The following is a 214,315-nucleotide window of genomic DNA, read 5'->3' on the forward strand; positions in this document are numbered from 1 at the left end:
TATGCGCTGGGGGACAGGGTCGCCTTTGCCGGCCGTATCTGGCAGTGCACGGTGGCGCATGCAGCGCAGCCGGCCTGGCAGCCGGACGTGAGCATCGCGCTATGGCGCGCGCAATAGATGACGCCAAGCGCTTCACCTTGCAGTGCAGCAAAGAGCCGGCCCGACAGCCGGCTTTTTGCCGCACCGCCTCGCTTGACAACGCGTGTAGCAAAAAATATCTGACTACACAGGATTTTTTGCCGGAAGAAGGCTTTATTTACCCCCGCATTGCCCCATATCATGCGCAGTCTCAAATTCACAAGACTGCTGGCGTCGCCCGGGTCACGACCCGTACGGCCACGCACGGCAATCATCACTTGCGCTAAGACAGGAGCAAACCACGATGTCCAAGCAACAAATCGGCGTAATCGGCATGGCGGTCATGGGCCGTAATCTGGCCCTCAACATCGAAAGCCGCGGTTACTCGGTTTCGATCTACAACCGCTCGTTCGACAAGACCGAAGAAGTGATTGCCGAGAACCCCGGCAAGAAGCTGGTTCCGTACGAGAAGCTGGAAGACTTCGTGGCTTCGCTGGAAACCCCGCGCCGTGTTCTGCTGATGGTGAAGGCCGGTGGCCCGACCGATGCGACCATCGACCAACTGAAGCCGCTGCTCGACAAGGGCGACATCATCATCGACGGCGGCAATACGCTGTATATCGACACCATCCGCCGCAACAAGGAACTGGCTGACCTCGGTTTCAACTTCGTCGGCTCGGGCGTGTCGGGCGGCGAGGAAGGCGCACTGAAGGGCCCGTCCATCATGCCGGGCGGCCAGCGCGAAGCGTACGAACTGGTGGCGCCGATCCTGAAGGAAATCGCCGCCAAGGCACCGGATGGTGAGCCGTGCGTGACCTACATCGGCCCGGATGGCGCCGGTCACTACGTGAAGATGGTGCACAACGGCATCGAATACGGCGACATGCAGCTGATCGCCGAAGCCTACGACATCCTGAAGAACGTCGCGGGCCTCTCCAACGCCGAACTCGCCGACGTGTTCGCCGAGTGGAACAAGGGCGAGCTCGACAGCTTCCTGGTCGAGATCACCGCCAACATCTTCAAGAAGAAGGACGACCAGGGCGGCAACGGCGAACTCGTCGACGTGATCCTGGATTCGGCCGGCCAGAAGGGTACCGGCAAGTGGACTTCGAAGTCCGCGCTTGATCTGGGTGTTGCGCTGCCGCTGATCACCGAATCGGTGTTCGCCCGCTTCATCTCGGCACTGAAGGCCGAGCGTATCGAGGCCGCCAAGCTGCTGAAGGGCCCGAAAGCCAAGCCGGCGATTGCCGACAAGGCGGCCTTCATCGAGGCCGTGCGCCGCGCGCTGTACCTGTCGAAGATCACTTCTTACGCCCAGGGCTTTGCGCAGATGCGTGCACAATCGGACGAGTCGGGCTGGGATCTGCAATACGGCGAGATCGCCAAGATCTTCCGCGCCGGTTGCATCATCCGTTCGCGCTTCCTGCAGAACATCACCGATGCCTACGCGACCAACCCGAAGCTCGCCAACCTGCTGCTCGACCCGTACTTCGCCAACATCGCCAACGAATACCAGGCTGCGCTGCGCGAAGTGGTGGCCGTTGCGGTCCAGGCCGGCATCCCCCTGCCGACCTTCGGTTCGGCCATCGCCTACTACGACAGCTATCGCACGGAGAAGCTGCCGGCCAACCTGATCCAGGCCCAGCGCGACTACTTCGGCGCGCACACCTTCCAGCGTCTGGACAAGGAAGGCGTGTTCCACGCCCAGTGGTTCTAAGCGTGTACTGGCCGTTGCAGTGACAAAGGCCCCGCGAGGGGCCTTTGTCGTTTCCGCAGGCCTGCAATCAGCCGTTGGCGTAGGGGCCGGTGCAGGTCAGGCCGGCGATCTCGTCCGGTGTCAGCGGGCACCAGTATTGCGAATTGCGCGGTGCGTAATAGCAGCCGGGCAGGCCGCGCGGAATGCAGCCACTGGCCACGACGAGGCCGGAAGCCTGCGCCGACGGCGTGGCAAAGCCACTGCTGATAAAGAGCGGCTCGGCAACCGGGGCATCGGCGGCGGCGGCAAAAGCTGTGGTCAGGGCAAATCCGAGTGCAACGACGAGCTGTTTCATCATTCCTCCAGATCGGACATCAGTCTTTCGCAGGACTATCCTGCGCGCCCACATTAGACTTTACTGATTCCAACATCCAGCTGTCTTTATATTGCAGTTTCCAAACGGCCGATCCAAGGGTATGAACGTCGTTCGCCGCCACGGCGGCGACACAGGCGGCGGCTGCCCTGTTTTTGATCAGCGCAGCACAACACCAGGCAGATCAAGGACTTGCCCGGCTTACCCACAGGCACCCCACACCGTTGCGCCCATCTTCCGTGGAAAACCGGGCCGGGCCTGCCGCTACGCGGTATTCACGCCCACTCCGGATGCGCAGGCCGCGGCCACCTGCGCAGTGCCGCTTTTTTGCGCAGCCGGCTCTATCCACCGGCGCGACAAGGACTTAGCCGACCTATCCACAGCCTTTCCCCACCGTTCTCCGCAAACGGTGGGGAAAACGGTCAAGGCTCTGCCCATATATTGAGCGCCCGCGGATTCTCCTTGCTGTTCAGGCACTTGGACCACTCATCCACAGGCTCTCTACAAGCTTGCTCCAGCAAGACCGTGGAAAAGCACGCGGTGCCCCCTGGCCAGCTTGCAGGGCCCTCCCCCAACACCTAGGCTGAGCCTGTCAAGGCGCCTTTTGCGAAGGCGCCCAGCCCCCGGCGCACGCCTATCCACAAACACCATGCCGCCCCTGCCGTTGTTCAACGAAAAACGCCGCCTGATCGCGCTGTTGACCCTGGTGCTGATCGCGGGTTTGCTCGGTACCAGCCTGGGCGCGTTTCTCGCCTCGCGTGACAACGTGCGCGAGCGCATCGCCACCGAATCACTGCCGCTGACCAGCGACAGCATCTACACCGAGATCCGGAAGGACCTGTTACAACCCATTGCCATTTCCGCGCAGATGGCCAACAACCCCTTTGTGCGCGACTGGATACTGGCCGGTGAGCACAATATCTCGCCCATCCAGCGCTACCTTGCCGAGATCAAGCTCAAGAACCAGGCGGTGACGAGTTTCCTGGTTTCCGGGCGTACACAGCGCTACTACAACGCCGACGGCCTCTTCAAGGTCATCGACGAGGACGATGTCCGCGACATGTGGTTTTTCCGCGTGCGTGACCTGGCCGGTGAGTTCGAAACCAATGTCGATGCGGACATGGCCCACCGCGACACCATGACCGTCGTCATCAAATACAAGGTGTTGGATGATCAGGGTCGCTTTCTCGGCGCGACCGGGGTAGGCCTGACGCAGGACGCGACGGCCAAGCTGATCGACAGCTACGAGGCGCGATTCCAGCGCCGCGTGTTCCTGGTCGATCGCAGCGGCCATATCGTGTTGACCGGACGCGCCTTCCCCCGCAAGGCCCGCACCTTGACCCAGCTGCCTGGCTATTCGGCGATCTCCGAACAGTTGCTGGCCGGCGGCCAGTGGCCGGAACGCTTCAGCTACGCGCGTGGCAGCTCCACCACGCTCGTCAACGCGCGCTTCCTGCCGGAACTGGGCTGGTTTCTCATCGTCGAGGAGAACGACGCCCAGGCACTGACACCGGTGTTGTGGGTCTTGCAGCGCAACCTCATCGTCAGCGCGTTGGTCACGCTGCTGGTGTTCGCGATCGCGCTTTACAGCGCCAACCGCTACCAAAACCGGCTGGAGCAGCTGGCCAGCACCGACCGGCTGACCCGACTGCTCAATCGGCCGGCATTCGACTTGGTGTTCCAGCAATCACTGCGTGATGCGGAACGCTCCGGCAAGCCGCTGTCGGTCATCCTGCTCGATCTCGATCACTTCAAGACGATCAACGACCGGTTCGGCCACGAGCGCGGCGACGATGCACTGTGCCACGTCGCCCAATTGTTGCGCGACACGGTGCGCGACAGCGATGTGATCGCACGCTGGGGCGGCGAGGAATTCGTGGTCTTGCTCAAGGATTGCCCGCTTGATGAGGCGATGCGCCTGGCCGAGCTCCTGCGCAGCTGGATCGCCGGTGAGGCGCTTGTCGACGGCGCCCAACTCAGCGCCAGCCTCGGCGTCGCCCAGTACCAGGACGATGAATTGCCGGAACACTACTTCGCGCGGCTCGATGCCGCGCTGCGTCGCGCCAAGGCACTGGGCCGCAACGGGGTCGCTGCAGGCTGAACGCGCACGTTTGAAACAGTGCGTTAACTGCAAACCCCAATGCACGCCAGCGTCCGTAAGGGCTAAGTTAGAGTCAGCCCCCACTGGATGCCGCGCAATGAACCGTTACCCCGCCATGCTCTCACCGCTCGATCTGGGCTTCACCACGCTGAAGAACCGCGTGTTGATGGGGTCGATGCATACCGGGCTGGAGGAAGACGCCGCTGGCGGCGCGCGGCTCGCCGCCTTCTATGCCGAACGCGCGCGCGGCGGCGTCGGGCTCATCGTCACCGGCGGCATTGCGCCCAACGAAGCCGGGCGCATCTACCCGGGCGCCGCTATGCTGGCCGACGCGGGCGAACTGCCGCGCCACCGCGCAGTGACCGAGGCAGTGCACGCGGCCGGTGGCAAGATCGCGCTGCAGATCCTGCACGCCGGGCGTTATGCCTATCACGAGGGCGCCGTCAGCGCCTCCGCCATCACCGCACGCATCTCGCCCTTCACGCCGCACGCGCTGAGCGAGCAGGAGATCGCCGACACCATCGCCGCCTTCGCCCGCTGCGCCGCGCTGGCGCGCGAGGCCGGCTACGACGGCGTCGAGATCATGGGCAGCGAGGGCTATCTGATCAACCAGTTCCTGGTGCGCCGGGTCAACCAGCGCAGCGACGACTGGGGCGGCTCATTCGAGAACCGCATGCGGCTCGCCGTCGAGATCATGCGCGCAGTACGCGCCGCCGCCGGGCCGGACTTCATCGTGATCTTCCGGCTGTCACTGCTCGATCTGGTCGAGGATGGCGGCACGCTGACCGAGGCCATCGCCCTGGCGCAGGCGCTGGAAGCGGCCGGCGTTACGCTGATCAACACTGGCATCGGCTGGCATGAAGCCAGCATCCCCACCATCGCCGCGGTGGTGCCGCGCGGTGGGTTCTCCTGGGTGACCGCCCAGCTCAAGCCGTATGTGAAGGTGCCGCTGATCGCGGTAAACCGGATCAACACACCAGACGTGGCCGAGCGCATCCTGGCGAGCGGCGAAGCCGACATGGTGTCGCTGGCGCGCCCGCTGCTGGCCGATGCCGATTTCGTGATCAAGGCCGAGAACGGCGCGGCCAACGAGATCAACACCTGTATCGCCTGCAATCAGGCCTGTTTGGACCATGTATTCGAGGGCAAGCCCGCCAGCTGCCTCGTCAACCCGCGCGCCTGTCGCGAGACCGAGATCGTGCTGCGGCCGGCGCTGCGCCGCCGCAACGTCGCCGTGGTCGGCGCGGGCCCGGCCGGGCTGTCGGCCGCGCTTACCGCCGCACAATGTGGCCACACGGTGACGCTGTTCGAGGCGGGAGACGCCATCGGCGGCCAGTTCCGCATCGCAAGCCAGGTGCCGGGCAAGGATGAATTCAACGAAACGCTGCGCTACTTCAGCGTGATGCTGGACAAGCACGGCGTCGATATCGAGCTCAACCGTCGCGTTGGCGTCGACGAACTCAAGGACTTCGAGCACGTGATCGTCGCCACCGGCGTGGTGCCACGCGTGCCCGCCATCACCGGCGTCGACCATCCCAAGGCTGTCCCCTACCCGGCCGTGCTGCGCGGCGAAGTGGTGGTAGGCCAGCGCGTCGCCATCGTTGGCGCCGGCGGCATCGGTGTCGATACCGCCGTGTTCCTCTCGGAAACCGATCTGCCAGACCACCTTGCCGCCTATGAGGACGACTGGGGCATCAACCCCGCGCTCGATACCGCTGGCGGCCTCAAGCGTGCGCAGCCGACCAAGTGCGAGCGCGAGATCTGGCTGCTGCAGCGTCGCCCTGGCACGCCCGGTGCCGGCCCCGGCAAGACGACGGGCTGGATCCACCGCCTCAGCCTCGCCGCGCGCGGCGTGCATCTCATTGGTAGCGTGGAATACGTGGGGATCGACGATGAAGGACTCACCATCAAGGTGAAGGGCGAAACCCGGACGCTGGCGGTCGATCACGTCGTGATCTGCGCCGGCCAGGAGTCGGACAATGTGCTCTACGCCGCGCTGCAGGCCGCCGGCCGCCCCGCCACGCTGATCGGCGGCGCCGAGGAGGCGCGCGAACTCGATGCCAAGCGCGCGATCGAGACGGGCATGCAGGCGGCACTGGCGCTATAGCGGCCCGCTAGCGTCCCAGGGCCCTTGCCAGCCAGGCTTCGATTTCCTGCGGCAGGAACGGCGTGCCACCTTCCAGCAACTGGGTGCCGTGGCCCGCGGAATCGAGGATGCGCACCGCGATTTCGCCCTGGTCATCCTTGAGGAAACGCCGCGCGACGGTATTGGCGCCGCGATCATAGCGCCCGGCATAGATCGCGACCGAGCGGCCGAGAAAGGATTTCATCATCGCCGCGCCGAAGAGCTCGTTGTCAGCGGGAGAGAGCGCCACCACGGTCGGGCAGGCCGGCCGCCCGGCACAGGCCTGCAAAGCCAGATTGGCGCCCGCGCTCGCGCCCACCAGGGCAATTCGCTTCGGGTCCACGCCGGGTTGCCGGGCGACCCAGGCCAGCCAGGCGTCCACGTCCCTGGGGGCAATTTCCCAGTCCACCAATCCCCCTGTCTGGCCAAACCCGCGCAGATCGACCGCCAGCACCGACCACCCCGCGGCCTGCAGGTTGGGCAGCAACGGCGCCCAGGTCTTGCGCCCTTCGGGAACCGTCATATGTAGCAGGACGACGGTGCCCTTGCCTTCCTGGGCGGAAGCCGACCAGTCGCCGTAGAGCTTCAGGCCATCGGCGGCATCCAGGGTGACGGTCTGGGCGCTGGCGGTGCAGGCACCGCAAAGGGCGATCAGGCTGATCCAGTACTTCATGGTGCGTTCTCCACAGTTGGCACACTTCCGAAGTATCAGGAGGAACACCGCGCCCCGCAAAGCGCGTACCGGCATGGCGGATATGCGTGAAAATCATGATCGCCCCGGGGCTTCAGGCGCCAGCACGCCGGCCAACACGCACCGCGGTATCGTCCAGAATGGCGTGCCCGATTGCGTGAATTCAGCCCAGATGGGTATGGCGGACCACGCTGCGCGCATCCTCATCCATTTCGGCGAGGCCTTGCAGGATGCCGCATTGATCGAGCGTCGAGTCACGCTGGCAGCGCTGGCGCAAGGCCAGCAACTGCGTCTTGAGTTGCTGCAGCTCGCTGATGCGCAACACGACATGATCGATATGCGCATCGATCACCTGGTCGATACCGCCGCAACTTGGCGCGGCCTCTGCCATCGTGTCGAGCAGCAGGCGGATTTCACCATGCGTCATATCGAGCGCACGGCAGTTGCGAATGAAGCGCAGCCTGTCCAGGTGCTCGGTGCCATAGGCGCGGTAGTTGCTCGCCGTGCGCGCGGCCAGGGGCAGCAAGCCCTCGCGCTCGTAGTAACGGATAGTCTCGACGCTGCACTGCGCGGCTTTCGCCACCTCCCCGATCTTCATGGTGTCATTCCCGCCTCAAGCCCTTGACCCTACAGTCACTTCAGGGTGTGTACTGCCAGCATACGTGGCGCAGCGCCCACCGTCATGGCGAGGGCCGCGCCCAATGCGGCACCACAAACCCATCAGGAGCGCAGCGATGTCGATAACCCCCCTTGCCACGGCTTACCAGGGGGCGCTAACGCAGGCCCGCCAGGCGCGCAGTGAAGGCAAACCCGAGCTTGCCTTCACGCTGCTGGAACGCGCCCATATCCTGGGCCAGCAACGGTTCGGCTGGCATTTTCGCGTGCACTGGAGGATGTTGGAGCTCGCCATCCTCCTGCGCGACGGTCGGGAAATCCGCGGCCAGCTGCTGCGGCTGTTGCTGACGCCATTGGGCCACCTCACCGGCCGACTACCGCTGGGCAATACCGGCCGCGCCAACGTCAGTGCTTTTGCGCCGATGCCCATTGCGCAGGAATTACAGCAACTCGCAGCACAAGCAGGGGGCGTACCTGAAGCGCCTCGGAACCAACCGAGCGATCGGTGCGCCCCCGCCATTTACCGTCTCGCGGCCAGCCCTGGTCGAGATGCCGAGCAGTCGCTCTTGCATGGTCATGCCTTGCGGCAGGAACAACGCCATGCGCGGGTCCAGGTGAAAATCGGCGCAGCCGCTATAGCCAATAAAGCGCGAGCTCGGCGAAAATAGCGCACGACGCAAAGGAAGCTGCATGACGACCAAGACCAAACTCGCGCTGGCGCTCGGCCTGCTGGTGATGGCTATCGCGGGATACGCGCTCTGGCACAGCCAGCGCCCCGTCGTACCTATCGCCAGCTACACCACGCTGGATGGCCGCAGCGGATCGATCTCGGGTCTGCGTGGCAAAGTGGTGCTGGTAAATTTCTGGGCTACCAGCTGCCCAGGCTGCATGCAGGAAATGCCGGATCTGATGCGCGTGCACCAGAAATTCAAGCCGCAAGGCTACGAAACACTGGCCGTGGCGATGAGCTACGACGTGCCGGTCTATATCCGCACCTATCGCCAGCGCGCCCAGCTCCCCTTCGTGGTCACGCACGACCAGAGCGGCGCCATCGCGACGGCTTTTGGCGACGTAACGCTCACGCCCACCAGCTTTTTGCTCGACAAGCGGGGCGCGGTGATCAAGAAGTACGTCGGCGTGCCGGACATGGCCGAGCTGGAAGCGCAGATCGGCAAGGCGCTGCGGGCCAGCTAACACCTGGCCGGCTCGGCATGACAATCAGCCCGCAACACGTGGGCGCGATGCCGGCCATCACTGTCCGTGCCGCTTTTCCAGCCGGCACTCGTAGCACAGGATCACCCGGCCCTGGTCGTCCACGCTTTCCAGCTTCACCGTAAAGCCCCACAGCCGGGCCACGTGCTTCAGTACCTCGTGCACGCTGTTCGCGAGCGGTCGACGCTGATGCTGAGTGTGCCGTAACGTCAGCGTCCTATCGCCCCTGACATTGACGTCGAACACCTGGATATTGGGTTCGCGCGCGGCCAGATTGTATTGCTCGGCGAGCTTGCGCCGGATCTCGGCATAACCGGCGTCGTCATGGATGGCCGAAACCTTGAGCCGGGATTGCTCGTCATCGTCCAGGATGGCGAAGAAGCGGAAATCGCGGATCAGCTTGGGCGACAGGTATTGCGCAATAAAGCTCTCATCCTTGAAATTGCGCATCGCGAAATCGAGCTGACGGCGCCAATCGGTGCCTGCCAGTTCCGGAAACCACTGCTTGTCCTCGTCGGTCGGTTCCTGGCAGATGCGCTGGATATCGCGATACATGGCAAAACCGAGCGCATAGGGATTGATGCCGTTGAAGTATGGGCTATCCACGCCGGGCTGGGTCACCACGCTAGTGTGGCTATGCAGGAATTCGAACATCGACGAGTCGGTGAGCTTGCCATCGTCGTACAGCTTGTTCAGTAGCGTGTAGTGCCAGAATGTGGCCCAACCTTCATTCATCACCTGCGTCTGGCGCTGCGGGTAGAAATACTGCGCCACCTTGCGCACGATACGCACGATCTCGCGCTGCCATGGCTCCAGGAGCGGCGCGAACTTCTCGATGAAATAGAGCAGGTTCTCCTGCGGTTCGTCCGGAAAGCGCTGCGGAGACGATGACGCTTCGAGCTCGGACTGCATGGTGGGGATGGTGCGCCACAGCGTGTTCACCTGCGATTGCAGGTATTCCTCGCGCTCGGCTTGCCGGGCGCGTTCCTGGGCCAGCGACAGTTTCTGCGGCCGCTTGTAGCGGTCGACGCCATAGTTCATCAGCGCATGGCAGGAATCGAGCAGCTCCTCCACCTCCTCTTCGCCGTAGCGTGCCTCGCAATCGGCGATGTATTTCTTGGCGAACACCAGATAGTCGATGATGGCATCGGCCTCGGTCCAGGTGCGGAACAGGTAGTTACCCTTGAAGAAGCTGTTGTGCCCGAACGACGCGTGCGCGATCACCAGCGCCTGCATCGTCATCGTGTTCTCCTCCATCAGGTAGGCGATGCAGGGGTTGGAGTTGATGACGATTTCATACGCCAGGCCCATGGCGCCGCGCTGGTAGTTCTTCTGCGTAGAGAGGAAATGCTTGCCGTAGCTCCAGTGGTGGTACATCACCGGCATGCCCACCGAGGCGTAGGCATCCATCATCTGCTCTGCGCTGATGACTTCCAGCTGGGTGGGGTAGGTGTCGAGCCCGAAATCGCGGGCGATACGGCCAATCTCGTCGTAGGTCGACTGGATCAACTCGAAGGTCCATTCGGAGCCGGAGAACAGCGGCGTACGCACGGGGGCGTCGGTATGGGCGACTGCGGTCATGGTGGCCTCGCTGGCGTGCGGCGGCAGGGTCAGGCGGCGCTACGCTCGCCCAGGCCCGCCTTCTTGAACAGGTCACGGAACACTGGCCAGATCTGGCCGGCATCCTTGATACGGCGCATCACGAAGTGGTGGTGCTGCGCCGCCACCTGCTCATACTCGTACCACAGGTTCTGCGGCTCCCCCTCGGTGATCTCGACGTAGGCGTAGTACTGCAGCAGCGGCAATAGCTCGTTGGACAGCAGCTCGCGGCAATGCGGGGAATCGGAATCCCAGTTGTCGCCGTCCGACGCCTGGGCGACGTAGATGTTCCAGTCTGCGGTCGGGTAACGCGCCAGCACGATCTTCTTCACCAGCTTGAGCGCGGACGACACCACGGTGCCGCCGGTATCGCGCGCATGGAAGAACTCGTCCTCGTTCACCTCGAACGCCTGGGTGTGGTGACGCACGAACACCACATCGATCTTCTCGTAAGCGCGCTCCAGGAACAGGTAGAGCAGGATGAAGAAACGCTTGGCGATATCCTTCTTCATCTCGTCCATCGAACCTGACACATCCATCACGCAAAACATCACCGCCTGCGTGGTCGGATTGGGCACCCGTACCCGGTTGCTGTAGCGCAAGTCAAAGGGATCGATCCAGGGGATACGTGCCAGCCGCGCCTTATGTTCGCGGATTTCCTGCATCAGTGCGTGGATTTCCGGATCGTGCTCGTCGCGGCTTTCCAGCAGCTCGTCGAGTTTTTCCTGCGCAGCGCCAAGCTCATCCATCGGCAGCGCCGACAGCGCAATACGCCGGCCGAGCGCACCGCGCAGGCTGCGCAACACGTGGATGTTGGTCGGAGTGCCATCACTGGTGAAGCCCGCGCGCATCGGTTTGAAGGTGGTGGTTTGCGCCAGCTGCGTCTTGATCAGGTTGGGCAGCTCCAAATCGTCGAAGAAGTAGCTGAGAAACTCCTCCTTGGAGAGCGTGAACACGAATTCGTCCTGCCCGTCGCCGCCGTCACCCGAACCGCCGCCACCTCCGCCTCCACCACCGCCTTGCGGGCGCTCGAATTCGTCACCGCGCAGGTATTCCTTGTTGCCCGGATAGACACGCTCGGTCACCCCGCCCTGTGCATGGCCGAAGGTCGGCTCGCCGATATCCTTCACCGGGATCGACACCTTTTCACCGCGCTCGATATCGGTGATCGAGCGGTCCTTCACCGCGCGCGCCACCGCCTCCTTGATCTGCCCCTTGAAGCGCTTGAGGAAGCGCTCCCGGTTCACCGCGGATTTGTTCTTGCCATTCAGACGCCGGTCTATCAGATGGAACATGGCCACTCCGGTGAATTGTGATTCGCGCAGCCGCGCTCAGGTGAAACGTGAAACGCAATCCGTCCTGCGTTTCACCCCCCACACTCACGTATCCACTACGAAGACTTGCGCACCCGCAGATACCATTCGCACAGCAGGCGCACCTGCTTGGCGGTGTAGCCCTTGGTGACCATGCGGTTGACGAAGTCCTCGTGCTTCTTCTGTTCCTCGGCGCTGCCCTTGGCGTTGAAGCTGATCACCGGCAACAGCTCTTCGGTGTTGCTGAACATCTTTTTCTCGATCACCGAGCGCAGCTTCTCGTAGCTGGTCCAGGTCGGGTTCTTGCCTGCGTTATTGGCGCGCGCACGCAGCACGAAGTTGACGATCTCGTTGCGGAAGTCCTTGGGGTTGCTGATGCCAGCCGGCTTCTCGATCTTCTCCAGCTCGTTGTTGAGCGCGTTGCGATCGAAGCTCTCGCCGGTATCGGGATCGCGATATTCCTGATCCTGGATCCAATAGTCGGCAAAGGTCACGTAACGATCGAATATATTCTGTCCGTACTCGGAATAGCTCTCCAGATAAGCCGTCTGGATTTCCTTGCCGATGAATTCCACGTACTTGGGCGCGAGATATTCCTTGAGGTAGCTGATGTAACGCTGCTCGACGTCCTGCGGGAACTGCTCGCGTTCGATGCTTTGTTCCAGCACGTAGAGCAGGTGCACCGGATTGGCCGCCACTTCTTGGTGATCGAAGTTGAACACCTTGGAGAGGATCTTGAAGGCGAAGCGGGTGGAGAGCCCGCTCATGCCCTCGTCGACACCGGCGAAGTCCCGGTATTCCTGGATGGACTTGGCCTTGGGGTCAATGTCCTTCAGGTTCTCGCCGTCGTACACCTGCATCTTGGAGAACACCGACGAATTCTCCGGCTCCTTCAACCGGGAAAGCGCAGCGAATTGCGCCATCATCTTCAGCGTGCCCGGCGCGCACGGCGCCTGCGACAGCGAGGAGTTGCGCACCAGCTTCTCGTAGATATGGATTTCCTCGGACACCCGCAGGCAGTACGGCACCTTCACGATGTAGATCCGATCGAGAAAAGCCTCGTTGTTCTTGTTGTTTCGGAACTGCTTCCATTCCGATTCGTTGGAGTGCGCCAGGATCACGCCCTCGAACGGAATCGCGCCAAAGCCCTCGGTGCCCTTGAAGTTGCCCTCCTGCGTCGCGGTCAGGAGCGGGTGCAGCACCTTGATCGGCGCCTTGAACATCTCGACGAATTCCAGCAGGCCCTGGTTCGCCAGGCACAGGCCACCCGAGTAGCTGTAGGCATCCGGATCATCCTGCGCGTATTTCTCCAGCTTGCGGATGTCGACCTTGCCGACGAGGGACGAGATGTCCTGGTTGTTCTCGTCACCGGGCTCGGTCTTGGCCACGGCGATCTGGCGCAGCACCGACGGGTAGCGCTTCACCACGCGAAACTGGTCGATGTCGCCACCGTATTCGTGCAGGCGTTTCACCGCCCACGGGCTGGGGATATTGCGCAGGTAGCGGCGCGGAATGCCGTATTCCTGCTCGAGGATGGCGCCATCCTCGTCGTAATTGAAGAGGCCCAGCGGCGACTCGTGCACCGGGCTGCCCTTGAGGCAATAGAACGGTACCCGCTCCATCAGCTCCTTGAGCTTTTCGGCAATCGAACTCTTGCCGCCGCCCACCGGCCCCAGCAGGTAGAGGATCTGCTTCTTCTCCTCCAACCCCTGCGCCGCGTGACGGAAGTAGGCGACCACCTGCTCGATCACCTCCTCCATGCCGAAGAACTCGCGAAAAGCCGGATAGATGCGTATCACCTTGTTCTGGAAGATGCGCGAGGCACGGGAATCGAGCCGGGTATCGGTCATTTCCGGCTCGCCGATCGCCATCAGCATGCGCTCGGCCGCCGTGGCGTAAGCCGCGGGCTCGCGTTTGCACAACTCCAGATATTCCTTGAGCGACAACTCCTCTTCACGGGTCCGTTCGTAGCGCGACGAGTAGTGGTTGAAGATATCCATCCTGCACCTCCGGCGACGGGAAACTTCGGCTTCTACTTAGGCAGTGGCGCGATGGATAGTTCGTTTACCGGCGCGCCTTGCACAGTTCAGTTATAGACGGCACGCATCGCGCCCAAGGGCGAGGTTGGCAACAATCGAAGCGCCACTTTGCAAGTGGCGCCCATGACGGAGGAATAAACGCTGGAGAATCAGCCACCTTGCGGAAAAATGGCTGTAAAGGGCACCGATGGCCGGTGCCGATCAGGGCGTGACGGGCTGTTGCGGCGAATACACAGTGACGCGATTGCGTCCGCCATGCTTGGACGCATAGAGCGCTTCGTCGGCCATGGAGAGGATCTTTTCAGCGCTGGTCACGCCGGGCTGATACTGGGCCACGCCGATGCTGGCGGTCACCGTGATACGCTCGTCGCCCGACGCCACCGTATCGGCTGCGATTTCGAAGCGGATGCGCTCGGCTGCAGCGTAGGCACCGGAAAGGTCGGTCTGCGGCAGGATGAGGACGAATTCCTCGCCACCGTAACGACCAAATACGTCAGGCTCGCGTAGCACCGCCTGGGCACGCCGCGCCACTTCACGCAGCACTTCATCGCCGGCCACATGGCCATAGGTGTCGTTGATCTTCTTGAAGTGATCCAGATCGAACAGCAGCACGCTGAAAGGATCGACGTGATAGCGATCGATACGCTGGATTTCGTCATGCAACCGCATGTCGACATAACGACGGTTGAACACGCCGGTGAGCCCATCGCGGTTGGAGCTCTCTTCCAGCTTCTGCATCGCGGTATGCATCATCATCTGGTAAATCGCGCTGTCGGTGGCATCGATCAGCGTGACCGCCACCGCCTCGATCTCACCGGCGTCGTTCTTCACCGGCATGAAGGTGAAGTTCTGCCGCATGTAGTCGATGCCGCCGGTGATAGGCCGGTTGTGCGCAAAGCGGAATAGATATGGACGTTGCTCCCAGGAAGTGAAAGCGGAGTTCTTCAACACGAACACGCTGTCTATCTTCTTGGCCAGCCACTTCTGCGGCAGGTCGGGAAACAGCTCGAACAGGCTGTGCCCAATCGCGTCTTCGCTGCTGATGCCGCTGTGGTGCGCCATAAAGCGATTCCACAGCTGCAGCCGGTGATCCCGCCCGACGACAAATACGCCGACGTTGACCTCGCTAACGATGAAGTCGCCAAGCGACACCGCCATCAGAAGTTTTCCATGAAGGTATCGAGTGCGGATTTCAGCGTGAGGATGGACTCCTCGGGCATCAGCGTCAGCAGATGGCAGGTGAAGTCCCGCACTTCCAGCGTGAAGTGCACTTCCACCAGCAATGCGTAATTCCACGTCAGCTGCTGCGGATTGATCAGCCGCCCCACCTCAACATTCTCGGCCATGATGGTCGGCGCGGAAAAACTGAGCTTGGCTTGCAACAATTCGGCGATGCCATTGAGGCAGGCGCCGACCAGCACATTGCTCACATCGAGCAACAGTTCGCGATCGGCGGCGCCATCCAGGTCGTCCTCGTACCCCATCAGATCGGCCAGATCACGGCAACCGTCCTGGTCATACATGACCATGGCCTCGCCGCGCAGCGTGCCATTGAAAGCCTGCCGCACGGCAGTGATCGATTGCGGAGTTCCCACCAATTGCGCAATGCCCGTGGAAATCGCGGCCGATTCGGTGATGTTGATGCGCGGCACCGACAGCTGGACGAACGACTCGAGGATCTGTGCGAGCTGCGAGCCGGCTTGGCCCATCGCAATATTGGTTACTTCCTGCAGCGCATCGCGCTGGTCGGGGGTCAGCAGCAGGTGATCTATCATCGCGGTCCCCGGAAAATCACAGTGAAATGCCATATTCGCGCAGAATCGCTTCGATCTGCTCGGCATTGACGGGCTTCTTCACAAAGGCAATGGCCCCCAGCTGGCGCACGCGCTCGCGCGCCATGGGCTGGATATCGGCCGACACAACGACGACAAAACTGTTCAAGCCTTCGCGCTGCAGCGTTTCCAGCACCCCATAACCATCCAATTCCGGCATGGTCAAATCGAGGAACATGACCTCAGCCTTGCCAGCACGATATGCGGCCAAGGCTTCTATGCCATTGCCGGCCTGTGTGATTTCAACATCCCAAGACGACGGCAAGGCCTTGATCAGCATCTTGCGCGCCATGACCGAATCATCGACCACCAAAATAGGTGTAGGCATCCGCCTCCAACTCCCCAAGCTATTTCTTGTTCGTAAGTAAATTTAACGAAGCAGTTTAGTGCATGACGCCGAATTTGTAGATAGCCGTTCCGATGGAAGTAGCTACTTACAAACCCGCATACAGCCGCCACATACCGAGCATCACCAACAGCAAACCCAGTATTGTTCTTAAGCCACGAAGCCTCAATGCACCTCGTAGATGTTCCGCTGCCGCGCCGATCAGCAACAGGTTGGGCAAGGTTCCCAACCCGAACGCCATTAACAGCAATGCACCTTTTTCTGTCGAACCACTGGCCAGCGCCGACAGGCTTGCTGTATAGACCAAGCCACAGGGCAACCACCCCCACAGCGCACCTACCACCAGCGTATGCCGCCATTGGCGAATCGGCAAAAAATGTCGCAACACAGGTTGCAACTGACGCCAGATGGGTACACCGAGGCGCTCCAGCCGGGCGAACCAGCGTGCCCAGCCGGCAACATAACAGCCCATCAGGATCAGCAACAGGTTGGCTATCCACCATAGCACCGTCTTCAAGGCAGATAGCGCAAGCAACTGAGGTAGGCTGCCCAGAGCCCCGGCCAGCGCGCCGATCAACGCATATCCAAGCAATCTGCCCGCATTGAATCCCAGCAGGTAGGGCCAGCGCGGGCCAGGCGGCAGTTGCAGTGTAAACGCGGTGACGACGCCACCACACATGCCCAGGCAGTGCCCTCCCCCGACCAGCCCGGCAACAAACAAGGTAAACAAGGCGGGGTCGGGCATGGGCGGTCAGATCAGGCGGGAGTAGGCGGTGACGGGTTGTTGGCGGGGAAGGTAACGATCGAACACCATGGCGACCGTGCGCACCAGCAGACGGCCGCGCGCGGTGACCTCAATGCCGTCGGGCCGTAGCACGACCAGGCCATCGTCGGCGAGCGGCTGCAAGCGCTGCAATTCTTCCGCAAAGTAGCTCTGAAAATCAATCATGTACGCCGGCTCAAGCGACTCGAACGACAGCTGAAACTGGCACATCAATGCCTGTATCACCGCCCGGCGCAGCAGATCGTCGCGCTGCATCGTATAGCCGCGCACCGTGGGCAGGGTATCGGCATCGAGTGCCGCGTAATAGTCGTCGAGCTTACGCGCATTTTGTGCGTAGCTGCCGCCCACCATGCCAATGGCCGACACGCCGAAGGCGAGCAGGTCGCAATCGGCATGGGTGGAATAACCCTGGAAATTGCGATGCAAATGGCCCCGACGCTGCGCCTGCGCCAGTTCGTCCTCGGGCAAGGCGAAGTGATCCATGCCGATATGCACATAGCCGGCCGCCTGCAATGTCGCAATGCAATCGGCCAGGATATCGAGCTTGGTCGCGGCATCGGGCAAGTCCGCCTCGTTGATGCGCCGCTGCGGGGCAAAGCGCGTCGGCAGATGGGCATAGCTGTAGAGCGCAATGCGATCCGGCCGCAATGCAATCACCCGCGCCAGCGTGCGGGTCATGCTGGCGCGGGTCTGGTGAGGCAGGCCATAAATGAGGTCCAGGCTGACCGAGCGAAAGCCGTGATCGCGTGCAGCGGTGATCACCGCCGCCGTTTCGGCCTCGCTCTGGATCCGGTTCACCGCCTGCTGCACGCGCGGATCGAAATCCTGCACGCCGATGCTGACGCGATTGAACCCCAATTCGGCGAGCGCGGCCATGGTCTGCGCGCCGACCTTGCGTGGATCGATTTCTATGGCGTATTCGCCATCTGGCTCCAGCTCGAAGTGGCGACGAACCGCTGCCATCAGGCGCCCCAGCAACGCATCGCTGAAGAAGGTCGGCGTGCCACCACCCAGATGCAGCTGCTGTACGCGCGAGCGGCCGGCAATCAACCCTGCCTGCAGCGCCAATTCGCGCTCCAGATAGTCCAGATAGGTATCCGCCTGATCCCGTCGCCGTGTGATGACCTTGTTGCATGCGCAGTAATAACAAATCGTGTCGCAAAACGGCAGGTGGAAATATAATGAAAGCGGTTTTGCCGCCGAGCCTGGTTGACGTCTCGCAACGGCCTGCTGCCACTCCGTCGCCGTCAGAGGCCCGAAGCGATCGGCAGTCGGATATGAGGTATAGCGCGGCCCGTGCCCGTCATAGCGAGCGATCAGTTCGCGATCAAAAACGGCGTGCTGCAGGTCTGCGTATGGGTGCATCGGAGGCTTTTGCGAGTTGATCCCAGGGATCGAACAGCTTAACGTGTATGCAGCCTGTCGCTCATTGATCATGATCAAGGCAGAACCTGACGTCATACGGCATACCGCCGGTGGCCATTACTCCAGGGATCCCTATGCTCTCCACCATCCCGGTCCAAGACACCAGCATCAAGCATCTGCGCCAGGCGTGCTCCAACTGCAGCCTGCGTGAACTCTGCCTTCCACTGGGTTTGTCGGTCGAAGAAATGCGCCACGTCGATGAACTCGTCAGCCAGGGTCGGCCCGTCAAACGAGGCGATGCACTCTACCGTGCTGGCGAACCATTTCGCGCACTCTTTGCGGTGAAGCTGGGTTTCTTCAAGACCAGCGTGGTATCCGAGGATGGGCGCGAACAGGTCACCGGTTTTCATATGACCGGCGATTTGATTGGCCTTGATGCCGTCAGTACCGATCTTCATACCTGCGATGCCGTGGCGCTCGAAGACAGCCAGGTTTGCGAGCTGCCCTTTGTCGAAATGGAGGAGCTGGCGCGCAAGATTCCGGCCATCCAGCATCATTTGTACAAGGTGATGAGCCGCGAAATCGTGCGCGACCATGGCGTGATGCTGTTGCTGGGCAATATGAAGGCCGAAGAGCGTATCGCGGCCTTCCTGCTCAACCTGTCGCAACGCTTTGCGCAGCGCGGCTATTCGGCATCGAGTTTTCATCTACGGATGACGCGCGAAGAAATCGGCAGCTATCTGGGCCTCAAGCTGGAAACGGTAAGTCGTACGCTTTCCAAGTTCCAGGAGCAGGGCTACATCAAGGTGCAGAACCGCCTGATCGAAATCATCCAGATCGACGCGCTGCGACAATTGGTCAGCAACTGCCAAGGCTGACCCCCATGCCCGGCCCCGTTTGCCTGATCGCGCCCGAAGGCCTGTCGGCGCGTTTGCAAAGCCGGCTGGCCCAAGCCGGCTGTGCGGCGGACTGGCTGGGCGCCGCGCCTCCTGCTGCCGTGCCGCAGAACGCGCTACAACTGAGCGTCGTCGGTACATCCACCGCGATCACATCCCTGGATAGCGTCGAGATCGCCGTCGTGCTCGATCACCCGCTCGCGGAACACCTAGGCTGGATGCTCGCCGTCAGCGGCAACGCCAACGCGCTGCGGCAAGCGGCACGCTGGCTGGACGCGCTGGCGCCCGTACCACGCGGCTGGCTGCATGTCGGCTCCGCAGGCGCGGCCGCGTTTGTGGGGGGGATTAATGCGCTGTGGGCCGAGCAGCAGCAACGCATCATTGCCTGGCTCGCCGAACGCGGGCCGCGCGGCGCGGCGCACTTTGACCCGGCCAGCTGGCAATTGCTCGCGCAGCAGACGCAAAGCGAGCTGCACGCGCTGGCGCGCCGCTATCTGGCAGGCAACCCGGCACCCGACGAAATCGCAACCCGCCTCGCCCGCGCCATCGCCATGCTCTACCCCGGCACTTGAAACGGACGTAAAAAAGGGCAGCTCAACGCTGCCCTGAATGGACCCCCTGAAGGGATCAACGGGGAAATACAAATCAGGCGACGGCTGCCTTGCTCTGTTGTTTAGCCACCTTGGCGGCTTGCTCGGCGCCAGCAACGGCAGCCTGGGTCAGTTCGCTGGCAATCTTCTGCGTGCTGCGCGTCACGGCGTCATAGGTGTTGGCGGCTGTTTCCACGGCATTGCGGAACACAGCCACTGCGGCACCCGAGCCGACCGGTGCGACTTCAGCAGCCTTATCCAGCGAGCTGATCAGGTTCTTGTTGAAGCCGAGCACCTGTTCTTCGACCAGGCGATTGACTTCGTGCTGGGTTGCGCTGGCGACGTCGAACACCGAGCGCGCAGCTTGCAGGACCTTGTCGACGGAGGGCTGTGCCAGCTGTTTTTGCAGCGCCACGAGGCCTTGTGCATCCTTCACTTCGGCCAGCGCCTTGGCCGCTTGAGCCTGTTCGGCGAGCACGTCACGCGCGATGCCCAGTTGCAGGCCTACCAGGCGTTCGACGCCGTTGAAGACGATTTGCGACAGGCGCAGCGATTTTTCCAGACCAGCTTGTTGGGCTTCGGTGTACTGATTGACGTTGAACATGCGGGGGCTCCATGAATTGTGCATTGCAACAAGTAGTGCATTGTTGGAGTCGGACGCTGTCGAGTCAAGTTATTTTTGTGCACCGCAACATGTCGGTGACGGGCGGCATAAAAAAAAAGCGGCATCGCCGCTTTTTCCAATAAAAACAACCGCTCAGGCCTGTACATCGACCGTTTGCCCCAGATGACTGGGATTGTTATACGACGCGGGCTGCGGTAAGCCCTCGAGCAGAGAGAGCGCATTCTGTTGCTGGATATCCAGTGCCTTGCGCAGCACGTTGTTGGTCACGACGTACTCGGATGGCTGGGCATTGCTGGCAGCGTTGGTGAGCGACATGGTTTCCATAACAGCAACTCCTTATTTACGTTCGCACCATAACGCCCAGCTTCACTCACTGACAAGCATTTCGGGATCAACGGCAAGCGCGACGCCGTTCACGCCATTGTGCAGCCGGCAGCTGCGGTAAAATGCCCCGATGAACGCTCCTGCCTTTATCCATCTTCGCCTCCATTCCGAATTTTCCGTCGTCGACGGCATCGTGCGCATCGACGACGCCGTGAAGCGTGCTGTCGAGCTTGACCAGCCCGCGCTTGGCGTATCGGACCTGATGAATCTCTTTGGCATGGTCAAGCAGTACAAGGCCTGCCGCAGCGCCGGGATCAAGCCCATCGTTGCCATCGATGCGCGCATCGAAAACGAGGACGACCCGGATAAGCCCTACCGTGTGCTGCTGATCGCCAGGAATCGTGCGGGCTATGGCCGCTTGTGCGAGCTGCTGACCGACGCGTATCTGCATAACCAGTACCGCGGCTATGGCGAACTGAAGAAGGAATGGCTGGCCGCCCAGCCCAATGGCGATCTGATCTGCCTGTCCGGCGCGCACATGGGTGAAGTCGGTCAGGCGTTGCTCAACGGCAATTACGCGGCCGCAACTGCGGCGGCGCAGTGGTGGTCGGCACAATTCCCAAACAGCTTCTATCTGGAGTTGCAGCGCAGCGGCAAGCCCGAATGCGAAACCAGCGTGCAAGGCCACCTGGATCTCGCGTCCGATCTCGATCTGCCGGTGGTCGCCACCCATGCGATCCAGTTCATGGACAAGGGCGACTTCAAAGCGCACGAGGCGCGCGTCTGTATCGCCGAAGGCTTTGTTGTCTCCGACAAGCGCAGGCCACGTAATTTCACCGAAGAGCAGTACTACAAGACGCCGGCCGAGATGGCCGCACTGTTCGCCGACGTTCCCGAGGCGCTCGCCAACTCGATCGAAATCGCCCGCCGCTGCAACGTGAACGTACAGCTGGGCAAGAATTACCTGCCCGATTTTCCTACGCCGGAAGGCATGACGCTGAACGACTTTCTCGTTCACTTGGCGCACGAAGGCCTGGAAAACCGTTTGCTGCAGCTGTACCCGGACGAAGCCAAGCGCGATGCCGAGCGGCCGCGCTATCTGGAGCGGCTGAAGTTCGAGACCGACACCATCATCCAGATGGGTTTTCCCGGCTACTTCCTGATCGTGGCGGACTTCATCATCTGGGGTAAGCAGAACGGCTGCCCGGTGGGCCCCGGCCGCGGCTCGGGCGCGGGCTCGCTGGTCGCCTACGCGCTTGGCATCACCGATATCGATCCGACCGCCTACGCGCTGCTGTTCGAGCGTTTCCTCAACCCCGAGCGGGTGTCGATGCCCGACTTCGATATCGACTTCTGCCAGGACAACCGCTGGCGCGTGATCGAGTACGTGCGCGAGAAATACGGCGCCGAGGCTGTCAGCCAGATCGCCACCTTCGGCACCATGGCGGCCAAGGCCGTGGTGCGCGACGTCGGCCGCGTGCTCGATCTGCCTTATATGTTCTGCGACGGCCTCTCCAAGATGATTCCGGCGGCGCCCGGCAAGCAGTACAGCCTGGATGACGCGGTGGAGATGGTGCCTGAGCTTGCCGAGCGGGTGCAGAACGAAGACGAAGTGAAAGAGCTGTGGGAGCTGGCCAAGACGCTGGAAGGCCTGACCCGCAATATCGGCATGCACGCCGGCGGCGTGCTGATCGCGCCGGGCCGCATCACCGATTTCTGCCCGGTCTACCAGGCCAGCGGCGCCGATGCGTCACCCGTCTCGATGCTGGACAAGGACGACGTCGAGCAGATCGGCCTCGTGAAGTTCGACTTCTTGGGCCTGCGCAACCTCACCATCATCGAGCTGGCACTGCAATACATCCAGAAGGAAACTGGCCAGTACCTCGACCTGATGAGCCTGGGTTTCGAAGACCAGGCGGCCTACCAGGTGTTCCGTGACGCCAACACCACGGGGGTGTTCCAGGTTGAATCGGACGGCATGAAGCGACTGCTGGAAAAGCTGCAGCCCGACCGTTTCGAAGACATCATCGCCGTGCTGGCGCTCTACCGACCGGGCCCCTTGGGCTCAGGTATGGTCGACACCTTCATCAACCGCAAGAAGGGTCTGGAAACGCCCGACTACTTCCACCCCGACCTCGAGCAGTGCCTGGAGCCGACCTACGGCGTGATCGTGTACCAGGAACAGGTGATGCAGATCTCGCAGATCATCGGCGGCTATACGCTCGGTGGCGCCGACATGCTGCGCCGGGCCATGGGCAAGAAAAAACCCGAGGAGATGGCCAAGCACCGCACCACCATCGCCGAGGGTGCCGCGCAGAAGGGCTACGACCCGGCGCTGGCCGAACACCTGTTCGATCTGATGACCAAGTTCGCCGAGTACGGCTTCAACAAGTCGCACACCGCCGCCTACGCCGTCGTCAGCTATCACACCGCCTGGCTCAAGGCGCACCACACTGCCGCCTTTATGGCCGCCACCATGAGTTCGGAACTGGACAACACCGACCAGCTCAAGGTGTTCTACGACGATTGCGTCGAGAAGAACCGGCTTAAGCTGCTACCGCCGGACGTGAACGAGGGGTTCTACCGTTTCGTCCCGGTCGGCAAACGCGAAATCCGTTATGCGCTGGGCGCGGTGAAGGGCGTGGGCGAGAATGCAGTGAACATGATCGTCGCCGAGCGCGAAGCGAACGGTCCGTTCAAGGATCTGTACGACTTCTGCCGTCGTACCGACAAAAAGGAAGTGAACAAGCGGGTGATCGAGGCGTTGATCCGCGGCGGCGCGTTCGACGCCATCGACGACCATCGCGCCCGGCTGATGGCCAATGTCGAGCAGGCGATGGCGCTGGCCGAGACCGAAGCGGCCAACGCCAACCAGGGTTCGCTGTTCGACGTGTTCGAAGCCACTGCCGCCCCCACGATCGAGCAGATCGAGGCCACGCGCTGGGACGACAAGATCAAGCTCGCCGAAGAGAAGACCGCGATTGGCTTCTATCTCTCTGGCCACCCGTTCGACGCGCACGCCAAGGGCATCCGTCACTTCCTCAAGACCCGGCTCGATCGGCTGGAACCGAGGAAGGAGCTGCAGTATCTCGCCGGCATCGTCTCCGGCATCCGGGTGAAGAATGGCGATCGCGGGCGCATGGCCTTTGTCCAGCTGGACGACGGTAACGGCAAGGTCGAGGTCTCGCTGTATTCCGAGGTCTACGAGGAGCACCGTACCAAGCTCAAGGACGACACGCTGCTGGTGGTATTGGGCAAGGTGAGCGAGGACCGCTTCAATGGCGGGATGCGCGTGGTGGCCGATGCGGTGATGGACGCCGCGGAAGCGCGCAGCCAGTTCGCCCGCGCGCTGGCGATCAACCTCAACGGCAACGCCGATGCCGCCAAGCTGCAGACGCTGCTGTCCGGCTATATCGGCGGCCGTTGCTTGGTAGAGATCGACTACCGCAACGCCGACGCACAATGCCAGCTACGGCTATCGGATGCGTGGCGGGTGACGCTGCACGACGAGTTGCTGACCCAGCTCAAGGCCGGTTTCGGCGATGCCGCGATCAGCGTGCGCTATTGATGAGTGACGCGGTCCATCGCCCGTGACGGCCTGGACCGCGCAAGCGCACCATCCAGGGTGTAGCGTGGCGAACAAGATCCAGCGCAGCGATTCAGCGCGAAACGCCCTGAAAGGCGTTGAACCGGACTCCTGTGATCGCGCTGAAATGTGATGACCCGGACTCCCTTCGGTCGCAAACAGCACAACGAGTGTGACCAGTGAGTGCGATGTAGGCCAAGGATGCTGTCAGCAACGCGCGGCGGCTAACAGCGCCTTCCAGTTCCTGTAGCGGCATCTGCCCATATTCTGCATTTTTCCGTTTACAATCATCACCTTTTTCGAAAATCCGGATTCAAATGAACGACTTGGACTTGGCGCTGGCACGCCTCAATGCCGGTGCGCTGGTGGCCATCCCCACCGAAACCGTCTACGGCCTCGCCGCCGACGCCAGCAACCCGGAAGCGGTTGCGCGCATCTTTGCGCTCAAAGGCCGGCCGGCCGATCACCCCGTGATTGTTCACATCGCTGGCAGTGCGCAACTGACCGACTGGGCACAAGATATTCCGGATACCGCTTGGCAACTGGCCGAAGCCTTCTGGCCCGGTCCGCTCACACTCATCCTCAAGCGCCAGCCGCATGTGCTTGATGCCGTCACTGGTGGCCAGGATACCGTGGGTCTGCGCGCGCCCGCCCATCCGCTGACTAGTCAGCTGCTGCAACAGTTCGGCGGCGGCCTGGCTGCTCCCTCGGCCAACCGCTTTGGCCACGTCAGCCCCACTACCGCGCAGCATGTGCGCGACGAATTCGGCGACGAGGCTCCACTGGTGCTCGATGGAGGTCCTTGCCAGGTCGGCGTCGAATCGACCATCGTCAGCCTGATCGATGGCGCGCCCAAACTGCTGCGGCCGGGTGGGATTCTGCGAGAACAGATCGAGAACCTGCTGGGCATGAAGCTGGAACATCACCAGCACGCACAGACGGCCAAGGTCCGCGTCTCCGGCCTGCTCGACAGCCACTACGCGCCGCGCACCCCCCTGATTTCCGGCCCGCGCCTGGCGGTACGACAGGCTGCGCTCCTCGCCGCCCAGGCCGGTCAACGCATTGCCCTGATCACCCAATCTGCCGCTGTAGCAGACGGAGTTTACAGCCACGTTGTGACGATGCCGAGCGAATTCGATGCGTATGCGCAACGGCTATATGACACGCTACGTCAGCTCGACACTTTCGGCCTCGACGCGTTGTATCTGGAAAACCCACCCACCAACGCGGGCTGGCTGGCGGTGAACGATCGTTTACGCCGGGCGTCCCATCAGCAACTGAACTGACTGCCCATCCCCGCACCCTCTCACATGTCAGCATTCGAAATCACCCCCTGCATGAGCAAAATCAAGCACTTGCCGTCCGTAAGGGAAGGCCATAAGATAGTGGTCAGAAGAAAACTGACAAAATCATCAGGAGGAGCTCATATGCTAGCCAAGCACTACCAGCGAATAACCGGGTTCACTTTGATCGAACTAATGATTGTCGTGGCGATTATAGGCATCCTTGCGATCATAGCAATCCCCAGCTATCAGGAATATGTTCGCAAATCCCGTCGTGCGGATGCCGCCGTTGCGATCAGCAAAACACAGCAGGCTCAGGAACGCTACCGAGCTAATCAGACTAGTTATTCGGACGATTTCGGTTCGAGCGAGCTCAATTTGGTTTCGACCGCAACCGCAGCGAAGATGAATAGCGAAAACGGCTATTATGAGCTCGAAATTGCGAGCGAAAGCCCAACCGGATATATCGTCACGGCGACTGCCTTAGGGAGTCAAACTGCGGACACTGGATGCACCAGCCTCACATTGACCGTTGAGAACGGGAATGCAACTCGAGCCCCTGCAAGCTGCTGGCAAAAATAAGCCATGACTCACTCTCGCGGTTTCACCTTAATCGAAATCCTTATCACAGTAGCGCTTCTTGGTATCGCATTAGCGATAGCTGTTCCTTCCCTCACTTCGTGGATCCTTGCGGCAAGGACCAAAGGCGTTGCAGAAAATCTTGCCCAAGATATCGTCATGGCGCGAGCAGAAGCGATCCGTACCAACAAACCAATCAGGATGAATATCCAGGTAGCGAGTAGTAGCTGCTATGGATTTTCGACCAACCCATTAGGTTGCAATTGTACGAAAACCAGTAGCACAGATTCTGCTTTTTGCGAAGTAAAACGGGAAGGCGAATGGCATGGAGTCAGCATTTCCCTCGACTCGGGTCAGTTCAATAACATCATATTCGATTCAACGCGTGGACTGCCTGTCACTAATGCATTTGGCATTTTACCTGGGACTCAGACGGCTAAAATATCCAGTTCATCAGGGCAAGTAAATGTGAACATGACGGTGATCGGCGGCCTTTGTCTGAGCTCTCCAAGCAGCGCCAAGCTCACAGGATATCCAGATGCGTGCTGATACAAAAACCCCGCTTGACATTTCCAGTCAGAGCGGCTTTACGCTGATCGAAATTTTGATTGCGCTGGCAATTGGCTTATTTATTATTGGCGCAGCATATGCATATTTTCTCAGCACCTTAAAAACCAGCAAAGCTTTAGTAGCTCAAAGCAATTTACAGCAAGACATACGAGCCACATCCACTTTGATGCAACGCGACATTCGCCGTGCTGGATATGCACCCAATGGCAGCCCACATACAAGCACAGTCAACAAGATTTGGCTTGGAAAAACAGATGCAGCGCTCGCGGACAACAATTGCATCCTCTACCGTTACGTGGACGAACGCAACAACCTGCGCAACAGCGGATTTTTACGGTATAGCAATGGCCGTATTTACATGAGAACCTCAGGCAGTAGCAACCATTGCCCGTCAAACCCCACAACAAGTAGTGAGTGGGCTACCGTCACAAGCGCGGCCAACTCTTCCGTAGCCACGTTTATCGTAAACTACATTAGTACCGGCAATCGCCCCCGCATTCAAATTCAACTAACTGCCAAATCAACAACAGATAGCTCAATTTCGTTACCGCTCACGTTGCGCATTGTCATGCCCAATGCGCCAACTCTCGGCACTGCGGCTACTGGGGCATGATTATGACCATTTCTCACACTCCAATAAGCCGCCAACGTGGCCTCGCCACTTTGCTGGTTGCCATTGTAATGCTTGTTGTGCTTGCCATAATCACGCTCCACAGCAACAAAACGGTGGTCAGCGAGCAACGAAGCACGACCAATGAATACAAACAAGCGCTAGCCTTTGAGGCGGCGCAGTCTGGCATTAGCCGTTTTCTTTCCGAATTAAACACCACCAATAGTGCCATTAATTTTAGCAAATACTTCAGCCAAAGCGGAACCAATTTTACGCTAAAAAGCAGCTATACGAATACGCTCAACCCCAACGGCTACCTCAATACAACCGCAACAGCTTTCACACACAATTTTATCGGTGGCTGGCAAGTGGCCCAATCAGACACACTACCCAACCCGAAAGATGAGAGCGGAAATACGTTGGCTGGGGTAGTTCAAATTTATCGTGTGTTTTTAGCCAGCACCGGCACCTCGAATACATTTAGGCTCATTGCGCAAGGATGTGCAGACAGTTGTGGCTTTGCCGAAGCCTTCGTCGCAACCGAATTCATGGTAACCAGCAGCGCAATTTGCCCTCTAGATATAAATGGCAATTTAAACGTAATTGCAAATTCATCTGTTCACGGACTATTAGACGGCGACTCCCGCTTTACTTGCGGAATTTCAGTTGGTTCCATTACAGGCACTCACACCGATGTAATAGGCTGCACAACTGGAAGCTGTAATCCAGGCAACGCAGGCAATCTCACGCCTCCGTATGAAGTTACAGGCTCAATAGGCAAAGACGCCCATTTTCAAAAGTACTTCTCCCCCATGACGCAAGCCCAAAAACTCGCCGATGTTACAGCTAAAAATGGAATGTCTCCAAGACAGGCTTGCCTTGTTTCCGGAAATGCCACTGAGAGTGATGTACTAGCATGCATCAGTGCCGGACTAAAAAATATTTATGTTACGGGCAATTTAAATGTAAGCACCAACGCCATTACTTGGCCTAACTGGCTTAAATTCCCTGATGGAGCCTCCCTCATTGTAGGAGGAGACTTCAACTTGACAGGCTCTTCGATGTCATGGGATGGGCAATTGTATGTATCAGGCAATAGCACACTTGCTGGCTCACTGCATGTAAAAGGGAACGCCGCATTTGCAGGAAATGTTGATTCCAATATATCTTTAAATGTCACCGCCGATCCCCTCCGCACTAAAGTACCGGGCGGAGGCGGTGTACGTTCGAACCCCACCCTTGGCTCATGGAGAGATTTTTAATCATGACTCACATGAATTACGGTGCTCAGACTGGGGTAAGCTTAATCGAAGTACTCGTTGCAGTAGCCATACTCGCAACCGGCTTGTTCACATTGGCCAGCTTTACCGGGCAGCAATATCAAAGTGTCCGTAATAACTCGGATCGCGCAACTGCTTTAGCTTCAGCCCAGTATTTGATCGATCAATATCGTGGGCTGGACATTACATCCCTCGTGAGCGGCAAAGATCCAGGGGATTGCAGCAGCAGCACACCGCACCGCGAGTGGCAAATCAGCGCAGTCAGTGGGCTTAGCGATCTGCGTGCGCTGTCGGTCAATGTCTGCTGGACGGATGTGACGGGAGCGGTGCAAAGGGTAGCGCTATCTGCAATGATAGGCAGCGCAGTTGCAGCCAGTTCGGGTACCACGCCCACGCCTGGTGCCACCCCGACACCGGCGCCACCCACTTCGGCACCATCTAATGCCTGTGGCACTGCCTACTCAAACGGGGCTTCCTATAACGCCGGTAGCGTCGCATCCAATCTAGGGCGCAACTACAAATGCAAGCCTTGGCCATATACGGGTTGGTGCGGCCAAGGTGGCCCCTATACCCCTGGAACAGGGTCGAATTGGAGCGAGGCCTGGGAAGATGCTGGGCAATGTTCGTAGGACATCGACTGAGATACTTGGATAAATTCCAATCGGGGCCTGTCACGCACATACAGTGCATTTCGTTTAAACTGCCCCCTCCCCGGGACGTCCTAGGCCGGTAACAGGGCTGCCGCAACGGCAGCCCTGCCAGAGGTACCGCGCTCCCTTTCCTTCTATCCTTTTGGAAAGGTTCACCCCACATGCGTTTCTACTTTCCCGTCGTCATCATCGACGAAGATTTCCGCTCCGAGAACACCAGCGGCTCCGGCATCCGTGAGCTTGCGGCTGCGATGGAGGCCGAGGGCATGGATGTCATCGGCTACACCAGCTATGGCGATCTGACCTCGTTCGCGCAGCAGCAAAGCCGTGCAGCGGGTTTCATCTTGTCCATCGATGACGAGGAATTCGGTGGTGGCACCCCGGAAGAAACCCAGACTGCGCTGAACAGCCTGCGCACCTTTGTCGCCGAGATCCGCCGCCGCAACCCGGATATTCCGATCTACCTGTATGGCGAGACGCGCACCGCGCGCCATATCCCGAACGACGTGCTGCGCGAGCTGCACGGCTTCATCCACATGCACGAGGACACGCCGGAGTTCGTGGCCCGCCACATCATCCGCGAGGCCAAGAGCTACCTCGATACGCTGGCGCCGCCGTTCTTCCGTGCGCTGACCCACTACGCGCAGGATGGCTCGTACTCGTGGCACTGCCCGGGCCATTCGGGTGGCGTTGCCTTCCTGAAGACGCCGGTCGGCCAGATGTTCCATCAGTTCTTCGGCGAGAACATGCTGCGCGCCGATGTATGCAATGCGGTCGACGAGCTCGGCCAGCTGCTCGACCATACTGGCCCGGTGGCAGCTTCCGAGCGCAACGCGGCACGCATCTTCAATTGCGATCACCTGTTCTTCGTCACCAACGGCACCTCCACCTCGAACAAGATCGTTTGGAATTCGACCGTAGCGCCCGGCGATATCGTGGTGGTCGATCGCAACTGCCATAAATCTATCTTGCACGCGATCATGATGACGGGCGCCGTGCCGATCTTCCTGACGCCGACACGCAATCACTACGGCATCATCGGCCCGATCCCACGCAGCGAGTTCGAGCCGGAGAGTATCCGCAAGAAGATGCTGGCTAATCCATTCTGCCGCGAGAAGCTGGAAGCCAACCCCGACGTGAAGCCGCGCGTGCTGACCATCACCCAGTCGACCTACGACGGCGTGATGTACAACGTCGAAGAGATCAAGGGCTTGTTGGATGGCGAGATCGAAACGCTGCATTTCGACGAAGCCTGGCTGCCGCACGCCGCCTTCCATGACTTCTATGGCGACTACCACGCCATCGGCGAGGGCCGGCCGCGCTGCAAGGATTCGATGGTGTTCTCCACCCAGTCCACGCACAAGCTGCTGGCAGGCCTAAGCCAAGCGTCGCAGATATTGGTGCAGGATGCCGAGGAGAACAAGCTCGATCGAGACGTGTTCAACGAAGCGTACCTGATGCACACCTCCACCAGCCCGCAGTACGCCATCATCGCCTCGTGCGACGTGGCGGCGGCGATGATGGAAGCACCGGGCGGCACCGCGCTAGTCGAGGAATCGCTGGCCGAAGCGCTGGAATTCCGTCGCGCGATGCGCAAGGTGGACGAGGAATACGGGACCGACTGGTGGTTCCGCGTCTGGGGCCCGGATGATCTGACCGACGAGGGCCTAGATCACCGCGACGCCTGGATGCTCAAGGCCGGCGAGGATTGGCACGGCTTCGGCGATATCGCCGAAGGCTTCAACATGCTCGATCCGATCAAGGCCACCATCCTCACGCCGGGCCTCAATGTGCGCGGCGAATTCGACGCCACCGGCATCCCGGCGGCCATCGTCAGCAAGTATCTGGCTGAGCACGGCGTGGTGATCGAAAAGACCGGGCTCTACTCGTTCTTCATCATGTTCACCATCGGCATCACCAAGGGCCGCTGGAATACGCTGCTCACCGCACTGCAGCAGTTCAAGGACGATTACGACAAGAACCAGCCGCTGTGGCGTTGCCTGCCGGAATTCATTCAGCAGTACCCGCAGTACGAGCGCATCGGCCTGAAGGATCTGTGCCAGCAGATCCACGACATCTACAAGGCCCGCGATGTAGCGCGGCTGACCACCGAGATGTATCTGTCGGACCTGACGCCGGCGATGAAGCCTGCCAAGGCCTTTGCCAAGATGGCGCACCGCGAAATCGAGCGGGTGCCAATCGACGAGCTGGAAGGCCGCATCACTGCCGTGATGTTCACCCCCTACCCGCCAGGCATTCCGCTGCTGGTTCCCGGCGAGGTGTTCAACAAGACCATCGTCGACTATGTGCGCTTCGTACGCGAATTCAACGCGCGCTTCCCCGGCTTCGAGACCTATATCCATGGTCTCGTCGCGGACAAGGTGGATGGGCATACGCGTTATTTCGTCGACTGCGTGCAACCGGAATAAGCGCGGCGAACAATATCCTGGCTACGTCGTGCGACTTGCCATACGCCTTGCACTGTCGGCGTTTCGCACTTCTTGTCAGAACCGCTTCGCTGGGTTTTGTTAGCCACTCCCAGGCGCTGCCGACAAGATAAATACAGGGGCACCCGCCCCTGTATTTATCAGCCGCCTGCAACGACCCCAGCCGAAAGGTAACTCGGCCAAGGAAGAAGCTGCGCTTCGGGATGCCGGGGAAGCGTGTTTTGTCTGCTCCCCAAAAGCCGGATCAGTCCAATTCATGCATGTCTAACAGGCTGATAGGATCGACGCGCCGCCGCGTGGTCATTTTGCTCCAGCGCCACCGGCTTGCTGTAGCGCCTTGATCGTCGACGCGTCATAGGTTTCCGGTTCTTGTTTGGCGCTCAACATGGCTTGTCGTTTTTTCAAAACGGCGCGATCAAGGTGGGGAATCACCAGTTGCTGCATCCCCGCATCCAGCCGGCGCCAGTCCTGCGGGCAGGACTTGGCGCGACCTGGTGGCAGATACCCTTTGTCCACCAAGAAGCCATATCGCTTGCTGTCGCTGCCATATGCAAAGCAGAGCATGTTGAAGTAGCGTTGCTGATGCAATGGATGGGCATCTGCAAATGAACCAAATTGTAGATCCTTGGTACTGCCAAAATCCTCATGATTTTTCATGAAGAAGAACTTCGCACCTTGAAGTATCCAATGCACCTCTGGATCCTTGGATTTCAACAACGCGTAGATGGCAAACGCGTCAGCCGCATCTTCCGGATTACCGATAATCGGCACCTTGAAGATGTCGTAAAAACCATGCCCCAGCTCGTGCAGAAACAGGAACTTCATGCCGCCGATCGAGACCTTGCGCCGGTACTCGGCCGTGCGATGCTGCATTTGTGCTTCGGCCTTTTCGTGGAAATCCTTATACATCTCGTAGCAGGTCACAATCAGTGATTTTCCCGGCCAATAGAAGGCATTGGTTTGGCCACACTCCTTGGTTTCCATGGTCATGCCACTGGGCCAGTTCACCAGTGCTAGGATGGGCTCCATGCCTTCCTGTGCTTTGTTCGCCTGTAGCAGCTCGTAATACGGCTTGAGGTCGGGATTTTTCGGCGGCGTATAGACAAACTTGAAAGTCTTGTCGATCTTCGGAGCTGGCTTGGCGACCGTTTCCACGGAGTCACAGCATGCTGCCAACAGCAACACGAGGCCGAGTCCGCACACCCCTACGCGTACTTTCTGCTTCATCTGTTTCCCCCGAGAAAAATAAAAGGACAGCAATTGCTGTCCTTTTAATATAGCGGTCAATGCGGCAAGCAGGTGACTATCCAGCCGCAGACCAATCACCTTGGTATTACTTCGCCGGCGAGGTGGCCGTTTCCGCGTTGCCTTCAGCGGCTTGCGGTTGCGCTGCAGTCGCGGTTTCAGCGTTACCTTCGGCAGCTTGCGGTTGCGCTGCGCCGGTCGCTGTTTCAGCAGCACCTTCGGCAGCTTGCGGTTGTTCAGCGCCGGTGGCCGTTTCAGCGGCACCTTCAGCAGCTTGCGGTTGCTCAGCACCGGTAGCCGTTTCAGCGTTGCCTTCAGCGGCTTGCGGCTCGGTCTTGCTGCACGCAGCGATGGAGAAAGCGAAAACAGCAGCGAGCAGGGCGGTCAGAATCTTGGACATTTTGTGTACCTCATGATCGGTTTGAACAGACTGCCAACCCAGACTAATCCCTTTTTTTTCACAAACCAAGCCCGTCAAGATTGCTGTTAACAAAATTACACAGCACGCATACATGCCGTTACCGCCCGCAATTTAGCGGGGACGCTGTCGCCAAGCCGCATCAGTAAACACTTCTATACGGATAGGGGGGATGCTGGTCACGAGTCTAAGCAACGCGGCTATCCTTCTGCCTCATCCAACAGGCCGACGTCGGTAACAATTTGAAGCATTTGAAGAAATCAGCAATGACAGTTGTGGCTCAAAGATCGGAAATAACAATGTCATGGCAGGATCAACCTCTCCCTCAACCATGTGCATTTCCTTTCATGAAACCGACGGAATTGCCATGTTACTGTCACCAACCACGCCTCACCTTGTCGTTCCGCGCCCAGCGCTTGGGTGTGGCTTCGAACGCATGGCGATCAGTCCCAACGGCAGGGCACTTTATCCTCTGTTGGAACTGCCCCTCGCGGGCGACGACGGCAAAACGCCGCTGATCTATGAAGTTCGACATCGCCAGCCGTAGTTACACCGGCAAGCAATACAAGTACCGACTCAATGCTAAGGGCTCCCTCTTGTTCAATTGGCAGCAAAGGCATCTTGATCGAACGCGCTCCCAGTCAGGGCGATCCGGCCGGCCGGGCACAAGAAGCTCTACCGCATCAAGTTGGATGTTGTGGGCGAATATATGTGGAGAAGAGCGAACTGGTGGCCCCGAAGAAGCTCGCCAACCCAGCCTGATCGGCGGGACTGGCGAGCTGGGCGACACGAGTTCATCAAGATTCGCCTGCTGCAAAAGCTGCCGCTTGGCCAATAAACACTGATCTGCGATACCAAACTCGAGCAAGGCCTGCTGGAAAAGCAGGCCTTGCTCGTCTCAGGTCAACCCGGTTGCGGCGTGGTGCTCCTGGCCGTCTGCAGCGGCACGGGCTCGGCAGACGACCACAGCACACCCGATACCGTAGCCATGATCGCCAGCATCCAGATCCCGACCAGTCTTCTCGCCATGGTTACCGCTCCTTGCTGCTACACAGCCTTTACCATGTCAGATGTACAGAGCGCGCCTTGTTGCCCTGCACGCTCACCGCGCGTTGCTGTGTTTGCCCATCCAGGCTGGCTACCAGCTGATATCGGCCATCGGGCAGCTGGGCAAACAGGTAGGGGCCGGTGGTGGTGGTGTCCAGCAGCGTCTGCCCCTTTCCATCCCGTACCTCCACCTTCACACCAGACAGATAGGCGCCCGATTTCTCGGTCATCAGCAACTGCAGGTTGTATTGCGACCGCACCGCCTGCAGCGCTCCCAGCTCCTCGTCGCCAACGCCGCCCGATACAAAGCGTGGTGGCGCCATGGGATCAAGCGACCACGCCGGCGCAACCAGCAGCGCGGCCAACAAACCTTGTACGAAGCGCATCCGTTCCATGATCGTCCTCCAGATGTGGTGGGGGCCATCGCGAACCGGGCGTTACCGCGCGGTCCGGATAAGACATTGGTCGGCGCCAGCACTCTGGAGTTACTGTCAATATTCACCAAAACGCGCACAGTTATATGTAAGCTTGATGACCGGTCGGTTTGCAGGGCCTGCCGGACTCGAATTGGGGACAAAAGGCCGGCGACTCGCCAAAGTGCGATGCGGGCACTACACTGCCGCTCCGAATGAGGAATGCCTGATGCCCGCTCCTACCCTGCTGTTTTATTGCCGCAATGGTTTTGAGAACGATGTCCGCCAGGAATGGCAGGGCCGCTATGCGGCAAGCGGCAGCTGGGAGGCCGGCGAAGGCTATGCCCTGCTGCATGCCGAAGCCCAGGTCGATGCGGCGGCGTGGCATGCCAGCAACTGGATTTTTGCCAGGCAGGTGCTCGCCGTGCTGGGGCGTGTCCAGCTGGGCGAGCGCGACCGGCTCGGCCCCATTGTCGATGCGCTGGCGAGCGTCGCCCGGCCCGGCCGCTGGTCCGAAGTCTGGCTGGAACATCCGGACAGTGATGCGGGCAAGCCGCTTTCCGGCTTCTGCAAGCGCTTCGCACCCATCGTCGCGCAAGCGCTGAGTGAACGCGGCTGGCTGGCACCAGAGGGCAAGGGTCCGCGCCTGCACCTGTTCTTTCCGGCGCAGAGCGAGGCCATCCTCGCCGAGGCCGATCCGGAGCAAGCCAGCCCCTGGCCGCTGGGCGTGCCACGGGTGCGTATGCCAACCGGCGCACCCAGCCGCTCCACGCTCAAGCTGGCGGAAGCCTTTATGACGCTGGTGCCCGATGCGGACACACTGCTCAAGCCTGGCATGGTCGGCGTCGACCTGGGCGCCGCCCCCGGCGGCTGGACCTTCCAGCTGGTGGCGCGCGGGCTCAAGGTATTCGCCATCGACAATGGCCCGATGAAGGGCGACATGGCGCTCCACCCGCATGTGAAGCACCTACGCGAGGACGGTTTCCGCTATAGGCCCAAGAACCCAGTCGACTGGCTGGTGTGCGACATGGTCGAACAGCCGGCTCGGGTCGCCCAGCTGATTGCCGATTGGTTCAGCCGTGGCCACACCCGGCACGCGGTGTTCAACCTCAAACTGCCGATGAAGAAACGCTGGTCCGAGATTGAACGCTGCTTCGGCATCCTCGAGGCCGCGCTCGATCGGACCGAGCTGCGCTACACGCTGACCGCGAAGCAGCTTTATCACGATCGCGAGGAAATCACCTGCTACCTGGGGCTGACCCGCTCGGCGCAGGCCAAGCGCCGCCGTTGATTTGACAGCGTCGGCAGCCGTTGCCTACGCTTGCCGCACGCCATACCAACCACCAGGGAGCGCCGGATGCTGAAGGAATTCAAGGAATTTGCCATGCGCGGCAATGTGGTCGACCTTGCGGTCGGCGTGATCATTGGTGCCGCCTTCGGCAAGATCGTCGATTCGCTGGTCAAGGATGTGATCATGCCGCCGATCGGCCTCATCCTCGGCAAGGTCGATTTCTCCAACCTCTACCTGTTGCTGAAGGACGGCGGCGTACCGGGCCCCTACGCGACGCTCAAGGCGGCGCAGGATGCCGGCGCCGTCACCATCAACTACGGCAACTTCATCAATGCCGGTATCAGCTTCATCATCGTCGCCTTCGCGGTATTCCTGTTGATCAAGGGCATCAACAAGCTGCGCCAGGAGAAGGAAGCCGCCACGGCCGAGCCGGCGCCGACACCCGAGGAAGTCGTGCTGCTGCGTGAGATTCGCGATGCACTGAAGAAATAGCGCTCGCGCCCAAACAAAAAGCCCGCAATCGCGGGCTTTTTTGCGTGAGACCGGCTACAGCTGGGCCGGGTCGATCTGGCCGACGTGATCGAACACGTGATCGGGCTTGTACGGGAAGTCGTCGATCATCGCCTGGGTCGTCACACCGGAGAGCACCAGCGCCGTGGTCATGCCGGCCTCCATGCCACCGACAATGTCGGTGTCCATCCGGTCACCGACCATCACCGCCTCTTCCGGGTGCACGCCAAGCTTGCGCGTAGCCAGCGTCATCATCAGCGCATTGGGTTTGCCGACGATATAGGGGCGCTTGCCGGTAGCGGCCGAGATGGCGGCGAGGATGGTGCCGGCCGCCGGTTCGTTGCCGCCTTCCACCGGATCGATCATGTCCGGATTGGTGCCGATGAACTTGGCGCCGGCGTCGATGAAGCGAACCGCCTTCTTCAGCTGCTCGAACGAGAAGCTGCTCGACTTGGCGACCACCACGTAGTCCGGCCGCGACTCGGAGATCGAGAAGCCCACATTGTAGAGCTCGTTGATCAGCCCGCCGCCGCCCACCACGTAGGCCGTTGCCCGCTCCTTCTGCTGCTTGAGGAACATCGCCGTTGCCATGGCGCTGGTGATGAAGTTGTCCTCGGTCAGCCCCCGGATGCCGAGGTACTCGAGCTTGAGCTTGAGATCGAGCGGCGTCTGTTCGGCATTGTTGGTCAGGAACAGGAACGGCGCCTTCTCGGCAAGCAGGCGCTGCACGAATTCGTTGGCGCCTGGAATCAGCTGCTTGCCGCGGTAGATCACGCCGTCCATGTCGGAAATGATGGCTTTCATGCTCGTCCGCAGAAGGTAGTCGAAAACACCAGTGTAAACGCCCGGCATCGCCCGGTGCCATGCTTTTCCCGCATGCGCCGGGGGTTTCCCCAGTACCGCCCCCCTCAGCCATTGCGTAGAGTGGGCGCCCCTCCACCGCTCGCAGGCATCCATGCAGACCGGCATCCTCTATGCGCTCGCCGCCTATTTGCTATGGGGTCTGCTGCCGTTGTTCCTCAAGCAACTGCACGGCATCCCGCCGACCGAGGTGCTGTTGCATCGCATGGTGTGGTCGCTGGTCTTTCTCGGCGCCATCCTCGCAGTGCGCCGTCACTGGCGCTGGCTGGGCGCCGCGCTGCACGACAAGGCGCTACTCGCACGCTTTGCCGCCAGCGCGCTGCTGCTGGCAATCAACTGGTTCACCTATATCTGGGCCGTGAATGCCGACCGGGTGATCGACGCCAGCCTCGGCTACTTCATCAACCCGCTGATCAGCGTGCTGATGGGTGTGATCCTGCTGCGCGAACGGCTGCGCCTGGGCCAGTGGCTGGCCGTGGCCGTGGCGACCTGCGGCGTGGCCTGGCTCACCTGGCAGGCCGGGCAGTTGCCGTGGATCGCGCTGACGCTCGCGCTGTCGTTCGGCTTCTATGGCCTGTTGCGCAAGACGGCGCAGCTGGGCGCGCTCGAAGGGCTGTCGCTGGAGACACTGATCTTCTTCCCGGTGGCGGGCGGTGCGCTGGCCTGGTTGCTCGGCAGCGGCGAGGCAGGGTTCGATACCGCCAGCAGCTGGGTGCAGCTGCTATGCCTGATGGCAGGCCCCTTCACCGCCGTGCCGCTGCTATTGTTCGCCGCCGCTGCGCGCCGGCTGCCGCTGTCGCTCCTGGGCATCCTGCAGTACAGCGGGCCGACGGTGCAGCTGCTCTTAGGCATTTTCCTGTGGCACGAGCCATTTAGCGGCGCCAAGGCGCTGGGCTTTGCGCTGATCTGGGCGGCACTGGCGCTGTATACGCTGGAAGGCTGGTGGACGGGGCGGATGCGCGGGCGACCGGCCAACGCCAATCAGGCATAGCCCTCGTCCGGCAGCGGTTCTGCCGCCCGCCATTCGGCGATTACCCGTCTGGCCGCGCTCACGTCTTCGTCCTCGACCCAGATTGCCACGAGTCCCGTCACTGGCAATTCGCCCATCGCACCGGTCAGGTATTCGCCGCGCAGCTCGCACGGGATACGGCTGGCTTGCAGCCAATGTTTCACCAGATGCGCTTCGATGGTGTTTTCTGCCTGGAACACACGCTGCATGGATCGATTTCCGATGACGGAGTCGTTACAGCGTAGCCCAGCACACCCCTCAGCGCTTTTTCTTCGATGGCTGGGTGGTTTCGTGGCTGATCACGCCGCCAACGGCGGCACCGCCCACAGTGCCCAGCGCACTGCCATCGGTGAGGATGGCGCCGAGCACGCCGCCTGCGGTGGCACCGATGGCGGTGTTGCGCTGGGTTTCGTTCATGCTGGCGCAACCGCTGGCCAGCAGGACCGCAGTGGTGAGGCAGGCAAATCGGGTAGCTAGATGCGTCATGGTCGTTTCTCCAGTTCGCCGATGGGCTCGGCTGTGGAACGGAGAATAAATGCGTGCACCCAGACGCCCCAGTGGGCGGCGCAACACACGCCGCGTAAAAGTTACCGCGCTGGGGGCGGATACTTGCGCGCGTTCTTCGCCATCTTGTCGGCGATCGCCGCCTCGACGTCGACACCGAGCACGTCTGCCAGGCGCAGCATGTAGATCAGCACGTCGGCCATCTCCTCCTCCACCGGCACGCGCCGCGCCGGATCTGAGGCGATGGCCTGCGCCTCTTCCGGCGTCAGCCACTGGAAGTGCTCGACGAGCTCGGCCATCTCCACCGACATCGCCATCACCAGATTCTTGGGCGTGTGGTAGCGCTCCCAGTCGCGGGCGCGGGCGAAATCACGAATTTCGGCGGTCAGTTGCTGCAGGTCCACGGCGTGCATCCAATGCGAAAACACGCATCGTGGACCAGCCGCACTAGCCACGCAATCAGACGCTGCCGACGTTGGAGATGAAGGTCTGCACGTCCTTGGGCTTGGTGAGCGGCTCGCCGGGGCTGGCGTAGACGGTGAGCTTGCCATTTTCCACCAGGCCCACCTCCAGCCGCTTGGCCTTGCTGTCGATCAGCAGATAGGCCGCGTCGACACCGCCCTGATGCGGCTTGTTGCCGGTGACGTAAAGCACGCCCCCCTGCTTCAGCGGGGCCTGGGTGCCCATATTGGCGCGGAAGGTATCGAGCTTGTCGCCGAGCAAGGCCTTGAGCTCGGGCATGATGGGGCTGACCTCGGTAAAGAGGCCGATGTCGCGCGGATACTGGCCAACCAGCGTATCGAGCCGGCGCCAGTCCTCGCCCACCAGCTTGCGTGCGCCCTGTTTCAGCTTCTCACCGTGCTCCTTGGCCTGCGCCACCACCGCGCTGGCGTCGAGCCCGCTATCGGCGATCACCGCGCTTGCTTGTGCCTTCATCTCGTCGATGGCGGCACGGGTCCCCTGCGCCACCGCATTGTCCACTTCCTGCTTCGCGGTTTCGACCGCGCGATCGCAGCCCGCCAATGCCAGCAGGGCTGCCAGAAGAATGGCTGTCCTCATCATCATGCTCCTTGGTTGTCGTTGCATCTGAATTGCCAAGATGCTGCGGAGTTCCCGCCGCCAGCGGCGCTCGCCTGATCTTTGGCACAAGTAACCGTGGCAGGCGCGGATTGCAAACCGTCCATGCCGACGCGTTGGCAAGCGTCACGTAGCGCGCTAACCTCTCGCCCTGTCCTCCCGATGTGCCGCCCATGCTCAGTTATCGCCATGCCTTTCATGCCGGCAATCACGCCGACGTGCTCAAGCACTTTCTGCTCGTCGAGCTGCTCCATTACCTGAACCAGAAGGACAAACCCTACTGGTATCTCGACACCCACGCCGGCGCCGGCCTTTACGCGTTGACCGAGGGCTATGCGGCCAAGAACGCCGAATTCGAAGGCGGCATCGCCCGGCTATGGCAGCGCAACGATCTACCTCAGGCGCTGGCGCGCTACGTGGCGCTGATCCGCGGCTTCAACCCCGATGGCAGGCTCGCCTTCTATCCGGGCTCACCGCTGGTGGCGCAACGTGCGATGCGCGCGGATGACAGGCTGCGGCTCTACGAGCTGCACCCCACCGACGGCAAGCTGCTGGCGGAGAACGTCGCCACGCTGGGCCGCCAGGCGCAGTGGCAACAGGCGGACGGCTTTGCCGGCATCAAGGCGGTGTTGCCGCCGCCACCGCGCCGCGCGCTGACGCTGATCGATCCGCCTTACGAAGACAAGAGCGACTATCGCCGCGTGGTCGACGCGCTGGAGGAGGCGCTCAAGCGCTTTGCCACCGGCGTCTACGCGGTCTGGTACCCGTGCCTGCAGCGCGAAGAGGCGCGGGCCTTGCCGCAACAGTTGAAGAAACTGCCAGTCAAGGGCTGGCTGCGCGCCGAATTGTTCGTACAGGGGCCGTCAAACGACGGCTTCGGCATGCATGGTAGCGGCGTCTTCATCCTCAATCCGCCTTATACGTTGTACGCCACGCTGGCCGAAGTGCTGCCCTATCTCGCGAGCCAGCTGGCCCTCGATGGCGGTGCGCGGCATGTGTTGGAAAAAGGTGGCGACTAGGCACGCCGCAACCGCGAAAAGCACGAAAATTGCCTAGACTGGCAGCGTTTATATCCAGTCGGCATCTCATGCACCGCACCCTAGTCCTCTTGGCGCTGCTGACCTACAGCAGCGCTTATGCCGCACCGCTGCGCCTGGCGGCGCGCGAAAATCTGGAAGAACGCGCCAACGCGATGCTGGCGCTGATGACGTATTCGACCACGCTGGATCTCACTTCCAGTACGCTGTCGATCGAGGAAGCCAATACCGGCAACCCCGACATCATCATGAGCCAGCTAGGCGGGGGCGACACGATCAGCGACGAGATTCCACTGTATCTGGAAGGCTCGATCGCCTACAGCCGCTACGATCCGGTGTTCGTCAGTACCAACGGCGCGGAATCGCGCTCCATCCCCACGAAATGGACCGGTGTCTCCGCCACCGGCGGCATCGGCTGGGATTTCCCGATCGCGGACGAATGGGTGATACGGCCCATCTTGAATATTGCGCTGGGCTATATGACCAGCGATGTGAACGCCGCGCGCTGGTATATCGGCCGCGAAATAGATCGCGATATCGAGTTCCTCGATAACGGTCACATGAGCGCCGCTGGTGGGGGCGCTGCGCTGATGCTCGATTGGGAACGGGTGCGCCCCGATTACGAAATCGATCTGGAGCTGCGCTACAGTTACATCTACTTGCAGAACGTCGGCAGCAGCAAGTTGGTTGATGGCCATGCCGTGGGCCAGACCGCCAACCTGTGGGCACGCTGGCGCGCGCCGACCGGCATCACGCTGATGCAACGGCCACTGCGCTATGTGCTGGAGGTGTCGCACTCGGAGTATCTGGGCGACCAGGCGGGCGTACTCGGTTTCGAACGCTTGTCGACGCTGGGCGCCGGCATCGAGTTCGATTCTTCGGCTTACGACATCATCATCACCCGTACCCGGCTGGTGCTGCGGCATGTCATGGGCGACAACGTCTCCGGCTTCTCGCTGGGCTTTGCCGTCAGCTTCTGAACATTCAGCTTGATGGATTCGCGGCGAACCAGTCGACGATGGCCGGCATCTCGGCCTCGAAGCCCCCCGGGATATAGAAATTGAGCACACCGGCCCGCGTCTGGCCGCGATTGGCGAAGTCGTGCGTCACGCCCGCGGGGATACGCACGAAGGTGCCGGGGGCGGCGTCGAACCAGGCATCGCCCGCCAGAAAACTCATGGTGCCACCGATCACGTAGAACACGTCGTCGTTCGCATCGTGGTGATGCGCGCCCGGCCCTTCGGTATGCGGGTCCAGCCACCATTCAGAGATCGAATAGCGATTCGCCGTCTCCTCCCCATCGGCGAGGAACGACGCCTGCATCGGGCCCAGCGCATAGTGGCGCCCGCTGCCCGCCGGCAGCACGATCACGCTAGTTTCATGCCTGGTCTCTTCCATCGCACGCCCTCCTGCTCGATAGCTCTCACCCTAAACCACAGTCACCGCCAGATCGGGTGAGCATGGATGGATGGCAGCCTAGCCGGGCAATTGCGCCAGCCAGTTCTGCAGCAGCTCTTCGGCGATCGCCGGTGCCGCGCCGCCCAGCAAACCGGCCTCGTCGCGTAGCCAGTTCACCGGGATGCTGGCCGCTGCCAGCTCGCTGGCGTGGCCAACCAGCCATTGCTCGATGCGGGCCGGATCGACCTCGGGGTGGAACTGCAGACCCAGCACGGCAGGCCCCAGTGCAAATGCCTGGTTCGGATACAACGCGCTACTGGCGAGCAAGGTGGCGTTGACGGGCAAATCGAAGGTATCGCCGTGCCAATGCAGCACCGGCTTGTCCTGCAACACCGCAAGCGGCGAAGCCTGCCCGGCGGGGCTGAGGGTGATCGCGCCCCAGCCGATTTCCCGGGCGTGCCCCGGATACACCCGCGCACCGAGCGCCGCGGCGATCAGCTGCGCCCCCAGGCACAGCCCCAACGTCGGCCGCATCGCTTGCAAGCGCGCAGCAAGGCCACGCTTTTCGTCGACCAGCCAGGGATAGTCGGCGTCCTGATAGGCACCGATCGGCCCACCGCACAGCACGGTGAGATCGGCCGCGTATGCGGCGGCCAGGTCGTCCACACCGGCGTCGAAACAACGGATGTCATAGCCCGCAGCCGCCAGTGGTGCGCCAAACAGGCCCAGATCTTCGAACTGTATGTGGCGGATGACTGCGGCAGTCTTCATGGTGGATGTCCTGATCGCGTTGGGCGGCACACGAGCGCGCGTTAATCGGCGACGCCTGTTGCCGTGTCGCGATCATACCTGTCCGATGTGCCCGACAGGCAAGCCGCCCTTCAGCCGGGAGTCAGCCTCGGCTGATCCAGGGCGGCGCCAGGCCCAGCCCGGCCCAGTGCGCTTCCAGCCGCTGCCAAACGGCGTCCTTTTCCGCATCCGACAGAAACACCCAGTTGGCCACCTCGAAAAAGGTGCGCCCACAGCCCCGGCACACTTCGTCGCCCAGCGCCGTTGAGCACAGCGCAACGCAGGGGGAATCGGGTCGATCGGGGTGGGACATCGGGCACTCCTTTGCAGAGCCGCGACTATCGCTGCGCCGTTGTTGGCTGTCAATCGATGACCGCCGTGTTGCATGTCATTGATTGGCAATAAATGTTTCGCTGGAGCGTCATATTGCAGCGGCATGATGCGCGGCATGTAAAGACGGACGCGCTGCCCATGAGTGACCCCACCCTCAAGTTCCGCAGCATCTGGATTTCGGATGTCCACCTGGGCACTTCGGGCTGCCAGGCAGACTACCTGCTCGACTTCCTCAGGCATACCGATTGCGATTACCTCTACCTCGTCGGCGACATCATCGACGGCTGGGCGCTCAAGCGCAGCTGGTTCTGGCACCAAAGCCACAACGACGTGATCCAGAAGGTGCTGCGCAAGGCACGCAAGGGCACGCACGTGATCTACATCCCGGGCAACCACGACGAAGGCGCGCGCCAGTTCCTCGGCCTGATGTTCGGCGACATCCGCATCGAGGATGAAGTCACCCACACCACCGTCGACGGCCGCCGCTTCCTGGTGCTGCATGGCGATCGCTTCGACGGCGTGGTGCAATGCGCCAAGTGGCTGGCCATCGTCGGCGATCGCGCCTACGGCATCACGCTCAAGCTCAATCACTGGTTCAACCGCATCCGCACCCGGCTCGGGCTCGGCTACTGGTCGCTGTCGCAATACCTCAAGCACAAGGTGAAGACGGCGGTGAACTTCGTCACCGACTTCGAGGAAGCCGTCGCCGCGGAGGCAAGGTCGCGCGGGCTCGATGGCGTGATCTGCGGCCACATCCACAAGGCCGAGATGCGCGACATCAACGGCGTGCTCTATTGCAACGACGGCGACTGGGTCGAGAGCCTGACCGCCCTCGTCGAGCTACCCACTGGCGAGCTCAAGATCGTCACCTGGCAGCAGTACTTTGCCGAACAGTCGGCACAGATTGCCGAACTCAGCCTGCCTGCCCCCACCCTGGAAGGAGTCGCCGCATGAAGATCCTGATCGTCACCGACGCCTGGGAGCCGCAAGTCAACGGTGTGGTGCGCACGCTCAAGCAGACCCGCCACGAGCTCACGCAAATGGGCCACACCGTCGAGTTGCTCACGCCGCAGGAATTCAAGACCTTCCCCTGCCCGACCTATCCGGAGATTCGGCTGTCGTGGCGCCCCGGGCGCAAGATCGCGGCACGGATAGCAACCTTCGCGCCCGATGCCATCCATATTGCGACCGAAGGCCCGCTGGGCCTGGCCGCGCGCAAATACTGCATCCGCAACAAGCTGCCTTTCACCACGGCGTATCACTCGCGCTTCCCGGAATACGTGAACCTGCGCTTCCGGCTACCGCTGAGCTGGACCTACGCCTGGCTCACGCGCTTTCACAATGCGGCCGAAGCGACGATGGCGCCGACCCGCGTGGTGGTCGACGACCTGAAGGCGCGCGGTTTCACCAAGACGGTGATGTGGAGCCGCGGCGTCGATCTTGACCTGTTCAAGCCGGGATCGCGCGAGCGGCTGCAGACGCGCAAGCCAATCTTCGTCTACGTCGGCCGCGTCGCTGTCGAGAAGAACGTCGAGGCCTTCCTAGCGCTCGACCTACCCGGCTCCAAATGGGTGTGTGGCGATGGCCCCGCGGCAGCCGCGCTGCGTGCCAAGTATCCGCAAGTCAACTGGTTGGGCGTGCTGGGTCAGCAGGAACTGGCCGCGGTGTACAACGCCGCCGACGTGTTCGTCTTCCCCAGCAAGACCGATACCTTTGGCCTGGTGCTGCTCGAGGCCATGGCCTGCGGCTGCCCGGTGGCGGCCTACCCGGTGACCGGCCCGATCGACGTGATCGGCCCCGACGGCCCGGGCGCGCTCAAGGACGATCTGAAGAGCGCCTGCCTCGCCGCACTGACGATCGATCGCACCGAGGTGCGCCGCTTCGCCGAGCGCTACTCGTGGGCGGCAGCCAGCCGGCAGTTCCTGTCGCATCTGCATCCATTCACGCCGCACGCACAGGCTGAATCGCGCCTGGCGAGCGAAGTGGCGGGCTGACGGGGCAAGCCTGCGCTTTTCAAGGGGTGGCGCGGTCGTCGCGGCTTGTCGGCGGCGCTGCTTGATTAAAAGCTTACGGCGCCCATATCCTCGTCACGACAATGTCGTCGTGCACCAGGAAGGCCCCCATGTTCGGCTTGTTCCGCGACCATCGCCGCAAAAAGCATCTTGCCGCGAACCCGATTCCGGATTCGCTGTGGCGCGAGGCGATCGCCCTGCCGCTGTTCATCGGCCTCTCCACCGACGAGCGAGCACGCCTGCGTGAACACGCCGCCTGGTTCCTGCACGAGAAAACCATCACCCCTCTGCACGGCCTGCAGCTGGACGACCAGGCGCGGGTCATCCTCGCCGCCCAGGCGGTGCTGCCCATCCTCAACCTGGGCTTCGATGCCTACGACGACTGGCACGAAGTCGTGCTCTACCCGGGCCAGTTCCTCACTCGCGATCGCTACACCGACGCCATCGGCGTGGTCCACGAAGGCGAACAGGTGCTGGCGGGCCAAGCCCGGCCGGACGGCCCCGTGCTGCTGTCCTGGCTCGATGTTTCGCAATCGGCCTGGCTAGACGGCTGGAACGTGGTCATCCACGAGTTCGCCCACAAGCTCGACATGCGCGGCAGCGCCGGCCACGCCAACGGGCGGCCGCTGCTACACAAGGGGATGGACGCCGAGGCCTGGAAGCGGGCATTCTCTGCGGCCTTCGCGCAGTTGAAAGGCCTCGCCGATTTCGACCGCTACAGTCCGATCGACCTTTACGCCGCCGAAAATCCCGCCGAGTGCTTTGCCGTGTTCTCCGAATATTTCTTCGAGACGCCACACGCGGTCGCCGACCATTACCCCGCCGTGTATGAGCAATTGAAACAGTTCTATCAGCAAGACCCGCTGGCCCGCCTGCCGCGCGTGCGCTACCGCCCGGCGTTCGAGCCGGTCGAGTTCGGCCCCATCGTGCCGACACCGACGCCATGGCAGTAGGCCTCCTCGCCAACGGCAGTGACGACACCGTGGCGCTGGCCCTGCGTTTCGGCCTGCCGCAGATCGATGTGGCGCCACAGCAAGGCGCATATCTGGTGTGGGAAGACGCCCATCTGGCGCTCGCCACCGTGGGTGACAAGACGCGCGTCTGGGTCGACTTCGTCGGCGGCGCGCAAGGCCACCGGCGCAAGCACGGCGGCGGGCGCGGCCAGCCGGTGGCGCGTGCATTGGGCCTCAAGCCCGACTACAACCCGACGGTACTCGACGCCACGGCGGGCCTCGCGCGCGATGCCTTCGTGCTCGCCAGCCTCGGCTGCACGCTGACGCTGCTGGAACGCTCGCCCGTCGCCTGCGCGCTGGTGGCGGACGGTCTGGACCGTGCCGGCCAACACCCCGATACGGCCAACATCGCCGCACGCATGACGCTGATCCATGCCGATGCCCGGCAGTGGCTGCAGGCCAGCACGGCACAATGGGATGTGGTGTTCGTCGACCCGATGTTTCCCGAGCCCGGTAAGCGCGCCAAACCCAAGAAGGAGATGGCCGCGTTCCAGGCCTTGATCGGTGGCGATGAGGATGCGGACGCGCTGCTTGATCTGGCTCGGCGCCACGCCACACGCCGTGTGGTGGTGAAACGCCCGCGCATCGCGCCGTGGCTCGCCGGTGAAAAACCGGCGTTCGCCTTCGACGGTGAAAGCACGCGCTTTGACGCCTATCTGCCGATTGCCGGCTGAAACGGCCCCTTGCCAAGCACGATGCCACGCAGATAGGCTTACACCGCTCGCAGCAAGAACGAAAAAGCCGCCATGCAGTGCATGGCGGCTTGATCTGGCTCCCCGACCTGGGCTCGAACCAGGGACACACGGATTAACAGTCCGTTGCTCTACCGACTGAGCTATCGGGGAATATTCGGTTTGTGCTGCTTGCTAAGAACCCGCCGTAAACAGCGAATTTGGGAATTCGTTTGGCTCCCCGACCTGGGCTCGAACCAGGGACACACGGATTAACAGTCCGTTGCTCTACCGACTGAGCTATCGGGGAATATTCGGTTTGTGCTGCTTGCTAAGAACCCGCCGTAAACAGCGAATTTGGGAATTCGTTTGGCTCCCCGACCTGGGCTCGAACCAGGGACACACGGATTAACAGTCCGTTGCTCTACCGACTGAGCTATCGGGGAATATTCGGTTTGTGCTGCTTGCTAAGAACCCGCCGTAAACAGCGAATTTGGGAATTCGTTTGGCTCCCCGACCTGGGCTCGAACCAGGGACACACGGATTAACAGTCCGTTGCTCTACCGACTGAGCTATCGGGGAATCGGTGAGGTGCGTATAATAGGTAGCCCTAGAATTCGTGTCAACTCGATTCGAAAATAAAAAATGATATTCTGTGGAGGAACACTTGGGAAAACTCAAAATACTGTTGGGCACGCTGTTGGTGCTGGTCCTGATCGTGGCCGCCCTGCCCCTGCTGCTTCCCGCCAACCTGTTCAGTGATCCTGTCATTGCCATGGGCCAGAAGATGACCCACGGCAAGTTCGAGGTGAAACGGGTCGCATTCGAGTACTATCCCAAGCCCGCCGTGGTGCTGGAGAACGTGGTGCTGGAAAGCGCCGACAGCGCCAGCATCGATCGCATCCTGATTCCGCTCACGGCCAAGAATGTGCTGGCCTGGGGCGAGACGCTGCAAGGCATCGTCATCGAAGGGGGGCGCTTCAGCCCTGATTTCGCCACGCAGTTGCCGCAAAAGCTCAAGCCCGAACCCGGTACGCCACGCCTGACCACGCTCAGCCTGGAACGCACCAGTGTCGTCCTGGGCAAGAGCCAGCTCGGCCCGGTCAGCGGCATGCTGAAGTTCGGCACGAGCGGTGAGCTGACCGAGCTGGAGATCAACGACAATACCGGCCAGCTGGAATTGTTGGTGCAACCCCACGGCGAAGGCCAGTTCGCAGTTCAGCTCAATGCCACCGGCTGGGAAGTGCCGCTGGGCTACCCGGCCAAGTTCGACTTCCTGCGCCTCAAGGGCATCGCCCACGCCAACGGGATCGACATCGAGGAGGTCCGTGGCGATCTGTACGGTGGTGTGATCACCGGCAGTGCCCAGCTCACCTGGACCGAGGGCTGGCAGCTCGCCGGAACGCTGCGCGGCAGCGGCGTACAGGCCGAACTCTTGAGCAAGGTGTTCAGCAGCAACACCTACGCCACGGGGCGCCTGGAAGCGGAAGCTCGCTTCGTCTATCAGGCCGATGGCTACGCCAAGCTGTTCGAAAACGCCGGCATCGATGCCACCTTGCTGGTTCGCGACGGCGTGCTGCACAATTTCGACCTGGTGACACCGCTCAAGTCGTCCACCCCGGTCACCTACTCGCGTGGCGGCCAGACCCGTTTCGCCACGGTGTCGGGCAAACTGGCGGTCCGCGGCAAGGATGTGCAGTTCTCCGGCATGAAAATCGATGGCGGCAAGTTCTCCGCCAATGGCCACCTGCGCATCGGCGAAGGCCAGAAGCTCGCCGGCGTGGTCGCCAGCAAGCTCTCCAGTGGCGCCATCGCCGTCAGCAACCAGATCCGCGTTGCCGGCACGCTGCCCGCGCCCGAGTTCCGCACCGGTGCGGCCTTCCGCCCACGCGCCGGCGAGGAAGCACTGGCCGCGCCCGCCCAATAAGCGTTTTTAGCGCGTTTCGCACTTCTTGCCAGAACCGCTACGCCGGGTTTTGTCGGCAGCGCCAAACGCCAGACCCACCAGCAAGGATCAATGCCCCGCCGCGCGCGGGGCATTGTTTTTCCGGCCATCGACTATATCTCTGCCAGCAAACCCCTCAATCGGAAAGTCTTCGATGTCCCTGACCGCCCTTTACACTGCAGCTGGCGCGCGCCTTGACGCAACAGGCCATCTCGCCGACTTCGGCGATGCCACTGCCGAACTCGCGACGCTAGCCTCAGCCCCAGTCTTGGCGCCGTTACCGCAGTACGCGCTGATCCGGTTTTCCGGCGAAGACAGCGAGGCTTTCCTCAATGGGCAGCTCTCGAGTGACGTGCGCACCGTCGGCGCCACGGACGCGCAATATTCGAGCTATTCCACGCCCAAGGGCCGGATGCAGGCGAGCTTTCTCATCGTGCGCGATAGCGAGGACTACCTGTTGCAGATCGCCAGCGAGCTACAGCCCACCGTGCAAAAACGCCTCGCCATGTTCATCCTGCGCAGCAAGACCCGCGCGAGTGAAACCGACTGGGTCGCCCTCGGCGTGGCGGGTCCCGGCGCCGCTCAGGTAGTGCAGGTCGCCGCGGGCGGCTTGCCAGATGCGGCGATGCAGGTCTGGCACGGAACGGACGTGAAGGTGATTGCGCTTGACGGCGCGCGCTACCAGTTGCTGGCGCGCGGCGATGCCATCGCGCGCGTCTGGCAGGCACTGGTCGACGCGGGCGCTCGTCCGGTCGGCCCGGCGGTGTGGACGCTGACCGAAATTCGCGCCGGCAGCCCGTGGATCACACAGGCCACCTATGAGGAATTCGTGCCGCAGATGGCCAACCTGGAACTGGTCGGTGGAGTGAGCTTCAAGAAGGGCTGTTATCCAGGGCAGGAAATCGTCGCCCGTACCCAGTACCTGGGCAAGCTCAAGCGCCGCGCGCTACGCTTCCATGTGGCGACCCAGGCTGCCGCCGGTCAGGACGTATACAGCGCAGAAATGAATGGCCAGGCCTCGGGCAAGGTGATGCTGGCCGCACCGGCACCGCAAGGCGGCACCGAGGTACTTGCCGTGGTGCAGACCGCATCGCTCGCGCAAGGCCTGCATCTGGGCGGGATCGATGGTCCGCTGCTCTCCCCCTTGTCGCTCCCCTATTCGCTCGACGCCGAGCCCGCGTAAGCCGGCGTGAATCAAACGACCGTTTTGAGAAAAACCTGGCCCGTGCCAGGTTTTTCATTGGCGTTTCGCTATAATCGCGCGACGTTTTCGATAGCAAGGATGAAACCATGGGCTTTTTAGCCGGCAAAAAAATCCTGATCTGTGGTCTGCTGTCCGACCGCTCGATCGCCTACGGCATCGCCACCGCTTGCAAGCGCGAAGGCGCGGAGCTGGCGTTCACCTATGTGAACGAAGACATGAAGGATCGCGTGGCGCGACTGGCCGCCGACTTCGATACGACCATCGTGCTGCCGTGCGATGTCTCCAGCGACGAGCAGATCGATCAGCTGTTCGTGTCGCTCAAGCAGTACTGGGATGGCCTTGATGGCCTGGTGCACTCGATCGCCTTCGCCCCGCGTGACGCCCTGAAAGGCGACTACCTCGACGCCGTCAATCGCGAGAACTTCCGCATCTCGCACGACATCAGCTCGTACAGCTTTGCGGCGCTCGCCAAGGCTGCGCGCCCGATGCTGAACGATAATGCTGGCCTGATCACCCTGTCCTACCTGGGTGCCGAGCGCGCCATTCCCAATTACAACGTGATGGGCCTGGCAAAGGCCTCGCTGGAAGCCAATGTGCGCTTTATGGCGGCATCGCTCGGCCCGGAAAAGGGCATCCGCGTCTACGGCGTCTCGGCCGGCCCGATCAAGACGCTGGCCGCCGCCGGTATCTCGGGGTTCAACAAGCTGCTCAAGGCCGCCGCTGACGCCACACCGCTCAAGCGCAACGTGAGCCAGGAAGAAGTGGGCAATGTCGCCGCCTTCCTGATGTCGCCGCTGGCGTCGGGCATGACCGGCAACATCGTGCATGTCGATGCCGGCTACAGCATCGGTGCGCTCTCGCTGGCCGCAGAATAAGCTGCGGCGCGCCTGCCACAACGCCCGGCCGCTGCCGGGCGTTTTGCATTGCGTTGCAATCGGCGGCGGCATCAGCCGCTACACTGGATGCAGTACAGAAGCCGGAGGATAGCCGTCGATGTGCCAATTGCTGGGCATGAACTGCAATGTGCCGACCGACATCATGTTTTCGTTCGAGGGTTTCAGCCGCCGTGGCGGCGAGACGGACGAGCATGGCGACGGCTGGGGCATCGCCTTCTTCGAGGACGGTGGTTGCCGCGTGTTTCTCGATTACTTGCCTTCCAGCATTTCACCGGTGGCCGAGCTGGTAAAGCACTACCCGATCCAGAGCCGCAACGTGATCGCCCATATCCGCAAGGCGACCCAGGGCGCGGTATCGCTGGCCAACACCCACCCGTTCCAGCGTGAGCTATGGGGCCGCTACTGGCTGTTCGCGCACAATGGCAACCTGACCGAGCGACCGGCGCTGCACAACGGCCGCTTCCAGCCTGTGGGCACTACCGACAGCGAACAGGCCTTCTGCTGGCTGCTCAACCGGCTGAGCGAGCATTTTGATTCGCCACCGCCGCTCTCAAGGCTCTACCAGATGCTGACCGACTACGCCGGGCAGCTGTCGCAGGGCGGCACCTTCAACTTCCTGCTCTCGGATGGCCGCGCGCTGTTCGCCCATTGCAGCACCGATCTGCATTACGTCGTGCGCGAATCGCCCTTCTCCACCGCGCATCTGTCCGATGCCGACGTCACCATCGATTTCGCCGATGTGACCACGCCGCGCGACCGCGTGGCCGTGATCGCGACCAAGCCGCTGACTGACAACGAACAGTGGATCCGCATGGAAGCGGGCGAGATGCTGTGCTTCATCGACGGCTCGCCAGTACGGATGCCGGGCTAACCCTTCCCACCGCGGCGGCTTATTCGCCCTCGTCGTAGTTGTGCTGCGCAAGCAGGGCGTAGACCGCCTCGTCGTAGTACTCGCCCGCCTCATCAAGCTGACGCAACTGGAACGCGAGCTTGCCCGGCGGAATCAGCCCGGCGACAAAACGATCCCGTACCCGCTTCATGGTCGCCGCCTGCGCCACGAGGGAAGCACGATGCGCATCGATTTGCTTTTTCTCCGCGCGATGCGCGCCGATCGACAGCGATAACCAGGTGATGAGCAAGCCTGCGGCGATCCACCATTCGGCGAACAACGCCAAGAAGGTTAATCCGGACAACAGCAGATACCACACCTGGTCGGCCTGTTCGAACCCTGGAATCAATATCGACAGCGTAGGCCAGCGCCGCTTGAGCAATTTGGCCAGCCGCGCATGATCGGTGGCGTCGCGTTTCTTGCGCGCGAGCCCTGCGTCGAGCGCCAGCGCCACATACCACTGCGTGACCACCGTGTTATGCAACCACGTCGTGTCGAGGTAGGCGCGGGCGCGCGCGGCAAATTCATCGCGAAATGCATTGCTGGTCAAGGGCGGCACCGCATCGCTGTAGGGATCCTTGAGCGCATGCTGCACCAGCAAGGGGTAGCCGGCGATTTCGGTCAGCCCGCGCCGACGCCCTTCCAGCAAGCCCTCAGGCAGCGGCAACTCGGGATGGTCGAGCTTCACATAGTGTTGCAGCAGGCCTTCCAGCCGCGCGAAATCGGGCTTGCGTCCGGGCTGGCTTTGAAACGCCTCGCGCAAAGCGGCGAGCTCTTCGCGGATCGCACCGGCCAGCGCCTGCATTTCCGGCACCCACGGCAACGCCAGCATCGTTTCTACCTTGTAGAAGCTATCGTCATAATGCCGGTAATAGCCCTCGTGATAACGTGCCCTTTCCTCGGCGTCGCGCTGGGTATCCCCGGACGCCAAAGGCGGCGTCGGCGGCGAGCGCCTGAGATCGACCAGCACGCGGTTGACCAGCGACTCCAGCTCGCCCGGCACCCCGGCTGCGGCAAACAGCGGTTCAAGCTCGTGGCGCTTGGCGCGCCAGTCTTCCAGCGCGCGCCATAGCGACCAGTCCGCCGTCCGTGTGGAGGCTTTGGCTGTCATGACTCTCCCTTGCGCCTCTTGCCGGGCGCGCGATTAGGCGATGCGGCAGGCGCGCTCAAACGGCAAGCGGGCATTGCGCGGATGCAACTGGCTGCCGTTGCCATAGCCCAGATTGACGAGGAAATTGGAGCGCCAGTTGGTACCGGCAAAGAAAGCCTCATCGACCGCGGCATTGTTAAAGCCGGACATCGGCCCGCAATCGAGGCCCAGCGCGCGAGCGGCCAGGATCAGGTATGCCCCCTGCAGGCTGCCGTTACGTAGCAGCGGCGCGGTATTGTCCTTGCCGGCGAACCAGTTACGCGCGTCTGGGTTGTGGAAGAGCTTGGGCATCTCCTCGTAGAACTCGAGATCGTACGCCACCACCACCGTCACCGGCGCGGCCATGGTCTTGTCGACATTGCCCGCATCGAGACAGGGCCTGAGCTTTTCCTTGGCCTTGGCCGATTTCACGAACAGGAAACGCGCGGGGCTCGAATTGGCCGAGGTCGGGCCGAACTTGAGCAGGTCATACAGATCGCGCAGGGTGTCATCGCTGACCGGTTGTTCCAACCAGTGGCTATGGGTGCGCGCCTCGCGGAACAACTGGTCGAGCGACATGGCATCGAGCGGGAAGGCCATTATTTTTCCTTGCGTTTCAGTCGGGTTTCAATGGCGTCGCACAGAATCTCGAGGACGCGGATACGCGCATGATACTTGTTGTTGGCGCCGATCAGATGCCAGGGCGCGATCGCGGTACTGGTGCGCTCAACCATGTCGCTCGCGGCACTGACATAGTCGTCCCATTTCTCGCGATTGCGCCAGTCTTCCTCGGTGATCTTGAAACGCTTGTACTCGGTCGCCTCGCGCTCCTTAAAGCGTGCCAGCTGCTCATCTTGCGAGATCGCCAGCCAATATTTGAGAACAATGACCCCGGCGTCATCGAGCTGGGCCTCGAAATCATTGATCTCACCATAGGCACGCATCCATTCGGCCTGGCTGGCAAAACCCTCAACGCGCTCGACCAGCACCCGGCCATACCAGGAGCGATCAAACACGGTGAGATGGCCCCGGGCGGGAACATGACGCCAGAAGCGCCACAGATAGGGCTGCGCGCGTTCTTCATCGGTAGGCGCTGCGATCGGCACCACCCGATAGCGCCGGGCATCGAGCGCGGCAGTGATCCGGCGGATCGCCCCACCCTTGCCTGCCGCATCCATGCCTTCGAACACGGCAACGACGGCAAGCTTGCTAAAGCCGGGCTGCCGGGTGAGGCCATTGAGCCGGCCCTGCAGCCGCTCCAACTGCTCGCGGTAGGTCGATTTGTCGAGCTCGGCATCGAGCGCCAGCGTATCAAGCAGGCGCACACCGTCGACCGAAGGCAGCAAGGGACTAGCCTCGATGCGGCGCTGCTTCACCGACTCGCGCGCCAGATGATGTTCGATCGCATTGAGCACCTGCCGCCCGACCGACAAGGCGCGGTAATTGGCATCCCAGCCCTCGACGATACGCCAGGAAGAGTCGGCGAGGCTGGTGCGGGTGAGCAGCGTCTCGGCATGCGCCGCGTGCGTGTCGTAATGCTTGAGAAACTGCTTGTCCTCCCGGCTCACGCGCCAGGCGGTCAAGGTATCGCCCTCCAGTGCCTTCAAGCGCTTCTTCAGCCGATCGCGCGACAGGTGCAGCCAGAACTTGAGTACCAGCGCCCCGTCGTCGGTGAGCAGCTTCTCCAGCCGTACGATGCGCTCGATGCGGCGGCTGATGAGGTGCTCGTCGCCCAAGGGCCAGTGCCACAGCGGATCGGCGTACCAGGAACCGAACAAAATGCCGATGCTGCCCTTGGCCGGCAACGCGCGCCAGAAGCGCCAGAACGGCGGCCGTTCAGCCTCCTCGTCATTGGATTCATCGAAGGCCAGGGTGGTGACATGGCGTGGATCCAGCCATTCCAGCAACAGGTTGGCCGTCTCCCCCTTGCCCGCCGCCGGCATGCCGGCGAGCACGATGACCACGGGGAAATCCCCTCGCTGCTTGAGCTCGAATTGCGCGGCCAGCAAGGCCTGCCGCAGCTTGGCCACCTCTTCGCGATAGGTGTCGCGATCGATGCAATGACCCAGTTCCGCCGATTCAAACATGGCCGCTCCCGCGCTTTGAAGCCTCTATTATCGGCGGATGAACGGCAATAAAAAAGGAAGCCCGCAGGCTTCCTTTTCAGGGATGGTGGCGCTCAGACCGTGAACGACGAGCCACAGCCACAGGTCGATTGGGCGTTCGGGTTCTTGATGGTGAACTGCGAGCCCTCCAGGCTCTCGACGTAGTCGATCTCGGCGCCCACCAGATACTGGTAGCTCATCGGATCGACCAGCAGCGTGACGCCGCTTTTCTTCACTTCGGTGTCATCGTCGTTGGTAATTTCATCGAAGGTGAAACCGTACTGAAAGCCGGAGCAGCCACCGCCGGTAACGAACACGCGCAGTTTCAGATCCGGATTGCCTTCCTCGTCGATCAGCTCCCTGACCTTGCTGGCGGCATTGTCGGTGAAGAGGAAGGGGCTCGGCATGTCGGTGGCCATGTTCATGGGGCGCTCCGCTCGGAATAGTTGACTAAACAACTAGGATTATCGCGCGCAGCGGCACTCGCGGTCAACGCGCGCCGGCTCACACTTCCTGTGCGGGGGCCTCGGGAGTCACCATCTTGGCTCCCGCCATGGGGATCAGCCGCCCTTCGATCACCGCACCCGGATGCATTTCCAGCGTCTTGTAGGTGAGATCTCCGGCCACGCGCGCCTTGGGCTGCAGCTCCACATACTGGCTGACGGCGATCGGCCCGTTGATTTCGCCATTGAGGATCAGGTGGCTGCAGCTGACCTTGCCACGTACCTGCGCCTTTTCCGAGACCACCAGCGTGCCGTTCTTTTCGTCGACCGCGACGACATTGCCGACCACGTGACCATCGATACGCAGGCCACCAACGAACTGCACGTCGCCATTCACCGTGCTGCCGTTGCCGATCAGACTATCGATACGTTGGTTGCCTTTCTTGTTCTTGAACATCACACGCCTCCCGTTTTCTTCTGACATTGTGCCAGCATGCTGGAATCGCCCTGCATGCGAGCATCCATTCCCAAGGGCTGCGCCCCATCCGGCAGCGTGACTTCGCCTTCGATGCGTCGATAATGTCGCACGCTGATCGCTTGCTTGGGCAGATCGATCTTCTTGCGCCCGGTTCCGGACGGTCGTATCTGAATGCTGAGCAGCAGATCGCCCTTGATTTCCTCAGTGCGATCCACCCCCTGGACCAATAGCACGCGGTAACGCCAGCGCGTCGCATCGGCAGTGGGGTCGAACTCACAGGCGACAAAGCGCACCAATTCGGTTCTATCGTTGCTGGTCAGCAGGCTGTCGAAAAAAGCCAGGGCCTCACGCGCCTGGGCCGCATCCCGCTGCGCGGTGTCGAGCGCCTGGGCAAGCGAACCCCGCGCCGCTTCGGCCACCTGCAATTGCTGGCGCAAGCGCGCCTCGCGCTCGCGCGAAGCCAACAACCGGCGATGGGCATCGGCCATGTCGGCCTCGCTGGAGCTGAGTCGGCCCAATGCCCTGGCCTCTCCCTCGCGACAACCCCACCAGATCGATACGCCGGCCACCGCGCCCAGCAAGGTGAACCAAAGCAGGCATCGCCACAACCGGCCGCGCCAGCCAAGCGCGGGGCGCAGCACCAGGGGAGCCGCAGTCAGGCGCGCCCGTTGCAAACGGTACAGGCGCCTCAACGGCATGCAAGCTCCGGATACAGGGCAATGGGCATAGCGGGGGAACGGCAGACCAGGCGTTTATTTACGACCATCTCATTTCTGCGCGAATGACGGCACAAGAACCCGATTCTAACAGCACAGCCCGAGGCGGTGCGACCATCGAGCGCGGCTGGGAGGAGCGGGCAAAACAAAAAGCCGCACGATGTGTGCGGCTTTTTGCGGGGCAGTTCCGATTAACGCTTGGAGAACTGCTTGCGACGGCGGGCCTTGTGCAGACCAACCTTCTTACGTTCGACTTCACGCGCATCGCGAGTGACGAGACCGGCGGCCTTCAGGGCACCCTTCAGATCCGCGCTGTATTCGATCAGGGCGCGGGTGATGCCGTGACGAACAGCACCGGCCTGACCGGTTTCGCCGCCACCTTGCACGTTGACCAGAATGTCGAACGCTTCGAGGTTTTGGGTCAGTTCCAGCGGCTGACGAACGACCATGCGGCCGGTTTCGCGAGCGAAGTACTGGTCAAGCGGCTTGCCGTTGACAACGATGTTGCCCGTACCCTTGGCCAGGAACACGCGAGCAACTGCGCTCTTGCGACGGCCGGTACCGTAGTGATATTTGCCTACCATGGTGGCTATCCCTTAGATATCGAGAGTTTGAGGTTGTTGCGCGGTATGCGGATGTTCGCCACCAGCGTACACCTTCATCTTCTTGATCATGGCGTAGCCAAGCGGGCCCTTCGGCAGCATGCCCTTGACCGCGGTTTCCAGCACGCGACCCGGGAACTTGTTTTGCAGTTCGGTGAAGGTGCGCTCGTAAATGCCGCCCGGGTGACCCGAGTGACGGTAGTACTTCTTGGAGGTGGCCTTGTCGCCGGTCACGCGCAGCTTGTCTGCGTTGACCACGACGATGTAGTCGCCCGTGTCGACGTGCGGAGTATATTCGGCCTTGTGCTTGCCACGCAGGCGCTTGGCGATCTCAGCGGCGAGACGACCCAGCACTTTGTCGGTAGCGTCCACGACGAACCACTCGCGCTTTACCTCGTGCGGTTTTGCAGAAAAGGTTTTCATGACAGCTCGGTCCAGATTCAGAATTCGAGAAAGTCGCGGATTTTAGCCCCCCTGCCAAAGGGGTGTCAAACATATTTCGCACGACCGATCGGTGGGGGATGCGCAGGCTGCGGCACCAAAAAAAACGCAACCCGGATCGGATTGCGCTGAATTCCACCAAAGAAGGAGGATGGAGGAGACAACATCAAGGCAAGCCCTGACGTTGAGCCCTCAGTGTATGCCAGCCTCCAGGCATTAGCAAGTCCTTCTTGTGCGATGCAGCATAAGCAATTCCATTTATTCAGAAACCCTTGTGCGCCAGCTGCGACGCGGGGCGCACCAGCATCGCCATTCCGATGGTCCGCGCGAAAGCGATAGAATGCGCTTTTGCCATAAAATCGGATGCCATCCAGATGAAAGTGCGTCTCAAGTGGGTTGAACAGGTCAGTTTTCTTGCGCAGTCGGAATCGGGCCATGCCGTACTGATGGATGGCCCACCCGAAGGGGGCGGCCGCAACCTGGGCCCGCGCCCGATGGAAATGGTGCTGATGGGCGCCGCCGGCTGCTCGACTTATGATGTGATCCATATTCTGAAGAAAGCACGCGCCGATGTGCGCGACTGCGTGGTCGACGTCGATGCCGATCGCGCCGGCGAAGATCCCAAGGTGTTCACCCGCATCCATCTGCATTTCACCGTCACCGGTCGTGGTCTGAAGCCCGAGCAGGTCGAGCGCGCGATCAAGCTGTCGGCGGAGAAATACTGCTCGGCCACCATCATGCTGGCCAAGACCGCCGAAGTGACGCACGACTTCGAGCTCATCGAAGCGAACTGACCGCGATGACGACCCCTACTCCTTCCTCCTTCGTCGAAGCACTGCGCTGCGTCGCGCTGGGACTGCGCGACGCGCTGCATCCCGCGCTGATCACGCTATCGCTCGGCGTTTGGCTGCTGGCCTTGCTGGTGATGTCCGCAATCTATATAGCCGCCTGGTCCTGGCTGCTGCCGGCAATGCATGCAACAGCCCAGTTCGCGGTGCTGGGGCTGCCCGGCCAGCTGGGCTGGGCGCCACAGGCCGGCGGTACGCTGGCGCAGCTGGCGGCCTACGCCCAGACCGCATTGCAATGGACGTTCCTCGCGCTGCTGTTCGTGGTGGGCGTGCTGCTACTTGCGCGGGTAATCCTGGAACTGGTGTTGATGGGACAGGTGCAACGTCGCGTCCTGCAACGCTACCCAGCGCTCGCCAGCCAGGTGGCGCGCCCGTGGCGCGCCGATCTGCGCGACCTCGCCGGCAATCTTGGCACCTGGCTGGTCGGCAGCGTGCTCTGTCTTTGCATCCCGTTGATCGGCGGCGTGCTGCTGGTACTGCTCACGGCCTATCTCAATGTGCGCGGGCTGGTGAACGACGCGTTCGATGGCGTGGTGCCGGAGGACGTCCAGCGCCGTTTCGTGACCACGCAGCGGGCACCGATGCTGCTGCTCGGTGGCGCGACAGGCCTGGTGATGCTGGTGCCGCTTGTTGGCCTGATCGGACCCAGCCTCTTGGGCGCGGCCACCTGCCACCTTGGTTTTCGCTGGCTGGAGCGCCAGGTCATCGGCCCCTGAACGATGCCCGCGCCAGCAAGAAAACTGATCCATCTGTCAGTACTCGACGACCTGTCCACCTGGGTGCGCTATCGCAGCAGCCTGTGCCGGGACTGCCAGGCCACCTGTTGCACCATGCCGGTCGAGGTGAAGCTACCCGACCTCGTGCGCATGGGCGTGGTCGATGCCTTCGAAGCCGAGCACGAGGCGCCCAAGCAGATCGCCAAACGGCTGGACAAGGCCGGCATCATCGGTCATTTCAACTTCAAGCACGGCATCTACACGCTGGCGCAGCGCGCCAACGGCGATTGCCGCTATCTCGATGCCCAAAGCCGACGCTGCACCATTTACGAGCAGCGGCCCAACACCTGTCGCAATCATCCGCAGGTCGGCCCACGGCCGGGCCACTGCGCCTATCGCCATCGTTGAAGGCTTGCCATGCAAATCTCTGGGTACTTCGAAAGCAGTGCTGACAGCACAACTCAAAGAGAGCCAAGGCAACTTGCTGAGGTCACGTTGGTCGCAAATGCCGCAGAACTTCGCTTGATCGCCAGCTTCTTGATTCAATGCGCCCAAGGCATTGAGATGCGTGGCATGAAATGGGAACACGAGCATCTTTCCGACCGGCATCCACAGTTCGAATCGTCCCCTCATTTTGTTGTGTTCAACGACGCCAAGCTTGAGCGCCAACGTTAAATCTGAACTTTCTTACATCGACAATCCGCCATGACAACCACACCCACCCCACCCCAGCGCTGTCCCAAGTGCGGCGCACCCGCCGAAGTACGCAAGGCGGGCGCCAATCGCGTGTGGGTGCAGTGCGCCAAATTTGGCGCCAATGGCAACTGCAGCGCCATCTGTACTCCCCAGCCCAATCGCAAGGATGCGATCGCGCTCTGGAACCGGATGAAATAAACCCGCCATGGCGTACACGCTGGCCGGGGTTGCGCGCAGCGAGCTGGAAATCAAGAAAAGCCGCTTTCTCGGGCTGGTTCTGCCAGCAACAGACCGGGCGGAAGCTCAGGCCGTGGTGAGCCGGCTGCGGGCCGAGCACCCACAGGCGGCGCATGTCTGCTGGGCGCTGCTGGCGGGCGGGCATTCGGCCGCCAATGACGATGGCGAACCTGGCGGCACTGCCGGCCGCCCCATGCTTGAAGTGCTGCGCCACCAGGAGCTGGAACAGGTGCTGGCCGTGGTGGTGCGTTACTACGGCGGCGTGAAGTTGGGCGCAGGCGGGCTGGTCCGTGCCTACACCGATGCGGTGGCGCAGGCGTTGATCGGCGCCGAGAAGGTGGCGATCACGCCGCGCCAGGCGCTGACGGTACGCGTGCCCTATCCCCAGGAAGGCCTGGTGCGCCGGCTGCTGCAGGAGGTCGGTGCCGAACTCGGCGCGGTCACGCATGCCGACGCTGTCACGCTGAACTTCACCGTGCGGCTGAGCGACTCGCCGCCGCTGATGCAGCGCATCGCCGATGCTTGCCACGGCGCAGCGCAATGGCTGGACGCTGCGGATTAAGCATCACACCGTCTGTAGCGGCGCGGGCGCCGAGCATGCGGCAGGCAAGTCCCCACAGGCGGGGCGATGGGGCGTAAAGGCATCGAAATCGGCCATAGCGTTGGGTTCCGGATCGATGCCACTCCACAACACGTCGCGGTACCGCCGATTGTGACAGCAGAACGCGTGCTGCTATCGTGCGCGTTTTGTCTGGATGCCGTGTCTGCATGAAACGCCGTTTGCTCTTTGCGCTACTCGCGCTGCTGATCGTCCTGCCACCGCTGACATTCTGGGGATTCCGGCTGGCCACGCGCCAGCTGCAGCAGGAGGTGCTGGCGGCACTCGGGCCAGAAGCGCATATTGCCAGCCTTGAGCTCAGCTGGTCCACGCTCGAGATCCGCGGCCTGCGCATCAAGGCGCCAGCCGGCTGGCCTGCCACGGAGACGCTGGTGGCTGAACACGTCGTGCTCCGGCCCGAGCTGCGCACGCTGTTCTTTGGGCAGGTGCGCATCCGCAAGATAGAGGTCGAAGGTGCCTATCTATCGATCTGGCGCCAGCGCAACGGCAAGGTGCGCCTGTTGCCCAGCCTGCTGGAACGCAAGGCCGAAGCGCCGGCCGTAGAGGACGCGAGCGCAGCCACGCAGCCCGCCGTCAAGGTATTGATCGACGCCATCAAGCTCGCCAATGGCCGCATCGACTGGTTCGACGGCAACGTGCGCAAGAAACCGTTGCGCGTCGCGTTCGAGCAGCTAGAGGCCAGCATCGGCACGCTGCGCTGGCCCGAACTGTCGGACAGCACGCCGCTGCGGCTGGCCGGCGTGATCAAGGGCGTACGCCACGACGGCCAGTTCGCACTCGACGGCCACATGCGCTTTGCCGACCACGATTCCCAGCTCAAGCTCGCGTTGCAGCAGGTCGACCTGCTGGCCTTGCAGCCCTATCTGATCAAGGCCTCCGAGACCGGCGTGAAGCGCGGCACACTGGACCTGCAGCTCGCCAGTACCGTCAAGGCCGGCCACCTGCGCGCGCCTGGCCGCTTGACGCTGACCGACCTGCAATTGGCGCCGGGCCGTGGCTGGCAAGCGAGCTTCATGGGCGTGCCGCGCCAGGCGGTCATTGCTGCGCTGAAGAATCGCGACGGGCGCATCGTGCTCGATTTCACGCTGTCCGGCCGAGTGGACGACCCGCATTTCACGCTGAGGGAAGACCTGCAGAAACGGCTGGCCGCCGGCATGGCCGAGGGCCTGGGCATAAGCGTGCGCGGCCTCGTCGAAGGCGTGGGCGACACGGTGAAGGGGCTGTTCGGCCAATGAGCGGCGCGAGACTGTTGCGCCGCTGAACTATTTCAGCAACGCTGACATTTACCCGGATGGCACGGCAGGCGCGGCGCGCCTTAGAATCGCGCATCCCCGCACTGGATCGAGGCGGGTCGCCCCGACCCGGGGTCTATCGCAGCCCTCCCACCCGGACTGGCTGGCGCCTCGACCGTGCACGTCATATCCCGACGCGGCCTTGCCCAACACCTGCCGAGTCCGCCATGACCGCCGAAACCCAGTTCGAACCCGCCCCGCGCGGCCTCAACCGCAACGACTACAAGACGCTTTCGCTGGCCGCACTCGGCGGCGCGCTGGAGTTCTACGACTTCGTCGTCTTCGTGTTCTTCGCCGCCGTGCTCGGCGCGCTGTTCTTCCCACCCGAGATGCCAGACTGGATGCGCCAGCTGCAGACCTTCGGCATCTTTGCCGCCGGCTACCTCGCGCGGCCACTGGGCGGCATCATCATTGCCCACTTCGGCGACCTGCTCGGGCGCAAGCGCATGTTCACGCTGTCCATCTTCATGATGGCGCTGCCGACACTGGCCATGGGTCTCTTGCCGACCTACGCCACCGCCGGCATCGCCGCGCCGCTGTTGCTGTTGCTGTTTCGCGTGCTGCAGGGCGCGGCCATCGGCGGCGAAGTGCCCGGAGCCTGGGTGTTCGTCTCTGAACATGTACCCGGCCGCCACACCGGTCTTGCCGTCGGCACGCTGACCGCAGGGCTTACCGCCGGCATCCTGTTGGGCTCGTTGATCGCCACCGTGATCAACAGCAGCTTCAGCCAGACCGAGGTGCACGACTGGGCGTGGCGCATCCCCTTCCTGCTCGGTGGCATATTCGGCCTGTTCGCGGTCTACCTGCGCCGCTTCCTCGAAGAGACCCCCGTGTTCCGCGAAATGCAGGCGCGCAAGGCGCTGGCCGACGGCCTGCCGCTGAAATTCATCCTCAAGAGACACCTGCCGGCGGTGGTGCTGTCGATGCTGCTGACCTGGGTGCTGTCGGCCGCCATCGTCGTCGTCATCCTGTTCACGCCGACCTATCTGCAAAAGCAGTTCGCCGTCGCACCGGCACTGGCATTGCAGGCCAACAGCGTGGCCATCGTGATGCTGACCATCGGCTGCGTGCTGTTCGGCATGGCGGCTGACCGCTTCGGCAGCAAGCTGACGCTGGGCCTGGGCAGCCTGGGCCTGCTCGCCACCAGCTACCTGTTCTACGGCCACCTGCCCACCTCGCCGAGCCAGCTGGTTGCGAGCTACGCACTGACCGGCTTCTTCGTCGGCACCGTCGGCGCGATTCCCTACGTGCTGGTGCGCGCCTACCCGGCCGTGGTGCGCTTCTCCGGCCTGTCGTTCAGCTACAACGTCGCCTACGCCATCTTCGGCGGCCTCACCCCGGTGATGCTGACGCTGTGGCTCAAGACCGATGCCCTCGCCCCGGCGCACTATGTGGCAGCGCTCAGCGTGCTGGGCATGGTGTGCGCGCTGGTGCCGATTCCGGGAACGCGGCGGCGCAGCGATACGCTGGCCAGAGCCACCGTCTGAAGCACCCAGCAAAAGACCGCGTCACCGCGGTCTTTTGCTTTTGGCACACTGGATCACTGCGGCCCCTGCCAGTCGAACCGTGCCCGCACGATGCCGTGATCGCTGGTGGAGCGTGCCGGGCCGTTCGGCCCCTCCTCCACCACATGGTCGTTCCAGATACGCTGGTCGTGGAACGACCATAACCGGTGCTTCGAATGGTCGTAGAACTGCTCGGACACCAGCACGTGATCCAGTTGCTCGCGCACGCCCTGGTGAATGTGCGAGTAAGCCACGTCTTGGAAATCGCCCAGCGCCTGCAGGAAGCTCACCGAATAGAGGCCGGCATCGCTGCTGATGCCGGCGCGGTGCGCGTAGTACTGGCGATAGGCCGGCTGGCCGGTGAGGATGGACAGCGTATTGGAGTGGTTGCCGTCGTTGAAATCGCCGATCACCGCCACCGCACGGTCGGTGCCCTTCATCAGACCGGTGAGGATCATGCGCAGCGCCGCCGCCTCTGCCGTGCGACGCACCGTCGACAAGGCCGCGCCCAGCGCGGCGCGATGTGGCTTCATTGCGTTGTCCTGCTGCTCGGGTTTGTCGAGCTGCGTCGCCAGCTTGGATTTCAGGTGGGTACAGAACACCTCGAGCTGGGGCGCGCCGGCCTCGGCCTTGCCGATGGTCAGTTGCAGCACGGTGCGCGAGAAGATGTCGATCTGTACATCGATGTCGTCGTCGGTACGGTGCGCATCGGCCCCCGCCTCACCGTGACCACGCTTGAGCAGCCGGAACGCCTCGGGGAAGCGCTTGTGCAGTTGCTGTCCCTTGACGACCCACGGTCGCTTCACTGCGGCAGCCACCGCGATGTCGTACCAATCGTTGGCGATGAAGCACAGCTGGTAGTCGGCAGCGAGGCCGCTGCGATCGAACAGGTCAACCAGCGCTTGGCGCGACCAGAGCTCCTGGAACGCGATCACATCCGCCCCCACCGCCTTGAGCAAATCGCCAGCCCAGGCCAGCCGCCGGGCATAGGATGCTTCGGTAAACGGCGCAGCGCCCGGATGGGTGGCCCGCCCCGGTAGCTGCAGGTTGTACAGGTTGAAGCTGGCAAAGCTGATGTCGTGCGGCATGGCAATGCTCCTGCGCAGAGGAAAGGCCCATCGTCATGCTAGATCGTTGCAAGGCGACTGCTGCCCGCTTGCATGCGGGCTGTCAGCCGACTGCAGGCGGATTGGCTGCTTGAACAGGGCTAGGGCGCTGACCGAAGATGACGTACGCCCCCGCAGGAGTTGCACATGACCCTACGCATCGTCCGCCTCGGCTCGCCGCGCCTACCCGGTGAAGGGCTGCGTATCGGCACCGTGCGCCGGCCGCCGCGCGGCGTGCCCAGGAGCGAGTTCGCCAGCCAGGACTGGTACGACGTCTGGTATCCCAACCTCGCACCCAGCGCCGAATTGGTTAAGCAGGCGCAGACGGCGGGCACGCCGGCCGAGTGGGCCGCCTTTGCCCGCCACTATCGCGCCGAAATGGCGACGCCCGAGAACAAGCACACGCTGGCTTTGCTGGCCGCGCTCTCGCAGCACAACGATTTCTCGGTCGGCTGCTATTGCGAGGACGAAGCACGTTGCCACCGTTCGATCTTGCGCGAATTGCTGGCCGAACACGGCGCGCACATCGTCTAGTCGGTGCCAAGCGTGCCAAGCCGGCGCGCCGTCGTGCCCCGCGAGGAAAAAAGCCCGCGCCCGGGACGATTTATACCCGGCCAGCGGCAGCGGCCATCCCGTGCGGATCAAGCAGGACGAGGGGGCGCCAGCCTTCGGAACGGTACCGAGCACTGGCATGCTTCATGCTGACTGAACTGGGACCATCGACACCGTCACGCGCTCCTGCAAATGCACCTCGCTTCAGGAGGGACGTAGCGTTCCGATGCCCGCCAGGCCACGCGCGCACCCGGTTGCCGCGCCTGGGCAAGACAAGCAGCGAGGACCGTCATGGACCCGAATCAACAGCGGCCGCACCCCGCAACACCATTGGGCGGCGGCAACCCATGGCCACGCGGACACACCGAGCAGCGCACGCGCCTGTCGCTGCCCACCACCGGTCATGGCCAGCGCAGCAATATGGGGCCGCCGCCGCAGCGCAGCACGCCGATGATGGATACCATGCCGGACAGCCCGCGCAATGCCCCCGGTTCCAGCTCCTCCACCTTGCAGCCGATCGGCCAGGGCTTCATGGCACCGCTGTCCGGCCAGACCACCGCGCCAGCCCAGTTCGCGCCACTGCCTGGCGCCAGCGGCGCCCACGGCGGCGGGCCGATGCCCATGGCTACGACCATGTCTGCCCCCCGCCAGGGTACTTCGCCCGGCCTGTCCTTATTCGCATCGCTGCCCGGCGCCGGCGGCGCCCATGGCGGCGGCCCCATGCCCATGACGTCGATGATGCCGGCTCAGAGCCAGTCCGGCGACGCCTCTACCCCCTTGTCGTTCGCCCCACAGCGTCGACACAGCCTGCGCCAGCAACGGCAGCGGGAGGCCCAAACTGCCGCCGCGCCCGACCCAAGCACCGTGCATTTCGGTCATGACACCAGCAGCATGGTCTGGGAGGCTCAGGGTGACTACCTGAGCGGCGGCGGCAGCGACCCCAACCTGCGCGAGGAAACGCGCGCTGCCATCCGCCGCAATTCAGTCAGCGGCCCGACGCTGAGCGACGTACTGCCCCCCTTGATGGCGCAACACGTCGGCGCGCACCAGGCATCGGGGCAGACGGTGAGCCAGGTGGATAACCGGGTGGCACCGCACCAGGGCGGCGCCTATCCCGGGGTGATGTTCACCAGTTCGTACGCGCAGTCGCTCAGCGGTCCCGCGCGGGACAAGCAGGAAAAGAAACAGACCCCCGAGCCCCGCAGCCCAGGCGCGGATACCGCCAGCGCCGGCCCCTATCACCGAGCCCACACGTCGCCCTACGACGTGGTCGGCGAAGCGAGCAATGCGGCCCTGACCGTGAGGGCCCCGCAGGCCGCCAACCTGATCGTCGACAGCCACATCGAGAACCAGGCACGCCAGCTGCAGCAGGCGGGGAACACCACGCTGGTGATCCGCGCCGATAGCCACAGTCACTCGTCGGTCGGGGTGCTGAGCCAGCCCTCCGGCGGCGGCAACTACACCTTGCAGGCCGCCACCTACCAGCGCCGGCCCAGTGGCTATGGCACAGCGCCCGGCGGGCCCGGCGTCAGCAGCTCGGGCCCGCCTGGCGGCCCACCACCTGGTGGCAGCAGCGGTCCCCCGGGAAAGTGAACGGCCGGCCCAGGCGAGGCTCGTGTCCGATTGCTTATTACCGCAGCCCCACCCGCTTGCCGGGGCGCAAAACGTGTCGCGTGGTGGGGTTGGGGCACAACACCTCGCCCAGGCAAACACGGCCCGTCACGAGCATCAACCAAGCCTCTACGGCGCCTGGTCCCGACCGGGTTGGCGCTACGGCGCTTCAGAGCCAGCGGTGTTACGCCTGCGCCATGCCTCGGCAAAGGCCCGTGCGTCTGGCAGAAACAGCGCGAAATCAGCGGCGAACCCGGCGTAGTCGCGCAATAGCTCTTCGCCGGCGCCAGCCAGCGAATTGGGCTGGCGCAGCCGCTGCGCCATGCGATCGAGCGCGTAGCCAACGTTAGCCGGATCGGCGTAGGACGCCAGCCAGTCGTACTGCCGCATATTCGGCAACTGCTGCGCCAGCCGCTCCGGTAGCGCATCGCTGCGCGCGGCGGTCTCGGCATAGGCCATCGCGGCGAAGTCGGTCAGCGGCAGGTGGTGATAGCGCGACCAATCGCGGGCGAGGAAATGATCGTAGTACAGGTCGACCATAATGCCCGCCACCCGCCGCCGCACCGGGCTGACGCGGGCGCGACTGGCCTGGAAAGCGGGATGGGTGTCGGCCCAGGCGTCGATCGCACGATGCAGCGCCACACCGGCCGCCAGATCAGGCGGCAGGGCGCCCGGCAAGGGTCCACGCACGAAGTCACCCATCAGCCCGCCGACGCGATCGGCGGCTTCGTCGCCGGCGAGGTAAAGGTGCGCGAGGTAGTTCAAGCAGTGCCCCCGTGGGCAGGTTGGATGGACATGCGCTGCAGGTGGGCGCCAGCAGGCAGCACAACAAGGCCCAGGCTCAGTCGCGCGGCACGCCCGCCATCATGCCGGCCATCATCTGCCGCGACGTGAACGCGAACAACAGCATCAGCGGCAACGACGCCAATGCCGCACCCGCCATCACCAGGCCCCATTCGGTATTGGTCGGATTCTGCAGGCTGCGCAAGGCCAGCGGCACCGTATACATCTCCGGGGTGCGCAACACAGTCAGCGGCAGGATGAAGTTGTTCCACGAGGATACAAACACGATCAGCGCCAATGTGGCGAGCGCCGGGCCGCACTGCGGCAGCACCACGCGGCGGAACAGCTGCCATTCGCTGCAACCGTCGATGCGCGCCGCATCCAGTGTACTCGTGGGCACGGTGCTGGCGATGTATTGGCGCATCAGAAAGACCCCCAGCGCGCACGCCGCGGTCGGCAGCCATAGCGCGCGCGGCGTATCGATCCAGCCCAGCGCGTCGATCAAGAGATAGCTCGGAATCATCGCCATATACGGTGGCAGCAGCATGCCGGCCAGCACCAGTGCAAACAGCACTCGACGCCCGGGAAAGCGGTAGACGGCGAAGACAAAGCCGGCACTGCTACAGAGCACCAGCGCGAGGATCGTGCTCATCGTCGCCACATAGAGGCTAAGCGCCAGGTTGCGCCAGAATGGCAGCTGCTCGAACAGCAACCGCAGATTGGCCCCCAGCTGGTCACCGAACCACAAAGGTGGCGCGGCCTCGAACAGTGCGCCCTTGCCGTGACTGGCGTAGACCAGCATCAGCCAGAACGGCAGCAGCATGGTCAGCGCGCCCAGTGCGATCACACCTCGTGCCAGCCAGCGCTTCATGCCTCCTCCCGCGAGCGCAGCAACCACAGCAACAAGGCCGAACCCACGGCGATCAGCGCCAGCAGCAGCCAGGCCATGGCGGCGGCGGCACCCAGATCACCGAATTCGAAGGCGTTGCGGTAGACGTAGATAGCGGCGGTCTGCGCCGCACCCGCCCGGCCGTCCTGCGCCAGAATCAGTGGCTCGTCGAACAGCTGCAGGCCGCCGATCAGCGTCAGCGTCATGCCAAAGGCCATGGTCGGGCGCAATTGCGGCAACGCGATGTGGCGAAATTGCTGCCAGCTGCCGGCGCCGTCGAGCGCGGCTGCTTCGAAATTGTCGCTGGGCAGCACCTGCAAGGCGGCAAGGTAGAGCACCAGGTTCCAGCCCAAAAAGCGCCAGAACACCAACAGCGCAACCACCCAGCGCGCAGTCTCGGGTTCGCTCAACCAGTGCACGGCCTCGGCGGGCAGCCATGCCCCAAGCAAAGGCCAGCCGCGCAAGGTCGCGAGCACCTGGTTGGCAAGGCCGGTATCGCTGGCGAACAGCGTGGAAAATGCCAGCGCCACGGCGACGCTGGACGTGACGAAGGGCAGAAAATAGATGCCGGACACCAACCGCTGACCGCGCCCGAGATGCCGCCACACCAGCCAGGCCAGCGGCAGCGCGATCAGATGCTGCGGCACGCCGCCGACCACGGTCAGCCAGGCGCTGGTGGCGAGCGTCTTCAGAAACCAGGGGTCGTCCAGCACGAAGCGATAGTTTTCAAGGCCGACAAACGTGAGCGCGTGCCAGCCCTCGGCCGGGTTCCAGCGACACAGCGACAGCCCGGCCGTGGCCAGCAGCGGCAGCAGCACGAACCCCGCAAACAGCAGCATGAATGGCGCGAGAAAGGCATAGGGCGCCAGCGCAAGCCGGCACGGGCGGCCGGCTGCCCTCTGCGGCGGGGAGGATACGGATACGGTGTGCGCCATCGCTCAGCGCCGCGCGCGACGCAGGATCTGGCGCTCGGCATCGGCCAGCGCAGCAGCAATCGGCTTGTCTTGATCCAGCACCAGGTCCAGTTCTGCGTTGACCATTTCCTCGGCCAGCGCGTCGTTGCGGTTCGCCACCAGCGCGGGTACGCGCAGCGCGCTGGCGCGCCACAGCTGCCACGCGCGCTGGCCACCCAGGAAGGCGACCGGCGTCTCAAAGAGCGGATCGTCCTGCGCGGCGAGCAAGGCGGGGAATGCCTTTACATCGTCATGCTTGAGCGCCGCCAGCTGAATGGCGCGATCGTGCGCCAAGAGCTGCAGCAACTCCCACGCCAGTGCCTTTTTCGTGCTGGCGCGTGGAATGGCGTAGAAAGACCCCCCCCAGGTGGCATGCGCGCCGGCCGGCATTGCCGTCACCCGCCACAGGCCGCGTGTCTGCGGCGCCAGCCAGGTTTCCAGGTGCCCCGCCATCCAGCTGCCGCTCGCCTGCGTCGCGATCCTCCCCTTACGCAGGGCATCGCCCCAAGCGGGGGTATAGGTGCTAACCCGCGCATCGAGCCCGGCCTTGCGCGCTGCGAGCGCAAGCTCGAACGCCTTGACGAAGCGCACCGAGCGTACCAGCGGTTTACCAGACCCATCGAAATACACGCCCTCGCCATCCTTGAGGCTGGCGCGCAGGTACAGATCCTTGAGGTCGCGCGCATGCGCGAACAGATAGGAACCCCGCGCCTTGAGTTTGCGCCCGGCCGCGAGATAGCTGTCCCACGTGCGCGACAGCTCGTCTTCGCCGACGCCCGCCGCGGCGAGCAGATCCTGCCGGTAGAACAAGGTGCCCGGCCCGATATCGACCGGCAGCGCCGCAAGCTGCTTGCCCGACATGGCCTGGGCCCAGGCATAGCGCGGGTAATCGTCCCGCCAGCGCCCGGCATCGAAGGGCGCAGCGGCCAGATCGGTCAGTGCGCCGGATGCGGCGAAACGCGCGATATAGCCGACCTCTATCCCCATCAGGTCGGGCAGGCCGCTGCCCGCGGCGAGCGCGGTGGTCATCGCGGTCTGGTGATCGGCATAGCTGCGCGTCACCAGCTTGATCGGTACATCGGGATGGCGTTGACGCCAGAGCGGCTCGACCAGCTTGATGACCCGGTCCAGATTGGGATAAGTGGCGACAACCAGGGCCTCTCCCGCCCAGCCAGCGGCAGCGGCGAGCAGCAGCATCCAGCCCGCCAGCATGCGATGCAGCATCATTGCAAACTCCTACAGGTGGTTCTGCGCGCCACCATGCGGTACGGCGATACGCGGGCGGTGCCCGCGTCCCTCCGGTGCCGGATATATCATCTGGGGCAGATCGGAGTCCGGCTCCCCGTCTGCTTGCGGGCCGGGGCCTCGTTAGGGTTGCGAGTACGCGCACGCGGATTCGCGTACGACGAGCTCCACCGACAAGCTCAGCTCGGGAGCCGGCTTGCCATCCATCATTTCAAGCAGCGCAAGTGCTGCGGTGCGGCCGATCTGGTACGCCGGCTGACGCACCGTGGTCAGAGGCGGCGTGCAATAGAGCGAGCCTGGCAGGTCGTCGAAGCCGACCAGCGACACCTGTTCGGGAACGGCGATGCCACGGCGATACAGTGCCAGCCGCGCTCCGGTGGCCGATTGGTCGTTGGCTGCGAACACCGCGGTGAATGCGGTCCGGCGCTCCAGCAATTGTTCGATCGCGGCGACCCCGCCCTCTTCGTTGAACTGGGCGTCGACGACGAGCGTCTCGTCATACGCGATGCCGGCGTCGTCCAGTGCACGGCGATATCCGGCCAGACGTGCGCGCGCGTCCGGATGCCCCTGCACCCCGGCCAGATGCGCGATGCGTCGGTGCCCCAGCCCGATCAGGTAAAGCGTGGCGGTATGCGCGCCCGCTTCGTGGTCGATGTCGAGCGAGAACACGCGCGGCGCAGCGAGCTGGCGGCCGGTGACCACCAGCGGCACACGCTCGGCGGTCTCCAGCAGGATCTCGTCGGGCAGCATGCCGGTGAGCACGATCAGCCCGTCGACCCGGCGATCGACCAGCAGCGCCACCCGCTCGATTTCGTCGGCCTCATTCCAGTGGCCGCTGACGAACAGCGGCGCGTAACCGGTATCGGCAAGCGCGGCCTCGATGCCCTTGAGCGATTCGCTGTAGAACGGACTGGCGATATCCTGGGTGACCACGCCCACCGTCATCGAACGGCCGCGTGCCAAGTTCTGCGCCATGACATTGGGCCGATAGTTGAGCGCGGCGATCGCGGCTTCGACGCGCGCTCGCTTGGCGTCGCTCACCTTGGCCGTGCCGTTGAGGATGCGCGAAACGGTACTGGGCGACACGCCGGCCTGGCGCGCGACCTGATCCAGCGTGGTGGTGGCTCTATCGTTCATGCCCGCATTCTCGTTACCCGCCTGACATTGCGTCAAGCCGGTGCGCGCGCTCGTTGCAGTCTCGCCGCTGGCACACGCCCCATCGGTGTGCACCACACACAGACAAATCGCACCATTTCAGCCGATCGTCATAATTTTTTGCACAAAACTTGCACAAATCATTCAACCCGTTGATATTTGAAAGCGCTTTCAATAAACAAAGTCGCAAGGCATCACGCTTGAGGGGTGACCTGCGCCCAACATCCGCCGTACATGTGTGCTATTCCAGCCAGGAGAATTCGAAACTATGAAACCATTACCATGGCGCTGGCGGCTCGGTGCCGCCGCGTTAGCCACTCTGGCCGTAGCCGGGTGCATATTGGAAGAACCCATATTGCCGCTTGAAGAGCTACAAGACTGGCCCCCCATCAATAGCGCAATCCCGAAAGACCCGGCCATCGAGGCCAAGGTCGATGCGCTGTTGGCGACCATGACGCTCGAAGAGAAAGTCGGGCAGATGACCCAGGTCGAGATCGCAGAAGTGACGCCGGACGAAATCCGCCAGTACCACATCGGCTCGGTACTCAACGGCGGCGGCTCCTTCCCCGGCCAGAACAAGGCGGCCACCGTCAATGACTGGCTGGCACTGGCGGACAGCCTCTGGACCGCTTCGATGGACCCGTCCAACCCCCACCAGATTCCGCTGATCTGGGGCACGGATGCCGTGCACGGTCACAACAATGTGCGCGGCGCGACGATGTTCCCGCACAACATCGGCCTGGGCGCCGCGCGCGCGCCCAACCTGATGAAGCGCATTGCGGAAGTCACCGCCCGCGAAGTGGCCGCAACCGGCATCGACTGGGCGTTCGCCCCGACGCTGGCCGTGGTGCGCGACGATCGCTGGGGTCGTACCTACGAGGGCTTCAGCGAGAACCCCGAAATCACGGCGGCCTATGGCGGCAAAATCATCGAAGGGCTGCAAGGCGCCCTGGCCAAGGACGCCCGGCCGAACGAGCGCGTCGTGGCCACGGCCAAGCACTTCATTGGCGACGGCGGCACCGACCAGGGCAAGGATCAGGGTGTGACCATCGTCACCGAGCACGAACTGCTCAATATCCATGCCCGCGGCTACTTCCCCGCGCTCAATGCTGGCGCGCAAACGGTGATGGCCTCGTTCAACAGCTGGCAGGACAAGGCGGCCGGTGAAGGCGCCAAGGCCTACAAGATGCACGGCAACAAGTATCTGCTGACCGACGTGCTCAAGACCAAGATGGGTTTCGACGGCTTTATCGTGTCCGACTGGAACGGCAACGGCCAGCTCACCACCGGCAACAGCAACAGCCCGCGCAATTGCAGCAACAGCGATTGCCCTGAAGCGATCAATGCCGGCATCGACATGGTAATGGTGCCGTATCGCGACGAGTGGAAAGCCTTCATCGCCAACACCATCGCCAGCGTGCAGTCGGGCGAGATCCCGCAGGCGCGTATCGATGACGCGGTACGTCGCATCCTGCGTGTGAAATACCGTGCGGGCCTGTTTACCAAGCCCAAGCCGTCGGCCCGCTTGGTCAATCACGAGATCGGCACCGAGGAAAACCGCGCCGTCGCGCGCGAAGCGGTACAGAAATCGCTGGTGCTGCTGAAGAACAACGGCAACGTACTGCCGCTGTCGCGCAAGGCCAAGATCCTGGTCGCGGGCAAGAGCGCCGACAGTCTGTCCAACCAGAACGGCGGCTGGTCGCTTTCCTGGCAGGGCACGGGCAACACAAACGCCGACTTCGGCGGCGGCACCACGCTGTGGGGCGCCGTGCAGAAGATCGCGCCCAATGCCGTGCTCGATACCAGTACCACCGGTGCGCTGGCCAACAACACGTTCGATGCGGCCATCGTCGTCATCGGCGAGACCCCGTATGCCGAAGGCCTGGGCGATATCGGCAAGACCAAGACCTTGGAACTGGCCAAGCTGCGCCCCGAGGACATCACGCTGATCGATGCGCTCAAGGCGAAGGGCGTGAAGAAGATCGTCACCGTGCTGTATTCGGGTCGACCGCTCTATGCCAACAAGGAGCTGAACCGCTCGGACGCCTTCGTCGCCGCCTGGTTGCCAGGTACCGAGGGTGACGGCATTGCCGACGTGCTGTTCCGCAACAAGGCCGGCAAGGTCAACGTCGACTTCAACGGCAAGCTGTCGTACTCGTGGCCAGGCGCGGCATGCCAGACCCCGCTCAACGTCGGCGACGCTGGCTATGCGCCGCAATTCGCCTATGGCTATGGTCTGAGCTACGCCCTGGGTGGCACCGTGGCCGCACTTGACGAAACCAGCGCCGATATCGGTTGCGGCGTGACCAGCGGTGGCGGCACGGCCGATACTCCGATCTCCTTCTTCGATCGCGGCAATGCCGATGGCTGGAACATGAAGGTAGCGGCGCCGTCCAAGTGGAGCGGCGTGGTCATCGCGCAGGCCAGCAGTGCCAGTACCTCGACGCCGAATGGTGAAATCACTGCCACCCCGGTCGACGACAAGAGCGGCATCCAGTGGAGTGCGATCAAGGCCAAGTGGAACAACGCCGAGGGTCAGCTCTATATCCAGAGCGCGGTCGAAGCCGAGACGCAGAACCTGCAGCCCTATCTGAACGCCGGCGGCGCGCTGGTATTTGATGCCCGCGTCAGCGTGGCGCCAACGGCACCGGTGAAGGCCCGCATCGACTGCGTCTACCCCTGCATCGGCGAGATCGACGTCACCACCGCGATCCAGGCGCTGCCGGTCGGCAACTGGACCGAGGTCGCGATTCCGCTGCAATGCTTCGCCGACAAGGGCACCGACTTCACCGCGATCAACACGCCGCTCCTGATCTACAGCTCGGGCCAGTTCGAGCTGTCGGTGGGCAATGTGCGCTGGGAGCCGAACCGCGCCGGCAACGTGCCGTGCGATGGCGCCAGCGCCGATCCGGTCACCGTGCTCGATGCCCCGCGCGACGTGTACGTGAACGGCATCGCGGACCCGGCGCTGTTCGACGTACCGGGCAGCTGGTCGTACGGCAGCGGCAGCATCGCACTCAACGCCAATTTCGATGACGCTGGCGAGAAAGTGGTCGATGTGACCTACAACGGCTTGAAGGAAGGCGGCGGCAATGGCTCCATCTTCTTCCCGGTGAAGTCGCCCAACCTGTTCGACGTCAGCGCCGTCGCCGCCACCGGTGGCGTGCAGTTCGAACTGCGGGTGCTCGACTACGGCGGCAGCACGCAGCCGTTCTGGGTGAAGCTCGTCTGCGCGCGCAAGCCCGACACCTGCCGCACCGGTGATCTGACGACCCTGGTCGGCCGCCCGGCGCTGGGCGTGTGGACCACGGTGCAGCTGCCGTTCTCCGGCCCTGGCTACGACGCCAGCTGGAATCCGGCCAAGCTGAGCTCGGTACTGGAAATGCTGCCTGCCTGGGATGACCAGGCCGGGACCATCCACTTCCAGATCCGCCGCGTGCGCATGCTGACTCAGCTGTAACCCGCGGGTATTCGCCCAAACCAACGGCCCGCTGCAAAGCGGGCCGTTGGTTTTAGTGCCGATCAATCGTCATCGCGGTGACGGTCGCGATGCCGGTAGCGCGGCGGTTCGCGGTGCCTATCCCAGCCATAGTGATGGCCGCGCGGATGAGCGTGATGGCGCTTGTGCTCCCAGTAGCCATCACGCCAATACGGTCGTGGCTGATGGTAGTGGACCCAGCGGCCCGGCACCCAGACATAGTCGATCCGCGGCGGTGGCACATAGACCACATGCGGGGGAGGCGGGTACGGATAGCCCAGGTGGATGTCCACATCGACCTGGGCACTGGCCGGCGCGGTCCATCCCAGCCCGATTGCCGCCCATGCCACCAGTAGCGCGTGCCTGCCAAAAGCTAAGTGCGTTTTCATGCCTAGTTCTCCTTGAACTGGTGGGTGTCTGTGCACCCATGCGGCATCAACGCGGCCCATTCACTGGCCGATGACACGAATGGTGTGAACGGCATCACTGGCATGCGTGGGCGCGGCGCGGCAGGCAACGCTGCACCGTGCGGGTATCATCGCGGCATGACCGCCCTGCCCCTGCTCTACTGTGATGACTACCTGGTTGCCGTGCACAAGCCTTCCGGCCTCCTGGTGCATCGCACCTCGCTCGATGCGCACGAAACGCGCTTTGCCATGCAGATGGTGCGCAACCAGCTGCGCCGCCGCGTCTACCCGGTGCATCGCCTCGACAAGGGCACATCCGGCGTGCTGCTGTTCGCGCTCGATGCCGATACCGGGCGCCAGCTGTCCTCGCTGTTCGAGCAGCGGCGCATCGACAAGGATTACCTCGCCGTGGTGCGCGGCTGGCCCGATGTGGCCGGTGAGATCGATCACCCATTGGAGCGGCGCATCGACGATGCCGAGGCCTGGGGTGGCCCGATGCCGACCGGTGCGCAGGAGGCGTTCACCCGCTATCGGCGCCTCGCCACCGTCGAGCTGCCCTGGGCCATAGACCGCTATCCGCAGAGTCGTTACGCGCTCGTGGCACTCAAACCCGAGACCGGACGCCGCCACCAGTTGCGACGGCATCTGAAGCACATCAGCCATCCCATCATTGGCGACGCCACCTACGGCAAGGGCCGGCACAACCGCGCTTTCGCCGAGGCCTTCGGCGTGAGCCGGATGCTGCTGGCCTGCACGGCGCTGACGCTGCCCCACCCGGTTACCGGCGTGCCCTTCACCGTGCGCTGCCCGCTGGCGGACGACTTCCAGCGCGTGATCGATGCGCTAAGCTGGACCATCGCCGCGCCCTGATGCGCGCCGCCCGGACTATCCCCAATGGTCGGGTTGGCGACGCGCGGCACAATCGCAGCCACAACCACACGACGAGGTGCTGAGCATGATGCGAGCGACGATGGCCCTGGCCTTGGGCACCGCGCTGTTCCTGACCGCTTGCGGCAAGCAGGCCGACCCGAACACTGCCTCGACCCCTGCGGCAGCGGCCGCGCAAGGCGGCGCGCGGGAAGTCAGGATCGGCTTCGCCGCACCGCTCACCGGCAACCAGGCGCATTACGGCAAGGGCTATCAGAACGGCGTGCAGCTGGCGATCGACGACGTGAACGCCGAAAGCCCGAAGCTAGGCGGCCAGGCGGTGCGGTTTGTGCTGATCGCCGAGGACGACATGGCCGATCCGCGCGCCGCAACGCAGGTTGCGCAAAAATTCGTCGACAGCAAGGTGGCCGGCATCATCGGCCACTTCAATTCCGGCACCTCGATTCCGGCTTCCAAGATCTATTCGGATGCCGGCATTCCCCAGATCGCCATGGCCACCGCGCCCGCCTACACCCAGCAGGGCTTCAAGACCACGTTCCGCTCGATGACGTCCGACACGCAACAGGGCTCGGTAATGGGCCGCTACACGGTGCAAAAGCTGGGGGCGAAAAAGATCGCCATCATCGACGACCGCACCGCTTACGGCCAGGGCCTCGCCGACGAATTCGAGAAATCGGTCAAGGCGGCCGGCGGCGAGATCGTGAAGCGCGAATACACCACCGACAAGGAAACCGACTTCTCCGCCATCCTCACCGCGATCAAGGCCATCCAGCCCGACCTGATCTTCTATGGCGGCACCGACACGCAATCGGGCCCGATGGCCAGGCAGAAGAAGCGCCTGGGCATGACCGCGCCGCTGGTGTCGGGCGAGATGACGCGCTCCGAGACCTTTCTCAAGCTCGCCGGCCCCGAGGCAGAAGGCACGATCGCCTCGCTCGCCGGGCTGCCGCTGGAGCAGATGCCGGGTGGCAAGGCCTTCGAGGCCCGCTACAAGGCCAAGTACGGCGAACTGGAAATCTATACCCCGTACGGCTACGACGCGGCGCGTACGCTGACCCAGGCGATGAAGAACGCCGATTCGGCCGATCCGGCGCGTTATCTGCCCGAGCTTGCCAAGATCCTGCACGCCGGCGTCACCTCGGGCAATATCAGCTATGACGACCATGGCGATCTAAAGGACGGCGCCATCACCGTCTACAAGGTGGTGAAGGGCCAATGGACGGTATTGGAAACCGTAGGCGGCCAGAGCGCGCCATAAAGCGGCGCCGACTCGTCACTTTTGGGTGCGATCACGCGCGCCATCGCACCAGCTGCTTTACAATTGCCCCTTTACCAACCAGGACACGCCGCCATGACGATGAAACGCACCGAGCTGGAAAAGCGCCGCGGCCTCAAGATCAACAGCAAGTTCAAGACTGCCGCCGTGCCGGATCGCTACGGCCAGAGCGGTGACACCCAGAAACTAGGCCTCAATCCGCTGGTCGCCAAGCTCTTGGGCCAGACCAAGCCAGACTGAGTCGCCCGGCGCCCGTCGGCAGGCCGTCGGTGATGGCCTTCAGGCCACGCTAAGGCCCGGTCTGCCACGATCCACGCCCGCGCGATGGCGATGGCAGAAGCACGCCGATCTCAGCCTGCCTGCCGCGCGACGCTGCCACTGCTAGCGCGCGCCTCCCGCGAAAATCCCGGTTGCATCGCCACCATTCATCGCCAATCCTGTATGAGTGCTGACTCCTGCCGACAACGATGAACCGCTACGTATTGCTGCTTGTCGCCGCTGCCCCCGTCACGACCTATGCAGCGGCGTCCCCTCAACCTGTCATCCCTGATGTGGCGCGGTGTTACGAGCGCCTGCTGGAGCGCGTACCCAAGCGCACGCCTTACACCAGCATCCTGGCAAGCGAGACCCAGCTTGCCCGCGGCCGCGTGGAGCGCTGGCAGGACCCGTTCTCGTCACGTATCACGCAAACGGTTCAATCCCGCGTCGTCATTCCCGGCACCGGCTGGCGCGAGCGCACCGAAGTCCCGCTCTGGCTGAAATGCGGGCTCAATAATGGCCAGATCGTGACCTGGGAGGTCGAGCGCCGGGTCAGCCAGCAACCCGGCTGATCGCAGTTTCAGGCGTCGCGATACTTCTGCATCAGCCGCACGTAGTGCGCGGCCGAATAGTTGAAGTGCGCCAGTTCCTCGCCGCTGAGCCGCCGCACCGCCTTGGCTGGCCGCCCCACATAGAGCCAGCCCGATTCCAGCACCTTGCCCGGCGACACCAGCGAGCCGGCACCGATCATCACGCGGTCCTCCACCACCACCCGGTCGAGCACGATGCTGCCCATGCCCACCAATACTTCGTTGCCTATGGTGCAGCCATGCAACATCACGCCGTGACCGATGGTGACGCGCTCGCCGAGAATGAGCGGAGCGCCTTCCGGATCGTCCGGCCGCTTGTGCGTCACGTGCAGTACGCTGCAGTCCTGCACGTTGGAGTCGCTGCCGATGCGAATATGGTTGACGTCACCGCGGATCACCGCGCCCGGCCACACCGATACATTGCTCGCCAGTACCACATCGCCGATCACCTGCCCCGCCTGGTGCACCCAGGCGCCCTGCCCCAGTTGCGGCACGATGCCGTCGAATTTCTCGATTGCCATTAGACTTCCCCATATCCAGCTTGAAATGATGCGCCCCGGCGCGCATCTGCATGATTAACGCATTCTAAACCGAGACCGACGATGACCCAGGCCAACCCGCTGCTCGCCCATACCGATCTGCCGCGCTACGACGCGATCCGCCCCGAACATGTCAACCCGGCGCTCGATGTGCTGCTGGACGAGGCACAGCAAGCGGTCAAGGTGGCGGAGGCGGCCGGCCCCGGCTGGGATCACTTCGTTACACCGCTGGAGGGCGCGCTGGAGCGACTGAACCGCGCCTGGGGCACGGTTGCCCACCTCGAGGCCGTCGTCAACACGCCCGAACTACGCGAGGTCTACAACGCCAATATTGCGCGCATCTCCAACTTCTACACCGACCTGGGGCAGAACGAAGCGCTCTACGCCGGCTGGAAGCAGCTGGCCGCCAGCACCGAATTCGCCGGCTTCGATCGCGCACGGCGCACCATCGTCGAAGATGCATTACGCGACTTCAAGCTCGCCGGCGCCGAACTGCCCATCGAGCAAAAGGCACGCTACAAGGCAATCGAGGAACGCCTGTCCGAGCTGACCACGCGTTTCGCGCAGAACGTGCTCGATGCCACCGATGCCTACGGCCACTACGTCATCGATGAAGCCGAACTTTCCGGGCTGCCGGACGACTGGAAGGCCGCGGCACGGGCCGCCGCCGAAGCCGATGGCCAGACCGGCTGGAAAGTCACACTGAAGATGCCGAGCTACTACCCGGTGATGCAGTTCGGTGTGCATCGCCCGCTACGCGAGCAGCTTTACCACGCCTATGTGACGCGCGCCTCCGAATTCGGCCCGGCCGAGCGCGACAACACCCCGCTGATCAACGAGATCCACACATTGCGCCAAGAAGCTGCGCAGTTGCTGGGTTTTGCCAGCTATAGCGAGCGCTCGCTCGCGACCAAGATGGCCGATACGCCCGAGCAGGTGCTGGGTTTCCTGCGCGATCTGGCCGCACGCGCGCAGCCACACATGCTGGCCGACCGCGCCGATATGGAGCGCTACGCGGTCGAAACGCTGGGCTACGACCAGTTGCAGGCCTGGGACGTCGCATTCGTCTCCGAGCGCATCCGCGAAGCCAAGTACGCCTTCAGCGAGCAGGAAGTAAAGCAGTACTTCACCGAGCCCACCGTGCTCTCCGGCCTCTTCCACCTGATCGAGCAGCTGTACGGCCTGCGCTTCGTGCGCGCCGACGCGCCGGTCTGGCATCCGGACGTGGCGTTCTATCAGCTGGAAAACCTCGACGGCTCCGAAGTCGGCGGACTCTATCTCGATCTATACGCCCGCGAAGGCAAGCAGGGCGGCGCGTGGATGAACGACGTGCGCGGTCGCCGCCGCCTGGCTGATGGCCGTCTACAAACGCCAGTCGCACTCATCGTCTGCAACTTCGCCCGCGGCGTCGAAGGCCGCCCGGCGTTGCTGCCGCACGACGACGTAATCACCACCTTCCACGAAATGGGTCACGCGCTGCACCACCTGTTGACCGAGGTCGACGAGCTGTCGGTATCGGGCATCAGCGGCGTCGAATGGGACGCGGTAGAACTGCCCAGCCAGTTCATGGAGAACTTCTGCTGGGAATGGCAGCTGCTGCCCAAGCTGACCCACCATGTTCAAAGTGGCGAGGCCCTGCCGCGCGCACTGTTCGACAAGATGCTCACAGCCAAGAACTTCCAGAGCGGCTCGGCCTTCCAGCGCCAGCTCTATTTCTCGATCTTCGACATGGCGCTGCACGGTCGCGTCGACGCACTCGCGGTGCAGGCACTGGCCGAGGACATCCAGCGCGAGCTGGCCATCCCGCTGCCGCCGGCGTACAACCGCTTCCCGCAAAGCTTCAGCCACATCTTCGCCGGTGGCTACGCTGCCGGGTACTACAGCTACAAGTGGGCAGAGGTACTCTCGGCGGACGCCTATGCCGCATTCGAGGAAGCCGCCGCCCACGGCGGCAATGTGATCGATCCGACGGTCGGCAAGCGTTTCCGCAGCGAGATCCTTGCAGTCGGCGGCAGCCGCCCCGCCGCCGAATCGTTCACCGCCTTCCGCGGTCGCGCACCGCAGATAGACGCGTTGTTGCGGCACAATGGCTTGGCGTGAACAGCGCATGAAAACAGCCACGTCAAACAACGTGGCTGTTGTTGCAAATACACTACGGAAACAAGCAAAAAACTTACAAATAAACTCAGGGAAAAGAGAGACATTTATGCTTGTGAGACCTGTTCTTCAGCACGTTCAACTCACAAGCTCTGGCAATGAATCTCAAATCACTCCTTGCGTTAAGCAGTCTCTTCCTTCTTGCTGCCTGTGGTGGAGGCGGAGACTCATCCGGCGGACAAGGCGATGCACCACGCCCTACGCCTTCACCGACTCCTCCAGCAATCACAAGCATCGAAGGCGCGTTCCAAGTCGCATGCACCGGCGCCTCGTGCGGGGCGCTTTCTCAGAACGATTACTCGGGCACCGGAGTCGGTATCTGGCGCTATGTCAATACTGGGACGTCCTACGTTGGCGTGCCGTTGCAGCTCAGCAACGTGGCAGGGAAACGCCTTACTTACATCTACACGAATACCAAGAGCACTCGGGTATTGATGCCGAGTATCTCCTTGCAGCCCATGGGGTTGAACGTCATTGATGCTTCGCAAGCCATCGCCGCTCGGCGTATCACTCCTCGAGATACAAACCGAATTCCGGAAGGCGTACGTAGCTTTCATCGTCTACCGAGCCTGCGCGCTCCTTCCGCCAGTCGCAGCCCCACCGCGCCCGGAGCGATCCCGCTACAAGCGCTGCTGGGAAGCTCTCGGTCATGGTATGTGGATGACGGCAAAGGGGCACGCACAAGCCGCACTGCAACACTACAACGTAAACTGACCGCAGCCGACGGCAGGGTCATCAATTTCTGGGTCGAGAATGGCGAATACGGGAATGGCCGGATCTCCGCCGCGCAACTCGATCAACTCTCGGCCAAGTTCGCCACAGGTAGTGATGCGGTATACCCGATGGTGACGGGCATCGCAGGAGCAGCTTGGGGGTCTCAGCCTTACGTTGACTTGCTAAGCGCCCAGCAGGAAATGGATATCGTATTTGTCAACTTTGACCGTAACAACCGCCCGTATGGATTGCTCGGCTATTTCTGGTCGTTACACAATTTCTTGCGTGACGCGAACGATCCGGATCTTAAATACAGCAATCAATCGCTGTCTTTCTATATGGATAGCGAAACGCTTTATCTCACCAAAGATGCGAACGGCAACCTAACGGATCAGGGACTCAAGGAGCAGATCAGCACGCTCGGCCATGAATTGACCCATATGATCAACTTCTACCAGCGCAGCGTGCTGATGTATGAAAGCTCGACCGGTCGCGACTTCAGTTTCGATACATTTCTGGAAGAAATGTCGGCCATGATGATGGAGGACTGGGTTAGTCTGCGCCTGGACGCAAGCTTTAACACGATTCGTGACGGCCGCTTTCCAGAATGGCTCGCCAATGCTGCGTATAACTGCGATCTGACCCGCTGGATAAATGAAACGAGCAATACGTGTTTCAGCTACAACGTCTCAGGCAGTTTCGGCGGCTTTCTGCTAAGGCAATACGGCATGGGCTTTTATCAAAACCTGCTGCGCAATCGCGACTCGACCGATTCGCTAGCGATGCTCGACAACGCCATACGCTCGATCGATCCAGCGACGGGATTGGATAGTGCGCTGGTGCGCTGGGGAACCAGCATCGCCTTGCTTCCCGCCACCACCTCGCCGGTCGGGTATGCCTACCCGGAACAGCTGATCGCAGGATATCTATTGCCTGCCCTCAACGGGCCAGACTACATCGATGACCGCATCCTGCCGCGCACCGTACCGACTTACCTCGAAGGTTATGCCCATTTCCCGCTGGAGCGTCATCCGGTCGGCGCAAGCTATTCCGAGGTGATCCCCGTCCCTCCGGGTGTCACGCTCTCCGTAGTGGCTCAGTAAGGGAATGGTTATCCATTTATCCGACATACGGCCACGAGTGAACTGACGGCGTAAGACAACAACAGCCGAAAAGCCAGGGCTGAGCCTGCTGTTGACGCTCTATGAGAATTACGGCTTTAGCCTCTCAGGCGTATCAAACCCAGCGACAGCGGGCCGCTTGTGCCACCAGCCTCCCCAACCATGCAAGTGGGAGGCTGACGCCAACCAACGGCAGGCACTTGGCTCGCGCTTTTCGGTCCGTAACTTGGTCTAGGCTAACGGCATCCGATCGATCCTGTCCTAAAACGGAACGGCTCATGAAACCCTGCATGAAATGTCATGGCTTCTGGATGCTTTCGCTACTGTTCGCAATCGCCATGACCGCCTGCGGCGGTGGCGGCAGCGGTAGCGATGTGGTCACCGGCTCGCCAACGACACCGACCCCGGTGGCTCCAACTCCCATCCCGCCGCAAGCGCTCGCAGACAACACCTTTGGCGTTGACTGCAATGGTAGCGACTGCGGCGCCAGCAACCTGCAGTATTCAGGCAGCGGCGTCGGTTTCTGGCGCTACACCAACACCAGCGCCAGCCATACCGGCGTGCCGGTCAACCTGATGGATGTCGCCGGGCGCACCGTCACGCTGGTCTACACCAACCAGAAGGCCACGCCGGTGGCCATGCCGCCGATCACGCTGTCATTGCTGCAGCGCTCCCCCCGCCGGGCGCAGCAGGCACGGGACGATGCCGCCCAACCGGTCAACCAGGTACCGGACCAGATCCGCGAGTTCAACCGCAACCCGCCGATCAATCGGGCCGCACCCAGCATTCAGCGCAGCGTTTCCAAGGCAGACAAGCCCGCTGCGGCCATCGTCGGCAACACCCAGCTATGGAATGTTCATGTCGACCAGATGGAAACCCGCTCCGCCACGCTGCGACGCAAGCTCACCGCCAGCGATGGCCGCACCATCAACTTCTGGGTCGAGAACGGCGAATACGCCAGCGACCGGCTGACCGAGGCCCAGCTCAACACCATCGCCAGCGCGTTCAGCAGCGGCAGCGATGCGATCTACGGCATGGTCACGGGCCTGGCCGGCGCGCCATGGGGCACCCATGATTTTAATGACCTGATCGGTCCCAACCAGGAGCTCGATGTCGTCCTGGTCAATTTCGATCACGACAACCAGCCCTATGGCCTGATGGGCTATTTCTGGAGCTACAACAACTTCAAGCGCTCGGCGAGCACGCCGCAAAGCAACGAATCGCTATCGCTCTACCTCGATACCGAAACCGTCTATCGCACCACCGGCGAGACGGGGCTCAAGACCCAGCTCAATACGCTGGCGCACGAGCTCACGCACATGATCAACTTCTATCAGCGCGGGGTGGTGATCGACAACACCTTCGATACCTTCCTCGAAGAAACCACGGCGCTGATGATGGAAGACGTCGTCGGCCTGCGCGTCGATCCGGACTACCACCCCATCCGCGACGGTCGTTTCCCCGACTGGCTGAACCAGGCGGGTTACAACTGCAACCTGACCAGCTGGGACGACGACCCGGGCTCGGACTGCTTCAGCTACAGCGTGAACGGCAGCTTCGGCGGCTATCTGCTGCGCTATTACGGCGTTGAGTTCTACAAACAATTGCTGCGCAACGACAGCAGCAGCAACTCCATCACCTTGCTCGATACCGTGATTCGCAACGTCGGCGGGTTGGGTCTGGCGGATGCCGTGCGCCGCTGGGGCACCAGCATTGCGCTGCTTCCCACCCCTGGCACGCCTTCCACTTTCGGTTATCCCGAACGGATAGACAGCGGCTATACGCTGCCGGGCATCCATGGTCCTGACTACCTGGCCGATCGTGTACTGCCGTCGTCAGTGCCGACCCTGCTGCAAGGCTATGCGCATTTCCCGGTGGTGCGCACGCCTACCGGCAATACCTACAGCGAAACCATCAGCGTGCCGCCCGGTACCACGCTGACTGTGATCGTCCAGTGATGACGATCCGGACCACGCTCTCGCTGCTGTTCCCCGCCCTCCTCGTCGCCTGCGCCACGCAGGCGGCGGGCGAGTCCACGCAGTTGACCGGGCAACTGCTGCTCAAGGGCAACGCGCCACATGTCAGCGTGGTGCTGGAGACCACCGACCGGGGTCGTTGGGAGTTATTGGGGCTGAGCGCCGAGCAGCGTGCCAGCTGGCAGCGCCAGACCGTCAAGGTTCGCGGCAAGGTGGTGCGGCCCGCTTCGGCGCAAGGCCTGCAGCTACCTCAGTTGCAGGTCGACTCCGTCGCTCCGGCGCAGTAGCCGTCCAAAACGACACACCCCGCCGCAGCGGGGTGTGTCGTTTGCAGCGCCCGACGTTAGCCTATGGTCACGCGCGCGAACTTGCGCTTGCCCACCTGCAGCACCACGGTCTCGCCCCTGGCGATCTGCAGCGCCTTGTCGGCAACCTTCTCACCGTTGAGCTTGACCGCGCCCGCCTGAATATCGCGCATTGCCTGGCTGGTCGACGGGCAAAGCTGGGCTTCCTTCAATACTGCGGTGACCACAAGCCCATCGCCATCGGCCGCGAGCGTGAATTCCGGCATCTCGTCCGGCATCGCGCCCTTCTGGAAGCGCGCCTCGAAATCGGCCAGCGCATGCTCGGCTGCCGCCTGGCCATGGAAGCGGGCAACGATCTCCTGCGCCAGCAACACCTTCACGTCGCGCGGGTTGCGGCCACCGTCGATATCGGCCTTGAACGCTTCGATCTCGCTCATTGCCCGGAACGACAGCAGCTCGAAGTAGCGCCACATCAGCGTGTCCGAGACGCTCATCATCTTGCCGAAGATCTCGGTCGCCGGCTCGTCGATACCGATGTAGTTGCCGAGCGACTTGCTCATCTTGTTCGTGCCGTCGAGCCCGACCAGGAGCGGCATCATCAGCACCACCTGCGGCGCCTGGCCATGCTGCTGCTGCAGCATGCGGCCCATCAGCAGGTTGAACTTCTGGTCAGTGCCGCCTAGCTCCATGTCGGCCTGCATCGCCACCGAGTCATACCCTTGCAGCAGCGGATACATGAACTCATGCACGGCGATCGGCTGATTGCCGGCAAAGCGCTTGGAGAAATCATCGCGCTCCAGCATGCGTGCCACGGTGATGCTCGATGCCAGCTTGAGCATGCCGGCCGCGCCCAGCTCCGTGAGCCAGGCCGAATTGAACAGCACCTGCGTCTTTTCGCGATCGAGGATCTTGAAAACCTGACGCTCGTAGGTCTCGGCGTTGCGCTTCACATCGTCTTCGGTCAGCGGCGGGCGGGTGGTGTTCTTGCCGGTCGGGTCCCCGATTCGACCGGTGAAGTCCCCGATCAGGAACTGTGCCGTGTGACCGAGGTCTTGCAGCTGCCGCATCTTGTTGATGAGCACCGTGTGCCCCAGATGCAGATCCGGCGCGGTCGGGTCGAACCCGGCCTTGATCTTCAGTGGCACGCCGGAAACCCGGCTCTTTTCCAGCTTGCGGATCAGTTCGTCTTCCGGGATCAGCTCTTCCACGCCCCGCTTGATGATGGCGAGCGCGGCTTCGGTTTCCGGATGCAGGGGGGCTTGTTCTTGTTCGGCCATGAGGGATCAGCGGCTGGTAAGCCTATGGAAATAAAGGGAATTAAATAAAGTTCGATTTGGCAAGCCGTACAAGTTTTGGTACGCTTGCCGCGCACTAGGAAGCAACCTGACACGATGTTCGAACAGCAAATTCTACCCGAAAAGCCCTCCCGTCCCCAGCCAGCCAGCCGCCGTGTGTGGTTGGCCGCCGCCGTCGCACTGCCGCTGATGGTGACCTTCGGCGCCTATGGCGTGGCCGAATTCGGCCCCCGGGAGGCAGTTGCGGTCACCCCGGTGACCGAAGCCCTGACGCCCCCCGAACTGATCAGCCGCGTCGCCACGACCCCATTCTGGCGTGAAGAAGTGATCCGTTCCGGCGATACGCTGTCGGCCCTGATCGTTCGCCTCGGCATCGATGACGAGGCCGCCAGCGCATTCATCCGCAGCGATGCGTCTGCCCGTCCGCTCTATGAGTTGCGCGCCGGCCGCGTACTACGCGCGCAGACCACGGCCGAGGGCAAACTGCTGCAGCTGCGCTACATGGCCGCTGACAGCACGCAGCTGCAGCTGCTCGCGACTAGCGAAGACTTCGTCGTCAAGCAAGCGCCCGCGGCGCTCACGCGCGAGACCGCGTTCAAGGCCGGCACCATCACGAGCTCGCTGTTCGGCGCGACCGACCGCGTCGAGCTGCCCGATGAAGTGACCCGCCAGTTGATCGAGATTTTCGAAGGCGAGATCGATTTCCATCGCAAGCTGAAAAAAGGCGATCGATTTGGCGTCGTGTTCGAGACATATACGCTCGACGGCCAGGTGATCAAGACCGGACGGATCCTGGCTGCCGAATTCGTCAATGGAGGGCGCAAGCTGCAGGCCGTGTGGTACGAATCCCAACCTGGTGAAGGCGCATATTTTTCGCTCAAGGGCGAGAGCCTGAAGAAGAGCTTTCTGCAGACACCGGTCGAGTTCTCACGGATTTCATCCGGCTTTGCCACCCGCTTCCATCCGGTGCTGCACACCTGGAAACAGCACAAGGGCATAGACTACGCGGCGCCCACCGGCACCCGCATACGGGCCGCATCCGACGGGATAGTGACCCACGCCGCCTACTCGAGCACCTATGGCAACGTGCTCGAGATCAAGCACCAGGGGGTGTACAGCACGCTCTATGCTCACCTCAACCGCTTCGCGCCCGGTCTCAAGGCCGGCCAGCGCGTGCGCCAGGGCGACATCATCGGCTTTGTCGGCACCACCGGCCGCTCCACCGGACCGCATCTGCACTACGAATTCAAGATATCGGGCAATCAGGTCGATCCGACCAAGCTCGACCTGCCACGCAACCAATCGCTCGACGTACGCGAATTTGCCCGTTTCCGTCCGCACGCCGAGCAGCTCAACGCGCAGCTCAACTTGCTGGCGCGCGTCGAACTCGCCCGCGCGGACTGATAGGTAGGGGCCGCGCCCGGCGTGGCCCCTACGCCCCTCGATTCCGGACAGGGCGACCGCGAGGCGGGCCAAACGGTGGCGACGACGCCGCCGGGGTTGGCTACACTCGGACCTTATCCGCAGCCGCTAGTGCGCCTCCCGCCCCATGTCCGACGCCCCCTACTATATCGGTCTGATGACCGGCACCAGCCTCGACGGCATCGATGCCGCGCTTGTCGACTTCACCACCGTTACACCTCGCCTCGTTGCCGCTCAGGGCCGTCCGCTACCGCAGTCATTGCGTAGTCGCCTGCAACGCCTGCAGGCTAGCAGCGACGACGAGCTGCATCTGGCGGCGCTCGCCGGCAACGAATTGGCCGACTGCTATGCCGAAGCAGTGCTGGCACTATTGCTGCGCGCCGGCGTCGATCCTGCCCACGTTGCGGCCATCGGCAACCATGGGCAAACGGTAAGGCATCGTCCGGAAGCCGGTTACACGGTACAACTGGGCAATCACGCGCGGCTGGCCGAACTCACCGGCATCAGCGTCGTAGGCGACTTCCGTTCCCGCGATGTGGCGGCCGGCGGCCAGGGCGCGCCGCTGGTACCCGCTTTTCACCAGGCTTTGTTCGCCGATCCGGCGCGGCACCGGGTGGTCGTCAATATCGGCGGTATCGCCAACCTGACCGATCTGCCGACACGTGCCGATGCCACGGGCTTCGATACCGGCCCGGGCAACGTGCTGCTCGACGCCTGGGTCGAGCTGCACCAGGGCCAGCGCTACGACAGCAACGGCCAGTGGGCTGCCACCGGCCAGGTGCTGGATGACCTCTTGGACGTGCTGCTCGCCGAATCCTACTTCCTGCTGCCCGCCCCCAAGAGTACGGGGCGCGATCTGTTCCATCTGCGTTGGCTGCAAGGCCGCCTTTCCGGTCGCCACGATGCCCCGCAGGATGTACAGGCCACGCTGGTGGCGCTGACGGTGCGTACCATCGCCGACGCCATCCTGTTGCAGGCGCCCGGCGTGGACGAGGTCTTTGTCTGCGGCGGCGGCGCGCACAATGCGCTGTTGATGCAGGGGCTGGCGACCGCTCTGCCGGGCATCGCCGTCTCGACGACAGCCCAACTCGGCGTAGACCCTGACTGGGTGGAGGCTTACGCCTTTGCCTGGCTGGCCCAACGCTGCGTGACGCGCCAGACTGGCAATCTGCCGCAGGTGACCGGCGCCAAGGGCGCGCGCGTGCTGGGTGCCATCTGGCCTGCATGACGCGGCAAGCGTAATGCTGAACACACCGAACAATCGGCCCCGCTGCGACACCTGACGCCTGCTGGAAACGAAATCGCGGGGCCATCACGCGCTTCGCGTGAGTGCGCGCGAAGATCTAGATTCCGCCCCCAATTCGGGGAGCAGCAGACTGTCGAACAAGTGCGCGATGCGAGCTGGATACGCAACAAGCGGCGCTTGGGCTAGACTGTCGCCACCCCATCCAGCCAGGCCGTCATGCACAAGCCCAACCAGTTCGACCTGTTTGCCTCGCGCCGCTTCCTGCCGCTGTTCGGCACGCAATTTCTCGGCGCCTTCAACGACAACCTGTTCAAGAACGCCTTCCTGGTGATGATCGCGTTCTTTGGCTTGTCCGCTGCGGGGCTCGACGCCAAGACACTGGTCAACGCGGCCGCAGGCATCTTCATCATCCCCTTCTTCCTGTTTTCCGCCTTCGCCGGGCAATTGGCTGAGAAGTACGACAAGGCGCGGCTGGCCCAGTGGATCAAGCTGCTGGAGATCGCGATCATGGTGCTGGCAGGCATCGGCTTCTACCAGAAGAATGCCGTCATCCTGTTCACCTGCCTGTTCCTGATGGGACTGCATTCCACGCTGTTCGGACCGCTGAAGTATTCGGTGCTGCCGCAATACCTGAGGGAGGAGGAGCTGCTGGGTGGCAACGGCCTGATCGAGGCCGGCACCTTCATCGCCATCCTGCTCGGGCAGATCGCCGGCACGCTGATCATCCAGCACCAGCCGCACGGCGAGATGCTGATCGTCTATGCCTGCGTCGGCGTGGCGATCGCGGGCTGGCTGGCAAGCCGCGCGATGCCGCCTGCCGCGCCACCCGCGCCCGATATCAAAATCAACTGGAACGTGTTCGGTGAAACCTGGCACATCCTTAGCCACGTGCACCGCAACCGCACGGTATTCCATTCGCTGATGGGCATTTCCTGGTTCTGGTTCTTCGGCTCGGTCTACCTGACCCAGTTACCCGATCTCGCCCGCAATACCGTGGGCGGCAATCCCGGCGTCTACACCTTCCTGATCACGCTGTTCTCGGCCGGTGTCGGCATCGGTTCCACGCTGTGCGAGAAGTTGTCCGGCCGCAAGGTCGAGCTCGGCCTCGTGCCCTTCGGCTCGATCGGCATGAGCGTGTTCGGTATCGATCTCTATTTCGCGCTCTCCTCACTCGTGCCACCGACGCAGCTCTATGACCTGACCGGCTTTGTCGGCGTGGCCGCGCACTGGCGGGTGATGATCGACATCTTGCTGTTGGGCAGCTTCGGCGGCCTCTTCATCGTGCCGCTCTACGCGCTGGTACAGACGCGCACCGAAAAAGCCTTTGTCTCGCGCGCGATCGCCGCCAACAACATCCTCAATTCGCTATTCATGGTGATCGCAGCCGGGATGTGCATTGCGCTGCTGAAAGCGGGACTCACGGTCGCCGGCTTGTTGCTGACCGTGTCGCTGATGAACATTGCCGTGGCGCTTTACATTTACACGCTGATCCCCGAATTCCTGATGCGCTTTCTGGTGTGGATCGCCACGCACACCTTGTACCGCGTGCGCCATCAGGGTCTGGACCATATCCCGGACGAAGGGCCGTGCGTACTGGTCTGCAACCACGTGAGCTTCATGGATGCGCTGATCATCGCCGGCGCGGTGCGCCGCCCGGTACGCTTCGTGATGGACCATCGCATCTTCAAGATCCCGGTGCTGAGTTTCATCTTCAAGACGGCGGGTGCCATCCCCATCGCCCCGGCCAAGGAAGACGCAGCGATGAAGGCCAAGGCGTTCGATCGGGTGGCCGAATACCTGGAAGCCGGTGAAGTGATCTGCATCTTTCCAGAGGGTGGCATTACGCGGGACGGCGCCATCCAGACATTCCGTCCCGGCATCGACGAGATCATCCGCCGCACACCGGTCCCCGTGGTGCCGATGGCGCTGCAAGGCCTGTGGGGCAGCTTCTTCAGCCGCAAGGATGGCGCCGCCATGATGAAATGGCCGCGCCGGGTCTGGTCGCGCATCGGCTTCGTGGTGGGCATGCCGGTTCCGGCAACTGCCGCGGGTTCCGTCGCGCTGGAACAGGAAGTGCGTACGCTGCGCGGCGACTGGGCCTGACCAAGCACAGGCCGCAACGACAAGGGGCGCCATGTGGCGCCCCTGTTTTTGTCACTGTCGCTCTAGCGGTGCTTGATCGGAAACAACTTGTCCAGCCAGCGCAACGCAGTCTGGCGTTGTTCGAGGGTTCCGTTGTACAGCGTTTCCTCCAGCAAACGAAATACGCTGTTGTTCTCACCCTTGATCAAGAGTTCGGCCACCGGTTTGAGCACCGGATCGTCGCTCACGAACTCGGCCGGATCGACCTCGGCGCGTTCCATGCCTTGCTGGTTCACCTCGGTTGCGACCATAAAATCGGCCGGGCTGAACAGCGGCTCTCCGCCGCTATCGACCGTCACCGCTTCGACTTCCTCCACCTCGCTGTCGGGCAACAGCGGCAACGCCGCGTCGGTGGTGATTTCCGCTGCAGGCAGCGGATCAAGATGGAATTCCAGGATCGACGGGGGGCCGGCGACGGTGACCGCCGTCAGGCTCGATAGCGCACTTGCAGGCTTCGCTTCCGGCATGCGCGGCGCCGCGACGGTATCCGTATCATCGATCACCTCGTAAAGCGGATTACCCGGATCGAGCTCGCGCCCCTGTGCCTGGACCTGCTGCCACAGCGCATCGCTGGCGAACTGCAGGCGGAACGCGACCGCACGCTCCTGGAATTGCTGCGTCATCTCGTTCTTGCGCAACACGTCAAAGAGCTTCATCCATAACGCAAGTGTGGTCGGATGCTGCTCGATCTCGTGCGACAGCAGGTTGACCGCCTGCTGCACCAGGCCGTGGTCGATCAGCAATTGCGCCTCTTCCGACACATTGCCGGGCAGCACCACATCGACTTCGTCGTTGTGCCAATCGTTGGCCATCTGCGCAATGTTGTGCGCCAGATCATGCATCCCGCTGCGCGGCATCACGGCGACTACCGGGTCGCCAAGGCCCGTGCTCGGCCGCGCGGTCGTCGGTCCGAACCGTGGTTCCAGACTGGTGGCCAGCGAGAACGCTTCGAACTCCTCGGCATCACGGCGCTCACGCCAGCGCCAATAGGCGTAGCCACCGGGCAGCAGTACCAGCGCCAGCAATCCTGCCCAGATCCAGCTCCCCATGCCGTCAAACGAGCCGGGCTCGCCGGCTGCCGCTGTTTCTGCCTGCGCCGGCCGCGCCTTCAGCTGGGCCAGCTGCTTTTCCATCTGCGCGATCTGGTACTTGAGCTGCATCAGTTGTGCGGTCTGGTCATCGGACTCCAAGAGCAGCAGGTTCTCGCGCAGACGCAGACTCTCTTCCGGCGTCATGCTCGGCTGATGATCGAGGTTGAGTTCGGGGCTGGACAGCCGCAAGTGAAATTCACCCGAATCGCCTTGCGATCGCGGAGCAAGCCCGGCGGCTGATAACGCGCGTGGCGTGGGCAACGGTTCGATGCGCAATACCGGCGCGGCATCCTGCGCCAACACCTGCCCCGCTTGCGGCGTAGCCGGGCGGCTGCGGGGCGACGGCAGGTTGACCGCCACGCCTGGATCGAGCCGGGCCCGCGAATTTTGCGGCAGATCGGGATTAAGACCATGCAGCTCGTCAATCAGCCAAGCCCGCTCCTGCTCGTCCCGCGGAAAGTAGCGCCGGGCGATCTGCTCGATGCTGTCGCCGGACTCGCTGCGCCAGACGCCGCCAAGCTCCGGCAGCGTGCGACGCACCGAGCGCGCAGCGGGGCGAGCCGAATCCCTTGGCGCCACCACGGGGGCATAGCCGCGCGGGTCGAGCAGCAGCGTGTAATCGCGCTGGAACTCGCCGACCTCCCGCCCCGGACAGGCCAAGCGCACGGTGACATTGAGCACCGGCTCGTCTATGGTCTGGCTGCCCTGGATGTAAAGCTGTCCGTCTTCGTACAGCAGCTGCGCACGCAGCAGTTGCATCCCGTCCCCGTTGCCGGGAACCAGGCGGAAACATCGCGTCGACAGCGATTCGTCTTCATCGACCGTGACGGCGATGCTGCCCTCGAAACGCTCGCCGAGCGCCGAACGCAGCTGCATGTCTCCCAAAGACGCGGCGGGCGCAGCCGTCACCCAACCTACGGCCATCAGCGACAGGGACAGGCGGGACGGAGAAACAGAAAAACGCATCAGTTACCTTGGCCGTCTCGCGAATATGCGTTCAAACAATGTCCAGGTGATCGATCCCGGAGAGCACGTCGCGCTGCTTGGATTCGGACCCCTGCAATTTGATCTGCAGCCGCAAGTCGTTCACGGAATCGGCGTTGCGCAGCGCGTCTTCGTAGCTGATCTTGCCGGCCTCGTAGATGTCGAACAGGCTCTGGTCGAAGGTCTGCATGCCAAGCTCGCGCGACTTCTTCATGATTTCCTTGATCTCATGGACCTCGCCCTTGAAGATCAGATCGGAAATCAGCGGCGAATTGAGCATCACCTCGACCGCGGCAACACGCCCCTTGCCGGTTCGATGCGGCACCAGCCGCTGCGACACGAAGGCTTTCAGGTTGAGCGACAGATCCATCAGAAGCTGCGCGCGGCGCTCTTCGGGGAAGAAGTTGATGATACGGTCAAGCGCCTGGTTGGACGAGTTGGCGTGCAAGGTGGCCATGCACAGGTGACCGGTTTCGGCAAAGGCGATCGCGTAGTCCATGGTGTCGCGATCGCGGATCTCGCCGATCAGGATCACGTCCGGCGCTTGACGCAGCGTGTTCTTCAGCGCGGCGCCCCAGCTATCGGTATCGACGCCCACTTCGCGCTGCGTGACGATGCAATTCTTGTGCTCGTGCACATATTCGATCGGGTCTTCGATCGTGATGATGTGATCGTACGACGCCTCATTGCGATGGCCGATCATGGCAGCAAGCGAGGTCGACTTGCCCGACCCCGTGCCGCCCACGAAGATCACGAGGCCACGCTTGCTCATAGCGATGTCCTGCAGCACAGGCGGCAGTCCCAGCTCGCCCAGCTTGGGGATTTCGGAATTGATGGTCCGCAGCACCATACCGACCCGGCCTTGCTGCATGAAGGCGTTGACGCGAAAGCGCCCCAGATTGCCCGGGCTGATCGCGAAGTTACACTCCTTGCTGCCTTCGAACTCCTCGGCCTGGCGATCGTTCATGATCGAACGCGCCAGCTCCTTGGTATGTTGCGCCGTCAGCACCTGCGGCGACACCGGAGTGACCCTGCCATCGATCTTCATCGCCGGTGGGAAATCGGCGGTGATAAAGAGATCGGACGCGCCCTTGGCGCGCATGTGGCGCAGGAGATCCTGCATGAATTTGGCTGCCTGCTCTTTTTCCATCGCCCTGACCGTTGTGTATCGGTTTATCCGTTATACGCGTTGAGATGAGCCTGCGCCGGACTCAACCCTTGAAATTATCCGGAATGGCGGCCTTGGTGCGCGCCTCGGCCAACGAGACCACATTACGCTGCACCAGCGTCTGCAGGCTCTGATCGAGCGTCTGCATGCCAAACTGGCTACCAGTCTGGATCGACGAGTACATTTGCGCGATCTTGTTCTCGCGGATCAGGTTACGGATGGCGGGGATGCCGATCATGATCTCGTGCGCAGCCACGCGGCCCTGCCCGTCCTTGGTCTTGAGCAGCGTCTGTGAGATCACTGCGCGCAGCGATTCGGACAACATCGCACGCACCATTTCCTTCTCCGCCGCCGGGAACACGTCAACCACCCGGTCTATGGTCTTGGCCGCCGAGCTGGTGTGCAAGGTACCGAACACCAAGTGACCGGTTTCAGCAGCAGTCAGCGCCAGCCGGATCGTTTCCAGATCGCGCATTTCGCCGACCAGGATCACATCCGGATCCTCGCGCAGCGACGAGCGCAGCGCGTTGGAGAAGCTCAGCGTATGCGGCCCGACCTCGCGCTGGTTGATCAGGCACTTCTTCGATTGGTGCACGAATTCGATTGGATCCTCCACCGTGAGGATGTGACCGTACTCGTTTTCGTTGATGTAATTGACCATCGCCGCAAGCGTGGTCGACTTGCCCGAGCCGGTGGGGCCCGTCACCAGCACCAGACCACGCGGGTTCTCAGCGATGTCCTGGAATACCTTGGGCGAATTCAGCTCTTCGAGCGTCAGCACCTTGGACGGAATGGTCCGGAATACGGCCCCCGCACCGCGGTTCTGCACGAAGGCATTGACGCGAAAACGTGCGAGGTTAGGAATCTCGAACGAGAAATCCGCCTCCAGCGTATCCTCGTACACCTTGCGCTGGCCGTCGTTCATGATGTCGTACACCATGTCGTGCACGTCCTTGTGCTCCAGCGGCGGCAGATTGATGCGGCGCACATCGCCGTGCACCCGGATCATGGGCGGCAGACCGGAGGAAAGGTGCAAATCGGAGGCCTTGTTCTTGACGGCGAAGGCCAAGAGTTCAGAGATTTCCATTTATAATTTTGTCCTTCGGCAAGGCGCCGCAAGCTGGGCAATCGGCACTGCAAGGGGCTAGAAATCTAGGGCCGGCGTGCAATTCTCGGGGCATTATGGCAACGATTTTTACGACGTGGCAAGGCGTGAAGGCCCGTATGGGAGTGGCGCAACGACAAGCGCGCCGCGGCAATGGCGCAGTGCATCTGCTCGCCGTCAGCAAGACCTTTCCCGCCGCATCGGTACGCGAGCTTTATGCATTGGGGCAACGCGCCTTTGGTGAGAACTACGTGCAGGAACTCGTTTCCAAAGCTGCGGAGCTGGCCGATCTGGACGAGATCGAATGGCATTTCATCGGCCCATTGCAAAGCAACAAGACCCGCCCAGTGGCTGAAATCGCCAGCTGGGTGCATACGGTGGATCGCTTGAAGATCGCTGAGCGGCTGTCCGTGCAGCGGCGCGAAACAACGCCGCCGCTCAATGTCTGCATCCAGGTCAATGTGTCCGGCGAGGCCAGTAAATCGGGGGTCGCTCCCACCGAGGCAGCGGCGCTGGTCCGGGCGGTGGCTCGCTTGCCGCGGCTGCGGGTGCGTGGGCTGATGTGCATCCCGGAACCGACCGGCGACGACGAGCGGCTTGCTGCGCAATTTGCAACACTGCGTGGTTTGAAAGAACAACTGGAGCGCGAAGGGATCGCGCTCGATACGCTGTCCATGGGCATGTCATCCGACCTGGAAATCGCGATCCGGGAAGGCGCCACCATGGTGCGCGTGGGTACGGCGCTATTTGGCGCACGAAACTGAATACGTAGAAGGGGAACGCGATGAAAATCAGCTTTATCGGTGGCGGCAACATGGCGAGCGCCATGCTGGGCGGCATGCTGGGCCAGGGTTTCGCGGCCAGCGAAATCCATGTGGTCGATCCGGACGAAGCCCAGCGCGCCCAACTCGCCGCGCAATACGGCGTGAGCGTCGCCGAGCCCGGCACGACGCTGCCGCACAGCGACGTTATCGTGCTGGCAGTCAAGCCCCAGCAACTGAAGGCGGTCGCCCAGGAGATCGCGGCGGCGGCGGGCCAGTCGCTCGTCATCTCGATCGCAGCGGGCATCCGCGCCGATACGCTGTCGCGCTGGCTGGGTGGCCACACCCATATCGTGCGGGTGATGCCCAATACCCCGGCGCTGGTGCAGGCCGGGATTTCCGGCGCCTATGCCATGGCGGGTGTCGATACCGCCGGCCGGGCGCTCGCGGAGCGCATCCTCGCTTCGATCGGTGAAGTGGTGTGGGTGGCGCAAGAGAGCGAGATCGACGGCATCACCGCAATCTCCGGCAGCGGTCCGGCCTACGTGTTCTATTTCATGGAAGCGCTGCAAGCGGCGGCGCGCGCGCAGGGCTTCGAGACCGAAACCGCACGCAAGCTCGCTTACCAGACCTTTGCCGGCGCCGTGAAACTCGCGCTCGCCAGCGACGACGACGCGGCCACGCTGCGCACCAAGGTCACCAGCAAGGGGGGCACGACCGAGCGCGCGATCAATGCCTTCGAGACCAGCCAGCTGCGCGCCACCATCATTGCCGCCGCGTCCGCCGCCGCCGCGCGTTCGCGCGAGCTGGGCGACGAGCTGGGCCGGGATGTGGACTGAGGAGCCGGTATGCTGATCGACGCCCTCGCCTTCCTGCTGCGCAGCATCGGCGGCCTGCTGATCCTGCTGCTGCTCGCGCGCTTCTACCTGCAGGCCTTTCGTGCACCATTCCGTAATCCGCTCGGCCAGTTCGTGATGGCGCTGACTGACTGGGCGGTGCTGCCAGCGCGGCGCCTGGTGCCGCCGCTGCGCGGCTACGATACCGCCAGCATCCTGCTCGCCTGGCTGACCGCGTTGCTGATGCACTTCGCGCTCTTGGCGCTCTCGCCCTGGCCCTTCGTGTTCACCTCGCCGTTGTCGGCGCTGGCACTGGCGCTGGTTGCCGCGCTGGAGCTGCTGCGCATGTCGCTCTACCTGCTGTTTGCCGCCGTGATCGGGCAGGCGCTGATGTCGTGGGTGGCGCCGTACAACCCATTGATGCCGCTGCTCAATACGCTGACCGCACCCTTTTTACGACCGCTGCGCCGTATCATTCCCCCGGTCGGCGGCGTCGATATCACCCCCATCGTGCTGTTGCTGGCCATCCAGCTCGTGCTCGGTGTGTTCATCGCGCAGCTGGAGCCCGCCATCCTGCAATACGTCTCGTTGCCGGCAACGCGTTGAGCGACTGGTTCTGCCCTAGCTACGAGGGCTGGCTGCTGACGCTGCACATCCAGCCTGGCGCGAAACACACCGCGATCGCCGGCCTGCATGGTGGCGCGCTGAAAATACGGCTGGCCGCACCACCGGTGGACGGCAAGGCCAACGAGGCGCTGCTGGTCTATCTGGCCGAGCGCCTCGGTCTGCCACGCCGGGCGTTGGAATTGAAAAGCGGCGCCACATCGCGCCGCAAGGTAATCCGGGTACATGGCGGAGGTAACCCCGCCGCGCTACTACAAGCCTGAGCACAGGGCCTAGCGCTTGATCCGGTGCTCGGCCGCCACATGGGGATCGATGCGCCGGTATTCGCCATCGATCACGTCGGACGGCGGCTGCAACGGGCCGGCACGCCGGCCCCAGGGCAACAGCAGCACCAGGCCGACCGCATCGCCGATCAGGCCCGGCAGCAACAGCAGCACGGCAGCGAGGTAATAGCGCGCCACCCAGATCAGGCTGCCAACCGAGAGCTTGCCGGCGCGCAGATCGCCAACCAGCGAGAACGCGACGGCCAGCTTGTGATGCCGCAGCATCATGCCGCCAGCGATCGCGGTGAGCACGATCCACGCCAGCAGCCAGCCGGTACCGATGGCCTTGGCAGCAAGAATGAGGGCAACGATTTCTGCCGCCGGATAGGCGAGCAACAGAAGGACCAGATAAGGCATGAATGAATCCCGAGTATGTATGGTGCTGTGCAACTGCCCCGACCAGGACGTGGCGCGGCGGCTGGCGCAAGGCGCGGTCGATGCCGGACTTGCCGCCTGCGTGAACCTGTTGCCCGCCGTGGAATCAGTCTACCGCTGGCAAGGGAAAACCGAAATCGCCAGCGAAGTTCCACTTCTGGTAAAAACGACGCTGGATGTCTACCCGCGCCTGCAACTCTGGCTCGCCGAGCAACACCCCTACGAGGTGCCGGAGATCGTCGCACTTCCGTTGATATCGGGGCTGCCGGCGTATCTGCAATGGGTGGATGACGTCGTGCACGAGGAAAATTGATCTTGCTTCGCCCGCTGCTTGCCTGCCTGCTGTGCTGCCTTGCGCTGCTCGCCCATGCCGAACCCGAGCTGTTGCCGCCGGATCAGGCCTTCCGCGTCCAGTTGATACAAACGGGTGATCGCACGCTCGAAGCACAATTCAGCGTGGCGCCGGGCTACTACCTCTACCGCGATCGCATCAGCTTTGCGCTGCAACCGGCGCAGCCGCTGCAGGCCAATCTCCCCGATGGCGAGATCAAGGACGACCCCAGCTTCGGCAAGGTCGCGGTCTACCATCGCGATGTCGCGGCCGAACTCGTCGCGACCTCGCCCATCCCCCCCGGAGCGCGGGTCACGATCACCTTTCAGGGCTGTGCCGACGTCGGCATCTGCTATCCGCCGCAGACCGCCAGCCTGGCGCCCGGCGAGCGCAGCGGCAAGGCCGGCGGCGTCGCATCGCTGTTCGGCAACCGGAGCAGCGGGACAGGCCCCGCGACGATGGACGACGAATCGGGCTTCTTCCACGGCGGCGCCCTGCTCACGCTGGCGCTGTTCTACGCAGCGGGCGTTGGCCTTGCGCTGACCGCCTGCATGTATCCGCTCCTGCCCATCGTTTCCAGCATCGTCGTCGGCAATAACGCAGGACGCATGCGCGGCCTGCTGCTGACCATGCTCTACGTGCAGGGCATGGCGCTCACCTACACGCTGGCCGGCGTCGCCGCCGCTGCCACCGGCACGCTGCTGACGGTTGCGCTGCAGCAGCCCTGGGTGATTGCCACGACTGCCTTGCTGTTCGCCAGCATGGCATTCGCCATGTTCGGCGCCTTCCAGTTCCAGCTGCCGAGCAGCGTGCAATCGGTATTCAATCAACTGGCGCACCGCATGCCCGGCGGCAAGCTCTTGCCAGTGTTCCTGATGGGCGCGGTGTCGGCGCTCATCGTCGGTCCCTGCGTCGCCCCGCCCTTGGTCGCGGCGCTGGCCTATCTGGGGCAGACGGGAGACACCGTGCTCGGCGGCGCGGCGCTGTACGCGCTGGCGCTGGGTATCGGCACACCGCTGATCGTAGTCGGCGCGTTCGGCGCCACCGTGCTGCCCCGGCTGTCGCGCACGGTGATGCGCGGCGTGAAGATCGTGTTCGGCATCGTGCTGCTCGGCACCGCCGTCTGGCTGTCGCGCCCGCTGTGGCTGCACACCCTGCCGGCGCCCGACATCCCCGCCTTCCAGACCGTACGAAGCGAGGCCGAGCTTGATGCCGCGCTCGTCGCTGCGCGCGGCAAGCCGGTGATGCTCGACATGTACGCGGACTGGTGCACCAGCTGCGTCGAGTTCGAACGCGAGACGTTGTCTGACGACACTGTGCGCCGCCAGCTCGCCGACTACACGCTGCTGCGCGCCGATCTCACCGCCAATACCGCCGCCGACGCCGCGCTGTTGCGCCGCTACGGCCTGTACGGCCCACCCGCCCTGCTGTTCTTCGACCGCGAAGGCAAACTATTGCCGCGCCGGGTCGTCGGCTTTCAGAATGCCCAGACCTTTTCCGCCACGCTGAATACGATCCAGCCATGATCCATCGCCTGTTACCCGCCTTGCTCGCCAGTACAATCGCCGTAGCGGCACACGCCGAAGCGCCGCTGTACAAGAGCCGCTTCAAGACGCTGGATGGCAAACAAGCCGCCGTCGCGCAATGGCGCGGCAAGCCGCTCGTGGTCAACTTCTGGGCCACCTGGTGCGCGCCGTGCCGCGAGGAAATCCCCGAGTTCATCCAATTGCAGAAGAAGTACGCAGGCCGCGTGCAGTTCGTGGGCATTGCCATCGACGACGCGGTCTCGGCGCAAGCCTTTATCAAGCAATACAAGGTGAACTACCCCAACCTCATCGGCGAAGCCGATGTGATGAAGGCCATGCAACACGAAGGCAATGTCGTCGGCGGCCTGCCGTTCACCACCATTTACGATGCGCGCGGCAACAAGGTCGCCGCCGAACTCGGTCGCCTGAGGGCCAGCAAGCTCGACGGCATCCTGAAAAAACTGACCACCCAGCCCAAATCGCCATGACCGACCGCCTGACCCAGTTCCTCGATCGCTTCGAAGCCTTCCTGACCCGTGCCGAACCACTGCTGCCGGCCAGCCAGGACACTACCGACTGGAGCGCGCAGGCCTATCGCTGGCGCGTGCGCCAGGGCGTAGGCCAGCTGGAAGCGGTGCGCCACCCCCATGCGATCCGGCTCGACCAACTGGTGAACGTCGAACTGCAGCGCGGACGGCTGACTGCCAATACCCGGCAGTTCGTCGAGGGCAAGCTCGCCAACAACGTGCTGCTGACCGGCGCACGCGGCTGCGGTAAGAGCTCGCTGGTGAAAGCCGTATGGAATGAATTTCGCGAGCACGGCCTGCGGTTGATCGAGGTCGAGAAGACCCATCTGGTCGATCTGCCCGACATCGTCGAGCTGGTTGGCGCCCGCGACGAGCGCTACATCGTGTTTTGCGATGACCTGTCGTTCGAAGAGGGCGACCATGGCTACCAAGCGCTAAAAACCGCGCTGGACGGCTCGATTGCCGCGACCAGCCCCAATGTGCTGATCTACGCCACATCCAACCGCCGCCACCTGGTGCCAGAGTACTTCAGCGAGAACGCGCAAACCCGCTACGAAGGCGGCGAGATCCACTTTGCCGAAGCCATCGAAGAGAAAGTGGCGCTGTCCGAACGATTCGGGCTGTGGCTGTCGTTCTACGGCTTCTCGCAGGACGAGTACCTTGCCGCCGTGCGGCAGTGGCTGGGCGAGTTCAGCGTAACCACCTGGGATGCCGACAGCGAGCGCGCCGCGCTGCAGTGGGCCCAAGGCCGCGGCGCGCGCAGCGGCCGCATCGCCTGGCAATTCGCCCGAGACTGGGCCGGTAGCCGCTAAGCGGCGCTCATCAAACCCGGGCTGGCTGTGCTCGTGCCGTACCCCTTGTACTGTCTGCGACCGATAGGAAGTCCGTTGTTTCGCCTTTCCGGGCATTTCGCGCGCGTTGCCAGCAGCCGCTACGCCGGGCTTTGCTCGCGGCGGATCAATCGCTGAAGTCCGGCTCGAAGATCACCGTCGCGTCGCCGTGCAGGCCAACGACGAAGGAGCCATTGCCGGCGATGCCCTTGAGTCCATCGGTGCCCGATCCGGGGATCACGGTCCAGCGGCTAAGCGCCGCCCTGCCCTGAAAGCTGCCCGCATGCTGGAACAGGCAAGTACCGGGCCGGCCCTGTATCGTGCCGGAGAAGTGCTCGATGCCGACAAAGGTCGCAGAGTGGTCGGGGTGATGCACCATCAGGTATTCGACTGAGCTCCTGCCGATCATCGCCCCGCGATAGCTCTGGGTCACCACGGTGCGGGACAAATGACCACCGTCCGGCAGATCCCGCGCCCGCTTCTCGTCCCACAACGTGATCTGGAACGTCGATTGCGTGCCGTCGGGCGAACCGAAACCACGGCCCGGCTTGTGCGATTCGAACAGCGCATGTGCACGGGATTCAGGATTCATGCCGAGCATCTCCCACCTCCCGCGCCATCCCCCACGCCAGACCGGCCAGTACGTACCGTTGCGATACAATTGGCCGCCGGGTAAGGCCGGCAAGCGCCAAACCGTGCCGCAATGAAGCCCGCTCCTTGCGCCAGGACATATCACCTCCTTGCACGCATTACACACAGCCATCCTAGGCTTTCCACCTCCGAAACAAATCGGGATATTCACACCCATGGGCAAGCCCAGCAAAATCGTCAATGTCGCGGCCGGCATCCTCATTAACGGTGACGGCAGCTTTCTGCTGGCCAGCCGCCCTGCCGGCAAGGCGTACGCCGGTTACTGGGAATTTCCCGGTGGCAAGCTCGAAGCGGGCGAGACGGCATACGCCGCGCTGGTACGCGAACTGCACGAGGAGATGGGCATCACGGTCACGGCCGCCACGCCTTGGATCGTGCAGACTTTCAGCTACCCGCACGCCACGGTACGGCTGCATTTTTTCCGCGTGACCGCCTGGCAGGGCGAACCCCACCCGCGCGAGGGGCAAGCCCTCGCCTGGCAGACACCGGGTGCATTGACGCAATCGCCCATCCTGCCGGCCAATGGCCCCATCCTGCGGGGTCTGGCTTTGCCCGATACGCTGGCGCTATCGAATGTCGCGGGCCTTGGTGAAACGGCGTGGCTGGCACGACTGGATGCGGCACTGGAACAGGGCCTTTCCATGCTGGTGCTGCGCGAACCCCAGCTGGATGCCGGGCGCTACGCGGCGCTGGCGCGTCTGACGTTGGCTCGGGCCCGTCAGCATGGCTGCCGGGTACTGTTGCACGACGCCATCACGCTCGCGCGCGAGCTGGAAGCCGATGGCGCCCAGCTCAGCGCCCGCGCGGCTTCTGCGCTACAGATGCGGCCCGATGGCCTGCACTGGCTGGGCGTTTCCGCACACACGCCAGATGAACTGGCCGTCGCACAGCGTATTGGCGCCGACTACGCCTGCATCGGTCATGTGAAGGAGACGGCATCCCATCCCGGAGCGGCGCCACTTGGCTGGTCGGGTTATGCCGGGCTGCTCGGCCAGGGCTGGCCGTTTCCGGTCTATGCGATTGGCGGCCTTGCGATGGCCGATGTCGCCACTGCGCAGCAATATGGCGGCCATGGCGTTGCCCAGCTCTCTGGCGCGTGGCTGTGAAAGGCTGGTGGCGTCGCGTGGCGCTGGTGTTGCCGCTGCTGGCGCTCGGCATTTACACCGCGCAATACCTGGGCTGGATCAGCCTTGGCCCGGCCCGCGCCACGCCCCCCGGCCTAAGGTACGATTGCCCGGACCTGGCTCGCGGTTGCGCGTTCCGGATCAACCAGCACATGTACACGCTGGAGAGCGATGCAGCGCTGCGCCCGGCCACGCCCTTCACGCTGACGCTACATGGCCCGGCAGTGCAGGCCGAGGCCGAATGGCGTATGCCGGACATGGACATGGTGCCCAATCGAGCGCGGTTCGAAGCCGCGAGTGCAGGCGTTGCTCGGTTGCGTACCGCCTTGCCGTTCTGCAGCGCCTCGCGCCACGATTGGTTGTTGTATCTGACGCTCGACGACCAGCAGGTGATCATACGTACACGTTCGCGCTCCTAGGCTGACGGCGGCTTGGCGATCGGTAATAATCCTGCCCATGAAACCTGTGATATCGATCAGCTTGGCCACGATCGTGGTACTCGCCGCCGCGCCGCTCGCCGCCAAGGTTTATCAATGGCGCGATGCCAACGGCAACGTCTACTACAGCGATCAGCCGCCGCCAGGCCAGACTGCGCGCGAGCGGACCATCAAGCCCAATGTGGTCAACAATGGCAGCCCTGGCAAAACCGTCGCACCGGCGGCCAAGCTGGTGCTGTATAGCGCGCGCGGCTGCGTGCCTTGCGACGAGGCCCAGGCACTGCTCGACAGCAATCAGCTGCCCTACGACCTGCAATACCCGGCCGAAGATCCCAAGCGCTTGAACGACTTCATCACCAAGCTGGGGCCCGGCGTCAGCGTCCAGCCCCCGATCCTGGAAATCGACGGCCAGTTCCTCAAGGGCTGGGACCGCTACACCTGGAGCGCGGTGCTGCGCCAGGCAGGCTTCACCATTGCCGAGCCCGCCAAAGCCCCGGAGAAGAAATAAGCGCCATGCAATTTGCCACCTGGAATGTCAACAGCCTCAAGGTCCGCCTGCCACAGGTGCTGGAGTGGCTCGCCAGCCGGCCGGAACTGACCGCACTCGCACTGCAGGAAACCAAGCTCGAAGACCACAACTTCCCGCGTGCTGAACTGGAAGCCGCCGGTTACCACATCGCCTATATCGGGCAGAAAACCTATAACGGCGTCGCCATCATCTCGCGGCTGCCGCTGGAAGATGTGCACTACAACATCCCCGGTTTCGCCGACGAGCAGCGCCGGGTGATCGCTGCCACCGTTTGCGGCGTGCGCTTCGTCTGCGTCTACATCCCCAACGGCCAGGCCCTCGACTCGGACAAATACCCCTACAAACTATCGTGGCTGGATGCACTGACCGGGTGGCTGGAAGAACAGCTGCGGCACCATCCCCGGCTGATTCTGGCCGGCGACTACAACATTGCCCCCGAAGATCGTGATGTGCACGATCCGGCCAAGTGGATCGGCCAGGTACTCGTCTCCGAGCCCGAGCGCGATGCATTTCGCCGCTTGATCGCACTCGGCTTCACCGATGCCTTTCGCGCCTTCGAGCAGGAAGAGAAGCTGTTCACCTGGTGGGATTACCGCATGTACGGCTTCAGGCGCAATGCGGGCCTGCGCATCGACCACCTGCTGATTTCCGCCGCGCTCGCGCCGCAGCTCGTTGCCTGCGGCATCGACAAGGAACCGCGTCGTACCGAGCGGCCATCCGATCATGCGCCGGTCTGGGCGACATTCAGCACGGGCTAAGCGATAGGCGTCACCCGGGCTGCTCTGAAATACGGCACAATCGCCACGCCCCGCCTCTCGACACGGAACCCATCATGGACAAGGCCCGCCTGCTTTCCGGCAGCACCCTCTTTTGCGAGTTGAGCCACGACGAGCTCGCCGAGCTCGCGCAACATGCCGAGCTGCGCGAAACCCGCCCCAAGCAGGTGATCGTGCAGCAAGGCAGCAACGGCGACGAGATGTACGCGGTGCTGCGCGGCCGGCTCAAGGTCAGCCGCAATACCGAAGATGGTCGCGAAGCAACGCTGTGCATCCTCGAGGCCGGCGAAGTGTTCGGCGAGATCGCCATGCTCGACGGCGGAGTGCGCAGTGCCAGCGTCGAGACGCTGGAGAGCTGTGAACTATTGGTGCTGAAGCGCGACGCGGTGCTCAGTCATCTCGATTCCCATCCCAAGGTGATGCGCGCGCTGATCGCGGCGCTGTGCCAGCGCCTGCGCGCCGCCGACGATCTGCTGCAGGACCTGCTGTTCCTCAACCTGCCAGAGCGCCTGGGCAAGATGTTGCGCCAGCTGGGTGACGCACATGGTGATCGCCAGGCTGACGGCTCGGTGCTGATCGATCTCAAGCTCACCCAGCAGGAAATCGCCAACCTCGTCGGTGCCAGCCGCGAATCGGTGAACAAGCAGCTCAACGCCTGGATCGAGCAAGGCTGGGTGGCGCAGGAACACGGTCACATCCGGCTGATCGCGATCGAGCGCCTGCCCGGTTAAGCCGGGCCCAGCAGCAACGGCAACAGTTGCGGCAATGCGGTCACGCTGGGCACGCCGTCCGGCACGGGTGCCGCCGCCGGGTTGAACCAGATTGCGGCAAGGCCGCTGCGGCGCGGCGCCAGCACGTCCTGCTCCAGCACATCGCCGACCATCAAGAGGCGCTCAGCTGGCACCTGCAATGCGCTAGTGACCGCGGACCAGAAGCGCGCATCGTCCTTTTTGACCCCAAGCTCGGTGTAGCAGAACACCGCCGCCACATGACGCAGCAAGTCGACGCGCTGCAGTGCATGCTCGATCTGTGGCCGGCTCGATACGCTGGCGTTGGTCGCCACAGCGATGCGGTAGCGGGACGACAAAGCCGCCAATGTTGCTTGGGCGCCGGCTAACGCCTGCACCTCTGGCCACCACGCCATCGAGACGGTTCCCGGCCCGGCCTCCGACATCAGCGTGCCACCCCAATCGAACAGGATGGTGTCGATGTCGGCCGGAATCACTGCTCGGTCTCGAGCGCTCCCTGCTCATCGGCGCACGAGGCCGGGTAGCGCTGCTGGAAGGAAAAAGCCGCTGCACTTGGGCCATTGCGCCGCAACAGCGCCAGTCGCTCGGCCGCCTCGTCCACCGTCGGAATATGGCCGGCGGGGATCCACCACAGCACCATATGCGCCTCGCCCATGGCGGCGAACCACTCGCGGCGACGTCGCATGATCTCGGTATGACTGGAACGATAGACGAAGGCCGCCAGTGCATCGATATCGGTCCAGACCGACATATTGACCAGCACATCATCGCCATAAGGGCGCAGCGCGGTGGCGTTGCCGGCATCGTCCTTCAGTCGCCAGACAAAACCGGCAGACTGCTCGGCCAGCGTATTGACACGGTCGAGATTGGCGACAAAATCGGCGAGCTGCGGCGAGTCCAGCGGTGCCTGCAGCGTGGCGATGTTCAGTTGGGCTAGGTGATGGGACGGCATATGGGCTCCGGAGCGATGTGTTCTGGGCATCCGTTTTACCACACGCCTCGATGAATAGTCAGCAAGCAGAAAGCAGTCTGGCCTGCCTCAGCGCTGGGCGACCTTGCTCGCCGCGCCCGGTTGCCAATCGTAATAGTTCTTCCAGGCGTCGTAGACGAGATTGGGATACTCGGCACGCCCCAGGCTGCCGTTGTAACGGCCCAGCGCGCGAAAGAGGTCGCCCTTCTCGATATCGAGGTAGTGCCGCAGGATGGTGCAGCCGTAACGCAGGTTGGTATGCAGATCGAATAGGCTTTGGTCCGAGCTGCCTATCACGCGTTGCCAGAACGGCATCACCTGCATCAGGCCACGCGCGCCGACGGGACTCAAGGCGTAGCGGTTGAAGCGGCTCTCCACGTGGATGAGCCCCAACACCAGCTGCGGATCGAGCCCCGCGCGCGTCGCCTCGTAATGGACCGCGACCAGCAGTTTGCGGCGGGTGAACTCATCGGGCACGCGTTTTTCCAGCCGCCCCGACATCTCGGCGAGCCAGGTCTCGCCTTCGACCGCGCTGGCAAAAATCAGCCGCGGCTGGGCACCGTCGGAGATCGAGCGCTGCATCGTCGATTGCACCGACGACGACAATGCCTCCTCACGCTGGGCGCCAGCCCAGGCAAAAACGGTGAGCGCAGCCAAGCCCAATGAAAGCAAAAGCTGTTGTACTTTTATTTCAACAAAACGATAATTGAGCATCTGCTTACAAGCATTCCAAAACATCATGAAGAAAATCATTGTCGCTCTACTGCTTTCCCTTATTCATCTATCCGCCCTTGCAGAGTCCGCCCTGATCGAGCAACCTCCAATCGAGTTCTCGCCCATGCCGGTCGACACCGTGGCCAAGCTGATCCCGATGGCCATCGCCGGCCGGGGATGGGTGACCCGTACCACGGGCCCAGGACACTATGAAGCAAAGATAGATCGCCAGAAGTTCTGGGTAGCAGTCGATATCGCCTACACCGACAGGCAGGTGGTCATCACTTACCTGGACAGTAAAAATTTCGGTTATCGCAATGGCGGCGGCGGAATGCCTACCACCATCCATGGCAAATACAGCTCCTGGACCCATAAGATGGCCAGCGACATCCGCAAAGCCATCCTGACCTACCAAGTGAATTCCTCGGCAGGATTCAAGGCATCACAGAACAACAGCGCTGACGACGCGGACGAATAATCCCCATCGTTATGCGTGAAAGGCGGCTATCCGGGCCGCCTTTTTTCATGCCTTTACGATATTGCTGCAGTGGGCCAGCGCTTCTGCCAACGGCACCTTGCAGACTTCGCCGGTTGCGCGCGCAGTATATTCAACAACACCTTCGGCCAAACCCTTATCGCCGATCGTCAGGCGGTGCGGGATGCCGATCAGTTCCATGTCGGCGAACATCGAGCCGGGGCGCTCGTTGCGATCGTCCAGCAGCACGTCGACCCCAGCGGCCTGCAGCTCGGCGTAGAGCTGGTCGGCTGCCGCCTTGACCGCGTCCGAGCGATGGTAGCCGACGGCGACCACGGCGAGTGCGAACGGCGCCAGCGCAACCGGGAACTTGATGCCACGCTCGTCGTAGTTCTGCTCGATGGCGGCGCCGACGATGCGGCTGACGCCAATGCCGTAACAGCCCATCTCGAACGGCTTCAACTGGCCGTCGACGTCGGTGAAAGTGGCATTCATCGCTTCGGAATACTTGGTGCGCAGCTGGAACACGTGACCGACTTCGATGCCGCGACACAGTGCGAGCACGCCCTTGCCATCCGGGCTGGCGTCGCCGGCGACGACGTTACGCACGTCAGCGACGACATCGGCCTCGGGCAGGTCGCGGCCCCAGTTCACGCCAGCGATATGGAATTTGGGCTTGTTGGCGCCGCACACCCAGTCGCTCATCGCGGCGACGGTGCGATCGGCAATGATGCGGGTGCCGGCCGGCGCACCGATGGGGCCGAGAAAGCCCGGCGGGCAGTTGAAGGCGGCGCGGATTTCCTCCTCGGACGCGAAGCGAAAGCCATCCATGCCCTCCACCTTGCCGAGCTTGACCTCGTTCAGGCTATGGTCGCCCCGCAGCAACGCGATCACGAGCTTGCCGGCGGCATCGACCACCGCGATCAGCTTCACCGTCTTCTTGATCGAGATCCCCATCAACTCGGCCACCTGCTCGCAGGTGGTCTGCTTCGGCGTATCGACATCGCGCAATGCTTCGCTGGCAGCGGCGCGCGGCGCGGTCGGTGCCAGCGCCTCGGCGAGTTCGACGTTGGCGGCATAGTCCGAATCCGGGCAGTAGGCCAAGAGGTCTTCACCGGCATCGGCAAGCACGTGGAATTCATGACTGCCCGAGCCACCGATGGCACCGGTATCGGCCGCCACCGCGCGAAAAGCGAGGCCCAGCCGGGTGAACACGTTGGAGTAGGCCTGGTACATCCTGCTGTAGCTCGCCTGCAGCCCTTCGAAGCTGGCGTCGAACGAGTAAGCGTCCTTCATTACGAATTCGCGCGCGCGCATCACGCCGAAACGCGGGCGGATCTCGTCGCGGAACTTCACCTGCACCTGGTAGAAGTTCACCGGCAGCTGCTTGTAACTGCGCAGCTCCAGCCGGGCGATGTCGGTGATGACTTCCTCGTGCGTCGGGCCGAAGCAGAAATCGCGCTCGTGCCTATCCTTGATCTTCAGCATCTGCGGGCCAAAGAGCTCCCAGCGGCCGGTTTCCTGCCACAGCTCCGCAGGCTGGATGGTCGGCATCAACAGCTCCTGCGCGCCGGCCTTGTTCATCTCGTCACGCACCACCGCTTCCACCTTGCGCAGCACCCTGAGGCCCAGCGGCATCCAGGTGTAGAGGCCGGAGCCCAGCCGCTTGATCAGGCCGGCACGCAGCATCAGCTTGTGCGAAATCAGTTCCGCCTCGGCGGGCGCTTCCTTGAGGGTGGAGAGATAGAGTTGGGAGGTACGCATGATGATGGGGCGCGGGTTGGCATCAAACCGCGCATCTTATCATCGCCGGCCCTCGCGCTGGGCCGCACGCGGGGGCCGCGTACCGGCCGGGCCACGCCGTCAGCGCGGCATGCAGGCCGCGAGGCCCTCGCGAACCGCCGCCGCGATGCGCTGGCGCGTTACGGGCCGCGCCAGCGTCAACGCGTCGCGCTTGTTGACGATGACGCCGGCTTCAAACAACACCGCCGGCATGGTGGCCCCTCGCAGCACCGCGAAATCGGCGTCGTAGAGGCCCAGCGTGGCATCGCGCAACGGCCGATACTCACCGGCGACGCCTTCGGCGTGATGCAACGTCCGCGCAAAGCCCTGCGCCACCAGCGCTTGCGACATCGCACCGGCGCAGCGGGCACTCTCAGTCAAGCGCGGGTGCTGCGGGAATACATAGAACGAGTAGCCCGAGTGGTCGCCCTCGTAGCGCTCGGCTCCCTGGTAGTGCCAGGTCCGCAGGAATTGCGGCTGGGCCGAATCGTGATGCACGGAAAGAAAGAACTCGGCGCCACCGGCCGCCGCCATCGCGGGCCGATCCTTCAGGCTGGTGGCGTCGCCATCGGCGCCGATCAACAGCACGAGGTGGCCGGCGCCGCGCAGCGTCCGGGCGATCTCCAGCGCCAGCGCGCGGTTGTAGCTGAACTCGGTTTCGCCATAGCTGCTGGTGGCGCCGGGCGCACTCAGCGAGTGCCCGACATCGATGGCGATAGTCGCCGCCGTGGCGCTGCCGACCAGCAGCAAACCGGCCAGCACACCGACGGCGCGATCGCGCCGGCTATTCGTGGTCTTGCCCGGCATCGGCCACCTTGGCCAGCGCAGCGTCGTCGGCAGCCCGCTTCATCTCGGCCCGCTTGATGGCAAGCTTGGGGCGCAGCACGTTCATCATGATCACGTCGCGCAGCCACATCAGCAGGAACAGCCACGCCAAGAGGGCCACTACATAGGACAGCGAGTTGGTGCGCATGCCGGGCTGGAACTGCTCGATCAGCGGATTGATCACGAACTGCACGCTGCCGATCACGGCAATCAGCAGGAACAGCGTGGAGATCGCCCGCTCCTTGATGAAGGTGCCACGCAGCAGCATCCGCTGCTCCCACCGGGTGAGGCCGGCGAGCTCGGGCACGTCGTCGGCACGAAAATAAAACGGCATGGTGGACTCCTTGAACGATCGCCGCGCAGTTTCCCGGTGGCCCGGTCAAAAAGCAAGCCGGCTGCCCGGCGGCAGCTTGGTTCCGATCACGCGGCTGTTGCCAAGCGGCAAGGATGGACTAACATCGCTCCTTGTGCCCGTAGAGGCACTACGTCGTCGAGGCGACGCCCGCAGAACAAGGAGGATGGTTCATGCCCCGCTTTACCCCCGCAGCGCTCGCGCTGCTGTTGTCCGCCATGCTCGCCCAGGCGAACGACACCCCCATGCCGACACCGACGCCGGCTCCCGCCATTCCGAGACTGACCCCGCCTGAACTGGCGATCAGCCTGACCGAGACCGTCTACCTGCCCGCCCAGGTATCGCTGCTGGAGCATCACGGCCGCCTTGCCGGCCGGCTTGCCGCGCTGTGCGAAGCGCCGGGCTCCGACAAGCTCGCAGCGGCGCGCGAGGCCTGGATCTCCGCCAATCGCTCGTGGCGCCGGCTCGATAGCGTGCGCATGGGCCCCGGTCGGCAGGAAGAAGTGATGCAGGCTTTCGATCCGTGGCCGCTCGACCTCGCGGCGCTGCGCAAGAGCATCGCCGCCACGCCCGCCGACCCGACCTCACCGCAGGCACTGGCCGAAGTACGCAACCAGAAGCAAGGCTTGCCGGCGATCGAATTCCTGCTGTTCGGTAACGCCACGCCCACGAGCGCCGCACTCGCCGCCAAGCAGCTCGACGGCAACAGCTGCCGCTTCGCCGTGTGGATCGCCGCGGGCCTCGCGCGCCGTGCGCAGGAAATGGTCTACGAGTGGCAAGGCATGCGCCGCGGCCTCAACTACGACCTCTCCTACCCACGCCCCTTCCTTTCCGAATCGTTGACCCGGGTGCACGCCGGAGTGAAGGAGCTGGCCGGCTGGAAGCTCGCAACCTCGGTCGCCAAGGCCGCGCAGCAGGACTTTCCGGACTGGCGCTCCGGTCAGAGCCGCCAGGGCATCATTTCGGGGCTCGATACGGTCGAACACGTGCTGCTGGGTGCTGCCGGAGGCGCCGGCTTCGAGGAATTCCTGCTGTCGCGCGGCAAGACCGAGGCCGTGGGCGAACTGAAGACCCATCTCGCGCAGGCACGCATCGCCGTCGCCGGCCTGCCGGACGATCTGGCCAAGGCCAGCGCCGAACGCCGCGTCGCAGCACAACGGCTGACCGCGCTCGCCGATTACATCGCCGGCCCGTTCGCCGAAGCCATGGGCCTGCCGCTGCAGAAGTAAGCGCACAGCCCTCCCCGAAGCCCACGGTGCGCCGTGGGCTTTTTTCGCCTCGGCATCCGCGGCATCGCACGCCTCCCCTGCACTGGGTTACACCGCGCACTCGTTTTCACAGCCCTCTTGAGCCATCGTTCTTCGAGTAAGAGCGGCCAACAAAACCCGCGCAGCATGTCGGGCAATAAGCGTGAAACGCCCTGTAAGGCGGAAAACCGGCTTCCTGCGGTCGCAGGCAGCACCCGTCGTATGGCCTGAGCACGACGTCGCCCACGGGATTTTGTTGGCCGCTCCAAGCCGGCCACAGCACAGCAGCTCTGTATATCACCAGGCTGGATTCATCCCAACCCGAACCACAGCCCACTTCAGGAGCATCCCATGAACATGTCCTCCCCATCGTGCTTGCGGCCCAGCGCAGGCCTACTCGCCGCCCTGGCCCTGCTTCCCCTGATCTGGCTTGCGCCGGACACGGCTAGCGCCGCGCCGCCGGCAACAGTCGCCAGCTGCGAGGGCATAGGCGAGGCGTATCCGATACTCGGCAAGCAGTGCGCGACGCAGTACGCAAAAATCAATCACGCGCCAGCCAATGCGGGCGAGCGCCTGACCACTTTCCGGGCGCGGGTGGCAGTGCTGGAAATCTTCCGCAAGGCGCTGCTATGCAATGGCATGTATGGCGCGACCCGATCTGCGCAGGATCGGTTCCAAAGCGGAGAAAACGGCCATCTGGCTGCGCTGGCCAATCTGCGAGTCAATATGAACGCCCTAGCGGACCCCGTCATCCCCGCCGCCTACACGCATACCAAGCTGAACGAGGTCAGCATCAACAAACCGCAGTGCAAATAGCGCTGCCCAGGGGCCGCGCAGCCAGAACGTATTAGCGGCGCCCAAGGCGTTGCAGGCCGGCTTGTCATGCTGTTGTCACGCTTGACCACTACCCTGCCGGCTTTCCGTCAGCCTTGGGAGGCGCCATGCGTGCCGTGCTTGTCCTAGCCTTCGCCCTGATTGCCTCCTTCGCGCAGGCAGACGTGGTGCTGGGTCTCGTCGCCAATCGCGGCGTCGACGAAACCCGGGTCGATTGGGAGCCGATCGCACAGGATCTGGCGCTCCAGTTGGGCGAACCCGTGCGGGTATTGGCCAGCAAGGACGAAGCGGACCTGCTGCAGCGGCTACAGTCGGGCGAAATCGATCTGCTGCGCGGCAGCACTCAGCTGGCGCTGCAGGCGGTGGAAGCGGGTAGCGGCGACATCTTTGCCCGGCTGGTACTCACCGGGCGCATCGCTGAATATCGCTCGCTGCTGCTGGTGCGGCAAAATGGCCCCGTCACGCTGGACGAACTCTTGAAGCGCAGCGGCCAGCTGCGCTACGCCAGCGGCAGCCCCGGCTCCACCGCGGGCAGCCTGATCCCCGGCTATCACGCCTTCGCCCGTAACAACGTGCTGCCCGAGCGCTTCTTCAGAAGCGTGACCACCGGCAACAGCGAGGACCGCTTTCGCGCGCTGATCGAGAGCCGCGTCGATGTGGCCACCAGCAATAGCGACGACCTGATCAAGCTCGCTGAGAAATACCCGCGCGATTTCAAACAGGTGCGCGTGCTGTGGGAGTCTCCCAAGTTCTCCTACGACCCGCTGGTGTTGCGCCGCGGCCTGTCCGCCAGCCGCAAGGACAAGATCACCCGCTTTTTCCTCGATTACGGCCGCAAGGGTGCGCAAGCGACACGCGAGAAGGAAAAGCTCTACTACGCCGACCAGCTCGACGGCTTTCTCGCCTCGACCAATCGCCAGCTGCGCGAAGTGACCGATCTACAGCTCTATGACGCGCTGTTCCGGCTGACGCTGGAGGACAAACTCGCCGCGCCCTCTCGGGCCGAACGCGAGAAAACGCTGTACCGCCGCTACGACCAGCTGAGTGCGCTGCTAGGCGGCGCGCGATGAACTAAAACTTGAATTAGACGAATGCTGACCAGAGCACCGTCTCCTGATGGCCCTGCCGTGCGCAGGGCTTTTTTTTGCGCATTGCGCTGGCTCAAAGTCCTGCCCGCGATGGACTGGGAATTTCTCCAATTGCCAAGCAGATGGCAGCACGGAAAATCTATCCCTTTGAAACACAAGGTCTTTGTCCATGTCCAGCGACAATAATCGCGCGAACTGGGGCTCCAAGCTCGGCTTCATCCTTGCCGCTGCCGGCTCCGCCGTTGGCCTCGGTGCCATCTGGAAGTTTCCCTATGTCGCTGGCAAGAACGGCGGTGGCGCCTTCCTGATCGCCTATCTCGTTTGCGTATTCACGCTCGGCATCGCCCTGTTGCTCGCCGAGATGGTAATCGGTCGCACCGCCAAGAAATCGGCGACCACCGCCTACCGTGATCTCAAGGGCGGCCTGTGGCCCTGGGCCGGGCGGCTGTCGGTGCTGTGCGTGTTCATCATCCTCTGCTACTACTGTGTCGTTGGCGGTTGGACCGTGGCGTATATCGGCCGCTCGATCACCGGCGAAGCGCTCACGGCCGACACCAAGCTGCTGGCGAGCGCTTTTGCCAGCTTCATCGCAAGCCCCATTCAGGCGCTGGGTTACACCGCCGTGTTCCTGGGCATCACGGTCGCCGTGGTGCTGGGCGGCGTGGAAAAAGGCATAGAGCGCATGAGCAAGGTGCTGATGCCGGCCCTCTTCGCACTGATGCTGCTATTGATCGCGCGCGCCTTGACGCTGCCGGGTGCGTGGGAGGGCGTGCGCTACTTTGTTACGCCGGACTTCTCCAAGATGACGCCGGCCATGATCGTCGATGCGCTGGGCCTCGCGTTCTTCTCACTCTCCATCGGCGGCGGCATGATCATTGCCTACGGCTCGTATGTATCGAAGGAAACCAAACTCGTCGGCGCCACGCTGTGGGTATCGACACTGGCCACGCTCGCCTGCGTGCTCGCCGGGCTGATGGTGCTGCCGGCCGTGTTCGCCTTCCATGTTGACCCTGCCGCCGGCCCCGGTCTTACCTTCATCACCATGCCCGCCATCTTTGCGCAAATGCCAGGGGGACAGCTCTTTGCCGTCGCCTTCTTCCTCTTGCTGCTGTTTGCCGCGCTGACCTCGTCGGTGTCCATCCTGGAGCCCATCGTCTCGTTCCTGATTGATGAATTCGGCATGACTCGTCAGCCCGCGACCTTCGCCGTCGCGATCACAAGCTTCATCATCGGCATTCCCGCGGCGCTGTCGTTCGGCCCGATGGCCGACACGCTGTTCTTCGGCATGAACGCTTTCGACCTGATGGACTACGTGGCCTCCAACGTGATGATGCCGGCCGGCGGCCTCCTGGCCGCGCTGTTCGTCGGCTGGGCGATCTGGCCGCGCGTGAAGGACGAGCTCGCCGCCGAAGGTGCTACTGCCGTGCTGCCTGCCTTTCGCATCGTCTGCGCGGTGGTGGCGCCGATCCTGATCGGGGTGATCTGGGTGCACAACCTGTAACGAGATACCGTCTTGGGAAAACGGCTGGCCTGTGCCAGCCGCTTTCTTTTGCTGTGGCACAAGCACAGCAAAATGCTGCGCCATTCATCGTCGCCAGCACGACAGATATCTTTCTTTATTTGACAGCAAACAACGCCCATTCCATATCATCGCCGGTCCATAGCAGTTCCGATTCTCATCACTCGAACGAAAGGACCGCCCAATGAAACCGTTGTTGCTATCACTGCTGCTGTTCGCCGCAGCCCCCAGCCAAGCCGCCTTTGTCACGCTGGAAGGCGCGGATGTCGTGTATCAAGTAAATACCGATGCAGACTGGATGAGCAATCTCGTCGCCTCGGTCAGAGGCAATACCCTGAGCTTCAGCAGCAGGGATGGCTCCGCCGTTGTCGCCAGCCGGCGCGACCCAACTGATGGCTTATTCATCTACATTCAAGCCAGAGAAAGCGGCATCGGCGACATTGTCGCACAGGCCAAGACAGGGCTGCGCTTCAGCAATGCCGCGCTTGACCATACCGCCAGCAACGCGTTGCACACCGGCAATCCGGCCACCGTCGCCACGGACATGGCCTGGAGTTATGTGCAGTTCAGCGACCAGCATGGCGAGCATCTTGGCGCAATCGAGCGCCGAACATTGCAAACAACACATCCAGTCAATCCAGCTACGCCGCCCGGTGTACGCGTAGAAAGCGCAACCAGCTTCACCGAGCTTGCGAACATGGCCCCCTATTCCACCCTGCAACTGCAGCTACGCGGAGAGGCTTGGGCCAGCTTATCGCGCGCTGCGATCAGCGATGACTTTGCCAGCAGCGCACTGCACGGCTGGGACATCACGCTCTCGGTTGCTCCCGTACCCGAACCGGAAACCTACGCGCTGATGGGGTTGGGCTTGCTGGGGCTGGTGGCACGGCGGCGCTACCGTGCATGAAACTGCCCAGCTCGCGGCCGATATCGAGGCAGTTGCTGGCGACCTGCGTGATGCCATCCAGCGTTTCCGAGTGAGCTAGGCTCCGCGTCACGCAGTGTGACGAATGCCTTGGTCAAGACCGGGGCGAGCAGGCACAATCGCGCCGTGCACACGCTCGCTCCACTTGGCCATATCGCCACGCCCTTTCCCGACAAATTCGGCATCCCGCGCCAGCCGCGCTTGGCGCCGCATGCGCGCGGCGTATTGAAGCTGTTGCCGCCCTACGACAGGCCCGAAGCCGTGCGCGGCCTGGAAGATTTTTCGCACCTCTGGCTCACCTTCGTGTTCCACGAAACGGGCGGCCAATGGCAGCCCACGGTGCGCCCGCCACGCCTGGGCGGCAATACGCGCGTCGGTGTGTTCGCCAGCCGCAGCCCTTTTCGTCCCAACAGTCTCGGGCTGTCGCTGGTCGAACTCATCGACGTCGACACCCGTAGTGGCGTGACACTGACGCTGGCCGGCGTCGATCTGGTCGACGGCACACCCATCGTCGACATCAAGCCCTACATCCCCTTTGCCGAGAGCGTACCCTCTGCATGCGGCGGCTTCGTCGATGGCACGCCCGCCACGTTGCTGGTTCGGTTCTCTCCCAAGATCGATACGCAGCTTGCCGCGCTTGGCGCTCGCGCCGAACCGCTGCGGGCATTGATCACCGAAGTGCTGGCACAAGACCCGCGCCCCGCCTATGCCGATGATCCGACACGGGTCTACGGCGTGCGGCTTTACGAATTCGATATCAAGTGGCGCTGCGATGAAGCCGGCGCCCACGCCCTCAGCCTGGACCCCGCATGAACCGACGCTCCGCCCTTGCCGCCCTGCTGCTCACCGGCTTGCTCGCCGCCTGCACCACCACGCCGAGCGAGACTCAATCGGCCACTCAGCCGACGCCCGCGCCGCTACCCAAGCCGCTGCCCCAACTGAAGGTCGGCATTGCGCTCGGTGGCGGCGCGGCCAAGGGCTTTGCCCATATCGGCGTGATCAAGATGCTGGAGGCCAACGGCATCAAGCCTGTCGTGGTGTCCGGCACCAGCGCGGGCAGCGTGGTCGGCGCGCTCTACGCCTCGGGCTTCGATGCGTTTCAGCTGCAGGAGCAATCGTTCAGCTTGGACGAGAGCAAGATCCGTGATGTGAGCCTGCTCTCCGGCGGCCTCGTCAAGGGCCAGAAGCTGCAGGACTACGTGAACGAGCTGGTGAAGCAAAAGCCGATGGAGAAGTTCGCCAAGCCCTTTGCCGCTGTCACCACCGAGCTGGAAACCGGCCGGCGCACCGTGTTCGTCAAGGGCAACGCCGGTATGGCGGTACGCGCCTCGTCCAGCATTCCCGGCGTGTTCGAGCCGGTGCTGATCAACGGCAAGCGTTATGTGGACGGTGGTGTGGTCAGCCCGGTACCGGTGGACGCGGCGCGCCAGCTCGGCGCCGATTTCGTCATCGCAGTCGACATCTCGTCCAAGGCCACCGGCACGGCGCCGTCCAACATGCTGGGCATCGTCAACCAGGCCATCATGATCATGGGCCAGAAGCTGGGTGAGCAGGAACTGGCGCGCGCCGAGGTGGTGATCCGGCCGCGCGTGGGCAAGATCGGTCCCACCGATTTCGATCAGCGCAATATCGCCATCCTGGAAGGCGAAAAAGCCGCGCTGGCGCTGCTGCCGCTGATCCGCCAGAAAATGGCCGACAAGCAGAAGGTACTGGCGGCGCAGTAAGCGCCTGGCCGCAGCGGGAACATCCTGCTACTGCATCAGGCACCCTGCCGATCGCAAACCCGTCCAGGGCGGGCCAAGCTGTTCTACCTTGGTAGTCAGCACAAGGAGGCCCGCCATGTACCAGCTCGTTCTGATCCGCCACGGCCAATCGGCGTGGAACCTCGAAAACCGCTTCACCGGCTGGGTCGACATCGACCTGACCGAGCAGGGCATGCTCGAAGCGCGTCGCGCCGGTCACCTGCTGCGCGAGGCCGGTTTTCACTTCGACGTTGCCTACACCTCGGTGCTCAAGCGGGCGATCCGCACACTGTGGCTCGCGCTCGACGAGATGGACCAGATGTGGATCCCGGTCATCAACTCCTGGCGCTTGAACGAGCGCCACTATGGCGCGCTGGCCGGGCTCAACAAGGCGGAGACCGCCGCCAAGCATGGCGCCGACCAGGTACAACTATGGCGCCGCAGCTACGATGTCCGCCCGCCCGCCATGAGCAAGGACGATCCGCGCACCTCGTTCGCCGATCCGCGCTATGCCGGCGTTCCGCATAGTGAAATCCCGCTTACCGAATGCCTGAAGGATACCGTCGCCCGCGCCCTGCCGTTCTGGCACAGCGATATCGCCCCCGCCATCCGCGCCGGCCGCCGCGTGGTGATTAGCGCGCACAACAATTCTCTGCGGGCGCTGATCAAGTATCTGGACGACGTGAGCGAGACCGACATCGTCGGCATCGAGATCCCCAACGGCCTGCCCCTGGTGTATGAGATCAATGCCGAGCTCAAGCCGATCCGCCACTACTACCTTGAATGACGCAAGACGACGCGACCTGCTGCCAAAGACAGCCGCCGTCTATGCCTGCCTGACCGTGGGGCCGTGCGGGCGATCCGTAAAGCGTCGGCTACACCCACGCTGGGTGCTTTATTCGGCGATGGCCTTCAGCAGGGCAGCGTAGCGCGCAACCACCGCTGCAAAACCGACCTGCAGCGCCTCCACGGTCAATGCGTGGCCGATGGAGACTTCCGCTATGCCGGGTATGCGCAGGAAGTTGGCGAGGTTGTCGAGGTTGAGGTCATGGCCGGCGTTGAGGCCCAGGCCCAGTTCGCGCGCCCGCGCGGCGGCGGCGGCGTGCTTGTGCCACTCGCGCATCCAGTCGCCCTGCGCGTAGCCGTGGGCATAAGCCTCGGTATAGAGCTCGACCCGGTCCGTGCCGGTGGCCGGTGCCGCTTCGATCTGGGCAAGGTCGGCGTCGACAAACAGGCTGACACGGATGCCAGCCGCCTTCAGTTCGGCGACGATGGGCGCGAGCCTCGCAGCGTCGCGCACGACGTTCCAGCCGTGATCGGACGTGAGCTGACCGGGCTCGTCCGGCACCAGCGTGCATTGGTGTGGGCGGGTCGCCAGCACCACATCGAGGAACTGCCGGTCCGGATAGCCTTCGATATTGAGCTCAGTACCAGCAAAGCGCTCGACCACCGCTTTCAGCGCAGCCACGTCGCTATAACGCGCGTGGCGCTGGTCCGGCCGCGGGTGGATGGTCACGCCATGCGCTCCGGCGCCCAGCGCCAGTTCCGCGAAGTGGATGATGCTGGGGTAGTCGCGGCCACGCGAATTGCGGATCAGCGCGATCTTGTTGAGATTGACGGAAAGCTGGGTGGGCATGGCAGGCGCAGGAGGCGGCAAAGCGCGTATTGTCGCTGCGTTCACGCCCCGCGGCCAGTATCAGTTGATTGAACCCGGCGCTCAGGCGTTGATCGCCTCACGCAACTGGCGGCACCACGCCGGATCGAATTTTTCCAGCGGCGTGGTCTGGCAATGCCAGCGCACGGAACCATCTTCGGCCAACACCGGCGAGAGCACCACGCTATAGCCATCCAGCCTGGGTTTGGTCGAGGTGATGATCACGACATAATCGTTGAATTCGATCTGCGTGCTCGGCGCTGGTGTAAAGCCGCGATCCAGCTCGTCGAGCGTCGCGATCATCTCACCGCTGCTCGCCGACTTTGCGACCAGCAGCGTAAGCAGCTGCCTGCTCTCGGCCTCCAGCCCCTTTACCTCGGCCCGCTTCACATACTCGGCATACTGCGGAATGGCAATCGCGGCGAGGATGCCGATCACCGCGATTCCCACCAGCGGCAGGCAGACCGCCAGCACGATAATGGTGACTACGTTGTTGCTGCCGGGCTTACGCATCACCACGGTGCCCGACACCAGATCGTGCAGTGCCTGCCGGCGTGGGGTGAACGGCTGGATCAGATAGCCGATGCAGAGCGTGACGTTGGACAGCGCATGAGCAAACCAGCGCCCGGTGGCGCGGCCCAGGCCGATGCGCGCGCCGGCGCCATCGGCCACGTAAAGCCCGACCGCCCGCTTGCCGAGCGAGGCCTGGGCACTGCTCGACTCCTGGAAGGAGAAATAGACCCAGCTCATGGCGAAGATCAGCAACCAGCCGACAAGCATGAAGCCGATGGCCGCCGAAGCACCATCGATCGCATCGCCCAGCGCCGCAGCGGAAATACCCATGGCAATGGTCACGACGATGAACACCACCCAGCTCGCCATCCCCAGCACCATACCGTCGATGACCAGCGCGGCGAAGCGCGTCCAGAAGCCCGCAGGCTCGGGCGGGCCAGGATCCACTACTGCGGGTGCGACGGCGGGAACGGGCGTGGGCAAGGGTTGCAGCGGCTGGGTCGGTGCGTCGAGCGACATGGTTTTCCTCACGTTAGCGACCAAGAAAAAACCGAACCCACAGGTTCGGTTTTCCCGGCCGGATGACGCCATTTTGACGACATCACGGCCGCAGTAAAGCTGCTGCCAAGTACTGCGCAACAACTCAGGCCAGTGCGGCGAAGATCTCGTCGCGGATCTGTTCCACGTCGCCCACGCCATTCACCTTCACATAGCGCGGCGCACGGGCTTCCCCGGAGGCGGCAAGCTTGCCGTAGAAACCGACTAGCACCTCGGTCTGCTCGTGATACACCGCAAGACGCTTGGCCACGGTAGCCTCTTCGTCGTCGGCACGCTGGATCAGCTCTTCGCCAGTGACGTCGTCACGGCCTTCGACCTTGGGCGGGTTGAACTTCACATGGTAGGTGCGGCCCGAGGCCACGTGCACGCGGCGGCCGGCCATGCGCTCGACGATGGCGGCATCAGGCACGTCGATCTCGACCACGTAATCGATGTCGACGCCGGCGGCGATCATTGCCTCGGCCTGCGGAATGGTGCGCGGGAAACCGTCGAACAGGAAACCTTGGGCGCAATCGGCCTCGGCAATGCGTTCCTTGACCAAACCGATAATGATGTCGTCGCGCACCAGACCGCCCGCGTCCATGATGGCCTTGGCTTCCAGGCCCAGCGGCGTGCCGGCCTTCACGGCGGCGCGCAGCATGTCGCCGGTGGAGATCTGCGGGATGTTGAACTTCTCCTTGATGAAGTTGGCTTGCGTGCCTTTGCCCGCGCCTGGCGCGCCCAGCAGTATCAATCGCATCGTGTAGTCCCTGGATCTAGTTGTTGGAAATCGTTTGAAAGGCTTGCCGCACGCGGGCGAGGTCCTCGGGCGTATCGACGCCGGCGGCCGGTGCGTGCGGTGCAATATGGACACCAATGGCGTAACCATGCCACAGCACCCGCAGCTGCTCCAAGGCTTCGACACCTTCCAGCGGCGATGGCGCGAGGTCCCGGTAGGTGCGCAAAAAGCCCGCGCGATAGGCGTAGAGCCCGATATGTCGCAGTGCACCACTGCTGGGCAGCCGTGGCTGATCCGCCACAGCGAAACCGTCCCGATCCCACGGGATGGGGGCTCGGCTGAAATAGAGCGCTCGGCTGGCGGCGTCGGTCACCACCTTGACCACATTGGGATTGTGGAAATCTTCCGCCGAGGTGATGGCGTGCGCCGCGGTGGCCATCTGCAGCGCGGGATCGGCGGCGAGAACCTGTGCCACCGCGTCGATCAGCGCTGGATCGATCAGCGGCTCGTCGCCTTGCACGTTGACGACGATCTCGTCGTCGGCCAGCGCCAGCAGATCCACGGCTTCCGCCAGGCGATCGGTGCCGGAGGGGTGGTCTGCATGGGTCAGGATGGAAGCGTAGCCTTCGTGCGTCACCGCATCCTGGATACGTATATCGTCGGTCGCGACACACACCGTGAGCGCACTCGATTGCAACGCCCGCTCGACGACCCGCACGATCATGGGCTTGCCGCCGATATCGGCCAGTGGTTTGTCCGGCAGTCGGGTCGACTTCAGCCGCGCCGGGATCAGGACGGTGTAGCTCATGGCTTAGCCCTGCACGTCTTCGGTGGCGGCAAGCTCGCGCGCCTCGCCCTCCAGCATCACCGGGATGCCATCACGCACCGGGAAGGCCAGGCGATCACCCTTGCAGATCAGTTCCTGCGCGGTCTTCACGTAGACCAGCGGGCCCTTGCAGATCGGGCAGACCAGGATTTCAAGCAGTTTCGCGTCCATCGACGAGCTCCGATATCCGTTTCATCAGCCAGGCCGCAAGATCAGGTTCCAGCTCGGCACTGACGGGAAGGACCCAGATTCTAGCACCGGACGCGCCCAGATCGGGCAGCGCGGCGAGCTTGACTGCATCCTTCTCGGTGACGATGAGCGTGCCGGCTGGCAGGTCGGACGGCACGAAACGGTGGTGATCGGGCAAGGCCAGCGGCGTGAACGCGAGGCCCAGCGCAGTGAGCGTCGCAAAGAACCGCGCCGGATTGCCGATGCCGCACATCGCCGTCACCGCCTCACCTGCGAAGTCGCTCGCGCTACGCGTCAGGGCCGCATCATCCAGGCGGTAGTACAGGGCGGGGCGCAGTTGCATGGTAAAGCGGGGGATATCCGGCAAGCTCGCTACGGTCGGCCCGCCGTTGACCACCAGCGCGTCGCACCGTGCGAGGCGTCGCGCCGGTTCGCGCAAGGGCCCGGCCGGCAGCAGCGCGCCATTGCCCAGGCCGCGGGCGCCGTCGATCACCACCAGTTCAAGATCGCGCGCCAGCGCATAGTGCTGCAGGCCGTCGTCGCACAGGATCACGTCGACCTCGGGGTGCGCGCAGAGCAGCGCCCGCCCGGCCTGCGCGCGGCGCCGGCTGACGCAGACCGGCACCCCGGTGGCGCGCGCCAGCAACAGCGGCTCGTCACCGACCACGGCCGGATCGGCGTTTGCGGCAACAAGGCTCGGCACCTTGACCTCGCCGCCGTAGCCGCGCGAGACGATGCCGGGGCGGTGGCCCGCCGCCAGCAGCGCATGCGCGAGATACGCCGTCAGGGGGGTCTTGCCGGTGCCGCCCGCAGTCAGGTTGCCAACGACCACCACGGGGACCGGCAGCCGCTCGCGGTGCAGCCAGCCCCGCCGGTACAGGCCGCGGCGTACGGCGCCGATTGCGCCGAACAGCCAGGACAGAGGGCGCAGTAGCAGCGACAGCGGATGATGGGGGCGATACCACAGGCGATCGATGAGGCTCATGGCGCGCAGTATCGCAAAAAACGGGGCCGCGGCCCCGTTTTGATCCCGCGTGCACGCCTTTGCGTGACCGCCGCCCTTACTTGTCCTGCGTCTGGGTGGCGAAGGTCAGCTTGGCGTAGCCCGCCAGCCGCGCGGCCTCCATCAGGTTGACCACGCTCTGGTGCGTGGCCTGCGCATCGGCATTGATGATGATCAGCGGATCGGCCTGATCGCCCGCAACCTGACGCAACTGGGCGGCAAAGTTTTCCGGCGTATCGAAGGCGACGACTTCGTTGTTCACGCTGTATTGGCCGGTAGCGGACACCGCGATATTGATCGCTTGCGGCTGCTCGGCAACCTTCTCGGCGTCGGCCGACGGCAGGTTGATCTTGAGTTCGGCAAAGCGCGAATACGTGGTGGTGGCCATCAAAAAGATCAGGATGACCAGCAGCACGTCGATCAGCGGAATGAAGTTGATCTCGGGTTCTTCGCGTCGGCGACGTTGGCGAAAATTCATGCCGCGCTCCTTACTGGCGCTGGCCGTGCACGACTTCGACCAGCTTGATCGCCTGCTGCTCCATCTCGACCAGGAAGCCGTCGACGCGCGAGCGGAAATAGCGGTAGAACATCAGGCAGGGCACGGCGACGATGATGCCGAACGCGGTGTTGTAAAGCGCAACCGAGATGCCGTGTGCCAGCGCGGCGGGGTTGGAGCCGCCAGTCGGCGCCTGCGCGCCGAAAATTTCGATCATGCCGATCACGGTGCCAAAGAGGCCCAAGAGCGGCGTCACCGTGGCGAGCGTGCCCAACGTCGGGATGTAGCGCTCCAGATCGTGCGCCACCGCATTGCCGACCTCCTCGATCGATTCCTTCATGATGTCGCGGCTGCTCTTCACGTTCTTGAGGCCGGCAGCCAGCACGCGGCCCAGCGGTGAGCTGGCTGCGAGTTTGGACAGCGAATCGGGCGTCACGCCATGAGCGCGGTAGTCCTTCACGGTGTGGGCAAGCAGGCCTTCGGGCAGCACGAGCGAGCGACGCAGGCTGAGCAAGCGCTCGAAGATGATGGTCACGGTCGCGACGGAAGCGGCGATAATCAACCAGATCGGCCAGCCGGCGGCCTCGATGATCGAGAGCATTGCTTGGAATTCCTTGCTGTAAACGTTGGGATACGGTCGCCCCGGCCGTGGATGCAGGGGCCGCGTAACTGTAGCCCGATTGCCTGTTGCCGGGAAGGCCCGGCCCGGTGGCCAAATCCGCCATCGGGCAGTTGGAACCCGTAGCAGCTGAAAGGAAAGCCGTCCAGAACGCTGTCATAGACTTGTAGTGTGCAGTGCAACATAGGTCGCGAATTTTCGACCGTTCATCGCCCGAGCCAGTCCCGGCGCCACTTTGCGCAATTACCCACATCTTCTGTGGATAACTTTGTGAGCAAGCTGCGACCAACCGGGTCCAGAGCGCATGTTTGCTGGTGGCGTAACAAATTGCCACGATTTTACGCATCAAAGACTTTCTTTATAAATCAATAACTTACACAGACTACATCAACTACATTTCTAGATTCGGGCGCAAGCGCCCGCTGCTGCTGGATTTTGTGGATTAACCAGGGCCAGATTGCCGTGTTCACCGAATTGTCAAGCGTTTCACACGCCGCAGTAAGTATCACAGAACTGAATCGTCGCGTACGCGATCTTCTTGAAGGCAGCTTTCCGGTGATGTGGGTGGCCGGCGAGGTATCAAACTTCAAACGGTACGGCTCGGGCCACTGCTATTTCAGTCTCAAGGACACCGCCGCACAGGTGCGCTGCGTGATGTTCCGCAACCGTGCCGCCCTGCTCGATTTCGAGCCGCGCGAAGGCATGCAGGTCGAGGCGCGCGTCGTCGTCACCCTCTACGAGGCGCGCGGCGACTTCCAGCTCACCGTCGAGGCGATGAGGCCGGCGGGCCTTGGCACGCTGTTCGAGGCATTCGAAGCGCTCAAGAAAAAGCTTGCGGGCGCAGGCCTGTTCGACGCGGCGAGAAAACGTGTGCTGCCGGCGTTTCCACGCGCCATCGGCATTGTGACCTCGCCGCGCGCGGCCGCGCTGCGCGATGTGCTGACTGCGCTGGCCCGGCGCATGCCCGGCCTGCCGGTCATTCTGTACCCGACCGCCGTGCAAGGCGCCGCGGCGGCGACCGAGATCGCTGCAGCGATCCGCAGCGCCAGCGCGCGCAATGAAGTCGATACGCTCATCGTCTGCCGCGGTGGCGGCAGCCTGGAAGATCTGTGGTCGTTCAACGAGGAAATCGTCGCGCGCGCCATCGCCGACTGCGCAATGCCGGTGGTGAGCGGGGTCGGCCACGAAACCGACTTCACCATCGCCGATTTCGTCGCCGACGTCCGCGCCGCAACCCCGACCGCCGCCGCTGAACTGGCCAGCCCCAACCGGGCCGAATGGCGGGCACGGATCGAGGCACTCGGCCGCCAGCTGGCTCGCAATCAGGAACGCGCGCTGCAGCAGCGCATGCAAAAGCTCGATCAGTTGGCACGCCGGCTGCGCCATCCGGGCGAGCGACTGGCCTTGCAGGGCTCCCGGCTGGGCGCGCTGGCGCAGCGCCTGGAGCAGCTGCGCCAGCGCCGGCTGGCTCGGGTCGACGAACAACTGGACCGGGCCCGATTGCGACTGGCCTACGCCCGCCCCGACCTGCCTGCGCTGTGGGCACGACTGGCCGCGCTACAAGGTCGATTGCCCACCGCATTGGCGCATGCCAACGAGCGCCGCACGGCACGGCTGGCGCAGTTGCGCGTGAGATTGGACGCCCTCAATCCGGAGGCAGTGTTGTCGCGCGGCTACGCGCTCATCGAGCGCCAGGATCAGGTGGTCACCAGTGCCGCGGCCCTGCACGGCGGCGACCCCTTGCGCCTGCGCTTCGCCGACGGCGCGGTCGATGCGGTGGTGACTCAGGGCACGGGAGAGCAGACGGCACTGTTCTGACCCGGGCTGCCGCGGCCGGTCGGCTCGGGCCCCCGATTGCGCCCGGCGCGCTTGCTCAGTCTCCGGGCCGAGGCTCTGCGCCGCGCCGGAACGCCCGATCGCGCGCTCGACCGGCTGGCAAGCTGCGTCGCCTGGCCTCATCCAGGACAAGCACATGGCTGCGCCGACAGCATCACCCCCGCCGTGCGACAACGGTCATGGCGTGGAGATTAACGATAACAGCGGACCGGCCTCCTGATGGCCGGGCCAGCCGCCACGCTCCGGGTCGCCGTTGTGCAGCACACCGCGCACCAGCCTACCGCTTAACGGGCATCCATCAGCCCCAACAGGCAGAACGGCAGCAATCCCTCGCCGGACGGCCTCGCCGCACTTGTAAGCCCTCACTATGATCGGACTCAGGGTCGGCACAGGCCCACTGCGACAAACTGAGGATGGGGACAATGGAAACGATCAAGCTCGGGGTGCTCTACGCACACCTGATCGCCGTGTGCTTTGCGCTCGTAGCGGTGCTCAAGGCGGACTATCGGCTTTGGGGCTGGCGCGGCCAGGTACTCGACAGCACGCGGCGGCGTTATCTGGAACACACGCAGCTCATGGTGACACGCCTGCTGGTCTTGCTGTGGGGCACCGGTCTGATGATGATCGTGCTCGGTTACGCCAAGGATGGCAGCCACTATCTCGCCAATCCCAAGCTCTGGGCCAAGCTCACCGTGGTGCTGATCCTGACGTTGAATGGCGCCCTGTTGCACCGCATCGTGTTTCCCCTCCTCACGGTGCGGCTCTCGTTCTGCGAGCTGCCACTGCAGGAGCGCCTGATCGTCGGCACGCTGGGCGCCCTGTCTTGCAGCAGCTGGCTGTTCGCGGCCATGCTCGGCGTCGCCCGGGACTGGAGCTATCGCGAGCCCTATACGCTGCAACTTGGCCTCTATCTGCTCGTGTTGCTGTTCGCGCTGTCTGGCGCCCTCATCCTGGCGGTGATGCCAGGCAGCCTGGGTCGGGTGCGGGCCCGCGGCCGGGCATACTGAAGCTTAGGCTGCGCAAACAAAAAAACCCGGCCTCGGCCGGGTTCGTTGCGCTACTTAGTTGTGCGGCTTAGCTGAAGTTCTGCTCGCGCATCCACTTGGTGGCGATCCATTTCTCGCCCTTGCGGACCGGCGCGCCGCCGTGCAGCGTCAGCGGATCGACCTGGCTCGTGCTGTTGCAGTACTCGAAGTACACGGCCGAGCCCTTGCGCGGTGTCACCGACAGGCCGAGCTCCGGGAAGATGGTCTCGCCGCCGTCCTCGACATCGTTCAGGTACATGATCAGCGTGGATACGCGCTGGCCGCCATTCTTCAGATGCACGTGGCTGCCCTGATCCTGCGGCGGGAAATAGTCGTAATGCGGCTTGTACTCGCCGCCGACCTGGTAGTTGAGAATCTGGATGCCCTCGCCCTTCTCCACCGGCCACTGCATCAGCTGCGACAGGCGCTCGTCCAGCATCGCGACGAACTCGCTCTCACGCACGTGGAAAAAGGTGCCGAAACTGGTGCGATCATCGATGATCTCGTCGCGTCCGGTGGTCGGATCGACGATGGCCGAGCGCTTGAGCTTCTTTTCCGACAGCCGCACCATCTCGTCACACTCCTCGGGCGAGAGCAGGTTGTCGAACACCAGCACCACGGGCTTCTCGACGCGCATCACGACCTTCACGTCGCGATCAGCGGTCTTGATCACGCTGCCCTGCATCGGGATGCGCGGCGTCTCGTAGGCATAGCCGGACTTGATCGCCCGCTGCTGACCGCTTTCCGCGCCCGGCAGCGTTACCGCCGTCGCGCCCTGCCCCTGGCCGCTGGCCGAGACGAAATGGAACACGATGGCGTTGGCAAACATGGGGTCGAAACTCTTGCCGACCATGACTTCGACCAGCGATTGCGGGGTGCAGCCACGGCCCAGATTTTCCAGGATCCAGGACTGCCACTCGGGGGACAAATGGGTGATCTTGCTCATCAACAAACTTCCTCCATCAATCGTCTTTGGATTTATAGGTAGTAATGCTTTTTGTAAGCTTATAAGGTCATTCTTCAACACTATCCTCGCCTTGTCATCCTGAATCCGTGTTGCGGCGCACGATATGCGACAAGTGTCCAATCCAGGCAGACTGCTGCAACGCAATATGACGAGGCGGCTAAAAATCGCCCGCCGGCAAGCTCGCGCGGAGACGGCACGGCGCTGTGTTAGAATTTCGGGTTTGATTCAACTGTTTAAGTGGTACCCGATGGAACTGACTGCATTGACCGCGCTGTCGCCGCTGGACGGCCGTTACGAGAAGCAACTGGCCGACCTGCGCCCCCACTTCAGCGAATACGCGCTGATCAAGAGCCGTGTCGCTGTCGAGGTGGCGTGGCTGAAGGCGCTGGCCGCCGAGCCCGCGATCGCCGAGATCCACCCGTTCTCCGCCGCGACCATTACCGAACTCGATCTCGCCGTCGCCCAGTTCTCCCCCGAGCACGCGGTCGAAGTGAAGACCATCGAACGCACCACCAACCATGACGTGAAGGCGGTCGAGTACTGGCTGAAGGAACGTCTGTCGGGCAACGCCGAAGTGTCCACCGCCAGCGAGTTCATCCACTTCGCCTGCACGTCCGAGGACATCAACAACCTCAGCCATGCGCTGATGCTCAAGGGCGCGCGCGACACCGTGCTGCTGCCGCGCATCCGCGAGATCACCGGCAAGCTCAAGGAGCTCGCGCACGAGCTCGCCGACGCGCCGATGATGAGCCGCACCCACGGTCAGCCCGCCACGCCCACCACCATGGGCAAGGAAATCGCCAATGTTGCATTCCGGCTTGAGCGCCAGCTGGCGCGACTGGAGAAGATCGAACTGTTGGGCAAGATCAACGGCGCGGTCGGCAACTACAACGCCCATCTCTCCGCCTACCCGGAATTCGACTGGGAAAGCTTCTGCCACCGCTTTGTCGAGGGGCTGGGCATCAGCTTCAATCCCTACACCATCCAGATCGAGCCGCACGACTACATGAGCGAGCTCTACGACACCATCGCGCGCGTCAATACCATCCTGATCGACCTCGATCGCGACGTGTGGGGCTATATCTCGCTGGGTTTCTTCAAGCAGCGTGTCAACAAGAACGAAGTCGGTAGCTCGACCATGCCGCACAAGGTCAACCCGATCGACTTCGAGAATTCCGAAGGCAATCTGGGCCTGGCCAACGCCATGTTGACCCACCTGTCGCAGAAGCTGCCGATCAGCCGCTGGCAGCGCGATCTCACCGACTCGACCGTGCTGCGCAATATGGGTGTCGGCATCGGCTACGCGCTCTTGGGCTACGCCTCGCTCGCCAAGGGCCTGGGCAAGCTCGAAGTGAACCGCCAGGCGATGCTGGAAGACCTGAACGCCAATTGGGAAGTGCTGGCCGAGCCGATCCAGACGGTGATGCGCCGCTACGGCGTGCCCAACCCGTACGAGCAATTGAAGGCGCTCACCCGTGGCCAGCGCGGCATGACGCGCGAAACGCTCGCCGTGTTCATCGACGGCCTCGAGATCCCGGCCGCCGAGAAGGAAAGACTGAAGGCCATGACGCCGGCCAGTTACCTCGGCAAGGCCGAGGAACTGGCACGCCGCATCTGATCGCCCCCCGCTCCAGCAAGAGGAAATTCGCTTGAAACGCAAAGTGCTGATCGTGGCCGCCGCGGCGGCCGTGGGTCTGTCCGCCGCCTACATGGGCGGCGCCTGGTGGTCTGGCCGCGCGGTCGAGCAGACGCTCGCCAAGCAGCATCAATGGCTGGCCAGCCTGCCTTACTTCGTGATCAGCGATCGCAGCTACCGCCGTGGCTGGTTCTCGTCGACCGAGACCGCCACGCTCAAGCTCAATCCTCAACTTTACCGTTTCGTGCTCGAACGCGAAGGCGAGCCGTTGCCGCAATTCGAAGTGCGCTACACGCAGCATGTGCGGCACGGCCCGCTGCCGCTGTTGCTGTCGGGCAACCCGATGCCCTACAAGGCCGTGGTCACCACTGACTTCGCCTTCTCGCCCGAGACGCGGAAATTTCTCGCCAAGCTGTTTGGCGAACAAAAACCGATCAGCGTCGAAAACCGTATCAGCTTTGGTGACGACAGCAAGATGTCGGTCAACATTCCGGCCTTCGAGTACGAGGAAACGCTGGCCGGCGTGAAGGTGAAATGGCAGGGGCTGGCCGCGCGCATCGACTACGACGGCAATTTCGACAAGGTGAAGCTCGACGCCAGCGTGCCCGGCCTTACCGGCACCGTGCGCGACAAGGGCAGCTTTGCGCTGGAAGGGCTCAGCCTCAAGCTCGATCAAGTACGTGGCAAGAGCACGCTGATGCTGGGCACCACCAGCGCCAGCGTACGCGCCTTGGCGCTGGAGCTGCTGGAAGGCCATCCGCTCAAGCTCAGGATGGAAAACCTCGGCTACACCAGCCGCTTGAACGAGACCGGTGATTTCGTCGACGGCAGCGCCGACATGCAACTGGCCAAGCTCACCATCAACGGCCAGCAGTACGGCCCCGCCACGCTGCAGACCGAAGCGAAGCATCTGCACGCGCCCACGCTCGCCAAACTCGGTCGTGAGCTCACTCGCCTGCAACAGCAAAGCACCGATCGCGAACAGCTGACCGAGGCGCTGCTCAAGCTCGCGCGCGAGGAAGGCTTGCCGCTGCTGGAGCACGATCCGACGCTGGCGGTGAAATCGCTGCACGTGCGCGTGCCCGATGGCGACATCCGCTTCGCCGGCCACGTCAACCTCAAGGGCTTCAAGCGCAGCGATCTGGAACAGCCGGCGCTATTCGTGAAGAAGCTCAACGCCGACGCCGATTTCAGCATGCCGCGCAAGGTGGTGGAGACGGTGGCGAGCTGGCAGGCGCGGGTGATGTTCGGCGGGGCGGACAGCCAGATCGCCGAGGCCGATCTCGATTTCCTGGTCAACCAGTTCGTCGAAGGTCAGTTGCAACGCATGGCCAGCCAGAACCTGATCCGCATCGACGGCGAAACGCTGTCGGCACGCGCCTCGCTCGCTGCAGGCCGCTTCGTGCTCAACGGTCGCGAAGTGCCTATGCCGTGGGATGCGTCGCAACCCGAAGCCGAAGCGCCGCCCGAACTCGACGACAATTGAGCAGGCCAGCGGCCTCACCGGTCCACGACAAGCGGTGGCCTCTCGCCGCCGCCGCTTGGCTGGGTTATCGTAAGCACTGTCGTCTCCAACCCAGCAATATCGCCATGCGCTTTGCCGTGCTCTTCGCCAGCCTGTTCCTGCTCATCGCCTGTAGCCGCCTCACTCCCGAGCAATACGCCAAGATCGAATCCGGCATGCCGCGCAGCGCGGTGATCGAGCTTCTGGGTGAACCCGACCAGACCGATGGCGCCAGCATGCTCGGCTTCTCGGGCGAGCGTGCCATCTGGCAAAGCGGCGACACCACGTTGACCATCCGTTTCGTCAACGATCAGGTGTTCAGCAAGGACATGCAAAAAAGCTGAGCATCAGCCCAGCGCCTCGCGCAAGGCGTGCAGGCCACTCAGTTTGAAACCGCGCGCCCCAATGGCCTGGCGCAAGGCATCGCTACCCAGTAGCTGCCGATCAGCCACCCGGGTTGGCCAGTCCTTGTGCGCAATGGCCCGCAACTCCGGCGTATCGTTAGCCGGGTGGCCGACCAGACAATGCACGCCCGGCCCACGCGTATCCAGCCAGTCGCAGACCCACGCCAGGCGTGCCTCGGGCTCGGTATGGGCGTTGAACGGCATCACCTCCCAGCTATCGAGCAGCATGGCGTCGCCCGCCCCCTCGGCCGCCAGCGCCTGCTGCGCCACCGCCTCACCCCATTCGTCCGACACCACAGCCAGCCGCGATACCTCGGCAGCGGTACGCGGCAACAGCGGCGGCAGCCGGTGTTCACGGCACAGATCGAGATAGATGGTGGCAAGGCCGGGATGGAACAGCGTCAGCATGTGGCTATCGAGGTGGGATAGCACGATGCCGAGCTGCAGCGCCCGATCGACCTGTGCAGCCAGTTCGCGCCTTGCCGCCATCAGGTCGAGGGCGGCATGCGTATGAATGGCCCTGGGATGAAAATAGCCGCTGTCGTCGGTCAACCCGTGACCCGGCCCGGTGACGGGCCCCCAGCGATAGACGTTCCACTCGCAATTGAGCGTCAGATGCAGTCCCAGGTCCGCGGCCGGGCCACGCTCGCGTGCCAGCTCTGCTGCGGCCGGAAACCATGGACAGGGCGCCATCGCCGAGGCGGAGGTCAGCAGGCCTTCATCGAGCAAGCCGCGCCAGGCTGATACGGTCGCCTCGCACATGCCGATATCGTCAGCATGCAGGATCAGGATACGGTCGTGCTCGGCGTAACCGAGCCGTTGCAGCGTGTTCATGGTTCCTCCTCGTCACCGCCTGATTCGGCAGGGCTGGAACCAGTATAACGAGCCGCCGTAAGCTTACCTCAACCGTCTAGGCAATACGCAAGGCTGGCACAGCCGCGCCGACGTCGAGCAGCTGCTCGATCATGCCACGCAGCCGGGCAAGATCCAGCGGCTTGGCGAGGTAGGCGTCCATGCCAGCATCGCGGCACAGCGCCTCGCCCTCGGCCTGCGCATTGGCGGTCAGCGCGATGATGGGCAGCATGCGCGTCTCGGGGTGCGCACGCAGTCTTCGCGTCGCCTCCAGCCCGTCCATCACCGGCATTTGCCAGTCCATCAGCACCAGATCGAACGGCTGCGCGTCGGCAAGCTCGACGGCCTGCAAGCCATTTTCCGCAGTGACGATGTCGTAGCCGAACTGCTGCAGGTAACGCACCACCACCCGCTGGTTCACCGCGCTGTCCTCGGCCAACAGGATACGATGGCGGCCGCGCACGCGTTCGGGCACCGACTCGCTCGCATCCTCGCGCGCACCGACCAGCAGCGTATGCAGTGCGCGTGCCAGCGCCATCTTGCCCAGCGGCGGCTTGATCAGATACCGGGTCAGCGCGCCGTCGTCGCGTGGTGGATGCCAGGCAAACACCACGCAGGGTATCTCGCCTTGTGCGCGCACCTCGTCGCACAGCAGCACCTCGGCCTCGGCCGGCTGGCACCAGATCGCACCGGCGCGCTCCAGATAGCGTTCGATCTCGCCGCGCCATGGCAGCTCACCGTGCCAGGCAACGCGTCGCCCGGCGAGAAAGGCCAGCTGATGCGGCAACGGCTCCCACTGCAGCTGCCATTCTGGCCCAGGATTGGCGGGTTCGGCCGGCAGCTTGAACCAGAAGCGCGAGCCCTGCCCTTCCTGTGACTGCACGCCGATTTCGCCCCCCATCAGCTCGACCAAGAGCTTGCAGATTGCCAGCCCCAGCCCGGTGCCGCCATAGCGGCGGGTCGAGCCCGAATCGGCCTGGTAGAAGCGGCTGAACAGCTGATCGATCTTGCCCGCGGCGATGCCGATGCCGGTATCGATGATCGCGATGCGCGGCGCGCCGGCATCGTGATCGAGCCGCACCGTCACGCGCCCCGCTTCGGTGAACTTGAGTGCGTTGCCGATCAGATTGACCAGCACCTGCTTGAGGCGCGCTGCATCGCCGAAATAGCCAGCTGGCAAGTCGTCGGCGATATCGAGCGTCAGCGTCAGCTCCTTCTCGGCCACGCGCGCGGCGAGGATGGAACAGGCTTGTGCCGCGACCACACGCAGATCGAACGGTTCACGCGTCAATTCCAGCTTGCCGGCCTCGATCTTGGAAAAATCGAGCAGATCATTGATCAGCGTGAGCAGCGTCTCGCCCGAGTGGCCGATGGTGGCGACGTACTCGCGCTGCTCATCGGTCAGGTGGGTCTGCGTCAAGAGCTGCAGAAAACCCAGGATGCCATTCAGCGGCGTGCGGATTTCATGGCTGATGGTGGCAATGAACTCGCTCTTGGCCTGGTTGGCAGCCTCGGCGGCGTCGCGCGCCAGCGCCAGCTCCTGCGCCTGGGCCGACAGCTGGGCGTTGAGTTCGCGCGTTTCCTGCTCGGCGCGCTTCACCCGGATCAGCTGCGCCAGGATGGACGCGAACAGCTTGAGCACCTCGCGCTGGTACGGCTGCAACGGCCGCCGGTGCAGGAAATTGTCGCAGGCAATCCAGCCGATGAAGCGGTGATCCACCCACAGTCCGGCCAGCGCATTCCAGCCACGGCCGACCACGACCTTGTCGTAATAGAGCGCGGCATCCTCGTTGACGATCACCGTATCGGGCTTTTTCAGCGCCTCCTTGACCATGGGATGCAGCGGCAACGAGCTCTGGAACCAATGCTCGTCGGTCACCTGGCCGTTGCTGTCGGTGCCGTAGGTGCCGCGCATCGCATTTTGGCTGAGCTCGGCTTCGAACACCGCCATGCGATCGAACTCGAGCTCGGAAATGCCCAGGGTGACGGCCAGCCGGTAGCACTCGTCAAGATCGCGTGCCTCGGTCAGCTTCAGCGTCACGCCATGCAATTTCTGCAGCAGCGTGCGGTATTCCTCGGCACGGGTCAGGCTGGCCTGCAGCTGCGCGGTCAGCTCGTCCACCGAACTGATATGACCATGCAGGTGGGCCTGCGAGCGCTCCAGCAGCATCTGCGCCAGCGCTTCGCATTCGACCCGGAACGCCGCGCTTTCCAGCAACTGACTGACGCGCGGCGCGTCGTTGAATTCCACATAGAGCATGCCGACGAGGCCATCGTCCAGGCACAACGGCAGGATCAACCGATAGAGCTCCGAGCTCGTCAGCGCCACATCGTCCCAGATCTCACGCGCCGGATACTCGGTGGCACGCAGCGACACCGCCGGCTCGCGCAGTTGCCAGTCGAGTTCCTCGCTCGCCACACCGTAGAAATCGAGCGGCGACTGCGGCTCGGCAAACGACAGTGGCCGCGCGCCGACCATGGCCTGCGCATGAATCAGCGCACTGGCGCCATGCGGCAGCGCCAGCAAGGCGCGACGCGCGTCGAACGCGGTCAGCGCATGCGCGACGGTTTCCCGGGTAAAGACTTCCCAGTCCTGGGCTTGTGCGAGCTCACCCAGATGGAAATGCGAAGTTGTTTTCTTCATTTCGAAATTTGTGCGTAAGCACTTATCGATAACCGCATCATAACGCCAATGATGCACCGCAACGCAGCGAACAGCGCAGCGGTCGTTGTTTGAACAGAGTTCCCGCTTTATCACGCGGCAAGGTCGGCGTTGAGCCGGTATAATGGCGGGTTTTTCTCGCCGTCCTGTCTGCCCATGACCCGCATCGCCCATATCGAATCGCTGGACCACGAAGGTCACGGCGTCGCCCACGCCGACGGCAAGGTGATTTTCATCGACGGCGCGCTGCCGTTCGAGGAAGTGAGCTACAACAGCTATCGCAAGAAGGCGAACTTCGAGAACGCCCAGGTGGGGCAGATCCTGCGCGAGAGCCATCTGCGCACCACGCCACGCTGCCCGCACTTCGAGATCTGCGGCGGCTGTTCGATGCAGCATATGGAGTTTTCTGGCCAGGTCGCCGCCAAGCAACGCGTGCTTGAGGAAAACCTGCGCCGCATCGGCAATGTCACGCCCGAAGCCATCCTGCCCGCCATCTACGGCTCGCCCTGGGGCTACCGCCACCGCGCGCGGCTGTCGGTGCGCCATGTGGCCAAGAAGGGCGGCATGCTGGTCGGCTTTCACGAAAAGCGCTCGTCCTACATCGCCGACATGACCGAGTGCCATGTGCTGGTACCGCATGTGGCCAAGCAATTGCCGGCGATGCGCGAGCTGGTGGCCAAGCTCTCGATCTTCGATCGCATGCCGCAGATCGAGGTCGCGGTCGGCGAGAACGTGACAGTGCTGGTGTTCCGCATCATGGAAGCGCTCACCGCCGCCGACGAAGCACATCTGAAGGCGTATGCCGATCAGTGGCGGGTGCAGATCTGGCTGCAGCCCAAGGGCCCGGACACCGCCTACCCGTTCTACCCGCAGGGTGCACCGCGCCTGTCGTACACGCTGCCCGAGTTCGGCATCGAGATGCCGTTCAAGCCTACCGAATTCACCCAGGTGAACCACGCAATCAACCGGGTGATGGTCGAGCGCGCGATCAACTTGCTCGATCCACAGCCGGGCGAAACCATTGCCGACATGTTCTGCGGCCTTGGCAACTTCACGCTGCCGATCGCCCGGCGCGGCGCCAAGGTGCTCGGCATGGAAGGCAGCCAACAACTCGTTGAGCGCGCCTTCGAGGGCGCCCGCCACAACGGCCTCGCCGAGCGTACTGACTTCACCGTCGCCAACCTCTTCGACATGACCGAGGAGTGGCTGGCAAAGCTGGGCCACTTCGATCGCATGCTGATCGATCCGCCGCGCGACGGCGCCATCTCGCTGGTCAAGGCCATCAGCGCCGAGCACGGCCCCAAACGCATCGTCTATGTGTCCTGTAGCCCCGCCACGCTGGCGCGCGACGCCAACGTGCTGGTCAACGTGAAGGGCTACACGCTGAAGGCCGCCGGCGTGATCAATATGTTCCCACACACCGCCCACGTCGAATCGATCGCCTGGTTCGAGAAGACTGGGCCCGGCCTCACCCCTGAGGAAGTCGCCGCGCTGGAAGCCAAGGAGACGGCCGAACGTGAGGCCGCCAAGCGCCGCGAGAAAGAAGCCACCGCCGCCGCCAAGGCCGCGAAGGAGGCCCGTGAAGCCGAACTCGTCGCTGCGCGCGAGGAGAAACGCGCCGCCAAGCGCGCCGCGTGGGAAGCGCGCAAGGCCGAGCGCGAAGCAGAAGACTGATCCAACAAAAAACCGCGCTACGGCGCGGTTTTTTGTTGGCTGTCACTGCCACACAGGCAGATGCAGCACGTCCACCTTGCATGGCAGCTCGGCTAACCGCGCCCACCCGTGGGCAAACGCGATCGCTTCGTCCTCGCCTCCCCCACCGTGAGCCGTCGTCACGATAAAGATATCGATTTCAATGCAAAGCCAGTCGATGGCTTCTTCCCACTGCTGGCTGTCACCGCCCTCAATGGCGATCAGCTCGACGTCATCTGAAATCAAGCCTCGTAGAAACTCGTCATATCCGTGAGCGTATTGGCGATCACACAGCAAAACGATGCACCGCTTCATTGCACGGCGCTCTGGAATGGAAAATCCACGTCCGGCACCTTGCCCGCCACGATATCGGCGATCGCGAGGCCGGAGCCGCAAGCCTCGGTCCAGCCCAGCGTGCCGTGACCGGTATTGAGGTAGAGGTTGGGATAACGGCTGCGGCCGATATAGGGCAGGTTGCTCGGCGTGGCCGGGCGCAATCCACACCAGAATTCGGCGGCGTCGTAGTCGGCGGCACCGGGGAAGATCTCGCTGGTGCGTTCGATCAAGGCGCGGCAGCGCACCGCATTCAATTCCAGGTTGTAGCCGTTGAACTCGGCCGTGCCGGCCACCCGCAGCCGATCACCCAGGCGCGAGAACACCAGCTTGGCCCCGTCGTCGGTCAGGCTGACGGTGGGCGCGATCTGCCCGGGGCGCACCGGTATCGTCGCCGAGTAGCCCTTGGCCGGATAGATATTGAGGTGGATGCCCAGCGGCGCCAGGTGCAGCGGGCTGTAGCTGCCCAGGCACACGACAAAGGCATCGGCCACCAGACGCTCGGCCACCACCCCCTCTTGCAGGCGGACTGCCTTGATCTGGCCGCCTTCGTGCTCGAAACCTTGCAGTACCGCACCGTAGCGGAACTGCACGCCCAGCTGCTCGCAGTGTGCAGCGAGTGCATCGGTGAACTTGCGCGCATCGCCCGATTCGTCGGACGGCGTATAGGTGCCACCGACGATGGGACGGCGCGACGCAGCCAGCGCCGGCTCGATGGCGATGCATTCGGCGGCAAGCTTGACCTGCCGATCCAGCCCCACCTCATTCATCAAGGCGGCAGCAGGAATGGCGGCGTCGAACTCGGCCGTGTCGGTGTAGTAATGCAGGATGCCGGCCGTGCGCGCGTCGTATTCCAGCCCCAGCTCCTGCCGCAATGCCTGCAGCGTGGCCCGGCTATAGAGCCCCAGCCGCACCAGCGACTGCAAATTGCGGCGTGCGCGCGCCGCGGTGCATTCACGCAGGAAGGCAAGCCCCCAGCGCCACAGGGCCGGATCGAGCCGAGGGCGGAACAGCAGCGGCGCATCCTCCTCGGCCAGCCATTGCAGCGCCTTGAACGGCGCCTTGGGATTGGCCCAGGGCTCGGCGTGGCACACCGAGATCTGGCCACCGTTGGCGAAGCTTGTTTCGCGGGCAACCTCCGGTGCGCGCTCGATCACCGTCACCTCGAAGCCGGCGCGCGCCAGGAACCACGCCGACGTCACGCCGATCACCCCTGCCCCCAGCACCACGACCCGCATCGCATCCTCCTCGCAAGGCCGCCATTATGCCGCGCCCCACCGCCAGCGGGCTGCGTCATGTCAATCCGGGCGCGGTTTGCCGGGCGCATACGCGCAACATGCAAGGACGAAAGCGAGCGACAAGGCGTGGATAGCGGCTAGACTATGCACGGCGCATCCCCTCACCCAGCCCGAGTCCGCAACGCCCGCATGAAACTATCGCTGCGCACTGCCCTGATCCTGGCCACGCTTACCGGCCTGCTGCTTCCAGCCGCCATCGCCGGCTTTATCCGCCTGCAGGCGCAATACGGCGACGCGCGCGCGCTGATCAAGCGCGACCATGCGCGCATCGTCGACATCCTGGTGCTGGGCATGCAGGAGCCGCTGTGGAACCTGTCGCCCGAATCAGGCCGGCCCTTGCTTGAATCGGTGATGAGCGACGAGCGCGTGGTGCGCATTATCGTCAGCGACAATGCGCTGGGCAGCTTTCTTTCCGCCGATAGACCCGAACGCCGTAGCGGCCAGCTGCATACGCTGACCCGCGTGGTGAACAAGCAAGGCGCCCAGATCGGCAAGGTGACCGTCGAGTTCGACGATGGCCCGGTGTTCGCCGACATCCGCCACGAACAGCGCCAGACCATCGTCGCCGTGCTATTGCAGCTGACCGTCAGCCTCGGCCTCATCCTGTTCCTGCTGGGCTCGCGCGTGGTGCGGCCGCTCGCGGCACTGTCGCGCCAGTCCAAACGCCTGGCGCGCAAGCAGCTCGACGAACCCTTCATCTGGCGTCGCGAGGACGAGCTGGGGGAACTGGGCCATAGCCTGGAAACCACGCGTCAGTCGCTCAAGGCGCTGATCGATACACTGGAGCAGAAAAACCTGCAGCTGGAAGCCGACCTGATCAGCCGCCGACATATCGAATCGGCGCTGCGCGCGAGCCAGGATCGTTTCCAGCGCCTGGTCGAATCGACGCGTGTGATTCCATGGGACGCCAATCCCGAGGAATGGCGCTTCGTCTACGTCGGCCCGCAAGCCGAAGCCTTGCTTGGCCATCCGCTCGCCATCTGGTACCACGAGAACTTCCTGACAACCTATCTGCATCCGAATGATCGGCATCTGGCCTACCAGCTGTTCACCGAGGCGCGCGGCGAGGCCCCGGTCGAGTTCGAGCTGCGCCTGTTGGCGCGCGACGAGCGTACGGTCTGGGTACAGCTCATCGCCGAGCACCGCCACGACGAGGACGGCCACCACCTGCAAGGCTTTTTGATCGACATCACCGCTCGCAAGGAAGCCGAGCTCGAGCTGGAGCGCTATCGTAGTCATCTGGAAGAAGGCACCGAGATCCGCACCCGCGCGCTCGCCGCCGCCAACCATCAGCTGGAAACGCTGTCGCAGTCGGTCTCGCACGACCTGCGCTCGCCGCTGCGCACCATGGAAGGCTATGTCGAGGTGCTGCTGGAAGACTTCGACGAACAACTCGACGAGCGCGCCCGCAACTACGTGGCCCGCATGCGCGGCACACTGCGCCACATGAGCTCGCTGATCGACGACCTCCTGATGCTGTCCAAGCTCGCCCGCAGCGAGGTCCGGCGCCAGCAAGTCGATCTGGCCCAAGTCGCACGCGATATCCTCGACGAGCTGTACACGCTGCAACCGGCCCGCGACATCGAGCTGCGCATTCCGGACATGATTCCCGCCAGCGCCGATCCCAAGCTGATACGCACCGCGCTCTACAGCCTGTTCGACAATGCCTGGAAATTCACCGAGCAAACCGGCCACGCCGTGATCGAATTCGATTGCGCCTCGGTCAACGGCCAGACCGTGTTCCATGTGAAGGACAACGGCATCGGCTTCGACATGGCCTACGCAATGCGGCTGTTCCAGCCGTTCCAGCGTTTGCAGCAGACCGAGGAAGGCAGTGGCAACGGCATCGGCCTTGCCATCGCCCAGGCCATCATCCAGCGCCACGATGGGCGCATCTGGGCCAAGAGCACGCCAGGCAACGGCGCCACCTTTTACTTCACGCTGCCCGACCCGCGCGATTGAGCATCCTCATCAGCATGCGCAACGGCGTGCTTTTCTTTTACAGAACATTCGTTCTATAATCGCCGCAACCTCAACTCCACCACGGACCAGTTGCCATGGACGACAACAAGAGCAAGGCACTCGCCGCAGCGCTCGCGCAGATCGAACGCCAATTCGGCAAGGGCGCCATCATGAAGATGGGCGAGAACCAGATCGAGAACGATCTGCAGGTCGTCTCCACAGGCTCCTTGGGGCTCGACCTGGGCCTGGGCGTCGGTGGCCTGCCACGCGGCCGTGTCGTCGAAATCTTCGGCCCGGAATCGTCGGGCAAGACCACACTGTGTCTGCACGTGGTAGCGGAAGTACAGAAGGCCGGCGGCGTCGCGGCCTATATCGATGCGGAAAACGCGCTCGATCCGATCTATGCGCAAAAGCTCGGTGTCAACGTGCCCGACATGCTGATCTCGCAGCCCGATACCGGCGAGCAGGCGCTGGAAATCTGCGACATGCTGGTGCGCTCGGGCGGCGTGGACATCATCGTCATCGACTCGGTGGCCGCGCTCACGCCACGCGCCGAAATCGAAGGCGAGATGGGCGATCAGCTGCCGGGCCTGCAAGCCCGCTTGATGAGCCAGGCGCTGCGCAAGCTCACCGCCAACATCAAGCGCACCAATACCCTCGTCATCTTCATCAACCAGTTGCGGATGAAGATCGGCGTGATGATGCCGGGCCAGAGCCCGGAAACCACCACCGGTGGTAACGCGCTCAAGTTCTACGCCTCGGTGCGCCTCGATATCCGTCGCATCGGCGCGGTGAAGAAGGGCGACGAGATCATCGGCAACCAGACCAAGGTGAAGATCGCCAAGAACAAGGTGGCGCCCCCGTTCCGCGTCGTCACCTTCGACATCCTGTACGGCGAGGGCATTTCGCGCGAGGGCGAAATCATCGAGCACGGCGTCACGCACAAGATCGTCGAGAAATCCGGCGCCTGGTACAGCTACAACGGCAACAAGATCGGCCAGGGTCTGGAGAATTCGCGCCAGTTCCTCAAGGACAACGCCGAACTCACCGACGAGATCGTGCGTCGCATCCGCGAGAAGATCGGCGGCACGCAGTTGCCGATCGAGCCGGGCAACCCGCTCGAGGATGACGAGGAACTCGCTGAGTAAAGCCACGCGGGGCGGCGCAAGCCGCCCTACGCATTTTGCGACCCCGTCCATGCCCGCCCCCACCTCGTTACGCCAGCGCGCCCTCGCCTATCTGGCACGGCGGGAGCATGCACGCGCGGAGCTGCGACAAAAGCTGTTGCCGCATGTCGACGGCGACACCGACGCGCTCGAGGCGCTGCTCGACGATTTCGTCGAGCGTGGTTGGCTGTCCGACGCCCGCTTCGCCGAGGCTTGGGCGCACAGCCGCGGTGTGCGTTACGGTGGGCAGCGCTTGCGCGCTGAACTGCGTGGCAAGGGCGTGGATGCCACGCTGATCGCCGAAACGTTGGGTAGCATGGCCGCGAGCGAAGAAGCGCGCGCGCGCGAGGTCTGGCAGCGCAAGTTTGGCAGCCCGCCGCAGGATGCGCGGGAGCGCGCGCGCCAGCTGCGCTTTCTGGCTGCCCGCGGTTTTCCGCTCGATATTGTCTACCGCGTGGTCGGCGGTGACGACGAGACCGTTTGATCCAGATTGCGCCGTGAATCTGGCAAGGCCGCGACGGCTCGGCTATCAATGAGGAAGCCCTTACTCGCGTTCATGCTGGAGTCCTGGTGGTGTTTCTTCCTCATACTCAACAGGTCGTCGCGCTCGCCTTACCTTGCCGGCAAGGCAGATGCGCACAATGAGCCAGCCTGGCCACGACAGCATCGAATTTGCCGCCGAACAGCACGTTGCGCGCTTCGGACAGCGACACTGGCGCATCCTGATCGTCGACGACGAGCCCGACGTGCACCAGGCCACCAGCTTCGCGCTGAAGGACGAGATCATCCTCGATCGGCCGCTGGAATTCCTGCACGCCTACAACGCCGACGAAGCATTGCAGATCCTGTCGCGCGAGCCCGACATCGCCGTGGTCTTGCTCGATGTGGTGATGCAGGGCAACGAAGACGGCCTCGTCGTCGCGCGTGCCATACGCCAGCAGCTCAATTTGAACGAAGTCCGCATCGTGTTGCGCACCGGCCACCCCGGCTACGCGCCCGAATACCGCGTGATCCGCGACTTTGGCATCAACGACTACAAGACCAAGTCCGAGCTCACGCAGATCCGGCTGCAGACCACGCTGACCACCGCCATCCGCTCGTATCAGCAATTGAAGGCCATCAACGCCAGCCGACGCGGCCTGGAAATGATCGTCGAAGCGTCGAGCACGCTGTTCGAGCGCCGCTCTCCCGAAAGCTTCGCTTCCGGCGCACTGATCCAGCTTGCCGCCCTCCTGGGCCTGGCGCCAGGCGGCATCATCTGCATGCGCCATCCGGTATCGCCGACGCGACGCGGCAAGTCTGAATGGCGCATCGCCAGCGCGGCTGGAGAAATGCAGCATCTGACGGGACAAGCGCTGTCCGACCTGGACGACACGGTGGTCGTCAACGCCGTCGAACACGCGTTGCGTTCAGGCAGTTCGCTCTATACCGATCGCTTCGTCGTGCTCTATCTCAACCGCATGCGCGATCAGGAGGCCGCGGTCTATCTGCCCACGCAGCAGCCGCTGGGCGATGAGGACCGGCAACTGCTGGAAGTATTCTGCGCCAACCTCGCGATCGGCCTGGAGAACGTGGCGCTGTTTCGCCAGCTGCAGGAGCTGGCCTATATCGACCCGCTGACTCATCTACCCAATCGCACGCAATTCGTCAGCCAGCTCGATCGCATCCTCAAGCAGCCGGTCGGCAACGAACTGGTGCTGATGCTCGATGTCGCCCATTTCTCGCAGATCAACGATGCGCTCGGCCACCTGATCGGCGATCAGCTGCTGCAGAGCATCGCGCAGCGGCTGCGCCCCTTCATTGCGCCGACGGTGACCTTGGCCCGCGTCGGGGTCGACGTGTTCGGTCTGGTTGGCCCGCTGCCCGACATGCGGCTGGACGCACTGTTCGAGTCCTTCGAGCGCCCGTTCGCCGTCGCCTCGCACCAGTTGCGAATCCAGGTCGTCAGCGCAGCAGCCCACCTGGTCGACACCGAACCCACCGGCATCGGTTGCCTCAAGGACGTGACCATCGCGCTCAACCAGGCCAAGCACGCCGAAGACGGCAAGCTGATGTGGTACTCGCCAGCAATGAGCCGTGCATCGCGTCAGCGATTGGACCTGCTGCACGATCTGGAAAGCGCGATCCGCCAGTCCCAGCTCACCGTGCATTACCAGCCGCAGATCGATCTCTCCAGCGGCGCCATAGTCGGCGTCGAAGCACTGGCGCGCTGGCCACAACTCGATGGCAGCTTTATCGCTCCCGACCGCTTTATTCCGCTGGCCGAACAATCCGGTCTCATCATCGAGCTGGGCACCTGGCTGTTCGACAATGTCTGCCAGCAACTGCTTGCCTGGCGCGAAGCCGGGTTCGATACGCTGCGCGTGGCGATCAACGTCTCCATGGTGCAGTTCAACCATGAAGGCCTGATCGATCTCTTGGCCGACACGCTCGAGCGCTACGCCCTGCCCACCTCGCTGATCGAGGTGGAAATCACCGAAAGCGTGGCGATGACACACCCCGAGGACGTGATCGGCAAGATCGCCCGGCTCAAGGGGCTGGGCGTTTCGGTGGCCATCGACGATTTCGGCACTGGCTTCTCGTCGCTGGCGTATCTGCAAAAGTTGGGCGCGGACCGCCTCAAGATCGATCGTGCCTTCATCCGCGAGATGGGGCTGGGCGATAACCCGTACAGCATCGCCGAGATGGTGATCAACCTCGGGCACAAGCTGGGCATCAAGGTCATCGCCGAAGGCGTGGAATCTCCCGCCCAGGCCACACTGCTGCGCAGCCTCGGTTGCGACGAAGCACAGGGCTATCTGTTCGCCAAACCTGCACCACCCGCCCCGCTCACCCACTGGTTTCTCGAAACCGGGCTGCGGCTCGCCGTTTGACCGCCGGCTCCCGGTGGTGTCACGCCTGCGTTTGGGATGATGGTTCAGGCATGGGCAGGCGCGTCGCGCACCTAACGCTGACCATTAGATCCGGCCTGCGTCACTACCGAGTGCCCTCGGCGTTCATCCGAGCCGCGCCGGCGCCAGTTGCTCGCGCAAGGCGTCGATCAGCACCCGCACCTTGGCCGGCACATGCCGGCTGGCCGGATACACCGCGTAGATGCCACCACGGGGCAATTGCCAATCTGGCAACACGCGGGTCAGCCTGCCAGCGGCGACATCGGCCTGCACCAGGTAATGCGGCAATACACCAATGCCTGCCTGGTTCAGCAGCAATGCATGCAACGCCTGCGGCGAGTTGACCTTGATCGCGCCGTGCATGCGCACCTGCTGCACATCACCCAACAGATGCGTGAACCTCCACGTCAGCGGTGCGCTCAATAGCGTGAGCGACAGCCACGCCTGGCGCGCCAGATCCTGCGGCGCGGCCACCGGCACTGAGCGCGCGAGATATTCCGGTGTCGCCACCACCCATTGCTCGAAATCGCCCAGTGCGGCCGCGCGCAGCGAGGAATTCTTGAGCCAGCCCAAGCGGATTGCCACGTCGATGCGTGATTCGACTAGGTCCATCACCTCGTTACTGGCAATCAGCTCGATCTGCAGCTCGGGGTATTGTCGGGCCAGCCGGGCGATGACCGGCGCGATCACGCTACCGGCGTAGTCGGGCGGTGCCGTCAGCCGCAGCAGGCCACGCGGCGCCTGCTGGCTCGCGCCCACCCGCCCGATTGCCTGCTCCATGCCCACAAGCGAGGGCAGGCAATCGGCATGCAGCCGCTCGCCCGCCTCGGTTAGCGTGACCCGACGCGTCGTGCGCGTGAACAGCGTGACGGCCAGTTCCCGCTCCAGCCGCGCCACCTGCTGGCTGACGATGGCCTTGGCCACGCCCAGGCGCTCGGCCGCGGCGGTGAAGCCTCCCGTCTCGACCACGGCGGCAAAGTAGACCAGTCGATTGAGATCGACCCGGAGCAGTTCACGCATGGATTTGTTCTCTAATTCAATACAGTGAATTTACGATAACCGTGTTTATCCGATCAATTGCACGGCGCATGATGCAGCCATCACCCAACGCAATGATCCACAGGAGCAACCCATGAAACTCGCCCTGATCGGCGCCACCGGCTACATCGGATCCAAGCTGCTCGCAGAAGCGCTGGCTCGCGGCCATGATGTGACCGCCATCGTGCAGCATCCACAAAAACTGCGAGCGCACGCCCGGCTCTCCGGCGTTGCCGCCGATGTGCACGACGTGGCGGCCCTCGCCAGCCAGCTTGCCGGCCACGATGTGGTGATCAGTGCCTTCAGCGGCCATGCCCAAGCCAACGTCTACGACTACTATCTCGCCGGCTTCAAGGCCATTGTCGCCGCGACCAAGGCCGCCAAGGTGTCTCGCTTCGTCACCGTCGGCGGTGCCGGTAGCCTGGAAGTCGCTCCCGGCGTGCAGCTGGTCGACACACCTCAGTTCCCGGAACAATGGAAGGGGACGGCGCTGGGAGCCCGCGAAGCGCTGAACCTGCTGCGCGGCGAAGCCGAACTGGACTGGACCATGCTGAGCCCCGCCGCCCATATCGTGCCGGGCGAACGCACCGGCCAGTTCCGTCTGGGCACCGAGCAGTTGCTGACCGACCGCAATGGCGAGAGCCACATCTCGTTGGAGGACTACGCCCCCGCCCTGCTCGACGAAGTGGAACAGCCCAAGCATCGCCGCGGCCGCTTCACCGTCGCCTACTAGGCTGGATCGACATTCGAACATGGGGTGCGTTGGCCCGTGGGCCGGCTGGTTGCGCCAAGCGCAGCCCGGGGTTGGCCAGCGGCTCCTGACCAGCCACCAGCCAGTCGTGCAGGCGGCCGCTGAGTGGAATCCGCCTTATTCCTGGCTGGCCTCGCCCGCTGCCAGCGCCTGGCCCAGGCGCACCTGCGCCAGCCGCAGCCGCTCGATCAACGCCGGCGGCGACTGCACCGTGAAAGGCACGCCCAGCGCCATTAGCCAGTAGACCAGGTGGTCGAGCGCATGCGCGCCGCATTGCAGCAGACAATGCCCGCCCTCGATGGGCGTCAGCACCGCCGCCGAAGCGGGGATGTGGCGCGCCATTTCGGAATGCGGCGCATGCAGCACCACCCGCGCCTGCTCCGCGTAGGGCGGAACCGCCAGCGAGCGCGATAGATAGGCGCGCAGGTCGCCGCCTTCAGGCCCGATGCGTGGCGCAAAGTGGCGTCCAACGCCAACCTCGCCGGCAATCCGGTCGACGCGAAAGGTGCGCCAATCGCTCCGCACCGTATCCCACGCCACCAGGTACCAGTTCTGCCCGGTGTGGACCACGCCCTGCGGCTCCACCTCGCGCTGCGTGGCCTGTCCGCGGCTGTCGGCGTAGGCAAAGCCCAGCCGCAGCTGATCGCGGCAGGCTGATGCCAGCAGCGCGAGCAGCCCAGCATCGACGCTAGCGCCCCAGCGTTCCATCGGCAGGATGGCCGATCGCAGTGCATCGGTACGTCGGCGCAGGCGTGCCGGCATCACCTGCTCCAGCTTGACCAGCGCGCGCAGCGCCGGCTCCTCCATATTGCCTACCGAACCCACGCTGGCCATGCGCAGCGCGAGGGCTGCTGCCAACGCCTCGTCGTCGTCGAGCAGCAGCGGCGGCAGCGTTTGGCCGGCACGGAAGGAATACCCGCCGGCCACGCCGCTGCTCGCCTCGATCGGATAGCCGAGTTCGCGCAATTTATCGATGTCGCGCCGCACAGTGCGCGGGTGGATTTCCAGCCGCTCTGCGAGTTCATTGCCGCCCCAGTGGCGGCGGGTCTGCAGCAGCGCCAATAGCCGGAGCAAACGAGTGGAAGCGGTGAGCATGGCGATATCCGGATCCATAATCGAGGGCGGATTCTGTCCGCAATGTACTGTACCGTGGTCGTGACGTCGCGGATACGCCGCCACGCAGCAGTCGAGAACAACAACCCCACTGGAGAACTCCGTCATGTCCATCGTCCTGTACTGGCACCCCATGTCCAGCGCCACCCCCATCGCCTGCGCCCTCGCCGAGCTCGGTGTGCCGCACGAGCGCGTCAAGGTCGACATCAAGGCCGGCGAGCAGCGCCACCCCGATTACCTGGCGCTCAATCCCAACGGCAAGGTGCCGACGCTGGCGGTGGATGGCGCCCCGATGTTCGAGGCGTTGGCCATCCACCTGTGGCTGGGAGAGCGCTTCGGCGTGGAGCGCGGCCTGTGGCCCAAGGCCGGCACGCCCGAGCATCTGCAGGCGCTGTCGTGGAGCACCTGGTCCTATGTGACCTACGGCGCGGTGCTGGTACGGCTGCAGGTCGCCACACACGGCGAGGAGGCGGTGCGCAGCTCCACCCAAGCCGACGCGGCCCGCGCGGGGCTCGATGAACTGCTGGCCCTGCTCGATACCCGCCTGGCGGCGCAGCCCTGGATGCTGGGTCGCGACTACTCCTTGGTCGAACTCATCGTCGGCTCGGTGATCGGCTACAGCGCCTATCTCGGTGCGCCACTCGCCAATCACGCCCATGTGCGCGACTGGCTGGCCCGGGTGCAGGCCCGCCCGGCGATGCAGATCGACGCCTGATCGTCCGTTCCGTCCGGCCTTGCGCGCTCGCCGCCAGGCCGGACGATATCCGGGCTGCAACCTGGCCATCCTATAGTGCCGGTTCGTCCTCCAACGGAGCTTTCCATGCAGGCCATCGGCGAATTCGACGTGAAACTGCAGCCGCAAACGACGCATGCCAGCGGCAGCGACGGCATCGCGCTCGCGCGCATGAGCATCGACAAGACCTTCCGTGGCGATCTGGACGCCCAAAGCCAGGGCGAGATGCTAAGCGCGGTCACCACCGTGCCCGGGTCTGCCGGCTATGTGGCGATCGAACAGGTGCACGGCCGCCTCAATGGGCGCAGCGGCAGCTTCGTGCTGCAGCACTTCGGCACCATGGATCACGGCGCCCCGCGCCTGGTGCTGGAAGTGGTGCCGGACTCGGCCAGCGGCGAGCTGGCGGGCCTTGCCGGCGCGATGACGATCCGTATCGAGGCCGGCAAACACTACTACACCTTCGACTACACCCTGCCGGCACCATCTTGAGCCAGCCTGTCGGTATTTCCGTGCGATAGGCCGTGAATGCCGCACCATTGCACGCCTACACTCGTTTCAAAATACTGAACGAATCGCTCACAACTCTTCGATTTCTTTAGCAGGCACGCTGGTTTAGGATTTGAACAAGATCTGAACCACCCCGGCAGCGTGACTGCCGGGCCAACCAGGAGCCTGCCATGCGTACGCTGAACCTTCCCACCGTCAACCGCTCGCGCGAGATCGAACGCATCGTGAACGGCATGCCGACCAGCGACGGCGCCGGCGTGAAGCTGACCCGCGTGCTGACGCACGATCTGCAGCGCCGGCTCGACCCCTTTTTGATGCTCGACGCGTTCCGCTCGGACAACGCCGATGACTATATCGCCGGCTTTCCCGACCATCCGCACCGCGGCTTCGAGACCGTCACCTATATGCTGGCCGGCCGCATGCGCCATCGCGACAACGCCGGCAACGAGGGCCTGCTGCAGAACGGCGGCGTGCAATGGATGACCGCCGGGCGCGGCATCGTGCATAGCGAACTGCCCGAGCAGGAGGACGGCCTGATGGAAGGCTTTCAGCTGTGGGTGAACCTGCCCGGCAAGACCAAGATGACAGCACCCGGCTATCGCGACATTCCGGCCGCCGACATCCCCGAGTTCGCACTCGCTGGCGGCGGTGCGCTCAAGCTGATTGCTGGCAAGCTCGGCAGCGAGGAAGGCGCAGTGACCCGGCCCGATACCGAGCCGCTGTACCTCGATCTGACGATCCCGGCCGGCGGTGTATATGCGGTCGCGATTCCGGCGGGGCACAACGCCTTTGTCTATGTTTATCGCGGTGCGCTCACCGCGGGTGATCTGGCCCGCCCGGTGCGCGACAAGCAGATGGGCGTGCTAAACAACGAGGGCGACGGTGTCTCCCTGCGAGCGGCCGAGGAAACCCGGCTGATCCTGGTCGCCGGCAAGCCGCTGCGCGAGCCGATCGCCCAGTGGGGGCCGTTCGTGATGAATAGCCGTGAGGAGATCGAACAGGCTGTCGACGATTTCCACAACGGCCGCTTCTGAGAGCCTGTTATGCACGTGGTAGTCGTTATCTGCGGATCACTGACGTCTAGAACCCGGCAAAGCCGGGTTCTCACCTGTTCTGAAGGGTGACGAGCGGCTCTCCCTATTCGATTCCATACCCCCCGCCCTCGCCGCCGCGAGGGGGCCTCGCTGTTTCTCGTCAGCAGCACAGATTGAACCCTGCTGGATCTGATACTTGAGTACATAGCAGACACTATCTAATTGTCATTCGGGGCGGGCCACCGCCCTGCAGCGCCAGAGAAACAGCGCGGTTGGGCTATGGTTCAAACCTGTGCCCCGCCCACTCACCGCCCGGAGTTTCTATGCCCACCCTGCTCCGCCTGCACGGCCGCGACGAAATCGTCGGCGCCAACCTGCCGGTGACGCGCGCGCTGCCGCATCGCGATCGCCGCCAGATCGGCCCCTTCGTGTTCTGGGATCACATGGGCCCGGCCGAGCTGCCGCCAGGTGCCGGCGTCGACGTACCGCCGCATCCGCATATCGGTCTTGCCACGGTGACCTACCTGTTTGAGGGTGCGATCGAGCATCGCGACAGTCTGGGTAATGAGCTCACCATCACGCCGGGCGACATCAACCTGATGACGGCCGGCCACGGCATCGCTCATAGCGAGCGCAGCCCTGCCGGCGAACGCGATACCGCGCGCCGCATCCACGGTCTTCAGACCTGGCTGGCGCTGCCGATCCCGGTCGAGGATGGTGCGGCAGATTTCCGCCACTACCCGGCGACCGACCTGCCGGTGATCGAGCAAGGCGGCGCGTGGATCAACGTGCTGATCGGCAGCGCCTTCGGTGCGGCCTCGCCGGTGGCAGTGGCCAGCCCCACGCTCTACGCGGTGGTGCGCCTCGCTGCCGGCCGCAGCCTGACGCTGCCAGCCGACTATGTGGAGCGCGGCGTCTACGTGGTAGAAGGCGAGCTGGACCTCGAGACCGAGCGCTTTGCCGCGCGCGAACTTGCCGCGCTACCCGGGGGAGAAACCATCGTCGCGACTGCGCTGAACGACACGCTGTTCGCACTGTTCGGCGGGGCGCCGCTCGACGCACCGCGCGCCATGTGGTGGAACTTCGTCTCCAGCCGGCGCGAGCTGATAACCGAGGCCGCACGCGATTGGGAAAATGGCGAGCGCTTCGTGATGCCGCCCAACGAAACCGAGCGGCTGCCGCTACCCAAGACGCGGCCGTCGCACTGATGCGGCAGCGCGGGCCGGACGGGTAGAATGCTGCAATTGCACACCCCAGCCCGCGTTATGCACACCTTTCTCTGGCACGACTACGAAACCTTCGGCGTCAACCCGCGCCGCGACCGCCCCGCCCAGTTCGCCGGCATCCGCACCGATGCCGAGCTCAACGAGATCGGCGAACCGATCGAGTTGTATTGCCGCCCCACGCCGGACTGGCTGCCCGAGCCTGAAGCCTGTTTGCTCACCGGCATCACGCCGCAGCGCTGTCTGCAGCGCGGCGTGGCCGAGCACGAATTTGCCGCCCGCATCGAGGCTGAACTGGGCACGCCCGGCACCATCGGCGTCGGCTACAACACCATCCGCTTCGACGACGAAGTCACGCGTCACCTGCTGTGGCGCAATCTGCGCGACCCGTATGCGCGCGAATGGCAGAACGACTGCAGCCGCTGGGATCTGATCGACGTGGTGCGCACCGCCTGGGCGCTGCGCCCGGACGGCATCAACTGGCCGCACCACGAGGACGGCCGCCCCTCGTTCAAGCTGGAAGACCTCACCCACGCCAACCGCATCGGCCACGAGGCGGCGCACGATGCGGTATCGGACGTGCGCGCCACCATAGCCCTGGCCCGGCTGATCCGCGCCCAGCAGCCCAAGCTCTTCGATTTCTGCCTCTCGCTGCGCAAGAAGGAGGCGGTGCAGCGCGAGATCGGCGTGGAGCCCAAGCCACTGCTGCATATCTCCGGCATGTACGGCACTGAGCGCGGTTGCCTCGCCATTGTCTGGCCGCTGGCCTGGCATCCGCAGAACAAGAACGAGCTGATCGTCTGGGACCTGGCGTTTGACCCAGCCGAGCTGTTCGAACTTGACGCAGCCACCATGCGCACGCGCATGTTCACCCGCGCGGCCGAGTTGCCCGACGGCGTGACGCGGCTGCCGGTCAAGACCATCCATATCAACAAGTCGCCCATTGTCATCGGCAACTTGAAGACGCTGTCGGCCGAGCGCGCCGCGCATTGGGGCATCGATGTGCCACAAGCACTGGCGCACGCCGAGGTGCTGCGCAGCGGACCCGAACTCTCCGCGCGCTGGCAGGCCGTGTACCAGCGCGAGGCGCAAGCGCCGTACGACGTGGACGAGGATCTCTACGGCGGCTTCCTCGGCAACAACGACCGGCGCACGCTGGCGCGCGCCACCACGCTATCGGGCATCGAACTCGCCCGCGAGCGCTTCAGCTTCGATGACAAGCGCCTGCCCGAGCTGCTGTTCCGCTACCGCGCGCGCAACTTCCCCGACACGCTCACCGAGGCCGAGCAGCAGCGCTGGAACCAGCTGCGAATGGAGCGCCTGTTCGAAGGCCGCGACGGCTATCTGACGCTGGAAGCGTATTGCGAGCAGATCGACACCCTGGCCGAGCTCGCCGACGAGCGTGGCGAGAAACTCCTCGCGCAATTGTACGAATACGCGGACATGATTGCGCCGGAGTACGGCTGACCAGCCTGTGCAGACGAGTAGCCTGAGCGATTGTTATCGCGCAAACGCAATCACATGATCGATCTCGGCCTGGATGCCGATCATTTCGCCGATCGCGTGGTTGTGGTGGCTGGGCACCAGCGACAGCACGCGGTTACCTGAAGCCAGCTCCAGCGTGTAGAGGAATTCCGCGCCGCGGAACGCCTTGGCGACGACGCGGGCCTGGATAGGACTGGCGTCATCGTGCTGGATGTCATCCGGGCGAATCAGCACGTCCACCTCGCAGTCCGGGCAGCAATGGATCGGTACGATACGGCAGATCTGGCCAAGCTCGATCTCCACGCATTGCGATCCAGTCACCCTGCCCGGCAGGAACACACCCTCGCCGATGAAGTCGGCGACAAAGCGGTCGGCCGGCTCGTGATAGAGCTGGTAAGGACTGGCCCACTGGCGGATCTGGCCGCCGGCCATCACGCCCACCATATCGGCCACCGCAAAGGCTTCGTGCTGGTCGTGCGTGACCAGGACAGCCGTGGTGCCGGCGGCCTTGAGAATAGCGCGCACGTCCTGCGCCAGGCGCTCGCGCAGTTCCACGTCGAGGTTAGAAAAAGGTTCGTCGAGCAGCAAGAGGCGCGGCCTGGGCGCCAGCGCGCGCGCCAGCGCCACCCGTTGCTGCTGGCCACCGGAGAGCTCGTGCGGGTAGCGCCCGCCCTGCCCGTCCAGGCCGACCAGTACCAACAGTTCGGCCACGCGTGCGTCACGCTCGGCGCGCGGCATGCGCGATAGGCCAAAGCCGATATTGCCGGCGATGCTCAGGTGCGGGAACAGCGCGTAGTCCTGGAACACCATGCCGATCTGCCGCGCCTCGGGCGGCACGCTAGCAACCGATTCGGCGACCGTTACACCGGCAAGCACAATACGGCCGTGGGCCACCGGCTCGAAACCCGCGATCGCCCGCAGTACCGTGGTCTTGCCGCAGCCGGAGGCGCCCAGCAGGCAACCGATCTCGCCCTCGGCCAGATGGAACGACAACGCCTCGACGATGGTCTTGGCGCCGTAGCGCAGGGTGATGTCCTGGACATTCAACATGGGATCAATGGCGCTCGCTGTGGCGGATCAGCAAAAACACTGGCAGCAGTCCGGCCAGCACGATAAAGAGGCTGGGCAGCGCGGCGCGGTCCCACATGCCTTCCGAGGTCATCTCGAATACCCGCACCGCCAGCGTGTCCCAGCCGAAAGCCCGGGTCATCAGCGTGATCGGCATTTCCTTCATCACGTCGACGAACACCATCAGCAAGGCGGTGAAGAGGCCACCGCGCAGCAAGGGCAGATGCAGCCGCAATAGCGCCTGGCGCGAGTTGAGACCCAACGAGCGCGCGGCCTCCTCCTGGTTGCGCGTGATGCGCTGCATGGCGGTATCGACCGGCTGGAACGCCACGGCCATGAAGCGTGCCGCCAGCGCCAGCAGCATCACCGCCACCGTGCCCTTGAGCACCTGGAAGCCCTCAAAGCCCAGTGGCTGCAGGGCCGCCAGCAGGATGTTGTCGAGCCACGCCACCGGAATGAACACGCCGACCGCCAGCACGGTGCCGGGCACGGCGTAGCCCAGGATGGCCAGCCGCGTCAGCCATTGCGTGGTGCGCCCCTGGTAGCGGCGCCGCGCGTACGCCAGCACCAGCGCCAGCAGACCAAGCAAGGCCGCGGCCATCGCCGCCAGCAGGATGGAACGGCCGATGAAGGCGGGGTAGCGATCGTCGAAGTCATCCGCCCACACGCCCTTGACCCAGAGCAAGAGCTGGATCAGCGGAATGACGAAGGCCACCAGCAGCACCAGCAGGCACCAGATGCTCGCCCACCAGCGTGTGGCGCCGATCAAGGCGATCCGTTCAGCGTGGCCGCTACGCACATGATAGTGCCGGGCGCCACGCACCCGCTGCTCGATCACCGCCAGAACCAGCACAAACAGCACCAGCAAGGAGGCCAATTGCGACGCGGCCGGCAGATTGAACAGGGCAAACCATGCCTTGTAGATGGCGGTGGTGAAGGTGTCGAAATTGAAAATGGAAACGGCGCCGAAATCGGCCAGCGTTTCCATCAGTGCCAGCGTCACCCCGGCGATGATCCACGGTCGCGCCATGGGGATGGCGACGCGGAAAAAAGCCGCCCGGCGCGACACGCCCAGCATCTGCGCCGCCTCCAGCGCCCGCTTGCCCTGCGTGGCGAAGGCATTGCGCGCAAGCAGGTACACATAGGGATAGAAGGCCAGCGACAGCACCAGCACCACGCCGCCAGTGCCACGGATATTGGGGAACCCGCTGCTATCGCCCAGCACCTCGCGCAGCCAGGTCTGCACCGGCCCCGTGAAATCCAGCAGGCCGATCTGCACGAAAGCGAGCACATAGGCCGGCATTGCCAGCGGCAGCATCAGCGCCCAGGCAAAGAAGCGCCGGCCGGGGAACTCGCAGACCGCGGTCAGCCAGGCCAGCGGTACGCCCAGCAGCAGCACGCCGACGGTCACGCCCACCATCAGGATGGCGGTGTTCCTCAGCACGCCCGGCAGCACGTAGTGCGCCAGGTGCGACCAGATTTGAGGCTGCGGATCGAGAAACGACGCCAGCACCACCGCGAGCGGGATCAGCGTCAGCAAGGCAATCGGCAGTGCGTACAGCACCCCGCGCCACGCTCGGCGATCATGCCGCTGCGCCCTTGCCGGCAGTACGGGCTCGGCAAGGATGGCGGCTTCGGTGAGGCTGGAATCGGTCATGCGGGGGGATGGCTATGGCAGGCGCGCAATAGAGAAGGGCGGCCTTCGCCGCCCGTACTCAATTATGCGTGTTCGAACAAAGGCTTACAAGAGTGATTCTCAATTGTCTTTGGCGGCGGGCATGCGGCCAGGCGCGATGGCGCGGCGCTCCCGGTCTGCGAGGCCCTCCAGCAGCGCAGTGCCATGCTCGCCGATACGCCAGCTGGCATAGCGCGCCTGGGCAAAGCGCTCGCCCTCCCCTTCGGCGAAGAAATAGCTGTGCGTGGGCAGCTTCGCGCCATGGTTCTCCCAGCGCAGCTTCAGCACCAGCTCTCCAGCTCGCGGCTTGCTGGCGACATTGCCCACCCGTTGCAGCTGGCCGATGCCGTATTGATCACGCCGCAAATACGCGTACAGCACATCGCCGCGTTGCGGCGCCCAGTGCGCGGCGGCCATCGTGGCATCGATGCGTTCGGTCAGCGCGTAGTCGAGCGCCATATAGTCGCCCTGCATCAAGGAGCGCGGGTCCACGGGACGCAGCGGCAACAGCACGGCATCGCCACTGGCGAGCGTGCGCTCGTGCCCGGCCACGATCAGGTTGAAGACCAGCAAGGCGGGCAAGGCCGCCAGCAACGGCCAATAGCGTGGGTTCATGCCTTCCTCCTTTGCAGCCAACCCCAACCGGCCAGCAGCACGCCGCCCATGCCGATCAGGATTAGCCCCTTGTGCCACAGCGGCAGTGTCAGGCTGTAGTACCACGCGCCATAGCCGAACAGCAGCGTGGTCAGCCCCAGCCACAGCAGAAGCAGGCGCTGCGTGCTCAATCCCAGCCACAGCAGCAGCAGACCTGCCGACAACTGCGGGCTCAGCACCGCCAGCGGAAGCAGCAACGCCAAGGGCCAAACCAGAGCAAAGACCTGTGGCTGGCGACGCACTACGCTGAATACAGCCCACAGCAACACAGCCTGCTGCACGATGGCAGGCAGCCAGTCCCGCACCGCCGTCAGACCGAACATCGGCGCTTCGAGATGCTGATCCAGCAGCACAACCAAGCCGGCGAGCCAGATCACCACGGCAGCGTCACGCAGCGGCCATTGCACCGCAGGCCAGCGCACACGGCAGGTCCACAAGGCCCAGATCAGCCAGGAAAACAGCAAGTGGCGCGCAACGGCGAGGTAAGTCCCCCAGTACCGGAGTTGCTCAAGCTCACCGTAGTAGGAAAACCAGCGTTCCGGCAGCAACCAGTACCAGATCACGCCGAATGCCAGCGATGCGGCAAGAAAACGCAACAGGCGATCAGGCGAGAGCAGATAGAGGCCAATCCCGATCACGAACAGCGTGACATCGATGTTCTGCTCCAGCCTCAAGCCGATCGGGATCAAGGCGGCCCCTGCCAGCGCAAACGGTACGGCAGCGCTCTTGATGAACTGCGGTGTAGCTCGCCGCAGGGCAACGGCGGCACCAACCAGGAACACGATGCCGAGCAGCACCTGCAGTGATTCGGCGCCGCTGATTGCTACGGGCACCAGGGTGGCAGCCAGCACCAGGATCGCCGCCACCCAGGCCGCAATGCCCTGCAACAGCTGTATACCCCAGTGCATGGCCGGCACGGGTAGTACCGCCGATTCCGCCAGCTCGCCACGGCCGTGCAAATCAGCAATCAATTCGTTCCAGCTCATGCCTGCGCCTCCTGCCAGCGTTGCTGCAGCTGGTGCAGCAACCAGCCGATGGTCGCCAGGCTGATCACCGCCACGATCGCCACCAGCCACGCGATGTCTTCGAAATGGCCGATGCGGGCCATCAATGACAACAGCGCCGCCCAGGCCGCAAACAACACCAGCGCCACCGGCACGATATCGTTGCGCCGCACGCCCATAGTGGTGCATAGCGCCAGCCAGGCAGCCCAGAGGCCGAGCACCAACACGCTGGCCGTTTCATGTGACTGGTCGAGCAGGATGCCGGAATGCCCCCCGGCCCACGTCAGGCACGCCGGGTAGCTTGTCAGCAGGGTGATCAGGCTGGCCAGCGTCAGCGCGAGCATGCGCTGTCCGCCGGTCTGTGCCCGAGGCCAGATGTGCGCCAGCGCCAGTCCCCAGAAGGCTGCCAGAGGCAGGTTCAGGTCGGAATCGAACAAGGTATCGAACAGGAACACCCTATGCACACCTTGCCAGCTGACGATGGCCAGTGACCCCACCAGGATGAACAACGCGCCCAGTGGCAGCCAGCGCAGGTAGAGCAGCCACGGCAGCAGCAAGGCGGCCCACAAGGCAAACAGTTGCCAGGCATCGGCCCCGGTCTGGTAGGCCTGGCCGATCACCGCCAGTACCACGCCGGTGAGCACGGCCACGGCGAAGGCGGCCCAGCGGTGCGCAGCCTGGCCGCGCGGCGTAAAGCAGGTCAGGGCCAGCGCGGCCAGCCAGGCGAGTTCGGCAACGCCGACTTGCACCAACCGCGGCCAGGTGAGCCAGTTGGAGGCAAAGATCATCAGCACGCCGGCCAACACGCTGATCGTACCCAGTGCCAGCAACAAGCGTTGTGCGCAGCTGCGCCAGCCGGCATCGTCCAGCGCCAGTGCATCGACGGCGCGGCGATGGCCCGCGTCGGTCAGCGCACCGCCAGCCCACCAGGTATCGAGTACATCGCGTGGCGCCATCGGTCTGCCCCTCCGGAAAACTGGCAACATATCGTAAGCCAAACGAAATAAAAAGCCCGGCATCTGCCGGGCTTCGCGGGGCTGGATGGGCGCCTATTTGTAGCCGACGCGATCCATCAGCTGGGTCGCCTTGGCCTGCAACTCGCCCGCCTTCGATACATTGATCGGGTTGGGTTTGAAGCTGCCCCAATCGGCCACCAGGCCGTCAGGCTTCACCTTGGGGTTGACCGGGTATTCGAAATCCTTGGTCGCATAGAGGTTCTGCGCCTTGTCCGACGACAGCCATTCGATCAGCCGCACCGCACCCTTGGGATTCTTGGCGTGCTTGGTCACGCCGGCGCCGGACACGTTCACATGCACGCCTTCGGCATTCTGGTTGGCCCAGAAGATCTTGGCGTTGAAATCCGGCTTCTTGTCGACGATGCGGCCGAAGTAGTAGCTGTTGGCAATGGCGACGCCGCACTGGCCGGCGGCGAGGGCTTCCAGCATCTTGGTGTCGTCGGCGAACACGTCGGTCGCAAGGTTGGCGACCCAGCCCTTTACCACCTGCTCGGTCTTGGCCTCGCCGTGCTGGGCAATCATCATTGCCACCAGCGACTGGTTGTAGACCTTCTTCGAGGTGCGCAGACACAGCTTACCCTTCCACTTCGGGTTGGCCAGGTCTTCGTAGGTGGAAAGATCGGTGGGCTTCACTGTCTTCGGGTTGTAGAAGATGGTGCGCACGCGCTGCGACAGGCCGAACCACAGCCCGGCAGGATCGCGCAGGTGCGCCGGCACATTGGCGTCGAGCACGCCCGACTTGGTCGATTGGAACAAGCCAAGCTCGGCGGCCTGCCACAGGTTGCCGGCGTCGACCGTCATCAGGATGTCGGCCGGCGTGTTCTTGCCCTCGGCCTTCAATCGCTCCATCAACGGCCCTTCCTTGTCGGTCAGCACCTTCACATCGATGCCGGTTTCCTTGGTGAAGGCATCGAACAGCGGCTTGATCAGTTGCTCGTTGCGCGCCGAGTAGACGGTCACCGATTCAGCCTGGGCAAGGCCGGTAAAGAGGACCGCAGCGAGCGGGAGGACGAGGAAGCGGGGCATGGCGGACTCTCCGGAATGAGCTGAATTCAGCCTGTCACTTTAGCGTTTTTGACAATCATTCTCAACAAATGCTTGCCAGGCGCCGCTCCACGCCAGCAGCCAAGCGGCCTCACTAGAAAGAGCCCCCCGCCCTGCTCACACCCGGGCAAGGTCATTCGATTTCCAGCCGGTGCCAGCCCTGCCCGGCGGCGATCGGCGAAATGGCGGGTGCGCATTCAACCGACGCGAATCAACGACCCGGTGTTCCGGATTGCACCTCACTGAATGGCTCATGACCTGGCCCTCTGCACAGAACAGCGTGGCACCTCCACGCGAGTGCAATGCGGCGCGGCACCACTGTCGTTTCTGAATGGGCCATTCTCCTTGCTCAATCAACAACTTGGCAGGATGCTTACGGCCCCAGCGGCAAGCCTTATGATCCTGTACTTCAGTTTGGTGGCGAGCGGCAGCGGCGCTACAATCCCCGACCGTTTCAAGAAGGATGCAGCATGCTCTGGTTCCGCAATCTCCAGCTCTACCGCCTCGCCCCCGATCACGGCCTGAGCGCCGAATCGATCACCGATTGCCTTGCCAAGCGGCCCTGGTTGCCCTGTGGCGCGATGGACCTGATGACGCAAGGCTGGGTGCCGCCGGCGCCGCACGCAGTCGAGTTGTTCGGCTATCCGCAGCAAGGCGCGGTGCTGGTCGCGCTCAAGACCGAAGAGAAAATCCTGCCGTCCATCGTGGTGAAGCAGGAGGCCGAATACCGTATCGCGCAGATCGAGTCGGAAGAAAACCGCAAGGTCGGCCGCAAGGAAGCCAAGGACCTGCGCGATCAGGTGACGCACGAACTACTGCCCAAGGCCTTCACCCGTTCGCGCGTGCAACGCGCGCTGATCGACCTGGAAGCGGGCCTGGTGCTGGTCGATGCTGGCGCCGCCGCCAAGGCCGAACAGCTGCTCTCGGCACTGCGTGAAGCGCTGGGCAGCCTGCCCACGCGGCTGATCGATACGCAGACTACGCCGCAGACGGCGATGACGTTGTGGCTGGAAAGCGCGGATGCGGGCGAGTTCGATCTGGGTCAGGACGCCGAATTGCGCGAGCCGGGCGACGAGGGTGCCATTGCCCGCGTCTCGCGCCAGCCGCTCGACAGCGACGAGATCCGCCGTCATCTGGAAGCCGGCAAGCTCGTCAGCCGCGTCGCATTGTCCTGGCAGGACCGCATCGCCTTCCAGCTCACTGAGAAGCTCGAGCTCAAGCGCGTCACCATGCTCGACACACTGACCGACGCGGTGAAGGATTTGGATGCGGCCGATCAGGCGGCGCTGTTCGACAGCGGCCTGGCGCTGACCATCGGCGAGCTGCGCGGCCTGGTGCCAACGCTGATCGAAGCCCTGGGCGGCGAACAGGGCGCGTAGTGCCGCGTTGACGGCATCAAGCGTCAGCGCAACAGGCGCGCGTCGAAATCGAACGGTGCTTCGACACGCGCGGTCACGCCGCGTGCCGCGAGCTGGGCGGGGTTCAGCATTAGATTGGATTCCAGCGGCACGATCACCGAAGGCACATACAGCGCGAGCTGCCCGGATTCGCGCAGCCAGCGCGTGCCGGCGTCGCGGCTGGCGTCGCCCGGCGGCACCGCATCCCAGTCCCGCGGTGGGGTGACGCTGCCATACAGCGCGTCGTCGTCGGGCAACTCAATCACCACCAGCTGGTAGTCGCGCGGCATCAGCCCCGGTTCAGGTAGATGGGCCAGTACCTCCAGCGCGCACAACGCCCGGCTGCTCGCCGCATAGACGGCCGGCACGTCGCGATGATTCCAGCGCCCGCCCTCCAGCGCCGCGCCGTAGCCGGAAAGATCGGTGGCGTAAGCGGCGCGGGCGATGCGCCAGACCTTCAAAAAACGCCCCCGTACTGGATGGTGACCAGCACGCGGCGCACTTCCTGCGCGCCGATCTCGGTATCGAGCATGGAGAACGGCGTAGCGCCGTTGAACGCGCGCGACGGCAGCGTCAGCCAGCGCTTGGCCTGCGCCGCATCACCAAAGGCCGCGACGGCGCGATCGGTGATCTCGGCAATGCGCGCCACGCGTTCGCTCTCGGCCACGCCCAGCGTCTTGTTTTCCTTGGTCAGACGGGCCGCGGTGGAGGCCGGCAGGTGCAGCACGCCATACACCGCCTGCTTGGGGATATCGAATTCGTCCGAGATGCCTTGTAGCACATCGGCGGACATACCCTCGCGGATCAGCGCGATACGACGCGCCGGCGACGCTTGTGCCAGCTCCGACGACAACAGGCGAAAACTGCTGTTCTTGTCGGCTTCGCCAAGCCGGGCAAGACGGATTGCGTTTTGAGCCATGCTGGGCTCCTAAAGCTCATTTGAGATTAAATAATAACTCAAACGAGACAAATGGGGGGGGCGTCGTATTGCACCCGGCACAGCGTGTCCTTTAATGCAGGCCCAAGCCCCGGGCCATGAAGGCAGCGAGGATAGGCAGCAACACCAGCAAGTGGCTCTCGATCATCAAACAGGAACGAACCCGGCGCAGGTCGGCCGCTTCCGGCACAAAGCCAGGATCGGCCAGCACCGCCCGCCGCCACGCCTGGAAACGTCGGGTTGGATAGACCGAGATCAGGCCGATCAGTACGAATAGCGTGATCTTGGCGTGGAACACCGGGTTGGATAGATAGAACGCCGCGCCCTTGGCACCGAAATAGAGGCGTGCCAGGCCACTGGCCAGCACGATCATCGCCGACAGGAAATAGACGATGTCGTAACGCGCCAGGCGCGCGGCGGCGACAGGCATCCATTCGCGCTTGACCAGCACGGTCTCGATCGCGAGAAAGGTGATCAGGACAAAGATCGCCAGGAAGTGGGTGGCGGCAAGGACGGCGTCGAGCATGAAAACTCCGGGGGAAAATGGAACGCCCCGCAGCTTGGCTCAGCGGCAGTGCCACCGCAAGCACAGGCCCACAGGGCCGTGACATTCATGCCCACTGGATGGGTAATCCATTAAATCACGACTACTTCCAGCACATTTATTGACCGTTCATCTGCTCGTGAATGGCTGTAATTCCATTCCAATGCAATTTTTCTTACGTAAGCGTTCCACCCTCTCCACCACAATTATTATTTCACTTTTGTTGCATCGCACCACACACGCCTTGGTCTACCTGCAAAATTCACACTTACATTGTTTGTTTACAGTAAAAGGTGTCTTTTTTTCCTGCAGCGCATGCACATCCGCTTAGCTTTCAAATACATCAGAACATGATTAATTAATTATTTGCATCCTGCCTTGATGGCCGATCAATATGTTTTCCGCCGCAATGCCACATCGGCATGTGGGCTCGTTGCGAATCCAATCGCTGCTTCGAATTGATCTGGTTTAGGGTCATTCAACTGGGTAGGGCGAAAATGATCGAAACTCACTATGAATTCACGGGAAAAGTACTCATCGTCGGCTTTGGATCGATAGGGCAAGGGGTACTCCCACTATTGCTCCGACACTTCCAATTAAAACCGTCCCATATCAGCATCGTAGCAGCTGATTACGATGGCTGTGAAATAGCGGCGCGATATGGAATACGCCTGACCGCCATAGAATTAACCGAAGTCAATTACCGTCAGGTGTTGGCTCCCATGTTGGAGCCGGGCGATTTTCTGGTCAATGTGTCCAATGACGTCGCGAGTTTTTCATTGATCGAGCTTTGTCAAAGGCTGGGAGCGCTCTATATCGACACCTGCATTGAACCCTGGGCTGGCGGCTATACCAATACCCGAATTCCACCGCGGGAACGCAGCAATTACGCCCTGCGCGAACAGGTGCTCACATTGCGCAAGGATTTCCCCCACGGCCCCACCAGTGTGCTGACCCATGGCGCCAATCCCGGGCTGGTTTCGCATTTCGTCAAACAGGCGCTGATGGATCTGGCCGATGCGAGCCACCAGAAAATCGATCCGCCGACGAGTCGTGCCGGCTGGGCGCAACTGGCACGGCATCTGGGCATCCGCGTGATCCAGGTTGCCGAGCGGGATTTCCAGCAGGCATCGCCGCGCAAGCAGCCGGACGAGTTCGTCAACACCTGGTCGGTGGAAGGCTTCGTCGGCGAGGGTTGCCAGCCGGCTGAGCTGGGCTGGGGCAGCCACGAGCAACACTTTCCGCACGATGGTCATCGACATCCCCATGGTTGCCGCTCGGCCATCTTCCTCAACCAGCCGGGCGCGGCGACGCGCGTGCGCAGCTGGACCCCACAGGCCGGCGCTTATCACGGCTTTTTGATCACCCATAGCGAAGCGATTTCGATCGCCGACTATCTCACCATCGGCAAGGGCGACACCCCCGATTACCGGCCGACCGTGTACTACGCCTACCACCCGTGCGACGACGCGGTGCTGTCGCTGCACGAACTGGCCGGCCGCAACTGGCAGCTGCAACCCAAGATCAAGCTGGTCAAGGAAGAGATCGAGCATGGCCACGACGAGCTGGGCGTGCTGCTGCTCGGGCATGCCTGGGGCGGCTACTGGTTCGGCTCGCGCCTCGATATCACCGAGGCCCGGCTGCTGGCCCCGCACAACGGTGCCACCAGCCTGCAGGTAACTGCGGCCGTCGTCGCCGCCATGGACTGGGCAATCCGCCATCCCACCGAGGGCATCGTCGAGCCGGAGGACCTGCCCTACGACGAGATCCTGGCCTTCTGCCGCCCTTACCTCGGCGAGCTGCTCGGCGCCTACACCAGCTGGAATCCCTTGCAGGATCGCGGCTGGATCTTTCCCGAAGAGGTCGATCACACCGACCCGTGGCAATTCAAGAACTTCAGAGTTTAACCAGGGAGCCCGTACATCATGGATCACCATGGCAACATGGCCCGGCTGGACGATGTCCTGTCCTACTGGGCCGAGCAACAGCCGCGACGTAAGGCCTATACCGAACTCGATGCCGAGGGCGCGGAGGTTGAGAGCATCAGTTACGAGCAGCTGGCGGCACGTGCCGGGGCCCTGGCGGTGCGGCTGCGCACGCTGGCCGAGCCCGGGCAGCATGTGATCCTGGCCTACCCGGCCGGGGTCGACTTCATGGTCGCCTTCTTCGGCTGCATGTACGCCGGTCTCGTCGCCGCGCCCGTGCCCTTGCCCAAGCGCAATCGACCCAATGCGCGGCTGGCGCAGATGGTGGCGGCATCCGATGCCGCGCTGCTGTTAAGCAACAGTGCGACGCTGCAATGGATGGGCAGCGTACTGGTGCGCGAGGCGGACTGGCCGGCCCGCGTCACCCTCGTGGCCAGTGATGACGGGACCACCGCCCCATCCGCCACCCCGCCGAGCCAGGCGCAGCATCCTATTGAACGTGGACCGCAGGCCTTCACCCAGTTCACCTCCGGCTCCACCTCGCTGCCCAAGGGGGTGATGATCAGCCACGAGGCCTGTCTCTACAACCTGCAGATGGCCCGCTCGGTGAGCGGTGCGCGATCCGATTCGGTGTTCGTCAGCTGGCTGCCGCATTACCACGACCTCGGGCTTGTCGCCCACCTGTTACACAGCTTCTACTGCGGCAGCCACTGCGTGGTACTGGCGCCATCGACCTTTGTCGCCCAGCCCGTGCAATGGTTGCGCGCGATCAGCCGCTATCACGGCCAGTACACCGGCGCACCGAATTTCGCCTACCAGCTGTGCCTCGATCGCATCGGTGAGGCAGAACGACAAAGGCTGGATCTCTCCAGCCTGAAGATGGCGATCAACGCCGCCGAGCCCGTCCAGGCGCAGACGGTGCGCGATTTCTGCGCGGGCTTCGCCGTCAGCGGCTTCGAGCCCCGGATGTTCCTGCCCGCCTTCGGCATGGCCGAGGCCACGGTGTTCGTTGCATCGGGCACGCTCGACGACGAGCCGGTGTACAAGCAGATCGACGCGATGGCGCTCTACACCGAAGGCGTGGCGCGGCCAGCGCAGCCCGGTCGTGAAGCGAAGGAGCTGGTGGGCTGCGGCCACGGCAAGTTGCACCAGCGGCTCACCATCGTCGATGCGCAGACCCGCCTTGCGCTCCCTGCCAACCGCGTCGGCGAAATCTGGGTACATGGGCCCAATGTGATGACGGGCTACTACAAGCGGCCAGAAGCCAATGCCGAGGCCTTCGGCACGCTCGATAGCGACGATCAGCGCCAGCTACGCACCGGCGATCTGGGCTTTATCGATGAGACGGGCGAGCTCTTCATCACCGGCCGGATCAAGGATCTGATCATCATCAACGGCGCCAACTTCTATCCGCAGGATATCGAGGCGTGCGTCGAGGCAAGCCACGCGGCGTTGCGCCGCGACGGCAGCGCGGCGTTCGGCATCAGCGATGGCATCTCGGAGCGGCTGGTGCTGTTTGCCGAAGTGGACAAGGACACCGCGCAGCGCGCGGCCGGCGATCCGTCATTGCTCGACGCCATTGCCGAAGAGATCGGCGCCGCCGTCACCCAGCACTTCGAACTCGCCGTCGCGCATATCGTGTTCCTCAAGCCCACCCAGCTGCCCAAGACCTCCAGCGGCAAAGTGCGGCGCCAGGAATGCAAACAGCGTTTCTTGCAGCAGCACCCCGAACGACTCTCGCAATGGCCGAGTGCCACTCCCCCCCACCCCGAGGAAAGGAAACAGCCGATGTACAACATAGAAAAGGCGTTGCAACGCGTGACCGACATGGGCGCGGAGCACCTGCGCGTATTCAGCCTGCTCACCCAGATCCTTACCGCGCGCTACAAGCTGCGCCTGGCGGATTTCGACATCGACAAGTCGATCTTCTTCTACGGGATCGATTCGCTCAGCATCATCGATATCCACGCCGAGATGGAAAAGAAGCTGGAACGCTCCATCCCCACGGTGGCGTTCTTCCATGCCAACACCGTGATCGAGATGATCGACGATATCGTCATCGGCATGACCGATCGCAGCCAGTTCGATCGCCGCATCGCCGAAGGCCGCACGCTGCGCGAGGAGGTCGATCAATCGGTGTCCTATCTCGCCGAGAAGCTCGACAAGGTCAAGGGCAGCTCCGACGGCGCCATCGGCCGCCGCACCTTGCTGACCGGCGCATCGGGTTTCGTGGGCGTGGCGCTGCTCAAGGAAATTCTGGAGCGGTCGGACGCCGCCGTGGTATGCATGGTGCGCGCCGCCGACGAGGCCGCCGCGCTCAAGCGCATCCGCAATACCTCGGCCAAGTATGCGTTGACGCTGCCACAGGGCTGGGAGTCACGCGTCTCGGTCATGATCGGCGACATGTCCAAGCCGCAGTTCGGCCTCACCGACACCGATTACCAGCGCTATGCCGCCGAGATCGACAGCATCTACCACTGCGCGGCCATCGATAACTTCTACCTGCCGTACAGCGTGATGCGCAAGACCAATGTGCTGGGCGCGATCGAGGTGCTCGATTTCGCGCTGCACACACAGCTCAAGCCCATCTTCTATATCTCCAGCTGCGCCGTCTCGATGCTGGAAGGCAAGGAAGAGAACACCGAGGTGACCGGTCTCGTGAACGGCTACGCGCAGAGCAAGTTCGTCGTCGAGCAGATCATGCTGGAGCTGGCCGAGCGCGGCTACCCGCTGGTCAACTACCGGCTGGGCTATCTGTACAACCTGCGGGTGCAGGACGTGGCCGACAACACCCCGTTCGAAAAGCTGTTGCAACAGGTGGAAGCTGCTTACGGCGAACTCGACGAAGAGCTGATCATCGACGCCGATGCCTTCGAGAACTTCCTCTCGGTCATTCCGCAGATCGGCGCCTTCCCGCTCATGGATGCCGATTTCGACCTGACCCCGGTCGAGTACGCGGCCAAGGCCATCGTCGCCACCACGGTGCTGCCAGCCGCCAAACGCAAGACCACCTACACCTTCTACAACCCCAAACCCCTGCACTGGCAGGATGTGGCCACCTACTTCAAAAAGGAACACCCGGACATCGAGCTGGTTGCGCTGCCCGAGTTCCTGGATCGCTACGAGGACTACATCCGCAAGACCAACCGCGTCAGCGTGAAGCTGCTGAAATCCGTGGTGTCGCACCGGCTGGATCACCAGCTGAACGTGATGTTCCGCCATGTGGAAAACGATCACGCCACGCAGTTCAAGGCATGGTGCCCGCCGTGCGATGCGCGCTTCACCCACTACTACGTGGATTTCGCCGTCAACGGTTAAGCACCGGTCCAACCCGCCGGCGTGGGTCGTCGCGATGGCCGCCCACGCCGGCCCTTCTTACTGCAGCCGCTTTGTGCGGCTGCGCCGTTACGCGGAGCCCGCATGCACTGGGTTTATCTGATCCTTGCCATCGTGTTCGAAGTGGCCGGCACCACCAGCATGAAGCTGTCCGAAGGGTTCACCCGGCTCTGGCCCAGCATCCTGATCTTCGTGTGCTACAGCCTGTGCGCGGGCTTTATCACGCTGGCGCTCAAGCGGCTGGAAATCTCGGTCGCCTACGCCATCTGGGCGGGCATCGGCACGGCGCTGATCGCGCTGGTGGGGATGCTCTACTTCAAGGAACCGGTGACCGCCGTGAAGATCGCTTCGCTGGTGCTGATCGTCGCCGGCATTGCGGGCCTCAACCTGAGCGGGGTCAGCCGATGAAGGCCCGTCTCGCACTCGTCGCACTGCTGCTCGCCGCGGCGTCGGCCCGCGCGGCCGACAGCCCCAGCGGCCTGTGGCGTTTCGTCGACGATGATTCGGTGATCGAATTCAGCACCTGCAATGGCTCGGCCGACACGCTGTGCGCCGTCTTGCGCAAGCTGCCCAATGCGAAAGCGCTGGCGGCACTGTCGGCGCAGCAGCGCCGCGAAGCCCCCTCCTGGTGCGGTAAGCCCCTGGTCGGCGCACTGACGCGGGATGAACCCGATCAATGGCGAGGCGGCTGGGTCTACGATCCGCAGACGGCTCAACGCTATCGCGCCACGCTCAAGCAGACCGCGCCCGACCAGCTGGAGCTGCTGGCCTTTGTCGGTTCCGAGTGGTTATCCGAGCGCATGGCGCTGGAGCCCTGGCGCGCAGCAGCGCCGACCTGCCCGTGATCGATCCGCTCGCCGCCGCTATTGAGGTGCGAGCCTAACGCCCCAGCGCCGCGCTCAGCGCGGCATACGCACGCCATTGTTCGGCCTGGTTGTCGACGCTGTGCGCCTGCGCAGTCGTGAGCGCAAGCTCGGCGTCGAGCAGCGCGCTGCGGTCGGCGCGACCCAGCGCCAGATTGGCGCGTGCATCGGCCAGCTGGCGACGCGCCCTTTGCTCGGCGGCCGCGGCCAGCGCTGCCGTTTGCACGGCATGCTGCCAGTCGGCCAGTGCGAGCTCCACTTCCTGCAACGCCGTGAGCATGGCCTTGCGGTAGTTCGCCAGCGCCAGCGCATGCTCGGCACGCGCGGTGGCGACTTCGGCATCGGTGCGGCCGCCGTCGAACAGCAGCCAGTCGACGCCGGCACCCAGCGCCCAGCTCAGGTAGTCATGGGTGAGGAAACTTCCCAGCGCGTTGCTGGCAAAACCCGCGCTGCCGGTCAGGTTGATCCGCGGGAAGCGCTGCAACATGGCGAGCTCGACGCCGATGCGCTGCGCCTCGACCTGCAGCCATGCCGACTGCAGATCCGGCCGGCGCGCCAGCACCGTGGCAGGCAGATCCGGTGTGACCTGCAAGGGCGCTGAGCGCAATCCTTCCTCATCCAAGCGCAACGCCGCCGCATCGCGCCCCAGCAGCATCGCCAGCCGGGCATGTGCCTGCGCCGCCGCACGCTGAGCATCCGATAGCCCTTGCGCCGCCTGATCGCGCTCTGCAGCGGCGGCATCGCGGGTGGCACGAGAGGCCAAACCCAGGCCGATCCGGGCGGCGGCGTCCTGATGCTGGCGCTCGCCCAGCGCACGATTGCGGCGCCACAGCGCGGCCTGCGCCTGCGCCAGACGCAGATCGGTGTAGGCCAGCACCACTTCGCGCGCGACCAGCAAGCGTATCGCTTCGCGATCCTGCTCTGCGGCGCCGGCCATGGATTGCCCTGCCACGCGCGCGCGCGCCACCCGGCCGAACAGATCGAGCTCGTAGCTGAGCGTCAGCCCTAAGCTGCGCCGGTTTTCGGTGTAACCGGGCAGATCCGAGAAGAACAGGTTTCCCGCTTCATCGAGATCGGGCGAACGCTGACGCGGCACGCGCGCGCGCTCGGCATCAGCCCCCGCGCGCAGCGACGGAGCGGCAGATGCATCGGCAACGGCCAGGCGCCCGCGTGCCACCGCCAGTCGCTCGGTGGCAATGCCGACATCGACATTGGCCGAGAGCGCGGCTGTCACCAGGGCAGCCAGTTGGGGGTCGCCATAGTCACGCCACCACGGCTGGGCGGGCGGCGCCGTATCCGCGATGACAGCCGTGCCTTGCCAGCCAGCCGGGGCCACCGGCATCGCGCTCGGCGGCTCGGTCACGACGCTGGCGCAACCGGCCAGCAACAACGCCAACCCTGGCCAGGCAATGCGCGAAGTCATCGTTTTACTCCGGCGCTGGCCGGCAGACGCACGATCACGCGCTGGCCGATCAGAAGTTGCGGCGCATCGAGCGTAACGATCGCTTCGACGACGCGGACATCCTGCTTTTCACCAGGATCGTCGCCACGCGCTCGCAGCCCGACCGCGGGCGATACCCGCGCCAGCCGGCCCGGATAGGTCCGCGCCTCATCGACCTCCAGCGCGACCTCGACCGCTCGACCGGGCTGAAGCTGGGTGATGAAGCGCTCTTCGAATTCGGCCCGCACCACGCGGGCTCGCGCCGGCGCGAACAGGAACAGCGGCGTGACATTGAGCGTGCTGACGCCGTCGCCCGGCCGGATATCGCGCCGTACGATCTGGCCGTCGCTGGGCGCACGGACCGTGTGCCGGGTGACCTCGTGCTCAGCCACCTGCCACTTGCGGCGCAGCGCCTCTGCCCGGCCCGCGATCACCGCCAGCTCCGCCTGCACCGTGGCGACTTCGTCACGCGCGCCATCGAGCGCCTGGGCCGGCGCGAGCTCGGCGGCCACGGCCTGCTGCAGCCGTTGCACCTCGCGCCGCGCTGCGGCCAGCTTGGCGCGCGGCGGCGCGGCCTCCGCCTGCGCCGCCCGATATTCCGCTTCGGCGAGCCCCGCCTCCAGCCGGGCCTGCTCGTCGTCCAGCACCGCCAGGACCTGGCCGGCGCGCACCCGGTCTCCTTCTCCGACCGGTACCGCCTTGACCACGCCATCGCGCTGCGCGGCGAGCTTGACGACACCGCCCTCGATATCGACCCGGCCCCGGGCCACCGCCACCCAGCTGGGTTGGGTCGCCGACGGCGCCGGCTCGTCACGGCCGGCCACGGCCCAGAATCCCAATCCAAGCAGGGCGGCAGCGCCGGCAGCCCAGAACATCCATTTGCGTATCGTCATGCGTGCTCCTGCTCACCGGCCAGCGCCGGTTCGGTCTGTGCAATGCGCTCGTCGCGCTTGATCTGGCCGTCTTCGAGTTCGATCAACCGGTCCGCGCGCTGGTGCAGCCGCGGGTCGTGCGTCACCACCAGCACCATGGCGCCGCGCTCGCGGGCGATACGGTGCAGCAGGTCGACGACGACGCTGCCGTTGTGACTATCGAGTGCACTGGTGGGCTCGTCGGCGAAGATCAGTTCCGGCTGTTTGACGAGCGCGCGCGCGATCGCGACCCGCTGCTTCTCGCCCCCCGACAACTCCACCGGGCGCAGATGCGCGCGCTCGCCCAGCCCGACCTCCTCCAGCGCCGCGTGCGCACGGCGCCTGGCCTCATCGCCCAGCAAGCTGCCGTATTGCAGCGGGAACACCACGTTTTCCAGTGCGGTCAGCGCGGCGAACAGGTTGAAGCCCTGGAACACGAAACCGCAGTGCTGCAGTCGGAAGCGATCGATGGCTGCATCATCGAGCTGCCACAGATCCTGGCCCAGCGCCTCGACCCGGCCCTGATCGGGCCGCATCAAGCCGGCCAGCATCGCCAGAAAGGTGCTTTTGCCCGAACCGGACGGCCCCATCATCAGCGTGAGCTCGCCGGCGTTCAGCGCCAGCGTCGCCTCCCGGATCACGCGCTGGGTCAGCGCGCCCTGGCCGAACGACTTGGCTATGGCCTCGCAACGGACAAGCACCTCGGACATCGCGGCCTCCTAGCGCAACAGGGTCGCCGGATCGGCCTGGTACAGCGGGCGCAGCGCATACAGGCCCGACAGCAAGGCGATGGCGAGAATGATGGCGGTGCTGCCCAGCAGCAGCCAGGGTGGAAACAGCATGGGCACCTGGGCCCAGTCGGCCAGCAAGCCGATGCCACTCGACAGCAGCGCGGTCAGCAAAAGGCCGCAGGCACCGATCCAGAACGCCTGCTCCAGCACGATGTTGCGCAGCGCCTGGCGCGACACGCCCAGCGCGCGCATGGCGGCGAACTCCTTGAGCGAGGCGAGGATGGCGGACGCCAGCGTCTGGCTGGTGATGACGGCGCCGACGATGAGGCCCAGCAGCGAGGCAACGCCGGCGCCTATCCCCGCGCCCGATTCGAACAGCCAGTAAAGCTGCGATTGCAGCGAGAATTCGTCGGCCGGCCACAGCGAATGACGCCGGCCGCTGTCGGTGCGGGTCAATTGCGCGGCCACCTGGGCCGCGTCGCTGCCAGGCGCCAGTGCCAAGAGCAGATAGGTCAGATCCTGGTTGCGATCGGGGAGGTCCTGCAGCACGTAGCGCAAGGTCGGCTGCCCCATCAGCACCGTGACGCCGCCCACCGCGCGCACGCCGTGGACAAAGCCGGCGATGCGCGCACGCTTGCCGTTGATCTCGACCGGCGCTCCGATGTAGGCGTTGAGCTTGTCGCGGTCGGCCTCGTCGATCAGCACGGCGCCTGGCTCCTCCAGCAGCGCACGCTGCGCCGGTGCGAGCAGATGGGCGTAGGCGAGCCCGTCCGGGCGGGCATCGATGCCGTTGATGACAGCGGTCACCGCCACGCCATCGTCGCGCCGCCAGTCGCCATAGCCCTGGTACAGCCCTTCCACCCGGCGCACGGCCGGATGCAGCCGCGCGTCCAGATCAGCCGACACGGCTATCCCGCGCCCAAGATCGACACTCTGCGTGCCGCGGTAGCCGATCCACACCTGCGCCCCGGACTCATCGATCACCGCAGACACGCTGCCCAGCAGCCCGAGCAGCAAGGCAACCTGAACCACGATCAGCAGCCCGGCGAAGGTCACCGCCAGGATGGCCGCGAGGTAGCGTCGCCATTCATAGCGCAGCGACGCCCGCGCCAAAGACACCTTGCCCATCGCCTACCTCCGTAACCGGCATCGACCACAAAAAGGAATATTCCTTCGCAGAAAGCGCATCGAACGCCGGCATGCCTATTTACGACACATCCGCCATTCAGGGTTTCAGATAAAGGCTGAAGACATCGGCGAGCGCCACCGAAGTCGCGCTCCGGTCCAGATCCGGGTTCACATGGAAATCGACCTGCAGCCCCGATACCAGCGCCGAGAGCACATTGGCCAAGCCGTCAAGGCTCGGCAGATCGGCCCGGATCAGGCCGGCCTGCTGCGCTTTTTGCAAAGCGACAACCACTTCCTGGCGCAACTGGCTGTCGCGCTCGGCCACCCTTAGCATCAGCCGCGGATTGCGGGCGATCTCGGCCCAGCTCTCCACGCCGATATCGTCCTGCGCGCTTTGCAGCAGTTCGGATAGATCGTCGACCTTGAAATGGCGCAACGCGGCGATGCCCTCGGCGCTGCCCAGATAACGCCGGGCCAGCGCGAGATACTCATCGAATTCGCGCTCGACCAGCTCGTCGATGATGGCTTCCTTGCTGGTGAAATGGCGGTACATCGAGCCGGGGCTCAGCTCGGCTTCCTTGCAGATTTCCTCCATCCGCGCCGCATGAAAGCCACGCAGCCGGAATACCCGCTTGGCAGCGGCGAGTATCTGTTCGCGGCGAACATCGGCGAGGGTTTCGTTGCGGGTGCGCATGGCGTCCATTCAAAGACGGAATATTCATTCGCACAATGAACGGAGAGAAAATCGTTGTCAAGACAGCCAATCGTAAGTCAGACAGACGTCGGGAAACCCGGAGTCAGGCGCCATTGCCGGCAAAAGCGACGCCCGCCCACCGCAGCATGCCGAGCACGAATGCAGCATGGCCGACGCCCCGCCGCATCCAGCGCTCAGCCTTCGGGGGCGACGAAAGCCGTGCCGGTGGCGAAGAACTGGCCGCCCGCCACGTAATGCACGCTGGTGCGCTCGGCATCGGGAAAGTGCCAGCGCCCGGCGGAGAACGCCGCCGGATCGGCCCAGGCGGCGACCACTTCGGCAAGGAACAGATCGTGCCGCGCTTCGTTGTCTGGCCGGGGCAACACCCGGCATTCCAGCCAGGCGAGGCAGCCTTCGATCAGCGGTGCGGCCACCTGGCTCGCCGGATGGGCAATCAGGCCGTGCTGCGCAAACTTGTCATGGTCGCGCCCGCTGCTGTTGCCCACCGCCTCGACCATCGCCGCCTGGTGTCGGGCCGGAATCGTGAGCACGAACTCGCCGGACGCTTCGATCAGCTTGCGGCTGTGGGTGCTGGCATCGATCACCACCGCCACCTTGGGTGGATCGAAATCGAGCGGCATCGCCCACGAGGCGGCCATTACGTTGCGCGCATCGCCGTGCGCGCTCGTCACCAGCGTCACCGGGCCGTGGTTGAGCAGCAAATAGCTTTTGATCAATGGAACGGCAACGGCCTGATGCATGGTCACTTCCTCTTCTTGCGTTTGTTGCGATAGCGCTCGAACTTTTCCTGCGTGGCATCGGCAGTGCGGGCGCCAAAGGCGTAATGGCTTTCCAGCCACATCACGTTGATGATGCCGAAGGCGAGCGCGAGGCCCAGCCCCAGTATCCAGGCGAAGTACCACATGGGGTTCTCCTTGAATGTGTACAAGGCCGCCGTAACGGCCAGCGTTGGAAAAGCGCGGCGGGCGGCAAGCCGCCCTGCCCGGTCAGTAGCTGGTATGCGTTTCGCGCTGGATCTGTTCCACCGTTACCGTGCCGCGCATCACGCGATAGACCCAGCTGGTATAGAGGGCGATCAGCGGCACGAAGATCGCAACTACCGCCAGCATGAGGGTCAGCGTCTTCTGGCTGGAGACGGCATCCCACGCGGTGAGGCTGGAGACCGGGTCGATGCTGGAAGGCAACACGAAGGGGAACAACGCAATGCCGGCAGTGACGATGATGGCGATCACGCTACCGCTAGTTGCTGCCAGCGCGGCCCAGCGCCAGCGCAGCCACGCAGCAAAGCCAGCCAGCAGCGGCAGCAACATGCCTGCTACGGGCACAAACCACAGTTGCGGCAGCGCACGGTAGTTGGCGAGCCACAGCCCGGCGCCGCGTACCACCTCCTTCTGCAGCGGCGTGACCACGCCGTTCACATCGGCAATGCTCGCGATGCCAAACCCCTGGAGCGATTGCACCCACACGCCCAGCAGCGTAAACAGCGCGGCGGTGATCCCGCCGGCGATCACGATGGCACGCCGTGCCCGTTCGGCTACGCGCGCGTCGCTCCTCAGGTAGAGGAAGGCCGCGCCGTGCAGCGCCAGCATAGCCACCGCCAGCACGCCGGTGAGTACGGTGAAGCCACTGAACAGGCCGAGGAAGCCGCCGTGATAGCTCACCCGCAGGGTGTCGTCGTAGCGGAACGGCAGGCCGAGGAACAGGTTGCCTATGGCCACGCCGAACACCAGGGCGGGAAACATGCCACCGACGAACAGGCCCCAGTCCCAGGCACCGCGCCAGCGCGGGTCCGGCAGCTTGCTGCGGTAGTCAAAGCCAACAGGGCGCAGGAACAGCGCGAACAGCGTGAAGATCAGCGCCACATAGAGCACTGAGAATGCCGCCGCGTACACCAGCGGCCAGGCTGCGAACAGCGCGGCGCCGAAGGTGATCAGCCAGGTCTGGTTGCCCTCCCAGGTGGGGCCGATGGTGTTGATCACCACGCGGCGCTCGTCGTCGGTGCGGCCCATCCACGGCAACAGCGTGGCCACGCCCAGATCCCAGCCGCCGGTAAGGGCGAAGCCCAGCATCAGCAAGACGATCAGCGCCCACCAGATCAGCTTCAGTGTTTCGTAGTCGAGCATGGTGATCTCCTCAGGAGGCGCTGGTCTGGGCGACAAGCGCGCTGTGCGTCTCGGGCCCTGTTTCGCGGAAGTAGCGGCCGGTATGCAGGCTCGATGGACCCAGGCGGATGTACTTCAGCATCAAATACATCTCGATCGCGAACAGCAGCACGTACATGGTCATCAACCCGATCAGGCTGAACCACACCTGGCCCGCGTCGACGGCGGATGCCGAGAGGAAGGTGGGCAGCACGCCGGAGATGGTCCACGGCTGGCGGCCATACTCGGCAACAAACCAGCCGGCCATGATGGCCACCCATGGCAGCGGGATAGCCACGACCGCCAGCTTGAGCAGCCAGCGCTGCGGCGCGAGGTTTTTCCTGGCCAAAAACCAGAAAGACGTGGCGAAGATGAACAGGAACAGGATGCCCAGCCCCACCATCACGCGGAACGACCAGAACAGCGGTGCCACGCGCGGAATCGTATCGTTGGCAGCAGACTTGATCTGCGCCGGGGTCGCGTCGACCACGTTGGGAGTGTATTTCTTCAGCAGCAGGCCAAAGCCTAGGTCGGCCTTGTGGCGCTCAAACTGACGCTGCATATCCTCGGACGGATTGCCGGCGCGCAAGGCCACCAGCGCCTCGTAGGCCAGCATGCCACTACGGATGCGCGCCTCGTGCTCACGCCGCAGCGCCTTGATGCCGATCACCGGCTGGTCGACCGAACGCGTGGCAATGAGGCCCAGCACATAGGGAATGCGAACTGCATAGTCAGTGCGCTCCTCGGCCTGGTTGGGCAGGCCGAAGGCGGTGATCGCAGCCGGAGCCGGGTGGGTCTCCCATTCCGCCTCGATCGCGGCGAGCTTCACCTTCTGCACTTCGCCGGTGGTGTAGCCCGATTCGTCACCTAGCACGATCACCGAACAGACGGAGGCCAAACCGAATCCCGCCGCGACCGCGAACGAGCGCAGCGCAAAGCCGGTGTCGCGCGCCTTCAAGAGATACCAGGCCGATACGCCGAGCACGAACATCGACGCTGCCACGTAGCCTGCCGCCAGCGTGTGCACGAACTTGGCCTGCGCCACCGGGTTGAAGATCACCTCGGCGATGCTGACGAGCTCCATGCGCATGGTCTGGTAATTGAACTCGGCGCCGACCGGGTTCTGCATCCAGCCATTGGCGATCAATATCCATAGCGCGGAGAGGTTGGAGCCGAGCGCCACCAGGAAAGTGACGCCCAGATGCTGCACCTTGGAGAGCCGGTTCCAGCCGAAGAAGAACAGGCCGACGAAGGTCGACTCCAGAAAGAACGCCATCAGCCCTTCGATCGCCAGCGGCACGCCGAAGATGTCGCCCACATAGTGCGAGTAATACGCCCAGTTGGTGCCGAACTGGAACTCCAGCGTCATGCCCGTGGTGACGCCCATGGCGAAATTGATGCCAAAGAGCTTGCCCCAGAACCGGGTCATGTCCTTGTAGACCTCCCGCCCGGTCATCACGTAGACCGATTCGCAGATCACCAATATCCAGGAGAGGCCGAGCGTGAGCGGGACAAACAGAAAGTGGAACATCGCCGTCAGGCCGAATTGCAGCCGCGACAGCTCCACCACTTCAAGGGCGGGCAGCATGGGATACCTCTGGCTGGGCGTCCTTGACCGGCAACGTACCGGGCGTGGACAGGGTTGGATCAACCTGGGGTGGCGCCGCCGGCCCGATCAGCTGTTGGCTGATGGCCGACTGCGGCACCGACATCTTCTTGGTCCGCGTGAGCGGTTCGGCAAACCACAGCGCTTTGGCGCCCCACAGCAACGCAACCTTCAGCAGCAGCACCAGCGTGATTTCCGCCCACAGCGGCAAGCCGGTCTTGAGGATGCCGGCTCGCACGCGCTATTCCTTGCCGCGCAGCTTGTCGGTGAAGCCCAGCACCTTCTGCACCTTGGCGCCGAGCCGCATCAGGCCTTCCAGCGTCTCGGGCGACAGCCGCTGCACTTCCTCGAACCACACCGTGGCCATCTCGACCAGCTCGTGCATTTCGCGCATGCGTGCCTGGGCGTGGCGTTCCTCGTCGGTCTGCGGCGTGGCTAACAGCGCCTCGCGCAGCATGGACAACGTCGGCTCGATCTCGCGACGGCGCTTTTCCTCAGCCAGCGTGTGGAAAATCTCCCAGATATCCTTGGGCGCCTCGAAGTATTCGCGCCGATCGCCCGAGCGGTGGCTCATCCGCGCCAGCCGCCAGCTCATCAGTTCCTTCATGCCCATGCTCACGTTGGAGCGGGAAAAGCTCAGCGTCTCGGCGATCTCGTCGGCGTTCAGCGGCTGCGGCGAAATGAACAGTAGGGCGTAGATCTGGCCCACGGTGCGATTGATGCCCCAGCGGCTACCCATCTCGCCAAAGTGCAGCACAAAGCGTTCGGTCAGTGGTGTAAGTTGCATTTTTGAATTTTCAATAATTTTTGAAAATTGTAAATACAAGTTTGATCTGGATCAAGGCCCCAGGTTGGACGTCCACTGCTCTCCCTCCTCCCAAAGCCACGCTTTCCTTGGCCGACATCCCGCAAAACGGCTAGCATCGCGGCACCACCAGTCCTATCTCACGATGCAAGCTTTCACCACCACACTCAACGGCGCCGCGCTGTCCGCCAGCCTGATCATGGCCATCGGCGCGCAGAATGCCTTCGTGCTGCGCCAGGGTATCGCCCGGCAGCAGGTGTTCCTGACAGCGCTGACCTGCTCGCTGTGCGATCTGGTGCTGATGAGCGCCGGCGTGGCGGGCATGGGGGCGCTGCTCGCTCGCTACCCGGACCTGCAGTTCTGGATGGCGCTGGGCGGCGCGCTATTCGTACTGTGCTACGGCGTGATGGCGGCGAAAAAGGCCATTCATCCCGGAACGCTGGCGCTCAATTCGCAACAGGGCATCGCCCGCCCCGGCGCGGTCATCCTCGCCGGGCTCGGTTTTTCCGTGCTCAATCCGCATGCGATTCTCGATACCGTCGTGCTGGTAGGCGGCATAGGCGCGCAACAAAGCGTCGCCGCCCGCCCCTGGTTTCTGCTGGGCGCGGTTGGCTACTCCTTCGTGTGGTTCTTCTCGCTCGCCTTCGGCGCCAGCCAGCTGACGCCGCTGTTCAAGAATCCGACTGCCTGGCGGATACTCGATCTCGCCATCGCCGCGATGATGTTCGCCATCGCCGTGTCGCTGCTGCGCCAGACCGGGCTGATTTGACCCAACAAGCCGCCCGGCAGGTTCTAAGCTGATCCCATGAACGAATCACCGAAGCGTTGTGCCTGGTGCGGCACCGATCCGCTCTACCAGGCTTACCACGACACCGAGTGGGGCGTGCCTTGCCGCGACAGCCGGGCGCTGTTCGAGCTGCTGTGCCTGGAAGGCGCCCAGGCGGGGCTGTCCTGGATCACCATACTCAGGAAACGCGAGCACTATCGGCAGGTATTCGACGGCTTCGATCCCGAGCGTATCGCCGCCTACGACGCCGACAAGGTCGCCGCGCTGCTGCTCGACCCGGGCATCGTGCGCAACCGCTCCAAGGTTGCGGCCTTCATCAGCAACGCCCAGGCCTGGCTGCAGATGCGCGACGAAGGCCTCGATTTCGCCGAGTGGATCTGGGCTTTCGTCGAGCGCCCTCCCGGTCACCCGGTCTCGACGACCGACGTGCCGGCCAAGACGGCCGTCTCGGATGCCATGAGCCGCGCGCTGCAGGCGCGCGGCTTCAAGTTCGTTGGCAGCACAATCTGCTATGCCTTCATGCAGGCAGCAGGTTTGGTAAACGATCACACGCGTGATTGCTGGCGCGCCCCGGCCCAGCACTGAACGTCGTGACCACCGCAGCGACCAGAAAAATCGTAAGAAATAACAACAAAAGCATATCGATATCAGGGCAATTCCGGGTATCTCGGGGCGCAATTTGTAAGTTACAGTAACGGCTTATTGGATCGTCACCCTACGGAGAACCCCGATGAACATCAGCCAGAGAATCATGCTTTTGATCGGTGTGGCCATCCTGGCCTTGTGCGTGGTGGGTGGCATTGCTTTCGTACAGCTCAGCCGCACCGAGACCTCGATCACCCACCTGACCAACGAATCGCTAGCCGGGCTGGAGAAGCTCTATTCGATCAACAACAGCTACAAAGTTCAGCAACTGGTGCTGTACCAGCTGGGTGGCTCGTTCGATGCCAGCCTGCAGCAAAAGCTCACCGCCTCGCTCTCCAGCAATGCCAAAACCATCCAGGAAAACCTGAACACCTACGAAAGCACGATCGCTTCGACACAGGAGCGCCAGCTTTTCAGCGACTTCCAGCCCAAGCTTGCCGCCTTCAACGCCGCAGCCACCGAAGTCGTGAAGCAGGCCGAGGATTTGGGCGATGTCGCCGCAGCGCTGACCAAGATGCGCGAAAAAGCCCACGTAGCGGAAAACGCACTGCAGCAGCTGGTTTCCTACAACGTGAAGCTGGGCCAGAGCTATCGCGCTGAGGTCGAGGCCAGCCAGCGCAATGGCAAGATCCTGTTCACCATCATCATCATCGCCACCGTGGTCGGGCTGGCGGTGTTTGGCGCCATCCTGCTACAGGCGATCAAGAAGCCGTTGTCGCTAATGCAAGAGGCTGTGACCGATATTGGTAAGTCTCTGGATTTCACCCGCCGGGTTCAGGTATCGAGCAATGACGAAATCGGTCAGACCGTGCGCGCCTTCAACGGACTGGTCGAGCGCATGCAGCAAAGCCTGCGCGAAATCAGCGGCAAGATCGCCGATGTGAGCAGCTCGGCCAACCAGCTGTCGCAGACGGCGGGCGAGCTGTCACAGACTGCAAACCACGCCAGTGAAGCCGCATCCAGCATGGCTGCCACGGTGGAAGAAGTAACCGTCAGCATCAATCATGTGGCCGACCGCTCCAGCGAAGCCGATCAGCTCTCGCGCCATTCCGGCCAGCTGGCGCAGGACGGCGGCCGCGTGATCGAAGGGACCGTCGCCAAGATCGACGGCATCGCCGATACGGTACGCAGCGCCGCCGGGGAAATCAGCGCATTGCAGGCCAAGAGCTCCGATGTCTCGGCCGTGGTCAAGGTGATCAAGGAAATCGCCGATCAGACCAATCTCTTGGCGCTGAATGCCGCCATCGAGGCCGCACGCGCGGGCGAACAAGGCCGTGGTTTCGCCGTCGTCGCCGACGAGGTGCGCAAGCTGGCCGAGCGCACCTCGCTCTCCACCCAGGAAATCGCCAGCACCATCCTCGCGATCCAGCAGAGTGCGGATTCGGCGGTGGCACGGATGCAGAACGCCGTCGGCCAGGTGGAGGAAGGTGTGGGCGAAGCGCGTGCGGCAGGCGATGCAATCCGCCAGATCCGCCAGGGCTCGGGCGAGGTGGTCGCACGCGTGGCCGACATCAACGGCGCCATCCGCGAGCAAAGCACCGCCAGCAATAACATCGCCCAGGTGGTGGAACGCATCGCGCAGATGGCCGAGGAAAACAGCGCCGCCGCAGGGCACACCTCGCAATCGGCGGAGCGACTGCAGCAACTGGCCCGCGATATGGAACAGGCGATCAGCCGCTACCGGGTCTGATCTGCTTTCCCTTGCACTAACGTCACAATAGAAACGGCCTGACGGCCGTTTCTTGTTTATGGGTGCCGAGTAGTGGAACGCCAGCGCCGGACAGCTGCATCCTACGTCGCGGCCCCCAGAAAGGACTGCTGCTGACCGGGCTGCGCCAGACTGCGGCTGATCACCTGCATGTCGCGCCAGGCTTCGTCAAAACCGGAGCCGTGCGGCTGACCCGTGGCAATCGCATCGGCAAATGCCTGGAACTCGGCCACGTAGCCGTCGTCGTCCGGCCGCAACTCCTGCGTTTCGCCCTCGGATGAGCGTATGAACAAACGCTCGCCGTCGAATTCTGCGCTGCCGTGCTCCGCAAGCAACAACAGCCGCCGCTCCCGCAGCCCTGCCACGGAAAAATAGAGATTGAGACTGCCGTGTGCACCGGTTTCAGTCTGAAACTGCAAACTGCCCCCGTCAAAGCGGCCCAGCGACGGCTGCACTCTTGAAGGCAACAGCGTCGCGCGGACGATCTCGCCAAGCAACGCCCGCACCACCGCGACGTAATGCACTCCCGCGTCGAGCAGCAAGCCGTCCGGAAACTCCGCACTGCTGCGCCACCCGCTCGCGATATAGCGATTGTCCGGCGTCATGCAGTTCATTACATTCCAGTGCAATGCATAAGGCCGCCCGGCCTTGCCGCTGGCCAGCCACGCCCGCAGCCGCTGCACGAACCACGCATAGCGGTAATTTTCCGCCACCATGGTGACCCGCTGCGGATACTGCGCCACCAGCGCCAGCATGGCGCGCGCGTCATCCGCACTGGCCGCCAGCGGCTTTTCCACCAGCACATGCTTGCCCGCAGCCAGCGCATCGCGCGTCGCCGCAAGGTTGAGCGTGGCCGGTAGCACGATATCGACCGCATCGATATCGGTGCGCGCAAGCAAGGCCTGCCAGTCGTCATACCAATCGACGCCACCGACCAGATCGGCAAAGGCCTGCGCCTTGGCACCCGTCCGGTTGCACACGGCCACCAGTTGCATCCTGCCCGAGAGCTTGCGTAACGCCGGCCAATGCAACTCCCGCGCAGCAACGCCGCAGCCCAATAATCCAATACGCAACGGTTTCACCGCCCGGCCTCCCCGTCCCTAGCCTGCCTCTATCGGCATCTGCTTGTTCATCGCTTGCGCTACTTTAGCCGTTCATGTTGCACGCCGTTACATGGTGTAGCGTTTCCGTCATGTGGCTTACCGGCATTTATGGCTAGAATCCGCACCGTTGAATTTAATTCGGCGCCAACTGCAAGGCTCTTGGCCAATAGCAATATGGCGTCGAGCTTATCCGGTTTTTTACCCTTTTAAACTATAAGGCCATTCAAAATGCAAAAGTCCCTGTTCATTGCCGCCCTGTTCGCCGTTGCCCTGACCGCTTGCGGCGAAAAGCCGGTCGATACCGCTTCCGCTGTTGCTTCGGCTCCGGTTGAAGCTTCGGCTCCGGTTGCTTCGGCTCCGGTTGAAGCTTCGGCTGTTGCTTCGGCTCCGGCTGCTTCGGCTGCTTCGGCTGCCAAGTAATTCGCCTCTAAGCGAATCGCAAAAAGCCGACCGCAAGGTCGGCTTTTTGTTTTTGCGGCACAATGCAATCCTTCCCATTGCATCTGCCGCCCATGCATATCTTGCTGCCTCGCTGGATCATTCCGATCCAGCCACGTCTTGTTCTCGAAGCGCATGCATTGATCATCGACGGGCCACGCATCGTCGATCTGCTTCCCGCCAGCGCTGCCCTCGCCCGTTACCCTGAAGCCACCATCACCCGTTTGCCGCAGCACGCGCTACTGCCCGGCCTTGTCAACCTGCATGCCCATTCGGCAATGACCTTGCTACGCGGCTATGCGGACGATCTTGCGTTGATGACCTGGTTGAACGATCACATCTGGCCCGCCGAGGGCAAACACGTTTCCGACGAATTCGTGTTCGACGGCACGCTGCTCGCCATTGCCGAAATGATCGCCGGCGGAACCACCTGTGCCAACGATATGTATTTCCATCATGGCGCGGTCGCGCGCGCGGCGCTCGCCAGCGATTTTCGCATGATGGTCGGCTGCTCCATCCTGGAATTCCCCACGCCCTATGCCGCCAATGCCGACGGCTATATCGGCAAGGCCCTGGCCTGTATCGACGAATTCCGGGGCGAAGACCTCGTCGGCTTCACGCTGGCACCGCACGCGCCCTACACGGTCAGCGACGATACCTTCCGTCGCGTCGTCACGCTGGCGGACGAGCTGGAAGTCGGCATCCATTGCCATATCCACGAAACGCAGGATGAGGTCACGGGCAGCCTCAAGGAGCACGGCGTGCGGCCGCTGGCGCGGTTGGCGGGCCTCGGCGTGCTCGGCGGCAACCTGATCGCCGCGCACATGGTGCATACGACGGACGACGAGCTGGCCTTGCTGGCCCGCAATGGCGTGAACGTGGCGCACAACCCAGCCTCCAACCTCAAGCTGGCCTCGGGCTTTGCCCGCATCGCCGAGCAACTCGCCGCGGGCATCAACGTCGGCATCGGCACCGACGGCGCGGCCAGCAACAACAAGCTCGACCTGTTTGCCGAACTGCGCCTGGCCGCATTGCTGGCCAAGGGCGCCAGCGGCAACGCAGAAGCGCTGCCAGCCTGGCAGGCACTGGAAATGGCCACGCTGAACGGCGCACGCGCGCTGGGTTGGGATGATCGCATCGGCAGCCTGGAAGCGGGCAAACAGGCCGACCTGATCGCCGTCGACCTGTCGGCGGCAGGAACCCAGCCATGCTACGATCCGGTATCCCACCTCGTGTACGCGGCCGACCGCAGCCAGGTCAGCCACGTCTGGATCGCCGGGCGCGCCGTCTACGCCGAACACAGGCACCTGAGCCTGGATCTGGCCGATATCCAGCAGCGCACCCGGCGCTGGCACGATCGCATCCGTACCTGAGTCAGCCTCCATGTCCGATACCGCAAGCCCTTCCGTCAACGCCGACGCCGCCGAACTCGCCAAGTTTTCCGCCCTCGCCCACAAGTGGTGGGACAAGGAGAGCGAGTTCAAGCCGCTGCACGACATCAATCCGCTACGCCTCGACTTCATCGAACAGCACGTGCCGCTCTCGGGGCAGCAGGTGGTCGATGTGGGCTGCGGCGGTGGCATCCTCTCCGAAGGGCTGGCGCAGCGCGGCGCGCAGGTCACCGGCATCGATCTGGCCGATAAATCGCTGAAGATCGCCAAGCTGCACGCGATGGAATCGAATCTCGTCATCGACTACCGCAAGGTGCCGGTCGAGGAGCTCGCCGCCGAAGCCCCCGCCAGTTTCGACGTGGTCACCTGCCTCGAGATGCTGGAACATGTGCCCTCGCCCGCCAGCGTGGTCGCCGCCTGTGCCGAGCTCGCCCGCCCCGGCGGCTGGGTGTTCTTCTCCACGCTGAACCGCAACGCCAAGAGCTATCTGCTCGCCGTACTCGGCGCCGAATACGTGCTCGGCATGCTGCCGCGCGGCACCCACGACTACGCCCGCTTCATCAAGCCGTCCGAGTTGGGCCGCATGACACGTACCTCGGGGCTCGATACGGTCAGCCTCACGGGGCTGCACTACAAGCCGCTTGGCCGCATCTACGAGCTCGGCGGCGATACCGACGTGAACTACCTCGTCGCCTGCCGGAAGCCAGCATGATCAAGGCCGTTCTATTCGATCTTGACGGCACGCTGGCCGACACCGCGGCCGATCTCGGCGGCGCGCTCAACCGCCTGCTGCTCGAGGAAGGCCTGCCGATACAGCCCTATTCGGCCATCCGCCCCATCGCCAGCCACGGCGCACGCGGCCTGTTGGAGCTGGGCTTGGGGGTCACGCCCGCCGATCCGCGTTTTGCCGAGCTGCGCCAGCGTTTTCTCGATCACTACGAAGCCCGTCTCACTGCCGAGACCACGCTGTTCGACGGCATCATTCCGCTGATCGAGCAACTGGCGAGCCGAGGCCTGGCCTGGGGCATCATCACCAACAAGCCTGCCCGCTTCACCGACCCGCTGGTGGCGCAGCTGGCCTGGCCGGTACCCCCTGCGGTCACCGTTTCCGGCGACACCGTCGGCGTGGCCAAGCCCGACCCCAAGCCCATGCGCTTTGCGGCCGAACAGCTTGGTGTGCCAGCCAACCTGTGCTGGTACGTGGGCGACGCCGAGCGCGATATCGAAGCTGGCCGTGCCGTTCAGATGAAGACGGTGCTCGCTGGCTGGGGCTATATCGCCAATTCCGACCGCCCGCACGAATGGGGCGCCGACTTCAGCATCAGCCATCCGCTCGAATTGCTGCCGCATCTGCCAGTCTGATCCCCGTTTGCTACCAATGCACGCGTACCAACCACCACCGCGCGGCTCTGTCCGGTCGCAATGCGCCGGGCTGCAGCCCCTCTGCCATCCCAAACGCATCCATCCGGCAAAACCCTAGCTTGTATTCACCGGTGTGCGCGTCCAGCATTTAAGAAACCACTTGAACTAGCCGGACTCGGCTTGGGACACGCAATGGACGAGGAACTGAAGAAGAAAGCCCTGGAGTATCACCGGCTGCCACGCCCGGGCAAGATCCAGGTGGTGCCGACCAAGGGACTCTCCAGCCAGCGCGATCTGGCACTGGCGTACTCGCCAGGTGTCGCCGCAGCGTGCATGGCCATCGTCGAAGACCCGAACGAGGCGCGCAACCTGACCGCGCGCGGCAACCTCGTCGCCGTAGTCACCAACGGCACCGCGGTGCTGGGCCTCGGTGATATCGGGCCGCTTGCCGGCAAGCCGGTGATGGAAGGCAAGGGCGTGCTGTTCAAGAAGTTTGCCGGTATCGACGTGTTCGATATCGAGATCGAACAGAAAGACCCGGAAATGCTGGTTGAAATCATCGCCAGCCTGGAACCGACCTTTGGTGGCATCAACCTTGAGGACATCAAGGCGCCCGAATGCTTCTACGTCGAGAAGAAGCTGCGCGAGCGCATGAAGATCCCCGTGTTCCACGACGACCAGCACGGCACCGCCATCATCGTCGGCGCCGCCGTGAAGAATGGCCTGCGTCTCGTCGGCAAGGACATCGGCGCGGTCAAGCTCGTGGCCAGCGGTGCCGGCGCCGCGGCCATAGCCTGTCTCGATTTGCTGGTGTCGCTCGGTATCAAACCCGAGAACGTGCTGGTGTGCGACTCCAAGGGCGTGATCCACAGCGACCGCAGCGGACTCGACGAGACGAAGCAGCGCTATGCGCGTGACACGCCGCATCGCACGCTGAACGACGCCATCGCCGGTGCCGATATCTTCCTCGGCCTCTCTGGCGCGGGCCTGGTATCGGCCGAGATGGTCAAGGTCATGACCGCCAACCCGCTGATCCTGGCGCTGGCCAACCCGGACCCGGAAATCACGCCGCCGGAGGCGCGCGCGGCGCGGCCCGACGCCATCGTCTGCACCGGTCGTTCGGACTATCCGAACCAGGTGAACAACGTACTGTGCTTCCCCTTCATGTTCCGCGGCGCGCTCGACGTGGGTGCCACCACCATCACCGAGAGCATGAAGCTCGCGGCGGTGAATGCCATCGCCGAGCTCGCGCTCGCCGAGCAGTCCGACGTGGTCGCCGATGCCTATGTCGGCCAGAACCTGCGTTTCGGCGCGGATTACCTGATCCCCAAACCGTTCGACCCACGCCTGATCGTGAAGATCGCCCCGGCCGTGGCGCAGGCGGCGATGGATGCCGGTGTCGCCACCCGGCCGATCGCCGACATGGGCAGCTATATGGAGGAGCTGCAACAGTTCGTCTACAAGTCCAACCTGTTCATGCGTCCGGTGTTCTCCGCCGCGCGCAAAGTGCAAAAGCGCATCGTGTTCTGCGAAGGCGAGGACGCGCGCGTGCTGCATGCGGTGCAGGAAGTGGTCGACATGAAGCTCGGCTACCCCATTCTGATCGGCCGCCCGCGCGTGATCGAGATGCGGATCGAGCAGGCGGGGCTGCGCATCAAGGCGGGAGTCGATTTCGAGCTGTGCAATCCGGAGGACGATCCGCGCTACCGTGAATACTGGACCACCTACCTGCAGCTGATGGAACGACGCGGCGTTTCCGAGGAGCTCGCCAAGTCCGAGGTGCGCGGCAAGACCACGCTGATCGGCGCACTGATGGTGAAACGCGGTGAGGCCGATGCGCTGATCTGTGGCACCCACGGCCAGTACCATCGCCACCACTGGTATCTGCAGAACGTGCTGGGGCGCGAACCGGGCGTGAGCACCACCGCTGCGATGAATGCGCTGTTGATGACGGGTGGCAATATCTTCATCGCCGACACCTATGTGAACACCGATCCAACTGCCGAGCAATTGGCCGAGATCACGCTGATGGCGGCCAACACCGTGCGCAAGTTCGGCATCCAGCCCAAGGTGGCTCTGCTGAGCCACTCCAGCTTCGGCACGCTCGATAGCAGCTCGGCGCGCAAGATGCAGCAGACGCTGGCGCTGGTGCGCGAGCGCGCGCCGGATCTGGAGATCGATGGCGAAATGCACGGCGATGCCGCGCTGTCGGCCGATATCCGCGCCCAGGTGTTCCCGAACTCCACGCTCAAGGGCGAGGCCAATGTGCTGGTGATGCCCAATATCGACGCCGCCAATATCTCGTTCAACCTGCTCAAGACCTCGGCGGGCGACGGTGTGACCATCGGTCCCATCCTGCTCGGCATCGCCGCGCCGGCACACATCCTCACTCCTACCGCCTCGGTGCGACGCATCGTCAATATGTCGGCACTCGCCGCCGTGGAAGCCGCGACCCAATCCTAATCATCGCCATCGTGCATCCTGCCGCCTACAATGGCGGCAGGCGCACCTTGACGCGCCCCGACGGAGGCCGCCATGAGCGAGTTCAACCCCAGCGATCCATTCGGCTTCTTCGGCCAGTTTTTCAAGCCGGGCAATGCCAACCCCTTCATGCCGCCGCTCAGCGAAGAGGAGCTCGATCGCAAGATCCTCGAATGCCGCACGGTCGAGCAATGGCTCTCCATGCAGGTCGGCATGCTGCAAATGACGATCAAGACACTGGAAATGCAAAAGGCCGGGCTGGCTGCGTTCAAGCAAGGACTGGAACCCAAGGGCCATCCGCCAGACCAAGACGCATGACACGCCCTCTTCTTGCTCTCCTGCTGGCCACGGCAATGTGGCTGGCCGCCTGCACCACCACTCCCCCAACCCCGAGCGCGCCAGTCACGCCGACCCCTGTCGCCCGCTACCAAGCGTCCGACTGGTCGGCGTTGCCGAACATTGCGGAGGCCGATCTTGTCGCAGGCTTCGATACATGGCGCCTCCACTGCGGCAAGGCGCGCGAGGCCGCATTCAAGCCGGTTTGCGTCGACGCGGCCAAGGTCACACCGAACGCAACGGCGGTCCGCGAATTCCTGCAGTCCCGGCTCACGCCGTACGCGCTGCGCAACGACGATGGCAGCGATAGCGGGCTGATCACCGGCTATTACGAGCCGGTCTACCCGGGCAGCCGCGAGCGCAGCGCCGCGGCCAGCGTGCCGGTCTATGGCGTGCCGGACGACCTGATCACGGTTGAGCTCGCCAGCCTCTATCCGGAGCTCAAGGGCAAGCGGCTGCGCGGGCGGATCGAGGGCCGTAAGCTGGTGCCCTATGCCGATGCCGGCGCCATCCAGGCCAGCGGCGCGAACGCACCGGTTCTGGCCTGGCTGACCGATGCCATGGATCTGCAGTTCATGCAGGTGCAGGGCTCGGGCCGGGTCAGGCTGGCCGACGGCAGCGAACTGCGCCTCGGATACGCCGACCAGAACGGCCATCCCTACAAACCGGTGGGTCGCTGGCTGGTTGAACAAAGCGTGCTGCCAGCGAGCGAAGTGTCGATGCAATCGATACGCCAGTGGGCCCGCGCCAACCCGGCTCGCATGGCCGAGCTCTTGGCCAGCAACCCCAGCTTCGTATTCTTCCGCGCGCTGCCCGCTTCCAGTGAGGGCCCGATCGGCGCACTGGGTGTGCCGCTCACGGCGGGCTACAGCCTGGCGGTCGATCCCAAGACCGTGGCACTGGGCAGCCCCATGCTGATCGCCACCACCACGCCCGATGGCGCGCCACTGCAACGGCTGGCCGCCGCCCAGGATACCGGTGGCGCGATCCGTGGCCAGGTCCGTGCCGACTTCTTCTATGGCACCGGCGACGCGGCCGGGGAGCTCGCCGGCCGGATGAAGCAGCCAGGCAAGCTGTGGCTGCTCTGGCCACGCGACGCCGCCCCGCCGCAATAGGCCGTTGCGACTTTGATGCCCAAGTCATGCGGGGGGTATGCCGAAGTTGACCACCCGCGCCCGCTTGGGCAAGATGCAGGCTTACTTCAATTCGTGGTTTTCCCGCATATCATGGCTTTTCACTCCAACGATATCTGGCTCGAATGGCGATGGCGTCGCTGGCAATAACGGCCCGCAAGCCTCTTTCACCGCCTTCTTTCTTGTCGTTCGGAGTTCGTCATGACCACCCGTGAACAATTCGCGGCACTTGCCGCGCAGGGCTACAACCGCGTCCCTGTGATCCTTGAGCTCTTCGCCGACCTCGATACCCCCCTGTCGGTCTATCTCAAGCTCGCCAACCGCCCCTATTCCTACCTGCTCGAATCCGTCGTCGGTGGCGAGCGCTTTGGCCGCTACTCCTTCATCGGCCTGCCTGCGCGCACCCGCCTCACCGTAACGGGCCGCCACGTCGACGTGATCCGTGATGACCAGGTGATCGAAACCTTCGAGGGCAATCCGCTCGATTTCATTGCCGAATTCCAGGCGCGCTTCAAGGCGCCGCACCGCGAGAACCTGCCGCGCTTTCTCGGCGGCCTCGTCGGTTATTTCGGCTACGAGACCATAGGCTACATCGAGAAGAAGCTGGCCGGGCAACACAAGCCCGACCCCATCGGCGCGCCGGACATCCAGCTCTTGCTCTCCGAAGAGCTCGTCGTCGTCGACAACCTCTCGGGCAAGCTCTACCTCGTCGTCTACGCCGACCCGAGCGAAGCCGATGCCTATGCCCGCGCCGAGGAGCGCCTGTACGCGCTGCGGCTCAAGCTGCGCGAACCCGTCGCCGTGCCGTTCAGTGGACCGGCGCCAGCCGTCACCACACCGGTATCGGAGTTCGGCGAGGAGCCATTCAAGGCCGCCGTGCTCAAGGCCAAGGAATACATCCGCGACGGCGACGTGATGCAGGTGGTGCTGGCGCAACGGATGACGATGCCGTTCGAACAGGAGCCGCTGGCGCTCTATCGCGCGCTGCGCTCGATCAACCCCTCGCCTTACATGTTCTTCTACCACTTCGGCGACATGCACATCGTCGGCGCCTCGCCGGAGATCCTGGTCCGGCTCGAAGGCGAAACCGTCACCGTGCGCCCGATCGCCGGCACCCGCCCGCGCGGCAAGAACCGCGAACACGACGAAGCATTGGCCGAGGAGCTGCTGGCCGACGCCAAGGAAATCGCCGAGCACGTGATGCTGATCGATCTGGGCCGCAACGACGCCGGCCGCGTCGCCGAAACGGGCTCGGTCAAGCTCATCGACAAGATGATCATCGAGCGCTACTCGCACGTGATGCATATCGTCTCCAGCGTCGAAGCGAAGTTGAAGCAAGGCCAGAGTGCCATCGACGTACTCAAGGCCACCTTCCCCGCCGGCACCGTTTCCGGCGCGCCCAAGGTGCGGGCAATGGAGATCATCGCCGAGCTGGAGCCGACCAAGCGCGGCGTCTATTCCGGCGCAGTCGGTTACTTGGGCTTCAACGGCGACATGGACGTGGCGATTGCGCTGCGCACCGCCGTGGTCAAGAACGACACGCTGTTCATGCAGGCCGGCGCCGGCATCGTCGCCGACTCTGTCCCCGACAGCGAATGGCAGGAGACGTTGAACAAGGCCCGCGCCGTGCTGCGCGCCGCCGAACTGGTTCAACGCGGGCTCGACGCCTGATTCCGGATCAAGAGGATACTGCCATGCTGCTGATGATCGACAATTTCGACTCGTTTACCTACAACCTGGTGCAGTATTTCGGCGAGCTCGGCCAGGACGTGCGCGTCTACCGCAACGACGAGATCACGCTGGACCAGATCGAAGCGCTCGCCCCCAAGTATCTGGTGGTGTCGCCCGGGCCGTGCTCACCGACCGAGGCGGGCATCTCGGTGCCGGCGATCCAGCACTTCGCCGGCAAGCTGCCCATCCTGGGCGTCTGCCTCGGCCACCAGTCCATCGGCCAGGCGCTAGGTGGCAAGGTGATCCATGCCAAGACGCTGATGCACGGCAAGGTCTCGCCCATCGAGCACACCAGCCAGGGCGTATTCCGCGGCCTGCCCTCGCCGTTCACTGTCACCCGCTACCACTCGCTCGCCATCGAGCGCGAATCGCTGCCCGATTGCCTGGAAGTCACCGCCTGGACCGAAGACGGCGAGATCATGGGCGTGCGTCACAAGACGCTGGCGATCGAGGGCGTGCAGTTCCACCCGGAATCGATCCTGACCGAACACGGCCACGCGATGCTGGACAACTTCCTCAAGGAACATGGCTGAGCCAGGCACGACCATGTCGATGCCTTGCCTAGGAGAAGCATGATGATCACCGTCCAGCAGGCCCTCAATCGCCTGATCGACAACAACGAGCTGTTCTACGACGAGATGCTGCACCTGATGCGGCAGATCATGACCGGCGAAATCACCCCGGTGCAGACCGCAGCGCTGTTGATGGGCCTGCGCACCAAGGTCGAGAGCGTGTCCGAGATCGCCGCCTCCGCCACCGTGATGCGTGAGTTCTCGACCAAGGTGCAGGTAGCCGATCGCCGCCATCTGGTCGACACCTGTGGCACTGGGGGCGACGGCGCGCACACGTTCAATATCTCCACCTGCTCGGCCTTCGTGGCCGCAGCCGCCGGGGTCAAGGTTGCCAAGCATGGCGGGCGTTCGGTGTCGTCGAGCTCCGGTTCGGCCGATGTGCTCGAAGCGTTCGGCGTCAATCTGCAACTCACGCCGGAGCAGGCCGGCCACTGCATCGACGAAGTCGGCCTCGGCTTCATGTTCGCACCCAACCATCATCCGGCGATGAAGTACGTTGCACCGATCCGCCGCGAGATGGGCGTGCGCACCATCTTCAACATCCTCGGGCCGCTGACCAACCCGGCTGGCGCCGACAACCAACTGATGGGGGTGTTCCATCCCGATCTCGTCGGCATCCAGGCCCGTGTGCTCAAGCAGCTCGGCTCCCGGCACGTGATGATCGTCCATGGCCGCGACGGGCTCGACGAGATCAGCCTGATGGACAAGACGCTGGTGTCCGAGCTCAAGGACGGCCAGATCACCGAGTACGAACTCGACCCGCGCGAACTGGGCTTCGAGTTCTGCGAAGTGAAGGCACTGCATGCCGGTGATGTGCAGCAATCGAAAACCATCATCGACGACGTGCTCGCCGGCGTAGCCGGCCCCTGCCGCGATATCGTGCTCTTGAACGCCGGCGCCGCCATCTATACCGCCAACCTCGCCGTGACGCTGGAAGACGGTATCAGCGCCGCCAACGAGGTGCTCAAGAGCGGCGCCGCGCGCGCCAAGCTCGACGCGCTGGTCCGGTTCACCCAACAGTTTGCGAAGCAGTGACCATGTCCGACATCCTGAAGAAAATCTGGGCCACCAAGCGCGAGGAAGTCGCTGCCGCCCGCCGCGCCATCCCGCTCGCCGCAATCCGTGAACAGGCCGAGGCCAATGGCGGCGACCTGCGCGATTTCGTCGGCGCCATCCGTGCCAAGCACACCGCCAAACAGGCCGCGGTCATTGCCGAGATCAAGAAAGCCAGCCCTTCCAAGGGCGTGATCCGCGCCGACTTCAACCCGGCCGAGCACGCCGCCGACTATGCCGCCCACGGCGCGGCTTGCCTGTCAGTACTGACCGATGCGCCCTACTTCCAGGGCCATCCCGATTTCCTCAAGGCCGCCCGCGGCGCCTCCACCTTGCCGGCACTGCGCAAGGACTTCATGGTCGACGAGTACCAGCTCTTTGAGGCGCGCGCCTGGGGCGCCGACTGCGTGCTGCTGATCGCCGCCGAGCTGAGCCTTGCCGAAATGCGCGACTTCGAAGCCATTGCCCAGGCGCTGGGGATGGCGGTGCTGGTCGAGGTGCACAACGGCGAGGAGCTCGACGCTGCACTGCAACTGAAAACACCGCTGGTGGGCATCAACAACCGCAACCTGCGCAGCTTTGAGGTCAGCCTCGATACCACGCTGGGCCTGCTCGAGCGCATCCCGAGCGATCGCATCGTGGTGACCGAAAGCGGCATACATGCAACAGAGGATGTTGCACTGATGCAACAACATGCAGTCCATACTTTTCTGGTCGGCGAGGCCTTCATGCGACAGCCACACCCCGGCAAGGCGCTACAAGCCTTGTTCTCAGCTCAGTAGTACTCAACGCTAGGTAAATCGCCAATACGCCCGCTTAAGCGGGCGTTGTCATATAAGCGTCATGCACGGCCTCTATCCTCGCTCCTGTTCATTCGGACAGAAACACAAACTTTCGAATAAGAACAAATTCCTTTATGTTATTTTGAAATAAAAGACGCCCCGGATATGCTCCGGGGGTGTTAAGGCGGCGATCCCGCTGCCAGACCGGATCCATCGCCACCGTGCAAGCCACGTGGTGACTTTCATGCAACAGGAGAAACTAAGAATGAAGAAGCTGATTGCCCTCGCTCTGGCATCCGCGTTTGCCACCCCGCTCGTCTTCGCTGACGTGACCATCGGCGGCAGCGCCCGCTCGGCGCTCGACTACGTCGACTACGGCGGCAGCAGCGAGAAAGACAGCCAGTTCCGCATTGCGGATCAATCGTCGCGCATCTACTTCAAGATCGAAGACAAGCTGGACAATGGTGCTTCGGTGCTGGTGCATCTGGAAAGCCGCTTCAATGTCGGCGTTGGCTCGAGCGACACCAGCTGGGGCTCGCGCAACACCTTCATCGGCTACAAGAGCGACCTGGGCTTGTTGGCATTCGGCAAGCGCGACAACGCCTACAAGCTGGCCTCGGCCGATTACCTGCAAGCGCTGGAAGCCGTGTTCAACGACGACGCCAGCTACTACGGCAAGGACCAGATCCTGCGCCGCCTGGGCGATCGCCAGCCGCAAGTCATCGCCTACGACAGCCCGAGCTGGGGCGGTTTCAAGGTCAAGGCCAGCTACAATCTTGATCCGGACCGCACCGATGGTCTGAATGCCACCACCGCTGCGTTGGCCGGCTCGTATAGCAACGACACGTTCAGCGTCGGTGCTGCCTATGCCTTGGCCGACGATCAATCGAAGCTGGGCACCAAGGCCGCCGATGCATCGAACGAAGGCCTGCAATTCGGCGGTACGGTAAAGCTGGGCGATGGTTCGATCAGCGCGGTGTGGGAGCGCGCCAACTTCGACAATGGCACCACGGACGCGGATCAGGATAGCTACGCGATCGCCGGCACCTACAAGTTCGGCAAATTCACCATCCAGGGTGCTTATTTGTTTGCCGATGATCTCGACAATGTTGAAGATTCCGGCGCACAGCAAATCACGCTGGGCGGTCAGTACAGCCTGTCCAAGCAATCGCGTGTCTACCTGACCTACACCAAGCTCGATAACGATGAAAATTCCAAGTTCAAGACCGAAGGTCCGGCCCTGACCGTGACCAATGGCACCGACCTGAGTATCGTCGCCTTGGGTGTGCGTACCGACTTCTAAGCAGAAGCGACGTAAAAAAGGGGGGAGCTTTGCTCCCCCCTTTTTTTGATCTGCCCCTGTATCCGTTCTACTCCAGATCGCTCGACCACCCCTCCGGGCGGATCAGCGCGTTCTCGAAGCGCGAGTACATGCCCTTGAACACCAGCGGCACCTTGCCTACCGGGCCATTCCGGTGCTTGCCCAGGATGCATTCGGCCAAGCCCTTGTGCGGCGAATCCGGGTTGTAGTACTCGTCGCGGTACATGAACATGATCAAGTCGGCATCCTGTTCGATGGCGCCCGATTCGCGCAAATCGGACATCATCGGGCGCTTGTCGGTACGGCTTTCCACCTGCCGGCTCAATTGCGACAGCGCGATGATGGGTACCTGCAATTCCTTGGCCAGAGCTTTGAGCGAGCGCGAGATTTCCGAGACTTCGGACGCGCGGTTCTGATCGCGACCGCCGGTGCGCCCCGCCATCAACTGGATATAGTCGATGACGATCAGCCCGAGCTGGCCGCCCACCTGCCGCGCCAGCCGACGCGCGCGGGTGCGCAGGTCCAGCGCGGTGAGCGCGCCGGTTTCCTCGATATAGATCGGCGCCTCGGAGAGCTTGTTCACCGCGTGGGTAAGCTTCATCCAGTCCTCGTCCTCGAAGCGGCCGGTTTTGAGCTTGTGCATGTCGATGCGACCGATCGAGCCGACCATCCGCATGCCGAGCTGGGCCGCGCCCATTTCCATCGAGAAGATGGCCACCGGAAGCCTGAGCTCGCAACCGACGTGCTCGGCAATGTTCACCGAGAACGCGGTCTTGCCCATCGAGGGGCGACCGGCGACGATGATGAGATCGCCCTTTTGCAGCCCCGAGGTCATTCTGTCGAGGTCGATGAAACCCGACGCCACGCCGGTCACTTCGGACGGGTTGTCCTGCTGGTACAGGTAATCGATGCGCTCGACGATTTCCTTGAGGATGGGCGGCATGGCGATGAAGCCCTGCTTGCCCTTTTGCTGCTGTTCGGCAATCTGGAATACGCGCGACTCGGCCTCGTCCAGCACTTCGGCGGCATCGCGGCCGTTCGGGTTGTAGGCCGAATCGGCGATCTCGGTACCGACGCTGGCGAGCTGGCGCATCACCGATTTCTCGCGCACGATCTCGGCGTAGCGGCGGATATTGGCGGCCGATGGCGTATTGGCGACCAGCGAGCCCAGGTAGGCGAGCCCGCCGACATAGGTCAGCTCGTTGGCGTTGTCGAGCGACTCGGCCACCGTGATCACGTCGGCCGGGCGGTTGTGCTCGATCAGCTTGAGGATGTGGTGCCAGATGCGCGCATGGTCGTCGCGATAGAAATCGCTCTCGGCGAGCACATCGGCCACCTTGTCGAACGCCTGGTTCTCCAGCAACAGGCCGCCGAGCACCGACTGCTCCGCCTCCAGCGAATGCGGCGGCAGTTTGATAGCGGCGACCTCGCCGGCGGCGCCCATCGCGTACGAGCTCATCGCGTAATCTGGCTCCGCGAGCGGGACGTTCGGTTGCAGCCCGTAGGCGGTGGCGGTAGGATGCTCGGTCATCGGTCTGGCACTACAAAACGGCAGGCCATTCTAACAGTGCCGCCCCCTCCCGGCGATGCCATTCACCCCATGCAGCGCATTCGCAAGTCCGTCCTGGTTACCCATTCGGCCGAACACCTGTTCCAGCTGGTCGATCGCGTCGAAGACTACCCCAAGTTCCTGCCCTGGTGCGGCGGTGTCGAGGTGCATGAGCGCAGCGCAACCCTGCTCGACGCCACCTTGCGCATCGAATTCCTGCGCGTGAAATCGTTCTTTCGCACCCGCGACATCAAGAGTGAGAACCGCATCGACATGGAGTTCATCGATGGCCCGTTCAAGGCGCTGAAGGGATTGTGGCAGTTCACCCCGCTGATGGAAGACGCCTGCCGCATCGAGTTCGAGCTCGACTACGAATTCTCCAGCCGCACGCTGGAAACCGTGATCGGCCCCGTGTTCAGCAAGATTGCCTCGACCTTCGTCGACGCGTTCATTGCCCGCGCCGACCAGCTCTATGGCTGATCACATCCGCGTCGAGGTGGTCTACGCCCGCCCGGATGAGCAAAGACTGGTGGCGTTGACGCTCCCGGCCGGGAGCACCGCCGCAGCCGCCATAGTCCAGTCCGGCCTGCTGGCCGCTTTTCCCGAGATCGACCTCGCCCGCAACGGCATCGGTATCTTCAGCAAGATCGTGAAGCCCGATACGGTGCTGCGTGATCGCGATCGGGTGGAAATCTATCGGGCGCTGACCGCCGACCCCAAGGAAGTGCGGCGGCAACGCGTGGCCGACGATCGCTCGAGCAAGAAAAAGTGATGCCCTGGCGAACCCGGCAGATCGCGCTCTATGGCGCGCTGCTCGCCGGCGGTGTCGCCGTGATTGCGTTTGTGCTCCTCGGTCACCTGAAGAATTTCTGGGGCAGCGACCGTTGCCTGGATGCGGGTGGCGCCTGGCTAGGCGATCCGCCACGCTGCGACACCGGCAGCACACGCTAGCCGCCCCGCTCCACCACCACGAAATACTTGCGCACAGGCTCGAGTACTTCGAAGCGACCAACGAAACCGCAGGGGATGACGGCTGCCTCGCCTGGGCCGAGCTCGAGTACCTCGCCCGTCTCGTTGCGCAACCGCACCCGACCCTCGATCACGCAGAAGAATTCGTCCTTGTCGTCGGCGAAACGGATGTTCCAGCTGCCGACCTCGCAGGCCCAGATGCCGCTCGATACGCCGCGCTGGGCGTAATATTCCCAGGTGGTGCGCAGCGGGTTGCCACTGACCAGGCGCTCGGGTCGGGGGCGATCGTATACAGGCTCGGGCTGGGGGCCGCCCAACGCGACGATATGCGCACTGGTACTCAACGCTCTTCCTTGCTCGATACCCAGATCGAGAAAATGATCCACAACGTGTTGAGAAAGGCGATCAGAAAGCCGATGAAGCCCAGCGCTGGCAGCCCGAACAGCATGGGGCCGGATTTCACCGTCATCACGATGGACGAGCCGATGATCAGCGCGCCGGTGACGATGCCCATCGTCAGGCGGTTGGCGCTCCTGGAGAGCTGGACCCCGAAATGATCGAGCCGCTTCAGATCGAGATCGACCTTGAACTGGCCGCGCCGCACCTGCTTGATCAGCTTGCCGACGTCGCGCGGCAAACCGATCAGCAGCCCGGCGGCTTCGATGAGCGAGGCCTTGCCCGACTTGAGCAGTGACTTGGGGTGATAGCGCGCAATGATCACCTCGCGCACGAAGGGCGTGAGGTGATGCACCATCTGGAAATCCGGGTCGAGCTGGCGACCCAGCCCTTCCAGCGTGATCAGCGCCTTGAACAGCAAGGTGAGATCGGACGGCAGCGTGATCTCGTGCTCGCGCATGATCACCGCCACGTCGTTCAGCAAATGGCCGAACTGGATGTCCTTCAGCGAGAGGTTCTCGTAGTTGAACATGAAGTCGGCGATATCGGCGGCGAGCTTTTCCTCGTCGACCACCACGTCGCCGGTCCAGTCCATCAGCACATTGAGGATGCCACGCTCGTCGCGCTCGGCCAGCGCCGCCAAGAGGTCGACGATCTGATCCCGCCGCGGGTGCGGCAGGCGGCCGACCATGCCGAAGTCGAGAAAGGCGATGCGATCGCCCGGCAGGTACTTCACATTGCCCGGGTGCGGATCGGCATGGAAGTAGCCGTCGATCAGCACCATTTTCAGCACCGCATCGGCGCCGCGTGCAGCGAGCACCTTGCGATCGTAGCCGAGCACGGCCAGTTGCTCGATCTGGTTGCCGGCCACGCCGCCGACCCAGCTTTGCACGTTGAGCCGCTCGCTGGTGTAGTCCCAGTAGATGGTGGGAATGACGATATCGGTCTGGGCAGCGAAGTTCTGCGCGAAGCGCTCCAGATTGCGCGCCTCCACCGACAGGTTGAGCTCGCGCCGCAGCGATTTGGCGAATTCATCGACGATCTTGCCCGGCTGATAGCGGCGCACGTCGGCGAACTCGAACTCCATCAGTCCGGCAATATGCCGCAGGATGCGCAGGTCCGATTCGATCTTGGCGGTGATGTCCGGGCGGCGGATCTTCAGCACCACCTCCTCGCCGCCGGCGAGTCGCGCGTGGTGCACCTGGGCAATCGACGCCGAGCCGACCGGCTCGGGATCGATTTCGGTGAAGACCGTGTGCGGATCGGCGCCGAGGATATTGGTCAGCTCAGCCACGATGGTGCTGTAGGGCAAGGCCGGCACATGGCTTTGCAGCTTTTCGAACTCGACGATCCATTCGGGCGGGAACACGTCGACGCGGGTTGCCAGCACCTGGCCCAGCTTGATGAAGGTCGGCCCGAGCTCCTCCAGCGCGCGGCGTACCCGCACGGCTGGATCGAGCGCCTCGATCTCGTGGTTGCCCGGCAGGTGCAGCAGATCCGCGCTACGCTCCAGCCCGCGTGCCAGCCCCAGCCGCTGCACTAGGTTGCCGAGGCCATGACGCATCAGCACGGCGATGATCTCGCGCACGCGCGGCAGATCGCGCATCACGGTGAACGTTTCCTTGAGCATATTGCTCCATCTGAGGCCTACAGGTTGCCAGATTCTAGCCGGATCGCCGCGCCGCCGCTCGTGACGGCGCACGATCCGGGCCCAACGTGGCAGATTCCCCGCGCCACGGTGCTTTACAGCTTACAAAAGCATCGATACATTTGCCCTCCATGAAATTGCACCGCCGCCACCTTGCCCTGTGCGCGATCCTGGGCGCACTGGCTGCCCTGCCGGTTCCCGCCGATGAGATCGCCCAGCCCCACGCCCAGAACGAGCCCGCTGGACGCCTTGTCGACGGCAGTGGCGAACCGGTGAAAGGGATGGAAATGCCCGCCGCCGATAGCCAGCCCACGCCGGATGGGGAGCGCCGCGCGGGCTGGGGCAACAGGACCCCGACCAAGAGCAGCACGGAGCCCGCGGACGACCATGCCGCGGCCCAGGGACTGCTATTGCAGGCGATGGGTCTGATCGGCGTGAAATACAAGTACGGCGGCAGTGACCCCAGCTCCGGCCTCGATTGCAGCGGTTTCGTGCGTTATGTGTTCCAGAGTGCGATGAACGTGGTCCTGCCACACAATGCACTGGCGATGAGCCGCATGGGCGCCGATGTGGAGCGCGAATCGCTGCGCCCTGGCGACCTAGTGTTCTTCAATACGCTGGGCCGATCGTTCTCGCATGTCGGCATCTACCTGGGCGATGACAAGTTCATTCACTCGCCACGCTCCGGCAAGAGCGTGCAGGTGGAGAATATCCAGATCGCGTACTGGAAGAGCCGCTGGAACGGCGCCCGCCGCGTGAGCGGAGAGGGTCTCAATGTCGCCGGACTGCTGGCCAGCGCCGGCCAGCCTACGGAAGTGGCCGTGATCGCCGCGGCGCCCAAGGCCAGCGCAAAGTGCCGCACCGAGAAACGCAAGGTGAAGGGCAAGACCAAGACCGTGGAAGTCTGCTCGGGCGGCAGTGCCAAGCCCAAGACCAAATCGGCCAGCAAGAAAAAACGCCGCTGATCGCGGCGTTTTTTTGGGATCAGCCGGCCCTGAAGCGCCGGTCCGGCACGATGATCAGCCCGGCGCGCTGGCCGACGGCAACATCCGGATTGGGAAAGATGATGCGCGCGTCCGCCTCGTCGACCGTCCAGCGCGTCTCACCATCTTCGGCGAGCAGCATGCCCTGCGGCAGCGGGGTGAAGTTGTCGGTCTTGCCATCGATCAGCAGGCGGAACGCGCTGCTCTGCTTTACCACCTCGCGCGAAACGCGATAGACCTGCTGCGATTCGGGTACCTGTTCCGGCTGCGGCACGTCGCCCGCGATCAAGCCGCGCAGATAATCGCCCATGCGCGACAGATCGATGCCCTGGTTGTGGCCGAATGGCATGGCGCATCCCAGCTCGACGGTGAATGCCGCCGCATCGCAATGCCGGCTGGAATAGAACGAGAACGTCGGCGCCGGCGTCGATTGCAACAACACCGCGTCGATCCCCGCTTCGGCCAAGCAGGCGATCTGCACCGGATCGAAATCGCGCCCCGCAGGTGGCAGCGGATAGATCGCGAACTTTTCGATCAGGCTGCCGTGGATGGCAGTATGCAGATCGTAATGCAGCCGTGGCTTGCCCTCTTGCATCGCCCGGGCAAAGAAGCGCACCACGTGGATTTCCAGCATGGTGGCGCGGCGCTGCTCCATGCCATCGCTCACTTCCGGAATGCGGCAGAACAAGCGGTTCATGTCGGTTTCGACAAAACGCGCGCCGACGCGCAGCGCCGCGACATTGCCCAGAATGAACAACACGCGCGAGCGCAGGCGGATCTCGGCTTGCAGCAGTTCGCCGATCAGCCGATCGACCAGCTCGACCGGCGCCGTCTCGTTGCCATGTATGCCGCAGGAAATCACCAGATCGAGCTTGCGGCGTTCGCTGTCCCTGGGCTCGAAACGGACCACGCCCTCGTCCATCACCTGCACCCGCACACCATTGGGCAGGGTGTAGGGCAGCGCCGTCTCGGTGTCGCCGGCGAGGGTCTGTTGCAGGAAGTGCGTGACGTGCATCATGGGTAAAAGGGGAAGTGGATAGCCGTCAGCTTAGCCCGGTTCCACCGTATTGAAATGGATAAATGCTGCCCAGGCCCAGGATGCGCGTCAGCACATCGAGCGCGGTGCGCACCTCCAGCAGCAGTTGCGGGTCGGCCAGTTCCGCCACACTCAGCCGATCGCGGTAATGGGTATCGACCCAGTCGTTGAGTGTGGCGAACAACGCGTCGTTCAGCCACACCTTGGGATTCACCGCCGCGGCCTCGGCCTCGTTTAGCGCCACACGCAGGCGCAGGCAGGCTGGGCCGCCACCGTTTTGCATGCTCTGCTTGAGATCGAACACCAGCACCTCACTGATCGGCCCCTGGCCGTGCAAGGACTGCAGATAGCGCCACACGGCGGGCAACTGCCGGCATTCCTCCGGCACCACCAAGCGCATTTGTCCGTTACCGGCATCGAGCAACTGGCTGTTGAACAGGTAACTCTTGATTGCTTCTCCAACGCTGACTTCGGCCACCGGCACCTCGATCACGTGCAGGCCACCGCCCAGCTTGGCATCGAGCTCGCGATAAACCGTCGACTGATCGAGAAAGGCCTGCTCATGGCAGAACAGCACATCCAGGTTACCGACCGCGATCACGTCGTTGTGAAACACGCCGGCATCGATCACCTCCGGATTCTGCTGCGCATAGACGGTGTAATCCGGATTCAGCCCATGCAGCCGAGCTACTGCCTCGCTCGCCTCCAGTGTCTGACGCGCCGGGTAGCGCTGTGGGGCTGGACCATCGGCCCAGTGCTTGCGGCCATAAACGAAGAATTCGACTCCAGACTCGCCATAGCCACGGCAAAACCGCGTGTGGTTGGCGGCCCCCTCGTCGCCGAAAGCCGCGTGCATGGGCAAGGCATCGTGCACCGCGAACCGCGCTGCGTTGGCAAAGATCGCGCGCAGGGTGCGAGCCGTCTGCGCGTGTTCGAGGGCGCGATGAAACTTGTTCTGCAAGTTGGCGACGGTGAAGTGCACGCGGCGATCGGCCGTATCGGCCGACGGGCTCACGGTGGCGGCGTTCGCCGTCCACATGCTCGATGCCGACGAGACGTTGGAGAGCAGCTGGGGGGCGGCGGCGGCAGCCAGCAACAGCTCGGGATCGGTGCCGGTAAAGCCCAGGCGCCGCAACTCCCACACCGCAGGGCGCTCCTGCGGCGGCAGCACGCCCTGGCGATAGCCCAGATCCACCAACGCCTTCATCTTGGCCAGGCCCTGCTTGGCGGCCGCCTTGGGGTTGGCCGTTTGCCCCGCATTGCCGGTCGAGGCGACATTACCAAAGGAATGGCCGCCGTAATGATGCGTCGGGCCGACCAGGCCATCGAAATTGGCTTCAAACGCGCTCATGGATGCCTCATAGCATCAGCCCGGGCGGAAATTGCGCCGGCAGGGCCAGTTGTTCCGCCTCCAGCGACGCGACCGGGTAGGCGCAATAGTCGGCCGCGTAATAGGCGCTGGGCCGATGATTGCCGGAGGCGCCAATGCCACCGAACGGCGCCGCGCTTGAGGCCCCTGTCAGTGGCTTGTTCCAGTTGACGATGCCCGCGCGAGAGGCGCGCCAGAAGTGGCGGTATTGCGGCTCGGAGTCGGAGATCAGGCCGGCAGCCAGGCCGAAACGCGTGGCATTGGCCAGTCGTAGCGCGGCATCGAAATCGCCGTAGCGCTGCACCTGGAGCAAGGGTCCGAAGTATTCCTCGTCTGGCAGCTCGGCCACGGTGCTGACATCGATCAGCCCAGGGCTAAGCAGCGCGGTGCCCTCACGCAAACGACGCATCGGCAGCAAGGCGATGCCACCACACTCGATCAGCCACGCTTGGGCCGCCAACAAGGCATCGGCGGCCTGCAGTGAAATCACCGCGCCCATGAACGGCTGGGGCTCGGCGTCCCAGGTGTCGACCAGCAGTTGCCCCACCACCTCGACGAGGCGGGCAAGGAAGGCATCGCCCCAGGCCCCCTGCGGCAGCAGCAGGCGTCGTGCACAGGTGCAGCGCTGGCCGGCCGAGATGTAGGCGGACTGAATCACATGATGCAGCGCAGCCACCACGTCGGACACCGGCTCGACGATCAAGGGATTGTTGCCACCCATCTCCAGCGCCAGGATCTTGTCCGGTCGGCCGGCGAACTGCTGGTGCAGGTGGTAACCGGTCGCGGCGCTGCCGGTGAAATACAGGCCGTCTAGGCCAGGATGCGCCGCCAGGGCCTGGCCGGTTTCCTTCGCGCCCTGCAGCAGATTCAGCACACCCGCCGGCAGGCCCGCCGCCAGCCACAACTCGGCGGTCTGCTGCGCCACTAGCGGCGTCAGCTCAGAGGGCTTGAACAGCACCGTGTTGCCAGCGAGCAGCGCCGGCACGATGTGGCCATTGGGCAGGTGGCCAGGAAAGTTGTAGGGGCCGAATACCGCCACCACTCCGTGCGGGCGGTGTCGCAGCACCGCCATCGCATCGCCCTGCTGCGCCTCTTTCGTACCGGTACGTTCTTCCAGCGCCCGAATCGAGATATCGACCTTGTTGATCATGGTCGTCACTTCGGTCAACGCTTCCCAGCGCGGCTTGCCGGTTTCGCGACCTATCGTCTCGGCCAGGGTCATCTGGTTGTCACGCAACAGATCGGCGAAGCACCGGCACACGGCGATCCGCTCGGCCGGATCGGTATCCATCCACAGCGGCAGCGCGGCACGGGCGGCAGCAATCGCAGCCGCGACATCCGCAGCACCGGCAGCGTGCCCTTGCCACACGGCGATACCGCTAACGGGATTGCGGGAGACGAAGGCATTACCGCTACCTGGTCGCCACGCGCCATTGATCAACAACATGGCTTACTCCTTGTGACTGCTGCCGGTAGCGAGCGGCACGGCGCGTACGCTGTCACCGTCGCCGATATTCAGTTGCGCCAGCACGGCTGGCGTCAGCGGCAGCGTATTCTCCAGCGGCCGGGTCACCGCGATGGTGGCGCGAAAATCGCCCAGCCTGCGGTTACTGACCAGCCAGGCCGACCCGCCCTTGGCTTCGCTCGTGACCGGCAGCGCATCGAAGCATGCGGACTTGCGCACCGCCCGGATGTCGGCGAGCGAGCATTCCAGGCTGGGACCAGCATCGAAGATGTCGATATAGCCCTGGTAGCGGAAGCCCTCGTCCTCCAGCAGGCGGCGCGCCGGCCGCGTCGCCGGATGCACTTCAGCGATGGCCGCCTGTGCTTCTTCCGAGAGCAGGCTGGTATAGATCGGATACTTGGGCATCAGCTCGGCGATGAAGGATTTGCTGCCGACGTAGGAGAGGAAGTCGGCACGCGCGAAATCCATCTTGAAGAAGTGCCGCCCCAGGCTTTCCCAAAACGGCGAGCGGCCAGCGTCGTCGGACACGCCGCGCATTTCGGCGATCACCCGGTCGGAGAACCGCTGCGGAAACTCGGCCATGAACAGGAAACGCGCCTTCGATAACAAGGCGCCGTTGCCGTCGCGACGCCAATCGGGCAGCAGGAACAGCGAGCAAAGCTCGGAAGCGCCGGTCAGGTCCGAAGTCAGGAACAAGGTGGGAAGCTGCTTATAGATACCCAGCTCGCGCGAGGAATGCACCGACAGGCCCACGCGATAGTTGTACCAGGTGTCGTGCATGCCCACGGCGGCCTCGATCGCCGAACTGCCAACGATACTGCCACTGACCTCGTCTTCCATCACGAACACATAGCTGGCATGACCCAGTTCCGGGTTGCCTTCGACCGACTGCGCACTCGCCGCGATGCGCGCCGCCAGCCGCTCGCTATCGGGCTGCAGCGTGGTGACGCCCACGCCGGCTTCGTTCGCCAGCGCCAGCAAGGCCCCGAGATCATCGGCGGCTATGGTTCTGAACAGCATGGGCGCAGCACTCCTGGTATCGCCTGCACTGTAGCAACCGTCCTTGCCAGGACCAATGCGGACTATCCCCAGCAAGCCGTGCAAAGCAAGCAATCATCGCGCCGCTTGACCCCGAACATCGTAAGTACTATGCAAAACAAGCAAGCTTTTGTTTGTTCACATTCTGTTCCGGAGATGACATGTTAAAGTACAGTCCCCTCGCGACGCTGGTCGCACTTGCATCATTCTCGGCCCACGCGGAGGTCAGCATAGGCGGCTCTGCCGAAATGGACTTGTTCTACCGCACCAATAACGGTGCCAATTTCGCCGACACCGATACCGAAGGCAAAGTGCTCCAGGAAATCGCCATCGTCGTCAATGTCGACGGCAAGGACCGACTGGACGACGGCAGCAGCCTATCCTGGCGCCTGGCCCAGAAGGTGGCCACCAATTATCGCTTCGACAGTTGGGGGCAGCGTGAAGCATGGATAGGCTATGACACCTCCGTGGGTACCTTCCGCTTTGGCAACCAGTTTTCCACGCTCTATCTCACTATGCTGGATTGGCCGTACGGCGCCCATGGCGTGAGTAATTTGACTGGCGATTTCGGCGCGCATGAGGTCGCTTACCCGAGCGCCATCACCTACCTCTCCCCCAAATTCTCCGGATTCTCTTTTGGCGCCCAGTACGAACTTGGCGCAGGCACGGGCGACGCCAACGCCTATGAAGTGACCGCCGCCTATGCCGCCGATGCGTTCAATATCGATGCCGGCTACTACCAGGGCAAAAACAGCGAAAGCATGGACTCCGAGTCGGCGAGTTTCGGTGGCAGCGGCTGGGGTAGCGGCGGGCTGTACAACGCCGACAACAAGGCGCGCCAGTACTTCATCGGCGGTCGATTCCGGTTTGGCGATGGATTTGAAGTGGGCGGCGCCTATACACGTCACGAATGGGAAGGTGATGTCCCCAATGTGCATGCCGCAGGTTCCGACAAGACCTCCGTGGACCAATATCTGCTGCGCGGTGGCTATACGACGGGCAAACACAACTTCACGCTGGCCTACCAGTACATTGCGGATAGCGAGACCGATAGCGACGAGCGCGATGATGGTATCCAGGCCGTCAACTTCCAGTACACCTATAGCCTCTCCAAGCAAACCGTCGGCTTCGTGCAGCTGCGCCATCACATGCTCGACAATGCAGGACAACCTAGCGTGATGCATGCGAGCTACCAGCTCGACGGCCTCGGGCATGAGGATAATGTAACCCGCTTCCTGGTCGGCACCTGGACCGGTTTCTGATGCTGTAGCTAACCTGGTAACAACAACAAACCCCGCATCGGCGGGGTTTGTTGTTGGGCGGCTCGCTCTTGCTTCGCCCCCAAGCTGGATTTTGATTCCGCCTAAAGCACCACGTCGCGCGTCACGCCATAGCGGCGCAGGATGCGGCGTAATTGCTCCAGGGCCTCGATCTGGATCTGCCGTACCCGTTCGCGCGTCAGGCTGAGGCTGGACGCCAGATCTTCCAGCGTGCAGATCTCGTGACCGTTGAGCCCATAGCGACGTTCGATCACCATGCGCTGCTTGTCATTGAGCTGCTTCAGCCATTCACGCACATAACGCTCGACTTCGGCGCTTTGCAAAATGGCTTCCGGGCCGTCGGAGTGCTCGTCCGGGATCGATTCACCGATCGTCAGCATCGGATCGATATCGAGCGGTGCATCGAGCGAGGCGACGCGCTCGTTGAGCCCCATCACCCTGCGTACGTCCTCCACATCCTTGCCGACGAGGTGGGCAATGTCTTCCAGTGTCGGCTCGTGACCCATGGTCGCTTCGAGATGGCGCTGGGCGCGCAGGTAGACATTGAGCTCCTTGATCACATGGACCGGCAGCCGGATGGTGCGGCTCTGGTTCATGATGGCCCGCTCTATGCTCTGGCGTATCCACCAGGTGGCATAGGTGGAAAAGCGGAATCCGCGTTCCGGATCGAATTTTTCCAGTGCGTGCATGAGACCGATATTGCCTTCCTCGATCAGGTCGAGCAGCGTCATGCCACGGTTGATGTAGTGCTTGGCAATGTTCACGACCAGACGAAGATTGTGCTCGATCATCTTCTGCCGGGCTTCGAAATCACCCTGGACCACGCGGCGGGCGAGCGCGCGTTCCTGGTCCGGCGTCAACAGCGGGCTTTGCCCGATCTCGTTGAGGTAAATCTGGGTGACATCCCCGGTGCTTTCGTAGGCCGGTTGCTCGGCCTCGCTGGCAGCCCCGGCTTCCTCTTCCGCTTCATCTTCCTGTTCCGCCTCGTTGAGCTCTAGCGCCTCTTCGCTATCGAGCTCTGCGTCTTCCAGGGTATCCATTTGCTCATTCATGGGTGTCAGTCCGTCTGGATATATTTGGCCGGATCGACCGGCTTGCCAAACCTGCGGATTTCAAAATGAAGCTTGACTTGGTCGCTGTCGCTGTCGCCCATTTCCGCGATCTTTTCGCCGCGCTTGACGACATCCCCCTCCTTGACGATCAACTTACTGTTGTGGGCGTAGGCCGTCAAATACTCGTTGTTATGCTTGATGATGATCATCTTGCCATAGCCCCTCAACCCCGCTCCGGCGTACACAATCTTGCCAGAACCTGACGCAACGATAGGCTGGCCTATTTTTCCGCCGATATCAATACCTTTTGTTTCCGTGCTGAAACTTTTTGTTACTTTCCCTGCAGTGGGCAACAGCCAGTCGCTGCTATCCACCTCCCCATCAGTGCTTGGTGACGCATGCTTTTCTGGGGGTTTTTCCGTCAAAACCGGGGTAACCGTCGGGGCAGGAGTCGGGGACGGAGTGATGGCCGGCTGTGGTTTAGATGCAACGGCCGGCCCCTCCGCCTGCGCCGCCACCTGTGCAGCAGCGGCAGTGGTATAGGGCAGGCGTACCGCCTTGGGGTAGGCCAACGCGGCTGCCGGCACGGCCGGCTGCGTTGGGGGTGTGACGGGCTTCACAGCAACGGGCGCGTCATCGGTCAATGGTTTGACCACCACGCCGTCCGGCGTACCCGGTGCAGTCAAGCGCAACGCCTGGCCCACCTTGATGTCATTGACATTGGCCAGGTTGTTCCAGGCGGCGAGGTCCTTGTAATCGAGTCCATTGTCGAGCGCGATGCGATAGAGCGTATCGCCGCGTTTGATGATATAGCTGCCCGCCGGCGCTCCCGCCGCAGGCGCAGCCGTGACGGGGGTGGGTGCTACCGGGCGGCTGGTACCATCAAGGATCGGCGCCGGACTGCGCGGCTCGCTGGCGCAAGCGGCAAGCAGAACGACGAGGGAAACGATGAGACACTGCCGGCTCACGGGCAAACTCCTTGTTACGATTGCAAGTTAAAAGCGCGGCCCACGCCGCGCGCTCAGGCTACACCAGGCAGCAGCGGAACGAAGCGGACTTTTTCCAGTCGCGTCTCGGCGTAACCGTCGGCAAGCCGCTCTATCATGCGCAGCTCCTGGTCCTCGACGCCGACCGGAAATACCAGGCGCCCGCCCACGGCAAGCTGATCGACCAGCAGCTCCGGCACGATGGGTGCCGCCGCGGTGATCATGATGGCGTCAAACGGCGCAGCGTCGGGCTGGCCGCGGCTGCCGTCGCCGTGGCGCAGGCGTACGTTGCGCACACCAAGCTCAGCCAGGCGCTCGCGTGTACCCTTGGCGAGGCCACCGATCCGCTCGATCGAATAAACGGTCTTGTAGAACTGCGCCAGCACCGTGGTCTGGTAACCGCAGCCCGTGCCGATTTCGAGGATGCGTCCCCGCCCAGCCCAGCCCAGCACCAGTTCGGTCATGCGCGCGACGATGTAGGGCTGCGAAATCGTCTGGTTGTACCCGATGGGCAGCGATACATCGTCATAAGCACGATGCGACAGCGCCTCATCGACGAACACATGGCGCGGCACTTCACCGATCACAGCCAGCACCGCCTCATCGGCAATGCCACTGCCTCGCAAGCGTTCGACCAGTCGGGCGCGGGTGCGTGCGGAAGTCATGCCGCTGCCACCGGGAATATTGAAGCTCATAAGGGCAACCATGAAGCGACGAAATCCAGTTGGGCATGCGCGGTCAAGTCGATCGACAGCGGTGTCACCGAAACATAACCGGCGGCCACGGCGTGAAAATCCGTGCCCTCTCCGGCATCGGCTGCGGCCCCGACCGGGCCTATCCACCAGATCGGCTCGCCACGCGGATTTTCATCCTTGATCACCGGTGCGGATTTATGGCGCCGCCCCAGTCGAGTGGTCTTGATGCCCTTGAGCTCGGCGTAGGGAAGATCCGGCACATTGACGTTTAGCAGCACCGCGCCGCGAAACGGTTCACGCGCTGCGCGTTGGATCAGCTCGGCGGCGACGCGGGCGGCGGTCTCGAAATGTTGCGGGTTGCGCGAGGCGAGCGATACGGCAATGGCCGGCACACCCAAGAGATAACCCTCGGTGGCGGCGGCCACCGTTCCGGAATAAATGGTGTCGTCGCCCATGTTGGCGCCATGGTTGACGCCGGAGACCACCATATCGGGCGGCTCGGGCAAAAAGCCGGTGGCCGCGAGGTGGACGCAATCGGTGGGCGTGCCGTTCACATAGTAAAACCCGGACGGCGCGCGCCGCACCGACAACGGTCGATCGAGCGTCAACGAATTGCTGGCACCACTACGGTCGCGCTCGGGCGCACACACGGTCACCTCGTGCTCGCTGGCCAGCGCGCCGGCCAGCGCGGCAATGCCGGTGGCAAAGTAGCCGTCGTCATTCGAAATCAGGATGCGCATAGGGTCCCCCGTCCGCGCCTATTCTAGCGACCCTCCTGAGGCCCGCAAAATCGGGTTTAACCCGGCGTCGCCTTCATGCTCAGTGCCGCCGTGCGGCGAGGCTGGACAGCAGGCCGCAAGCGACGATGGCAAGCATGCCCGTATAGCCGCTGGCGGGCAGCGTGTCGCCCCAGATCAATACGCCAAACAGGGTGGAGAACACCACGGTCAGATAAGCCAGGCTCGCCACCACCAGCGACTTGCCCTTGCGATACGATCGCGTCATCGCCAGTTGCGCACAAGTGGCAGCGACGCCCATGCCCAGCACGATACCCGCGTTATCCAGCGTGATCGGCGTCAAGGGCGCCGACTGCAGCAACATTAGTCCGCCCGCGCCCAGTGACGAGACCAGCGAGAAATAGAACACGGTGCGCCATTCGGGCTCGCCCAGCCGGCCCAGCTCGTGCACATTCATATAGGCGATGCTCGCCAAGAGGCCCGAACCCAGGCCGATCAGGCCGGGCAGCCACATCGCGGCATCGAAGGTCGGCCGCAGCAGCAGCGCCACCCCGACAAAGCCGACCACAATCGCAAGGAATTGCGCCAGGCTCGGTCGCATGCGCAAGTAGACGGCGTTCACCACCATCAGCCACAGCGGCGAGGTGTAGTTGAGCGTCACAGCGCTCGATAGCGGCAGATGCGCGATCGCATAGAAATAAAGCATCAGCGAGATAAAACCCGAGATGCTGCGCGACAGGTGCACCCGCAATGCCGGCCAGCCCACGCGTAAAGGGCGGCGCGCTGGCACCGCGATCAGGAGGATGCCAAGAAGGCCGGCCAGACAGCGGTAGAACACCAGCTCCGCCGTGGTGAACTGCGCGCTGCCGAGCTTGACGAACACGCCCATCACGGCGAAACACAGGCTGGCCACCGCCATCCAGAATGGTCCGGACTGCAGCAGCCGCTGCCATGACATCCTCATTTCCCCAACCCTGCAAATGAACAAAGGCAGCTTGTCGCTGCCTTTGTCGTGATCTCACGCGATGGTCCAAGCCTTGTGGGCTTCCCGATCAGAACACGTCCTGTTCGGCACGCTTGCGTTCTTCCAGCATGGTTTCGAGCTCGCGACGACGATGGACCGCGGCCTGATTGGCCTTGGCGATCGCTTCGCGCGTGGGGCCGCGAGGCTTGCTCACTGCCTGGGTTTCCTGGAGTTCGGTCAACGCCTCTTGTACCGCACGACTTGCTTCACTCATCGCAGCTCCCCCTGTTTTGGTGACCCCCCAGTATGCGCTTCTCGCCGGCACTTGTCCGCTTGCCATGCATAACTGGGGGTCACATCGACCGTCAGGCCAATCCCGTGGGCAGCCTAGCCGCCGATGGCGTCGCCCAGCTCGCGCCGCAGGAACTGATGGAAATGGCGCATGCCGTCCTCCATCGGGCTCTGGTACGGCCCCACCTCGTTGCGCCCTGCCAGATACAGCGCTTGGCGGCCGGCTTCCATGCGATCGATGATCTCCTGATCCTCGACCGCCGTTTCGGCATACGCCGCCTGCTCGGCCGCGAGAAACTCCGGCTCGAAATAGGCGATGTCCTCGGGGTAGTAGAACTCGACCACATTCTTGTAGCTGCGCGGGCCGGTCGGCACGATGGTCGAGATCACCAGCGTATGCGGGTACCACTCAATCATCACATTGGGGTAGTAGGTCAGCCAGATCGCGCCATGGCGCGGCAGCTTGTCGCCATAGTAGCGATGCACCTGCTTGTGCCACTCCGCATAGACCTTGGAACCGGGCTTGGCAAGCGCGTTGTGCACGCCCACCGTCTGCACCGAATACCAATCACCGAACTCCCAGCGCAGGTCGTCGCAACTGACGAACTGGCCCAGCCCCGGATGGAAGGGCTCGACGTGGTAGTCCTCGAGGTAGACCTCGATAAAGGTCTTCCAGTTACCCTGGTATTCATCGACCTGCACGCTATGGAACACGTAGTTCGAGAAATCGAGATCGCGGGCCACGCCCAGATCCTTGAGATCGGCCTCGATGTCGTGACCATTTTTCTCGAACAGCAAGCCGTTCCAGTTCACGAGTTCGGTCTGCGGCAGATGCAGGCAAGGGTTGCCCGGGAAATGTGGCGCGCCCAGCAATTGCCCCTCGCCGTCATAGGTCCAGCGGTGCAAGGGGCAGACCGTATGCGTGCCGTTGCCGCGTCCGCTCAGCATCGTGGCCTGACGGTGACGGCAGATATTGGAGATCAGTCTGACGCCGTTGTCGTTTCGCTTGAGGTAACGGGCGCCATTGCTCATTTCCAGCACGTGATAGTCGCCCGCCTGGGGCACCATCAATTCGTGGCCCACATATTTGGGACCATGCTCGAACAGGCGTTCGAGCTCCAGCTGGTAGAGTCGCTCATCGAAATATGCCGACACCGGCAATTGGGTCGACAGATCCAGCTGCAGTGCTGCAGCCGTAGCCAGATTGCTCATCGCAAACCCCCTGGGCCAGAAGGTCTTGCCACTTTGTGTCCTCGGACAGATGGGTGGGCAAGCCATCAATGGAAATGCTGGATGCCATAAGTCATCCAGCCCGAAAAGCGTGTCATTTTGCCCCAGCCGACAATGCGCGGACAAGCCCGGATCGGGAAAAATGAAATGAATCAGTCACTCATCGTTCAGGAAAACGGCAAATCCCTTTTCACCCCCCATGGCTTACGCGTCATTGCACAGCCCAATCATGCTCTGTCACGACCTGGGTACCCGCCAGTACTGCCACCACGATCGTGGCGCGCCACTCAACAGCTCGCAGGCCGTCGACTCCGAAATCCGCAGCCAATAGTGCTGCGCCAGAGATGCCGCCGCCTGCGCGAGTTGCCGCTGCGACGCCGCCGGTGAGGCGTGTCGCAGCGTCACGCGGTAGGCCATGACCTCGGACCACATGCGGTAGGGACGAAGTAGCAGATAAAGCGGTGCCTGCAACACCAGGCCGAACCCCGCCAACGCCACGAGCCACCCACGCCAAGGCGCCAGCACCGGCAGCGCTGCCAGAAGTCCGGCCAGCACGATTGCGGGCGTGGCCAGCCACCACCATTGCCGTACATGTTCCAGTTCGTGCTCGAGCAAGGCGGTCCGGTCGCGCTGGGACGGCCGGATCAGCACCAGCGGGCCAAACGCACGCCCGCCCATCCAGTTCGAGAGCAAGAGATTGGTATGGATGACGAGGGCAGGAATCATAGTTCTGCCAGATGAAGCATGTGCGAAAAACAAAACCCCCTGCGAGGCAGGGGGTTTGATGTTGCCGGCTTGCCGGGGCTCCCCGGCAAGCCGGCCGCGTTAC

217 protein-coding genes and 4 tRNA genes (1 of these 221 only partly in view) are annotated in these 214,315 nt (G+C 63.4%); 114 read left to right on the forward strand and 107 right to left on the reverse strand.

Annotation, left to right across the window (positions count from 1 at the left end; genetic code table 11):
* Window positions 1-117, forward strand: partial view of a DUF8508 domain-containing protein gene (locus tag NLI84_RS00515; protein WP_255987396.1) — the end only. The gene continues 2,580 nt to the left of window position 1, outside the view; the window shows 117 of its 2,697 coding nt (coding positions 2,581-2,697); its start codon lies beyond the left edge, outside the window; the stop codon is at window positions 115-117.
* 265 nt (window positions 118-382) lie between these two features.
* A complete protein-coding gene (gnd, locus tag NLI84_RS00520) occupies window positions 383-1,795 on the forward strand; it encodes an NADP-dependent phosphogluconate dehydrogenase (RefSeq protein ID WP_255987397.1) in 1,413 nt (470 codons plus the stop codon).
* A 67-nt stretch (window positions 1,796-1,862) separates the two neighbouring features.
* Here the strand turns inward: gnd and NLI84_RS00525 are convergent, their stop codons facing one another.
* A complete protein-coding gene (locus tag NLI84_RS00525) occupies window positions 1,863-2,129 on the reverse strand; it encodes a hypothetical protein (protein WP_255987398.1) in 267 nt (88 codons plus the stop codon).
* 667 nt (window positions 2,130-2,796) lie between these two features.
* Between NLI84_RS00525 and NLI84_RS00530 the strand changes: the two genes are divergently transcribed.
* Together NLI84_RS00530 and NLI84_RS00535 are read left to right on the forward strand one after the other, a co-directional pair.
* Window positions 2,797-4,248 (forward strand): sensor domain-containing diguanylate cyclase, encoded by a 1,452-nt coding sequence (locus NLI84_RS00530; RefSeq protein ID WP_255987399.1) that lies wholly within the window; start codon window positions 2,797-2,799, stop codon window positions 4,246-4,248.
* A 97-nt stretch (window positions 4,249-4,345) separates the two neighbouring features.
* Window positions 4,346-6,355: an NADPH-dependent 2,4-dienoyl-CoA reductase gene (locus tag NLI84_RS00535; RefSeq protein ID WP_255987400.1), complete on the forward strand. Its 2,010-nt coding sequence runs from the start codon at window positions 4,346-4,348 to the stop codon at window positions 6,353-6,355.
* Between the two features lie 7 nt (window positions 6,356-6,362).
* Here NLI84_RS00535 and NLI84_RS00540 read toward each other — a convergent pair whose 3' ends face one another.
* Complete coding sequence (locus NLI84_RS00540) at window positions 6,363-7,046, reverse strand: alpha/beta hydrolase (RefSeq protein WP_255987401.1); 684 nt, start codon at window positions 7,044-7,046, stop codon at window positions 6,363-6,365.
* 181 nt (window positions 7,047-7,227) lie between these two features.
* The gene (cadR, locus tag NLI84_RS00545) at window positions 7,228-7,662 is read right to left on the reverse strand and encodes a Cd(II)/Pb(II)-responsive transcriptional regulator (RefSeq protein WP_255987403.1); all 435 of its coding nucleotides are present in this window, start codon (window positions 7,660-7,662) and stop codon (window positions 7,228-7,230) included.
* 136 nt (window positions 7,663-7,798) lie between these two features.
* On the opposite strand from cadR, the gene NLI84_RS00550 reads away from it, so the two are divergent.
* A complete protein-coding gene (locus tag NLI84_RS00550; protein ID WP_255987404.1) occupies window positions 7,799-8,347 on the forward strand; it encodes a DUF3703 domain-containing protein in 549 nt (182 codons plus the stop codon).
* 22 nt (window positions 8,348-8,369) lie between these two features.
* Window positions 8,370-8,873, forward strand: a complete 504-nt coding sequence (locus tag NLI84_RS00555) for a TlpA disulfide reductase family protein (RefSeq protein WP_255987405.1) — start codon at window positions 8,370-8,372, stop codon at window positions 8,871-8,873.
* Window positions 8,874-8,930: 57 nt separating this feature from the next.
* Here the strand turns inward: NLI84_RS00555 and NLI84_RS00560 are convergent, their stop codons facing one another.
* The 8 genes from NLI84_RS00560 to hemN form a co-directional block, all read right to left on the reverse strand.
* The gene (locus NLI84_RS00560; RefSeq protein ID WP_255987406.1) at window positions 8,931-10,472 is read right to left on the reverse strand and encodes a SpoVR family protein; all 1,542 of its coding nucleotides are present in this window, start codon (window positions 10,470-10,472) and stop codon (window positions 8,931-8,933) included.
* Window positions 10,473-10,501: 29 nt separating this feature from the next.
* A complete protein-coding gene (locus NLI84_RS00565) occupies window positions 10,502-11,785 on the reverse strand; it encodes a YeaH/YhbH family protein (protein WP_255987408.1) in 1,284 nt (427 codons plus the stop codon).
* A 95-nt stretch (window positions 11,786-11,880) separates the two neighbouring features.
* Window positions 11,881-13,803, reverse strand: a complete 1,923-nt coding sequence (locus NLI84_RS00570) for a PrkA family serine protein kinase (RefSeq protein ID WP_255987409.1) — start codon at window positions 13,801-13,803, stop codon at window positions 11,881-11,883.
* A 240-nt stretch (window positions 13,804-14,043) separates the two neighbouring features.
* Entirely contained in the window at window positions 14,044-15,000 is a 957-nt protein-coding gene (locus NLI84_RS00575) for a GGDEF domain-containing protein (protein WP_255987410.1), read from the reverse strand.
* Entirely contained in the window at window positions 15,000-15,617 is a 618-nt protein-coding gene (locus NLI84_RS00580; protein ID WP_255987412.1) for a chemotaxis protein CheC, read from the reverse strand. The genes NLI84_RS00575 and NLI84_RS00580 overlap by 1 nt, the downstream gene beginning before the upstream one ends.
* A gap of 16 nt (window positions 15,618-15,633) precedes the next feature.
* Window positions 15,634-16,002: a response regulator gene (locus NLI84_RS00585; RefSeq protein ID WP_255987414.1), complete on the reverse strand. Its 369-nt coding sequence runs from the start codon at window positions 16,000-16,002 to the stop codon at window positions 15,634-15,636.
* 106 nt (window positions 16,003-16,108) lie between these two features.
* The gene (locus tag NLI84_RS00590; RefSeq protein ID WP_255987415.1) at window positions 16,109-16,765 is read right to left on the reverse strand and encodes a sulfite exporter TauE/SafE family protein; all 657 of its coding nucleotides are present in this window, start codon (window positions 16,763-16,765) and stop codon (window positions 16,109-16,111) included.
* A gap of 6 nt (window positions 16,766-16,771) precedes the next feature.
* On the reverse strand, window positions 16,772-18,265 hold the full coding sequence (gene hemN, locus NLI84_RS00595) for an oxygen-independent coproporphyrinogen III oxidase (protein ID WP_308445810.1): 1,494 nt from the start codon (window positions 18,263-18,265) through the stop codon (window positions 16,772-16,774).
* A gap of 38 nt (window positions 18,266-18,303) precedes the next feature.
* Between hemN and fnr the strand changes: the two genes are divergently transcribed.
* Together fnr and NLI84_RS00605 are read left to right on the forward strand one after the other, a co-directional pair.
* A complete protein-coding gene (fnr, locus tag NLI84_RS00600) occupies window positions 18,304-19,047 on the forward strand; it encodes a fumarate/nitrate reduction transcriptional regulator Fnr (protein WP_255987417.1) in 744 nt (247 codons plus the stop codon).
* A gap of 5 nt (window positions 19,048-19,052) precedes the next feature.
* Entirely contained in the window at window positions 19,053-19,637 is a 585-nt protein-coding gene (locus tag NLI84_RS00605; protein WP_255987418.1) for a hypothetical protein, read from the forward strand.
* 73 nt (window positions 19,638-19,710) lie between these two features.
* Here the strand turns inward: NLI84_RS00605 and NLI84_RS00610 are convergent, their stop codons facing one another.
* Entirely contained in the window at window positions 19,711-20,259 is a 549-nt protein-coding gene (locus NLI84_RS00610) for a phasin family protein (RefSeq protein ID WP_255987419.1), read from the reverse strand.
* 153 nt (window positions 20,260-20,412) lie between these two features.
* The gene (locus tag NLI84_RS00615; protein WP_255987421.1) at window positions 20,413-20,604 is read right to left on the reverse strand and encodes a YjfB family protein; all 192 of its coding nucleotides are present in this window, start codon (window positions 20,602-20,604) and stop codon (window positions 20,413-20,415) included.
* 130 nt (window positions 20,605-20,734) lie between these two features.
* Between NLI84_RS00615 and dnaE the strand changes: the two genes are divergently transcribed.
* From dnaE to NLI84_RS00655, 8 genes are all read left to right on the forward strand, one after another.
* On the forward strand, window positions 20,735-24,172 hold the full coding sequence (gene dnaE, locus NLI84_RS00620) for a DNA polymerase III subunit alpha (RefSeq protein ID WP_255987422.1): 3,438 nt from the start codon (window positions 20,735-20,737) through the stop codon (window positions 24,170-24,172).
* A gap of 335 nt (window positions 24,173-24,507) precedes the next feature.
* Window positions 24,508-25,476, forward strand: a complete 969-nt coding sequence (locus NLI84_RS00625; RefSeq protein ID WP_255987427.1) for an L-threonylcarbamoyladenylate synthase — start codon at window positions 24,508-24,510, stop codon at window positions 25,474-25,476.
* Window positions 25,477-25,527: 51 nt separating this feature from the next.
* A complete protein-coding gene (locus NLI84_RS18900) occupies window positions 25,528-26,055 on the forward strand; it encodes a type IV pilin protein (RefSeq protein ID WP_284699752.1) in 528 nt (175 codons plus the stop codon).
* Between the two features lie 3 nt (window positions 26,056-26,058).
* Window positions 26,059-26,601 (forward strand): GspH/FimT family pseudopilin, encoded by a 543-nt coding sequence (locus tag NLI84_RS00640; protein WP_255987429.1) that lies wholly within the window; start codon window positions 26,059-26,061, stop codon window positions 26,599-26,601.
* Window positions 26,591-27,235, forward strand: a complete 645-nt coding sequence (locus tag NLI84_RS00645) for a PilW family protein (RefSeq protein WP_255987430.1) — start codon at window positions 26,591-26,593, stop codon at window positions 27,233-27,235. The genes NLI84_RS00640 and NLI84_RS00645 overlap by 11 nt, the downstream gene beginning before the upstream one ends.
* Entirely contained in the window at window positions 27,232-28,494 is a 1,263-nt protein-coding gene (locus tag NLI84_RS00650; RefSeq protein WP_255987431.1) for a pilus assembly PilX family protein, read from the forward strand. Before NLI84_RS00645 ends, NLI84_RS00650 begins: the two co-directional genes overlap by 4 nt.
* 11 nt (window positions 28,495-28,505) lie before the next feature.
* Window positions 28,506-29,141 (forward strand): type IV pilus modification PilV family protein, encoded by a 636-nt coding sequence (locus NLI84_RS19200; protein ID WP_373316868.1) that lies wholly within the window; start codon window positions 28,506-28,508, stop codon window positions 29,139-29,141.
* Window positions 29,142-29,323: 182 nt separating this feature from the next.
* A complete protein-coding gene (locus tag NLI84_RS00655) occupies window positions 29,324-31,591 on the forward strand; it encodes an arginine/lysine/ornithine decarboxylase (RefSeq protein WP_255987433.1) in 2,268 nt (755 codons plus the stop codon).
* 318 nt (window positions 31,592-31,909) lie between these two features.
* Here NLI84_RS00655 and NLI84_RS00660 read toward each other — a convergent pair whose 3' ends face one another.
* The 3 genes from NLI84_RS00660 to NLI84_RS00670 form a co-directional block, all read right to left on the reverse strand.
* Entirely contained in the window at window positions 31,910-33,145 is a 1,236-nt protein-coding gene (locus NLI84_RS00660) for a DUF4344 domain-containing metallopeptidase (RefSeq protein ID WP_255987434.1), read from the reverse strand.
* Window positions 33,146-34,175: 1,030 nt separating this feature from the next.
* On the reverse strand, window positions 34,176-34,301 hold the full coding sequence (locus NLI84_RS00665) for a hypothetical protein (protein ID WP_255987435.1): 126 nt from the start codon (window positions 34,299-34,301) through the stop codon (window positions 34,176-34,178).
* A 29-nt stretch (window positions 34,302-34,330) separates the two neighbouring features.
* Entirely contained in the window at window positions 34,331-34,714 is a 384-nt protein-coding gene (locus NLI84_RS00670; RefSeq protein ID WP_255987439.1) for a carboxypeptidase-like regulatory domain-containing protein, read from the reverse strand.
* 247 nt (window positions 34,715-34,961) lie between these two features.
* On the opposite strand from NLI84_RS00670, the gene rlmM reads away from it, so the two are divergent.
* Both rlmM and mscL read left to right on the forward strand, forming a co-directional pair.
* The gene (rlmM, locus tag NLI84_RS00675; protein WP_255987440.1) at window positions 34,962-36,023 is read left to right on the forward strand and encodes a 23S rRNA (cytidine(2498)-2'-O)-methyltransferase RlmM; all 1,062 of its coding nucleotides are present in this window, start codon (window positions 34,962-34,964) and stop codon (window positions 36,021-36,023) included.
* Window positions 36,024-36,089: 66 nt separating this feature from the next.
* Entirely contained in the window at window positions 36,090-36,515 is a 426-nt protein-coding gene (mscL, locus tag NLI84_RS00680; protein ID WP_255987441.1) for a large conductance mechanosensitive channel protein MscL, read from the forward strand.
* A 54-nt stretch (window positions 36,516-36,569) separates the two neighbouring features.
* On the opposite strand, the gene NLI84_RS00685 is transcribed toward mscL, so the two are convergent.
* A complete protein-coding gene (locus NLI84_RS00685) occupies window positions 36,570-37,337 on the reverse strand; it encodes an HAD-IIA family hydrolase (protein ID WP_255987442.1) in 768 nt (255 codons plus the stop codon).
* Between the two features lie 151 nt (window positions 37,338-37,488).
* Here NLI84_RS00685 and rarD point away from each other — a divergent pair, with 151 nt between their 5' ends.
* Window positions 37,489-38,385, forward strand: a complete 897-nt coding sequence (gene rarD / locus NLI84_RS00690; RefSeq protein WP_255987443.1) for an EamA family transporter RarD — start codon at window positions 37,489-37,491, stop codon at window positions 38,383-38,385.
* On the opposite strand, the gene NLI84_RS00695 is transcribed toward rarD, so the two are convergent.
* The 4 genes from NLI84_RS00695 to NLI84_RS00710 all read right to left on the reverse strand — a co-directional run bounded on the left by NLI84_RS00695 (window position 38,376) and on the right by NLI84_RS00710 (window position 39,966).
* Window positions 38,376-38,612, reverse strand: a complete 237-nt coding sequence (locus NLI84_RS00695; RefSeq protein WP_255987444.1) for a putative signal transducing protein — start codon at window positions 38,610-38,612, stop codon at window positions 38,376-38,378. The two genes, rarD and NLI84_RS00695, sit on opposite strands and share 10 nt — an antisense overlap.
* Before the next feature lie 49 nt (window positions 38,613-38,661).
* A complete protein-coding gene (locus tag NLI84_RS00700; RefSeq protein ID WP_255987445.1) occupies window positions 38,662-38,889 on the reverse strand; it encodes a YMGG-like glycine zipper-containing protein in 228 nt (75 codons plus the stop codon).
* Between the two features lie 101 nt (window positions 38,890-38,990).
* Window positions 38,991-39,320, reverse strand: coding sequence for a nucleotide pyrophosphohydrolase (locus NLI84_RS00705; protein WP_255987447.1), 330 nt, complete (start codon window positions 39,318-39,320; stop codon window positions 38,991-38,993).
* A 46-nt stretch (window positions 39,321-39,366) separates the two neighbouring features.
* Window positions 39,367-39,966 (reverse strand): Ivy family c-type lysozyme inhibitor, encoded by a 600-nt coding sequence (locus tag NLI84_RS00710; protein ID WP_255987453.1) that lies wholly within the window; start codon window positions 39,964-39,966, stop codon window positions 39,367-39,369.
* 191 nt (window positions 39,967-40,157) lie between these two features.
* Here NLI84_RS00710 and NLI84_RS00715 point away from each other — a divergent pair, with 191 nt between their 5' ends.
* The gene (locus tag NLI84_RS00715) at window positions 40,158-41,003 is read left to right on the forward strand and encodes a 23S rRNA (adenine(2030)-N(6))-methyltransferase RlmJ (RefSeq protein ID WP_255987454.1); all 846 of its coding nucleotides are present in this window, start codon (window positions 40,158-40,160) and stop codon (window positions 41,001-41,003) included.
* Window positions 41,004-41,071: 68 nt separating this feature from the next.
* Window positions 41,072-42,001, forward strand: coding sequence for a hypothetical protein (locus tag NLI84_RS00720; RefSeq protein ID WP_255987455.1), 930 nt, complete (start codon window positions 41,072-41,074; stop codon window positions 41,999-42,001).
* Between the two features lie 4 nt (window positions 42,002-42,005).
* On the opposite strand, the gene NLI84_RS00725 is transcribed toward NLI84_RS00720, so the two are convergent.
* From NLI84_RS00725 to NLI84_RS00735, 3 genes are all read right to left on the reverse strand, one after another.
* A complete protein-coding gene (locus NLI84_RS00725; protein WP_255987456.1) occupies window positions 42,006-42,419 on the reverse strand; it encodes a cupin domain-containing protein in 414 nt (137 codons plus the stop codon).
* A gap of 78 nt (window positions 42,420-42,497) precedes the next feature.
* On the reverse strand, window positions 42,498-43,190 hold the full coding sequence (locus tag NLI84_RS00730) for a glutamine amidotransferase (protein WP_255987458.1): 693 nt from the start codon (window positions 43,188-43,190) through the stop codon (window positions 42,498-42,500).
* Between the two features lie 121 nt (window positions 43,191-43,311).
* Window positions 43,312-43,521, reverse strand: a complete 210-nt coding sequence (locus NLI84_RS00735; protein ID WP_255987459.1) for a DUF1289 domain-containing protein — start codon at window positions 43,519-43,521, stop codon at window positions 43,312-43,314.
* A 158-nt stretch (window positions 43,522-43,679) separates the two neighbouring features.
* Between NLI84_RS00735 and NLI84_RS00740 the strand changes: the two genes are divergently transcribed.
* The 4 genes from NLI84_RS00740 to NLI84_RS00755 all read left to right on the forward strand — a co-directional run bounded on the left by NLI84_RS00740 (window position 43,680) and on the right by NLI84_RS00755 (window position 47,240).
* On the forward strand, window positions 43,680-44,495 hold the full coding sequence (locus NLI84_RS00740; protein WP_255987460.1) for a UDP-2,3-diacylglucosamine diphosphatase: 816 nt from the start codon (window positions 43,680-43,682) through the stop codon (window positions 44,493-44,495).
* A complete protein-coding gene (locus NLI84_RS00745; protein ID WP_255987462.1) occupies window positions 44,492-45,535 on the forward strand; it encodes a glycosyltransferase family 4 protein in 1,044 nt (347 codons plus the stop codon). Before NLI84_RS00740 ends, NLI84_RS00745 begins: the two co-directional genes overlap by 4 nt.
* 128 nt (window positions 45,536-45,663) lie before the next feature.
* Window positions 45,664-46,506: a M90 family metallopeptidase gene (locus NLI84_RS00750; protein ID WP_255987463.1), complete on the forward strand. Its 843-nt coding sequence runs from the start codon at window positions 45,664-45,666 to the stop codon at window positions 46,504-46,506.
* On the forward strand, window positions 46,497-47,240 hold the full coding sequence (locus NLI84_RS00755; RefSeq protein ID WP_255987464.1) for a class I SAM-dependent methyltransferase: 744 nt from the start codon (window positions 46,497-46,499) through the stop codon (window positions 47,238-47,240). Before NLI84_RS00750 ends, NLI84_RS00755 begins: the two co-directional genes overlap by 10 nt.
* Before the next feature lie 95 nt (window positions 47,241-47,335).
* Here the strand turns inward: NLI84_RS00755 and NLI84_RS00760 are convergent.
* From NLI84_RS00760 to NLI84_RS00775, 4 genes are all read right to left on the reverse strand, one after another.
* Window positions 47,336-47,411: transfer RNA gene (locus tag NLI84_RS00760), tRNA-Asn, on the reverse strand.
* 60 nt (window positions 47,412-47,471) lie between these two features.
* A tRNA-Asn gene (locus NLI84_RS00765) sits at window positions 47,472-47,547 on the reverse strand.
* Window positions 47,548-47,607: 60 nt separating this feature from the next.
* Window positions 47,608-47,683: transfer RNA gene (locus NLI84_RS00770), tRNA-Asn, on the reverse strand.
* Window positions 47,684-47,743: 60 nt separating this feature from the next.
* Window positions 47,744-47,819, reverse strand: a tRNA-Asn gene (locus tag NLI84_RS00775).
* Between the two features lie 85 nt (window positions 47,820-47,904).
* Here NLI84_RS00775 and NLI84_RS00780 point away from each other — a divergent pair.
* The 4 genes from NLI84_RS00780 (at window position 47,905) to NLI84_RS00795 (ending at window position 52,153) form a co-directional block, all read left to right on the forward strand.
* Complete coding sequence (locus tag NLI84_RS00780) at window positions 47,905-49,164, forward strand: AsmA family protein (RefSeq protein WP_255987466.1); 1,260 nt, start codon at window positions 47,905-47,907, stop codon at window positions 49,162-49,164.
* Window positions 49,165-49,336: 172 nt separating this feature from the next.
* Complete coding sequence (ygfZ, locus tag NLI84_RS00785) at window positions 49,337-50,365, forward strand: CAF17-like 4Fe-4S cluster assembly/insertion protein YgfZ (protein WP_255987468.1); 1,029 nt, start codon at window positions 49,337-49,339, stop codon at window positions 50,363-50,365.
* Between the two features lie 107 nt (window positions 50,366-50,472).
* Entirely contained in the window at window positions 50,473-51,261 is a 789-nt protein-coding gene (locus NLI84_RS00790) for an enoyl-ACP reductase FabI (protein WP_255987469.1), read from the forward strand.
* Between the two features lie 118 nt (window positions 51,262-51,379).
* Complete coding sequence (locus NLI84_RS00795; RefSeq protein ID WP_255987470.1) at window positions 51,380-52,153, forward strand: class II glutamine amidotransferase; 774 nt, start codon at window positions 51,380-51,382, stop codon at window positions 52,151-52,153.
* 19 nt (window positions 52,154-52,172) lie between these two features.
* Here the strand turns inward: NLI84_RS00795 and NLI84_RS00800 are convergent, their stop codons facing one another.
* The 8 genes from NLI84_RS00800 to rplM all read right to left on the reverse strand — a co-directional run bounded on the left by NLI84_RS00800 (window position 52,173) and on the right by rplM (window position 58,067).
* Window positions 52,173-53,282, reverse strand: coding sequence for a hypothetical protein (locus NLI84_RS00800; protein ID WP_255987471.1), 1,110 nt, complete (start codon window positions 53,280-53,282; stop codon window positions 52,173-52,175).
* 33 nt (window positions 53,283-53,315) lie between these two features.
* Entirely contained in the window at window positions 53,316-53,900 is a 585-nt protein-coding gene (locus tag NLI84_RS00805) for a malonic semialdehyde reductase (RefSeq protein WP_255987472.1), read from the reverse strand.
* A complete protein-coding gene (gene pap / locus NLI84_RS00810) occupies window positions 53,900-55,387 on the reverse strand; it encodes a polyphosphate:AMP phosphotransferase (protein ID WP_255987474.1) in 1,488 nt (495 codons plus the stop codon). Before pap ends, NLI84_RS00805 begins: the two co-directional genes overlap by 1 nt.
* A 92-nt stretch (window positions 55,388-55,479) precedes the next feature.
* Entirely contained in the window at window positions 55,480-55,830 is a 351-nt protein-coding gene (gene erpA / locus NLI84_RS00815) for an iron-sulfur cluster insertion protein ErpA (RefSeq protein ID WP_255987475.1), read from the reverse strand.
* A gap of 79 nt (window positions 55,831-55,909) precedes the next feature.
* A complete protein-coding gene (locus NLI84_RS00820; protein ID WP_255987476.1) occupies window positions 55,910-56,305 on the reverse strand; it encodes a bactofilin family protein in 396 nt (131 codons plus the stop codon).
* On the reverse strand, window positions 56,305-57,024 hold the full coding sequence (locus tag NLI84_RS00825; protein WP_255987477.1) for a DUF6776 family protein: 720 nt from the start codon (window positions 57,022-57,024) through the stop codon (window positions 56,305-56,307). The genes NLI84_RS00820 and NLI84_RS00825 overlap by 1 nt, the downstream gene beginning before the upstream one ends.
* Before the next feature lie 209 nt (window positions 57,025-57,233).
* Complete coding sequence (gene rpsI, locus NLI84_RS00830) at window positions 57,234-57,626, reverse strand: 30S ribosomal protein S9 (RefSeq protein WP_255987479.1); 393 nt, start codon at window positions 57,624-57,626, stop codon at window positions 57,234-57,236.
* Between the two features lie 12 nt (window positions 57,627-57,638).
* Window positions 57,639-58,067, reverse strand: a complete 429-nt coding sequence (gene rplM / locus NLI84_RS00835; RefSeq protein WP_148715110.1) for a 50S ribosomal protein L13 — start codon at window positions 58,065-58,067, stop codon at window positions 57,639-57,641.
* A 392-nt stretch (window positions 58,068-58,459) separates the two neighbouring features.
* Between rplM and NLI84_RS00840 the strand changes: the two genes are divergently transcribed.
* The 8 genes from NLI84_RS00840 to NLI84_RS00875 all read left to right on the forward strand — a co-directional run bounded on the left by NLI84_RS00840 (window position 58,460) and on the right by NLI84_RS00875 (window position 63,980).
* Window positions 58,460-58,879 (forward strand): OsmC family protein, encoded by a 420-nt coding sequence (locus NLI84_RS00840; protein ID WP_255987481.1) that lies wholly within the window; start codon window positions 58,460-58,462, stop codon window positions 58,877-58,879.
* 5 nt (window positions 58,880-58,884) lie between these two features.
* Window positions 58,885-59,649, forward strand: coding sequence for an EI24 domain-containing protein (locus NLI84_RS00845; protein WP_255987483.1), 765 nt, complete (start codon window positions 58,885-58,887; stop codon window positions 59,647-59,649).
* 3 nt (window positions 59,650-59,652) lie between these two features.
* Window positions 59,653-60,057 (forward strand): YkgJ family cysteine cluster protein, encoded by a 405-nt coding sequence (locus tag NLI84_RS00850; RefSeq protein WP_255987484.1) that lies wholly within the window; start codon window positions 59,653-59,655, stop codon window positions 60,055-60,057.
* A 9-nt stretch (window positions 60,058-60,066) separates the two neighbouring features.
* Window positions 60,067-60,324 (forward strand): Imm32 family immunity protein, encoded by a 258-nt coding sequence (locus NLI84_RS00855; RefSeq protein WP_255987485.1) that lies wholly within the window; start codon window positions 60,067-60,069, stop codon window positions 60,322-60,324.
* Window positions 60,325-60,354: 30 nt separating this feature from the next.
* Window positions 60,355-60,543 (forward strand): Lar family restriction alleviation protein, encoded by a 189-nt coding sequence (locus tag NLI84_RS00860; protein ID WP_255987486.1) that lies wholly within the window; start codon window positions 60,355-60,357, stop codon window positions 60,541-60,543.
* A gap of 7 nt (window positions 60,544-60,550) precedes the next feature.
* Window positions 60,551-61,144 (forward strand): IMPACT family protein, encoded by a 594-nt coding sequence (locus NLI84_RS00865; protein ID WP_255987488.1) that lies wholly within the window; start codon window positions 60,551-60,553, stop codon window positions 61,142-61,144.
* A gap of 206 nt (window positions 61,145-61,350) precedes the next feature.
* On the forward strand, window positions 61,351-62,436 hold the full coding sequence (locus tag NLI84_RS00870; RefSeq protein WP_255987490.1) for a DUF748 domain-containing protein: 1,086 nt from the start codon (window positions 61,351-61,353) through the stop codon (window positions 62,434-62,436).
* Between the two features lie 224 nt (window positions 62,437-62,660).
* The gene (locus tag NLI84_RS00875) at window positions 62,661-63,980 is read left to right on the forward strand and encodes an MFS transporter (RefSeq protein WP_255987492.1); all 1,320 of its coding nucleotides are present in this window, start codon (window positions 62,661-62,663) and stop codon (window positions 63,978-63,980) included.
* A gap of 53 nt (window positions 63,981-64,033) precedes the next feature.
* Here NLI84_RS00875 and NLI84_RS00880 read toward each other — a convergent pair whose 3' ends face one another.
* Window positions 64,034-65,086 carry an endonuclease/exonuclease/phosphatase family protein gene (locus NLI84_RS00880; RefSeq protein WP_255987494.1) on the reverse strand — a complete coding sequence of 351 codons (1,053 nt, stop codon included), beginning with the start codon at window positions 65,084-65,086 and terminating at the stop codon, window positions 64,034-64,036.
* Between the two features lie 165 nt (window positions 65,087-65,251).
* Here NLI84_RS00880 and NLI84_RS00885 point away from each other — a divergent pair, with 165 nt between their 5' ends.
* Both NLI84_RS00885 and NLI84_RS00890 read left to right on the forward strand, forming a co-directional pair.
* Window positions 65,252-65,638 (forward strand): DUF488 domain-containing protein, encoded by a 387-nt coding sequence (locus NLI84_RS00885; protein ID WP_255987496.1) that lies wholly within the window; start codon window positions 65,252-65,254, stop codon window positions 65,636-65,638.
* A gap of 309 nt (window positions 65,639-65,947) precedes the next feature.
* Window positions 65,948-67,249, forward strand: a complete 1,302-nt coding sequence (locus tag NLI84_RS00890) for a hypothetical protein (RefSeq protein WP_255987498.1) — start codon at window positions 65,948-65,950, stop codon at window positions 67,247-67,249.
* Window positions 67,250-67,426: 177 nt separating this feature from the next.
* On the opposite strand, the gene NLI84_RS00895 is transcribed toward NLI84_RS00890, so the two are convergent.
* From NLI84_RS00895 to NLI84_RS00915, 5 genes are all read right to left on the reverse strand, one after another.
* A complete protein-coding gene (locus NLI84_RS00895) occupies window positions 67,427-68,032 on the reverse strand; it encodes an acyl carrier protein phosphodiesterase (protein WP_255987499.1) in 606 nt (201 codons plus the stop codon).
* A 76-nt stretch (window positions 68,033-68,108) separates the two neighbouring features.
* Window positions 68,109-68,921 (reverse strand): carbohydrate ABC transporter permease, encoded by an 813-nt coding sequence (locus NLI84_RS00900; RefSeq protein WP_255987501.1) that lies wholly within the window; start codon window positions 68,919-68,921, stop codon window positions 68,109-68,111.
* A complete protein-coding gene (locus NLI84_RS00905) occupies window positions 68,918-69,778 on the reverse strand; it encodes a carbohydrate ABC transporter permease (protein WP_255987502.1) in 861 nt (286 codons plus the stop codon). The genes NLI84_RS00900 and NLI84_RS00905 overlap by 4 nt, the downstream gene beginning before the upstream one ends.
* Window positions 69,779-69,877: 99 nt before the next feature.
* Window positions 69,878-71,119: an ABC transporter substrate-binding protein gene (locus tag NLI84_RS00910; protein WP_255987503.1), complete on the reverse strand. Its 1,242-nt coding sequence runs from the start codon at window positions 71,117-71,119 to the stop codon at window positions 69,878-69,880.
* A gap of 141 nt (window positions 71,120-71,260) precedes the next feature.
* A complete protein-coding gene (locus NLI84_RS00915) occupies window positions 71,261-72,274 on the reverse strand; it encodes a LacI family DNA-binding transcriptional regulator (protein ID WP_255987505.1) in 1,014 nt (337 codons plus the stop codon).
* A 286-nt stretch (window positions 72,275-72,560) separates the two neighbouring features.
* On the opposite strand from NLI84_RS00915, the gene NLI84_RS00920 reads away from it, so the two are divergent.
* Window positions 72,561-75,752, forward strand: a complete 3,192-nt coding sequence (locus NLI84_RS00920) for a glycoside hydrolase family 3 protein (protein ID WP_255987506.1) — start codon at window positions 72,561-72,563, stop codon at window positions 75,750-75,752.
* A 62-nt stretch (window positions 75,753-75,814) separates the two neighbouring features.
* Here the strand turns inward: NLI84_RS00920 and NLI84_RS00925 are convergent, their stop codons facing one another.
* The gene (locus NLI84_RS00925) at window positions 75,815-76,159 is read right to left on the reverse strand and encodes a hypothetical protein (protein WP_255987514.1); all 345 of its coding nucleotides are present in this window, start codon (window positions 76,157-76,159) and stop codon (window positions 75,815-75,817) included.
* A gap of 156 nt (window positions 76,160-76,315) precedes the next feature.
* Between NLI84_RS00925 and NLI84_RS00930 the strand changes: the two genes are divergently transcribed.
* From NLI84_RS00930 to NLI84_RS00945, 4 genes are all read left to right on the forward strand, one after another.
* Window positions 76,316-77,047: a pseudouridine synthase gene (locus NLI84_RS00930; RefSeq protein ID WP_255987516.1), complete on the forward strand. Its 732-nt coding sequence runs from the start codon at window positions 76,316-76,318 to the stop codon at window positions 77,045-77,047.
* An 85-nt stretch (window positions 77,048-77,132) separates the two neighbouring features.
* On the forward strand, window positions 77,133-78,323 hold the full coding sequence (locus tag NLI84_RS00935; protein ID WP_255987517.1) for a branched-chain amino acid ABC transporter substrate-binding protein: 1,191 nt from the start codon (window positions 77,133-77,135) through the stop codon (window positions 78,321-78,323).
* Window positions 78,324-78,416: 93 nt separating this feature from the next.
* Complete coding sequence (locus NLI84_RS00940) at window positions 78,417-78,581, forward strand: hypothetical protein (protein ID WP_255987519.1); 165 nt, start codon at window positions 78,417-78,419, stop codon at window positions 78,579-78,581.
* Between the two features lie 227 nt (window positions 78,582-78,808).
* Window positions 78,809-79,171, forward strand: a complete 363-nt coding sequence (locus tag NLI84_RS00945) for a BspC domain-containing protein (protein WP_255987521.1) — start codon at window positions 78,809-78,811, stop codon at window positions 79,169-79,171.
* An 8-nt stretch (window positions 79,172-79,179) separates the two neighbouring features.
* On the opposite strand, the gene NLI84_RS00950 is transcribed toward NLI84_RS00945, so the two are convergent.
* Window positions 79,180-79,710, reverse strand: a complete 531-nt coding sequence (locus NLI84_RS00950; protein ID WP_255987523.1) for a gamma carbonic anhydrase family protein — start codon at window positions 79,708-79,710, stop codon at window positions 79,180-79,182.
* An 81-nt stretch (window positions 79,711-79,791) separates the two neighbouring features.
* Between NLI84_RS00950 and NLI84_RS00955 the strand changes: the two genes are divergently transcribed.
* The 4 genes from NLI84_RS00955 to NLI84_RS00970 all read left to right on the forward strand — a co-directional run bounded on the left by NLI84_RS00955 (window position 79,792) and on the right by NLI84_RS00970 (window position 85,983).
* Window positions 79,792-81,828 (forward strand): M3 family metallopeptidase, encoded by a 2,037-nt coding sequence (locus NLI84_RS00955; protein ID WP_255987525.1) that lies wholly within the window; start codon window positions 79,792-79,794, stop codon window positions 81,826-81,828.
* Between the two features lie 155 nt (window positions 81,829-81,983).
* A complete protein-coding gene (locus NLI84_RS00960; protein ID WP_255987526.1) occupies window positions 81,984-83,702 on the forward strand; it encodes a M30 family zinc metallopeptidase in 1,719 nt (572 codons plus the stop codon).
* A 329-nt stretch (window positions 83,703-84,031) separates the two neighbouring features.
* Entirely contained in the window at window positions 84,032-85,678 is a 1,647-nt protein-coding gene (locus tag NLI84_RS00965) for a M30 family zinc metallopeptidase (RefSeq protein WP_255987527.1), read from the forward strand.
* On the forward strand, window positions 85,678-85,983 hold the full coding sequence (locus tag NLI84_RS00970; RefSeq protein ID WP_255987528.1) for a hypothetical protein: 306 nt from the start codon (window positions 85,678-85,680) through the stop codon (window positions 85,981-85,983). Before NLI84_RS00965 ends, NLI84_RS00970 begins: the two co-directional genes overlap by 1 nt.
* A 56-nt stretch (window positions 85,984-86,039) precedes the next feature.
* On the opposite strand, the gene tyrS is transcribed toward NLI84_RS00970, so the two are convergent.
* Window positions 86,040-87,278, reverse strand: coding sequence for a tyrosine--tRNA ligase (gene tyrS / locus NLI84_RS00975; RefSeq protein WP_255987529.1), 1,239 nt, complete (start codon window positions 87,276-87,278; stop codon window positions 86,040-86,042).
* Window positions 87,279-87,392: 114 nt separating this feature from the next.
* On the opposite strand from tyrS, the gene NLI84_RS00980 reads away from it, so the two are divergent.
* From NLI84_RS00980 to NLI84_RS00990, 3 genes are all read left to right on the forward strand, one after another.
* Complete coding sequence (locus NLI84_RS00980) at window positions 87,393-88,700, forward strand: M23 family metallopeptidase (RefSeq protein WP_255987531.1); 1,308 nt, start codon at window positions 87,393-87,395, stop codon at window positions 88,698-88,700.
* A 145-nt stretch (window positions 88,701-88,845) separates the two neighbouring features.
* Window positions 88,846-89,946, forward strand: a complete 1,101-nt coding sequence (locus NLI84_RS00985; protein WP_255987533.1) for an anhydro-N-acetylmuramic acid kinase — start codon at window positions 88,846-88,848, stop codon at window positions 89,944-89,946.
* Window positions 89,947-90,180: 234 nt separating this feature from the next.
* Window positions 90,181-92,067 carry an MFS transporter gene (locus NLI84_RS00990; RefSeq protein ID WP_255987534.1) on the forward strand — a complete coding sequence of 629 codons (1,887 nt, stop codon included), beginning with the start codon at window positions 90,181-90,183 and terminating at the stop codon, window positions 92,065-92,067.
* Window positions 92,068-92,129: 62 nt separating this feature from the next.
* On the opposite strand, the gene NLI84_RS00995 is transcribed toward NLI84_RS00990, so the two are convergent.
* The 3 genes from NLI84_RS00995 to NLI84_RS01005 all read right to left on the reverse strand — a co-directional run bounded on the left by NLI84_RS00995 (window position 92,130) and on the right by NLI84_RS01005 (window position 96,436).
* Window positions 92,130-94,073: a type IV pilus assembly protein FimV gene (locus tag NLI84_RS00995; protein ID WP_255987535.1), complete on the reverse strand. Its 1,944-nt coding sequence runs from the start codon at window positions 94,071-94,073 to the stop codon at window positions 92,130-92,132.
* A 121-nt stretch (window positions 94,074-94,194) separates the two neighbouring features.
* Window positions 94,195-95,331, reverse strand: coding sequence for a PilT/PilU family type 4a pilus ATPase (locus tag NLI84_RS01000; protein WP_255987536.1), 1,137 nt, complete (start codon window positions 95,329-95,331; stop codon window positions 94,195-94,197).
* Window positions 95,332-95,392: 61 nt separating this feature from the next.
* Window positions 95,393-96,436: a type IV pilus twitching motility protein PilT gene (locus NLI84_RS01005; RefSeq protein ID WP_255987537.1), complete on the reverse strand. Its 1,044-nt coding sequence runs from the start codon at window positions 96,434-96,436 to the stop codon at window positions 95,393-95,395.
* Between the two features lie 95 nt (window positions 96,437-96,531).
* Here NLI84_RS01005 and NLI84_RS01010 point away from each other — a divergent pair, with 95 nt between their 5' ends.
* The 4 genes from NLI84_RS01010 to NLI84_RS01025 are packed head-to-tail and all read left to right on the forward strand — an operon-like array spanning window position 96,532 to window position 98,938.
* The gene (locus NLI84_RS01010) at window positions 96,532-97,218 is read left to right on the forward strand and encodes a YggS family pyridoxal phosphate-dependent enzyme (RefSeq protein WP_255987538.1); all 687 of its coding nucleotides are present in this window, start codon (window positions 96,532-96,534) and stop codon (window positions 97,216-97,218) included.
* Between the two features lie 20 nt (window positions 97,219-97,238).
* Window positions 97,239-98,054 (forward strand): pyrroline-5-carboxylate reductase, encoded by an 816-nt coding sequence (gene proC / locus NLI84_RS01015; RefSeq protein ID WP_255987539.1) that lies wholly within the window; start codon window positions 97,239-97,241, stop codon window positions 98,052-98,054.
* 9 nt (window positions 98,055-98,063) lie between these two features.
* A complete protein-coding gene (locus NLI84_RS01020; protein WP_255987541.1) occupies window positions 98,064-98,657 on the forward strand; it encodes a YggT family protein in 594 nt (197 codons plus the stop codon).
* On the forward strand, window positions 98,654-98,938 hold the full coding sequence (locus NLI84_RS01025) for a DUF167 domain-containing protein (RefSeq protein WP_255987543.1): 285 nt from the start codon (window positions 98,654-98,656) through the stop codon (window positions 98,936-98,938). Before NLI84_RS01020 ends, NLI84_RS01025 begins: the two co-directional genes overlap by 4 nt.
* A gap of 9 nt (window positions 98,939-98,947) precedes the next feature.
* On the opposite strand, the gene NLI84_RS01030 is transcribed toward NLI84_RS01025, so the two are convergent.
* Complete coding sequence (locus NLI84_RS01030) at window positions 98,948-99,355, reverse strand: FxsA family protein (protein ID WP_255987544.1); 408 nt, start codon at window positions 99,353-99,355, stop codon at window positions 98,948-98,950.
* Here NLI84_RS01030 and cutA point away from each other — a divergent pair.
* Genes cutA through NLI84_RS01050 form a run of 4 tightly spaced genes read left to right on the forward strand, consistent with a single transcriptional unit; the run spans window position 99,354 to window position 102,569 of the window.
* The gene (cutA, locus tag NLI84_RS01035) at window positions 99,354-99,686 is read left to right on the forward strand and encodes a divalent-cation tolerance protein CutA (protein WP_255987547.1); all 333 of its coding nucleotides are present in this window, start codon (window positions 99,354-99,356) and stop codon (window positions 99,684-99,686) included. The two genes, NLI84_RS01030 and cutA, sit on opposite strands and share 2 nt — an antisense overlap.
* 2 nt (window positions 99,687-99,688) lie before the next feature.
* Window positions 99,689-101,230, forward strand: coding sequence for a protein-disulfide reductase DsbD (gene dsbD, locus NLI84_RS01040; protein WP_255987548.1), 1,542 nt, complete (start codon window positions 99,689-99,691; stop codon window positions 101,228-101,230).
* The gene (locus tag NLI84_RS01045; protein WP_255987549.1) at window positions 101,227-101,718 is read left to right on the forward strand and encodes a TlpA family protein disulfide reductase; all 492 of its coding nucleotides are present in this window, start codon (window positions 101,227-101,229) and stop codon (window positions 101,716-101,718) included. Before dsbD ends, NLI84_RS01045 begins: the two co-directional genes overlap by 4 nt.
* Entirely contained in the window at window positions 101,715-102,569 is an 855-nt protein-coding gene (locus NLI84_RS01050; RefSeq protein WP_255987550.1) for an ATP-binding protein, read from the forward strand. The genes NLI84_RS01045 and NLI84_RS01050 overlap by 4 nt, the downstream gene beginning before the upstream one ends.
* A gap of 145 nt (window positions 102,570-102,714) precedes the next feature.
* Here NLI84_RS01050 and NLI84_RS01055 read toward each other — a convergent pair whose 3' ends face one another.
* Window positions 102,715-103,179, reverse strand: coding sequence for a DUF3224 domain-containing protein (locus tag NLI84_RS01055; RefSeq protein WP_255987551.1), 465 nt, complete (start codon window positions 103,177-103,179; stop codon window positions 102,715-102,717).
* Window positions 103,180-103,393: 214 nt separating this feature from the next.
* On the opposite strand from NLI84_RS01055, the gene NLI84_RS01060 reads away from it, so the two are divergent.
* From NLI84_RS01060 to NLI84_RS01080, 5 genes are all read left to right on the forward strand, one after another.
* Window positions 103,394-104,344: a Nudix family hydrolase gene (locus tag NLI84_RS01060; RefSeq protein WP_255987552.1), complete on the forward strand. Its 951-nt coding sequence runs from the start codon at window positions 103,394-103,396 to the stop codon at window positions 104,342-104,344.
* The gene (locus NLI84_RS01065) at window positions 104,335-104,781 is read left to right on the forward strand and encodes a hypothetical protein (protein WP_255987553.1); all 447 of its coding nucleotides are present in this window, start codon (window positions 104,335-104,337) and stop codon (window positions 104,779-104,781) included. The genes NLI84_RS01060 and NLI84_RS01065 overlap by 10 nt, the downstream gene beginning before the upstream one ends.
* Before the next feature lie 37 nt (window positions 104,782-104,818).
* Complete coding sequence (locus NLI84_RS01070) at window positions 104,819-105,307, forward strand: glutaredoxin family protein (RefSeq protein ID WP_255987554.1); 489 nt, start codon at window positions 104,819-104,821, stop codon at window positions 105,305-105,307.
* A gap of 5 nt (window positions 105,308-105,312) precedes the next feature.
* Window positions 105,313-106,086 (forward strand): exodeoxyribonuclease III, encoded by a 774-nt coding sequence (gene xth / locus NLI84_RS01075; protein WP_255987555.1) that lies wholly within the window; start codon window positions 105,313-105,315, stop codon window positions 106,084-106,086.
* A 74-nt stretch (window positions 106,087-106,160) separates the two neighbouring features.
* Window positions 106,161-106,835, forward strand: coding sequence for a Crp/Fnr family transcriptional regulator (locus tag NLI84_RS01080; protein WP_255987556.1), 675 nt, complete (start codon window positions 106,161-106,163; stop codon window positions 106,833-106,835).
* On the opposite strand, the gene NLI84_RS01085 is transcribed toward NLI84_RS01080, so the two are convergent.
* The 3 genes from NLI84_RS01085 to NLI84_RS01095 all read right to left on the reverse strand — a co-directional run bounded on the left by NLI84_RS01085 (window position 106,832) and on the right by NLI84_RS01095 (window position 108,537).
* Window positions 106,832-107,329: an HAD family hydrolase gene (locus NLI84_RS01085; protein WP_255987558.1), complete on the reverse strand. Its 498-nt coding sequence runs from the start codon at window positions 107,327-107,329 to the stop codon at window positions 106,832-106,834. The two genes, NLI84_RS01080 and NLI84_RS01085, sit on opposite strands and share 4 nt — an antisense overlap.
* Complete coding sequence (locus NLI84_RS01090) at window positions 107,326-107,805, reverse strand: DUF3291 domain-containing protein (RefSeq protein WP_255987559.1); 480 nt, start codon at window positions 107,803-107,805, stop codon at window positions 107,326-107,328. The genes NLI84_RS01085 and NLI84_RS01090 overlap by 4 nt, the downstream gene beginning before the upstream one ends.
* Window positions 107,806-107,892: 87 nt before the next feature.
* Complete coding sequence (locus NLI84_RS01095) at window positions 107,893-108,537, reverse strand: lytic transglycosylase domain-containing protein (RefSeq protein ID WP_255987717.1); 645 nt, start codon at window positions 108,535-108,537, stop codon at window positions 107,893-107,895.
* Between the two features lie 25 nt (window positions 108,538-108,562).
* On the opposite strand from NLI84_RS01095, the gene NLI84_RS01100 reads away from it, so the two are divergent.
* Window positions 108,563-109,015 carry a hypothetical protein gene (locus tag NLI84_RS01100; RefSeq protein ID WP_255987560.1) on the forward strand — a complete coding sequence of 151 codons (453 nt, stop codon included), beginning with the start codon at window positions 108,563-108,565 and terminating at the stop codon, window positions 109,013-109,015.
* A gap of 45 nt (window positions 109,016-109,060) precedes the next feature.
* On the opposite strand, the gene NLI84_RS01105 is transcribed toward NLI84_RS01100, so the two are convergent.
* The 3 genes from NLI84_RS01105 to NLI84_RS01115 all read right to left on the reverse strand — a co-directional run bounded on the left by NLI84_RS01105 (window position 109,061) and on the right by NLI84_RS01115 (window position 111,953).
* The gene (locus NLI84_RS01105) at window positions 109,061-110,776 is read right to left on the reverse strand and encodes a proline--tRNA ligase (RefSeq protein WP_255987561.1); all 1,716 of its coding nucleotides are present in this window, start codon (window positions 110,774-110,776) and stop codon (window positions 109,061-109,063) included.
* A 99-nt stretch (window positions 110,777-110,875) separates the two neighbouring features.
* The gene (locus tag NLI84_RS01110; protein ID WP_255987562.1) at window positions 110,876-111,601 is read right to left on the reverse strand and encodes an N-acetylmuramoyl-L-alanine amidase family protein; all 726 of its coding nucleotides are present in this window, start codon (window positions 111,599-111,601) and stop codon (window positions 110,876-110,878) included.
* Complete coding sequence (locus tag NLI84_RS01115; RefSeq protein WP_255987563.1) at window positions 111,579-111,953, reverse strand: hypothetical protein; 375 nt, start codon at window positions 111,951-111,953, stop codon at window positions 111,579-111,581. Before NLI84_RS01115 ends, NLI84_RS01110 begins: the two co-directional genes overlap by 23 nt.
* Before the next feature lie 191 nt (window positions 111,954-112,144).
* Here NLI84_RS01115 and NLI84_RS01120 point away from each other — a divergent pair, with 191 nt between their 5' ends.
* The 8 genes from NLI84_RS01120 (at window position 112,145) to gpmA (ending at window position 120,113) form a co-directional block, all read left to right on the forward strand.
* Window positions 112,145-113,200, forward strand: a complete 1,056-nt coding sequence (locus tag NLI84_RS01120) for an imelysin family protein (protein ID WP_255987565.1) — start codon at window positions 112,145-112,147, stop codon at window positions 113,198-113,200.
* Window positions 113,201-113,569: 369 nt separating this feature from the next.
* Window positions 113,570-114,034 (forward strand): hypothetical protein, encoded by a 465-nt coding sequence (locus NLI84_RS01125; protein ID WP_255987567.1) that lies wholly within the window; start codon window positions 113,570-113,572, stop codon window positions 114,032-114,034.
* A 125-nt stretch (window positions 114,035-114,159) separates the two neighbouring features.
* Window positions 114,160-115,122, forward strand: a complete 963-nt coding sequence (locus NLI84_RS01130) for a PhnD/SsuA/transferrin family substrate-binding protein (protein ID WP_255987569.1) — start codon at window positions 114,160-114,162, stop codon at window positions 115,120-115,122.
* 187 nt (window positions 115,123-115,309) lie between these two features.
* A complete protein-coding gene (locus NLI84_RS01135; RefSeq protein WP_255987571.1) occupies window positions 115,310-116,641 on the forward strand; it encodes a sodium-dependent transporter in 1,332 nt (443 codons plus the stop codon).
* A 202-nt stretch (window positions 116,642-116,843) separates the two neighbouring features.
* On the forward strand, window positions 116,844-117,566 hold the full coding sequence (locus tag NLI84_RS01140) for a PEP-CTERM sorting domain-containing protein (RefSeq protein ID WP_255987572.1): 723 nt from the start codon (window positions 116,844-116,846) through the stop codon (window positions 117,564-117,566).
* Between the two features lie 144 nt (window positions 117,567-117,710).
* A complete protein-coding gene (tsaA, locus tag NLI84_RS01145) occupies window positions 117,711-118,397 on the forward strand; it encodes a tRNA (N6-threonylcarbamoyladenosine(37)-N6)-methyltransferase TrmO (RefSeq protein ID WP_255987574.1) in 687 nt (228 codons plus the stop codon).
* Window positions 118,394-119,308, forward strand: coding sequence for a patatin-like phospholipase family protein (locus NLI84_RS01150; RefSeq protein ID WP_255987575.1), 915 nt, complete (start codon window positions 118,394-118,396; stop codon window positions 119,306-119,308). Before tsaA ends, NLI84_RS01150 begins: the two co-directional genes overlap by 4 nt.
* Window positions 119,309-119,423: 115 nt before the next feature.
* The gene (gene gpmA, locus NLI84_RS01155) at window positions 119,424-120,113 is read left to right on the forward strand and encodes a 2,3-diphosphoglycerate-dependent phosphoglycerate mutase (protein WP_255987577.1); all 690 of its coding nucleotides are present in this window, start codon (window positions 119,424-119,426) and stop codon (window positions 120,111-120,113) included.
* A gap of 108 nt (window positions 120,114-120,221) precedes the next feature.
* Here gpmA and NLI84_RS01160 read toward each other — a convergent pair whose 3' ends face one another.
* The 8 genes from NLI84_RS01160 to NLI84_RS01195 all read right to left on the reverse strand — a co-directional run bounded on the left by NLI84_RS01160 (window position 120,222) and on the right by NLI84_RS01195 (window position 125,884).
* Entirely contained in the window at window positions 120,222-120,962 is a 741-nt protein-coding gene (locus NLI84_RS01160) for a pyridoxine 5'-phosphate synthase (RefSeq protein WP_255987579.1), read from the reverse strand.
* 81 nt (window positions 120,963-121,043) lie between these two features.
* Complete coding sequence (locus NLI84_RS01165) at window positions 121,044-122,012, reverse strand: RDD family protein (protein ID WP_255987581.1); 969 nt, start codon at window positions 122,010-122,012, stop codon at window positions 121,044-121,046.
* A gap of 124 nt (window positions 122,013-122,136) precedes the next feature.
* Window positions 122,137-122,790 carry an adenylate kinase gene (adk, locus tag NLI84_RS01170; protein WP_255987583.1) on the reverse strand — a complete coding sequence of 218 codons (654 nt, stop codon included), beginning with the start codon at window positions 122,788-122,790 and terminating at the stop codon, window positions 122,137-122,139.
* Window positions 122,791-122,806: 16 nt separating this feature from the next.
* Window positions 122,807-123,577, reverse strand: a complete 771-nt coding sequence (kdsB, locus tag NLI84_RS01175) for a 3-deoxy-manno-octulosonate cytidylyltransferase (RefSeq protein ID WP_255987588.1) — start codon at window positions 123,575-123,577, stop codon at window positions 122,807-122,809.
* A gap of 3 nt (window positions 123,578-123,580) precedes the next feature.
* Entirely contained in the window at window positions 123,581-123,766 is a 186-nt protein-coding gene (locus tag NLI84_RS01180) for a Trm112 family protein (RefSeq protein WP_255987589.1), read from the reverse strand.
* Window positions 123,747-124,769: a tetraacyldisaccharide 4'-kinase gene (gene lpxK, locus NLI84_RS01185; protein WP_255987590.1), complete on the reverse strand. Its 1,023-nt coding sequence runs from the start codon at window positions 124,767-124,769 to the stop codon at window positions 123,747-123,749. Before lpxK ends, NLI84_RS01180 begins: the two co-directional genes overlap by 20 nt.
* Window positions 124,770-124,845: 76 nt before the next feature.
* Complete coding sequence (locus tag NLI84_RS01190) at window positions 124,846-125,265, reverse strand: ExbD/TolR family protein (RefSeq protein WP_255987592.1); 420 nt, start codon at window positions 125,263-125,265, stop codon at window positions 124,846-124,848.
* Window positions 125,266-125,275: 10 nt separating this feature from the next.
* A complete protein-coding gene (locus NLI84_RS01195) occupies window positions 125,276-125,884 on the reverse strand; it encodes a MotA/TolQ/ExbB proton channel family protein (protein ID WP_255987594.1) in 609 nt (202 codons plus the stop codon).
* Between the two features lie 480 nt (window positions 125,885-126,364).
* Between NLI84_RS01195 and xseA the strand changes: the two genes are divergently transcribed.
* Window positions 126,365-127,720 (forward strand): exodeoxyribonuclease VII large subunit, encoded by a 1,356-nt coding sequence (xseA, locus tag NLI84_RS01200; protein WP_255987719.1) that lies wholly within the window; start codon window positions 126,365-126,367, stop codon window positions 127,718-127,720.
* 440 nt (window positions 127,721-128,160) lie between these two features.
* Complete coding sequence (locus NLI84_RS01205; RefSeq protein WP_255987596.1) at window positions 128,161-128,745, forward strand: hypothetical protein; 585 nt, start codon at window positions 128,161-128,163, stop codon at window positions 128,743-128,745.
* A 67-nt stretch (window positions 128,746-128,812) separates the two neighbouring features.
* Here the strand turns inward: NLI84_RS01205 and NLI84_RS01210 are convergent, their stop codons facing one another.
* Complete coding sequence (locus NLI84_RS01210) at window positions 128,813-129,709, reverse strand: 2OG-Fe(II) oxygenase (protein ID WP_255987597.1); 897 nt, start codon at window positions 129,707-129,709, stop codon at window positions 128,813-128,815.
* A gap of 268 nt (window positions 129,710-129,977) precedes the next feature.
* On the opposite strand from NLI84_RS01210, the gene purB reads away from it, so the two are divergent.
* The 3 genes from purB to NLI84_RS01225 all read left to right on the forward strand — a co-directional run bounded on the left by purB (window position 129,978) and on the right by NLI84_RS01225 (window position 133,214).
* The gene (purB, locus tag NLI84_RS01215; RefSeq protein ID WP_255987599.1) at window positions 129,978-131,348 is read left to right on the forward strand and encodes an adenylosuccinate lyase; all 1,371 of its coding nucleotides are present in this window, start codon (window positions 129,978-129,980) and stop codon (window positions 131,346-131,348) included.
* A gap of 31 nt (window positions 131,349-131,379) precedes the next feature.
* Complete coding sequence (locus NLI84_RS01220) at window positions 131,380-132,852, forward strand: YdgA family protein (RefSeq protein WP_255987600.1); 1,473 nt, start codon at window positions 131,380-131,382, stop codon at window positions 132,850-132,852.
* A gap of 104 nt (window positions 132,853-132,956) precedes the next feature.
* A complete protein-coding gene (locus NLI84_RS01225) occupies window positions 132,957-133,214 on the forward strand; it encodes a DUF3862 domain-containing protein (protein ID WP_255987601.1) in 258 nt (85 codons plus the stop codon).
* A 3-nt stretch (window positions 133,215-133,217) separates the two neighbouring features.
* Here NLI84_RS01225 and NLI84_RS01230 read toward each other — a convergent pair whose 3' ends face one another.
* Together NLI84_RS01230 and NLI84_RS01235 are read right to left on the reverse strand one after the other, a co-directional pair.
* A complete protein-coding gene (locus NLI84_RS01230; RefSeq protein ID WP_255987602.1) occupies window positions 133,218-134,108 on the reverse strand; it encodes a ChbG/HpnK family deacetylase in 891 nt (296 codons plus the stop codon).
* Window positions 134,109-134,184: 76 nt separating this feature from the next.
* Window positions 134,185-136,770 carry a hybrid sensor histidine kinase/response regulator gene (locus NLI84_RS01235; RefSeq protein ID WP_255987608.1) on the reverse strand — a complete coding sequence of 862 codons (2,586 nt, stop codon included), beginning with the start codon at window positions 136,768-136,770 and terminating at the stop codon, window positions 134,185-134,187.
* 174 nt (window positions 136,771-136,944) lie between these two features.
* Here NLI84_RS01235 and rlmD point away from each other — a divergent pair, with 174 nt between their 5' ends.
* Entirely contained in the window at window positions 136,945-138,462 is a 1,518-nt protein-coding gene (gene rlmD / locus NLI84_RS01240; RefSeq protein WP_255987611.1) for a 23S rRNA (uracil(1939)-C(5))-methyltransferase RlmD, read from the forward strand.
* A 42-nt stretch (window positions 138,463-138,504) separates the two neighbouring features.
* Here rlmD and NLI84_RS01245 read toward each other — a convergent pair whose 3' ends face one another.
* Window positions 138,505-138,795: a DUF7684 family protein gene (locus tag NLI84_RS01245; protein WP_505661168.1), complete on the reverse strand. Its 291-nt coding sequence runs from the start codon at window positions 138,793-138,795 to the stop codon at window positions 138,505-138,507.
* Window positions 138,792-140,051 carry a D-amino acid dehydrogenase gene (locus tag NLI84_RS01250; protein WP_255987614.1) on the reverse strand — a complete coding sequence of 420 codons (1,260 nt, stop codon included), beginning with the start codon at window positions 140,049-140,051 and terminating at the stop codon, window positions 138,792-138,794. The genes NLI84_RS01245 and NLI84_RS01250 overlap by 4 nt, the downstream gene beginning before the upstream one ends.
* A 189-nt stretch (window positions 140,052-140,240) precedes the next feature.
* Here NLI84_RS01250 and NLI84_RS01255 point away from each other — a divergent pair, with 189 nt between their 5' ends.
* The 4 genes from NLI84_RS01255 (at window position 140,241) to NLI84_RS01270 (ending at window position 146,112) form a co-directional block, all read left to right on the forward strand.
* Window positions 140,241-142,073 (forward strand): ATP-binding protein, encoded by a 1,833-nt coding sequence (locus tag NLI84_RS01255; RefSeq protein ID WP_255987616.1) that lies wholly within the window; start codon window positions 140,241-140,243, stop codon window positions 142,071-142,073.
* A 95-nt stretch (window positions 142,074-142,168) separates the two neighbouring features.
* Window positions 142,169-143,221, forward strand: coding sequence for a recombinase RecA (gene recA / locus NLI84_RS01260; protein WP_255987618.1), 1,053 nt, complete (start codon window positions 142,169-142,171; stop codon window positions 143,219-143,221).
* Window positions 143,222-143,270: 49 nt separating this feature from the next.
* Window positions 143,271-143,723 carry a recombination regulator RecX gene (gene recX, locus NLI84_RS01265; protein ID WP_255987619.1) on the forward strand — a complete coding sequence of 151 codons (453 nt, stop codon included), beginning with the start codon at window positions 143,271-143,273 and terminating at the stop codon, window positions 143,721-143,723.
* 157 nt (window positions 143,724-143,880) lie between these two features.
* Window positions 143,881-146,112: a GGDEF/EAL domain-containing response regulator gene (locus tag NLI84_RS01270; protein ID WP_255987620.1), complete on the forward strand. Its 2,232-nt coding sequence runs from the start codon at window positions 143,881-143,883 to the stop codon at window positions 146,110-146,112.
* A 123-nt stretch (window positions 146,113-146,235) separates the two neighbouring features.
* Here the strand turns inward: NLI84_RS01270 and NLI84_RS01275 are convergent, their stop codons facing one another.
* Complete coding sequence (locus NLI84_RS01275) at window positions 146,236-147,150, reverse strand: LysR family transcriptional regulator (protein ID WP_255987621.1); 915 nt, start codon at window positions 147,148-147,150, stop codon at window positions 146,236-146,238.
* 112 nt (window positions 147,151-147,262) lie between these two features.
* Between NLI84_RS01275 and NLI84_RS01280 the strand changes: the two genes are divergently transcribed.
* Window positions 147,263-147,901, forward strand: a complete 639-nt coding sequence (locus NLI84_RS01280; protein WP_255987622.1) for an NAD(P)-dependent oxidoreductase — start codon at window positions 147,263-147,265, stop codon at window positions 147,899-147,901.
* A gap of 135 nt (window positions 147,902-148,036) precedes the next feature.
* Here NLI84_RS01280 and NLI84_RS01285 read toward each other — a convergent pair whose 3' ends face one another.
* On the reverse strand, window positions 148,037-149,014 hold the full coding sequence (locus tag NLI84_RS01285; RefSeq protein ID WP_255987623.1) for a helix-turn-helix transcriptional regulator: 978 nt from the start codon (window positions 149,012-149,014) through the stop codon (window positions 148,037-148,039).
* A 124-nt stretch (window positions 149,015-149,138) separates the two neighbouring features.
* Between NLI84_RS01285 and NLI84_RS01290 the strand changes: the two genes are divergently transcribed.
* The 5 genes from NLI84_RS01290 (at window position 149,139) to sbcB (ending at window position 153,996) form a co-directional block, all read left to right on the forward strand.
* On the forward strand, window positions 149,139-149,747 hold the full coding sequence (locus tag NLI84_RS01290; RefSeq protein ID WP_255987625.1) for a glutathione S-transferase family protein: 609 nt from the start codon (window positions 149,139-149,141) through the stop codon (window positions 149,745-149,747).
* Between the two features lie 105 nt (window positions 149,748-149,852).
* Window positions 149,853-150,254 (forward strand): DUF3224 domain-containing protein, encoded by a 402-nt coding sequence (locus tag NLI84_RS01295; protein WP_255987626.1) that lies wholly within the window; start codon window positions 149,853-149,855, stop codon window positions 150,252-150,254.
* A gap of 188 nt (window positions 150,255-150,442) precedes the next feature.
* Window positions 150,443-151,306 (forward strand): pirin family protein, encoded by an 864-nt coding sequence (locus NLI84_RS01300; RefSeq protein ID WP_255987627.1) that lies wholly within the window; start codon window positions 150,443-150,445, stop codon window positions 151,304-151,306.
* Window positions 151,307-151,629: 323 nt separating this feature from the next.
* Window positions 151,630-152,514 (forward strand): pirin family protein, encoded by an 885-nt coding sequence (locus NLI84_RS01305; RefSeq protein ID WP_255987629.1) that lies wholly within the window; start codon window positions 151,630-151,632, stop codon window positions 152,512-152,514.
* 57 nt (window positions 152,515-152,571) lie between these two features.
* A complete protein-coding gene (gene sbcB / locus NLI84_RS01310; protein WP_255987631.1) occupies window positions 152,572-153,996 on the forward strand; it encodes an exodeoxyribonuclease I in 1,425 nt (474 codons plus the stop codon).
* Between the two features lie 33 nt (window positions 153,997-154,029).
* On the opposite strand, the gene NLI84_RS01315 is transcribed toward sbcB, so the two are convergent.
* The 6 genes from NLI84_RS01315 to NLI84_RS01340 all read right to left on the reverse strand — a co-directional run bounded on the left by NLI84_RS01315 (window position 154,030) and on the right by NLI84_RS01340 (window position 160,457).
* Complete coding sequence (locus NLI84_RS01315) at window positions 154,030-155,064, reverse strand: ABC transporter ATP-binding protein (protein WP_255987632.1); 1,035 nt, start codon at window positions 155,062-155,064, stop codon at window positions 154,030-154,032.
* Window positions 155,065-155,068: 4 nt separating this feature from the next.
* A complete protein-coding gene (locus tag NLI84_RS01320) occupies window positions 155,069-156,739 on the reverse strand; it encodes an ABC transporter permease (protein ID WP_255987634.1) in 1,671 nt (556 codons plus the stop codon).
* A 99-nt stretch (window positions 156,740-156,838) separates the two neighbouring features.
* Window positions 156,839-157,372, reverse strand: a complete 534-nt coding sequence (locus NLI84_RS01325; RefSeq protein WP_255987636.1) for a GDYXXLXY domain-containing protein — start codon at window positions 157,370-157,372, stop codon at window positions 156,839-156,841.
* On the reverse strand, window positions 157,369-158,397 hold the full coding sequence (locus NLI84_RS01330; protein WP_255987637.1) for a DUF4401 domain-containing protein: 1,029 nt from the start codon (window positions 158,395-158,397) through the stop codon (window positions 157,369-157,371). The genes NLI84_RS01325 and NLI84_RS01330 overlap by 4 nt, the downstream gene beginning before the upstream one ends.
* Window positions 158,394-159,371, reverse strand: coding sequence for a DUF2157 domain-containing protein (locus NLI84_RS01335; RefSeq protein ID WP_255987639.1), 978 nt, complete (start codon window positions 159,369-159,371; stop codon window positions 158,394-158,396). The genes NLI84_RS01330 and NLI84_RS01335 overlap by 4 nt, the downstream gene beginning before the upstream one ends.
* A 93-nt stretch (window positions 159,372-159,464) precedes the next feature.
* Window positions 159,465-160,457 (reverse strand): Fe(3+) ABC transporter substrate-binding protein, encoded by a 993-nt coding sequence (locus NLI84_RS01340; protein ID WP_255987640.1) that lies wholly within the window; start codon window positions 160,455-160,457, stop codon window positions 159,465-159,467.
* 488 nt (window positions 160,458-160,945) lie between these two features.
* On the opposite strand from NLI84_RS01340, the gene NLI84_RS01345 reads away from it, so the two are divergent.
* Window positions 160,946-161,854 (forward strand): recombination-associated protein RdgC, encoded by a 909-nt coding sequence (locus NLI84_RS01345; protein WP_255987642.1) that lies wholly within the window; start codon window positions 160,946-160,948, stop codon window positions 161,852-161,854.
* A 23-nt stretch (window positions 161,855-161,877) separates the two neighbouring features.
* Here the strand turns inward: NLI84_RS01345 and NLI84_RS01350 are convergent, their stop codons facing one another.
* The 3 genes from NLI84_RS01350 to NLI84_RS01360 all read right to left on the reverse strand — a co-directional run bounded on the left by NLI84_RS01350 (window position 161,878) and on the right by NLI84_RS01360 (window position 163,335).
* Complete coding sequence (locus NLI84_RS01350; protein ID WP_255987643.1) at window positions 161,878-162,333, reverse strand: RES family NAD+ phosphorylase; 456 nt, start codon at window positions 162,331-162,333, stop codon at window positions 161,878-161,880.
* Window positions 162,330-162,791: an Xre family toxin-antitoxin system antitoxin gene (locus NLI84_RS01355; RefSeq protein WP_255987644.1), complete on the reverse strand. Its 462-nt coding sequence runs from the start codon at window positions 162,789-162,791 to the stop codon at window positions 162,330-162,332. Before NLI84_RS01355 ends, NLI84_RS01350 begins: the two co-directional genes overlap by 4 nt.
* A 91-nt stretch (window positions 162,792-162,882) precedes the next feature.
* Window positions 162,883-163,335 carry a DUF2214 family protein gene (locus NLI84_RS01360; RefSeq protein ID WP_255987645.1) on the reverse strand — a complete coding sequence of 151 codons (453 nt, stop codon included), beginning with the start codon at window positions 163,333-163,335 and terminating at the stop codon, window positions 162,883-162,885.
* 515 nt (window positions 163,336-163,850) lie between these two features.
* On the opposite strand from NLI84_RS01360, the gene NLI84_RS01365 reads away from it, so the two are divergent.
* The 4 genes from NLI84_RS01365 to NLI84_RS01380 all read left to right on the forward strand — a co-directional run bounded on the left by NLI84_RS01365 (window position 163,851) and on the right by NLI84_RS01380 (window position 169,459).
* Window positions 163,851-165,260: a homospermidine synthase gene (locus NLI84_RS01365; RefSeq protein ID WP_255987647.1), complete on the forward strand. Its 1,410-nt coding sequence runs from the start codon at window positions 163,851-163,853 to the stop codon at window positions 165,258-165,260.
* 18 nt (window positions 165,261-165,278) lie between these two features.
* The gene (locus tag NLI84_RS01370) at window positions 165,279-168,596 is read left to right on the forward strand and encodes an AMP-binding protein (RefSeq protein WP_255987648.1); all 3,318 of its coding nucleotides are present in this window, start codon (window positions 165,279-165,281) and stop codon (window positions 168,594-168,596) included.
* A gap of 102 nt (window positions 168,597-168,698) precedes the next feature.
* Complete coding sequence (locus NLI84_RS01375) at window positions 168,699-169,022, forward strand: DMT family transporter (RefSeq protein WP_255987650.1); 324 nt, start codon at window positions 168,699-168,701, stop codon at window positions 169,020-169,022.
* Window positions 169,019-169,459 carry a DUF2147 domain-containing protein gene (locus tag NLI84_RS01380; RefSeq protein WP_255987652.1) on the forward strand — a complete coding sequence of 147 codons (441 nt, stop codon included), beginning with the start codon at window positions 169,019-169,021 and terminating at the stop codon, window positions 169,457-169,459. Before NLI84_RS01375 ends, NLI84_RS01380 begins: the two co-directional genes overlap by 4 nt.
* 34 nt (window positions 169,460-169,493) lie before the next feature.
* Here the strand turns inward: NLI84_RS01380 and NLI84_RS01385 are convergent, their stop codons facing one another.
* From NLI84_RS01385 to NLI84_RS01435, 11 genes are all read right to left on the reverse strand, one after another.
* A complete protein-coding gene (locus tag NLI84_RS01385; RefSeq protein ID WP_255987653.1) occupies window positions 169,494-170,900 on the reverse strand; it encodes an efflux transporter outer membrane subunit in 1,407 nt (468 codons plus the stop codon).
* Entirely contained in the window at window positions 170,897-171,811 is a 915-nt protein-coding gene (locus NLI84_RS01390) for an HlyD family secretion protein (RefSeq protein ID WP_255987654.1), read from the reverse strand. Before NLI84_RS01390 ends, NLI84_RS01385 begins: the two co-directional genes overlap by 4 nt.
* Window positions 171,808-172,539, reverse strand: coding sequence for an ABC transporter ATP-binding protein (locus tag NLI84_RS01395; protein WP_255987656.1), 732 nt, complete (start codon window positions 172,537-172,539; stop codon window positions 171,808-171,810). The genes NLI84_RS01390 and NLI84_RS01395 overlap by 4 nt, the downstream gene beginning before the upstream one ends.
* A gap of 9 nt (window positions 172,540-172,548) precedes the next feature.
* The gene (locus NLI84_RS01400; RefSeq protein WP_255987657.1) at window positions 172,549-173,688 is read right to left on the reverse strand and encodes an ABC transporter permease; all 1,140 of its coding nucleotides are present in this window, start codon (window positions 173,686-173,688) and stop codon (window positions 172,549-172,551) included.
* 97 nt (window positions 173,689-173,785) lie between these two features.
* A complete protein-coding gene (locus tag NLI84_RS01405; RefSeq protein ID WP_255987661.1) occupies window positions 173,786-174,382 on the reverse strand; it encodes a TetR/AcrR family transcriptional regulator in 597 nt (198 codons plus the stop codon).
* Between the two features lie 194 nt (window positions 174,383-174,576).
* Window positions 174,577-175,143 (reverse strand): flavin reductase family protein, encoded by a 567-nt coding sequence (locus NLI84_RS01410; RefSeq protein WP_255987662.1) that lies wholly within the window; start codon window positions 175,141-175,143, stop codon window positions 174,577-174,579.
* A gap of 2 nt (window positions 175,144-175,145) precedes the next feature.
* On the reverse strand, window positions 175,146-175,307 hold the full coding sequence (gene cydX, locus NLI84_RS19205) for a cytochrome bd-I oxidase subunit CydX (RefSeq protein WP_148714946.1): 162 nt from the start codon (window positions 175,305-175,307) through the stop codon (window positions 175,146-175,148).
* Window positions 175,308-175,389: 82 nt separating this feature from the next.
* Window positions 175,390-176,526 carry a cytochrome d ubiquinol oxidase subunit II gene (cydB, locus tag NLI84_RS01420; RefSeq protein ID WP_255987663.1) on the reverse strand — a complete coding sequence of 379 codons (1,137 nt, stop codon included), beginning with the start codon at window positions 176,524-176,526 and terminating at the stop codon, window positions 175,390-175,392.
* Window positions 176,527-176,536: 10 nt separating this feature from the next.
* On the reverse strand, window positions 176,537-178,132 hold the full coding sequence (locus NLI84_RS01425; protein WP_255987664.1) for a cytochrome ubiquinol oxidase subunit I: 1,596 nt from the start codon (window positions 178,130-178,132) through the stop codon (window positions 176,537-176,539).
* A complete protein-coding gene (locus NLI84_RS01430; protein ID WP_255987669.1) occupies window positions 178,116-178,388 on the reverse strand; it encodes a hypothetical protein in 273 nt (90 codons plus the stop codon). Before NLI84_RS01430 ends, NLI84_RS01425 begins: the two co-directional genes overlap by 17 nt.
* Window positions 178,389-178,391: 3 nt before the next feature.
* Window positions 178,392-178,937: a GbsR/MarR family transcriptional regulator gene (locus tag NLI84_RS01435; protein WP_255987670.1), complete on the reverse strand. Its 546-nt coding sequence runs from the start codon at window positions 178,935-178,937 to the stop codon at window positions 178,392-178,394.
* 163 nt (window positions 178,938-179,100) lie between these two features.
* Between NLI84_RS01435 and NLI84_RS01440 the strand changes: the two genes are divergently transcribed.
* The 3 genes from NLI84_RS01440 to NLI84_RS01450 all read left to right on the forward strand — a co-directional run bounded on the left by NLI84_RS01440 (window position 179,101) and on the right by NLI84_RS01450 (window position 182,077).
* Window positions 179,101-179,724, forward strand: a complete 624-nt coding sequence (locus tag NLI84_RS01440; RefSeq protein ID WP_255987671.1) for a LysE/ArgO family amino acid transporter — start codon at window positions 179,101-179,103, stop codon at window positions 179,722-179,724.
* Between the two features lie 36 nt (window positions 179,725-179,760).
* Window positions 179,761-180,327: a DNA-3-methyladenine glycosylase I gene (locus NLI84_RS01445; RefSeq protein ID WP_255987672.1), complete on the forward strand. Its 567-nt coding sequence runs from the start codon at window positions 179,761-179,763 to the stop codon at window positions 180,325-180,327.
* A gap of 145 nt (window positions 180,328-180,472) precedes the next feature.
* Entirely contained in the window at window positions 180,473-182,077 is a 1,605-nt protein-coding gene (locus NLI84_RS01450) for a methyl-accepting chemotaxis protein (protein ID WP_255987673.1), read from the forward strand.
* Between the two features lie 101 nt (window positions 182,078-182,178).
* Here NLI84_RS01450 and NLI84_RS01455 read toward each other — a convergent pair whose 3' ends face one another.
* Window positions 182,179-183,177 carry a Gfo/Idh/MocA family protein gene (locus NLI84_RS01455; protein WP_255987674.1) on the reverse strand — a complete coding sequence of 333 codons (999 nt, stop codon included), beginning with the start codon at window positions 183,175-183,177 and terminating at the stop codon, window positions 182,179-182,181.
* A 249-nt stretch (window positions 183,178-183,426) separates the two neighbouring features.
* On the opposite strand from NLI84_RS01455, the gene NLI84_RS01460 reads away from it, so the two are divergent.
* The 12 genes from NLI84_RS01460 (at window position 183,427) to NLI84_RS01515 (ending at window position 195,780) form a co-directional block, all read left to right on the forward strand.
* Window positions 183,427-183,618, forward strand: coding sequence for a hypothetical protein (locus tag NLI84_RS01460; RefSeq protein ID WP_255987676.1), 192 nt, complete (start codon window positions 183,427-183,429; stop codon window positions 183,616-183,618).
* 92 nt (window positions 183,619-183,710) lie between these two features.
* Window positions 183,711-185,009 (forward strand): TRZ/ATZ family hydrolase, encoded by a 1,299-nt coding sequence (locus NLI84_RS01465; RefSeq protein WP_255987677.1) that lies wholly within the window; start codon window positions 183,711-183,713, stop codon window positions 185,007-185,009.
* A 10-nt stretch (window positions 185,010-185,019) separates the two neighbouring features.
* Complete coding sequence (gene ubiG / locus NLI84_RS01470) at window positions 185,020-185,739, forward strand: bifunctional 2-polyprenyl-6-hydroxyphenol methylase/3-demethylubiquinol 3-O-methyltransferase UbiG (protein ID WP_255987679.1); 720 nt, start codon at window positions 185,020-185,022, stop codon at window positions 185,737-185,739.
* Window positions 185,736-186,389, forward strand: coding sequence for an HAD family hydrolase (locus NLI84_RS01475; RefSeq protein WP_255987680.1), 654 nt, complete (start codon window positions 185,736-185,738; stop codon window positions 186,387-186,389). Before ubiG ends, NLI84_RS01475 begins: the two co-directional genes overlap by 4 nt.
* A 192-nt stretch (window positions 186,390-186,581) precedes the next feature.
* Window positions 186,582-188,852 carry an NADP-dependent malic enzyme gene (locus NLI84_RS01480; RefSeq protein WP_255987682.1) on the forward strand — a complete coding sequence of 757 codons (2,271 nt, stop codon included), beginning with the start codon at window positions 186,582-186,584 and terminating at the stop codon, window positions 188,850-188,852.
* Between the two features lie 72 nt (window positions 188,853-188,924).
* Window positions 188,925-189,188, forward strand: coding sequence for a PhaM family polyhydroxyalkanoate granule multifunctional regulatory protein (locus NLI84_RS01485; protein WP_255987683.1), 264 nt, complete (start codon window positions 188,925-188,927; stop codon window positions 189,186-189,188).
* Entirely contained in the window at window positions 189,185-190,321 is a 1,137-nt protein-coding gene (gene mltA / locus NLI84_RS01490) for a murein transglycosylase A (protein ID WP_255987684.1), read from the forward strand. The genes NLI84_RS01485 and mltA overlap by 4 nt, the downstream gene beginning before the upstream one ends.
* Window positions 190,322-190,540: 219 nt before the next feature.
* Window positions 190,541-192,010 carry an anthranilate synthase component I gene (gene trpE, locus NLI84_RS01495; protein ID WP_255987685.1) on the forward strand — a complete coding sequence of 490 codons (1,470 nt, stop codon included), beginning with the start codon at window positions 190,541-190,543 and terminating at the stop codon, window positions 192,008-192,010.
* Window positions 192,011-192,033: 23 nt separating this feature from the next.
* Window positions 192,034-192,603 (forward strand): aminodeoxychorismate/anthranilate synthase component II, encoded by a 570-nt coding sequence (locus tag NLI84_RS01500; RefSeq protein ID WP_255987687.1) that lies wholly within the window; start codon window positions 192,034-192,036, stop codon window positions 192,601-192,603.
* A gap of 42 nt (window positions 192,604-192,645) precedes the next feature.
* Entirely contained in the window at window positions 192,646-193,677 is a 1,032-nt protein-coding gene (gene trpD, locus NLI84_RS01505; RefSeq protein WP_255987721.1) for an anthranilate phosphoribosyltransferase, read from the forward strand.
* A 2-nt stretch (window positions 193,678-193,679) separates the two neighbouring features.
* Complete coding sequence (trpC, locus tag NLI84_RS01510) at window positions 193,680-194,477, forward strand: indole-3-glycerol phosphate synthase TrpC (protein WP_255987688.1); 798 nt, start codon at window positions 193,680-193,682, stop codon at window positions 194,475-194,477.
* Window positions 194,478-194,742: 265 nt separating this feature from the next.
* The gene (locus tag NLI84_RS01515; RefSeq protein ID WP_255987689.1) at window positions 194,743-195,780 is read left to right on the forward strand and encodes a porin; all 1,038 of its coding nucleotides are present in this window, start codon (window positions 194,743-194,745) and stop codon (window positions 195,778-195,780) included.
* Between the two features lie 67 nt (window positions 195,781-195,847).
* On the opposite strand, the gene dnaB is transcribed toward NLI84_RS01515, so the two are convergent.
* A complete protein-coding gene (gene dnaB / locus NLI84_RS01520) occupies window positions 195,848-197,257 on the reverse strand; it encodes a replicative DNA helicase (RefSeq protein WP_255987722.1) in 1,410 nt (469 codons plus the stop codon).
* Window positions 197,258-197,398: 141 nt separating this feature from the next.
* Between dnaB and NLI84_RS01525 the strand changes: the two genes are divergently transcribed.
* Genes NLI84_RS01525 through NLI84_RS01535 form a run of 3 tightly spaced genes read left to right on the forward strand, consistent with a single transcriptional unit; the run spans window position 197,399 to window position 198,298 of the window.
* On the forward strand, window positions 197,399-197,827 hold the full coding sequence (locus tag NLI84_RS01525) for a type II toxin-antitoxin system RatA family toxin (RefSeq protein ID WP_255987691.1): 429 nt from the start codon (window positions 197,399-197,401) through the stop codon (window positions 197,825-197,827).
* Window positions 197,820-198,119, forward strand: coding sequence for an RnfH family protein (locus tag NLI84_RS01530; protein WP_255987692.1), 300 nt, complete (start codon window positions 197,820-197,822; stop codon window positions 198,117-198,119). The genes NLI84_RS01525 and NLI84_RS01530 overlap by 8 nt, the downstream gene beginning before the upstream one ends.
* On the forward strand, window positions 198,119-198,298 hold the full coding sequence (locus NLI84_RS01535; RefSeq protein ID WP_255987694.1) for a hypothetical protein: 180 nt from the start codon (window positions 198,119-198,121) through the stop codon (window positions 198,296-198,298). The genes NLI84_RS01530 and NLI84_RS01535 overlap by 1 nt, the downstream gene beginning before the upstream one ends.
* Here the strand turns inward: NLI84_RS01535 and NLI84_RS01540 are convergent.
* Complete coding sequence (locus NLI84_RS01540) at window positions 198,295-198,660, reverse strand: cupin domain-containing protein (protein ID WP_255987695.1); 366 nt, start codon at window positions 198,658-198,660, stop codon at window positions 198,295-198,297. The genes NLI84_RS01535 and NLI84_RS01540 overlap by 4 nt on opposite strands.
* Window positions 198,657-200,342 carry an ABC1 kinase family protein gene (locus tag NLI84_RS01545; RefSeq protein ID WP_255987696.1) on the reverse strand — a complete coding sequence of 562 codons (1,686 nt, stop codon included), beginning with the start codon at window positions 200,340-200,342 and terminating at the stop codon, window positions 198,657-198,659. The genes NLI84_RS01540 and NLI84_RS01545 overlap by 4 nt, the downstream gene beginning before the upstream one ends.
* Before the next feature lie 149 nt (window positions 200,343-200,491).
* Between NLI84_RS01545 and NLI84_RS01550 the strand changes: the two genes are divergently transcribed.
* Window positions 200,492-201,325, forward strand: coding sequence for a C40 family peptidase (locus tag NLI84_RS01550; RefSeq protein WP_255987697.1), 834 nt, complete (start codon window positions 200,492-200,494; stop codon window positions 201,323-201,325).
* A 19-nt stretch (window positions 201,326-201,344) separates the two neighbouring features.
* On the opposite strand, the gene astE is transcribed toward NLI84_RS01550, so the two are convergent.
* Genes astE through astA form a run of 4 tightly spaced genes read right to left on the reverse strand, consistent with a single transcriptional unit; the run spans window position 201,345 to window position 206,233 of the window.
* The gene (astE, locus tag NLI84_RS01555; protein ID WP_255987698.1) at window positions 201,345-202,361 is read right to left on the reverse strand and encodes a succinylglutamate desuccinylase; all 1,017 of its coding nucleotides are present in this window, start codon (window positions 202,359-202,361) and stop codon (window positions 201,345-201,347) included.
* Between the two features lie 25 nt (window positions 202,362-202,386).
* Window positions 202,387-203,730: an N-succinylarginine dihydrolase gene (astB, locus tag NLI84_RS01560; RefSeq protein WP_255987700.1), complete on the reverse strand. Its 1,344-nt coding sequence runs from the start codon at window positions 203,728-203,730 to the stop codon at window positions 202,387-202,389.
* Between the two features lie 7 nt (window positions 203,731-203,737).
* A complete protein-coding gene (gene astD, locus NLI84_RS01565; protein WP_255987702.1) occupies window positions 203,738-205,195 on the reverse strand; it encodes a succinylglutamate-semialdehyde dehydrogenase in 1,458 nt (485 codons plus the stop codon).
* Between the two features lie 3 nt (window positions 205,196-205,198).
* Window positions 205,199-206,233 (reverse strand): arginine N-succinyltransferase, encoded by a 1,035-nt coding sequence (gene astA / locus NLI84_RS01570; RefSeq protein ID WP_255987703.1) that lies wholly within the window; start codon window positions 206,231-206,233, stop codon window positions 205,199-205,201.
* A gap of 179 nt (window positions 206,234-206,412) precedes the next feature.
* Between astA and NLI84_RS01575 the strand changes: the two genes are divergently transcribed.
* Window positions 206,413-207,513 carry a porin gene (locus tag NLI84_RS01575; protein ID WP_255987724.1) on the forward strand — a complete coding sequence of 367 codons (1,101 nt, stop codon included), beginning with the start codon at window positions 206,413-206,415 and terminating at the stop codon, window positions 207,511-207,513.
* Window positions 207,514-207,614: 101 nt separating this feature from the next.
* Here the strand turns inward: NLI84_RS01575 and rpoS are convergent, their stop codons facing one another.
* The 8 genes from rpoS to NLI84_RS01615 all read right to left on the reverse strand — a co-directional run bounded on the left by rpoS (window position 207,615) and on the right by NLI84_RS01615 (window position 214,212).
* On the reverse strand, window positions 207,615-208,583 hold the full coding sequence (rpoS, locus tag NLI84_RS01580) for an RNA polymerase sigma factor RpoS (RefSeq protein WP_255987704.1): 969 nt from the start codon (window positions 208,581-208,583) through the stop codon (window positions 207,615-207,617).
* 5 nt (window positions 208,584-208,588) lie between these two features.
* Window positions 208,589-209,551: a peptidoglycan DD-metalloendopeptidase family protein gene (locus NLI84_RS01585; protein ID WP_255987705.1), complete on the reverse strand. Its 963-nt coding sequence runs from the start codon at window positions 209,549-209,551 to the stop codon at window positions 208,589-208,591.
* Window positions 209,552-209,604: 53 nt separating this feature from the next.
* The gene (locus NLI84_RS01590; protein ID WP_255987706.1) at window positions 209,605-210,264 is read right to left on the reverse strand and encodes a protein-L-isoaspartate(D-aspartate) O-methyltransferase; all 660 of its coding nucleotides are present in this window, start codon (window positions 210,262-210,264) and stop codon (window positions 209,605-209,607) included.
* Window positions 210,261-211,004, reverse strand: coding sequence for a 5'/3'-nucleotidase SurE (gene surE / locus NLI84_RS01595; RefSeq protein ID WP_255987707.1), 744 nt, complete (start codon window positions 211,002-211,004; stop codon window positions 210,261-210,263). The genes NLI84_RS01590 and surE overlap by 4 nt, the downstream gene beginning before the upstream one ends.
* A 79-nt stretch (window positions 211,005-211,083) precedes the next feature.
* Entirely contained in the window at window positions 211,084-211,965 is an 882-nt protein-coding gene (locus NLI84_RS01600) for a DMT family transporter (protein ID WP_255987708.1), read from the reverse strand.
* An 88-nt stretch (window positions 211,966-212,053) separates the two neighbouring features.
* Window positions 212,054-212,239, reverse strand: coding sequence for a hypothetical protein (locus NLI84_RS01605; RefSeq protein ID WP_255987711.1), 186 nt, complete (start codon window positions 212,237-212,239; stop codon window positions 212,054-212,056).
* A gap of 113 nt (window positions 212,240-212,352) precedes the next feature.
* Window positions 212,353-213,468 carry an aromatic ring-hydroxylating oxygenase subunit alpha gene (locus tag NLI84_RS01610; RefSeq protein ID WP_255987712.1) on the reverse strand — a complete coding sequence of 372 codons (1,116 nt, stop codon included), beginning with the start codon at window positions 213,466-213,468 and terminating at the stop codon, window positions 212,353-212,355.
* A gap of 255 nt (window positions 213,469-213,723) precedes the next feature.
* On the reverse strand, window positions 213,724-214,212 hold the full coding sequence (locus tag NLI84_RS01615) for a hypothetical protein (RefSeq protein WP_255987713.1): 489 nt from the start codon (window positions 214,210-214,212) through the stop codon (window positions 213,724-213,726).
* Between the last annotated feature and the right edge of the window lie 103 nt (window positions 214,213-214,315).

Origin of the sequence: Chitinolyticbacter albus (genome assembly GCF_024437655.1) — a bacterium.
Classification (GTDB): domain Bacteria; phylum Pseudomonadota; class Gammaproteobacteria; order Burkholderiales; family Chitinibacteraceae; genus Chitinolyticbacter; species Chitinolyticbacter albus.

What these genes read in the sequence shown, in the direction of transcription:
- gnd (WP_255987397.1), top strand. Translation starts at nt 383, where the DNA reads ATGTCCAAGCAACAAATCGGCGTAATCGGCATGGCGGTCATGGGCCGT.
- NLI84_RS00525 (WP_255987398.1), bottom strand. Translation starts at nt 2,129, where the DNA reads ATGAAACAGCTCGTCGTTGCACTCGGATTTGCCCTGACCACAGCTTTT.
- NLI84_RS00530 (WP_255987399.1), top strand. Translation starts at nt 2,797, where the DNA reads ATGCCGCCCCTGCCGTTGTTCAACGAAAAACGCCGCCTGATCGCGCTG.
- NLI84_RS00535 (WP_255987400.1), top strand. Translation starts at nt 4,346, where the DNA reads ATGAACCGTTACCCCGCCATGCTCTCACCGCTCGATCTGGGCTTCACC.
- NLI84_RS00540 (WP_255987401.1), bottom strand. Translation starts at nt 7,046, where the DNA reads ATGAAGTACTGGATCAGCCTGATCGCCCTTTGCGGTGCCTGCACCGCC.
- cadR (WP_255987403.1), bottom strand. Translation starts at nt 7,662, where the DNA reads ATGAAGATCGGGGAGGTGGCGAAAGCCGCGCAGTGCAGCGTCGAGACT.
- NLI84_RS00550 (WP_255987404.1), top strand. Translation starts at nt 7,799, where the DNA reads ATGTCGATAACCCCCCTTGCCACGGCTTACCAGGGGGCGCTAACGCAG.
- NLI84_RS00555 (WP_255987405.1), top strand. Translation starts at nt 8,370, where the DNA reads ATGACGACCAAGACCAAACTCGCGCTGGCGCTCGGCCTGCTGGTGATG.
- NLI84_RS00560 (WP_255987406.1), bottom strand. Translation starts at nt 10,472, where the DNA reads ATGACCGCAGTCGCCCATACCGACGCCCCCGTGCGTACGCCGCTGTTC.
- NLI84_RS00565 (WP_255987408.1), bottom strand. Translation starts at nt 11,785, where the DNA reads ATGTTCCATCTGATAGACCGGCGTCTGAATGGCAAGAACAAATCCGCG.
- NLI84_RS00570 (WP_255987409.1), bottom strand. Translation starts at nt 13,803, where the DNA reads ATGGATATCTTCAACCACTACTCGTCGCGCTACGAACGGACCCGTGAA.
- NLI84_RS00575 (WP_255987410.1), bottom strand. Translation starts at nt 15,000, where the DNA reads ATGGCGGTGTCGCTTGGCGACTTCATCGTTAGCGAGGTCAACGTCGGC.
- NLI84_RS00580 (WP_255987412.1), bottom strand. Translation starts at nt 15,617, where the DNA reads ATGATAGATCACCTGCTGCTGACCCCCGACCAGCGCGATGCGCTGCAG.
- NLI84_RS00585 (WP_255987414.1), bottom strand. Translation starts at nt 16,002, where the DNA reads ATGCCTACACCTATTTTGGTGGTCGATGATTCGGTCATGGCGCGCAAG.
- NLI84_RS00590 (WP_255987415.1), bottom strand. Translation starts at nt 16,765, where the DNA reads ATGCCCGACCCCGCCTTGTTTACCTTGTTTGTTGCCGGGCTGGTCGGG.
- hemN (WP_308445810.1), bottom strand. Translation starts at nt 18,265, where the DNA reads ATGACGTCAGGTTCTGCCTTGATCATGATCAATGAGCGACAGGCTGCA.
- fnr (WP_255987417.1), top strand. Translation starts at nt 18,304, where the DNA reads ATGCTCTCCACCATCCCGGTCCAAGACACCAGCATCAAGCATCTGCGC.
- NLI84_RS00605 (WP_255987418.1), top strand. Translation starts at nt 19,053, where the DNA reads ATGCCCGGCCCCGTTTGCCTGATCGCGCCCGAAGGCCTGTCGGCGCGT.
- NLI84_RS00610 (WP_255987419.1), bottom strand. Translation starts at nt 20,259, where the DNA reads ATGTTCAACGTCAATCAGTACACCGAAGCCCAACAAGCTGGTCTGGAA.
- NLI84_RS00615 (WP_255987421.1), bottom strand. Translation starts at nt 20,604, where the DNA reads ATGGAAACCATGTCGCTCACCAACGCTGCCAGCAATGCCCAGCCATCC.
- dnaE (WP_255987422.1), top strand. Translation starts at nt 20,735, where the DNA reads ATGAACGCTCCTGCCTTTATCCATCTTCGCCTCCATTCCGAATTTTCC.
- NLI84_RS00625 (WP_255987427.1), top strand. Translation starts at nt 24,508, where the DNA reads ATGAACGACTTGGACTTGGCGCTGGCACGCCTCAATGCCGGTGCGCTG.
- NLI84_RS18900 (WP_284699752.1), top strand. Translation starts at nt 25,528, where the DNA reads ATGAGCAAAATCAAGCACTTGCCGTCCGTAAGGGAAGGCCATAAGATA.
- NLI84_RS00640 (WP_255987429.1), top strand. Translation starts at nt 26,059, where the DNA reads ATGACTCACTCTCGCGGTTTCACCTTAATCGAAATCCTTATCACAGTA.
- NLI84_RS00645 (WP_255987430.1), top strand. Translation starts at nt 26,591, where the DNA reads ATGCGTGCTGATACAAAAACCCCGCTTGACATTTCCAGTCAGAGCGGC.
- NLI84_RS00650 (WP_255987431.1), top strand. Translation starts at nt 27,232, where the DNA reads ATGATTATGACCATTTCTCACACTCCAATAAGCCGCCAACGTGGCCTC.
- NLI84_RS19200 (WP_373316868.1), top strand. Translation starts at nt 28,506, where the DNA reads ATGAATTACGGTGCTCAGACTGGGGTAAGCTTAATCGAAGTACTCGTT.
- NLI84_RS00655 (WP_255987433.1), top strand. Translation starts at nt 29,324, where the DNA reads ATGCGTTTCTACTTTCCCGTCGTCATCATCGACGAAGATTTCCGCTCC.
- NLI84_RS00665 (WP_255987435.1), bottom strand. Translation starts at nt 34,301, where the DNA reads ATGGCGAGAAGACTGGTCGGGATCTGGATGCTGGCGATCATGGCTACG.
- NLI84_RS00670 (WP_255987439.1), bottom strand. Translation starts at nt 34,714, where the DNA reads ATGGAACGGATGCGCTTCGTACAAGGTTTGTTGGCCGCGCTGCTGGTT.
- rlmM (WP_255987440.1), top strand. Translation starts at nt 34,962, where the DNA reads ATGCCCGCTCCTACCCTGCTGTTTTATTGCCGCAATGGTTTTGAGAAC.
- mscL (WP_255987441.1), top strand. Translation starts at nt 36,090, where the DNA reads ATGCTGAAGGAATTCAAGGAATTTGCCATGCGCGGCAATGTGGTCGAC.
- NLI84_RS00685 (WP_255987442.1), bottom strand. Translation starts at nt 37,337, where the DNA reads ATGAAAGCCATCATTTCCGACATGGACGGCGTGATCTACCGCGGCAAG.
- rarD (WP_255987443.1), top strand. Translation starts at nt 37,489, where the DNA reads ATGCAGACCGGCATCCTCTATGCGCTCGCCGCCTATTTGCTATGGGGT.
- NLI84_RS00695 (WP_255987444.1), bottom strand. Translation starts at nt 38,612, where the DNA reads ATGCAGCGTGTGTTCCAGGCAGAAAACACCATCGAAGCGCATCTGGTG.
- NLI84_RS00700 (WP_255987445.1), bottom strand. Translation starts at nt 38,889, where the DNA reads ATGACGCATCTAGCTACCCGATTTGCCTGCCTCACCACTGCGGTCCTG.
- NLI84_RS00705 (WP_255987447.1), bottom strand. Translation starts at nt 39,320, where the DNA reads ATGCACGCCGTGGACCTGCAGCAACTGACCGCCGAAATTCGTGATTTC.
- NLI84_RS00710 (WP_255987453.1), bottom strand. Translation starts at nt 39,966, where the DNA reads ATGAGGACAGCCATTCTTCTGGCAGCCCTGCTGGCATTGGCGGGCTGC.
- NLI84_RS00715 (WP_255987454.1), top strand. Translation starts at nt 40,158, where the DNA reads ATGCTCAGTTATCGCCATGCCTTTCATGCCGGCAATCACGCCGACGTG.
- NLI84_RS00720 (WP_255987455.1), top strand. Translation starts at nt 41,072, where the DNA reads ATGCACCGCACCCTAGTCCTCTTGGCGCTGCTGACCTACAGCAGCGCT.
- NLI84_RS00725 (WP_255987456.1), bottom strand. Translation starts at nt 42,419, where the DNA reads ATGGAAGAGACCAGGCATGAAACTAGCGTGATCGTGCTGCCGGCGGGC.
- NLI84_RS00730 (WP_255987458.1), bottom strand. Translation starts at nt 43,190, where the DNA reads ATGAAGACTGCCGCAGTCATCCGCCACATACAGTTCGAAGATCTGGGC.
- NLI84_RS00735 (WP_255987459.1), bottom strand. Translation starts at nt 43,521, where the DNA reads ATGTCCCACCCCGATCGACCCGATTCCCCCTGCGTTGCGCTGTGCTCA.
- NLI84_RS00740 (WP_255987460.1), top strand. Translation starts at nt 43,680, where the DNA reads ATGAGTGACCCCACCCTCAAGTTCCGCAGCATCTGGATTTCGGATGTC.
- NLI84_RS00745 (WP_255987462.1), top strand. Translation starts at nt 44,492, where the DNA reads ATGAAGATCCTGATCGTCACCGACGCCTGGGAGCCGCAAGTCAACGGT.
- NLI84_RS00750 (WP_255987463.1), top strand. Translation starts at nt 45,664, where the DNA reads ATGTTCGGCTTGTTCCGCGACCATCGCCGCAAAAAGCATCTTGCCGCG.
- NLI84_RS00755 (WP_255987464.1), top strand. Translation starts at nt 46,497, where the DNA reads ATGGCAGTAGGCCTCCTCGCCAACGGCAGTGACGACACCGTGGCGCTG.
- ygfZ (WP_255987468.1), top strand. Translation starts at nt 49,337, where the DNA reads ATGTCCCTGACCGCCCTTTACACTGCAGCTGGCGCGCGCCTTGACGCA.
- NLI84_RS00790 (WP_255987469.1), top strand. Translation starts at nt 50,473, where the DNA reads ATGGGCTTTTTAGCCGGCAAAAAAATCCTGATCTGTGGTCTGCTGTCC.
- NLI84_RS00795 (WP_255987470.1), top strand. Translation starts at nt 51,380, where the DNA reads ATGTGCCAATTGCTGGGCATGAACTGCAATGTGCCGACCGACATCATG.
- NLI84_RS00800 (WP_255987471.1), bottom strand. Translation starts at nt 53,282, where the DNA reads ATGACAGCCAAAGCCTCCACACGGACGGCGGACTGGTCGCTATGGCGC.
- NLI84_RS00805 (WP_255987472.1), bottom strand. Translation starts at nt 53,900, where the DNA reads ATGGCCTTCCCGCTCGATGCCATGTCGCTCGACCAGTTGTTCCGCGAG.
- pap (WP_255987474.1), bottom strand. Translation starts at nt 55,387, where the DNA reads ATGTTTGAATCGGCGGAACTGGGTCATTGCATCGATCGCGACACCTAT.
- erpA (WP_255987475.1), bottom strand. Translation starts at nt 55,830, where the DNA reads ATGAACATGGCCACCGACATGCCGAGCCCCTTCCTCTTCACCGACAAT.
- NLI84_RS00820 (WP_255987476.1), bottom strand. Translation starts at nt 56,305, where the DNA reads ATGTTCAAGAACAAGAAAGGCAACCAACGTATCGATAGTCTGATCGGC.
- NLI84_RS00825 (WP_255987477.1), bottom strand. Translation starts at nt 57,024, where the DNA reads ATGCCGTTGAGGCGCCTGTACCGTTTGCAACGGGCGCGCCTGACTGCG.
- rpsI (WP_255987479.1), bottom strand. Translation starts at nt 57,626, where the DNA reads ATGGTAGGCAAATATCACTACGGTACCGGCCGTCGCAAGAGCGCAGTT.
- rplM (WP_148715110.1), bottom strand. Translation starts at nt 58,067, where the DNA reads ATGAAAACCTTTTCTGCAAAACCGCACGAGGTAAAGCGCGAGTGGTTC.
- NLI84_RS00840 (WP_255987481.1), top strand. Translation starts at nt 58,460, where the DNA reads ATGAAAGTGCGTCTCAAGTGGGTTGAACAGGTCAGTTTTCTTGCGCAG.
- NLI84_RS00845 (WP_255987483.1), top strand. Translation starts at nt 58,885, where the DNA reads ATGACGACCCCTACTCCTTCCTCCTTCGTCGAAGCACTGCGCTGCGTC.
- NLI84_RS00850 (WP_255987484.1), top strand. Translation starts at nt 59,653, where the DNA reads ATGCCCGCGCCAGCAAGAAAACTGATCCATCTGTCAGTACTCGACGAC.
- NLI84_RS00855 (WP_255987485.1), top strand. Translation starts at nt 60,067, where the DNA reads ATGCAAATCTCTGGGTACTTCGAAAGCAGTGCTGACAGCACAACTCAA.
- NLI84_RS00860 (WP_255987486.1), top strand. Translation starts at nt 60,355, where the DNA reads ATGACAACCACACCCACCCCACCCCAGCGCTGTCCCAAGTGCGGCGCA.
- NLI84_RS00865 (WP_255987488.1), top strand. Translation starts at nt 60,551, where the DNA reads ATGGCGTACACGCTGGCCGGGGTTGCGCGCAGCGAGCTGGAAATCAAG.
- NLI84_RS00870 (WP_255987490.1), top strand. Translation starts at nt 61,351, where the DNA reads ATGAAACGCCGTTTGCTCTTTGCGCTACTCGCGCTGCTGATCGTCCTG.
- NLI84_RS00875 (WP_255987492.1), top strand. Translation starts at nt 62,661, where the DNA reads ATGACCGCCGAAACCCAGTTCGAACCCGCCCCGCGCGGCCTCAACCGC.
- NLI84_RS00880 (WP_255987494.1), bottom strand. Translation starts at nt 65,086, where the DNA reads ATGCCGCACGACATCAGCTTTGCCAGCTTCAACCTGTACAACCTGCAG.
- NLI84_RS00885 (WP_255987496.1), top strand. Translation starts at nt 65,252, where the DNA reads ATGACCCTACGCATCGTCCGCCTCGGCTCGCCGCGCCTACCCGGTGAA.
- NLI84_RS00890 (WP_255987498.1), top strand. Translation starts at nt 65,948, where the DNA reads ATGGACCCGAATCAACAGCGGCCGCACCCCGCAACACCATTGGGCGGC.
- NLI84_RS00900 (WP_255987501.1), bottom strand. Translation starts at nt 68,921, where the DNA reads ATGAAGCGCTGGCTGGCACGAGGTGTGATCGCACTGGGCGCGCTGACC.
- NLI84_RS00905 (WP_255987502.1), bottom strand. Translation starts at nt 69,778, where the DNA reads ATGCTGCTGTTTGCGGGGTTCGTGCTGCTGCCGCTGCTGGCCACGGCC.
- NLI84_RS00910 (WP_255987503.1), bottom strand. Translation starts at nt 71,119, where the DNA reads ATGATGCTGCATCGCATGCTGGCGGGCTGGATGCTGCTGCTCGCCGCT.
- NLI84_RS00915 (WP_255987505.1), bottom strand. Translation starts at nt 72,274, where the DNA reads ATGAACGATAGAGCCACCACCACGCTGGATCAGGTCGCGCGCCAGGCC.
- NLI84_RS00920 (WP_255987506.1), top strand. Translation starts at nt 72,561, where the DNA reads ATGAAACCATTACCATGGCGCTGGCGGCTCGGTGCCGCCGCGTTAGCC.
- NLI84_RS00925 (WP_255987514.1), bottom strand. Translation starts at nt 76,159, where the DNA reads ATGAAAACGCACTTAGCTTTTGGCAGGCACGCGCTACTGGTGGCATGG.
- NLI84_RS00930 (WP_255987516.1), top strand. Translation starts at nt 76,316, where the DNA reads ATGACCGCCCTGCCCCTGCTCTACTGTGATGACTACCTGGTTGCCGTG.
- NLI84_RS00935 (WP_255987517.1), top strand. Translation starts at nt 77,133, where the DNA reads ATGATGCGAGCGACGATGGCCCTGGCCTTGGGCACCGCGCTGTTCCTG.
- NLI84_RS00940 (WP_255987519.1), top strand. Translation starts at nt 78,417, where the DNA reads ATGACGATGAAACGCACCGAGCTGGAAAAGCGCCGCGGCCTCAAGATC.
- NLI84_RS00945 (WP_255987521.1), top strand. Translation starts at nt 78,809, where the DNA reads ATGAACCGCTACGTATTGCTGCTTGTCGCCGCTGCCCCCGTCACGACC.
- NLI84_RS00950 (WP_255987523.1), bottom strand. Translation starts at nt 79,710, where the DNA reads ATGGCAATCGAGAAATTCGACGGCATCGTGCCGCAACTGGGGCAGGGC.
- NLI84_RS00955 (WP_255987525.1), top strand. Translation starts at nt 79,792, where the DNA reads ATGACCCAGGCCAACCCGCTGCTCGCCCATACCGATCTGCCGCGCTAC.
- NLI84_RS00960 (WP_255987526.1), top strand. Translation starts at nt 81,984, where the DNA reads ATGAATCTCAAATCACTCCTTGCGTTAAGCAGTCTCTTCCTTCTTGCT.
- NLI84_RS00965 (WP_255987527.1), top strand. Translation starts at nt 84,032, where the DNA reads ATGCTTTCGCTACTGTTCGCAATCGCCATGACCGCCTGCGGCGGTGGC.
- NLI84_RS00970 (WP_255987528.1), top strand. Translation starts at nt 85,678, where the DNA reads ATGACGATCCGGACCACGCTCTCGCTGCTGTTCCCCGCCCTCCTCGTC.
- tyrS (WP_255987529.1), bottom strand. Translation starts at nt 87,278, where the DNA reads ATGGCCGAACAAGAACAAGCCCCCCTGCATCCGGAAACCGAAGCCGCG.
- NLI84_RS00980 (WP_255987531.1), top strand. Translation starts at nt 87,393, where the DNA reads ATGTTCGAACAGCAAATTCTACCCGAAAAGCCCTCCCGTCCCCAGCCA.
- NLI84_RS00985 (WP_255987533.1), top strand. Translation starts at nt 88,846, where the DNA reads ATGTCCGACGCCCCCTACTATATCGGTCTGATGACCGGCACCAGCCTC.
- NLI84_RS00990 (WP_255987534.1), top strand. Translation starts at nt 90,181, where the DNA reads ATGCACAAGCCCAACCAGTTCGACCTGTTTGCCTCGCGCCGCTTCCTG.
- NLI84_RS00995 (WP_255987535.1), bottom strand. Translation starts at nt 94,073, where the DNA reads ATGCAGCTGCGTTCGGCGCTCGGCGAGCGTTTCGAGGGCAGCATCGCC.
- NLI84_RS01000 (WP_255987536.1), bottom strand. Translation starts at nt 95,331, where the DNA reads ATGGAAAAAGAGCAGGCAGCCAAATTCATGCAGGATCTCCTGCGCCAC.
- NLI84_RS01005 (WP_255987537.1), bottom strand. Translation starts at nt 96,436, where the DNA reads ATGGAAATCTCTGAACTCTTGGCCTTCGCCGTCAAGAACAAGGCCTCC.
- NLI84_RS01010 (WP_255987538.1), top strand. Translation starts at nt 96,532, where the DNA reads ATGGCAACGATTTTTACGACGTGGCAAGGCGTGAAGGCCCGTATGGGA.
- proC (WP_255987539.1), top strand. Translation starts at nt 97,239, where the DNA reads ATGAAAATCAGCTTTATCGGTGGCGGCAACATGGCGAGCGCCATGCTG.
- NLI84_RS01020 (WP_255987541.1), top strand. Translation starts at nt 98,064, where the DNA reads ATGCTGATCGACGCCCTCGCCTTCCTGCTGCGCAGCATCGGCGGCCTG.
- cutA (WP_255987547.1), top strand. Translation starts at nt 99,354, where the DNA reads ATGAATGAATCCCGAGTATGTATGGTGCTGTGCAACTGCCCCGACCAG.
- NLI84_RS01030 (WP_255987544.1), bottom strand. Translation starts at nt 99,355, where the DNA reads ATGCCTTATCTGGTCCTTCTGTTGCTCGCCTATCCGGCGGCAGAAATC.
- NLI84_RS01045 (WP_255987549.1), top strand. Translation starts at nt 101,227, where the DNA reads ATGATCCATCGCCTGTTACCCGCCTTGCTCGCCAGTACAATCGCCGTA.
- NLI84_RS01050 (WP_255987550.1), top strand. Translation starts at nt 101,715, where the DNA reads ATGACCGACCGCCTGACCCAGTTCCTCGATCGCTTCGAAGCCTTCCTG.
- NLI84_RS01055 (WP_255987551.1), bottom strand. Translation starts at nt 103,179, where the DNA reads ATGAATCCTGAATCCCGTGCACATGCGCTGTTCGAATCGCACAAGCCG.
- NLI84_RS01060 (WP_255987552.1), top strand. Translation starts at nt 103,394, where the DNA reads ATGGGCAAGCCCAGCAAAATCGTCAATGTCGCGGCCGGCATCCTCATT.
- NLI84_RS01070 (WP_255987554.1), top strand. Translation starts at nt 104,819, where the DNA reads ATGAAACCTGTGATATCGATCAGCTTGGCCACGATCGTGGTACTCGCC.
- xth (WP_255987555.1), top strand. Translation starts at nt 105,313, where the DNA reads ATGCAATTTGCCACCTGGAATGTCAACAGCCTCAAGGTCCGCCTGCCA.
- NLI84_RS01080 (WP_255987556.1), top strand. Translation starts at nt 106,161, where the DNA reads ATGGACAAGGCCCGCCTGCTTTCCGGCAGCACCCTCTTTTGCGAGTTG.
- NLI84_RS01090 (WP_255987559.1), bottom strand. Translation starts at nt 107,805, where the DNA reads ATGCCGTCCCATCACCTAGCCCAACTGAACATCGCCACGCTGCAGGCA.
- NLI84_RS01095 (WP_255987717.1), bottom strand. Translation starts at nt 108,537, where the DNA reads ATGCTCAATTATCGTTTTGTTGAAATAAAAGTACAACAGCTTTTGCTT.
- NLI84_RS01100 (WP_255987560.1), top strand. Translation starts at nt 108,563, where the DNA reads ATGAAGAAAATCATTGTCGCTCTACTGCTTTCCCTTATTCATCTATCC.
- NLI84_RS01105 (WP_255987561.1), bottom strand. Translation starts at nt 110,776, where the DNA reads ATGCGTACCTCCCAACTCTATCTCTCCACCCTCAAGGAAGCGCCCGCC.
- NLI84_RS01110 (WP_255987562.1), bottom strand. Translation starts at nt 111,601, where the DNA reads ATGCCGGGCAAGACCACGAATAGCCGGCGCGATCGCGCCGTCGGTGTG.
- NLI84_RS01115 (WP_255987563.1), bottom strand. Translation starts at nt 111,953, where the DNA reads ATGCCGTTTTATTTTCGTGCCGACGACGTGCCCGAGCTCGCCGGCCTC.
- NLI84_RS01120 (WP_255987565.1), top strand. Translation starts at nt 112,145, where the DNA reads ATGCCCCGCTTTACCCCCGCAGCGCTCGCGCTGCTGTTGTCCGCCATG.
- NLI84_RS01125 (WP_255987567.1), top strand. Translation starts at nt 113,570, where the DNA reads ATGAACATGTCCTCCCCATCGTGCTTGCGGCCCAGCGCAGGCCTACTC.
- NLI84_RS01130 (WP_255987569.1), top strand. Translation starts at nt 114,160, where the DNA reads ATGCGTGCCGTGCTTGTCCTAGCCTTCGCCCTGATTGCCTCCTTCGCG.
- NLI84_RS01135 (WP_255987571.1), top strand. Translation starts at nt 115,310, where the DNA reads ATGTCCAGCGACAATAATCGCGCGAACTGGGGCTCCAAGCTCGGCTTC.
- NLI84_RS01140 (WP_255987572.1), top strand. Translation starts at nt 116,844, where the DNA reads ATGAAACCGTTGTTGCTATCACTGCTGCTGTTCGCCGCAGCCCCCAGC.
- NLI84_RS01150 (WP_255987575.1), top strand. Translation starts at nt 118,394, where the DNA reads ATGAACCGACGCTCCGCCCTTGCCGCCCTGCTGCTCACCGGCTTGCTC.
- gpmA (WP_255987577.1), top strand. Translation starts at nt 119,424, where the DNA reads ATGTACCAGCTCGTTCTGATCCGCCACGGCCAATCGGCGTGGAACCTC.
- NLI84_RS01160 (WP_255987579.1), bottom strand. Translation starts at nt 120,962, where the DNA reads ATGCCCACCCAGCTTTCCGTCAATCTCAACAAGATCGCGCTGATCCGC.
- NLI84_RS01165 (WP_255987581.1), bottom strand. Translation starts at nt 122,012, where the DNA reads ATGTCGCTCGACGCACCGACCCAGCCGCTGCAACCCTTGCCCACGCCC.
- adk (WP_255987583.1), bottom strand. Translation starts at nt 122,790, where the DNA reads ATGCGATTGATACTGCTGGGCGCGCCAGGCGCGGGCAAAGGCACGCAA.
- kdsB (WP_255987588.1), bottom strand. Translation starts at nt 123,577, where the DNA reads ATGAGCTACACCGTCCTGATCCCGGCGCGGCTGAAGTCGACCCGACTG.
- NLI84_RS01180 (WP_255987589.1), bottom strand. Translation starts at nt 123,766, where the DNA reads ATGGACGCGAAACTGCTTGAAATCCTGGTCTGCCCGATCTGCAAGGGC.
- lpxK (WP_255987590.1), bottom strand. Translation starts at nt 124,769, where the DNA reads ATGAGCCTCATCGATCGCCTGTGGTATCGCCCCCATCATCCGCTGTCG.
- NLI84_RS01190 (WP_255987592.1), bottom strand. Translation starts at nt 125,265, where the DNA reads ATGAATTTTCGCCAACGTCGCCGACGCGAAGAACCCGAGATCAACTTC.
- NLI84_RS01195 (WP_255987594.1), bottom strand. Translation starts at nt 125,884, where the DNA reads ATGCTCTCGATCATCGAGGCCGCCGGCTGGCCGATCTGGTTGATTATC.
- NLI84_RS01205 (WP_255987596.1), top strand. Translation starts at nt 128,161, where the DNA reads ATGGAAACGATCAAGCTCGGGGTGCTCTACGCACACCTGATCGCCGTG.
- NLI84_RS01210 (WP_255987597.1), bottom strand. Translation starts at nt 129,709, where the DNA reads ATGAGCAAGATCACCCATTTGTCCCCCGAGTGGCAGTCCTGGATCCTG.
- purB (WP_255987599.1), top strand. Translation starts at nt 129,978, where the DNA reads ATGGAACTGACTGCATTGACCGCGCTGTCGCCGCTGGACGGCCGTTAC.
- NLI84_RS01225 (WP_255987601.1), top strand. Translation starts at nt 132,957, where the DNA reads ATGCGCTTTGCCGTGCTCTTCGCCAGCCTGTTCCTGCTCATCGCCTGT.
- NLI84_RS01230 (WP_255987602.1), bottom strand. Translation starts at nt 134,108, where the DNA reads ATGAACACGCTGCAACGGCTCGGTTACGCCGAGCACGACCGTATCCTG.
- NLI84_RS01235 (WP_255987608.1), bottom strand. Translation starts at nt 136,770, where the DNA reads ATGAAGAAAACAACTTCGCATTTCCATCTGGGTGAGCTCGCACAAGCC.
- rlmD (WP_255987611.1), top strand. Translation starts at nt 136,945, where the DNA reads ATGACCCGCATCGCCCATATCGAATCGCTGGACCACGAAGGTCACGGC.
- NLI84_RS01245 (WP_505661168.1), bottom strand. Translation starts at nt 138,795, where the DNA reads ATGAAGCGGTGCATCGTTTTGCTGTGTGATCGCCAATACGCTCACGGA.
- NLI84_RS01250 (WP_255987614.1), bottom strand. Translation starts at nt 140,051, where the DNA reads ATGCGGGTCGTGGTGCTGGGGGCAGGGGTGATCGGCGTGACGTCGGCG.
- NLI84_RS01255 (WP_255987616.1), top strand. Translation starts at nt 140,241, where the DNA reads ATGAAACTATCGCTGCGCACTGCCCTGATCCTGGCCACGCTTACCGGC.
- recA (WP_255987618.1), top strand. Translation starts at nt 142,169, where the DNA reads ATGGACGACAACAAGAGCAAGGCACTCGCCGCAGCGCTCGCGCAGATC.
- recX (WP_255987619.1), top strand. Translation starts at nt 143,271, where the DNA reads ATGCCCGCCCCCACCTCGTTACGCCAGCGCGCCCTCGCCTATCTGGCA.
- NLI84_RS01270 (WP_255987620.1), top strand. Translation starts at nt 143,881, where the DNA reads ATGAGCCAGCCTGGCCACGACAGCATCGAATTTGCCGCCGAACAGCAC.
- NLI84_RS01275 (WP_255987621.1), bottom strand. Translation starts at nt 147,150, where the DNA reads ATGCGTGAACTGCTCCGGGTCGATCTCAATCGACTGGTCTACTTTGCC.
- NLI84_RS01280 (WP_255987622.1), top strand. Translation starts at nt 147,263, where the DNA reads ATGAAACTCGCCCTGATCGGCGCCACCGGCTACATCGGATCCAAGCTG.
- NLI84_RS01285 (WP_255987623.1), bottom strand. Translation starts at nt 149,014, where the DNA reads ATGCTCACCGCTTCCACTCGTTTGCTCCGGCTATTGGCGCTGCTGCAG.
- NLI84_RS01290 (WP_255987625.1), top strand. Translation starts at nt 149,139, where the DNA reads ATGTCCATCGTCCTGTACTGGCACCCCATGTCCAGCGCCACCCCCATC.
- NLI84_RS01295 (WP_255987626.1), top strand. Translation starts at nt 149,853, where the DNA reads ATGCAGGCCATCGGCGAATTCGACGTGAAACTGCAGCCGCAAACGACG.
- NLI84_RS01300 (WP_255987627.1), top strand. Translation starts at nt 150,443, where the DNA reads ATGCGTACGCTGAACCTTCCCACCGTCAACCGCTCGCGCGAGATCGAA.
- NLI84_RS01305 (WP_255987629.1), top strand. Translation starts at nt 151,630, where the DNA reads ATGCCCACCCTGCTCCGCCTGCACGGCCGCGACGAAATCGTCGGCGCC.
- sbcB (WP_255987631.1), top strand. Translation starts at nt 152,572, where the DNA reads ATGCACACCTTTCTCTGGCACGACTACGAAACCTTCGGCGTCAACCCG.
- NLI84_RS01315 (WP_255987632.1), bottom strand. Translation starts at nt 155,064, where the DNA reads ATGTTGAATGTCCAGGACATCACCCTGCGCTACGGCGCCAAGACCATC.
- NLI84_RS01320 (WP_255987634.1), bottom strand. Translation starts at nt 156,739, where the DNA reads ATGACCGATTCCAGCCTCACCGAAGCCGCCATCCTTGCCGAGCCCGTA.
- NLI84_RS01325 (WP_255987636.1), bottom strand. Translation starts at nt 157,372, where the DNA reads ATGAACCCACGCTATTGGCCGTTGCTGGCGGCCTTGCCCGCCTTGCTG.
- NLI84_RS01330 (WP_255987637.1), bottom strand. Translation starts at nt 158,397, where the DNA reads ATGAGCTGGAACGAATTGATTGCTGATTTGCACGGCCGTGGCGAGCTG.
- NLI84_RS01335 (WP_255987639.1), bottom strand. Translation starts at nt 159,371, where the DNA reads ATGGCGCCACGCGATGTACTCGATACCTGGTGGGCTGGCGGTGCGCTG.
- NLI84_RS01340 (WP_255987640.1), bottom strand. Translation starts at nt 160,457, where the DNA reads ATGCCCCGCTTCCTCGTCCTCCCGCTCGCTGCGGTCCTCTTTACCGGC.
- NLI84_RS01345 (WP_255987642.1), top strand. Translation starts at nt 160,946, where the DNA reads ATGCTCTGGTTCCGCAATCTCCAGCTCTACCGCCTCGCCCCCGATCAC.
- NLI84_RS01355 (WP_255987644.1), bottom strand. Translation starts at nt 162,791, where the DNA reads ATGGCTCAAAACGCAATCCGTCTTGCCCGGCTTGGCGAAGCCGACAAG.
- NLI84_RS01360 (WP_255987645.1), bottom strand. Translation starts at nt 163,335, where the DNA reads ATGCTCGACGCCGTCCTTGCCGCCACCCACTTCCTGGCGATCTTTGTC.
- NLI84_RS01365 (WP_255987647.1), top strand. Translation starts at nt 163,851, where the DNA reads ATGATCGAAACTCACTATGAATTCACGGGAAAAGTACTCATCGTCGGC.
- NLI84_RS01370 (WP_255987648.1), top strand. Translation starts at nt 165,279, where the DNA reads ATGGATCACCATGGCAACATGGCCCGGCTGGACGATGTCCTGTCCTAC.
- NLI84_RS01375 (WP_255987650.1), top strand. Translation starts at nt 168,699, where the DNA reads ATGCACTGGGTTTATCTGATCCTTGCCATCGTGTTCGAAGTGGCCGGC.
- NLI84_RS01380 (WP_255987652.1), top strand. Translation starts at nt 169,019, where the DNA reads ATGAAGGCCCGTCTCGCACTCGTCGCACTGCTGCTCGCCGCGGCGTCG.
- NLI84_RS01385 (WP_255987653.1), bottom strand. Translation starts at nt 170,900, where the DNA reads ATGACTTCGCGCATTGCCTGGCCAGGGTTGGCGTTGTTGCTGGCCGGT.
- NLI84_RS01390 (WP_255987654.1), bottom strand. Translation starts at nt 171,811, where the DNA reads ATGACGATACGCAAATGGATGTTCTGGGCTGCCGGCGCTGCCGCCCTG.
- NLI84_RS01395 (WP_255987656.1), bottom strand. Translation starts at nt 172,539, where the DNA reads ATGTCCGAGGTGCTTGTCCGTTGCGAGGCCATAGCCAAGTCGTTCGGC.
- NLI84_RS01400 (WP_255987657.1), bottom strand. Translation starts at nt 173,688, where the DNA reads ATGGGCAAGGTGTCTTTGGCGCGGGCGTCGCTGCGCTATGAATGGCGA.
- NLI84_RS01405 (WP_255987661.1), bottom strand. Translation starts at nt 174,382, where the DNA reads ATGCGCACCCGCAACGAAACCCTCGCCGATGTTCGCCGCGAACAGATA.
- NLI84_RS01410 (WP_255987662.1), bottom strand. Translation starts at nt 175,143, where the DNA reads ATGCATCAGGCCGTTGCCGTTCCATTGATCAAAAGCTATTTGCTGCTC.
- cydX (WP_148714946.1), bottom strand. Translation starts at nt 175,307, where the DNA reads ATGTGGTACTTCGCCTGGATACTGGGGCTGGGCCTCGCGCTCGCCTTC.
- cydB (WP_255987663.1), bottom strand. Translation starts at nt 176,526, where the DNA reads ATGCTCGACTACGAAACACTGAAGCTGATCTGGTGGGCGCTGATCGTC.
- NLI84_RS01425 (WP_255987664.1), bottom strand. Translation starts at nt 178,132, where the DNA reads ATGCTGCCCGCCCTTGAAGTGGTGGAGCTGTCGCGGCTGCAATTCGGC.
- NLI84_RS01435 (WP_255987670.1), bottom strand. Translation starts at nt 178,937, where the DNA reads ATGCAACTTACACCACTGACCGAACGCTTTGTGCTGCACTTTGGCGAG.
- NLI84_RS01440 (WP_255987671.1), top strand. Translation starts at nt 179,101, where the DNA reads ATGCAAGCTTTCACCACCACACTCAACGGCGCCGCGCTGTCCGCCAGC.
- NLI84_RS01445 (WP_255987672.1), top strand. Translation starts at nt 179,761, where the DNA reads ATGAACGAATCACCGAAGCGTTGTGCCTGGTGCGGCACCGATCCGCTC.
- NLI84_RS01450 (WP_255987673.1), top strand. Translation starts at nt 180,473, where the DNA reads ATGAACATCAGCCAGAGAATCATGCTTTTGATCGGTGTGGCCATCCTG.
- NLI84_RS01460 (WP_255987676.1), top strand. Translation starts at nt 183,427, where the DNA reads ATGCAAAAGTCCCTGTTCATTGCCGCCCTGTTCGCCGTTGCCCTGACC.
- NLI84_RS01465 (WP_255987677.1), top strand. Translation starts at nt 183,711, where the DNA reads ATGCATATCTTGCTGCCTCGCTGGATCATTCCGATCCAGCCACGTCTT.
- ubiG (WP_255987679.1), top strand. Translation starts at nt 185,020, where the DNA reads ATGTCCGATACCGCAAGCCCTTCCGTCAACGCCGACGCCGCCGAACTC.
- NLI84_RS01475 (WP_255987680.1), top strand. Translation starts at nt 185,736, where the DNA reads ATGATCAAGGCCGTTCTATTCGATCTTGACGGCACGCTGGCCGACACC.
- NLI84_RS01480 (WP_255987682.1), top strand. Translation starts at nt 186,582, where the DNA reads ATGGACGAGGAACTGAAGAAGAAAGCCCTGGAGTATCACCGGCTGCCA.
- NLI84_RS01485 (WP_255987683.1), top strand. Translation starts at nt 188,925, where the DNA reads ATGAGCGAGTTCAACCCCAGCGATCCATTCGGCTTCTTCGGCCAGTTT.
- mltA (WP_255987684.1), top strand. Translation starts at nt 189,185, where the DNA reads ATGACACGCCCTCTTCTTGCTCTCCTGCTGGCCACGGCAATGTGGCTG.
- trpE (WP_255987685.1), top strand. Translation starts at nt 190,541, where the DNA reads ATGACCACCCGTGAACAATTCGCGGCACTTGCCGCGCAGGGCTACAAC.
- NLI84_RS01500 (WP_255987687.1), top strand. Translation starts at nt 192,034, where the DNA reads ATGCTGCTGATGATCGACAATTTCGACTCGTTTACCTACAACCTGGTG.
- trpD (WP_255987721.1), top strand. Translation starts at nt 192,646, where the DNA reads ATGATCACCGTCCAGCAGGCCCTCAATCGCCTGATCGACAACAACGAG.
- trpC (WP_255987688.1), top strand. Translation starts at nt 193,680, where the DNA reads ATGTCCGACATCCTGAAGAAAATCTGGGCCACCAAGCGCGAGGAAGTC.
- NLI84_RS01515 (WP_255987689.1), top strand. Translation starts at nt 194,743, where the DNA reads ATGAAGAAGCTGATTGCCCTCGCTCTGGCATCCGCGTTTGCCACCCCG.
- dnaB (WP_255987722.1), bottom strand. Translation starts at nt 197,257, where the DNA reads ATGAGCTCGTACGCGATGGGCGCCGCCGGCGAGGTCGCCGCTATCAAA.
- NLI84_RS01525 (WP_255987691.1), top strand. Translation starts at nt 197,399, where the DNA reads ATGCAGCGCATTCGCAAGTCCGTCCTGGTTACCCATTCGGCCGAACAC.
- NLI84_RS01530 (WP_255987692.1), top strand. Translation starts at nt 197,820, where the DNA reads ATGGCTGATCACATCCGCGTCGAGGTGGTCTACGCCCGCCCGGATGAG.
- NLI84_RS01535 (WP_255987694.1), top strand. Translation starts at nt 198,119, where the DNA reads ATGCCCTGGCGAACCCGGCAGATCGCGCTCTATGGCGCGCTGCTCGCC.
- NLI84_RS01545 (WP_255987696.1), bottom strand. Translation starts at nt 200,342, where the DNA reads ATGCTCAAGGAAACGTTCACCGTGATGCGCGATCTGCCGCGCGTGCGC.
- NLI84_RS01550 (WP_255987697.1), top strand. Translation starts at nt 200,492, where the DNA reads ATGAAATTGCACCGCCGCCACCTTGCCCTGTGCGCGATCCTGGGCGCA.
- astE (WP_255987698.1), bottom strand. Translation starts at nt 202,361, where the DNA reads ATGATGCACGTCACGCACTTCCTGCAACAGACCCTCGCCGGCGACACC.
- astB (WP_255987700.1), bottom strand. Translation starts at nt 203,730, where the DNA reads ATGAGCGCGTTTGAAGCCAATTTCGATGGCCTGGTCGGCCCGACGCAT.
- astD (WP_255987702.1), bottom strand. Translation starts at nt 205,195, where the DNA reads ATGTTGTTGATCAATGGCGCGTGGCGACCAGGTAGCGGTAATGCCTTC.
- astA (WP_255987703.1), bottom strand. Translation starts at nt 206,233, where the DNA reads ATGCTGTTCAGAACCATAGCCGCCGATGATCTCGGGGCCTTGCTGGCG.
- NLI84_RS01575 (WP_255987724.1), top strand. Translation starts at nt 206,413, where the DNA reads ATGTTAAAGTACAGTCCCCTCGCGACGCTGGTCGCACTTGCATCATTC.
- rpoS (WP_255987704.1), bottom strand. Translation starts at nt 208,583, where the DNA reads ATGAATGAGCAAATGGATACCCTGGAAGACGCAGAGCTCGATAGCGAA.
- NLI84_RS01590 (WP_255987706.1), bottom strand. Translation starts at nt 210,264, where the DNA reads ATGAGCTTCAATATTCCCGGTGGCAGCGGCATGACTTCCGCACGCACC.
- surE (WP_255987707.1), bottom strand. Translation starts at nt 211,004, where the DNA reads ATGCGCATCCTGATTTCGAATGACGACGGCTACTTTGCCACCGGCATT.
- NLI84_RS01600 (WP_255987708.1), bottom strand. Translation starts at nt 211,965, where the DNA reads ATGAGGATGTCATGGCAGCGGCTGCTGCAGTCCGGACCATTCTGGATG.
- NLI84_RS01605 (WP_255987711.1), bottom strand. Translation starts at nt 212,239, where the DNA reads ATGAGTGAAGCAAGTCGTGCGGTACAAGAGGCGTTGACCGAACTCCAG.
- NLI84_RS01610 (WP_255987712.1), bottom strand. Translation starts at nt 213,468, where the DNA reads ATGAGCAATCTGGCTACGGCTGCAGCACTGCAGCTGGATCTGTCGACC.
- NLI84_RS01615 (WP_255987713.1), bottom strand. Translation starts at nt 214,212, where the DNA reads ATGATTCCTGCCCTCGTCATCCATACCAATCTCTTGCTCTCGAACTGG.